This window comes from Paenibacillus sp. FSL R5-0923 (assembly GCF_038009145.1).
GTDB lineage: Bacteria > Bacillota > Bacilli > Paenibacillales > Paenibacillaceae > Paenibacillus_AQ.
The window spans coordinates 1,150,540-1,329,132 of the sequence record NZ_JBBPAT010000002.1; the positions used below are offsets into that span (position 1 = coordinate 1,150,540).

Genomic DNA, 178,593 nt, shown 5'->3' on the forward strand with positions numbered 1-178,593 from the left:
GGTCAAGGTGAAGATCTGCAAATCGTCTGTGGCGCAAAGAATGTAGCTGCGGGACAAACCGTTCCTGTAGCTCTTGTTGGCGCTAAGCTGCCAGGGCTGGATATCAAAAAAGCGAAGCTGCGCGGGGTATTATCACAAGGGATGATCTGCTCGGCTAAAGAATTGGGACTCAATGATAAATTGCTTCCTAAAGAGCAGCAAGAAGGAATTCTTGTACTTCCTGAAGGTACAGAGATCGGTCAAGATATTTCAAAGTTGCTGGGTCTAGATGATGAAATTCTGGAATTCGATCTGACTCCGAACCGTTCAGACTGTCTAAGTATGATTGGTGCTGCTTATGAAGTGAGCGCGATTCTTGGACGTGACATCAAATTACCAGATCCTGCGAGTGAAATGATTGAGATCAGCGGAGCAGCTGCTCAATCTATTTCCGTTAAGATTGAGAATGAAGAACATTGCAGTCATTACGCAGTTCGTTATATCTCAGGTGTTAAACCTGCAGCATCCCCGCTGTGGATTCAGAATCGTCTGATGGCGGCAGGGATTCGTCCAATTAACAACATCGTTGACATCACTAACTATGTGATGCTCGAATACGGACAGCCGCTTCATGCTTTTGATGCAGATAAAATAGAAGGCGGAGAACTCGGCGTTCGTCTTGCTCACGAAGGTGAAGTCCTGACTACACTTGATGGCCAAGAACGGAAGCTTGAGCCACATATGCTCGTTATCGCTGATGGAGCTAAGGCTGTAGCTCTGGCTGGAGTAATGGGAGGTCAGGATACGGAAGTTACTGCTGAGACGGTAAATCTCGTTCTGGAATCTGCTAAGTTTGACGGAGGAACCGTTCGTAAAACCTCGCGTCAACTGGGACTTCGCTCGGAAGCATCGCTTCGTTTCGAGAAAGAAGTGGATCCAAATGCAGTGATCCCTGCATTGAATCGCGCTGCAGTACTTATTGCGCGTTATGCTGGCGGATCTGTGCATGAAGGAATTGTGCAAGCAGGAACAGTCGCAGGAGAAGAGAAGGTACTTACTTTGTCCTTGGAGAAGCTGAACCGTTATCTCGGAACAGATCTGTCCTTGCTAGAAGTGAAGACTTTGTTTGGTCGTCTACATTTCAAATGCGGGGATACTGCACAAGGATTGATCGAAGTTCAGGTGCCAACTAGACGTGGCGATATCAGCTATGATGTTGACCTTATCGAAGAAATTGCTCGTTTGTACGGGTATGACAATATTCCAACGACTCTGATTGAAGGTGTTACAACGCCAGGCGCATTGACGCATAAGCAATCACTCCGCCGTGAACTGCGTCGCCTGTTGTCACATGGCGGTTATCAGGAAGTGATGGGTTACTCCTTCATCCAGCCGAAACAAAGCAAAATGTTCCCTGAGTTATCAGAAGGCTCACAAGCGGTTAAATTGGCTATGCCAATGAGTGAAGAACGCAGTGTACTGCGTACTAGCCTTCTGCCACAACTATTGGATATTGCTAGCTATAATACCAACCGTCGTCAAAGCGATCTAGCGTTGTTTGAAATCGGCAATGTCTTCTTCACAGATGAAGAACAGTTGACTCGTCAGCCGCGTGAACTGCCGGTGCTGGGGTTGTTGCTTAGCGGTAGCCTAACCGTGAAGCAATGGAACGTTTCTGCACAGCCTGTAGATTTCTTTGATTTGAAGGGTGCGCTGGAATCTGTATTTGCTTATTTGGGTCTTACAGACAGAATTATCTACGAGGGAGATAGTCCAGAAGGGTATCATCCTGGACGTTCCGCATCGGTATATTTAGTCGGAGACGAGGGTCGTGTGAAGATTGGAACTATGGGCCAGCTTCATCCGGAACTGCAAAGAGAGCTTGATCTAGTGGATACTTATGTAGCTGAGATTCTATTGCAGCCGCTGTATGATAACACGCAAAGCCGTCTGCAATATAATGAGCTTCCACGTTTCCCAGGTATGGAACGGGATATTGCAGTGGTTGTAGATTCAACTGTACCAGCAGGCGATCTGCTAGCTTCCATCCGTGCAAACGGAGGAACTTTGCTGCAATCCGTACAGGTATTCGACGTGTACACTGGTGGCAAGCTAGAGAGTGGAAAGAAGAGTATTGCGATCTCACTGCTGTATCGTCACGGTGAACATACATTGACAGATGAAGAGGTTGGAGAGGTGCATGATAAGCTATTATCAGTCCTTCAACAAACTTTTGGTGCAGAATTAAGAAAATAGCAGGAATTGTGTAAAGCCGCAGCGAATCCATTTAGAAACTGAGATTCGCTGCGGCTTTTTCTGGGTAGAGTGAAATGCGGAGGATATCAGCGAGAATCTATTGATTACAAGGGATTTTGCCAAATGCTTAAGAAAAAAGCTACAATAGAAACAGTAAGACTAACTTAGAATCCGCACACATACAAAGGAGGGCACAACTGTGGCTATGGACCGGACACGTGTCGCCGTGGAGATATACGGAACTTCCTATAAACTCGTCGGAAGCAGCACTGAATATATGAAACAAGTGGCCCGTTATGTTGACGAACATATGCGCACGATTTCTAAATCACACAACAGACTGGATACGCCGCGCATAGCGGTGCTTGCAGCAGTACATATGGCGGAGCAGGCTATTCAGGTTCAGGATTTTAAAAATGAACTCAACATGATGACAGGTGAACGCAGTGAACTGCGATTGGAAGTATCTCGCCTGCTGGAGGTTCAGCGGGAGCGACAAGAAGAATATGAACGCCTTGAAGCGGCGGCTAAAGAAGAAGCTACACGACTGATTGCTGCGGTTGAAGAAGAGCGCAAGCGTCATCTGGAAATTCAGGAGAATGAGCGTAAAGTACATGCTAACCAGCTGCAAGAGGCAACCCAAGCGGCTGAAGCCGCACGAGAGAAGCTGGAAGAGGAGCTGCTTGCGCGTGAGCTGGAGCTGCAGGAACTGCGGGCAAGTTATGAGGCTGAACAGTCTGCTATGCGTGAGAATCATCGAGAGGAACTAGCGAATGCAGAAGCCATCCGTCTACAGCAGTTGGAAGAGCAGAAGGCAGCGCATTTGCAAGAGCTGGAGAACATCCGTGAGACGCTGACTAAGGAGAATTCAGACTCCTTGTCTGCTCTAGAGCTTGAGTTAACCGAGACCAGATCAACCTTAGAGAAACAGCTTGAGGAAACCAAATCAACATTAGGTAAGGAACTCGAGAAGACGAAGTTGACACTGGGTAAGGAGCTTGAGAGCACGACAACGAAGCTAAGCAAGGAATTGGCTGAAGAACGGGAAGCTTTACAACGGGAGCTTGCTAAGAATAAGGAACTTCGTCAGTCACAAGGTACTCAGGAACATAGACATAAGCAAAACATTCAAGAGCTCGAGAAACAGCTGGCTGAGCTTCGTGGTGGAACAGGACAACTTCAGTCTAGACTCCGTTCGGCTGAAGCCAGTCTTAAGAGTGAACGAGATGCTCGTCAGACGCTGCTCGGACAATATGAAGCGGTGGTTAAACGTGAAGAACAGCTCAGTGAGGAGCTGCGTACTGCTACTGAGCTAGGCACGCTGTTGAATGAAGAGCTGGAAGAATTGCGCCAGCGTTATCAGCAGTCTCAGAATGAAGCATCAGAGCTGCGGAAGTCACTACAGGAAACGAATGACAATCTGCACCGTGTTCAGGAAGAACTCGCTGGATCTATGGCGGAGACAGCAAATTGGCAGGAGCTCTCGGATAAACGGATGGAAGATATTAGTGAGCTTGAAATGAACCTACTGGAGACCGAAGAGAAATCTTTGGCGCTTCAAAAGGAGATTGAGATCCTTCGTGGTCAAGCGGATGGATTAGTACAACAGTTAGATCGGGAAGCTCAGCTTCGTACAGATGCAGAACACGAAACTGCAGCACTCCGTGAACAAGGTGGACAGGTTCAGAAGGAACTATCTGCACTTCGTGAACGCTATGAGGAACTGATCTCTCAATATGATGAAGTGCTGCAAGATGGAGAACGTCTGCAGGAAAGATATCAACTGCTGCAAGAAGAAGGCGAAGAGACAGCTCGACGCTTAGAAGAATTGTCTGAAGCTAGCCTTGAGGCCGCTGCTACTGTTGCAGAGCAGCAGGATGTTCTGAGGGAAGCAGAGGCGTACGGCGCTTCATGGAAGAAAAAGTACGAGGAATTATTCGAGCGACAGCAGCAGTGGAGTGATTTGGAAGCGAAGCTGCGTGAAGAGATAGATATTTGGCAGCAGGAGGCCGGTGAGGCTGAGGCTAAGCAGAAATCTATTGAACGTGAACGCAGTGAGGTGCTTCAGCAGCTTGGTGAAGTCGGCGAGAATTATGAATTGGCCCAAGGACAACTTCGTCTGCTACAGGTCCAGTTTGAGATGCATCAGAATGAGCTACAGAAGATGACGGATGAGCATCGTAATCTTCAAGAGGAATATGCCAAGCTTCAGAATGAATATAATGAATGGATTCAACTGATCGAACAGGACAGTTGAATGTCGGATGCAAGAAAGAGGACTGTACCTGATGTGTAGAGAGATCTATTTCAGGTCAGCCCTCTTTGTTTAATATATTCGAAAGAATAAGTTTCACACCATGTCTTATATTTCTCACTTAAATAAAAAGCCGATCGTCAGGGCAATTCCCTAACGATCGGCTTTTTAATGATTCATCTATTCCACAATGATTTTTGCGTTCATGCCGCTATGTCCGGATCCACACATAATCGAACAGGTCATTTCGAATGTGCCGGCTTCCTCTGGAACAATTACTTTCGAGGACTTTTTGCTATTAAGCTGGAGTTCGAATTCAGGGATAAGGATACCGTGATTGCCGCTATCATTTTTAAAAATAATTTTGACGGGTACACCTTTTTTTAGATGATATTCTTCCTGATCAAAGCTGTAATTCGTAGCTGTAATTGTAAGTTCTGTTTCTGCCTCGATCTCCGGCTCCGATGTGTTAGCATTGCCAGCAGCACTATCATTGCTGTTTCCACAGGCTGTAAGTGCTATAACGAACACAATTGAAAGTAGAATTGCAAATTTTTTAATGATCCAAACCTCCTCCCAAGAAGTCCAAGCATAGTGAAAATGTGACAATTATGTAGACATCATAACTTAAAATTTAAGTAAGCGCTTTGATTAAATGTGAAAAATCCGTGAACAAGGGAGACTGTTCAAACTTTGTCGTAAATTGCAAATAAATGATGAAAATATAACTAAAATTTATTATAATGAAAGCTATTACATTAACGTACAAAAGTAGGGGATACATATTTCAAGCACTAACGATACGCTAAATACGGAGGTTTGGCACCGTAGAATCTTAAAAGGTTATTGGATGGTAGTTATTCTTTTACTGTTCTCACAGTTGCTGTTTTTGTCGAATATTGACCGACTTCAAATAAAAACAACCATGGACACGAATCTATGGCACTTATTTATTGCTTGTAATTTACTAATTGTGGTCCTTATGATTACTGCGGAGCTGTGGCTTCGTTATAGTAAACAATCCCCTAAATATGGGGTGGTTAGTTGTGGGTTTTTAGTGTCCTACCTTATGTATTTTGTATTAGAGCCTTTTGTCGATGGTGCTCAGATGACGCTCATGATGCCGATTATGGTCGCTCTTATTTATTTTGATCGTAAGCTCCTGTATCTAATGGGACTATTTAGTATTATGTTTTATGCGGGAGTATATTTCGGGTTGGAACGGCCATTCCTACATAAACCGCTGCTTGAATTCTTAATAGTAGAGTGTGTGTTTATAATATTTGTAGGGATGGCTCTTGCTGTAATTATTCGTGCGCGGGAAGCGCGTGTAAATCTGGAGAGATTAACGAAGGAAGGCCAAGATCTAATGGTGGAGAGGGCTATTTCGGATAAGCTGCTGAAGATAGATGCACTCACTGGACTATATAATCATAAAACCTTTCATGAATATTTGGATTCATTATTGGAGCAATGTGAAAGCAACAACCTTCAACTACAGCTCGCGCTCTTCGATATAGATAATTTCAAGCAAGTTAATGATACCTACGGACATAGGGTTGGGGACCTTGTTCTTAAGGTAATTGCGGACAAGGTGGGCGGTATGATTGAGTTAAATGATTTTGCGGCTAGGTATGGCGGTGAAGAATTCGCTGTGATTTTTACAGACAAAAGTTTTTCAGAGTCTTATGAGGCTGTAGAGAAACTACGGATCAATATTGCTCAAATCGAGCATTTGCAGGCTGGAAATAAGCCGATCACTGTCAGCATTGGAATTTGTGATTATCAGCTTGGGGATGGGAAAGAGCTTCTTTTTCGTAAAACGGACAAAGCGCTCTATACCGCTAAAAAGCAAGGTAAGAACAGAGTGGTCAATTGTGCTGAGAGTCATGAAGCGGAGATTGTGTCATAAGGATAAAAACAACACAGAACCCTTATTACCGGAAAAGAACCGGAAATAGGGGTTCTGTGTTGTGAATAGCTTTCGTTACTTTGCTGCCTCAAACGGCGTGGATACCGGCAAAAACAAATCGACAATACCGATGACCAACGCCGCCAGGATAGCTCCTAGAATGGAAACGCTGACCCCACTCACTACGAATTGAGCGACCCAGATGACTAATGCACTAACGATGAAACCGACGATACCGCGGCCGAAGGGCGTTGCTTTTTTGCCGAAGATTCCTTCGACAACCCAGCCGAGTAACGCAATCACCAGTGCAAGGATTAGAGCGCTCCAGAAGCCACCAACCGAGAACTGTGGAACAATCCAACTAACGACCATCAGAACAAGCGCTGCTACAATAAAACGACCCACATGACTCAAGAAATTCACTGTACTAACCTCCTTTGGCCCAAGCTAAGGATATGTGCAGTTCTTATTGTGACCTTAATACTTGTTTTTATGCTTTAACCGATACCAAATAGCGAAATTGGCTTGAATTCTGTATAATGGAAACATCTATGAAGGGAGCTGTGACTGTAATTGGACGACAAAATTTTGCATACGCTTGAATATCGCAAGATTTTAAATAAATTAATGCAATATACGCAAACCTCAATGGGGCGAATGACTGCGGAGCAACTAAGACCGTCCGGTGATTTTGAAGGTGTGAAGAAGCTACTTCAAGCCACGGACGAAGCGGCTAATGTAGATCGTCTGAAGGGTATTCCTTCATTCGGCGGGATAAGCGATATTCGAGCAGCACTAAAACGTGCCTCTATAGGTGGAATGTTGGGAACAACTGAACTGTTGGCAGTGGGAACTACCATTGGCGGCGCACGAAGAGTCAAACGATTCCTGGCAGCTATGCATGAGGAGGAAAAGATTGAATTCCTATTTTCACTCAGCGATGTTTTATCGGAGCAAAAACATGTAGAAGATGCCATCCGTTTATGTATAGACGAGAACGCAGATGTACTTGACACAGCTAGCTCTGAATTAGCTACGATTCGCCGTGAATTGCGCGGAGGAGAGACCCGAATTCGTGAGAAGCTGGATTCCATGATTCGTTCTTCTTCCGTTGCTAAAATGCTGCAGGATCAACTGGTAACCATTCGTGGAGATCGGTTTGTTATTCCTGTAAAAGCGGAGTATCGTGCGCATTTCGGTGGCATTGTACATGATCAGTCCGGATCAGGAGCCACTTTATTTATCGAGCCTGAGTCCATTGTGGCCATGAATAATAAGCTGCGTGAAACACGGCTGCGTGAAGAACGGGAGATTGAGATCATATTGCATAGGTTGACAGCGCTTGTAGCTGATATAGCCGAAGAAATGACTTATGATATCGATATTCTTGGCGAGCTTGACTTTATCTTCTCCAAGGCGCGTCTTGCCCGAGATATGAAGGCTACACAGCCTCGTATGAACGATCGCGGGTATTTGAAGCTGCGCAAAGGACGCCATCCACTTATTCCCGCGGAGCATGTGGTTCCTTTGGATGTGGAGCTCGGCAACCAATATAGCTCCATTATTGTAACCGGACCGAATACGGGTGGTAAAACCGTTACACTCAAGACCATTGGACTGTTGAGTCTCATGTCGATGTCTGGGTTGTTCATCCCAGCAGAAGAAGGCAGTCAAATGTGTGTGTTTGATGCCATTTATGCAGATATAGGCGATGAACAGAGCATTGAGCAGAGTCTGAGTACATTCTCCAGTCATATGACGAATATTATTTCCATTCTGCGGAGAATGACTCCCAAGAGTCTTATTCTGCTTGATGAAGTGGGTGCAGGAACGGATCCGGCAGAAGGGTCCGCGCTGGCGATTGCCATTCTGGAACATATTCACCGGACTGAATGCCGTATGGTCGCTACCACGCATTATAGCGAATTGAAAGCTTACGCTTATGAGCGTAAAGGGGTCATCAATGCCAGCATGGAATTCGATGTCCAAAGTCTCAGCCCTACCTACCGTTTGCTGATTGGTGTTCCTGGACGAAGCAACGCCTTTGCAATTGCAGAGCGATTAGGTCTGCCAGGTGCGATTCTGGAGCATGCACGCGGCGAAGTGAAGGAAGAGGATCTACGTGTAGAGCATATGATTGCCTCTCTCGAAGAGAATCGACTTGGAGCGGAACAGGAACATGAGCGAGCAGAGAGTATCCGTCGCGAAGTAGAGGAATTACGCAGCAGACAGCAGCAAGAGCTGGAGAAGCTGGAAAGTCAGCGAGACAAACGACTGGAGAAAGCTGAGAAAGATGCCAGCGCAATCTTGGAGAAAGCGCGTAAAGAAGCTGAGGAAATTATCAGTGATTTACGCCGCTTAGCTATGGAAGAAGGCGCTTCAGTCAAAGAGCATAAGCTGATTGAAGCACGGAGACGTCTAGACGAAGCCGAACCTTCACCGCGTAAGAAAGCCGCTACTCGTAAGCCTGCTAAGACTCTGCGGACGATTGGTCCTGGTGATGAAGTGAAAGTAGATAGCTTAAACCAAAAAGGTTTTGTAGTGGAATTAAGCGGCTCTAAAGAGGCTTTAGTACAGTTTGGGATCATGAAGATGAAGGTAAGCCTGGATGATTTGGAACTGCTCTCTTCGAAAGCGGCCTCTGTACCAACGCCCCTTCGGCAGGCGACAACCGTTAAACGCTCCCGTGATGAGAACATTCGTAGAGAACTGGATTTGCGAGGTACGAATTTGGAAGAAGCGATTATGGAGACGGATCGTTTTATTGATGAAGCCTTCTTAGGAAATCTGGGCCAAATTTCTATTATTCATGGTAAAGGCACAGGTGTGCTCCGCACAGGAATTCAAGAATATTTGCGTAAGCACAGACATGTTAAGAGCTATAGGCTTGGAAATTATAATGAAGGCGGCGCAGGCGTAACCGTGGCTGAGCTGCAATAGCGGGATTGCCCGGCAGAAAGAAGGGAAAAGTGTGCAAGGAGATATTGATCTTTTGCTGGGTCATCCGCTAGGTGCCTTGCTTGGTTACTTTGCAGTAGCAATTCTTGGGCTTGTTGTATTTCTGTCTATTTTTGAAATGGTAACGAAATATAATTGCTGGGAAGAAATTCGCAAGGGGAACTTGGCAGTAGCCATGGCTACTGGTGGCAAAATCTTCGGAATTTGCAACGTACTGCGTTTCAGCATTGAATCAGGTGTTTCGATTTATGAGACGATGAAGTGGTCGGTCGTCGGTTTTTTGCTGCTGCTGCTTGCCTATTTTTTATTTGAATTCCTAACCCCAGTGTTCTCTATTGATGAGGAGATCGCTGCAGATAACCGTGCTGTTGGGCTAATAGCGATGCTGATCTCGGTTTCGTTGTCTTATGTGATCGGTGCAGCTATATTTTAAAAAATAGAAAGTTTTGCACCTCCCTACAAAGGATTCCAGATGAAGCTGGACAAGCTTTGAAATGAGCAGCTCCACTTTGTGGAGTATTAGGAGGATATCATGAAGATTCTTACCCGAGTTCTGTTTGTGTCAGCTATTGCTTTTATAGCAGCCGGTATTATTTATTTAATGATGAACTAAATTTAAACGTGGAGTACGAAGGAGATTATTAAGATGGAAACAACTGTATGCCCTTGGTGTCATACCGAAATCGTATGGGACGAGGAATTCGGACCCGAGGAAAATTGCCCTCACTGCAACAATGAACTTAACGGATATCGTACAGTTACTGTAGGGATAGACGGCATTGAAGAAGAGGAAGAAGAAGTTGTAGAAGAACCTAAACAAGAGGTTATTAATGATGATGATCTTTGGGGAGACGTCGACAAAGACAGTGTAGTTCCTATTTACAACACGCTCAACCAATTCGGTGACGATTATGATTTGAATAAGTATGAAGAGCGTGTATCGGGCATTTTAGCGATTCAGGAAGAAGCTCCGGAATGTACACAATGCCATGAGTTAACTATCCTTGCTGGTAAACAGCTTGTTAGCAACTTCGAGCCGTCTGCACCGGCTACACTAGGTGGACCTGTACTAACATCTCCATTCTCCCTTAATGTGTATGTGTGCCCGTCTTGTTTCCATGTACAGCACAGTCTAGCGCAGGAAGACCGTATTCAGCTCGTACGTAATCTGAGTACCGATAAAGCATAAGCATCCTCATAAAAAGCTTAGTCCTCTTAATGAACATAAGGGGACTAAGCTTTTTTTAAAAAAACCTCAATATTGCTTATTCACGTCCGTTTTCTAAGAAGGAGAAGGTTTGGCTGATCGTGTCAATGAGAATAGATCAAGCTCCGGCCGATGTTTACCCGCAATCGTATCTGTTAATAACTCCGCAGCAATCATGCTGTACACCGTCCCATTGCCCCCATAACCCTCGATGAAGTAGCAATGAGGGAACTTGGGATGAGGGCCGATATAAGGAAGCCCATCACGCGTAGAGCCGAATACAGCACCCCAGGAGTATTCTATCTCAATGCCTTTGATCTCAGGAAATAAAGCTTCCAGCTCTTCCAATAACCTTTGACTTTGTGAAATCACTCTGATATCACGGCGCTCTGGATCCGTCAACGGTTCATCTTTTCCTCCTGCAATAATACGTCCCTCCGGTGTTGTCCGAAAATACAAATACGGACGGGCGGTTTCCCAGAGGAGGCTCCGCTCATGCCACTTGGGGAATTCCTTCAGAGGTTTGGTCATCACTGCATACGTATTGATCAGCTCAGCGCCTCGGTCTTTTTTAAACTCCTGCGTTTCATAACCCATTGCAAAAATAACCTTCTTCGCAATAATACGTCCGTTCTCTGTGTGGCAAATTACTCCATCTTCAGTAAACTCATACTGTTTAGCCTCGGTCTGCTCATAAACGTGTACACCATTCATTGCTGCCTTGGCGATCAGGCTGTGAACTGTCCGGAAAGGGTTCGCTTCTGCATCACTGCGTGAATAAAGTGCAGCAGGTTTAGAAAAAGAATACACCGAAGCAATTTTATCCTCTTCCCAGAAATCAGAATCGAATCCGTGAGCAACGAGGTTCTTATATTCTTCTCGCAGAGCAGGTACATCCTCTGGTGTACTGGCATATAGAAGGCTGCTGCGAGGAATAATCTGGGGATCGATATCGAGCTTGGCTGGCAGATCCAAAATATTTCTAACCCCTGCTTGGGATAACTGATAAAAGAGCAAGCCGTTCTTTTCTCCAAAAGTGTTCATACATGAGGTTAACGATTTGTCGTTAGATATCTGAAGTAAACCAGTATTGGCATGTGAGCTTCCGCTTCCGACGCGTCTTTTTTCGATCAGAACAGCCTCAGCTCCGCTTAAAGACAAGCGATAGGATGCCATTGCTCCACCCATTCCAGCCCCTACAACCAGGCAATCACAGTGAATGGTATCCTCTAGCGCAGGATAAGTTGGTGGGTCTTGTAAAGTACTTCTCCAAGGTGGGGTGCCGCTATTTAGTCTCATGAAAATGATCGCTCCTTCATTTGTTCCATTATTTAGTATGGGCGGCATTTTACCGTCTCATTCGCAGCATGTTCTTATTTTTGTCATAACTCTCTAGTGCTGTTGGGCAAATAAATGGTGTGCTTTGGCGGTATACTAAAGCCTGTTTGGATCAACTACAAGGAGGGACTACAACTCATGCAATCAATGCAAATGCAGGCACTAAGTGGAAAAGAATTGGAATATATCGCAGACTCCATCTCTAATGAGGACTTGCTTCTTAAGCAATGTGCGGCTACCGCCGCGACAACGCAGAACGAGCAGGTCCGACAAGTTTGTTTGCAGCATATCCAAAATCACACGCAGCACATGGATACACTCACTCAGTTACTCCAGCAGCATCAACAGTACGCACCAACAAGCCCACAATAATTGCATTATTAATCTTAAGGAGGTTATAAAATGAACGCACAGAATCCAGCAGCATTTATGCCAGATGAGGATTTAATGAACACCATTTTGTGTGATTTGAAGCGGACGGTTCGTGAGTATGCGACAGCTGCTACGGAATCGGCATGTCCAGCGGTTCGCCGGGTCTTTAATGAGATGACTATGAACACGCTTCGACTTCAGGGCGATCTGTATACGCATATGTCCCAAATGAATATGTATCCTGAGCCTGCAAAAGCATTGCGCCAAGATGTGGACAAGCAGCTTCAAACTGCACAGCAATTGCAACAAAAATCAGGTCAGTTCGTGCAGCAAAAAACAGGACAAACTGGATCTATTGCTCACAATGCGAACAGCCACCTTCATTCGAATGGACAACATCAACCGTCTCATTTAATGTAACCAAGATGGTTAGCGGATGAAGCATCCTGCCACATAATCTTAAGGCTGACGCCCGTTTATACCGAGAGCTCCGGTATAAACGGGCGTTTTTTGTATAAAAATCCATTTAGCTGAGTAAACCTAGTCTTCTATGCGGATATCATATGGGGTTATTTTGTTTGCAGAGATGCTCAATTCATGTCATATTAGTATTAAACTCTTTTCGCGGGGCGACGCATGAATAGCGCAACGTCATTTGCGAACTATCCGGAGGGAAGGCATGAAGGAAATGAACGAACTAAAGAGGAAAGTGCTGGAACTGCTTAAAGAGGACGCGAGAAGATCTACTGCACTCTTAGCTACGCTGCTTGGCGAGGAAGAAGAAGACGTAAAGACGGCGATTGGGCAATTAGAGAAGGACCATGTAATTGTTAAGTATGCAGCCGTTGTAAACTGGGATAAAGTCGATGACGAGAAAGTGACAGCGCTGATTGAGGTACAGATTACACCCGAACGGGGTCGCGGATTTGAAGGCATTGCCGAGAGAATCTACCTGTATCCACAAGTGAAATCCGTTTATCTGATGTCAGGTGCTTACGATCTACTGGTAGAAGTGGAAGGCCGAAACTTACGTGAAGTGGCCAATTTTGTTTCCGAGAAGCTGTCTCCAATTGATTCAGTACTCTCAACTAAAACGAATTTTACCCTTAAAAAATACAAACAGGATGGGATCATCTTCGAGGAGCATGAGGAAGACAACCGTCTGATGATCTCTCCATAAAGGAAGTAATCATATGATCACGAATAAAACGCAGCTAACTGGAGAAGACAGCAAATCAATGAATTCTTATTTGGCCCCGCTGGTACAGCAAATTCAGCCTTCGGGTATTCGTAAGTTTTTTGATCTGGCTGCAGGCAGCAAGGATATCATATCACTCGGAGTCGGGGAACCTGATTTCAAGACCCCGTGGCATGTCAGAGAAGCTTGTGTCTATTCGCTGGAAAGAGGATTTACAGGCTATACATCCAACGCAGGAATGCCTGAACTAAGGGAGGGTATTGCGAACTATTTGCACACCCGTTTTGCAGTGGAGTATGATCCTGCCAATCAAATTATAGCAACGGTCGGCGGAAGTGAGGCTATCGATCTGGCTCTGCGCGCTTTGATCACGCCGGGCGATGAGATCCTCATACCAGAACCTTGCTATATTTCTTATTCGCCGATAACGGCTATTGGTGGAGGTATTCCTGTAGGTATCGAAACCATCGGAGAGAATGACTTTAAACTTACTGCAGAGAGTTTGGAAGCAAAGATTACTCCACGCTCCAAAGTTCTAATTCTGTGCTACCCGAGCAACCCAACGGGAAGTGTTATGACCCGAGAGGATTGGGAGCCGATCGCCAAGGTTGTAGAGAAGCATGATCTTATTGTAATTTCGGATGAGATCTATGCGGAATTAACGTATGGAATTAATCATGTCAGCTTTGCCTCATTGCCAGGTATGATGGACCGTACGATTTTGGTCAGCGGTTTCTCCAAGGCTTTTGCCATGACTGGATGGAGAATGGGTTATGCTTGTGGTCACCCTGATTTGATCTCCGCTATGCTTAAGATTCACCAGTACACTGTGATGTGCGCTCCTTCTATGGGCCAAGTGGCTGCACTTGAGGCACTGACCAATGGGATGGAAGAGAAGGATCGAATGGTCGATTCTTATAACCAACGGCGGAGGCTGATTGTTAAGGGTTTGCGTGATGCGGGACTGGAGTGCCATGAACCACAAGGTGCATTCTATGCTTTTCCAAGCGTGCGCAAGACAGGACTGACATCTGATCAGTTTGCACAACGATTATTACTTGAATATAAGGTGGCAGCTGTACCTGGAAGTGTCTTTGGTTTAGGTGGTGAAGGTTACTTACGCTGCTCCTATGCTACATCAGTAGCTCAACTGAATGAAGCTATAGAACGCATTGGTGCTTTTGTCACACAACTGGAACGAGAGAGAATGGAATAGAGAAAATTGGACTATAGCCTATCCTATAATCCTATGGTATTATTTTACTTTGAGAGTAATTAACCCCTATAATAGAACTAACAAGGACGTATTTACTCTGGAATTAAGCGTTGCTTTGAAGTTGCTTTTATTACTTTAATGACATTTTGTGGCACGCGCTCAATAATACTTTTAGGAGGGATGATTGTGCTTAGTGCCGATTATTACTTACCTTCCTATGGAGGGCAGTGTTTTTCTGGAAGTGGGAAACTGTCCCCCAAGGGTGATGCTTCTGCTCGCATACTCTCTCTGGAAGATGAAATTAGAATACTCCGTAGCAAAATGGAGCAGCTTTTTTTGCAGGAAAAATCATTCACTTCAGATAATGTGATTGAAATTAGCAGTTTACTGGATCTCAAGATAAATGAATACATGAAGGGGCGTCCAGTTGGAAAATAACGTCGCTACATGCTGTTGAAGAGGACCCTAGGGTCCTCTTTTTGTTGTTCCTTTAAGCTCACACATCGCAACATTGCAGTCACACTTGGAGAGAATATGCCTATACTCTTCATTTGCCATTTTTATATAAGAAAGCTTAAACTAGCATTATGTGATTTGAAGAATGGATAGGAGGAGTAAGCCATGGTGATCTATACACGCACGGGTGATGCGGGTCAAACTTCAGTGATTGGCGGCCGGGTTGGTAAGGACGATGTCCGAGTTGAAGCTTACGGAACGATCGATGAACTGAATTGCTTTGTAGGTCAGGCAAGGAGCCTGATGGAGGACGATCAGTTTGATGATGTACGCGAGCAGCTGCTGGAAATTCAGCATGAGCTATTCGATTGCGGAACCGATCTGGCTTTTATTAAGCTAGGTGATGGTGGTCAATATATGGTAACAAGTGAGATGGCTAAACGGTTGGAGGGCTGGATTGATGAACTTCAAGCAGAGAATCCACCACTAGAAAAATTCATCCTCCCTGGGGGCAGTCCATTGGCTTCGGTTCTACATGTGTGCCGTACGGTTTGCCGCCGGGCGGAACGCCGGGCAGTTACACTTGGACGAAATGCAGACATTAATCCGGAAGCGGTTATTTATTTGAACCGGTTATCCGATTATTTCTTTGCGCTGGCTAGGACGGCTAATACACGGGCAGGGATTACTGATGTAGAATACATTCGCAGTAAAAAGGTGTTCCGAGACTAATATGACTAGCTATTATTCACCAATTACTTACATTATACCGCCAGAAGAGGATGGCTGGTTGCTGAAGACGATCCTGCATAAACGGATGGATGTCTCACGTAAATTGTTGTCACGCCTTAAGCAAACAGAACAAGGGATTACATTAAATGGAGAACGTGTTTATATCAGCGTACATGTTAAGGCAGGCGATATTGTACAGATTCGCATGGAAACAGAGACTTCGGATGATATTTTACCGCAGCCGATTCCCTTTGAAATTCTATTTGAAGATGAGCATCTGCTCGTAGTAAACAAGGCAGCGGGGATCATCGTGCATCCCACACACGGACATTACACTGATACGCTGGCTAACGGAGTAGTTCATTATTGGGCGCAAAAAAATGAACGTTTCCGCTTTCGACCCGTCCATCGTCTGGACCAGGAAACCTCCGGTGTGTTAGTCATCGCCAAGAATCCATATAGCCATCAGCATATTTCTGAGCAGATGATTGCGGGTACAGTGGACAAACGTTATGCTGCATTTGTTCATGGGGCTCCTGTGGAGCCTTTCGGCGATATCGACGGACCTATTGACCGTGATCCTGAGGAGCCGCATCGGCGTATCGTGACACCGGATGGTTATCCTTCTCTGACTCGGTATGAGGTTAAAACCGTATACGCACAAGGTTCAAAAGTTGAACTGAAGCTGGAGAGTGGTCGTACTCATCAGATTCGGGTCCATATGACCTCTATCGGCTGTCCTTTGATTGGTGACAGCATGTATCGTCATGAGCTGTATAATCTACCGGAATTGACTTTAACTCAAAGTGAACAGTTAGAGTCCGTTACAGCACTAGATGCCTCCATACCGCGTCAAGCACTGCACGCGGTGCGTCTGACGTTCAAGCATCCGGTGCTGCTGCAGGAAATGATCTTTGAAGCTCCTTTGCCGCCTGATATGGCGGCCTTGGAGAATGTATTGGAGCAAGGCCCGAAAGCGAATTTGAGGTAAAAATTATCTTAGTGATGTTAAGCGGAGAGGGTGAATTGGTTCTGGAGAAACGGAGTTTCGCCTTTATCCTCGGATTTCATCCGCAACAAGCGGACTAAATCAAGAAATCTGAGGATAACAGCGATCGGAAGAATAATTTGCCAGCGTAGCGCACTCATCACTACCATTAAAGGAGAACAACATGAGCAAACTAAAAGTATATCAATATCCAAAATGCAGCACCTGCCGCAGTGCAGTAAAATGGCTACAAGCTCAAGGTCATGAGCTTGAGCTTCAAAACATCGCAGAACAGCCGCCTACCGTTGAGGAGCTGCGAGAATTGCTGGCCAATAGCGGACTTGAACTGAAAAAGTTTTTTAATACAAGTGGTGAAGTCTATAAAGCATTGGGTCTCAAGGACAAAATGGCACAGCTTAGTGAGCAGGAGAAGCTTGAGCTGCTCGCGAGCCATGGTATGCTAAATAAACGTCCGATTGTCACTGATGGTGTTAAAGTCACGGTAGGCTTTAAAGAAGAGCAATATGCTGAAGCTTGGACCAATACTTCCAAAGTATAAATCCGTAAAGGGGATGTCCCAACAGTCATTTCATGGCTGTTGGGACATCCCTTTTTGGATATCTAGGAAAATCACAAAAGACCATGATTCTATAATATACTTATATTTCTCGCTTAAGCTCACCGCCCTTGCAAGGGCACCGATGGTGTTTTTACTTGTTAATTTCAAAGGATAAGAATAAGCTCCCATATGTGTAACTATATGATCCCTTATCAGATCATGTATTTTCTGATAGAATACTCTTTGTGCAATAACATGGACAAGCGCTTAATAACAATACAATGAACGATTAAGGGAGAGGTTTATACATGAGAGCAGAAACAACGGGCCGTGTAATGCTTGTAGATGGAATGGCTCTGCTGTTCCGGGCCTTTTATGCGACCTCTTATGGAGGATATATTCGCAAGACAAAAGCTGGATTGCCGACGAATGCGGTGTATGGTTTTTTGCAGTATTTTTTCGATGCGGTAAGCACATTTGAGCCTTCTCACGTCGTATGCTGCTGGGATATGGGCAAAGGAACGTTCCGCACCGAGAAATACGATGGATACAAATCGAATCGGATTGAAGCCCCGTTAGAGCTAATTCCTCAGTTCGATCTAGTAAAAGATGTAGTAGCTGAGCTTGGGGTGCCGAATATTGGACTTGCAGGCTATGAAGCGGATGATTGCATTGGTACGCTGGCTTCTTGTTACAGTGAAAACTCTGAGGTATATATTTTGACGGGTGACCATGATATGCTTCAGCTCATTGATGAGAATGTTAAGGTCGTCATTATGAAAAAGGGACGCTCTAACTATAAAGTGTATGACCTTGCAGAATTGCTGGAGGAAAAGGGTCTAACGCCTAGACAGGTGATTGACCTGAAAGGCTTTATGGGCGATACCAGTGATAATTATCCCGGCGTAAAAGGGATTGGTGAGAAGACTGCGCTGAAACTGCTGACCGAATACGGAACAGTTGAAGGTGTAATTGAGAATTTGCATCTGCTCCCTAAAGGTGTGCGTACCAAAATCGAAGCAGATCTGGATATGCTGCATTTATCGCGAGAGCTAGCGGAAATCCGTTGCGATGTGCCGGTGGTCTGCGAGCTGACGGAAGCCTTGTGGCAACTACAACGGGAAACAGCTGCGCGCAAATTTCAGGAGCTAGAGTTCGGCAGCTTGATGCATTTGATTGCTGAGGTGCAGGACGAACGAGGAATTGTACAGATTGAGTTAGGCGATTTGGGTTAAGATCAGACACCCTTCAATGCAAAGATGCATGGAGGGTGTTTTGTTAAACTATAAGAACGTATAAGTTTCACATTATACATTATCCTTATCTTTCTCTCTTAAACGCCTATTGCGTCCTTATAAGGACGCAATAGGCGTTTATACTTGTTGTGATAGCGCTTCATTCGACGTATAATTAGGGCTGGTGATTGCTTTTTTTAATGATATTATTCATTTGTGTATGGGTAGCGTTTGAACTTCTAACTAGAGAAAGGGAGAGAATTGCTGTGAAGCTATTGGGAGCGATTGAAGCAGGCGGAACAAAGTTTGTATGTGGGATTGGTTATGAGGATGGTACCATTGTTGACCGAGTTAGCTTTCCGACAACAACACCGGAAGAAACGATGGGACTAGTAATAGACTATTTTAAAGAGAAGAATGTAGAAGCATTCGGAATCGGATCTTTTGGACCGATTGATCCCGTACTGGACAGCCCTACTTATGGTTACATAACAACGACACCAAAACCTCACTGGGGACAATATAATCTGGTAGGCACAATGGCTGAGCAATTTAACGTTCCGATCGGCTTTGACACGGATGTGAATGGTGCAGCGCTTGCGGAAAGTAAATGGGGAGCGGCTAAAGGTCTGGACAGCTGTCTTTATATTACGGTTGGGACAGGCATTGGAGCAGGAGCGGTTGTTGGTGGCCAGATGGTCCATGGATTGTCACATCCTGAGATGGGACATATTCTAGTTCGTAGACATCCAGAGGATACGTTTGAGGGTTACTGTCCTTATCATGGCGATTGTCTTGAAGGATTAGCCGCAGGTCCGGGGATCGGCAAACGCTGGGGACAACCGGCAGGAGAGCTACCAGTGGACCATCCGGCTTGGGAAATGGAAGCTCACTATCTTGCACATGCACTCATGAACTATGTGCTGATTCTGTCTCCTCAAAAAATCGTAATGGGCGGTGGTGTTATGAAGCAAAGCCACCTGTTCCCGTTAATTCGCACTAAGCTGCAAGAGTTATTGAGCGGATATGTTCAGCATCCATCGCTTAATATTGACATCGATAATTATGTTGTCTCACCAGGTCTCGGAGACAATGCAGGGCTTGCTGGAGCGATTGGATTGGCTACATTAGCTCTAGCTAGAAACTAGTATAAAAAGACATTGACTGTTCGGTAATATATGGTATTCTAGGATCTAACAGTATAGCATTTAATGAGGGAGCACCTCTTTCGCGTTTATCGTGAGAGAGGTGCTTTTTTGCGTTCGGGGTCTGATTGAGAAAGGATTTGTTCGCTCCGAAGGAGGCTCTTCCCAGAAGGTTATTGTGCTTGCTGTAATGTTGAGAAAGGTAGGGATGAATATGCAAATTGTGTTTATGAACCGTTTATCCAGAATATCTGGAGTGGATCAAGAGGTGTACGCCCAGCTGTGGATTGGAGAGGAAGAGGGGATCTGGAGTTTGGGCTGGCGTGATTTTTCAGGTGGGGAGAATTACATTGAGAATTTGTGGTATGAAGGTGGTTCATGGAATGAGATGCTCTGTGTATACAGGCATGAGCTAGCAGTGAAGATGGGAGATGGCTATCGACCCTTAATCGATGGGATATTCCACGAGGAGGATAGTCTTACTGGGCGTAATCAGGAGCAGCTGAAGCTTCAATATTACAGCGAACATTATGGGAATGAAGCCATTTATGAAGAGTTATGTGCTTGGCGCCGTGGTAAGGCTTCGAGTGAACGGAAGGCGCCCTATATTCTCGCTAGTAATCGTCTGTTGCGCTTGTTAAGTACATTTCTACCGCATACGCCAGAGGAACTGATGCAAATTCCGGGTGTGGGAGAAGGCAAGATAGCGCAGTTTGGGGCTGATTGGCTGGCTATAACTACTGCGGTGGCAAGGGAACATTCCTTCCCTCTAAATTGGGTGCATGAAGTAATTGAAGAGGAGTCTTTCGTATCTTGGCTTTATAAACAGAAAGAAGTCAAATATAAGAAGCAGCTAGAACGACTGCGCTTGCGGAGGATTTTGCTGCAGGGGATCGAGAATGGGTTGGGCTTGGAACAGCTTAAGGTGAATAGTGGAGTGAACCGGCGTGAACTGATTGAAGCGGTAGAGGAGCTAGAAAGAGAAGGTTATTCTGTCGAGAAGCTGATCCATGTAGAGCTTGGCAATATGCCGCAGAGTGAGCAGGATGCGATATGGAATGCCTATGTGGAGCTCGGGGATCTTTTCCTAAAACCGGTGTTACATAAGGTGTATGGCGACGACTTTTCCGCTGCTGAAGGATTGGATATTTATTATGAGCGTCTGCGATTGATACGCATCCGTTTCCGTCGAGAGCATACGCATAAAGTGGGCATGGCGACCAGCTTTTAAATTTGCGCATACCAAAAAGACGAAGGCTTCCTTATACCTTACGGTTACAGGGCCTTCGTCTTGCTTATTCGTCCGGTTCGTTTCATAGCCATTCCTTCTTGCGGAAAACATAGAGCATCCCACAGCCTAAAGTCAACATGATGCCTATAACGCCATAATAGCCATATTTCGTATGAAGCTCGGGCATATGATCAAAGTTCATACCGTAGATTCCGGTAATTACGGTCAGGGGCATGAATATTGTTGTGATCGCAGTAAAGACTCTCATAATTTCATTCGCGCGGTTGGCGATACTGGATTGGTATGCCTCTCGTAAGTTGCCCATGAGATCGCGATACGTCTCAAAGGTTTCAGATATTTTAACCGCATTTTCATAAATGTCGCTAAAATATTTCTGCAGCTGATCATCAATCAGACGGAGGTCTTTTTTATTTAGGGTATTGATCACTTCTTTTTGTGGCCCCAGCATTTTCTTCAACCATAGAATTTCACTTCGCAGACCGATAATTTCACTAAGATGTGACTTTTTGGTATGCATGAGGATATCTTCTTCCAGCTTCTCAATCCGAGCTTCAATTCGGTCGCCGACGGAGAAATAGTTATCAACGACAAGGTCAATTAGCAAGTAAAGGAACATATCCGGTTCACTTACTTCTTGCTCCCAGAGCATAGGCTTCAGGATTCGTAGTTCATTGATCTTTTGTTTCGTGACAGTGATGATGTAATGTCTTCCAAGGAATACATTGAGTGCCCGTAGGAAAATTTCTTCATCGTCAAAGCGAATGCTATTTACAACAATAAAGTAGTGACTTTCGTATATTTCGATCTTTGGACGCTGATCCTCTTCGCTAAGGCAATCCTCAACAGCAAGATCATGTAGGTTGAACAAGGGCTGAAGCAGCTCCAAATCCTCAACATCGGCGTCAATCCAATAGAACCCTTCCGTTGGGGGTGTTAGTGTTTCATCAATTTCATCAATAGGTGTAAAAACCCCTGCATTTACCAGCCGGATTTTCATCTGATTTCACTCCTCCTATCCCCAGGTCTTCACTAGGGACTGCTAAATTAAGCACAGAGAAAAAAATCAGCTTGGCCGGCGGTACAATCAATACATAGGGCCAAATGACGTTTCGAGGGCATGAAGAAGAACTGCTCCCGCCGCCGGCAAGCTGATGATTATCCTGTGTGGTTGCTCATTCTGTACACATATTTGCGAGCTCGGGTCGCCTTCCATCCTTCTTCTCACCTCTTCTTTTCGTTCAGGTATGAAATACTTGTCTAGTATAACAACGGAGTATGCCTCTTTCAAGCAAATTTATTGTGATTTTGAGGCTTCTTCAGCATTGTATGGACTTGACGAAAAGGAGGTTCATGATTTAAAGTGAATTTTAAAGTAATTTAATTGAATACAGCTAAATCTTATCAAGAGCAGGTGGAGGGACTAGCCCTATGAAACCCGGCAACCGGCGTGTAAACGCACGGTGCTAATTCTTGCGGAATTTCTGCAGACGTCTAATCGTCTTCAGGAACATTCTGGCAGATGAGAGAGGCGCATATGACTGTAGATATGACCTTTCTCGATTTCCGAGGAAGGTCTTTTTATGTTCAGCAAGCCGCAGTGCGGCAAAATAACTAAATTCAGCTAAGGAGTGGAAAGACAATGCCAATTAAAATTCCCGACAGTTTACCGGCGAAAGAAGTACTATCCGGAGAAAATATTTTTGTGATGGACGAAAGTCAGGCTTTCCATCAGGATATCCGTCCACTACGGATTGCTATTCTGAACCTCATGCCGACTAAAGAGACGACAGAGACTCAATTGCTGCGTTTAATTGGAAATTCGCCACTACAAGTTGATGTTACTTTATTGCATCCGCGTTCCCATATTTCCAAGAATACTTCTGCTGAACATTTGAAGAGCTTTTACAAAACCTTTGACGAGATCAGCCACCGCCGTTTGGATGGTTTAATCGTTACAGGTGCTCCTGTAGAACAAATGGAGTTCGAGGAAGTATCGTATTGGGAAGAACTGAAAGAGATTTTTGAATGGAGCAAGGACAATGTGACTTCAACCATGCATATTTGTTGGGCGGCACAGGCAGGCTTATATCATCATTTTGGTGTTCGTAAAGTGGCATTGCCTGAGAAATGCTTTGGCGTCTTCGCTCATACGATTAATCAAAATAACATTAAACTGTTGCGCGGCTTTGACGAGGTATTCCATGTACCACACTCTCGTCATACCGATGTCTCCCGTGAAGATATTGAGAATAACCCAGATCTGCAGATTCTGGCGGAATCCGAAGAAGCTGGTATGTATCTAGTGGCTACAAACGACGGTAAACAAATATTTGTGACCGGACATTCCGAATACGATCCCCTATCCTTGAAATGGGAATATGACCGTGATGTGTCTAGAGGGATGGAGATGGCTTTGCCGAAACATTACTTCCCTAAAGATGATCCAGAACGTACACCTCCAGCAGTGTGGCGTGCGCATGCCAATTTATTATTCTCTAACTGGCTCAATTACTATGTATATCAAGAAACGCCTTATGATATCGACCCGATTGTTTATTAATAATAGCGCTACAATATAAATTAGGAGGCATTAATCATGGATGACAAACTTAGGATTGAAAGTAGACTGGCTCAAATAGGTTCTCAAGAAGATCCTGCCACAGGAGCAATTAATTTTCCGATTTATAATGCAACGGCATTTCGTCATCCAAAACTCGGTCAAAGCACAGGGTTTGATTATAGCCGCACCAAGAGTCCGACCCGTTCAGTGCTTGAGAATGCAGCTGCGGAACTGGAATCTGGAGATGCAGGATTTGCTTGTAGCTCAGGGATGGCAGCGATACAAACAGTGCTTACCTTGTTCGCTCAAGGCGACCATCTGATCGTTTCGCTGGATCTTTACGGCGGTACCTATCGTTTGTTGGAACGGATTATGTCCAAGTTTGGAATCACTGCTTCTTATGTAGACACGAATGATTTGGATGCACTGGAAGCTTCGCGTCGTCCAAATACGAAAGCTGTATTTATTGAAACGCCAACGAATCCACTTATGATGATCACGGATATTGAAGCCGTGTGCACTTGGGCACGTCACCATGGGTTACTTAGCATTGTAGATAATACGCTGCTGACTCCATTCTTCCAACGGCCTATAGAATTAGGTGCGGATATTGTAGTTCATAGCGCTACTAAGTATTTGGGTGGTCATAATGATGTACTTGCAGGCCTGATTGTATCCAAGGGTGTAGAATTATCAGCTGAATTAGCTATTCTACATAACTCTATTGGCGCCGTGCTCGGACCAACAGACAGTTATCAGTTGATGAGAGGCTTGAAGACATTGGCGCTGCGTATGGAGCGTCACGAAAGCAATGCACTAGCGATCGCTCACTACTTATTAGAGCATCCAGCGATTGCGGAAGTGTTCCATCCAGGATTGCCTGATCATCCAGGACATGAAATCCAGAATCGTCAATCTTCAGGCAATACCGGTATTTTTTCTTTCAAATTAAAAGATGCCAGATACGTAGAGCCGCTTCTTCGTCATATTCGTCTTATTGCATTCGCAGAAAGCTTGGGCGGCGTAGAGTCACTTATGACTTATCCGGCTGTACAAACACATGCTGATATTCCTGTGGAGATTCGAAATGCTGTGGGTGTAGATGATCGTTTGCTGCGCTTCTCCGTCGGTATTGAACATGCAGAGGATTTGATTGCTGATCTTGGCCAAGCACTAGAGGCCGCTAGGGCAGAAATTGAGTCCAAGTAACAGGAAGAAATGTTCAATCGAGTGTTAGTGGAGAAATAGAGTATAACTAGCAGTATCGCTTAGTGCGATGCTGCTTTTCTTCTGGATAGGAATTTGCGAAGAATGTAAAAGCATTTTTCAAGCTGTTCAGATTGTGATACGATGAGGAAATGAACTGTTCAATTGTATGAGAAAGGGTTGTCACCTTGAAAAAGAGACAACGTTTTTTCTTCCTGTAATTTTGTGATTCTACCATACCCCTAAGGGTTTAGAAGGAGGATGCGAACGATGAGTGCGATAGATCTTATTTTGGACAAAGCCCTACGGGGTGAACGTCTCCAATTGGAAGATACCATCCGACTGTTCGAGAGCAACGAAATTGAGAAAATGGGTGCAGCTGCAAACACCATAATGGAACGCTGGCATCCAGACCCGATGGCCACGTTTGTAATTGGTCGTAATATTAACTATACGAATGTATGTGATGTCTACTGCCGTTTCTGCGCATTTTATCGCAGACCGGGCTCTGATGAGGGTTATGTATTGCCGGATGAGACGATTTACCAAAAAATCGCTGAGACTATCGCTGTAAATGGTACAGAAATACTGATGCAAGGCGGTACGAACCCAAATCTTCCTTTCAGCTATTATACCGATATACTTCGCGGAATTAAGCAACGTTTTCCTGAGATTACAATGCATTCCTTCTCTCCTGCTGAGATTATGAAGATGAAAGAAGTATCTGGATTATCGCTCGAGGAAGTTGTGCGTGAAATCCATGCTGCTGGCCTGGATTCACTACCAGGTGGGGGAGCGGAAATTCTCGATGATCGCACACGCCGCAAGATCAGCCGACTTAAAGGCTCATGGCGCGAGTGGATGGACGTAATGCAGACAGCGCATAAGATCGGTATGAATACGACAGCTACGATGGTCATTGGACTTGGTGAGAGTATGGAAGAACGGGCATTACACTTACTTCGTGTGCGTGAGGCTCAGGACGAGTGTATTGCCAACAAATACGATTCAGAGGGTTTCTTGGCCTTTATCTCTTGGACCTTCCAACCGGACAATACTAACCTGAAGCTGGATAGACAAACGCCTCAAGAATATCTGAAGACGGTAGCCATTAGTCGCCTTGTTCTAGACAACATTAAGAACTTCCAGTCCTCTTGGGTAACAATGGGACCAGAGGTCGGCAAGCTTTCCCTTCAATATGGCTGTAACGATTTCGGCAGTACAATGATTGAAGAAAATGTAGTATCTTCTGCGGGCGCGACCTACAAGGTCAATATCGAATCAATTACTCAGCTGATCCGCGAAGCAGGCAAAATCCCGGCACAGCGGAATACACGCTACGATATTCTGCGCGTGTTCGATGATGCTAATGCGAAGATTGATAATGATTTCATCATGCAGAACTAGAACTAATATATAAATTAATTCAGCGCTTGTTGCTCGTTAATCCGTTTTGTGGATGATTGAGCAGCAAGCGTTTTTTTGTATGGTTAAGATTTCGAAGGTTTATTTTACCTGTGAACATAAATTCATTATTTTATTACATTTTTGTATACACATTATTATCCAAAAGTGATATCATAATCATATCAAAAGAATATCTTATGGGGGTGCTTTTTATGAAGGAGAAGACGCTTCGTCCTGTCAGCGGATTTTGGGTTATCGCATTAATTGCAGTTTGTTTGGCTGGTGGAATCTATGGTGCTGTTCAGGAGTATATTGCAGTACCGGTCATTCTGTTCGTTGTATCAGCAATACTATGTACGAGTATTACGGTTGTACAACCTAATAAGTCGGTTGTAGTCACCTTTTTCGGAAAATATGTAGGGACTATTGCAACGAGTGGACTGTTCGCAGTTATTCCGTTCAGCGTACGTAAGACGGTTTCCCTACGCGTTCGTAACTTTAACAGTGTGAAGCTCAAGGTCAATGATGTTGAAGGTAATCCGATTGAAATTGCTGCAGTTATCGTCTTTAAGGTGATTAACTCCGCTAAAGCCCTCTTTGATGTAGATAAATACATGGCTTTCGTAGAGATTCAGAGTGAAACGGCGCTGCGTCATGTAGCCAGCAAATACCCTTATGATAACTTCAATGAATCTGGGATGTCCTTGCGTGCCAATGCAGATGAAATTGCTAAAGAGTTAGCGACTGAGCTTCAAGAGCGTTTGTCCTTATCTGGTGTAGAAGTCATTGAAGCCCGGCTTACACATTTGGCTTATTCAACAGAAATCGCCAGCACCATGTTGCAGCGGCAGCAAGCTTCTGCCATTCTGTCTGCTCGTCAAATCATTGTTGAAGGTGCAGTTGGCATGGTCGATATGGCGATTAAACAGCTTAAAGAGAGCGGTGTAGTGGAGCTTGATGAAGAACGTAAAGCGGCCATGATTAATAATCTGATGGTGGCGATCGTGTCGGAGCGCGGAGCGAGTCCGGTCATTAACGCCGGCTCGTTGTATTAAGGCGGTGCATCATGGCGGCCAAGAAAAGCTTTCCATTGCGGATCGATCCGGATCTGCATGAGGCGTTGGAACGTTGGGCGGGAGAGGAATTTCGCAGTGTAAACGGACATATCGAATACTTGCTGCGTGAGTCTTTGAAACGTGCAGGCCGCTTACCTGGGAAACGCCGAGAAGAGTAACCTGTTAAGGACAGTTCTAGCGCTATTTCCTGGCTGCAGAACTGTCCGTGTAGGTGACTGTTTCCGCGGTTTACAAAATTTTGCCCCCTCTACAGACTTGACTGTCAGAGAGGACAGATTTATAATTACTCCATAATTCACGTTAACAGCTTTGACAAAGATATGAATGGATTGTTCTGGACCGTATCAGAGAGAGGGAACATAGGCTGTAATTTCCTCCGGTATCCTACTATCGATTTACCCCTTTGTAGCTGCGGTTATGAATTCCCTGAAATGGGATAGTAAGAACCGCCGGTTCATGGTCGTTATTCCATGCTTACGAAGGATTCTGACTCGACTCTGCTTTAAGAGCAGATTGAGAGAATCGAATTTGGGTGGAACCACGGGTGCAATCGCTCGTCCCTTTGCGGGACGGGCGTTTTTTGTATGCGTGGATATTTCCGTTTCGAAAAATTTAAAATTGTTGTTTGGCTTAAGGAAATGAAGGAGGAAATTAAAATGGTAAGTATTAAACTTCCGGACGGTTCCGTTCGGGAATACGCAGAAGGTAGTAATATTGATGATGTAGCGGCTTCAATTAGTAGTGGACTTCGCAAGAATGCGGTGGCAGGGAAATTGAATGGTATTGTCGTGGATCTGTCCACTCCGCTAGAGGAAGGCGCATTGATAGAAATCGTAACTTTGGATTCACCAGAAGGCTTGGAAGTTATGCGTCACAGTACTGCCCACTTGATGGCGCAAGCTGTAAGACGTTTATATGGAACAAAGGAAGTTAAGCTTGGTGTAGGTCCTGTTATCGAAGATGGCTTCTACTACGATATGGATTTGGAACATCCGCTTAATCCTGAGGATCTGCTAAAGATTGAAAAGGAAATGGATCGCATTATCTCTGAGAACCTTCCAATCGTACGTAAGGAAGTTAGCCGTAAGGAAGCGCTCCAAATATTCGGTGAGCTAGGCGATCCTTACAAACTTGAACTAATTGAAGCATTGCCTGAAGATAGTGTGATTTCGATCTATGAACAAGGCGAATTCTTCGACTTGTGCCGGGGACCACACTTACCGTCGACTTCTAAGATCAAAGTCTTTAAATTGATGAATGTAGCTGGTGCTTACTGGCGCGGCGATAGCAAGAATAAAATGCTTCAACGCGTATACGGTACAGCTTGGATTAAAAAAGCGCAGCTCGATGAGCATCTTCGTCTGCTTGAAGAAGCGAAGAAACGCGACCACCGTAAGCTGGGTAAAGAGCTTGAAATCTTCACATTTAATCAATTGGTAGGCCAAGGCTTGCCGATCTGGCTGCCTAAGGGTGCTAAACTGCGCAGTATTCTGGAACGTTACATTGTGGATCTGGAAGCAAGTCTAGGATACCAGCATGTATATACTCCGGTTCTTGGTAATGTTGAACTATATAAAACTTCTGGACACTGGGAGCACTATCAAGAGGACATGTTCCCTAAAATGACTATTGATAATGAAGAATTTGTTCTCCGCCCAATGAACTGCCCGCATCACATGATGATTTATAAGAGCTCCATGCACAGCTATCGTGATCTGCCGATCCGTATTGCTGAACTGGGTATCCAGCACCGTTATGAAATGTCAGGAGCATTGACTGGCTTGCACCGTGTGCGTTCGATGACTCTTAATGACTCCCATATTTTCTGCCGTCTGGATCAAATTAAAGGCGAGTTCATTCGTGTAATCGAGTTGATTAAACAGGTATACAGTGACTTTGGTATTAATGACTACCGTTTCCGGTTGTCTTATCGTGATCCTAAGGATACTGAGAAATATTACGCTAATGACGAAATGTGGGAAACTGCACAGCGTATGTTGCGTGAAGTTGTAGAAGAAGCTGGTCTGCCATTCTACGAAGCAGAAGGCGAAGCTGCTTTCTACGGTCCTAAGCTGGATGTGCAGATCAAGACTGTACTAGGCAAAGAAGAAACTCTCTCCACTGTACAGATCGACTTCTTGCTGCCTGAACGCTTTGAATTGGAATATATCGGTGACGATGGTCAGAAACACCGTCCAGTTGTTCTACACCGCGGTATTTTAGGTACTATGGAGCGCTTTGTTGCTTTCTTGTTAGAGAACTTTGCAGGATCACTGCCGCTTTGGCTGTCTCCACAGCAGGTTAAAGTTATTCCTGTTTCGACTGCCTTCGACGATTATGCTAAGGAAGTTACAGACAAGCTGCGTCGCCGTGGTATCTCTGCTGAGGCAGATTTACGTAATGAGAAGCTTGGCTATAAGATCCGTGAAGCTCAGCTGGAGAAGCTACCATACATGTTCGTAGTTGGCGAGAATGAGATGAATGCCGAGACAGTTTCCATCCGTAAGCGTGGAGAAGGCGATATGGGAGCTAAGCCGCTTCAAGAAGTTATTGAGCTGCTGGCTCAGGAAATTGCTGACCGTGTAATCTCCTAATTACTTGTAATAATCAACACCAAAAGTACGTCTAATAAGAACCTCTGTCATATGCCCGTAAGGATCGAAAATTGATCTTTATGTATAAAATTTTGTGAATCGGGAAACCTTCGCTAATAAGGGGGAGGTTTATCACATGAACAAAATGGGCATATTTCAGAGGTTTTGGTGTCTTTTCGTCACAATAGTCCTACTGTTGACTGCTGCAGGTATCATTCCTGAATCCAAGCATCAAGCAGTTGTGGCCAATGGGACAGAAGACACATTACAGCACACAGATATTAGCAAAACGCTTTCGAACGAATTGCAACATACTCAGGCTAACTCAGGTTCAATGAGAACCAAAGATCAACAAGCTATTCTCACCACTGGCCGTGCTACCTTGTTATCAAACGAGCCATATTCCAGCGTACCGATCGTTCCTGCGACAACAAAAAATAAACCAGTAGCTACAAAGTCACCACAGAGCACTAAAGCTCCAACTACCAAAGGGAGTGGGGGTACAGGCTCTTCAAAATCGCCGAATTCTATTCCCGTAGCTGCGCCAGCTCCTGACCAAATTATTACTTCAATGAAAGTGATGGCGACGGGTTATACTGCGGGTTATGAATCTACAGGTAAAACATCTAAACATCCCGAATACGGAATTACCTATTCAGGTGTTAAAGTACGTAGAGATAAGAACACAGTCTCGACTATTGCTGCTGACCCTAAGGTAATCCCGTTAGGGAGTATACTTTATATACCTGGTTATGGATACGGCATCGTCGCTGATACAGGATCTGCCATTAAAGGGCGGAAGATTGATTTGTATTTTGCTACTACGAAACAGGTGTATAAGGAATGGGGCAAAAAATCAGTTGTAGTTCAGCTCATTAAGCGAGGAAACGGTACATGTACAGAAGTGATGCTGAAGAAGCTTACTCAGGCGATTGAGACTTACAATGCTGTACCGCAATCCCTGCTGGAAGAATCCATTTAAGATATAGCGGTTATATTTCAATGAATTTGGTGGATTGAACTTAATTTCACTTGGTCATGCATAATAGTGACATCACCTTGCCATAATACGGACTGGGGCAGAGCAATAGCCTCATCCGAGATGTTCTCTTAGTAAGCATTATCTATGCTGCATAAGGGATAAGGGAGGTGAATTCCGTGGCTAATAATAAAAAGTCTAAAGTTCAAGAAAACTACAAAACACCGAATGAAAAATACAATGCTGAGTTTGCTGTTGAGAATGACGGCACAACTAAGCAAAGTGGAAATACTTCTAAACCAGCTCAGAAACCGCAACAATAATGCGCTACTGAAGCAGAAGACTGCTGAATAAAGAGACTGTCCCAAATCAGTTTATAACTGAGGGACAGTCTTTTTTTTATATTTCATATATAATGAAGTAAATGGAATATTAACCCATTCGTCTCGGTCTAGAGACTGAGTGGAAGTTCCTTCTCTCGCCGCTGTTTATGAGCGCTTCCTTCCTGTAGACTAAGGCTATAAGATTGAAGAAGAGAGCGTTCCACTAATTTAAAGGGGAAATGGAATATGAAAAGAAGGTTCACAAGTCAGATTTTTGGCGGCTTGATCCTGATAGGGATTGGAGCCATGTTTCTACTTAGACAGTTGGGTTACACCGATTTCAGCTTAGGTTATTTAATCTCAAATTATTGGCCTGTTATCTTGATCCTCATGGGGATGAAGCGACTCCTGGGTACGGGAGACGAACATCAAAAAGGTGGATCTTCACCTATCGGCGGTTTTTTCTTTCTGGCGATCGGAGTGTTCTTCCTTGGACGAAATTTGGACTGGTTCGATATTTCAGCCGGGGATTTTTTCAAAATGTTCATTCCAATCATGCTTATTGGTGGCGGTCTTTATGTGATTTTTAAACCACGAGGTTCAGTACCGCCAGTGCCACCTGCGCCACCATCACCACCTGATTACTTTCCTCCAGGAAAAAGCTCGCTAGATGTGGAGCCGCCAAAACCGCTGGATTCCACGCTAGATGAACAATTCGAGCAGAAATTCGGTAAATCTTCTGGAGGGCGAGACTGGAATATTAATCTGCAAAAAGATGAAGAAGAGGATGAGGACGGAACTGGAGCTTTTAAATCCACCGCTGAATCACGTTTTCAGGAGAAACAGGAGCGTCATGAGCGCAGACGTCAGGAACGTCATGAGCGGCACGCTAGAAGACATGGGGAATGGCATGAGGAGTTCCATAAGACAGAGAGTAACAATAAGGAGTCAACCAATCGCTCTGCTTTTATTGGGGATGTCCACATGGGTCGCGAGCATTTCCAACTGAAGAACACAAATGTCTCGCAGTTTATAGGTGATACTGTACTGGATCTGACGAACGCGCAAATTGCTTATGGAGAAACGAAAATTAATATCTCCGCTTTTATAGGCGACATCAAGGTGTACATTCCGAATGATATGGATCTTGGGATCTCAGTGAACAGTAGTTCATTTATCGGCGATATGGAAGTTCTGGATCAGTCTCGGAGTGGATTTATGAGCAGTGTTCAATGCAAGACGCCTTATTATAAAGAAGCGGGCAAAAAAGTCCGCATTAACGTAAGTGCTTTTATAGGTGACATTAAAGTTAAAACGGTGGGTTAGATGGGAACAATCTTTAGTAATACCAAATGGTTGTTGTTGTTTTACTTTTTGCTCACTGGAGCCGTAAGCGCCGGGTTGATGTATGCAGGCACTTGCCTTGGGTATATCGAAGTAATGGATTATCGCATGTGGCTGTACTTATGTCTGGGGATCGTGTTGTTCACTGTTGTAATCGGCTATATGGCAGGTCAGCGCATTCAGCGCCGGATTGATCATCTGGATCTAAATATGCTGCAGGTGGCAAAAGGGAATCTGTCCGTACGTATGCCAGAGAGTGATGACCAGTCTTTTGCGAGAGTGTACCATGAATTTAATGTCATGATGGATACGGTCGAGAACAAGATGCAGCTTCTGCAGCGTTTAGGTGAACAAGAGGTTATTGAGAAGGAACAGGCAGCGGAGAGTGCGGTGTTGGAGGAAAGAAGGCGTATGGCCCGGGATTTGCATGATACGGTGAGCCAACAGCTTTTTGCCATCCATATGTCGGCTTCTTCGCTGCCTAAAGTGCTGAAGGTTAATGAAGCTCAAGGTCAATTGGTAATGGATCAGTTAATTGCAATGTCACAGATGGCACAAAAGCAGATGAGAGCACTTATTGCACAGTTGCGACCGGTGGAGCTGGAAGGCAGGAATCTTTTCGAAGCACTGGAAAAATGGTTCCCTGATTATTGCCGCCAGAACGGCTTAAAAGGAATGAAGGAGCTTGAGCTGCAAGGAGAATTATCTGAGGCTATTGAACATCAGCTATTCTTGATTATCCAGGAGGCTATGGCGAATATTGTGAAGCATGCTGAAGCTAGACTGGTCAGTTTATCACTGCGTGAAGGGTCAAGACAGGTTGTGCTGAGTATTAGCGACGATGGTCAAGGTTTTGAACATATACAGCAAAAACAGGGTTCGTATGGTCTTACCACCATGCGCGAACGTGCGGAGAAACTGGGTGGACAAGTGGAGATTATTAGCCGTAAGGGTGCGGGAACGACCATACGCGTACATATCCCTAAGTTTGTGCAAGGGAACTCTGAGTTAGAGGAAAAAAGAGCATTAGGAACAGATACAGAGGACGAGGAGGAATAGAGCATGAGCGTCATAAGAGTGTTGCTCGTGGATGATCATGATATGGTGCGGATGGGTCTTAAAACATATCTGATGCTGGAGCCGACGTTTGAGGTTATAGGAGAAGCAGCAAATGGACAGGAAGCGCTGGAGATGCTGCGTGCTGGCGGACATGAAGGCTTACCCGATCTCGTGCTAATGGATCTGATGATGCCTGTGATGAATGGTGTGGAGACTACTCGTGCAGTGCTATCGGAATTTCCTGGTCTCAAAATCGTTATCTTGACCAGCTTCTTAGAGGATGACCTCGTCGTGGACGCTATAGAAGCTGGAGCAGTCAGCTATGTGCTCAAAACCGTATCGGCAGAGGAACTGATCTACGCACTGCAAGGCGCATTTCGCGGTATGCCAGTTATGACTGGTGATGTATCGCAAGCGTTGACACGCGGCATTCGCCAGCGTACCGTGCAAGGTGATTCCTCCGGCTTGACGGAGCGTGAGAAGGAGGTCTTACTGCTCATTGCTGAGGGCAAGACCAATAAGGATATCGGCGAGGAACTACATATCAGCATCAAGACAGTGAAGACGCATGTCAGTAACCTACTGATGAAATGCGAGCTGGATGATCGAACCCAGTTGGCTATTTATGCTCATCGGAAGGGTTGGGCTCAGGGTTAGGTTTGTTGTTCAAGATGATTTGGGGTAGTTTATGGGTGCTTAAAAGTAAGTTATAGGGAAAACTTCCCTTTAATCTTGAGTTTTACACTTGTATACAGGATTATAGGGAAATCCTCCGTATAAATTCCTTGTTTTTCTCATAAATAGCTATATTGCTGAGAATTATAGGGATGTATTCCCTTTAAATCTTGATTTCTTGTGATTTTTGGTAAATTATAGGGAGTTTATCCCTATAATTATTGATCGTTGTTTGTTCCTTGTTCTTGGACTTCGTTCACGGACGTCGTTCTCTAGGGTTTTGTTCTAGGTTGTATGTTGGAAGTTCGGGCCACGTTGTTATCCGCGCCCGAGCTTCTTTTTTACTTCCCTGCCTAGGGATTGGGTATCAGAGCGAAAAGTTTACGTCCGCCCTTGAAATCATGTTCCACCCGCAGGGTCAATTCATAGGAACATGATTTCAACAGCGGTGTAGCCTGAAACCCATTCCCGACCAACAGCGTGCGCCTTTTGAACCAAATCCCGTCTATTTGCCTATATCTTTTATCTCCGCTTAAATTGTTTTTAATGTGACCTTAAGGTTTAAAGTACAAAATAAGAAACAAGAAAACAAATTAATCCTTGTCAGGCGACAGGATGCAGGAGGTAAATAAACATGGACGATAACAAAAACAACTTTAATCGAGACAATGGACCAGCACCAGATCGGGATTGGGACAATAATAACCATAATAGCAATAATAATCAGGCATCCGATTCCGGATCATCATACTACTATTCTTATGGACCATTTAAATCATTGAACAAAGATGAAAGTAACGTAGACGGAAGTGCTCAGCATTACAACCGGATGGAGCCGGAGCGTGTCGAGATTACACCTCCACAACCTGTAAAACAACTTCCATATAACAGTTCATATCGCAGTACAGGCTTTGATGGTAATGGCGGTGGACGTGGAGGAAACGGCGGAGGCGGTTCTGAAGGTGGCGGTGGCTGGCAATTTAATAAAAAGCCAAAAAGCTCAGTGAAAACAATATTTGTTTCCTTCTTAGCGGGTATGGTCGTTCTCTCAGGTTCTATGTTCATGGCAGATCGAGGCAACTGGTTCACAGGGGACGCAACAACCATTGCAAGCTCAGGATCAAATGGAACGGCGAAGACGACGAATGAGAGTGCTAGTACTACACCTAATACTACCACTACATCATTGGTGAAAGGATCTCGTGATGTGACTGGCGTAGTTGATGCGGTTGGACCAGCAGTAGTCAAGATTGAGACGCTAGTGAAATCCGGTTCACGTAATGGAAGTTCATCCAGTCCGAATTTGAGTGATCCGTTCTCTCAATTTTTCTTCGGGGATCAATACGGTGGAAGTGGTTCTTCACAAAATGAGCAGGACTCGAAGTCAGGTTCAAATTCTTCATCGCAGCTCATCCCTTATGGAATTGGAACAGGCTTCATTTATGAGAAATCCGGATATATTTTGACCAATCAGCACGTCATTGAAAATGCCGATGTTATCCAAGTTACAGTGGATGGCGTGACCAAACCATACGAAGCGAAATTGCTAGGTTCTAGCAAAGATCTGGATTTGGCAGTACTGAAGATTGAAGGAGATACTGATTTCCCTACAGTTGCTCTGGGAGATTCGGATAGCTTGAAAGTAGGCTCAGAAGTGGTTGCTATCGGTAACCCGCAAGGCTTCGACCATACAGTAACCTCTGGTGTTCTTAGTGCAAAAGGACGCAGCATTGATATTAACGAAGAAGATGGTAGTGGAACACGCAACTACAAAAACCTGCTGCAAACAGATGCTTCTATCAACCCTGGTAACTCCGGTGGTCCGTTGCTCAATATGAATGGACAGGTAATTGGTATGAACGTAGCTGTTAGCACAGATTCCCAAGGTATAGGTTTCGCTATCGCTGTGAATACGATTAAAGAAGTCGTAGATAAACTCGAAGCGAACCAAGCGATTCCAAAAGAACCCGTACCATTCATTGGTGCAACGCTTATGACGATTACAGATGAAGTAGCTAAGCAAATGGGCACGGATATTAAAGAAGGTTCTGTAGTTGCAGACATTATCTTTAAATCGCCAGCGTATGCCGCTGACTTGCGCCCTTACGATATCATTACAGGTGCAAATGGTACAAAATATGCAACAAATCAAGATCTGATCGCTTTCATTCAAACGTTAAAAGTCGGTGACAAAGTAACGCTGAATGTGGTGCGCGATGGTAAAAACATGGATCTTTCCGTAACAATCGGCAACAAAAATGATTTTGATACGACTACTGGGCAAAGTCAGAAGTAATAACACCGGACGGTGAATAACGCGGAAGGGGCAACCCTTCCGTTTTTGTCTAATCATGGTGTGACTGCTACAATATAAATAAATAGAAATGAACAATGGGGGCTGCTTGATGCGACCGAATATTCTTATTATTGATGATGATGAAAAAATTATTTCCATGCTGCGCCGGGGACTAGCTTTTGAAGGCTACGATGTAAAGACAGCGGTGAATGGAGCGGATGGTTTACGAGCAATCCTAAGCAGCGATCCGGATGTGGTGATTTTGGATGTTATGATGCCTCAGGTAGACGGATTTGAAGTCTGTCGTCGTTTGCGAGAAGGGGGCAGTAATGTACCTGTTCTAATGCTTACGGCCAAGGATGAAATTGAGCATCGTGTGAAAGGGCTTGATCTGGGTGCGGACGATTATCTAGTTAAACCATTTGCGCTGGAAGAGTTACTTGCGCGTGTGCGAGCATTGCTTCGGCGCAAGAGTGAGCAAAGTGGCGGCAGTGAGCAAGCGGTTACTTACGAGGATATTACCTTGGATGTGGATTCACGTGAAGTGACACGCGCCGGCAAGAGACTGGAGCTGACAGCGAAGGAATTTGAGCTGCTACATCTCTTTATGCAGAATCCGAAACGGGTGCTTTCGCGGGATCTGATCATGGATAAAATATGGGGTTATGATTATAGCGGTGAATCAAATGTACTTGAGGTATACATAGCTATGCTACGTCAAAAGACGGAGGAGCATGGCGGTAAACGCCTCATTCAAACGATCCGGGGTGCCGGTTACATTCTAAGAGGTGACAACTAACATGTCTATAAGATTGCGGCTGACTGCTTGGTATTCAGGGATTTTGGCCGTTATGCTGCTGGCCTTATCAGCCGCAATTTACGGTTTTGTCTATTTTAATACGTATGGGGACTTGAAGGATCGTCTGAAGGTACAATCTGAGCAAACGAAACTTTTATTTAGCGTTGATCGCTACAATGGTGAGCTGAAACTTGGCGGAGTCGGTCCTGAAAACTCCAATTTATATACGCAGATTTATACTTATGGCAGCAAAAGCTTGTCACAATCGACCAATATGATTAACTTTGGCCTACGGTTTGATTATCCTGCTAAAGATAAAATTGCAAAAGGATTTCGTAATGTTGTTGTGGACGGCAATCAGTTTTTGATCTACGAGATGCCTATCGAACTAGAGCATTATAATAATAATCCAGTGGCTGTATTACAAGTCGCTGCCTATGTGAATGAGCAGAATAAGCTCTTGGAGCGTTTGAAAAATATATTGCTTGTCGGTTCTTTTGCTACCTTGATCGCGGCATTTACTTTTGGTTTATTCCTGGCCCGTAAAGCGATGAGTCCTATTGGAAAGGTGATTGAAGCTGCAAACGGTATCCAGACTGGGACAGATCTAAGCTCCCGAATTGAATATGATGGACCTCCGGACGAAATAGGTCGTCTAATTGAGACTGTCAATAACATGCTTGGGCGTATGGAAGGATTCTACACAGAGTTAGAGGATTCGTATGCGGCTCAGCGCCGATTCGTTTCCGATGCATCACATGAGTTGCGGACTCCGCTAACAACTATTCGTGGGAATATCGATCTACTGCAAAAAGTATGGGAGATGGAGCCGGGCGAAGGGAAGATGAGCGAGGCTGAAATTCGCCAGCTCTCGATGGAATCGGTAAAGGATATCGCGGACGAGTCTAAGCGAATGAGCCGACTTGTAGCAGATATGCTCTCGCTCGCTCGTGCTGATACAGGGCGAACCTTCGAGATAGAGCCGGTGGCACTGGAACCAATGATGACTGAGATCGCGCGTAGGGCATCCTTCCTGCCTCGTCAAGCGGAGTGGGTTACAGGGGATATGTCCGTCTTAAATGGAAAATATGTTGTGGGTAATAAAGATTATTTACAACAAATGTTATTTATTTTTATTGATAATGCTTTTAAATACACGCCTTCTGGTGAGGTAAGTTTAGATACGATTTTCTATCAGAATCAGGTTGGTATTCGGATCACCGATACGGGGATAGGTATGGATAAAGATGAGGTTCCATATATTTTCGACCGTTTCTATCGTGCAGATGAATCACGTGGTATTACAGAAGGGATTGGGCTTGGTTTATCCATTGCTAAATGGATTATTGACGAGCATGGTGGGTCTGTGGAAGTTGTTACACGCCAAGGCGAAGGAACTACTTTTGTGATCTGGTTGCCGCTTCTCTTTGCTCCGCCGCTGGAATAGGGTATAATTTAAAGTGTGTCCTATTACAGAAGTCAACGAAAGCAGAAAGTTGGTGAAGTCATGGAAGTCATTAAAATTTCTCCACGGGGATATTGTTACGGAGTAGTCGATGCTATGGTAATGGCACGGCAGGCTGCGCAAAATCTCGATCTTCCCCGGCCGATTTATATACTGGGCATGATTGTTCATAATAGTCATGTCACGAATTCGTTTGAGGACGATGGCATCATTACCTTGGACGGTCATAACCGTCTGGATATTCTCGATAAAGTAGACAGTGGAACCGTTATATTCACTGCTCACGGAGTTTCACCTGAGGTACGCAAGATGGCTAGGGATAAAGGATTGACTACGGTCGATGCTACCTGTCCTGATGTGACAAAGACGCATGATCTCATTCAGGAGAAAGTCGATGACGGTTATGAGGTTATTTATATCGGCAAGAAAGGCCATCCGGAACCGGAAGGTGCTGTCGGCATTGCGCCAGAGCATGTGCATTTAATTGAAAAAGAAGATGAGATTGCAACTCTATCCATTCCTTCTTCACGGATTGTAATTACGAATCAGACCACTATGAGCCAGTGGGACATTAAGAATATTATGAAAAAGCTACTAGAGACCTTCCCAGGTGCTGAAGTGCATAATGAGATATGTATGGCTACTCAGGTGCGTCAAGAGGCTGTAGCGGAACAGGCGGGTCAATGCGATCTAGTGATTGTCGTTGGCGATCCACGAAGCAACAACTCTAATCGTCTGGCACAGGTGTCGGAAGAGATCGCAGGTGTGCCTGCTCATCGGATTTCTGATATCTCTGAACTAAACACCGACTGGCTGAAGGGTGTAAATATTGTAGGGGTTACCTCTGGCGCGTCTACACCTACTCCAATTACCAAAGAAGTTATTAATTATTTGGAGCAGTACGATTCTGAGAATCCCGAGACATGGGAGATCAAACGTACTGTGAATATGGCGAAATTACTTCCTCCGGTTAAGAATAAGAGCACAAGCACTACTTAATGCGCTGTAAGCGAACTTATATATTTGTGTTAGGACAAAAGCGCGTAACCTCGTCTATCGAGGTTACGCGCTTTTCTATTTAGAAAAAGCGGTTTCATATTATAAATCAGGAAATAGGATTGACGGTAAAGGATTTTTAGAGTAAAATCGCTTTATCGGTTAAAAGCATAAAAGCTTAAAAGCTTAAAAGCGAACACGCGTCGTAGTGTGAGTGTATTGAGCGAAATTATTATAAATTTTAAGTGTAGAGAGGAAGTTATTAAAATGATCGTCATTACATCCAATCAAACGCCAGAAGAGCAGGTTAAAGATATTATTTCAGTTATCGAAAAAGAGGGTCTGCAGGTACATCTCTCTAAAGGTGCAGATCACACTGTTATCGGTTTAGTAGGAAGTGTCACTCCTAAGCTTGCAGAGCATTTGCGGCAAATGAAGGGAGTAGAGAACGTCGTAAAGATCTCCAAGTCTTATAAGCTAGCTAGCCGTGATTTCCATCCAGAGGATACCATTATCGATATCAAGGGTGTGAAGATTGGTGGAGAGAATTTGGTGATTATGGGCGGACCATGCGCCGTTGAGTCTCCAGAGCAGATTGATGAGATTGCCCGTCTGGTTAAAGCTTCAGGTGCTCAGGTACTGCGTGGAGGCGCGTTTAAGCCCCGTACAGGTCCATACAGCTTCCAAGGCGTAGGTGTAGAAGGTTTGACTATGATGGCTGAAGCAGGAAAGCGTCATGGCCTATTAACCATTACAGAGGTTATGACACCAGAGTATGTGGATATTTGTGCAGAGCATGCTGACATCCTCCAAGTGGGTACACGGAACATGCAGAACTTTGATTTGTTGCGCAAGCTGGGTACTTGTGGAAGACCTGTCCTTCTGAAACGCGGCTTCAGTGCAACCTATGATGAATTGCTCAATGCAGCGGAGTACATTTTGGCAGGCGGAAATAAGGATGTAATGCTCTGTGAGCGTGGTATTCGTACATTTGAGACTTACACACGCAATACGCTGGATCTATCGGCTATTCCAGTTCTACAAAGCTTAAGTCACCTTCCGGTAATCTCTGACCCAAGTCACGGCACTGGACGTCGTGAGTTAGTTGAACCTATGGCTAAAGCTTCGGTTGCAGCTGGTGCAAATGGTCTAATCATCGAAATGCACACAGATCCGGACAATTCTATGACAGGTGACGGTGTTCAATCGTTATTCCCTGAGCAGTTCGATAATCTGCTTAAGGATCTCGAAAAGCTTGCTCCGATTGTTGGACGTAAGTTTTCAACTTCGCCAGAAACCGTTTCGGCGCTATAATTTTTAAGAATATAACAACCTTGGAAGTCCTCTAAACCCGCGGTACAGCGGGATAGTAGGGCTTCTTTGCTATTGGATAAGTTAGAAATGTTATGAATATTAGCGAAAATAATGGATTTCACGAAAGCGTTAGAATATCTTACATTGCTGAAAGAAATACCTGACATAAGCATTGACGATGTTAGGTATGAGATTTATAATGACGACAGCAAATAAAAATGAAACAAGAACATTTGCATACTGTGAGGGGCTTAATGTTCGGAACTTGGGGGAGGAAAAATTCATGTCGGTTGAAAAAGTGTTGCAAACAATTAAAGAAAACAATATCGAGTGGGTAGATTTTCGATTCGTAGATTTAGGTGGTCGTGCTCACCACATTTCTCTGCCTGCTTCTGAAGTGGAAGATGAAACTTTTGTAAATGGGGTAGCATTCGACGGTTCTTCCATCAAAGGATTCCGTGGTATTGAAGAATCAGACATGGTTATGATGCCTGATCCGAACAGTGTGTTCATTGATCCGTTTACAGCTCATCCAACGCTGAACGTTATGTGCGACATTTTCACTCCTGATGGTGAACGCTATGAGCGCGATCCTCGCGGTATTGCTGTGAAAGCAGAAGAATTCCTTCAGAAGAGCGGAGTTGGAACATCAGCATTCTTCGCACCTGAGTCTGAATTCTTTATCTTTGATGATGTTCGTTACGAGAGCGGTATGAACAGCTCCTCATTCTTCGTAGACTCTGAAGAAGCGGCTTGGAATACGGGTCGTAAAGAAGAGGGCGGCAATCTTGCATTTAAAGTTGGCGTTAAAGGTGGATATGTACCTGTAGCACCTGTGGATTCCCAACAGGATATCCGTAGTGAAATGTGTCGTCTGCTTGCTGAAGTGGGACTGCGCATTGAGCGTCATCACCACGAAGTAGCAACTGCAGGCCAAGCGGAAATTAACTTCCGTTTTGATACCTTGAAGAAAACTGCTGATAATCTCATGACTTATAAATATATTGTACAAAACACTGCACGTCAGTACGGCAAAGTAGCAACCTTCATGCCAAAACCACTGTTTGGCGATAATGGTAGCGGAATGCACGTACACCAATCGATCTTTGACGGAGACACTCCTTTGTTTTACGAAAAAGGCGCTTATGCTAACTTGAGCGAAATGGCTCTTCACTACATCGGCGGTATTTTGTATCATGCACCAGCTTTGATCGCTTTGACTAACCCAAGCACCAACTCCTTTAAACGTTTGGTTCCTGGTTACGAAGCGCCGGTTAACTTGGTATACTCCAAAGGAAATCGTTCTGCAGCAGTTCGTATTCCAGTAGCGGCTGTGACACCGAAGGGCTGTCGTATCGAGTTCCGTACACCGGACTCCACCGCTAACCCTTACCTGGCATTCTCCGCAATGCTGATGGCAGGTCTGGACGGAATCAAAAACAAGATCAACCCACAAGAACTGGGTTACGGTCCTCTGGATAAGAACATCTACGAATTGTCCGATGCAGACAAAGAAAAGATCCGCAGCGTTCCAGGTAGCCTGAGCGAAGCGCTTGATTCTTTGGAAGCTGATTACGAATTCCTTACAGAAGGCGACGTATTTACTAAGGACTTCATTGATAACTATATTGCTCTGAAACGTTCCGAGGCTCAAGAGGTTGCGATTCGTGTTCATCCACATGAATATTCTCTGTACTTCGATCTGTAAGATTGCTCAAATCATATAAAGCTTTAACAAATAAAGGTGTTCCTAAGTCATGGAAATGACTTAGGAACACCTTTTGTATTGATCCTAACAAAAATGAGGATATCTTTGGCCATTGATATGGCTAAGGATATCCTCATTTTGCTTCTATAGTTTAATATTCTGCCCAGTAGTTCTGCTTTAATTAAGTAGAGGTATCACTTAGGAATCTATACTAAACCCCGCTCAGGAGCTCCGCAGGATTCTCTTATGATGAGCTCTGGCTCGACGCTGAAAGAGCTCGTGCCTGATTGATTGTTTATTAGATCATACAGCATTAACGCAGCTAGACGACCGATCTTATCTTTATTTTGCTTAATCGTAGTCAAGAGTGGTGTTGTGTAATTGCAGGCTTCGATATCATCACAGCCAATAATCGCGACGGTTCCAGGAACAGCAATAGCAGATTCCTTTAGGGCACGCATAGCCCCAATAGCTAGCTGATCAGAAGCCGCGAATATCGCTCTGGGTAAGTTTCCATTCGAAATCATTCTACGCATGGTCTCATAACCGCTGGCTTCAAAGAAGTTGCTGCCGTTTAAGAACCAGTTTTCGTTGATCGGTAGTCCTAAATCTTCAAGTGCTTTGCGGAAACCACTTTCACGTATATTGGAGATTTCTGACTCAGAGGAGCTGCCGATATAACCAAGTTCTCGATAGCCTAATAAGTAAAAGTGTTCGACTACCTTGGTAGACAACTTAAAATTATCAGACATGATATAACCCGAATTGTCGCCTGACAGCTTTAAATCTACGCCGATGCATGGGATAGAACTATTATCCAATTCGCTGATGGAGGTTTCTAGCTCTTGTCCGGTAATAAGTAGGCAGCCATCCACATTAAAATGCAGACAACGGGCAAGATAATCATTAGTATCGCCACTTTGAAATTTTTCGTTAGAGAAAAAGATCAGGTCATAACCTAACAGTCCCATTTGTTTTTTGAAGGAATTTAGAACTTCGATGAAAAAAGGGTGGGTAAAGTCAACGTTCAGCATTCCTGCAAAAATAACACCAATTAGATTCGATGATTTTGTAGCTAGTGTTTTTGCTGAATTGGAGGGAGTATATCCAGTTTCCTTTATGATTTGTTGTACCCTAGTCTTGGTGTCTTCCGAAATATCGCTGTAGTTATTTATGATTTTAGATACTGTCGAAACAGAAACTCCAGCTATTTTCGCTATGTCTTTAATGTTATAGGCCAACTTTAGTCCTCCTTATAATGCGAAATACTCCGTAATCTATGATAAAAGTATAGTTGAGTTAAACTTTTTATGGATTTCAAATATGAATTACGAAACGTTTTCGTAAATGATTTTATAATTATATAGGTAGATAGTCAATGGGATCTTTGGCGATCAAACAGATAAATCCTTGATTTTAAAGGGTTTTGGAGGATTCTAGTTCAAGAATAGTTCAAAGATAGAGAATAAAAAAAGACTTTACAAAGATAAATAACGATGTAATAATAAAAACAACGAAACCGCTTTCTGTATTATAATCGCTAAAGTTTCGTAATTTCAGGAATTAAGATGGTGTTTCGTTAAGAGGTCATACAAATCATCTGGGGGGTAACAAAAATGGTAAAGAAGCTTTCTGCGGTATTGTTGAGCTCAGCGCTAGTGCTCTCATTAGCAGCATGTGGAAGCGGCAACAACACAAATGGTGAGGCTACTTCGGGCAACGGAACAAGCAAGCCCGCAAATGGTGAGAAAAAGGTTATTAAAATCTTGCACTGGAAACAAGAAAACATTAACAAGGTCATTACAGACATTAATAAGAAGTTTGAAGAGAAATATCCAGAATACAAGATTGAGTACACGACGACAGGTCCGGACGATGAATTTAAACAAGCACAAAGAGCAAGAATTACAGCTGGTGACGTAGACGTCCTTGCCGATTTGTCCGGTATGAGATTGTCTCCTAAAGATTGGACACCAGGAGCGAAAGTGCCAGACTGGCAACAATGGATTGATTCCGGTTTGATTGCTGATCTGAGCAACGAAGCTTTCGTTAAAAACTACAATGCGAATGATATTGCCAAAGCGGGTACTTACAACGATAAAGTGTATGCGATCCCAACCGGTAAAGTAGCAATGTCAGGTTTCTTCTATAATAAAGAAATTTTTGAACAAAACGGTTTGACTGTTCCAACAACATGGACAGAGTTCATCAGTGTTCTAGATACTTTGAAATCCAAGAGCATTGTACCAATCGTAGTGGCTGGTAAAGACGTATGGCCTTTGAAACTGCCAGTGTTCGGTTTGCAAGCTAAGATTCTAGGTGGCGGCGACCAACAAAAATGGATTGAAGGCGTTTGGAAAGGCAATTCGGCGTTCAACGATGCTGAGGCTGTAGAAGTATTGGATAAAATGAAGACCCTTCAAGATAACTACATCATCGATGGTTTCTTGGGTATTGACTATGCAACAGCACCTTCGTACTTCGCAACAGGTAAAGCAGCTATGATTGCTGACGGAACTTGGGATGCACCTACAATCGCTGCGGCAAATCCTGATGTGAAATTCGGATATTTCCCAATCCCAGCTACTGAAGATGCTGCTAAGAACGCTTCTCTTGTCGGCAAATACGATGTAACTTGGTATGCAGCAGAAAAAGGTCCGAACAAAGAAGGCGCATTGAAATGGTTGGAATTCTTCTCTGAACCAGAAAATTACACGGAATATGTTAAGGCTGCCGGATTCGTACCAACACAAGATAACATCGCAACTGGCAGTGACTTCATTGACAACGAACTTGCCCAATACATGGCAGAAGACTTTGAACTTGCTTATGAAATCATAATGATTAACCGCGACAATGTAGGCGAGCACATTGCTGCTGAAGGCGTTCACACTGAATACCTGGCACCAGGCGGCGAATTCAAAACCGCTAAAGAACTTGCAGATGTACAACAAAAAGAATGGGAAGCGGCAGCTCCTAAATAAGCTGTTATCCTAATAAACAGACATCTACAACATACTGTGCACCATCATGTACTACAACATCGGGGTCTGTTCGTACAGACCCCGATCATTTTATTGAATTAGGATTGGGTAGGTGAGAGAAATGTATCCGTTCGGAAAAGGTATAAAAAGATATTTACCGCTTCTGCTGCTTATGATTCCATTATCGTTGTATGTTATTTTTTATTTTGGACCCTCTATGATGACGGTCATTTATTCATTTACAGATATTACTAACGTTCCAGGAAGCAAATTGAATTTCGTAGGCCTTGACAATTATTACAGTGTTTTTAACTCCGGAAATTCAGGCGAACGATGGGATTCCATTATACGAACAGTTTATTTCATGGTCATTGTTACAATCGTACAAAACGGTGTCGGTCTCCTTATGGCCGTAGTGATTAATCAGAAGCTGAAAGGCGATTATTTTTATCGCGCAGTTTTCTTTTTGCCGGTTGTGCTCGGTGTATCGGTAGTTGCACTGGTATGGGGCTTGATGTTCGATCCGCTAAGTGGTCCCGTAAATCAACTGTATGATTCATTGTTCGGTTATAAAGATATGTTCTTTGGAAGCTTCACCCATGCGTTTGGTTATATTATATTCACGCAAATTTGGATGTACATGGGTTACTCCATGCTGATTTTCCTTGCAGGCCTACAATCCGTACCGAAAGATCTGTATGAAGCTGGATATATTGATGGAACTACGAAGTGGCAATCTTTTAAGAACATTACATTCCCGCTTATTGCTCCATCGTTCACCATTAATATTATTTTGTCCATTATCGGTGCGATGTCGACCTTTGATATTATTCTCGCAACTACGGACGGTCGCTTTAACACAAGAACGATGGCTTATGACGTGTATAAAGAGACGTTCCGTGGTTCTCTACAGATGGGACTTCCATCCGCGCTTTCTGTGGTGCAGTTCCTTATGATTCTGGTCTTCGTTGTATTTGCAGTTAAACAAATGCGTAAGAGAGAGGTGGAGTATTAATGAAAGATTCCAAAACCGCCAAAACTCTCTCCTATATTCTGATTGCAGTATTGCTTGTTTTGTATATCATGCCACTATTGTTTGTAATAAACATTTCATTCAAGTCTTTTTCGGACTATTTGCTAGACCCGATCGGACTTGTGAAAAGTATTCAATGGGATAATTACAAGGAAGCTTGGTTAAAAGGTAATTTCTCTAATTATTTCATTAACAGTTTGCTGTACACAGTTGTAGCAACAGTGCTAACACTAATCGTGTCGTTATTCGGAGCTTTCCCGGTGGCGAGAAATTATGTGAAGTGGAGCGGGTTTATTTATTTGTTCTTCTTGATGTCACAGTTCTTGCCTAACCCTATGGTTGCACAGTTCAAATTGATGCTTACCTTGAAACAAGAGCTTGGATTCGTGGGCTATGATACGAAGCTGGGTTATATTCTCCTGAAAACAGGAGGAACAGGGATCGTCTTCATGATGTTCGTAGGTTATATTAAAGGGATCAGCCGTGAGATGGATGAAGCTGCAGGTATGGATGGTGCTGGGTATATGCGGTATTTATTCCAGATCATTATGCCACTGATGAAACCTGTTATCGCAACAGGTGTTATCCTGACGGCGATTACCATTTGGAATGACTTTGTAGGTCCAATCATGTATTTGCCAAGTCCGGAACATTATCCAATTACCTTCGGGCTTAAAGAATTCCGCGGTCAATACGGAAACAACTGGCCTATGTTGGCGTGCGGTATCATGATCGTATCCGCACCACTTATCGTCCTGTACACCTTCATTCAAAAGTATATCGTTGACGGTGCATTGGCAGGTGCGGTTAAAGCTTAAGTAGATGTGTAAATGAGAGGATGGGGACAATGGACCGCAAAAAAATTCAAGGCTTTGAATTCACCGGAAAGGACGGGGAGTTCAAGCTTCAGCAACCGGATCATAGTAGTTTCTTATACTTCCCTCTAGTAAATGAGGGGGGAATGATGTCGACTGTAACCCCGAAGCTTCATGGTCAGGCGACAACAGGTCATAATACATTTTTAACACCGCCATTATCTGTTGAAGATTTGCATAATTCACGCGCCTCGCGTAATTTCTGGGTTTACGTCGAAGGCAAAGGTGCTTGGTCTGCAGCTGGAAACTCTGCTAAGCAAAATGCAGCGTTCTACACCCCATCTGCTGATGATGCAGTGCTTGAGGCTGGATTTCTATGGCATCGTGTGACTCGCAGCAACTCTGAGATGGGTGTCAAAGCTGAGATTACCAGCTTCGTACCTAGCGGTAACGACAAGGTAGAACTTATGAAAGTTACGTTGACGAATACGGGAACAGAGGAGCTTACTCTTACGCCAACGGCGGTAGTTCCCTTGTATGCCCGTTCCGCAGATGATCTGCGCGATCACAGACATGTAACTTCCCTGCTGAACCGGATTTACACCTCAGCTTATGGTGTTGAGGTTCAACCTGCGCTATCTTTCGATGAGCGTGGTCATCGCATTAATCACACTTCTTACGGTGTATTTGGTGCAGAAGGTGATGGCAGTCAACCTGATGGTTTCTTCCCGATTCAAGAAGAATTTATCGGTGAAGGTGGAAGTCTTGACTGGCCAGAAGCTGTTATTCTGAATGCTACGCCAGAGATTGGTAAAGGTGGCGGCGTGGATAGAGAGGGTTATGAAGCCGTTGGTGGTCTTCGTTTTGCTTCAATTACCTTGTCTTCTGGTGCAAGCCATTCTTATGTCGTAGTTATGGCAATTGATAGTGATAGAATTAACGTTGAAGCGTTGATGAGTAAATATGGTACATCTGAAGCTTTTGATCATCTGCTAAAGGAAACTAAAGCGTTCTGGGCAGACAAAGTGAATATGGTTGAATTTCATACCGGCGACTCGGATGCAGATCAATGGATGAAATGGGTAACCATCCAACCGGTCCTTAGAAGACTGTATGGTAACTCCTTCTTACCGTATCATGATTATGGAAGAGGCGGACGTGGCTGGCGAGATCTTTGGCAAGACTGTCTGGCACTGCTCATTATGGAGCCTGCCGAAGTTCGTAGCCTACTCTTCAACAATTACGCTGGTGTGAGAATTGATGGCAGTAACGCAACCATTATCGGTCAACAGCCAGGTGAATTTATCGCTGACCGTAACAATATCCCTCGTGTATGGATGGATCATGGGGCATGGCCATTTTTAACAACGATGCTCTATCTGGATCAGAGTGGTGATCTTGATTTCTTGTTGCAAGAACAGACTTATTTCCGGGATACGTTTATGAGTCGTTGTAAGGAACGTGATTCTTCATGGAATACCTCTGTAGGCAGTGATCTTAGAACAGTTTCTGGGGAAATCTACAAAGGTACAATTCTGGAACATATTTTGCTGCAAAATCTAGTTCCGTTCTTTAATGTAGGAGAGCATAATAATATCCTGCTCGAAGGCGCGGACTGGAATGATGGCCTCGATATGGGGGCGGATCGCGGAGAGAGTGTAGCATTTACATCTTTCTATGCTAGCAATCTATTGGATATTTCCCGGGTGCTGCGTAACCTTAAGACTTCTAAAGGTCAGGAAACTGTTGAATTAGCCGAAGAAATGCAGCTACTGCTGGATACTCTTATCGAGTCTGTGGATTATGGTTCTGTATCAGGTAAGCATGAGAGATTGGATCGATATTATGCTGCCGCACCAAATAAGGTGAGTGGAGTTCGTGTATCTCTCGATATTGATAAAGTAGCTGACGATCTGGAGCAAAAAGCGGAATGGTTATTTAACCATTTGCGTAGCAACGAGTGGGTACAGAGCGAGAATGGCGATGGCTGGTTTAATGGTTATTATAATAACGATGGTGAACAGGTAGAGGGTGAATTTTCTGAAGGCGTTCGTATGACGCTTACGGGCCAAGTGTTCCCGCTTATGGGTCATGCAGCGGCTCCGGAGCAAATTCCACACATTATAGCTGCTGTAGATCGTAATCTATTTGACGACAAGATTGGATACAGGCTTAATTCCCGTTTCGGTGGAATTCAGCAAAATCTCGGTCGTGCTTTTGGTTTTGCTTTTGGCCATAAAGAAAATGGGGCCATGTTCAGTCACATGACCATCATGTATGGAAATGCATTGTACAAACGTGGTTATGTAAAAGAAGGTCATAAGGTCCTTGAATCTCTTTACAGCTTGAGTACGGATTTCGAAAAAGCCCGCATCTACCCAGGTATTCCTGAATATATTAACGAGCAAGGTAGAGGGATGTACACGTATCTAACAGGCTCCGCAAGCTGGCTCTTGCTAACCATGGTCACTGAAGTATTTGGTGTGAAGGGCAAGCTGGGCGATCTATTGCTAGAACCTAAATTAGTAAAAGAACAATTTGATTCCGAGGGTAAAGCATCAATTAAGACGATCTTTGCAGATCGTGAGTTTGAAGTGGTCTATAAAGCCACTGGAAGCTTTAACTACGGAGAGTACCAAATACACTCCGTTACGTTGAACGGCAGCGAGGTGACGCTGCAGCGCGGCTCAGGAAGTGCGATTATTCCACGTGAGGAGCTACTTGCTCTGCAGACAGAGAAGCTTCACGTGATTGAAGTGACTCTGGCGTAATCTTAACTAGATTTTTTATAAACGTCTGCACCGTTATGAATAGCGGCTGCAGACGTTTTTTTGAAAATTATAAAAACTAAGGTTCTTCATAAATGATATAATGGGGCTAATTTACTTATTTGTTGAATGATTGAAAGGGGTTTGTGAAGGATGGGTTACAGGCTGTCAAATGGCGTATTATCTGTGGATATCGCTGATATTGGAGAAGATTATAAAGGGACTCGTTTTGACTGGACGGGGTTTATCACACAGGTTACGTTAGAAAAGGGTAACCATACGTTTTGTGTGCCAGAGAGCTTGAAGGAAGGCGAAGGTACTGGCGGAAGTGGACTATGCAACGAGTTTGGCATTTCCCGGGCAATTGGGTATGATGAAGCGCCGATCGGAGGCTGGTTTCCAAAGCCCGGAATCGGATTGTTACAAAAGCTGGATTCGCAGAGCTATAGCTTTCATAATAAATATCCACTAACCCCCTTTGCTGTTGATATGGAGGTTAGGGATGATTCTATTACATATACTGTCCAGCCGATGGAAAGTAATGGATACGCGATGCTTTTGACCAAAACGATCTCTATAAAGGACGACCAATTGAAAATTGCATATGAATTGCATAACAAAGGGGATAAGCCAATCCAAACCGAGGAGTACATCCACAATTTCGTAGGAATTGATGGTTTGAATATAGGTTCGGATTTTGAGTTGCGCCTCTCGAATGGGCTCAAAGTAGAAGAGCCAGAATCTCAATACACGAATAATTTGCTAGAGGTATCTGGTAATACCCTTACTTGGTCAGAAGAGCCAGACCGGTCATTTTACTGCAAGCTGAGTGGCTGGGGAGGTCCAGAGGCTGAGTTCAATTGGGAGTTGGTTCATAAGCCTAGTGGAACAGGAGTACGCGAGAGCGGAGATTTCCCAGTAGCACGAATGGCGCTATGGGGAGAACGCCATGTGGTCTCACCTGAAGTTTTTGTGAACATTAGTCTTTTACCGCATGAAAGCAAGTCCTGGAGCCGAACTTATCATTTTTTCACATCATGATAAGCAGTAATCAAAGCTTTTATGTGAATAATTATACTTGCTGGTGTGTGAGATTATTGCTATCATAAGCGATATCCATATTGATAGGAGAGAAAGGGTGGGGAGTAGTTTTGAATAAGAGAGCATACAATTTTAATGCCGGACCGGCAGCATTGCCGCTTACGGTACTGGAACGCGCACAAGCGGAGTTTGTTGATTTCCGAGAAAGTGGAATGTCTATCATGGAGATGTCGCACCGTGGAGCAATCTACGAATCCGTGCATAATGAAGCGCAGGAACGTCTGCTTTCGCTCCTCGGCAATCCGAAGGGCTATAAGGTATTGTTCGTACAAGGTGGAGCAAGCACACAGTTTGCTATGATCCCTATGAACCTGATTTCCGAAGGCCAAGTAGGTAGCTATGTTATGACAGGTAGCTGGGCAGATAAGGCTTATAAAGAAGCTAAATTGGTAGGGGGCGCTCATGTTGCTGCTTCTTCCGAAGACAAGAAATTCTTAGCTATACCTGAATTGAGTTCGATTAAAGCTGCGGAAAATGCTGCCTACCTTCACGTTACTTCCAATGAGACCATTGAAGGAACGCAATATGCAGAATATCCGGATGCTGGCTCGATTCCGCTTATCGCAGATATGTCCAGTGATATCCTTTGCCGGCCAATCGATGTCAACCAATTCGGAATGATCTATGCTGGAGCACAAAAGAACCTTGGTCCTTCCGGTGTGACTGTAGTTATTGCTAAAGAGGAATTGCTCGCAGAATCACCTTCTAACATTCCAACTATCATGCGTTACAGCACTCATTACAAAAATAACTCTCTTTACAATACACCTCCATCTTTCTCTGTATATATGGTTAACGAAGTATTAAAATGGATTGAGGAGCAAGGTGGTCTTGCTGGTATCCATTCCAAGAACCTTGAAAAAGCGGGTCTATTATATGATCACATCGATGGAAGTGACGGCTTCTACAGTGGCGTTGCTGAGAAGAGCAGTCGCTCCATTATGAACGTTACCTTCCGGATGCAATCGGAAGAACTCGAAAAACGGTTTGTTAAAGCTGCTGAACTGGAAGGTTTTGTCGGCTTAAAGGGACATCGTAGTGTGGGTGGCTTGCGCGCTTCCATTTACAATGCAGTTCCTTACGAAAGTGTTAAAGCACTTTCTGATTTCATGAACCATTTCCGGCAAACTCAAGGTTAATGAACTCTATCGTAAACCTTCCGCCTATGGGTGGAAGGTTTTCAGTTTGTTTGGAGAAGCTATGGTTATGCACTAGAGTAAAACATCTGGCTATTAAGCCTTTAGAGAGGAAGGAACCATATAATGGCACTCCATATCGTATTAGTTGAGCCGGAAATACCGGCCAATACTGGAAACATTGCGCGTACCTGCGCAGCAACAGGCACTCATCTTCACCTGGTTCGCCCGCTCGGATTCCGTACAGACGATGCTACATTGAAAAGAGCAGGATTGGATTACTGGCACGCTGTTAACATTGAATACCACGACTCTTTTGCTGAGGTACTTGAGAAGTACAGTGAGGGACGTTTCTTTTACGCAACGACGAAAGCGGAGAAGAGATATAGCGATTTTGATTTTCAAGATGGAGACTTCTTTGTCTTTGGTAAAGAAACGAAGGGGCTTTCTGCTGAAATTCTGGAAGCGGGTAAAGAAACAAAAATGCGCATGCCAATGAGTGATGCCGTGAGATCGCTGAACTTATCGAATTCTGCAGCTATTATTGTATATGAAGCCCTTCGACAGCTGGATTTTCCTAATCTTGTTTAGAAAAAAGACATTTTTTTTGTTTTTTTCAGCAGGATTCGACATTTTAATAACGAAATATAATGAATGAGCCGAAATATATAGTAGCTACAAATTATTAGTTGAACAGGAGAGGTGTACGTTAGATATGAAACCTGCTGGTGTAGTTCGCAAAGTGGATCAGCTGGGTAGAATTGTTCTGCCTAAGTCCCTGCGTAAAAGGTATCAGATGAATGAAGGCGACCCGGTTGAAATTTTGGTACAGGGTGACCATATCATCTTGGAGCGTTACCGTCCAAAATGTGTTTTCTGCGGATCAATGGAAGGTGTGAGTGAATATAAAGATCGTTATATTTGCGCTGCATGCCTCTCAGAAATGACGCAATTACCAAGACACGCCTAGGAAGTACATATTTACACATTTAGAATTCTGACAGCCAAAAGTTTTCTAAATAAAGAAACTGTCCCATTCGTAGATTTCTCTACTTATGTGGCAGTTTTTTTGTTTCAGGCTTATAAAAAAAATGCCTCAGAGCCAAGTGGCTGCTGAGACATTTCTTGCTTATAGACCTTTTGTTTTGTCGTCGTTGTAAGATGAGGTAAGGATGCCGACCATAAATAACACAAATACGATAGTTACGATCCAAAAGGTTAATGAGAACGACATACTGGCACCTCCATTAGCAAATGTATTCGTTATCAAGATTATACCCTGCAAATCAATAAAAATAAACGCAAATGTGATATGTTGCATAGACATTTTACTATAATCATTTAAAAAACAGGAAATTGGTTGGTACAGCTCTAAGATTTCCGTCTGATGGCTTGTTGACTACTCTTCCATTGAAGATGAGTGATGACGATCCTCCACCATCCAGATTATAAGCATCCATGACACCCATGTTATATAGCTTGTTCTGAATTTCCTCTAGCCGAGCACCAGAGCTGCCAAGCTCATTATAGCCATCCGCTACAAAGATGAGAAGCTGATCATCCTTATAATTACCGATTACTGTACGTGGCGCCCGATTGGGGGATGTTTTCCACTTTTCCGGGATGGGTACTTTGACGTTATTCTTAAGTAGAACAGGCACAAAGGTTGCACCAAATACGGGTTCGAGTTGATCTAACTGTGCGCGACTGTAAAATTTCCCGCCGATTAACTGTCCGGACTTGTTCAGACCTACGAAGCTGAGATCCTTGAATGTCGGCTCGAAACCATTGAGATACTTTCCATCAACCACAGTAGTGCTTAAGGGATAGCGTTTTCCGGCTTTATCCGCAAAACCTCCAGCATTAATACCTGCAATAGCGCCATGACTTTGTACAGCGTGCATAGTGGTTTCTGCGCCACCAGTAGCTTCCTTCGCAAGACTCATTTGCATCGCAGTTGGATCCTTCAATTTGATCTTCAAAGCATAGGCCTTATAGTTACCTGGATTCAGCTTATATAGCTCGATTCTAATCCGGTCGCTAGTAAGGACCTCAGAAGGTATTCCAAGCTTGGCAGATATCCGGCGGTTATAGATAAGCTCAGGACGGCTCGCTTGAGTCTTCGCTGTCTCGACTAACTTATTCATAGCAGTAGTGGTTCCTTTATATAGCTTAGCGCTAGCGCTGACTGCATCTATGGTGTAGGATGCAGTACCTTCGGCTAGGGTTAAATCCTTTTTTAGGACAGCTGTTTCATTCAGAGGCCCTGAGATAGGTGCGAATTGTCCTACATCAAGATCCAGCTCGAGCGGAGGTCGATACCACCACATACATATCAGTAAACCTAAAAAAGGTGCGGTCAGAAGCATAAAGAAACGGTTCACTCTCTTGACTGGCGTCATCATTTGATCAGATCCATTTCTTTCTTCAAAGCTTCTAACTGTTTGCTAACTTCGCTCAATTGCGTATATAGCTTATTACTATTGTCTGTCTTGGCACTTGCATTATCTTTAGTGAAGGTTAATAGTTCGTTAAAACTTTGCACTGTATTCTGCAATTCCTTCACTTCTTCAGTGAGAACGGCAATTTTCGACTCATAGTCGGTCTTCAGAACGGTAAGCTGCTGCTGGCTCTGATTGCTAAGTTCGCTCAGCACTTGCTGCTTCAAATGGTTTGTGTAGCTGTATACAGCATATACACCGATTCCAATCATCACGATCCAGAACAGTAAAAACCATTTTACGGAAGGGCCGCTTCTCACAGCAGCACGGCGCGAGTGTACCGGGGACGTTTCCGCTAGCGGTTGCATTTGATCACCTCGGGTTGGTCTTTTTTTCAAGTCCCCATTCTATCAGACTTTGACTAGTTTCGCAAAAATGTAAGAGAGTGTGAAAACTAGAAAAAGTAATTGCATCCTATTAAACTACTGCGATACAATTTCTATAGATTGGAATTTCTGATAGACGTACTCAAGGTAACCAGCGAGAGAATAAACGAACAAGTCATCATACTTCCTTGCTTGCGTTTAAACCGGAAACGCTGCGGCGCTTTCCTTTCTGGATGATTATATAAAGCAGGGGGTCTGGGCATTAATGATGAAGGTTTGGCAGGTGGTTATTGTGGGGTGTCATCCTACAAGTATGCTGGGGACAAAATTGATTTTGGAAGAGGGAGGAGAGCTAAAAGTTCTAGGAATGTATTCAACTTGGGACGAAGGCGCTTCCATCGTAAGGGAAAAGAATCCCGAGCTAGTGCTGGCAGATTATCATATGCCTGAAGGTAATATTGAGAGTGTGCTGTTAAATATGAAAAAAAGCTCACCAAACTCACATTTTGTCGTAATGACGGATGAAGACGGCAGGGATCTGCTTCAGCCCCTCATAGAGCTGGGAGCCAGCGGGATCTTCTCCAAAGGATCTTCTCCTCATCAGCTTTTACAGCTGATCCTGGGTTTGCGGGTGGGTTTTCTTTCAATGCCGCTAGAATGGATAGAAAAAGGATCCTGGCCGATTTCGACTTCTAAAGGACTGGATGATGTTCTTCAATTGACGCAGACAGAGATGTTTATTATGGAGCGAATCGTTCAGGGGATTACTTATGATAAAATAGCGCTTGAAATTGCAGTAAGTCGTCGTTCGATTGACAATTACTTGCGCAAAATTTATGTGAAGCTTGATGTTTCGACGCGAGCGCAGGCCATTGAGAAATTTGCTCTCTTTTCAAGACAAAACAGGCAAATCTACGCATAACCCAAGCTATACGACATAATGACGGGAAAGGCGGAATATTCTTGAAATAGAAGAAAGAAAGCATATCACGTTTAATGGATAATCGTCCTCGAAAGAGGATAACTTAGCCATTTCTACTTGGTACTAGGGAAGGGGGATTTCGCATGCTTTACCAATTTTCTGCTCGCGCGCACACACTGCTATCGTCACCGCTTCTAAGTATTCGCACCCAAACACGGAGAAGCTCCATGATATCGCTTGCTGAAGAATTACCAGCGGAAGAACTGTTCCCATTATCGCTGCTTGCCGAAGCAGCCTCTACGGTGATATCTGCAGATGCAGGGGCACTTCAATATGGTGATCCTGCAGGGTATGGTCCACTTCGGGAGTGGCTTGCCGGGGATTGGCTCAGAGAAAAAGGGGTAACTGTTACTGAGGGTGGAGTTCTGCTAACAACGGGGAGCCAGCAAGCGATTGATTTGTTGTCGCGGGTGTATATTGATCCGGGAGATCGTGTATTAGTAGAAAATCCGACATCTCCAGGATTCTTGCAAACTCTTCGGATGCAGGGTGCCATCATTATTCCTGTAGAGGGTGACTTGGACGGGCTTCATCCAGATCATTTGCGGAGGCAAATTGAACTGCATAAGCCTAAGATGTTGTTCGCAACACCAAGCTTTACGAATCCAAGTGGCATCCTATGGAGCTTAGAGAGACGGCGTGAGGTGTTGGATCTTTGCATCGCGTATAACATCCTGATTGTAGAAGATGATTCTTATGGTGATCTACATTTCCAGAAGTATGGTGAGCATTGGGCCACAAGATATCCATCCTTGTATGCGCTGGAAAATATAAGTGATGGCGGACACGTATTATATATCGGTTCGTTCAGCAAGACCGTTGCGCCTGCGCTGCGGACGGGCTGGGCTGCAGGTAGCCGGGAAGTGATCGGGATGATGGCTGCTGCCAAGCAGATGGCAGACTGGCAATCGAGCGCATTAAATCAGCGGCTCTTGCATCATTTATTGGATGTGACCGCTTTTGATCTTCGTGAGCATATTGCGCAGCTGAACCGAGAATATAACACCCGACTGAAGTTAATGGTTGAACTGCTAAAACGTCCAGCTTGGAAAGGAAGCTCCTACGACCTGCCGTCAGGAGGTATGTTTCTATGGGTATCTCCACCGGAGGGAATGGATGTTATGGCACTGCTAAAATGTGCGCTAGGTAAGGGAGTGGCATTTTTGCCAGGACCGTTATGTAGCGTAGATGGAAGCGGAAATCACATTCGTCTTAACTTCAGCCATCCCGGCCGGGATGAGCTGCTACTTGGTATGAATCTGATGAGCGAGGCGGTTAAGGAGTTCACGGCTCGGAGTTAGGTGGGTGGGGCTGGTGGGGGTGTGGATGATTAAAGGATCTGATTGTCTGTACCTTGCTTATTCCCTATCTGTCCATTCATCACCACATTCATTCCTTTATCGTGATGAATGAACGGGAGGGAATGACAGACGGTGAGACATACGGACGGACAGAAGGACAGAAGGACAGAAGGACAGAAGGACAGAAGGACAGACATACGGATTGACGGTGGCGGAACGTAGGACCGCTTGAAATGACCATGAATGTACATCTGGTCAGCTGTGAGGTATCGTGTGAGACTATTTTAGGGAATTTATCCCTAAAACTGGAGAGTATAAGCTCTGAAATGGAGCTTTTAGGGAATTTGTCCTAAAAATTAAGGAAAAACCCTTTTCATGGGCAAATCTGACGAAAATCAGGGAGAAATTCCCTAAAATTCGCTTTAGAGCGCGTAAAGAGAAGATTTTTAGGGAGGATTTCCCTAATTTTCGAAGATTTAATATTAGTGGTTGTTGAAGGTAACATCGGGGTTCTAAGGTGAAAGGTTCAGCAATAGTAGCATGTTAAAGCAATAATAGAGGAAATAGTAAATAAGGATTGTGTTCGAAAGTGTAATAAGCTAATTAAAGTATAGTCCCGAAGAGCTGGATGAGGTACTTGCTTGTGATACTAATAAGTGATGAAGTTGGTACGAAATAATTACAAATGTGATATGGATGCTATGTGAACAAGTTACGTAATGAGATACGAATACGAATGTGATACAAATTTGATAAAAACGTAATACGAACATGGCATGTATGACAACAAATGTGATATGAGTGCAATACGAACGTGGTACGAAATCAGATACTAATGTGGCAAGATTGGAATACCAAAAAGCATCCCGTAGATGGGATGCTTTTTGGTATTGTTTAGACATTGTTGCGTGTGTAAGAGAATAATAAGTATAGATACCGAGTAAAAGATTAGGTCGGAGAAAAGCTTGTAGTCGAGTAAAAGATTGAAATTCGAATAAAAGAATTTGAGTAAAAGAGTAAATCCGAGTAAAGGATTAAAGTTGATACATTTTTTTTGTTTAGAGTAGTCAAGCTAATTACTGTGATGATTGCTGTCATGGGGTACGCCGCCAGTTATAGCGGCGTATTCTACTAGCGCGGCCTGACCGGCTGGGGTCAGGGTATAGCGCCCACGGCTGACACGGTGGAACCAGCCGTAGTAGTTGTGCTGCAGCATAGCGGCGGCGTTCGGTACGCCGCTACGCTTCCGCAGCTCGGCCGGTGAGATCCCGGCCGAGCGGGCGCTTGAGGCAGCGCTAGGGGCACCGCTTCGCGTGCCAGCCGCCGCTGCCTCCCGTGCTGCCGTGTCCCCGGCAGCACGCCCCTCCGGCGCTGAGCTCAGCGCCGGAGCCTGTGCAGCGGTGCGCGCCGCTGCACGTTTGCCCGCTGCGAGCGAAGCCTTCGCAGCGGCCTTCTCGGCAGCGACGGCGGCCTCCGCCTCCGCTGCCTGCAGAGAAAGCGCGACACGCAGCGCTTTCTCACGGTAGGCCGTCACGAGCTTGACGCGCGTGCTGCCGCCGGTGTTGTAGTCTCCGCTGCGCTCGCGGAACTCATAGAGCAGGCGCTCGCGCCGCCGCTTGTTGCTGCGCTGCGCAGGTGGCGTCTCGTCCGGCTCGACGAGCACCTCGACCAGCGGGGCCTTGGTCTTATAAAAAACAACGGTGATCAGCCCGAGACCAAGGCGGCGGCACAGTCCGCTAATCTCGCCCCAGCGCTGGTTTACCGCTCCTTTTTTATCACGGACACGTTCTACTGCGAGATAGACCGTAGGACTGAGCTTTAGCCGTTCCACGCCTTGCAGGAGCAAGGCGAGGTTGAACGATTTTTTCATCTCTACGATTAGAGGCTGCTCTAAATCCTCACGAATACCCACCAAATCACAAGTCCGAACCTCACCCTTGATGCTGTATCCTTGCTTTTCAAAAAAAACCTTCAAAGGAGCATACAGCTCCGTTTCATGTCGTACCGCCATAGTGTCACTCCCGTAGCTCTTTTTTTCGGGTTCTCATTAAGGTTTTACTGCGATTTTATGATTCTCTATTATAGCACAGCAAAAAAGAGGTCAACTATTCCGCGCTTGCCGCATAGGTATGTAATACACTTTTTAACGCTATAGGAGAGCAAGTAGGAGCGCAAGAGGAGGCAGCGAGTAATGGATATTTTTGAGCGAATAGCTTCGTATCGGGCTGAGAACGACCGTTTGGCGTGGAGCGGGACCTTCAAGCAATATATAGAACTTTTGAAAAAAGACCCCTCTCCCGCAAAAACCGCTCACTCCCGCGTTTATGACATGATCAAGTCGCATGGCGTAGAGGACATAAACGGACGCAAACGTTATAAGTTTTTTGAACAAGAGATTTTTGGACTTGATCGTGCAGTCGAAAAGTTAGTGGAGGAGTATTTTCACTCTGCAGCACGCCGGCTAGATGTTCGTAAACGGATTCTGTTATTGATGGGACCTGTCAGTGGGGGGAAATCGACCCTAGTCACGCTGTTAAAAAGAGGTTTGGAACAATACTCGCGGACGGATGCGGGTGCGGTATATGCGGTTGAGGGTTGCCCGATGCATGAGGATCCACTACATTTGATCCCCCTGGAGCTTCGTCCAGAGATTGAAAAAGAACTCGGTGTGCGTATTGAGGGCAACTTGTGCCCATCCTGCCAGATGCGGCTGAGAAATGATTATGCGGGAGATATTGAGCAGGTTAAAGTGGCTCGTGTCATTTTGTCAGAAGAAGAGCGGGTAGGGATTGGTACTTTTAGTCCATCCGATCCGAAGTCGCAAGATATCGCCGATTTGACAGGAAGTATCGACTTTTCGACCATTACTGAATTTGGTTCGGAATCCGATCCACGCGCTTACCGTTTTGACGGAGAGCTGAACAAAGCTAACCGTGGGCTGATGGAATTTCAAGAAATGCTCAAATGCGACGAAAAGTTTCTATGGAATCTGCTGTCACTGACGCAAGAAGGAAATTTCAAGGCTGGCCGGTTCGCGCTAATCAGTGCGGATGAAATGATCATAGCTCACACCAATGAAACCGAGTATAAGTCGTTTATTTCTAATAAAAAGAATGAAGCGCTCCAGTCCCGTATGATTGTGATGCCTGTTCCGTATAACCTCAGAGTATCGGAAGAGGAAAAAATCTACGCGAAGTTGATCGCCCAGAGTGATATGAACCATGTGCATATTGCGCCGCATGCGCTGCGTGCCGCTGCTATTTTCTCGATCCTGACCCGTCTGAAAGAAAGTAAAAAACAAGGCATGGATCTGATCAAAAAGCTTCGCATGTATGATGGTGAAGAGGTCGAAGGCTACAAAGAAGCAGATCTCAAGGAGATGCAAACGGAGTATTTGGATGAAGGCATGTCCGGAATAGATCCGCGGTATGTTATCAACCGGATTTCCAGTGCTTTGATCAAAGGTGATCTGCAGTGCATGAACGCACTGGATGTGTTGCGTGCAATTAAAGACGGCCTGGATCAGCATCCATCGATTACAAAAGAGGAGCGGGAGCGTTATTTGAACTTCATCTCCATTGCCCGCAAAGAATATGACATTTTAGCTAAAAGCGAAGTGCAAAAGGCCTTCGTCTACTCCTTTGAGGAGTCCGCCAAGACATTATTTGAGAATTATCTCGATAATATCGAAGCCTTCTGCAATTGGTCCAAAATCCGCGATCCGCTGACGGATGAGGAGATGGAGCCGGATGAGCGGTTAATGCGTTCGATTGAAGAGCAAATCGGTATCTCTGAGAATGCGAAAAAAGCGTTCCGGGAAGAGATCCTGATCCGGATTTCCGCGTATTCACGCAAAGGGAAGAAATTCGAGTACAACAACCACGACCGCCTACGGGAAGCGATTGAGAAGAAGCTATTCACAGATCTCAAAGATATCGTCAAAATCACCACCTCGTCCAAAACGCCGGATGAAAGTCAGCTTAAACGGATCAATGAGGTGTGCGCTAGACTTATTGATGGGCATCACTATTGCCCAATTTGCGCCAATGAGCTGCTGAAGTATGTGGGAAGCTTGCTGAATCGGTAAGCATCAGGATGAACATAGGGTAGTAAGAATAACAGATATACAATGAAAATGAGCTGTGCTCGAAGTCGATTATGACGGAGCAAGCTCATTTTTTTTGTTATATAGATACAATTATTAACCTATATATCCTTCGTACGAAGATTTTTATATTCCTTTGGAGTAACGCCGCTGTATTTTTTAAATACGGTTGAGAAGTATTGTGCACTAGAAAATTGGAGTTTTGAAGATATTTCTGTGATGGAGAGTTCTGTATTACATATGTAATTCATGGCTTTATCAATTTTTGTGATACAAAGATAATCGTTCACCGATATATTCACGTATTGTTTGAAAATTTTCGATAGGTATCGGGTAGTTATATTACAGTTGCTAGCGATATCGTCTAGTGTGATATTGTTTTCTACATTTTGTCTAATGAAATGGATAGCTCGAATTGCTATGGGATTATTTATTCTGAATACTTTACGAACACTTTTTTCAATCTCGCGAGATAATAGAAACAGTAATTCGTAGATATAAATATTTGCTAGAGACTTGTGGTACATATTTACTTCAGTATTTACTTCTTCGCAAATACGATCCACACATGAAAGAATCTGTTTCGTATATGGATGGAAGGTATAGGCTATATGTCTATCTGACATATAATGTAAAAATCTGATATATTCATTTACTTTGGGGTCTGCTGCAATAAAGTTTTCTGGAGAAAAGTGAACTTGTAGGAAGACGGCTTCTTGATCTGATTTTACATGAAAAGAGTGAATCATATGAGGGAAGATGACCATTATTTCACCTTTATGAACGGTAATCCTCTCACCATTAATAATGATGTCACATTCTCCTTCTTTCATTAAACAGATTTCCAGATTCTCATGGCAATGAGGTCCAAAAAAATAACCTGGTTTCAAGGTGCGCTCTAATGCATTATAGATTAATTCCTGATCAGACTCATGATATAAGAGATCAACAACTCGGTTCATAATAATCGCCCCTGATAGTATTCAGACATTTGTGTCAAAATTCACCACTTATTATCACTCAGTGTATCATTGAAACTATTAACATTCCAGAACTAATGTGGGGCGTATGGGTAGAATAATAATTGATTTTAGTTCTGTATTTCAAACGGATTTTTCAATATTGGTTATATTTTGAAAGTATAAATCGAATAAAATTGTTAAAATCAAAAATGTATTTGAAAGCGTTTTAATTTATATCCAATAGACTATTATAAGGGGGAAAGGTACGATGCGAAAAAAGGTTGGGAAAAAGATTTATCGATTCATGATTTGGATGATGATTTTTTTAATGGCTACAAGTCAATCAATCATATATCCAAGAAGTACGTCTTATGCTGCTGAAGGAGAAATTGGTGATTCGTTAAGTGCAGTTCACGAACAAGTAATTAAACGTATTTCTCCAACAAATGTTCAAACTTCCGTTGGTGAACCACCAGAACTCCCTTCGGTAGTACAAGCAGTTTACAACGATGATTCCATCGGCGAAGTAATGGTTAGCTGGGATGAAATCGATCCTTTAAGTTATGCGAAGGTGGGCACTTTTAACGTAGAGGGTAATGTTAAAGCCTCGGATGTCAAAGCAGAAGCGACTATTACGGTAACGGATACACAAGAGGGTACAATTGAAGAGGCGAACATAGAGGACTTCTTAAATGACATCAAATTAAATGTTCCAGAGGGTCAAGGGGCAGTATCATATACGAATAATTATCAGTCAATGGAACCGGAACCAATGACGTTCGTTAAAGGAGCAGGAACAACTTCTGTAAATAATGGACTAACCATTGCGATAACTAAAGTGGATGGCGGTGGAGCCATTGCAACATGGGATAAAGCTCCATGGCTATCTGCCGGAATTATTGATACAACGATGCGCTATACAAGTTCAGTTTCAAGTAATGTTGGTTTTGTTATAGGATCAAATGATACGAATCAAGGGGTGTCTATCCGTTACGATGCCAATACAGATTGGGTAATTCAAAGTCCGGATGGTTCAGGTAATTGGGAAGTATTCGAGGGTCCTGAACTGAAAACAGATATAGATTATCGAATACAAATCGGCTTTCATGGTACGAAGCTCGTGGTTATAGTAGACGGAGTGACATACTACAATAAGGATACGGATTTATTGAATCAGTCGACAGAGATTGGTCAGGTAGGTCTATATAAACGTTTTGCAACAGGAAATGTCTCTATTAAAGAGTTACGTATTGCAGGTGTAGGTACAAAAGATAAACCTTCAAATGTCATTGATTATGTACAAGACTATGAAGATCCTAATTATATACCTCATTGGTCAGGTTTAAATGCTCAAGTAGTGACCGATCTTACGGGTAATAAAGTTCTTTCTCTGAAAAAAGGCACAAAAGAACGGGGTGTAGATCTAGATTCCCCACAAATTCAAGAGGGTACACTCTCGTTAGATTTCAAGCTGATTAATCCAGCAAAACTAGGTAGCGGTCAAGGCTTTGCGTTTGGTTTTAGAATGAATGAAACGGCGAGCATATTCAACGAGATTGGGGTTGACCCTAGCATCTGGATACCAGAGTCTAACTCGGGTTGGGGAAGTAAATTAAATATTCCTTACCCGATCCAAGGCAGATGGAATAATCTCATGTTCAATTTTAAAGGGAAAACAATCACGGTATTTCTGAATAAAAAGGAGATCGGTGATATTACTTTTGCGCAATTCTCAGAAGTAGCTGGGTACTTCGGTCTTCGAATTCGAAGTACGGTAGAATTGCAGATTGATAATATACACTATACAAATCAGATCATAAAACCCAAACAAATTATTCAGTATAGTAATGATTTTCAAGACAGTATAACAGGCGACTGGAGTAACGGTGCAACGTCTACCATTATTACAGAAGGCGGCAACCGAATTCTAAAGTTATCTGGTCTGAACGGTGAAACATGGAATACTGATGCTCCGCTCCTACAGAGCGCGACTTATATGGCTAGTGTGAAACCTACGAATACCAATATAGGATTTGCTATTGGTAACAATGCTCAAATTACATTTGATGGTGCGAAATGGATTTTGAAAAAGGGTAACACCATCATTGATTTTGTTGCATCTGGTACTAGTACTAGTAGTTCAAATCCTAAACCTTTCGTCTGGAATAAAGTGGGTTTACAATATTCCGACTCCTCTGTAACCCTAAGCATTAACGGGTCTGAATTGTATGCAAGCTTACCGGCAGGACAGCAATTCGGAGAAGGACGTTTTGGGGTTGTTGCTCAGGATACCATATATATCGATAATATTCTTTTTACCGAAGAGTTTATGGATATGAATACGTCTACACAAACGGACAAAATGATTTACGAGGAATATTATGAAGGTAATTCTCAGCTTAATTGGGATGGGTATCATGCGACATCGCAAGTTATAGATGGATATTTGACAGGGACTATTGATGCTGGAGCAACTGCTTTTAATAGAGATATAACAGCAGTATCTAATGGAATCTATCAAGTGAAAATGAAGAGTGATGGTCAAGTTGGTGTTAAACTGGGCAATATCACCATATATCAAGAGAGCGCGGGAAAATGGAAATATCAGTTGGAAGGTAGCGAAGCTGCCATTGGCAATACTGATGCCATTGCAATAAGCAAAGATTATATTTTACGTGTGCAGGTCATTGAGAAGGAATTAAGCCTATATATAAATGGAGTATTGGTCGGTAATGTACCAGTATCTGCATATTCCCCAGGGGCATTTGGCTTATATAACACAACTGATGCTGCAATTAAGGTGAATGTAGATGCAATAACCGCAGAAGAAATCAGAGTATACCAACCAAATTATTCGGCACAGAATTGGGGCTCTCTGGATAGTAGTAATCCGGTGGTAGAGAGTAACGGAGATGGTCAAATTCAATTAAACATGCCAGGTGTAGCACTAGCCGTGGATAAGGATAGCCCTAAATTGATGGATCAGAAGGTTACTTTTGATTACAAAACAAATGTAGACGCTGGAGCAACTGGTGGGCGATATGGATTTATATTAAGAGGATCCACGGATAATGCATATGTATCGGTTAATCATGACATTAACGGCGTTTGGAAATTGTTTGCAAATGGAAACGAGGCTACTTTCTCAAACTCATATGAGATGCTAGCCGATACACTTTATCATATCGAACTTCGTTTAGTAGGAACAACCATAAGCTTCAAGATTACGGACCCCGATGGCGTGACAACGGATATGGGATCGGTATCTGAAGAAGAAATGACTATGCAGCCAGGTTGGCTTGGACTTCGATCTTGGTATGGAAGTAAAAAGATGACAGTGAGCAATGTAAAGATGGTAGAGCTAGAGTCACTACCTAAGCTTCAGGTTGCCTCAGAGACAGATACGATCACTAAAGATGGTTTAAACGTTACAGTATATAAAGATTTCCCGGGTATTGTTGAATATCAAGTTGATGAACGTAAACTACAGGCTAGCGAGGAGCAAACGAATAGTCTGAAGATCAACAATATGGATTATGTGCCTCGCACCATATCTAATAAAGAGAGCGATAGTAAGTATCAGTATACAATGATGATTGACGAGATTGGTGTTGTCATCGAAGCACATATTGAGGCGAAAGCGAATCATGTCGTACGTTTTGAAATTGATAAAATAACTGAAAAACCGGATGGGTTTGTTGTCCGTTCGATTCAAATTAACAATTCTCTAATCCATGTGAATAGCGCTATGGAAAATGCAACGTATGCATGGAGTAAATCGGATGGAGCATGGCACGGATTAACAGAAGAACTGGTCGATAACATGAATCTCATGAAACAGAGTAGCGCTTCAGGCGTTACGATGGCTATGGTGAGCGGAAATGGCTTGGGAGCATCGATTGAAGACAATGTAATCAGCGGTGGCAATAAAATGATTGTGACCACGGAAAAGAAACCACTTGTCAATAAAGTGACAGTGAAGCCGGGTACTTGGACGTATCGCCATCTTCAAAGTAATGAAACGGAAGAACTGCCTTGGTATGAGGTAGTTGTGACAAATGATCGGAATAATGACGGTAAAACAGATTGGCAGGATGCAGCTGTTGCTTATCGGACGAATATTTTTAAGGAGCCATTTGGTGCTCGGGATATGCAGAACAATATGATGTACATCGCATTCAACTTTGCTAGCCAGGCAAATGATCCTTTCTTGAATTCGTTGGATACGGGTAAAATTCTGTACAATTATACTGATGGCTTTGGACAGATGATTCTTCATAAGGGATATCAGGCAGAGGGCCATGATGATGATATTCCATCCTATTCCAACATTGGTGTGAGGCAGGGTGGATTGGATGAATTAAACTATCTCATCAATGAGGGCGATAAGTATAATCTTAACGTGGGTGTTCATCTCAATGCAACAGAGTATCAACTTGATGCTAACGAACTGAATTATTCCAACTTAAATGGAGCATCATCAAAAGGGCCGACAGTAGATAGGCTTTCCGGAGGTTGGGATTGGATTGATACGTCTTATTATGTTGATCAGACGAAGGATGTCTTGAGTGGGAATCTAGAGTCACGGTTCAAAAACTTATTTAATCTGACGAAGGATTCTTTGAGCCCGAATGATCCTACATTAGACTTCTTCTATATTGATGTGTATACAGGCAATGATTACAATGCCTATAAATTGCTGCAATACGCTAATAATCTTGGACTAAAAGTAGGAACGGAATTTGCCGGCCCATTAGAGCCCGGTGTGGATTTTGTTCACTGGGGTCCAGATTTAGGATATCCGAATAAGGGGAATTCTAGCATTCTATCAAGAATAGTGAAGAATAATCTAGATATTTTCGTTGGAAATGCCTTATTCAAAGGACAAAAAATACCAGGTGTGACAACGTGGGGAGATTCCAAACCGGATGTACAGCAAGGTGTAACTGTATTCTTTAACGAAGTATTACCTACGAAGTTCATGCAACATTTTGGTGTTATGAAATATGAAGAGGATCAAATTACGTTTGATAACGAAGTGATCTCTAAGAGAAATAAATTAACGAATATGATTGAGTTATCTAAAAATGGCAAGCTTATATCTTCTTGGAAAGATACGGGGACGACAACAGACGAATCAGAGCGTCATACTGGTGAAGCGAATTCGTTAATTCCTTGGGTTTGGGATATGAAGACCAATAAGATCTTGGGTGTAAACGAAGGTGCAAGACTATATCACTGGAATACAACAGGCAACGCGACAACTTGGCAGTTGACGGATGAATTTAAAGATGTGAGCCAATTCAATATGTATGAGCTGACACAACAAGGCAAAGTGTTAGTCGATACAGTTGTTGCTCATGATGGATCTCTCACGATAAATAAGGCTAAGAAAAATACACCTTATGTGCTTTATCCTACATCAGCGGATGCTCTAGTATTGGTCCCTGCTGCAACAAATTGGGGTGAAGGCAGTCTTATTAAGGATTTCGCCTTTAATTCTGAGCAATTGAATGTTCCAGGTTCCTGGACAGCTGATGATCTAAGTAATATTACAATCAAGACAGTGCAAGGTGATCGCGAATACGATACCAGCAAAGAAATGAACAAATCGAATTGGAATAAATACGCTGAGGTTGGAAACAAAGCGGGTATCTTGTCTCAGGAAATTAATGGACTACAGCCTGGTGAGGATTATACTGTCGGGGTGTGGACTCAGACGGAGAAAGGAAGAAAATCTTCTCTGCAGGTTACAATTAACGGTAAAACCTATTCTAATCATGTGACAGGGCAGGACGGTATCCATAACTCATCCTTCAAGTATGTCGATACAACATGGCAGAGAATGAATGTTGAATTTAAGGTTCCTGAAGGTGTTACTACTGCAACAGTGAAGTTGCTAGCTGATTCAGGAGTTGGTACTGTACAATTTGATGATGTTCGTATTTGGAAGCATACGTCAGTGGAGAAGGATCCTACGAATAAAAATTATGTTGTGTATGAGGATTTCGAGAATGTGTATGAAGGTTGGGGTCCATTTGAGTATGGTGGTGGGTCTAGACAAATTCATATTGCAACTGACCAAAGTAATCCACACGATAACAATCCTATCGTTCAGGCAGCTGAGAACAAAGTTGGTCCTGTGATGACTTGGGTTCTGAATGGTGAAAACTCGCTAAAAATGAATGAAACAGATGTGGGTAAACTCATTAAAACAAACGAATCTAGCGTGAAATTGAAGCCAAATAAAGAATATGAGTTAGGATTTATCTATACTTCAGAAACGAATGTTGGTTATGAAGTGTCGGTACAATCACGTTCTTCAAAAGAGATTGTATTAAAGGAAACGCTAGGTAATTTAACCAATCCAGGCAATAAAGCTGGAGAAAATGGCGGTTATATCACATTCAAGCAAAGCTTTACAACCGGTAATCAGGATGATTATCAAGTAATTTTCAAAATGATTACCAAAGGTTCGGGAAAAGCTACATCTGATTTTGCTTTTATTCTAGATGATTTTTATATTAAGGGAAGTAATCTAGACATCTCTAAAGATCTCCTTCAACAAACGATTACCGATGCATCAGCATTAAAGAGTTCAGATTATTCATCTGAAACCTGGGCAATCGTTGCGGCTGCTCTGGATAAAGCGGAGAAGATTCTGAAGGACCCTAGCGCTACGATTACTTTACTAGATGAAACGCGAGTAGAGCTTGAAAATGCAATAAAAAGTCTTGTATTCGCTCTTACCATTGTAGCTATAGAGGATGTAAAGATTGAAACAGAAGTTGGCTTGGCGCCGAAACTGCCTGCGGAAGTAACTGTGACCCTGAGCAATCATACGATACAGAAAACGTTGGTTGTATGGGATGAGATTCATTCTTCGAGTTATGCACAAGCGGGGAGCTTCCAAGTAAAAGGCACGGTTGCTGGGACTGATATGAAAGCGATAGCGATTGTAACGGTCAAAGCAAAGGAAAGTCATCAATCAGATAAAGATTCTGGCAATGTTTCTAACCCAAGTTCTAACCCAAGTTCAGGTGCGAAACCGGAGACTACTCCAAATTCAGGAACCGGATCAGATCAAGGATCTGAAACCAAACTTAAATTCTTTGTCGATACCGTGGGTCACTGGGCAAATAAGGATATTGAGGCTTTGGTGAGTAAAGGTATCCTGAAGGGGATAACAGATCAGAATTTTGCTCCGGACAAGATGATTAACCGTTCTGAAATCGCAGCGATCCTGGCACGAGCTCTAGGTCTTGAAGTAAAAGGATTAACGTCATTTAAGGATGTGCCGCAAGATAAATGGTACAGCGATAGTGTTATTGCTACAGCAGATGCTGGGTTGCTTAAAGGGTATGTAGGTAATTTGTTTGATCCGATGAAGCCTCTAAGCCGTCAGGAAATGGCAGTTATTATGGCAAGAGTGCTTGAATTGAAGGGGAAATCACCTAAAGTATCAGATGCTACGCAAGCTGTACTAGCTACGTATATAGATGCGGATCAGGCAGGTATATGGTCAAAGCAGGCATTGGCTACTTGCATCGAATTGGGTCTAATCCAAGGGACCCCTGATCATAAACTCAATCCGAAGAGTAATTTGACTCGTGCGGAAGCTGCAGTCATGATCAGCAGATTATTAACGTATTTAGGTTAGGAATATTCAATCGAATTGGTAAAAGTGAAAAAGGGATGTAGTGGCTTAATCAGGCTGCTTCATCCTTTTTTTGCGCTTATTAAAGAGAAAGAAAAGGGGTTGAACATAGCTCAGCAAAACAGGAACAATCCTACTCGCTTGCAGTTGATATAATGAAATCACCGTACGGGGGAAGGCTGGTGCTGCACTTGAATTACAGTAAAGATATAGAGAAATGTGTTGAATATATTGAAGCTCATATCAAAGAAAATATAACAGTGGAAGAAATAGCCGCTGAGGTTGGATATTCGGTGTATCATTTTTGCCGAGTGTTCAGCTTATGCAAGGAAATGTCCGTGATGGAATATGTGCGGAGCCGGAAATTATCTTTAGCGTCCATTGAATTGTTTGCCGGTAGAAGAATCATTGATATCGCGCTGGACTATGGTTTTGAGACACAAAGTGGATTCACTAAGGCCTTTCGCAAGGCTTTTGGCTATAGCCCGACACAGTATGCCGCACGGATGGACGGATTTACTAAAGGAAAAACACTAATTGAAATCGGAGGTTTTATAATGAACCCTGTTATTGTTCGCAAGCCTGCATTTAAGGTCGCTGGGTATGGGATCCAAACTAATGTTGCTGGAAGTATGTACACCAAGGATATTGCATCTTTTTGGAGTCATTATGAGGGTGAGAATCTGGAGTCCAAAATGTATAAAATACTAAACCCGCCTAAACACGGAGAAGTCGGCTTATGTATTCCTTCCTCAGATAATGGTAATGCGACTTATCTTCTAGGTGTTATTGTAGAGGACTACTCCAAGGTGGAAGATGATATGTTGACGATGGATGTGCCAGAAGCCGAATATGCTGTGTTCACAACGCCGCCAGTGGATACATCAACGGATACAGAGCAAATACAGTTTGCACAGGTTATAAAAAGCACATGGAAGTATATCTTCGAAGAATGGTTTAAGGATAGTGGCTACGATTATGATGATAGTAAACTGGATTTCGAATTCTATGATGAACGCTGCCACTCGCGTCCGGATACGGTGATGGAGATCTATGTTCCAGTGAAAAAATCGACAGTATAATTTGAACGAAATAATAAAGCAAAGGGAAAGCTCCTCGGTGATGACAGTAACTACGGGAATGTTTGGACTTTCGGTCGCTGTTGTCTCCAGATGTTCTTGATTTTTACCGCTTATGCGGATAACATCCGAAGACAAAGGCGAGCGCTACGCTCCTACAGTTCCAAACTTCCCTACGTTACTTTCACCTCTGCAGCATTTGCCATGTTCTAATTATTCAGTCGATACGGGGTGTCGACGTAAGAAGGTCCGCAGCGGGTTATACGCTGCGGGCTTTCTCATTTATTGTAGGAGGATTGACGCTTATCCCCTCCCGTAGTCTAATAGAGTTAATTAGACATGTAACTTGAAAATCTAGGGGAGTGGAACAGATGATTAGAGAAGCGAAAGCAGAGGACTGGCAAGACATAGCGGAATTATTAGAGCAGTTGGGTTATTCAGAGACAGAAGCGTTCATGCAAGAAAAAATAGAAAAGCTAGTCCTGCATCCGGATGAGGAATTATTAGTTTTCGAGGAAGATCATAAAGTAGTCGCCTGCATTTCCATGCATTACATACCTCAATTAGGGCTCACAGGGGATACTGCAATTATAAGCTATCTTGTGGTAAGTAATGCGATTAGGAGCAAAGGCATTGGACGGATGCTTGAGGAATATTGCACTGATTTAGCTAGAAAAAGAAACTGTGACCGAATTCAAGTTCATTGCCACTCTAGAAGAACTGATGCGCATAGATTTTATGCCCGACAAGGATTTACTGAGGCTCCAAAATATTTTTCAAAGATGTTAAATGAATCCGAGTAATCAACAGACCAAATAAAGAGCGGCAGACCAGGGACGTACTACGCGTCCAGTTCTGCCGCTTTATTATTCAAGCAATAGAGCACTACTCACTTATTCCTCTTTTAAATAAACTTACGCTGCACCTTTTTGCCATCATACGAGAACCGCGCCTTTTTGTCCTCCACGACGGTCTGCAGATGAACGGTGCGCCCCCATAATGAGTAGATATGCGGGAGTGTACGCTCCAGGTACTTCAGATCCAGCTCGATACTTTCATAGCGGTGGGTGATAAATAACTCGCCATTCTTCTCGAAGTCGGCATCTTCTATGACCAAGTAAGGTGACCCGCCATTGACTCGAGCGAGTACCAGTTGATCACGTACGTTTTCCCATGCTTTGTCGGTGATTTTCCATTCCGGACCTTTTTTCTCAAAAACATAAAGATCGAGGTCGTTCACCAGTTCTTTGGAGAGATAGCTGCGGATAAAAGAGGTATCGGATTCCAACTCGCGTACCTCAAATATTTTCTCGCGGTCCCAGCGGCGTTCGATGTCTTCGAAGATTTTTAGACCAAGATAGTATGGATTCAGGCTTTGCCGTGAGGGCTGCACGACGGAGGAATTCAGTTTAGCGTATTCTACGGTTTCTTCAACGGTCAGATCCAGTTCACGGACGATACGCTGATGCCAGTACGAAGCCCAGCCTTCGTTCATGATCTTCGTCTCCATTTGTGGCCAGAAGTAGAGCATTTCATCATGAAGCATCGTCATAATATCGCGCTGCCAATCCTCCAAGACGGTGGAATATTGCTGGATGAACCAGACAATATCTTTTTCCGGCTCAGGTGGGAACGCACGATTTCCGGATGATGCTTCCTGTGGTCCAGAATTGCTCTTGTCTAGATTCCATAACTCGTCGTACGGATTAGCTGATTTGGAGCCACCCGGAGGGGCATCCTTGAGTTCTTTCATTTTGGCTTCCAGCAGATGGGTCTTACCTAGCTTACGCGGCTGAATCAGGCTGGGATCTATATGCTCTTGAATGGCCAGCACGGAATCGATGAAGCGCTCCACTGCATCGGTACCGTAGGTTACTGAATAACCGGCGATCCGATCCGCTGTAGCCGACATGCTCTCGACCATATCCCGGTTGGACATGGAGAAACGCATGTTATTTTTGAAAAAATCGCAGTGCGCCAGCACGTGAGCTACGATCAGCTTGTTCTGAATCAGCGAGTTTCCGTCGAGCAGGAAAGCATAACAAGGGTTGGAGTTAATGACGAGCTCGTATATTTTACTCAGCCCGAAATCGTATTGGGATTTCATTTTGTGAAATGTTTTTCCGAAGCTCCAATGACCAAATCTTGTCGGCATTCCATAAGCGCCGAATGTATAAATAATATCGGCAGGGCATATTTCATATCGCATGGGATAAAAATCCAAGCCGAAGCCAGTAGCTATTTCCGTAATTTCAGCAATCGCCCGCTCCAACGCATTAATTTCTTCGCTTGGCATGATTCTGTGCTCCCTCCTATAATTCTGTAGATCCAACCTGAATAAACCCTCACGAAATGGGGTTTGGCTTCATATAGATGGGTCGATCAATGTAGTTCATATTATGTATATGGGTAGGGGAGGGGCAATATGACGGGAGGGAGAATCCGTTATATATCTTTATGATTTTCTCAAGGTGATTCGTAAGTAGCTTGCAGTTATCAAAATACCATCATATTAATTATCGTGGAGAATTATTAATTCAATAGAAGAATAGAATGGTTATGGCGCACGAGTAGTGAAAGCTGGCGTATCCAAGGTCTGGGATGTGAGTCTCCTTTGAAGCCTAAAGTCGTGATCGCTTTAGACGTGGGAGGAACCTTTATTAAGTCTGGTTTGGTAGTGGATGGAGATTTGCTACAGGCTAGCTGCAAGCAACATCCTTCCTTCGCTGACCAAGATGCCGATGTGATTATTGAACAATTTATTTCTATATTTGAAGATCAATATCAGTTCTATTCCGTTACACTAGGGAAATCCTCAGACTGTACTTGGCGCATCGGTCTCGCCTTTCCCGGGCCCTTTGATTATCAGCAAGGCATCTGTTATATTCAGGGGCTTAGTAAATATGAGGCGTTGTATGGTGAGAATATACGAGAAGTATTATATACCCGGTTCAATACCTTACAACATAAGGAATGGGCGAAGCATCTGCTGCAGGCAGATATTCGATTTGAGAATGATGCGAAGCTGTTTGCCTTAGGCGTAAGCAGATTATTTCCAAATGAACGATATATTTCATTAACTTTAGGGACAGGGTTAGGCTCCGCATTTATTGATCGTGCATTGATCCTGAACGAAGGACCAGGGGTTCCCGAGGACGGTTGGCTTTTTGATAAACCTTTCCTGGAGAGCACCATAGATAACGCCTTCTCACGTCGCGGAATTCTTCGCCTAGCTGAGCAGATGGGAGCTCTAGAAAAAGGAATGGACGTGAAGGAACTCGCAGAACAAGCAAGAAACGGGAATAGCTTGTGCTGCAAGGTGTTTGAAGAATTCGGAACACGATTGGCTAGGATGCTAAAGTCCTATGTTATAGACTATCAGCCAAACCGCATCGTTATCGGCGGACAGATTGCTAAAAGCATCGATTTATTTAGCCCCGCCCTCCAGAAGGGATTGGCTGATTCATCTATTGGTATATTTTCTTCAGAAAATGTGTTCGAACACACGCTTATCGGAATATCGAGATTATTTGACGATTCCTTAGGATTCAATTGATAATTCAAAGATAACCAGTTACCGATCGATGTCGGTGACTGGTTATTTTTATGCTCCATCTTCGGCCAGGAATTGAGCATTTCATCAGGGATTATAAATGAACTTGTCGGTTCATTTATAGTTCATATTCCAGTGATAGGATTCACAGTATAATAATAAGCGTTGGAAGGTCGTGCAACATGACAAAAGTAAAACAAACCGTAGATTATCCTTTGTATAATGGACAGCCGTATTTCATGCCTATTGGCAAATGGGTAGTGATCCTTGCAAGTATCGTTGTAGGCTATTTAACAATGACAGTAGAGATTCCTTTTATGCCTAATGAAGTGCAGAGCAAGATTGCTCCGTTTCTATTCACGCTGTTTCCGTTAATCGCATTAGTGTGGGCAACCAAAGGGAAGTTAGGAATTCTCTTCAAAAAGCCTGAAGTAAGTCATGTATTATACGGGATTTTATTCTTTATTATTAATTTCATCGTAACGTTGGGGGTAGCCGCGCTGCTTTCATCGATGGGAGCTGTAACAGTAAATGCGGTGCTAGGTCATGGGGATACCCTTTCAACAGTTGAGAAGCTCTGGACATTGTTCTTCTCAGGATTTCAATTAATTGGCGAGGAATTGTTAACGATCTTGCCATTCCTGGCGATTATGCAGCTTTGCTTTATTGGCTTTAAAATGTCACGCAAGGCGTCCGTGTTTATTGCATTAATCGTAACAGCGCTCATTTTTGGTGCACTACACTTAAAAACGTACAATTTTAATTTTGCTCAGGCCATTCTGGGAATCGGAATCGCTCGAATTATTCTAACGCTTGCTTACATGAAAACAAAGAATATCTGGACGTCGATCATTGCACATATTTTAAATGACTGGGCAATATTTGGGACTAGTATGTTAGGTGGCGCAGTAGCAGCACCGTTCCTGATGCATTTCTTGCATTAAGAGCCGGAGGAATTTCCGTAGACTCACAAAGAGGTTAAGCATATAGTACGATAGATATTGAGAAGATTTCTGAGGTACAGAAGCACAGCTGATTGGATATCCAATCGGCTTTTTTTGCTATCTAGTTTAAATTTCTATCAATCTCTCTATCATCAGATATCCCTCTGAAGGGATACCCAGCCCCCGTTATTATTGGTATACTTTAACAAAAGATTCTACTTATGGAGTGTTTAAGGAGGTTATGATCGATGAGATCGAGCGGTATTCTTCTGATTTTTATAGCGCTTATAGTAACCGGTTGCTTTAACCAGCCATCCAATGGAGAAGACAAATTCACAACTACCATTAATGAACAAGAAGATGTGATAAACAGCCATGGAATGATTGTTAAGAATCTTAAGAAGTTGGATGCTTTTATCCAAAATAAAGCGGGTAAGCAGCGTGTGGTTCATTACACAATTGAGGGTGATCCGATCTTTAATGACTTGAAATATACTGACCAAGGGATTGAAATGCGGCATGATAATTCCGAAGATACGTTTGGTAGTCCCCAAGTAACCACATACACTTGTCAGAACCTTGTTAGAAACGAAACGGATAAACTTCTGTCGTATACCTTAACGGGCTGCGAGGGCGAACAAGCAAAGATCGAGCTGCTACAGATTCCTTTTGACGTAACGAAACAAGATAAGTTTGAGTTTGTTTTAAAGTATGGTGTGAACCAAAAGAACGAAATGAATACGATAGAGAAGAAGTTGGTCAAAGATCTCCAGAATGGGGAAGTAGTCGAGGTTAGTGATTTCGGGCTTTCTGAACAGGAACGTGGACAAATCTATAAAGAAATGGTTCTAGCGAATTACTTAGATGAAAAAGAATTATCTACTGAGTGTAATCGAAAACCTGCTGTAAGTTACGATTTATCGGTTGAGATTAATAGTGGAGAGCGTCATTATCAGTGGACGGAATGCCAGAATACTGAGGATGACGGTCAGATGACTGAACTAGCCCAAGCGATCATTAAGATCGTGCAGGCCGGAAGCATTTATAAGCAACTGCCTGAGGTTAAGGGGCATTACGAATAATTTAAATAAGTTGAACTAAAACATTCTAAAAAGGAAGAGTGGCGGAGGGGAAGTTTGGAACTGTAGGAGCGATAGCGTTCGCCTGAAAGCTTTCCGTAGGAAAGCTCGCTCCGGAAGCATAGGCTCACCGGATTTCAACCGTGAAACACGGTATATAATCAAGAAATCTGGGGACAACAGCGACCGGAAGTCCAAACATTCACCGCAGTCATGTTTACCTTAAAGAAATACCTTAAGTTTTTAACTAATTTTTATTCTCAGATCATTGGAGGCAGCATTCATGCACCGAATATTGTTAATTGAAGATGACGAAGCAATTAGTGAAATGGTTAGGTCCTATTTAGTAAAAGAGGGCTATGAAGTGGAAACGGCGTTTGATGGTGAAGTAGCGGAAAGGACATTCCGTACTAGTAATCCTTTTGATCTTGTATTATTAGATCTCATGCTGCCCAAGCGCAGCGGTACTGATATTCTCCAGACGATCCGTGCGACAAGTCTAGTTCCGGTGTTGATCATGTCAGCCAAGGACAGCGATGTGGATAAAGCGCTTGGACTTGGCTTTGGGGCGGATGATTATATTACCAAGCCATTTTCAATGATCGAATTAGCTGCAAGAGTGAAGGCTGCGATTCGAAGAGCGGGTTATGCTACCCCCACCATCCAACCGGAAGCTCCAATTCCTGCGAAGCAAAAAATTTCCATTGGTGGCCTGACTGTAGATTTGGATAATTTCTCTGCGCTAAAGAACGGGGAAGAGGTGAAGTTAACGTCTAAGGAATTTCATATTCTTAAGCTGTTCGTTACGCATCCGGGCAGGGTCTTCACCAAAGCGCAGATTTATGCTAGCGTATGGGCAGATGATTATTTCGGAGATGAGAACGTTATTAATGTACATATGAGAAGATTACGCGAAAAAATAGAAGATGACCCCTCGCATCCAGAGTACATCAAGACGTTGTGGGGGATCGGATATAAGCTGGGAGAGCAGCTATAATGAGCATGGCGCTTAGTGTGGTCATTGTACTCCTGCTCGTCGTCATTGGATGGCAATATCAGCATTCGCGTAAAGCTTCCAGAGACCTGAAATATATTCATGACAAGCTAAGTAGCATCATGGCTGAAGGTTCACACGAAAGACTGCTGTTATTCAGTAGTAATGTGGAGCTGCAAAGTGTGCTGATTGATCTAAATCGGCTGCTCGACATTAATCATAAAGGAAGCATTGAGCGCGTGAAGCTGGAGAAGTCCATGCGTAATATGCTGTCGAACATTTCCCACGATCTTAAGACTCCGCTAACGGTAGTACTCGGTTATATTGAGACGATTCAGCAGGATGAACATATGCCAGCCGAAGAACGGGAACGTATGATGAACACAATTCACCAAAAAGCGAATGAAGTGATCCATCTGATGAACAAGTTCTTTGACTTGGCTAAGCTGGAATCAGGGGATCGGGAAATCAATCTTTCACGTGTTGAGGCAGGCGAGGTATGCAGACGTAATATTCTCTCTTTCTATGATATCCTTAGCGCCAAGGGCAGTGAGGTAGAGATAGAGATTCCTGATGACTCGCTTTATTTCATGGGAAACGAAGAGGCGCTTGACCGGATATTGACCAATTTGTTATCGAATGCGATTGCTTACGGGGATGCCGGAGGCGTATTAGGTTTGAAACTCTATAGTGATAAGAACAAAGTATACATAGATGTTTGGGACAGGGGAAAAGGCATTAGTGAAGTTCACCAGGATAAAGTATTCGAACGGCTCTATACACTGGAGGATTCGAGAAATCGATCATATCAAGGGAGTGGTCTGGGTCTGACGATCACCAAAAGATTAACGGAGCAGATGAATGGTACCATTACACTGGTTAGTCAACCGTTTGTGAGAACAGTATTTACCCTTTCTTTTCGTAGATTAAGCTTCTAAAGAATGAAATTGTGTACAGCTTAAGATTTTTGTAAGAATCGAGTAATAAAAAAGAAAATTCTGCTGTGTACAATATGAACTAAGGAAGACGAGACGAAAACAAAGGGGAGCACGGAAATGACTACGATACTTCGAACAAGAAATTTAACGAAAACCTACCAAGGCAAAGAAGCCGTTAGCAATGTGAATATGAATATTAAACAAGGTGAAATTTATGGCTTTCTTGGACCGAACGGTGCCGGCAAAACAACGGTCATGAAAATGATCACGAACCTCGTTAAACCTACAAGTGGTGAGATTGAGTTTTTTAATGAAAAAATGACAAATCATTCGTATGAAATGCTCAAACGGATGGGCTGCATCATTGAATATCCAGTGTTTTATGATAAACTCACAGCCAAGGAAAACCTGATCCTGCATGGAGAATATATGGGCTATTATGATCCGCAAGCGATTGGCGAAGCGCTGGAGCTGGTAAAGCTTACGGGTATCGATAAAAAGCCGGTGAAGCAATTTTCGCTTGGGATGAAGCAGCGTCTTGGTATTGCCAGAGCCTTTATGACGAAACCGGAGCTACTCATTCTGGATGAGCCGATTAATGGACTAGACCCTGTGGGAATCAAAGAGATGCGTGAAGTGTTCCGGATGCTTAGCCGTGAATATGGAATGACGTTACTTGTATCTAGTCATATTCTGGGGGAAATCGAGCAGATTGCTGATACTATCGGTGTGATCCGGCAGGGTGCTCTGGTAGAAGAGGTGGCGATGGATTCCATTCGCGGTCAAAATACAGAATATATCGAAGTGGTTACGAATGAGATTAACAAAGCAGTGTACGTGTTGGAGCACAAGCTTGGCCTCAATAACTTCAAAGTACTTGATCATATTACAGTAAGAATCTATGACGGTGGAATCTCACAACGTGATCTGAATAAGGCGTTAGTGCTAGCAGACGTGGAGATTGAGAGCATCAGCAAGAAACAACATACGCTGGAAGATTATTTTTTACAATTGATTGGGGGTGAAGGCGTTGCTTAAATTAATATCTTTGGAGATTCGGAAGAATAAGCTAAAAACTCTTCTTACAGGGGCAGCAATCGTCAATCTCGCTATTCTTGGGTTTATGATTATGGTTTTATTCGTTGATCGAAATGAGAATGAACCGTCGTTCGCTTCTTACGCAGATATGTTTGAGGGTGTGTTCGTTTTTGTTAAGGCTGCTTATATTATTTTCGCTTCCGTTATTATTAGCAAGCTGGTGATTGATGAGTATAAGAACAACACTATTACTCTTCTCTTTATGTATCCTATCTCACGTAAAAAGCTAATGACTGCGAAAATATTGATAGTGTTCGCCTTCACATTTGTTGCCATCATCGTGTCAGACATTGTGGTTGGCGCTATCCTAATAGGATTCAATTCTTTTGTAGGGCTTATTCCGGGTGAGTTAAACCTTCCTATGATCACTTCAGAGCTGATCAAGTTAGGCGCAAACGCATTTTACGCAGCGGGTATTGCTCTGATTCCTTTGTACTTTGGAATGAAGAAAAAATCAGTTCCTGCCACCATCGTCTCGGCTGTGTTAGTTACGTCCCTAATTTCTGGTGGATTTGATCAAGCGCGCTTAGGTAATTTAGCGGCGGTGTCGATCTCGCTTGGCTTGATAGGAGCAGGTATTGCCTATATGGCCATTCGCAATATTGATCATAAAGATATAGCCTAAGATACTTTCAGAAATCCCTCTTAAGAATCTCAGTACGATGTGTAAATCATCGTGGCTGGGTTCTAAAGGGGGATTTGGTGTTTATCTGCGACTGATTAAAGTATATTTGCTATAATGATCAAAATAGAAGAATTTAAAATTTAAGATGATTTCCGTTCATTTTAGGGTAATGATAATGGATGAGAGAGCCTGAGGTGAAATGAATTGTGGATAAAGACTGGACGTCCATTTTAATACGATTGCTTTCGGAAGAGAGCGCTTATAAATCGTTATATGACCATCATCCTAATTTAATATTTGTGTTGGATAGGCAAGGTCGCTGCGTAGGAACGAATCGTACGTTCTATCTAGAATCCAGTGCAGAAGCATCGTTCCAAGATATAGGTCTGACAGCACTTAAAAGAATATACCTTGTTGATGTAGCAAGTTTTGAGGCTACCCTGCAAGGGAATCCCTCTAGCTTTGAATTGCAAGATCTGAACAATCCCAAAGCTGACGTTGTGAAGGGAAACTTTATTCCTATAACAATAGACGAGGGAATTGTCGGGGTATTCGCGATCATACAAGTGGATAACAGCAACTATCATCATTATTCGGAAGGGTTACATGACTGGCTAAACGCATTAGCAGATTCTTTTCATGCTAAATTATCGGATAAGGTAGAACTAGAGTCAAACTTCAAATCTACTTTTGCTGCTGAAGTCGAAGATAAACGAGCGAACCTTATTCTGAACTCCGTCTCAGCTGGAATATTCGTACTAGATATTATAGGGCGAACGCTCTTTATTAACCGTGAGGGAGCAGATATGTTAGGTTACCAGCCTACAGAATTGGTTGGCCTGAAGCTGATGGAATATATTCATCAAATCCAAGGCGATGGCTCACGTTATTCAACCCCTGATTGTCAGATCAGTCTTACAATTGCAGATGGAATTATCCGCAGGAAAGACGATGAGATCTTCTGGCGTAAGGATGGAACCAGCTTTTTTGTCAATTATCGGGTGTCGCCTCTTATGGATGGGGGGATGATCTCAGGAGCAGTTATTGCTTTTAGTGATATCACGAATGCGAAAGAAATCATTCGCGCTAAAGAATCTGCGGAACAAGCGGCGCAAGCCAAATCTGATTTTTTAGCGATGATGAGTCATGAAATTCGGACACCGATGAATGGAATGATAGGGATGTCAGATCTTTTACTTGAAACTGATCTTGGAGAAGAACAGCGGGGGTATGTCGAGATTTTACGAAGCTGTAGTTACACGCTTTTACAGATCTTGAATGACATTCTTGATTTCAGCAAGATGGAAGCGGGTAAAATGCCACTGCAAACCGAATCGTTTGAACTTCGAGAGATGATATCGGACATCATTGATTTATTTACGCCTAAAGCCGAAGAGAAGAAGCTGGCCTTGCGGTGGTGGGCGGATACGAGTGTTCCAACAACGTTACTGGCTGATCCGATCCGTTTGCGACAGATTATTGTCAATCTGGTAGGCAATGCTCTGAAATTCACAGAACATGGGAGCGTTACACTATCGGTTAAGAACATTCCACTTTCGGATTCAAAAGAATATTTATTGGAATTCTCTGTCCGTGATACAGGTGTTGGGATTGCCGATAATAAACTCAATTTATTATTTCAATCCTTCTCACAGCTGCACCCGATCATCAACCGTAAATATGGCGGTACAGGGTTGGGACTCGCTATTTGTAAGCAGCTGGTTGAGCTGATGGGTGGGACAATCTTTGTAGAAAGTGAAGAGAATAAAGGTTCAACGTTCCGGTTTATGTTACCCTTCATAAAAAAAGAAGTCGAGTTAAATTCAACTTCAAATCAGGAGGGGTAAACGCACAAATCCCCGGTCCATTGACTTACGAAGCAATGGCCGGAGGTTTGCGTTAGATTATTAATCTTGAAGCATATACATGAGACCTACAGTATGTGGGCCACAATGGCTACCAATAACACAACCTGCGTTGAGGATAGCGATCTCATTCACTTGAGTCTTCTCTCGTATCGCTGTCTCTAGATAGCGAGCATCTTCTTCCGCTAAGGTATGAACAACGATGAGCAGCTCTTTATCCATCCGATCGACGTTAACCAAGGCGTTCTGGAGCATTTGTTCCACGGCTTTTTCTTTTTTGCCACGAATTTTACTAGTAGGTACGATGCTGCCGTCTACAAGTCTAAGAACAGGACGAATTTTTAGCAGACTACCGATGAAATTCTGCATACCTGAACAACGTCCACCCATATATAAGTAATCTAGCGTATCTACCACGAATTCTGTTTCTACAAGATTACGACTCTGCTTCAGCATAGCTGCAATCTCAATGGCACTGTAACCTTTTTCAGCGGCTCTGACAGCTTTCATAACGAGGAGAGCGATGCCTCCACATAAGGTCTGTGAATCAATAACCTGTACACGCCCCTCTGGGAATTCCCCAGCAGCCAAAAGTGCATTCTGATATGTAGAGGATAGTGATGAGGAGAGACTGATATAAACAATATCATCTCCACGGCTAATTACCGGATGAAAAGCGGCGATAAAGTCAGCTGGCGAAGGCGCGGCCGTCTTTGGCAATACTCCGCTTGCTGCGACACGGCGATACACTTCTTCTGGTGTGATATCTTCACCATCTTTGTAGGTTCCTTCTTCAAACACTACGTAAAGGGGAACGATGCCGATATTAAAAGTATCCTTCCAGCCTTGAGGCAAATCGGAAGTGCTGTCTGAAAATATTTTTACAGTAGACATGAATTTCTCCTTCACCGATAATCGGACGACAATAGTCATTATTGAATCACATAATCTATTTATTATACCAAGATTAAGCCGATTCTCAAAATGAAATCGTAGAAATTCTGAAAGAAAGAAAGACTATCCGGAATTCCGAATAGTCTAAGTAAGCATTAATTTTTTTTCATAACCGGTATCCAGATCTCGCAGCGATAATCCTCTGCATCAGGACTTCCCGGAAGGTATAGCTCAAACTCGGGTCCTCCTGTATGCTCATAGCCTGTTGCAGGGAACCACTCCTGAAAGATCCGTGACCATGCTTGCTGAATAGCATTCGGCATTGGCCCTACTGAGGTGAACACAGCCCAACTCGCAGCTGGTATCGTCGTAGAAGCAAAGCCCTGAGCGTCCGTCTCTGGAGAGGCTTCGACAGCAATCCAATAGGAGAAGGTTTCTTTTTCGTGATTGAAATCTTTACAAATACCAAGGATGTCCTTATCAACACCGATCTCAATCAGCTTATCCGACGTACCATTTTCGTTAGCTTCAATCCACAGCTGGGGGATACGGCGTAAATTCTCCCCATCTTTCGTTGTCATTTCCTCTACTAGTCCGATAACATTAAAAGCGTCTCTTGTCTCAATTCTGTAGTCCATTTCTTTATCTCCCTTCAGTGATAGATGGAAGGAGAGTCTAGGGAAGGCTTTGAGCTGAACCCCTGACTCCCGCGCAGCAGAAGGAGTAATTCCATGTGCTTTGCGGAATGCTTTGGCAAACGACTCGGGAGAGTCATATCCGTATTTTAATGAGACATCTAGCACCTTAACTTTAGAAATAGCGAGTTCCTGTGCCGCCAGAGTTAGTTTCCGTTTACGGATATAGTCTTTGACTGATACTCCGGTGAGCATGTAGAACATACGCTGGAAGTGAAAAGGGGAGGAATAAGCAACCTTTGCTATATCTTCTATATTAAAGGTTTCCTCCATTTTGCTCTCCATATAATCTAAAGCTTCTTTCATGCGGATAAGCCATTCCAAGCCTGCCATCTCCCTTTGAGTTCATACTATCATGCCACCATTTGCAAATCCTGTTATTCCTTGCTCTCTAATGACAGGTTGCTGATGGAAGAATGATCTTAACAAAATCATCCTATATAGTATAACTCAGGAAGGTGGAGAGAGTCAGCTTTGTAATCTGTACACTCTTGCTTCGTAAGGACGCAGAATTTCTCGTGTGGGTGATTCATCCGGGTAATTTCCAATGATTAAATCAGTAGCGGTGCTCAGCTCAGCGGAGAGATCAACGGTTTGAGGAGCCTCGTTGAAGTTGAGCAGGATCAGCCATTGTTCATCATCTAAAGTTCTTGTATAAGCATAAAGGTTCTCATGATCAGGCAGTAGCAGCTTATATTCTCCATATACCATAATCGGATTTTTTTTGCGTAAAGCAATTAATTCCTGGTAGTAGTAGAAGATTGAATCAGAGTCTGCCAATGCTTGCTCCACATTAATTTCCTTGTAAATCGGATTTACTTTGAGCCATGGTTCTCCTTCTGAAAATCCAGCATTAGCAGATGCATCCCATTGCATCGGGGTACGGGCGTTGTCTCGGCCTTTGACATGGATAGCGTTTAGAATCGTTTCATGATCTGCGCCACCCTCAGTTACTTTTTCACGGTACATATTCAGAATTTCGATGTCTTTATAATCTTCCAGCGTTGTGAATTTTACATTCGTCATCCCAATTTCTTCACCTTGGTAAATATAAGGGGTGCCTTTAAGTGTATGTAGTAAGGTAGCGAGCATTTTGGCAGATATTACGCGATACCTCCCATCATCACCAAATCGTGAAACCATACGCGGCTGGTCATGATTGTTTAAGTACAGACTATTCCAACCCTTGTCAGCCAGACCGACCTGCCATTTATGAAGTATGTCGCGCAGTTTAGTTAATGTCCATGGGGCTACATCCCATTTGCCTCCTGGGCCGGAATCTACGTCCATATGCTCGAATTGGAATACCATTTGAAGTTCTTCACGATCTTCGTCTGTGTAAAGAACGGCATCCTCTACTGAAGCCCCTGGCGTTTCCCCGACGGTCATAATGTCATAGCTTGAAAGAACCTTTTGGTTCATTTCATGTAAAAACTCATGGACTCGGGGGCCATTCATAAAGTAATCGCCACCCCAAGCAAGTTCCTCTGGCGCCTCGCCTTCGATTTGGAAGGAAGGTAGCCCTTCTGCTTTAGAAATCAAATTAATGACGTCCATCCGCAATCCATCCACACCCTTGTCGAGCCAGAAGGTAATCATCTTGTATAATTCATCGCGCAGCTTTGGATTGTCCCAGTTGAGATCCGGTTGCTTGCGTGAGAACAGATGTAGATAGTATTCACCGGTAGTCTCATCTAGTTCCCAAGCCGGACCGCTGAATATGGAACTCCAATTGTTTGGACGTTCGCCATTCGGTCCACCTGGACGCCATATGTAGTAATCACGGTATGGATTATCTTTTGACGAACGTGACTCTACGAACCATTGATGTTCATCAGAAGAGTGGTTGATTACAAGATCCATCATTAGCTTAATGCCACGATCATGCAGTCCAGTCAGTAGTTCCTCCCAGTCTTTTAGCGTGCCGAACTCATCCATAATATCTTCGTAATCGCTGATGTCATAACCATTATCATCATTTGGCGATTTATATACTGGTGACAACCAAACTACATCGACACCGAGCTTCTGCAAATAATCCAGACGTGAAATGATGCCTTGCAGATCTCCAATACCGTCACCATTACTATCTTGAAAGCTGCGTGGATAAATTTGATAAACGACAGCTTCCTTCCAAAAGGTTCTTTTCATTAATAATCACTCCTTATATAAGTTATCCATTTAGGAAAAAAATAAAGAGACCCTAAAAAGCTATTGGCTTCAAAGGGTCTCTTGTGGTGTCGGTTTATACTGTGACGGAATTGCTGTCAGCAGTGATGCTGCTTAGTCCGTTCACGGTATATTCTTTGTCATAGATAGTAATAGAAGCTGGAATATCAGTTTCATTCGTAACCGTAACCTGTGCGTCCGAAACGCTTACTTTTAGACGGGAGCCGCGGAACATGATTTTGAAAGAGTACGCTGTCCAGTGACCTGGGTTCGATGGGCTCAGAGTCAGTCTGCCATCATGAACACGTAATCCGCCAAAGCCATGTACGATTGACATCCAAGTTCCGGCCATACTAGTGCTGTGTAAGCCGTCTTCGGTATCATTGTTATAGTTATCAAGATCCAGTCTTGAAGTACGCAGGTACATTTCATAAGCCTTATCCTTATATCCTAGTTCGCTGGCTAGAATAGAGTGGATACAAGGGGATAGGGAGGACTCATGAACAGTGATCGGCTCGTAAAAGTCGAAATTCCGTTTTTTGGTATCCAGATCGTAGCGGTCCCCTAGGAAATATAATCCCTGCAGAACGTCTGCTTGTTTAATGAAGCAAGAACGAAGGATACGATCCCAAGACCATTTTTGGTTTAGTGGCAGGTTCTCAGCTGCCAGATCCTTGACTTGAATAATCTCTTTATCTAGGAAGCCATCTTGTTGCAAGAAGATACCCAGTTCTTCATCTGCAGGATAATACATTTTGGCAATGATATCATTCCATTTTGCAGTTTCGCTCTCTTGGAGTCCTAGTTTGTCAACTAGTTCTGCATAGCGTGTGGATTCGTTCTTTTTCAGATAATCCAGAGCTTCTAAGGTATATTCCATAGTCCAGGAAGCCATCCGGTTGGTGTACCAGTTATTATTTACGTTATTTTCATATTCATTAGGTCCCGTTACGCCAAGCATCACGTATTTGTCTTTACGATTTGCATAGTGAACACGTTCTTCCCAGAAGCGGGAGATTTCCACCAGAACTTCAAGGCCATATTGACCAAGATAAGCTTTGTCTCCTGTGTAGTTCACATAGTTGTAAATCGCATAAGCAATGGCACCGTTACGGTGAATTTCTTCAAATGTAATTTCCCACTCATTGTGGCACTCTTCGCCATTCATTGTAACCATTGGGTACAATGCGCCTTTTACGAAACCAAGCTTACGAGCATTTTCCTTAGCCTTCTCCAAATGCTTGTAACGGTAGATCAACAGGTTGCGAGCAATAGAGGAGTCTGCTGTGCTGAGATAGAAGGGAACGCAATACGCCTCTGTATCCCAGTAAGTGCTGCCGCCGTATTTTTCACCTGTAAAGCCTTTAGGTCCAATGTTCAGACGGTCATCTTCACCATTGTAGGTTTGGTTTAGCTGGAAAATATTGAAACGAATCGCTTGCTGTGCCGAAACGTCACCTTCAATAATGATGTCGCTTTCTTTCCATTTCTCTCTCCAAGCTTCTATTTGTTCTGTCAGAAGGGTTACAAAACCAGCTTCCTTAGCAGCTTGCAAAGCAGTTTGAGCGGCATCGACCAATTGTCCAAGACCGTGATTACGCGAGGTTACGTTAGCAACATATTTATAAATGACGACTTGATCACCAGATTGTACGGATACATTCATTTTGCTGGCTACATATTTCTCTTGTTCAATGGCTTCAGCATCAGCGTTGACTTTCTCACCGTTGATAAGGATATCAAAAGCCATAGCAGAGGTTACATGGAAATCGAGCTTTTTAGTCTTAAGGGTGAGGTGTCCACCTTCAGTGCCTGCTTGCTTCTCAACTTCATTCCAGAATTTCTCGTCGTAGTTGGAATCCTTGTTCTTCACGTCACCGTCGAGATAAGGAGTGATCGTAATCTCGCCTGAGAAATTCACAGGAATGATGGAGTAACGAATAGCACCGATTTCTTGACGAGTCATGCTGACGAATCGGATACTCTCAACTTTAACTTCCTTACCATCTTCGAGTGTGGCAGTGAAACAACGGGAAAGCGTACCTTCCTTCATGTTAAGAACACGACGGAAATCGGAAACCGTACATTTTGCCAGGTCTAAAGGAGTTCCTTCAATGTCGATGTTAATACCGATCCAGTTCGTGCTGTTCAGTACTTTAGCAAAATATTCAGGATAGCCGTTCTTCCACCAGCCGACCCGTGTTTTGTCAGGATAGTAAACGCCAGCCATGTAGCTGCCTTGTAGGCTACTTCCACTATATTGCTCTTCAAAATTAGCTCGACCGCCCATAAATCCGTTGCCAAGGCTAAATACACTTTCAGAGATTTCTTGTGTCTGTGGATCAAAGGATTCTTCAATAATGGACCATTCATCAATTGTTAAATATTGTTTCACGATAACCGGCTCCTTTAAATATGTTGTGGGGATATATAATGAACTATATCTCTACTTTGGTGCTTGTGAGTCGCTCCGCTGGCGAAAGGTTGTTCCGATCGCTGTTGTCCCCAGATGCTTAAATTTGAAGAATTAAAGGTGAGCATCTGGGGACAAAGGCGAACGCTAGCGCTTCTACACAATCCTTTCGCCATCTCCACTTCAAGCGTACCTCTAGATATACATATTTCATTTATAAGTGGAATGCAGCAGGGCGAATCACATTAACACTTTCAGTTGATTAATGTTCGTTAGACTTTAAGCAAAAGATTTTTTGAGTTGTGACACACTCATATGAGCGAGCGATGGAACGACGATGTTCGCCGCATTGAGCGTTTCCGGTGAACCAATACCAACGCTGAACATTCCAGCACGCGACGCAGCTTCAATTCCTGCTTCTGCATCTTCGAAGACAACACAGTGTTTAGGATCAGCGCCAAGTGCTTTAGCTCCTAAAAGAAAAACTTCCGGATCAGGTTTAGCAGCACTTGTGTGTGTGCCATCGATGATTGCATCAAAGTAAGGGGTCAATCCGGTATTATTTAATATCGTCATTGCGTTCTTACTAGCAGAACCGAGGGCAACTTTGATGCCATTCTCACGGCACTCTTTCAGAAAATCAAGCGCACCTGGCAAAATCTCTGAGCTGTCCATTTTCGCAATATATTCGACATATCGATTATTCTTCTGTTCTGCAAGCTTAGCTTTCTCTTCTTCATCGATAGTTAGTCCGCCGATTTCCAGCAAAATATTTAGCGAGGCAGTTCTGCTGACTCCTTTAAGGCGTTCGTTATCTTGTTCTGTGAAGAGAAACCCTAATCCATCTGCAAGCTCTTTCCATGCGATATAATGGTATTTGGCAGTATCAACGATAACACCATCCAAATCGAACAAGCAGGCTTTAATTTCCGTCATTGTAGTACCTCCTAAAATTTGTGACAGTATCATGATCCATTGGGTAATCGTATCTGAATTTGCTTTCAATTCGTATAAGCTTTGCTAAAGATGTTAAGTTTATCTTAACCTCAGATTCGAAAATTCACCCTGAAAAGAACTGGATCAAGAAGTTTTAGTAATTTAGCGCAAACGTTTGTACAGATTTTCAAAAAATAAATGAAGCGTTGATCGCTTCACTTATTCATTCGGTTTTGTTCTTAGCATGAGAGTACATGGATGACTCTCTCACGATCAAGCGATGTGGAATAACAAATCGGTTTGTATAACCAGCATCGTGGTTCGGACTCTTGATATTCTGGATAAGTACCTGAGATGCAGTGTAGCCAAGATGATAAATTCCAATATCAATACTACTGATCGGAGGGCTGGATAATTCAGATAATGGAATATTGTTAAAGCTCACAATAGCGAGATCGTCAGGCACTTTGTATTTCAGCTCATTCAATCCGCGTAAAATTCCGAACGATACCATATCATCCACTGCAACTAGAGCAGTAGGCCGATTAGGCAAATTCATGAAAAAAGACATCGCTCTATATCCGCTATCCTGTAGAAATTCACCTTCTACAATCCATTCATCACGCATTTCAAGACCGCTATTCAGCAATGCTTTACGGTATCCTGCGAGACGATCGCGAGAAACAATTAGATTAGGCGGTCCACTTACGAAGCCAATACGTTCATGACCCATTGAAATGAGGTGGTTAGTAGCATCATATGCTGCCATCACATTATCGTTATCGACAGATAAAATATTCTCATATCGATCACTTCGGCCTACCAGTACGAATGGATAATCGTTACTCTCTAGAAAATCAATAACAGCATCATCTGTACGAGAGTAAAGCAGAATAACACCATCTACTCGACGACCCTTTAGAAGTCTTGAAACGGCTTCCAATTCTTCCTTCTCGTTTGCTCCGGAGCTAATTAACACGTCGTAGCCGGAACGGCTAGCTTGTGTAACGATCCCTCGGATTAATTCCATAAAAAATAGATTTGAGAACAGCTCTTCAGCTGGTTTAGGAAGACTGAAGCATATGCTATTTGTAGTTTTCGACACTAGACTCTTAGCCATCATGTTAGGTGTATAGCCCATATCTTCCATAATAGCTTTGACCTTGCGGGAAGTTTCCAGGCTGATTCTGGGGTGATTGGACAATACCCGGGATACCGTGGAGGGAGATACTCCCGCTTTCTTGGCCACATCCTTAATGGTAACTGTCATAGAAACCTCCTTATGGAACCGTTTGCTTTACACAGTAATATTAATCTAAGAGTTCTAAATTGTAAATAGATAAAGTCATTTGGAAGGGCAATATTGCTACTTTTGGAAAGAGTATTAGAAATTTATGTGTAAAATTGTTTGTTTTCACCAAAAAAGTATGAATGATTTAGCAAGATTGAACTTAATATGTATAAAAGATATCCGATTTCTTTGAAAGGAGCATTTCGTAAATGCAAACGTGTGGCTTAAATTTTTTGGAACAATTCGATTCGAGGAATGGAATTAGAGAGACATTCAAAAAAAGGGATAAATCCTAAATGGGATTATCAGGTTTACTTTTCTTTATTTTTACTTTTATGATAATTTGAGTTCGTTAAACACATAAAAATACTGGTTGACAATACCATAAATACAGCATTAGTATGTAAATCAAAATATAGCAAGCGTTTACATTGGGCGATTTTGGATCGATATCAGTTGTGTTAAGGAATGAATTTTATGTACTTAGGTTTGTGCACGACTTATTGCAAACGTTTGCACTGATTTCATGATTTTTGTGATGTTCTTTTACTTTGATAAGGATGGTGATGCTGTTAATCTGGTTTGACGAGCCGCACACATAGACCTTCTCCAACCACAGAAGGAAGACGCATGATTTCATAACCTCAGAATAATTGGCGGGGTTCGAGAAATTATGTATCCGCTTGCACAAAGGGAATTCATAATTATGGGAGGTTTTACAAAAATGAAAATAAATTTATGGGGTAAGAGGACGTTCGCGATCTTCATGATCGTTGCTCTTGTGTTCTCCAGTCTCGGCTTACACCCAGTTAAGGTTTCAGCAGAAACGACAAAGGTAGTTTTGGTCGGTGATTTGCAATCACAGTTTATTTCTACTGGGGCGGAAAATCCCGGCAAGGATTGGGATGAGACATCAGTAGTCACCCAAATGACTTACTCAGACAATGGGTTGTATTCTTTTACTGGGACTCTGCCAGCAGGAGAATATAATTATAAGGTTGCTCTGAACGATAGTTTTGATGAGAGTTATGGCTACGGAAATTACACCAATCCTAATGGAGTTAATAATAAAGGCGATATCCACATCAAGCTAGAAACAGAAACGACTGTAACCTTTTATTATAATGACATCACTCATAAAATAGCTGATTCTACGTACTACACGCCAATTGCTGCGGATAAACTGCCAAGATTGACAGGAAACCTGCCAGCAGAGGCGTTGTCCACGTTATCAGATCCTGATTTTGATGGTGTGTACAGTACAGTTGTTACTGTGCCGCAGGGAGATTACACATATAAGGTTTCTGTTCCAGGAGTCACAGAAGCAGAGGATATGTCTTATCCAGAAAGCGATCTAGCGTTGAGCCTACCGTTAGATCTTAAGGTAACCTTCAAGTACAACACTGGAGATCATAGTGTAACTGCGGAATATAAAATTCCTTCGGGACCTGTAGAGGTTACACCTGTTCCAGCAGGGCACATCCGTGTTCACTACAAAGCTAGTGATTACTCTGATAAGGGATTGTGGCTATGGGGTGATGTTGTAAGCCCTTCTGTTGATTGGGCTATGGGTGCGACCCCTTTTCCTGATGGACAAATGGATTCCTATGGAGCATATGTTGATGTGCCGATTAAGGATGGAGCTCAGAAGATCTCATTCATCGCGCTTAAGCGTGCAAGTGGGGAGAAAGACGGAGGAGACAAGAACTTCTCGATTAGTACTCCACAAACTAATGAAGTATGGATCACAGAAGGTTCTGATGTAGTTACGCCTTATGAACCGGTTAAGCTTCCGGCAAATACTGTTCGGATCCATTATATGAGATCAGATTCCAATCAAAGTCAGTATGGATTATGGTTGTGGGAAGATGTTGCAGTTTCACTTAAGGATTGGCCTAAAGATGCAGTTCCATTCCAAGCAGATCAAGTAGGTCGCTTTGGTGCTTATATTGATATTCCATTGAAAGAAGCTGCGAAAAAAATTGGGTTTCTAGTAGTGAACCCGTTGAATGGCGATAATAAAGACGGCGGTGACAAAGGATTTACTCTACTGGATCGTTACAACCAGCTGTGGATAAAAGAAGGAGACAACAATGTATATGTATCTCCATTTGGTGAAACACCTATCGGTTTAGTGTCCGCTGAGGTGTTATCGACAAGCAAAATCCTTCTTGGCTTCACGTTAACTGACGGCTTGGATGCAGCAGCATTGAAGAATGAGATTACCGTTAAAGATAAAGACGGTGTTGCTATTCCTGTATCGGCTGTAACCATTACTAGCAAAACTTCAATTGAAGTTGATACAAAAGCCTTTGATCTGGATAAAGTTCCGCTTAGCGTTACTTATTCAGGTAAAACGGTCTCTGCGGCTAGTGGTTGGAGAATGCTTGATGAAATGTACAATTATACAGGAGATGATCTAGGGGCTACGTACAACGCTGACAAAACAGCCACGTTAAAATTGTGGGCTCCTAAAGCTAGCTCGGTTGTCGTAAATGTGTACGATAAGAATGACTCCAACGTGCTTGTGGGCAGTGTTGACTTAACGAGCGGTGAGCAAGGAGTCTGGTCAGTGGACTTAAAGCCGACTGATTTGACAGGCACGACTACAAACGATGTAAGAGGATTCTTTTATCAATATGAAGTGACGAATGACGGTGTAACCAATAAGGTCCTTGATCCTTATGCTAAATCAATGGCGGTATTTACTATGGATACCACAGGTGCAGCTGGTGCTGGCGGGGATACAGTCGGTAAAGCGGCTATCGTTGATTTAAGACAGACGAACCCGGATACCTTTGGTTATGCTGATATTAAAGGCTACGAAAAACGCGAGGACGCAATCATTTATGAAGTCCACGTCAGAGACTTTACATCCGATGTATCGATCGAAGATAGTCTGAGTGGCGAAAGATGGGGCTCTTATAGCGCTTTTGAAAAGAAGCTCGATTATATTAAATCTCTCGGTGTAACTCATATTCAATTACTTCCTGTAATGGCTTGGTATTACGGGGATGAGACGAAGATGGGGACTAGAGAAACAGAATATTCCGCTAAAAACAATGAATACAACTGGGGATATGATCCTCACAACTACTTCTCTCCAGATGGTGCTTATTCGCAGAAACCTGCTGATCCTGAGGCACGGATTAAAGAATTAAAAGGTTTGATTGACGCCGTACATGAAGCTGGAATGGGTGTCATTCTGGATGTAGTGTACACACATATGGCTAAAAAAGAATTCTTAAACGACATCGTACCTAATTACTACGCGTTCCAAGATGCAAATGGCAACTTTATCGGAGGTTTCGGAAACAATCTGGCCACTAACCATAAAATGGCTGAGAAGTTGATGGTTGATTCCGTGAAATACTGGTTTGAAGAGTACAAGATAGATGGAATGCGCTGGGATATGATGGGCGATGCGACAGCGGAGGCTGTTCAGAATGCTTATGATGCCGCGGCAGAAATTAATCCGAAGGCACTTTTTATCGGTGAAGGCTGGAGAACATTCGGCGGTGCCGCAGCTGATCCTTCCCTTGCTGGAAAAGGGGCAGATCAGGACTGGATGGATAAAACGGATAGCGTCGGTGTTTTCTCTGACGAATTCCGCAATGAATTGAAATCTGGTTATGGTTCCGAAGGTCAACCTAGATTTATTACAGGCGGAGCGCGTCCAATAGCGACAATCTTTAACAATATTAAGGCGGAGCCCTCAAATACGCCTGCTGATGATCCAGGTGATATCGTTCCGTACATCGAAGCGCATGATAACCTGACGCTGCACGATGTTATTGCACAAACGATCAAGAAAGATCCTGCCATTGAGAAGAATGAGCTTGAAATCCAGAAACGGATTAGACTTGGAAACATGCTTGTTCTAACCTCCCAAGGCACTGCCTTCATTCATGCAGGCCAGGAATATGGGCGTACCAAGCAATGGAATAGCACTTCGGTTCCTCAGGATAAATACACTGAAATGTTTGATAGTGAAGGCAAATCCTTTGGTTATTTTATTCATGATTCGTATGATTCTTCGGATGCTGTCAACATGTTTGATTGGACCAAAGCAACGGATGAGTCACAATTCCCAGTACAGAACACGACAAGAAAATATACGTCAGGGCTGATGGAATTAAGAAAGTCTACCGATGCATTCCGATTGGGCGATAAGGATCTGGTTGATTCCAATGTTAACCTAATTCCTGCACCAGAAATGAAGACTGATGATCTTGTCATTGGCTATTCAAACAAAGCTACTGATGGCACAGGTATCTATTATGTCTTCATGAATGGCGATAGCACAGAAAGAACTCTGACTTTATCGGAGGATTTGACGAGTGGTCAAGTGCTTGTTGACAATGATGAAGCTGGTGTTAATGCGGTTAGTCAACAGAGTGGTTTCATTTTAAATGCGAGTTCAATCAAGCTAGATCCTTTGACTGCAGTGATTATCAAAATGGAAGCTGAAGCCGCTACGCTTACTTCTATAGAGACCGATAGTGCAAGCTACACGCTGGCAGCAGGCAATACGCATCAAACAGCTGTTTTTGCGAAGTACGACGACAACAGCAGAAGAAATGTTACGCAATTGGCTACTTATACTTCCAATAAGCCTGAAGTGGCTACAGTAACCAATAAAGGTCAAGTGAAGGCAATTGGTAATGGAACAGCTGTAATTACCATCACTTATGGCGGTATTTCTACAACCGTTACAGTTAAGGTTACGGATAAGAGATATGTTCTGTTCAATTATACCCGTAGTGATAAGGATTATAAGGATTGGAACATCTGGGTCTGGAATACAGGAGTGAAAAATGATCAGATTGATTTTACAACCTTTAAGAATGGCACAGCGAGTGTTTTGATTGAGGTTGCTGAGAATGCGACAAGTGTAGGGTTCGTCCTTCGTAAAGGTACCGATTGGTCGATTAAGGACCCCTACGGGGATGACCGTATCATTCCGCTGACGCCTGGTGAATTATTCACTAAAGTGAATGTAACTAGCGGGGTGAAGGAGTTTGATATCAAACCAAGTATTAGCGGTCCTATCCTTAAGGATGGAACGATTACTTTTAGATATCGCGATGATGCCTTGTTCCGTAATGGAAATATGGATGCGATCACAGCTGCAAAAGTAAAAGTGAATGGAAAAACATATCCAATGGTTTATGATTCCGCTAACGAGTGGTTCACTTTCACGTTGACTGATTTAGTAGAAGGTACGTATAAGTATACGTTCTTGATCACGAAAAACGGAATCACTACTGAATTTACAGATCCTAAGAATACAGTGAATGATGAATCTATTGTTGTGTATCATATTCCTGACGTTAAGATTACGACATCCGTGAATCCGGAAGCAGTTACATCTAATCAGAATGCGGTTGTAACCATCAATGTAGTGACTTCAGAGGAGGTAACATATTCAGAGGGATACATGGATTTAACCAATCTTGGTGGACCAAGCAAAGTTAAGCTGGATACGGGGCTGATGAAACAGACAGTTGCTGTGAAGGACACGGTGTCAGCGGGGATCAAAAATATTCCGATTACGCTCGTGGACCAGTACGGAAATTCACATAAAGAAAATGCTAAACTCGAGGTAAAATCGAGAACCTACACAGGTGATAAGCTGGATTTTGATTGGGATGAGGCTCGTATATACTTCGCGCTTACAGACCGCTTCAAAGACGGAGATCCAACAAATAATGAGAATGTAGATAAAGATCAACTGGAAGCATACCACGGTGGTGATTTCCGAGGAATGATCGACAATCTCGATTATTTGCAAGAACTTGGTATTAACACGCTTTGGATTACGCCAATTGTAGATAATATTGATTTTAATAAAGGGGATGGCTTCAAACAATACGGATATCATGGCTATTGGGCCAAGGACTTTACAAAGCTCGACGAGCATCTTGGTGATATGGAGACCTTCAAGGAATTGATCGAAAAGGCACATGACAAGGGCATCAAGATCATGGTCGACGTTGTACTCAATCATACGGGCTACGGTTTAAAGGTTGAGGATAAAGAGCCGACGATTACAGCTGAGGATAAAGCACGTTTTGAAGGAATGCTTCGTACGGATGGTGTATCCGCGGATACAGATCCAATCAAAGGCGAGCTTGCAGGATTGCCGGATTTCAAAACGGAAGATCCAGCCGTTCGTGAAAAAATTATCGCTTGGCAAACAGGGTGGTTAGATAACGCTCGGACGGAACGTGGAGATACGATTGACTATTTCCGTGTGGATACAGTCAAACATGTAGAAGATACAACTTGGAAAGCATTTAAAAATGCACTGACTTCAATTGATCCAAACTTCAAAATGACCGGTGAATACTTTGGCGGAACCATTGATAGCAATGGTGGAATGCTCGAAACTGGCCAGATGGACGGACTGCTTGATTTTGGATTTAATGATGCTGCGAAAGACTTTACTGATGGTAAAGTTAACAGTGTTGATTCCTATTTGCAGGAACGAGAGTTAAAGATTGATAACACGAAGATGATGGCACAATTCCTGAGTAGTCATGATGAGGATGGCTTCTTGTCTAATTATGTGGATGGAGATAAAGGCAAGCTGAAAATCGCAGCCGCTCTGCAAATCACAGCCAAGGGACAGCCAGTCATTTACTACGGAGAAGAACTGGGGAAATCGGGCAAAAATGCAGGAGACATGTCTAAAGGTGAGTTCAGTGAGAACCGTAAAGATATGCCTTGGGATCAGTTGACTGCAGAAAAGCCACTTCATGATCATTATCAGAAGCTGTTGAATATCCGCGCAAAATACTCCAAAGTGTATTCCAAAGGGACGCGCACGAAGCTGGCAGGTTCAGATGATTTAGGTTATTTAGCCTTCAATAAGTCTTACGATAATGAGAACGTCGTGACGGTTATTAACACTAAGACAAGTGAGGAATCCGCAACGATTCCAGTACCGTTTGCTGCCAATTCATCTGTAAAGGATGAGTACAGCGGTAAAACATACACGGTATCCGAAGATCAAAAAGTAAACATTGATCTACCAGGTAGAGATGATGGGGGTACGGTTATTCTAGCTGCTGTATCTAAAGTGACACCAACACCAACCTCAGGTGGTGCTGTAGTTAGCCCAACAACTCCTGCTGATATGCAAGTTGTCAGTGAGGACAGTTTGAAGAATGGTAAAGATGGAAAGGTACAAATCGATATTGCTGCAGGTAAGACAGCGGTATTGTTACCGTTGCAAGCAGCAAAAACATTGGGATCTAATGATCTAGTATTTAAAGTGGGGGATCTATTAGTTACTATCCCTAACAAACTGTTAAGCACAATACCAAGTTTAGCTTCAGGTGTGGATGCGGAAGGTGCTCAAATCCTGTTGGAGCTGAAACCATTGGTCCAGTCTGCTACAAAAGCATTAGTCGATGGTTTAAACAAAGAGGTGGGAACCGTAACTTCGCTTTCCGATGTGTTTGAACTGAGACTTAGCATTCTGAAGAAAGATGGTACCCGGATTGTAGTTAAGAAGTTCGATGAGCCAATCACGATATCGTTTAAGATTAAAGGTCAATCGAATAAAGATCTATTGGGGATCTACTATTTAGGCGATAATGGCGAGCTTGAGTACGTAGGTGGACAGCTGAATGGAGATGTGATATCTACACAAGTCACGCACTTTAGTAAATATGCCGTATTAGAGATTGTGAAGTCGTTTGAGGATGTTCCAACTACTTATTGGGCATTCCATGCGATTCAGTCTCTTGCTGCAAAACAAATTGTTTCAGGAGTTACGACAACCGAATTTAATCCGAAGAGCAATGTTAGTCGTGCGGAATTTACCGCATTACTAGTTCGTGCACTTGGTTTAAATGCGGAAGGGCCGGTTCAATCTACTGATATCAAGTCAGATGCATGGTATTCATCATACGTAGCAACAGCTTCTAAGCTGGGCATTGTTAGTGGTCGAAGCAAGGATACTTTTGCGCCGAATGCTTCCATTACCCGTGAGGAAATGGCTATTATGGTGATCCGTGCGCTTGAAGTGAAGTCTGGTAAGAAGATCGAACCAGCAGTGGGTGTCACGACATTTGCAGATGCATCTAGCATTAGCAAGTGGGCAGATAGCTACGTGAAGACAGCAGCTGGTCTAGGGCTTCTCCAAGGCAGAGAGAACAATCAATTTGCTCCAAAAGGGTGGATGACCCGCGCCGAAAGCGCACAGATTATTTATACACTACTGAGCAAGTAAACTGGACTTCGGTGTGCTGATTGTTAGTGCACCGAAGTATTAGTAATTGGCTAGTAATGTGACAGTCATTCTTAGTCATCTCTAATAGAAAACAGGGTATCCCACAGCTATCATAGCTAGTGAGATACCCTGTTTTGTTATGTTTTATACGGCCAAAGGCATTTAAATCTAGTTGATTGCTTTAAGTATAGCGAAACCATAAGCAGGCATCTTCACGTTCAGCTTGCCACGCTCAGCACGCACTGTATCGGCCGTGAACAAGTTCTCCCAATTTCGCTCGTCTACGTCAATACGGAACGTTTGAGCGGTCTCTTCGCTATTGATCAGTACAACTATAGTCTCAAGATCCAATCGGCGCTCATAGGCTATCTTACTGCCTTGTCGACCTGCCTCTAAGAAAGTAAATGTCCCCGTACGAAGTGCAGGTTGCTCATTGCGGATTTGAATGAGCTGACGGTAGAATTCGAACAGATCACGATCCTGCTTCTCAGGGTTCCACTCCATGCATTTACGACAACCTGGATCACCTTCACCGTCCATTCCGAACTCGTCGCCATAATAGATACAAGGAGTACCCATAAAGGTGAACTGGAATAGTGCAGCTAATCGCATTTTATTTTTGTCCCCAGCAGCCAGCGTGAGTAAGCGTGGAGTGTCATGACTATCTAACAGATTGAAGGCAACTTCACTTGCTTGCAGTGGGTAGCGCGATAACTGTCTACCAATAGAGTTGGCAAACCCCTCTGCATCAAGGTTACCATGAACAAAAAAGTCTAAGACAGCATCAGTGAAGGGATAGTTCATGACGGCATCGAATTTATCACCCTCCAGCCACGGAGCAGACTCATGCCAGATTTCTCCAAGGATGTAGGCCTCCGGATTAGCGCGCTTTACCACCTTGCGGAATTCACGCCAGAAATCATGATCTACTTCATTGGCTACGTCGAGGCGCCAACCATCGATTCCAACTTCTGTAATCCAGAATTCAGCGACCTTCAGTAAGTACTCTTTAACTTCAGGATGTTCGGTATTAAGCTTTGGCATATGTGGTTCAAAGGCAAAAGTATCATAAGTAGGAATCCCGTTTACAACTTGAAGCGGAAACTCACGAATATGGAACCAGTCTTTGTAAATGGAGTCTTCTCCCTTTTCCTGAACATCTAAAAATGGAGCGAAGGTTCCACCGGAGTGATTGAATACTGCGTCTAACAGCACACGAATACCACGTTTATGGCAGAGTTCGACGAGTTTTTTTAACGTTGCAATATCCCCGAAATGCGGATCAACTTTCATGTAATCTTCTGTATCGTATTTATGATTAGTAGTTGCAGTGAAGAGTGGTGTGAAATAAATAGCATTGATGCCAAGCTCGTTAAGATGATCCAGATGATCAATAACCCCTTGCAGATCGCCGCCAAAAAAGTTGGTTGGTGTTGGCTCTGCTCCCCATGGCTGAACATCTTTTGGATCAAGGCTAGGGTCGCCATTTGCAAAGCGTTCAGGGAAGATCTGATAGAAAACAGCATCCTTTACCCAGGCAGGTGGAGTGAACACATCAACAGGGTTAATAAATGGGAACTCGAAAAGCTTGTTTGGATTTTCTGGCCGGTTCGTTTGAAAATCATTTTCGGTCATCCAAACCTTCTCGTTATCCTTTTGCAGTAAGAATCCGTATTTCAATCGGCGATAGATGGGAACTGAAGCACATTCCCAATAATCGAACATCGCATCAGAGGTGAAGAGGGTCATGGGGATTAGCTCTTTCGTGGTATCCCAAGTGTACTTATCCCCTGCAAAAGCAAATACTTCTGTTAAATCCCCTTTTTTAGCGCGGAGACGCAAGTGAATCGTACTCTCATTATAGGCATAAGACCAATTTAACCGCGGGCGATGGTACACAGCTTCCAGTAACATGAATAAGTCCTCCTAAAGTTTTGTAAGCGATACTTCCCTGACCAGCTTCGGCAAAACTACTTCGAAAGCATACGCTAAAGTTTTGTAAGCGATACTTCCCTGACCAGCTTCGGCAAAACTACCTCGAAAGCATACGCTTAAGTTTTGTGAGCGATACTTTCCCGAACAATTGATTACTGCGTGTGGGTTTTAGAATGTCGCTATTGTTATTGGTTGCACAGTTTTTTATGCAACATGCGCAAATGATGAGACAAACTTGCACATAACAAAGAGGCACAACCGCCGCGAAGTAGCTTGTCCGAGGTTGTACCTTTCATAAGTAACATTGCCTTTTAGTTATATAGAACAGGAGGCAGACAATAGATGCAATGATTCATGTTGGGTTGCCTCTTAACGATTTGGATTATAGCATGGAATAAAAGGGCTTTCAATACTCTTGTTCAAACCATTGCACAAATTTTCACTTGAGTATATGAGCGTTTCTACTGCCCGATAATTGTAAATCTACTGGAAAAGTGAATTTGTGGTATATCAGGGGCAAATAAAATAGCAATTCCATTTTTAAACACATGAATAATCGACTAATTAAAAGATATCATGTGAAAAATGGAGATAAATGCCTATAGTGTTTATCAATTAATGGAAAATGGTCAAATATGGTATGTGCAAACGTTTTTAAAAACAAACGATACTGTTGTATGATGTATTCATGAATGAAGCGCTTTCTTGCACTGCGAAATGCAGCTCAAGAAGGAGCGAGCTAAAAGAATAACTTTTTTTTTAGCTTTTCTGAAATCGTTTGCGCAAATTTCTTGCTCTACTATTTTATCATCTTATGCTTTTTTAAAATTGGGAGGGGTTAAAGTAATGAAGTTAAAAAAAGTGATGGTTATCACCGCTGCTGTCTCTATGGCACTGTCCGTTACAGCGTGTGGTTCGAGCAACAATGGGAATGCCGGGGGAAACAATGCAGCAAAAGCTACTAATGCTGCTAACAACACTACAGAGACTGCAGCGCCAGAGAGCACAGATGCAGCAGCGACAGAAGAGATTGTACCTGAAGATGGAGCGACTCTAGTTGTATGGGAAAGTAAGGAAGAAAGACCATTCGCAGACGAAATTGCTAAGCAGTTCACAGCAAAATATAACGTTCCAGTCAAGATTGAAGAGTTGGCACCACCAGATCAAGTAACTAAACTTACGCAAGATGGTCCTTCAGGATTAGCAGCAGACGTTATCCTTATTCCTCACGACAACTTAGGTAAAGCAGCAAGTGCGAGCTTGGTTCTTCCTAACGATGTCTTCGGTGAAGAAACAAAAGCTAGCAATACTGAAGCTTCGATTATTGGATCTTCGTATGAAGGCGAATTGTATGGCTACCCAAGAGCAGCAGAAACTTATGCATTGTTCTACAATAAATCACTTGTTAAAGAAGCACCTAAGTCTTTCGACGATGTTCTTGCTTTCAGCAAAACATTCACAGATAAATCCAAGAACAGATACGGAATTATGTGGGAAGTAGGAAACTTGTACTTCAACTACATGTTTATCGCTTCCGATGGCGGATATCTGTTCGGTAAAGACGGTACAGATAAAGACGATATCGGACTTGCTAATGATGGAGCTGTTGCAGGACTTAAAGAATTTGTGAAAATGAAAGAAGCATTGCCAATTAAGAGCGGAGATATCAACGCTGATATCAAACGCAGCTTGTTCAACTCAGGTGATGTAGCGATGGATATCACTGGTCCTTGGGAGCTTGGAGGATACAAAGCAGCTCTTGGAGATAACCTTGGTATCGCACCGATCCCTACAGTAAATGGCAAAACAGCTATTACATTCTCTGGTATCAAAATTTTCGCAGTTAACTCGTTTACTCAATATCCGAACGCTGCTAAATTGTACGCTCATTTTGCATCAAGCAAAGACGCTCAATTGTTACTGAACAAAACGATCGGTTCTGTTCCTACAAACAACGAAGCGCTTCTTGATCCACAAATCGTTAATGATCCATTTGTATCCGCTTTTGCAGCACAAGCTAAGAGCTCCCAACCAATGCCTTCTATCCCTGAAATGGGTAACGTTTGGAGCCCAGTAAATGCAGCGCTTCCAGAAATTTGGGATAAAAATGTGGATCCAAAAGCAGCTATGGACAAAGCCGTTCAACAAATCAAAGATTTGAACAACAGTTCATCGCAATAAGGATCATAAATCACAGTCTTAACAGCATACAGTGAATCAAGCTGCCCGTCGCATGTTTAGCGGAGGGCAGCTTCTTATTTTCACTCGGAGAGGAGAACGGAAGCGAAATGCAGCGACATCGCACGAGGGCCGCAGTACTGTCGACGATTTTCATGGGATTGGGACAAATATATAACCGCCAATTCATCAAAGGAATCATGTTTTTAGTTGTAGAAGCCGCCGCTGTTTATTATTTTATTCAGAATCTTGCTACTGCTTTATGGGGTTTTGTCACACTAGGAGAGAACCCTAGCCGTTTGGTAAAAGTAAAAGGCATCGCTAAGATGGTAGCTGGGGATCACTCGATTTATATTTTGATTCAAAGCTTGATCACCATTCTAATGCTTATCATCATAATCCTCGCTTGGTATTTGAACATTAAAGATGCTTATAAGACTGGAGAGAAACGCGATAACGGTCTTCAGGCAAACACCTTTAAACAAAGTGTTCGCTATATACTGGATTATAAGTTCGCTCAGACGTTCTTGGTCTTGCCGGGTATTGGTGTTCTATTCTTTACGATCATGCCAATCATCTTCATGATCCTGCTGGCGTTTACGAACTATTCCGCACCAGATCATCTTCCACCCGCTAAATTGGTTGACTGGGTTGGATTTCAGACCTTCCGAAATTTATTAGTTCTCAAAACATGGAGCCACACCTTTTATGGTGTATTAACATGGACGATTATATGGGCAGTTCTTTCAACGATTACTACATATTTCGGAGGACTATTGGTAGCCTTATTGGTGAGCCAAAAAGGTATTCGTTTCAAAGGAATGTGGAGAGTTATACTGATTGTACCTTACGCAGTACCACAGTTAATCTCTTTGCTGCTCATGCGCAATTTATTTAACGGTCAATTCGGTCCGATCAACCAATACCTCGGGTATTTTGGAATGGGCGGATTGCCATGGCTGACAGATCCATTCTGGGCTAAGGTTACCGTAATTATTGTTAATATGTGGGTTGGTATTCCAGTCTCGATGTTACTTATTATGGGCGTACTGACTACAATCCCTCGGGATATGTATGAAGCCGCTGAGGTGGATGGAGCATCAGGTTATCAGAAGTTCCGTATCGTTACGTTACCGATGGTATTGTTCTCCACAGCGCCTACTTTAATTACGCAATTCGCAGGTAACATTAACAACTTTAATGCGATCTTCCTATTAACAGGCGGTAGTCCTGTAAATGGTGATTATCAATATGCCGGTTCCACGGACTTGCTAGTAACCTGGCTATACAAATTAACACTTGATCAGAATAAAAACAACATGGCTTCGGCAATAGGGATTATTATCTTTATCATTGTTGCATCATTCTCCCTGTACAATTACCGCCGGACGAAATCATTCAAAGAGGAGGATATGATCCAATGAGCAGAAAGATCGCGAACTTTATTCGCTTAAGTGGTAGTTACATCATCTTGATTGCTTTGTCGATAGCGGCACTCTATCCGGCCCTCTGGATTCTATTTGCTTCCTTCCGACCTGGTAAATCACTGTACAGTAAAACGTTTATCCCTGAGCAATTCACCTTCGATCACTACAGAGAATTGTTCACATCACCGAGCTATATGTTTGGAACTTGGTATGCGAATACATTGAAGATAGCCGTATTCTCCATGCTTATCGGTGTAGTTCTTACCTTGTTAACCAGTTACGCTGTATCCAGATTCCGTTTTAAAGCGCGTAAAACAGCGTTATCTACGGTTCTGATCCTTGGTATGTTCCCTGGTTTTATGAGTATGATTGCCATTTATATGCTCCTTAAGGAGTTTAATTTGCTGGATACGCATATTGCCTTGATTATCGTCTATGCTGCCGGGGCGCCGCTGGGGGGAACCTTTATCGCCAAAGGCTTCCTCGACACGATTCCTCGTTCTTTGGATGAGGCGGCTCGAATAGACGGGGCGAGTAATTTCGGGATCTTTATGCGAGTTATTCTTCCCTTGTCACGCCCTATGATCACTTACATGGCATTGACTCAGTTTGTCGGCCCATGGGTGGATTTCATTTTCGCCAGACTTATTTTGCGGACAAAGGAGAACTGGACCGTAGCAGTCGGAATGTGGGATATGGTTAACTCGAACCAAAACACTAACTTTACATTGTTCTCTGCCGGTGCTGTTCTGATCTCTATTCCAATTATGATTTTGTTTGTATTCTTGCAACGTCTGCTTGTTGATGGATTGACTGCAGGAGCTAGTAAGGGGTAACAATTTCGCTTCATACTAAAGAATGAACTGGGTACAGCCTTTGTACAGAAATGGAAGGCTGTACCCTTTTTCCATCATAGGGAGTGAACTTAATGAAAAAGCTATGGACCCTACAGTTTAGATCAGTTGGGATAAAATTGTTCGTTATTCTTTTCAGCTCCATAGTGCTCTTATCTTCTGTTCTAGGATTGACTTCCTATTTTGCTGCTAAAGATATCATTACAGATGAGGTTGCCGCGGCCTCCTCACAGTCTATAGTTCAAGCAGCGGACAAGCTGGATTTTCTTCTAACTGAATATGAAGCGCTCTCAAGGCAATTTGCTCTCGATTCCGCATTAAAAGGTGACTTGGAAAAAATAAATAGTGGAGAACTTACAACGGTAGCCAAAGTCGCTGCAGAAGATCGGATTCGTAGAAAGCTAGACTTGGTTAAAGGATCAGATGAGCGGATGTATGGCGTCAGACTGGTATCTAAGAGCTTGGAAGAAACAGAATCGTATAAATCTGCAGGTGTTAGTGGCCTTCGAAGTGATGAAGGTATTGCTGAAAGACTGAAACAAATTGAAGATGCTAAAGGAGAGCCAGTATGGTTTCCAGTTCGTGAGAAGGGCTTCTTTGATGCTTATACAGAGCCATCTTTAACTATGGGGAGATTGCTTCGGAATCTATTACATCCTGAAGCGGAGTACTACATGCTGATCGAAGTTAAAGGGAAGGCCTTGACCGAAATGCTGTCTAATCTTCAGATTGGAATGACCGGTGAGATTCGAATTTTGAACACAGATGGTAACATTGTTTATGGTGCGGATAATGCTAAACTGGGTCAACCCTCTTACATAAAAGTATCAGAAGAGCAAGATGTGGAAAAGAAACATTCATTTACAGCAGCCGATGAGAAAGGAAGTCCTCAGCTTGTCGTTTATCAACCTTTAACGACTGCAAAGTGGACGCTCATGGGATATGCACCAGTCAGTGATTTTACGAAGTCAGCGGACAAGCTCCTTTATATTACGTTCTCAGTTGTGCTTGCAGCTGCCGTGATAGCCCTATTAATTGGTTATGTTCTTGTTCGTTTGGTTGGGCGTCCACTAGGTAAACTGGCGACCTTAATGGAAGAAGGTGAGCGAGGAAACCTTCGTGTACGAACGAATTTTAAGGGTAAGGATGAGATTGGTCGGCTCGGGCATAGCTTTAACAAAATGATGGAGCAAATTTCTCTGCTTGCAAGCCAGAGTGAAATGTCAGCGGGTGAAGTGCTTGGTACTTCAGAACAATTAGTCAAAGCGTCAGGTACAACCTCACTTCATGCCAGAGAGGTTGCATCTGCTACGGGTGAAATTGCACTTGGAGCAGCAAGCCTTGCTGTCGAAGCAGAAAAAAGCCATGCTAATGTCGAAATCATTGGCAGTAAGATGAGTGAAGTAACTGAACTAAATACAGTAATGGACGCTTCGGCGGAACGAGTGATTGAGGTTAGTGATCAGGGGACAGAGCTGATGAAGCTGCTGGTAGAGCAGAGTGAATCTACGGTGGAGATGTTCAATCGAATACAAGAGAACTCCAATAAGCTAAGAGAGAGTACTCATTTAATTCGTAGTATTCTTAGTCCTATGATTGCCGTAAATAAGCAGACCAATATTTTGGCGCTAAATGCCACTATAGAGGCGGTAAGAGCCGGTGCAGCAGGCAGAGGCTTTATAGTGATTGCTGATGAAATCAGACAGCTCGCTAACCAATCGAATGAGTCGATCCAATCGGTCTCCAAGATTACGGAAGAGATTGGTCTACACATTGAGAACACGGTTAAAGATATCAATGAGACCGCTCCAAAGTTCCGTGAGCAGATTTCTTCCGTGCGTGAGTCGTCAACGATTTTTGCGAGTGTCAAAGAGGAAATGGAACACTTCATGGGACATCTTAGTGAATCCTCTGCTTCTATTCATGAACTGATAGAGTTTCAGCGTCAATTAGGTGAATCCATGGCGAGTGTCAGTTCCATTGTACAGCAGACGACGGCTTCGACGCAGGAGGTAGCTTCTATGTCTTCACAGCAATTTACTGTAAGTGAGGAGCTAGTTTCCTTATCCCAAAAGCTGGAGAGCTTAGCAGCAGATCTTAAGCAATCTATGGTTTCTTTTCAAGTATGAGAATTAAATCTTATTAGTAAAAACAATAAAACGAGCAACTCTCCTGTGTAATGGAGTTTTGCTCGTTTTTTTCTAACTTAATGACTTCAAGTAGCTCTTCTTGTCTTAGAAGTAGTTTGAGAGATACACTTGGGTTAACATTTTAATAGAAGAAAGGAGTGATCGATTGACGGATTTTCCTCTAAATCTTAGTGGGAGTCTTTTTCAGCAGGCATTAATTGAAAGAGATTATAGTCCTCATTTTTTTGCTTATTATTATAAACAGTGGAACAACTACAGTATGTCTTACCATCAGCATAATTCAACCGAAATCATGTATTTGATCTCAGGAAGCTGTGTTGTGGATGTCCGTTCAAAAACAGGTGAAGAAGAGAGATTTAGGTTAAAGCGGGGAGAACTGATCATACTTGATGCAAATGTACCGCACAGACTGATTGTCGAGGATGGGACGCCCTGCCGAATGCTGAATGTGGAGTTTGGATTTATGGAATATACAGGGGTTGCTCCATCTATCGGCAAGCTCGCTCGGAAAGAAACGGCACTTGCTGAATGGTTACAGATGCCCTTTTCCAGTCTAGTCATGCCTGATCCGGAGGGAATTTATCATGTTCTAAAAGGACTTGTACTAGAGCTTGATCAAAGTGGCGGAAAAGGCGGAAGTATGGTCGACTTATTGTTCTGTGAGCTTCTGCTTCGAGTATCAAGCTTGCGACAGGATCAGCTTCATGCCAGTCAACAGCCGTCACAGCTCTATGTGCGGCGAAGTATCGAATTCCTGCATCAGAATTACGACCAGAGTATTCAGGTTAAGGATATCGCTGCCGCGGTCAATCTGCATCCCGGATATCTGCATCGTATTTTTAAATCACATACAGGTAGGACACTCAGTGATTATTTGAATATGCTGCGAATGGAGAAAGCGAAGATGCTGCTGGGGCAGAGTGATATTCCGATTGCTGAAATTGCCGATTATGTAGGGATTAGTAGCAGACAATATTTTCATCTCCTCTTCAAAAAATATACTGACAACACGCCCATAGAATATCGTAATTCCATTGAGCGTCATGCTTGGAGTTATGAAGAGATGGATGTTCAATAGATAAGTTAGGATTTTTGACACCTTCCTTCAAAAGAGGTCATGATATTGGTTACGCTTTCTCTAGCGCCCTTGCTACAATGGACAGGAACAATCAATTCATTACCGGAGGCTGATAAGGATGTCATTTAAAGTGTCTTTTATAGGGGCAGGCAGCATTGGATTTACCCGTGGATTGTTGCGGGACTTACTAACCGTGCCGGAATTTAATAATATTGAAGTCTCATTTATGGATATTAATAGCCACAACTTGGAGATGGTTACCGAGCTGTGCCAACGTGATATTAAAGAGAATGGATTAAATATTCAAATCCAGGCAACGACGGATCGAAGAGAAGCCCTGAAGGATGCGAAGTATGTATTTTGTACTATTCGTATGGGTGGACTGGAAGCATTTGCTACAGATGTGGATATTCCATTGAAATACGGAGTCGATCAGTGCGTAGGGGATACCCTTTGTGCAGGAGGCATCATGTATGGTCAGCGCGGGATTGCGGAAATGCTGAATATTTGCCGTGATATTAGGGAAATGGCTGCGCCGGATGTACTCCTACTTAACTATTCGAATCCTATGGCTATGCTGACTTGGGCTTGCAACAAATACGGTGGTGTACGGACGATTGGTCTGTGTCATGGGGTGCAGCATGGGCATGGGCAAATTGCAGATGTGTATGGGCTGAAAAAGTCGGAAGTCGATATTATTTGTGCGGGTATCAATCACCAGACTTGGTATATTTCGGCGAGTCATAAGGGTAAAGATTTGACCGAAGGTCTTTTAGAAGCTTTTGAGAGTCATCCAGAATTCAGCCGCACAGAAAAAGTTCGGATCGACATGCTGCGCCGCTTTGGATATTACAGTACAGAATCCAATGGTCACCTAAGTGAATATGTGCCATGGTATCGTAAACGCAGCGATGAAATTATGGATTGGATCGACCTGGGAAGCTGGATTAACGGTGAGACGGGTGGATATCTACGTGTCTGCACCGAAGGGCGGAATTGGTTCGAAACGGATTTTCCGAATTGGATGAAGGACTCGGCACTGGAGTATACAGTGGAGAATCGCGGAGAAGAACATGGTTCATTTATTATTGAAGGCTTGGAAACGGGCAGAGTGTATAGAGGTCACTTTAATACTGTGAACAATGGCGTGATCTCTAATTTGCCAGATGATGCGATTATCGAAGCACCAGGGTATGTGGATCGGAATGGTATATCGATGCCGCTTGTAGGTGAATTGCCTTTAGGAGCAGCCGCAGTGTGCAACGTTAGTATCTCAGTGCAACGTTTAGCCGTCGAAGCTGCTGTGCACGGCGATGACAAGCTGTTACGTCAAGCATTTATGATGGATCCGTTGGTAGGTGCCGTATGTAACCCGAAAGAAATCTGGCAGATGGTCGATGAGATGCTCGTAGCTGGGGAGCAGTGGCTGCCACAATACAGCGAGGCCATTGCAAAAGCGAAGGAACGCTTAGCTTCAGGAGATCTTATTCCAACGAATGCCAGCAATGAAGGCGCAGCCCGCCTGAAGGTAAAGACGGTGGACGAGATGATGGAGGACCGGGAAGCAGCGAATAGAAATGCCGGTGAATCTGATAAAGGCAAGGATAGAGAGAAGGTTCAATAGGTTGTAGAGTTTACAACTCATTTGGAATATGACTCTTGCCATCTATTTTCTGAGTGGTAATAAAAGTATTATTGTGGAACGGTTTAGGACAGTTGAATAGATTTCCGTTATGAAAAAAAACCTCCCCTCCCAAGCTGAAGTGCACCCCTTAGAATAGACATTGGATAAAACCCCTGGTTTGTCCGATGAAATTCTAGGGGGTGTATTTTTATGGCGATTAAAGGACAGAAGTTCAAAACTTACTCGGATGAGATTAAAAAAGAGGCCATTCGTTTACATGTGGAGGAAAGATGGACTTACCGGAAAATTACGGAGCATTTTGAGATTCAAGACCAAGGGCGGGTAAAGAAATGGATGAAGAAATACCGAGAGCTAGGGGAATTTGGGTTACTAGATCAACGGGGGCGTCGTAAAGAATATATCGATCAAGATAGGTATGTTCAAAAGCTCAGACGGGAAAATGAAATGCTAAAAAAGTGTTTGGAAATCTGGATGCAGGAGGTGAAACGCACAAATATAGAGCCATTGAGAGCGCTGCAAAAGAGTATGCCGTTAGCGACCTGTGTAAACTCTTTAGGGTCTCCAGAAGTGGATACTACGCTTTCTTGAAGCGCAAAGGAACAGATCGGGATCAGGAAGCAAAGGCGCTCATTCAAAAGGTATATGAACGGTATAACGGAGTCTACGGTTATCGCCAAATTCAATTATTCTTGCTACAAGACCACGGGGTTTGGATGAATCATAAGAAGGTACTCAGAATTATGCAGGATTTAGGCATTCGTTCGAGGATCCGCCGAAAACATCGTTTTAATTATGCTACTTCCGAAGGAGATCGTGTGGCGAAAAATATATTGAAACGGGATTTCAAAGCGGATGCTCCCAACCAAAAATGGGTGACAGACATTACGCAATATCGCATAGGCGAAAAGTGGCTCTATCTTTCAGCTATTAAAGATTTGTTCAATAACGAAATTATTGCTTATCAAATGAGCGCTAGGAACGACAATGAACTGGTTCTCCGGACCTTTCAGCAGGCGTGGAGTCAACAAAAAGACGTGACCGGACTGATCGTTCACAGCGATCAGGGGTTCCAGTACACGTCTCATGCATACCACGACATGCTGCCAAAGGTTGGCGCCCGAATCAGCATGTCTCGCCGAGGCAATTGTTATGACAACGCCTCTATGGAGAGCTTCTTCTCGCATCTCAAAACGGAAGGACTCTATCCTTATGATATCCGAAATATCGATGAGGCACAAAGGAAAATTGAAGATTACATTCGATTTTATAACCAACATCGGCCACAACGAAAGCTAAATAAGCTGCCTCCGGTAGAGTACCGGAAACAGCTTATTGCCTAGGGTCTTTTTTCAGTGTCTATAAAATGGGGGCTTGACCAAGCTCTGGAATGGAGGTTTTTTTATATGGGTAGGACAATAAAACAGGCAGTCTAGCTGTGGGCTATAATCAAACGTAGGAATTATGAATTAACAGTGCCCTTTTGACTGAAGAAGGTCTTTAGCGCCTGGTACACTTCTTTTTTGTCTTTAATGACATAATGCATGAATTGCTCGTGCTTCAGATGACGATAAGCGGACATTAGTGTGCTGCTGCGGTTGTACTGATTCACTTCCCCGTAACCAAACATATTGCTTCGTTTTAGCAGTTCTCCAATTAGCTTTACACAGCGTTCGTTGTCGGAGGTGAGGTTATCGCCATCAGAGAAGTGAAACGGATAAATGTTGTACTGCGCTGGCGGGTATCGGCTGTCGATAATCTCAATCGCTTTTTGATAAGCTGAGGAACAGATGGTTCCTCCACTCTCTCCGCGGGTGAAGAAATCATGCTCGCTGACCTCTTTAGCCTCCGTATGGTGGGCGAGAAAGACAATCTCCACCTTCTCATACTGGCGGCGTAGAAAGCGGGTCATCCAGAAGAAGAAGCTGCGAGCGCAGTATTTTTCAAAAGAACCCATCGAACCTGACGTATCCATCATCGCAATAATGACCGCATTGGAGTGAGGCGTTCGAATGTCATCCCATGTTTTGTAGCGCAGATCATCAGGACTTATGCTGTGAATGCCGGGATTACCTCTGCTTGCATTACGCCGAAGGTTCTCCAGCAGGGTACGTTTCTTATCGATGTTGGACATCATGCCTTTTTTACGAATATCGTTGAAGATGATGGATTTAACCTCGATCTCTTCCTTATTCTTGGGCTTCAGATGTGGCAACTCCATATCCTGAAACAAGATGTCCTCCAGATCCTCCAGATTGACCTCTGCTTCCACGGTGTCCTGACCGGGTTGATCGCCTGCTTTTTCCCCTTTGCCGGGCTGTGCCGACTGTGAATCCCGCCCAAGTACATCACCGACCTGACTTTCCCCGTCGCCCTGTCCTACATGCTTTTGCTTACGAAAGTTATAGATAATTCGATATTCATCCAGACTGCGAATCGGAACCTTTACAATCTGCTTACCGCCTGACAAAATAATATTTTCTTCGGTCACGAGATCCGGCAAATTATCCTTGATAGCTTCTCTGACCTTTTGCTGATGACGTTCCTGATCCTGATGGCCTTTGCGATGAAGGGACCAGTCTTCTTTTGAGACTACAAAGGAAAAGGGACCAGATGATTGCGACAGGATGACCACCTCCCATGGAATATAAATATTTATGTTTTGGGGTTGTAACTAAAGTATATTCATGGGGATGGGGGATATGTGATTTCTTATTCACTGATCTCTTCCACAGTCAATATATAACTGTTCGACTGGCTCTCGCCAGTGTATTCACGTCCATCCAGATTGAAGAAGTGTGGAGCGGTTACTAAGCCTTTAAGGAAACGACCCAGTACATGTTCACTAACCCTGACAAAATAATGGATGTTTACAGTGGTAGCAGCTTTGACTGTCCCTAGCGACAAGATACCGTTAAATGAAGATTGTGGATTTGGAATCCCATCAATCACAATGCTGCTAGGATCAATAAGACATTCCTCCGGTGTGAGCCGATCAAGGGATACTTCTGCTGGCCAATTCCCACTATTCGTTAGGGAGATCCAGCATTGGACATGTTCTCCTTCTTCGACAAGGGTAGGCTTTGCATAAGTTTCGAGAGAAATGATAGGCAAGACTATTAAGGTAGTAACGATATTGGAACGAGAGGTTTGTCTTACTGTCCGTCCGTCCGGGAGCACAAAAGTATACTGAACACTGCCATGATTTTGGACAGCTGCGTGGGCATGAATGTTTATAGCTGCAGGAATGCTCACTTGAAAGACCACGACCGCTGAAGTTCCGCCTCTTAATGTGCCTAGCTGAATGCCATCAGCAGGACGGGCGCCTTTTTGCATCACTCCGTTTAAGAGAACACTATCCCATACGAAAAGAGTGCCCGAAGGGATAGCATCGGTCAGAACCGCATTTACGGCCAAGTTCCCGCTGTTGGTTACCGTTAGTTCATATCTTAGGTTGTCACCTGGAGCTGCTGTAACATGATCTACTCTCTTGCTGATGGTGACGCCTGCCAAAACAAGTGAGACAACGAGGGTGTTACTCTCGGTGGTATTGGGATCGTCGTCGACGGTATAAGTGACAGCTGCATGGTTAGTCAGGTCCAAGGATGAGGGGACCTCAGTAACTCGAACGCGAAAGGTAATATCAATGCTTAGGTCTTTATCAAGTTGACCAATTAATATTCCTTGCGTAGGCTCTGATTCTGGATAATAGACGCCACCTGCAATGACACTCCCTGGAATGAACACAGATCCGTTAGGAATAGAAATCGTTGCGATGATTTGGTTTAATAGGCTGTTACCTTCGTTCGTAAGCCGTAATGTATAGGTAATTACATCACCTATAAAAGAGGTCGGAGTGCTTGCAGACAACAAGGTAGAGAGCTGGTAGGAGCGCAAAGAAACTAGTACGGAATTAGAATATAAATCTCCATTAACGATTCTTCCCTCGGGTGTGGCAAAAGAAAAACGGCCCAGTGCTTTATTTTGCAGCACTAGTGAAGAGGGAAGTGAAATGATAACCACTTGAAAGGCGATGCTCACTTGACTCTGCGGAGCAATAGATCCTAGCGGTATGCCCGAAGACGGTGTAGCCCCTGGGAGAGGCACACCGTCTCTAAGCACGCTGTTGGAAATAAAGGATACACCCTCTGGAAGAATGTCATACACGGTTAGCGAAGCATCTGTGTTTCCATTATTAGAAGCTTTAATGGTATACACCAGAGTGTCACCTAAAGAGGCATGGAGTTTGTCTGTACTCTTCAGCAATGAAAGCACGGGGCCCACGACCGGGGTGTTAACGGTATTGGAATAGACAATGCCGTCAACACCCGCTGCCGAGTTGAAGAGTACCATAGATTGATTGGTTACGACAGGTTGGGTACGTGAGCCGGGAATCATAACGCTACTACCTGAACCTGGAAGGTGATGGTTGAGGAAGCGCCAGCAGCAATCGTTCCGATGGCAATACCGGAAGCCGGGCTGCCATTAGGTCGTGGGGTTCCGTCTACAGTGATGCTGCCTGTTACAAACTGGCTGCCTGCTGGGATAGGGTCAACCATGATGACGTTATTGACTGGTGAAATCCCTAAGTTGGTAACAACAATCGTATAGGTGATGATATCACCGACAACGGCATCAATAGAAGTAGTGCTCTTAACGACACTTACATCCGGAGAAGAGACAGGGATAATTAGGACATTTGAAAGTGAAGTTCCGGTGAGCAGACGACCATCTGGTGGTGTGAATGAGAAAGTTGCTGAAGCCTGATTTACTAACTGCTGCGGTGACGGGAGGGAGGCTACTGTAACCTGCAGGGTTATGGTCACTGTTACCGTGCTTCCCGGAGCAACTGCTCCAATATTTAATCCAGTAGCCGGGTCGGAGCCTGGTTGTGGCACCCCATTAATGAGCACGCTGTTTGGAACGAAGATAGCTCCGCTAGGAATCGTGTCAGTTATGACTACATTTGCTATGAGGTTACCAGTATTAGTCACATTCAAGGAGTAAGTAATCGTATCTCCGACAGTTGCGGCGGTTCTGTCTGCCCCTTTGACTACAACGATGATAGGCTGATACACCGGAATAACAAGTGTATTAGAGAATGAGGATCCCGAGAATGCTCCAGATGTGAAGCTGACGGAAGCTTGATCGGTGAGCGTGGCAGGATTAGGCAGTACATTGACGATAGTGTTGAACGAGATATTGACCGAAACGCCCGGTGCAATTGTGCCGAGCGAGATGCCATTCGCTGGATTGGCATTAGGATGCGGAGTGCCATCAACGATCACACTGCCAGCAACAAACGAAGAACCTGCTGGTATTGGATCACTGATGTTTACATTGCTGATATTGGCGATTCCGCTATTGGTAACTGTAAGGTTGTAAGTAATTGTATCGCCAATAACGGCATCTGTTGCTGGTGATGACTTAGTTACGATCACATTCGGTGAGGATACCGAAATCGTTGTCGAATTGGAATTGATCGAACTGTTAAACGTCCGCCCATCAGGCAAGGTGTAAGCAAATGCTACCGATGCTTGGTTAATCAGTTGCTGGCTTGCTGGCAGTGTTGAAATGAGTACTGAGAACATAACAGATAGTGTTGCACCTGCGGATATGACACCGAGTGGAATGCCAGCCGCTGGATCTGCTCCCGGAGCTGGGGCACCTTGAATAAGCACACTGTTTGGCACAAATGTTGTTCCAGATGGGATAGTATCACTCAGAGTAGCCAAAGCCCCGTAATTCCCTGAATTGGTTACATTAATCGTGTAGGTAATCGTATCTCCAACGGTCGCTTGAATTGAATTCGAGCTTTTTGCTGCGGCTAGAATCGGTAAGTAAATAGGCGTTGATACAATATTAGAGAAGGCAACATTCGAGAGAACTCCAGAGGTGAAGCTCACCGTTGACTGGTTATTTAGGAGGCCTGAAGGTGGCAATGAGACTGTATTCACTGTGAATGCCACAGTTACAGTTACACCTGGTGCAATACTGCCCAAGGTTACCCCGGTGGAAGGGCTACCCCCTGGACGAGGTACGCCATCTACTAATACACTGCCAGATACGAATGTAGTACCCGCAGGAAGTGCATCCGTGAATACGGCATTATTAACAGTATCGATTCCATTATTGGTAATAGCGATGGAATATGTGATGGTGTCCCCAACCGTGGTTGATGTTGTTGTAGTGGATTTAACTACAGCTACATTAGGAGAAGAGACGGGGATAGTAATCGTGTTAGATAGGACTGAGCCACCAAGTGTACGCCCATCCGGAAGCGTGAAGCTATAAGTAACTGTGCCCTGATTGACCAGTTGTTGTGGGTTTGGCAATGAGGTGATATTTACTGTGAACACTACTGCTGTTGTACCACCTGAAGGAATCACTCCGGCTGGAATACCCGTAGACGGATCTACTTGCGCTAAAGGGAGTCCATTAATAAGTACGCTGTTCGTAACGAAGGTAGTGCCGGCTGGAATGTTGTCTGTAACTACCAAACTTGCGGGGTAGTTCCCCGTGTTACTAATGGTCAGGGTGTAGCTGACAGCGTCACCTGTTGTAGCGTTATTCGTACTTGCTGTTTTGACAACCGAGATGTTCGGCTGGTACACAGGGATGGTAACGGTATTGGAGAAAGTCGAACCGGAAAAAACACCTGATGTAAAGGTTACGGATGCCTTATTGATAAGTGTAGCAGTAGGAGGAACAGAGATCACGGTAACACTGTAAGCAACCAGAGCTGAAGCTCCAGGCGCCAGGGTACCAATTGATATCCCCGAAGAAGGATTCAGGTTTGGAAAAGGTACTCCATTTACGGATACGCTACCCGTTACAAAAGCAGCGCCTGCTGGTGTTGGATCGTTAAGTATCACGCTATTAACAGCTTCTAAACCGTTATTAGTAATATTTACGTTATAAGTGACCGTATCTCCGATCGCTACGGAAGTTGAGGTGGAGCTTTTGACTACCACGATATTAGGAGCTGAGACCTGTAGTGTGACGGTATTAGATACAGCAGTTCCGCTTAAGGGCCTACCGTCGGGTGGAGTAAAGGTGAAGCTTGCAGAAGCTTGATTGACGATTTGTTGCGGTGTTGGCAGGGAAACGATATTAACAGAGAAGCTAACAGGGATACTGGTACCTGGTGCGACATTCCCTACAGCGATGCCGGTATTGGGTGCTGCACCTGGTTGCGGCATGCCTCCTACAATAACACTGTTAGGATTGAAGACAGTTCCAGTAGGAATGTTGTCGGTTAAGGTTACATTTGCAGCAAGATTACCTGCATTACTTACAACCACTGTGTAGATGATGGTATCACCTACAACGAGAGCATCGGCATCACCATCTCCATCGACGGCACTCTTTAATAAGGAGATCTGTGGCTGAATGACTGGTGTGCTAGTAATGTTGGATGAAGAAGAACCGGAGAATACACCGGATGTAAAACTGACGGACGACTGATTATTAATTTGTGATGGTATCGGCATCGTTATCCTCACCTCGAATGTTACGGTAGCTGTGGCGCCTGGACCCAGACTACCGATTGGAATGCCGGCGGACGGAACTGCTAGCGGCTGAGTAATGCCGCCTACAATTACGGTTCCGGGAATAAAAGCTACATTCTCAGGCAGAGGATCGCTGAGAATGATGTTGCTTACAGTAGCTATGCTGTTGTTCGTCAATACTGAGGTGAATGTAAGGATATCGCCCGTAACGGCAGTAGCTGCATTCACACTTTTTACGACACTGACGTTAGGTGCGGATACAGGGACAGAGAGCGTATTTGATACTACGTTTCCTCCGAGTTGACGCCCGTCCGGGAGGGTGAAGCTATATGTTGCCGAAGCGGAGTTCAGTAACATCTGTGAAGGAGGTAACGCTGTTATCGTAACCAGAAAGCTCACAGATACGCTGTCACCTGGTGCCAATGGGCCTACAGGGATTCCGGTTACTGGATTATATCCGGGTAAAGGTGTTCCCCCGATGATTACACTGTTCGCGTTAAATAAAGCTTGAGGTGGAAGATTATCAGTTAATAGTAGAGTGGTTGCAATATTCCCGGTATTGCTGATGAGAATCGAGAAAGACAAAGATCCTCCTACGGATGCCTGAGCGGTATTCGCGCTTTTGACCATACTAATAATAGGTTGATACACAGGGGTTACTACCGTGTTCGAAAGTGAAGAACCAGTGAAGGCACCGGATGAGAAAGACGCACTAGCTCTGTTTGCAAATTGTGATGGATTTGGTAAAGAAGAAACATTCACTCTAAAAGAGACTGTAATAGAGCTGCCAGCCGCAATACTACCGATAGATATTCCTGTACCTGGATTTGCGGCTGGTACCGATGAACCGCCAACAATAACGCTCCCTGCTACAAAAGTGCCTCCCGTAGGAATGGGGTCAGAGACGACAACGTTATTCACAGCTACGCTGCTTGTGTTGGACACTTGGACTGTGTAAGTCAGATTCTCGCCGACTGTGACATCAGCAAGGCTTGCGGATTTGGTTAGCGTAATATTTGGAGCGGAGACTGGGATGCTAACGGTGTTTGATTGGCTAGTTCCGGATAAGGATCTACCGCTTGGTAGTTGGTAGGTGTAGCTGCTGCTGCCTTGATTGTTCAGAACAGCTGGTGAAGGCAAAGATTGTACAGAGACAAGAAAGGTTACAGGAACACTAGCCCCTGAAGCTACAGTTCCTAAGTTAATTCCTGTAAGTGGAGAATCAGTTGGTCTAGCAACTCCATTAACTGTGACACTCCCCGAGACAAAGGAACTTCCTGAAGGAATATTGTCACTGAGGACTACAGATGCCCCGATATTTCCAGAATTCTGAACATTCAACGTGTAGAGAATATTGCCCCCTACAGTGGCACTGGAAACGTTCGAACTTTTGACAATCTGGATTACAGGTTGATATACCGGAGTCGTAGTCGTGTTGGAAAGCGAAATGCCAGTAAAGGCTCCTGAGCTGAAGGATGTAGAGGATCTGTTTAATAGTTGAGCGGGAGTTGGCAATGAGATCACGTTGACCTGAAAGGTGACCGCAACGGAACCGCCAGGCGTGATGGTTCCAATAGAAATTCCTGTACCGGGATTAGCAGATGGCTGTGCCGTTCCACCTACCGTAACACTACCTGAGACTAGTGAAGTCCCAGCAGGGATAATGTCTGAAAGCGATACGTTGGTAACTGCTGCAATTCCATTATTGCTGATAACGGAGGTGTAGAGCAGTGTATCTCCTACAGCGACGTCAGTAAATCCAGCGCTTTTGAGCACTGTTACGTTGGGAGTTGTAACTGGAATAGACAATGAATTGGATGAGGCTGATCCAGCTACGGTTCGCCCATCTGGAACTTGAAAGGTGTAAGTGGTGCTCGCTTGGTCGACCAGTTGTGGCGGTGAAGGGAGACTGTTCACCACTACGCGGAATTGAACGGTAGAGCTGCCTCCAGCAGCTATCGTTCCAATAGCAATACCTGTAGCAGGATTTCCAGCGACAGGTGTTCCATTGACGGTAAAGCTACCCGCAATATATGAGCTACCTGAAGGAATATTGTCGGTAAGGGTTGTTATAGCACCAATATTTCCAGTGTTGGTGATTTGAAGGGAATAGGTGATCTGATCTCCGACCGTCGCATTTGCAGTATTGGCAGTTTTTACAATGTTAAGAATAGGGGAATATACGGGTAAAGTTACCGTATTGGATGGAATAACCCCGGTCATGATAGGGCCTCCTGCTACACTTTGAAACGTAAAAGCAGCATTGGCGGTATTGGCTATATTTTGTGGACTTGGTGGTAATGAAGTGACTTTAGCTTGATATGTAACCGTTATTGAAGAGTTCAAAGCTAATGACCCCAAGGAGATGCCTGCTGTAATATCAAAGGTGGGTCTTACGACACCGGCTACTACTACACTTCCAGTGACAAAGGTTGAGCCTGCTGGCAGAGCATCTGATAAAACGACGCTAGCTGCACTCGCTGTACCAGTGTTACTGACAGTTACAGTATAAGTTACCGTATCCCCGACTATAGGGCCGGACACATTGGCACTTTTAGTGAGGTTTATTTTGGGTGCATTTATATCTACTTGTATGGCATTTCCATTAAGCACATAAGCGTCACCAGAGGTAGTTAATTGTAAAATCGCTGAAGACTGATTATTTGCAAGTCTGGCTGACACGTCAACATTAGTAATGTCCCAGCCTTGTCGGCCACCGATGATGTTGGTTCCTGGATTCCCGTTCGTCTGATTGCGTGTTCCAAATGTTCCAGTTGTATTGAGATTACCTGTATCATTGTTTATTTGTGATGCGAAAAAGTTGTTAGCAAAGTTATTGGGGCCAGATAACGCTACGAGTGTAGCAGCAGTTGGACCAAACAAGGCCTGGTCGCCTGAACGGTTTGCATCTCCCTCCTGTGCGCTGAATAATGCTCTGCCTCCAAGCGCACCTGTTATTGGTGTTGCGAATCCAGTTATCGTAGTTGAAACCGGGGCTGATGTTGCCTGTACTAGTATTGCACCTGCCCGAAGGGACATATTGCGGAACGGGAGGGCTGTATTCTGGTAGATAACACCTAAAGTCCAGCCGGCATGGTTGGCTGTCGAGTCTCCTGGAATTACAATTGTGCCTACAACGCCGCCTGTAGTATAGGTACCGGCACCACCTTGTTGTATAATGCTGGTTACATTGGCGGAACGGACATATGCAGAAGCACCACCTCCCAAATCGACTACGTTACTCGTTGCAGAATCAGGTGTAACGCTAAATGAAGTCCCGGCAGGGGTAATGAAGGTGACTGGGTTGTTTATCGCCGAACTGAGGTTTACGGTTCCATTTATATAGGTGCCACCCCATATCAGCTCTGCATACAGCACTGTGCTACCTGAAGGAAGGACCAGTATGGCTGCTGAACTATTGCTTGTATAAAGACTAGTCGTTCCGTTAGGGTAGGTTCCAAAAATAGACGATGTATTGACAGTGGTAAAGCCACCGATGCTGTCCTGTGTCCCAGGTACTCCGACTGTATCAGAGCGACTAAGTCCAAGTGTGTTGCCTGTAAATGTGATAGCACCGGTCGCATTGATCGTTGCCCGTACGACTAGTGGAATGATTCTCACCTCCTTCGAGGTTAATTTTCTTTTAAAAAAGTGAACCGTCCCATAGTCAGGACGGCACAGTTAATACCTGTATGTTAGCCTATGATGTAATTCGGGTATAATTGTATGTCCCATCAATAAATTATAGGAAATTTTGTCTATCGTGTGATTATAGCCTGCGTTTCATAAGAACACGCGGTTCAGCGTAAAGCCCTCTACTCATCAATTCCAGCTCATGAATAGAAATATTTTCTTTGATTACGGTGAAATGGTACATGATTTCATGCACAACATTGGCTTGAAGCGTCTTTAGTATTTCTAGTTCTTCTGTTTCATAAAGAGGATCTTCATAAGGGTATTGATAGAAAAGCTCCATCCGCAGCAATCGATAATCGAACGGCGGCACCGGGATGGGATAGTCAGGAATCGATGGGCATACTGGACCGGACGGGGGCTGGAAAAAGGATCCTGTGAAATACCTCGGAGTATATTCATCAAACTTCTGCTTAAAGGAAGGATTGGACATATGAACAAAACTGTGGGCATACGGGGCCAGTATACAAACAATGGCTTTGTGGGTGCTAATTCTGTGAATTTCCGACATAACCGCGGATAAATCGTCGATATAAGGTAATACACGACTAGCCATTACAAACTCGGCGGTATTGTCCGGCAAAGGGATGCCTTGGCTAATGTCACAGACAATATCTACGTTGGGACCCGCGATGCGATCGATCCCGAGATAACCTGCTTCTTTACTGGATCCGCAGCCGATATCGATTCTCAAGGGGACCACTCCTTAGGGATAAATCAGGCTCAACACTATTGTATTAATCTCGCTTAAGCCTGCATCCGGCGGATGCCTATTAAAGATTGGAAGTTACTAAAAATAACGTATTATGAAACCTTAGCAGAGTTGATACGTTTATAGGAGTAGGCTTATAGAAAATGACTTTGCAAACAACCGCTAAACATAGAGGAGGCAGTCAACATGAAAAAACAACGTTCCTTACCCGCTATAGCTGCAATCGCAGCATTAACACTAGCCCTAACCGCTTGCGGTGCTACTAATAATTCAGCACAGCCATCTGCAGAACCAAGTGCAACAGCTTCTCCAGTGCCAACAGAGGAGACCACAAGCACACCCGTACCTACAGAAGGTACAAGTACCACTGCACCAACAGAGAATCCAAGTACTCCCGCACCCAAACCTACTGCAAATCCAGAAGCTAAAATTCTTAAAGGAACAGGCGTTTACGTCGGCCAAATAGATAGTCATTCTGTTGAGATTGAGACCAAAGAAGGTCCTACGGCTTTTGAGATCACAGCAGGTATGGAGAGCGTTATTGAGAAGTTAAATACGGATGATCCTGTAGCTTTTGAATATGTTGAAAAAGCAGTGGAAGGCGATGCTACAGTTAAACAGCGTGTACTTTCGAAGCTGTCACTTGCAAAATAAAGAAACGCTATCATTTATGAATAACAAAAGGGCTGCTCCTGATTGATTTCAGGAACAGTCCTTTTGTCTTGGAATTAGAAGTGAACGTTATAGCGTCCCGGCATTGACTAAGAAAATAGTAATAAGCAGCATAAAGAGTAGGATAATCACACCGTTGATGATAGTGCCTATAACGCCGAAAACCTTACGTCTCTTCCGGATGGAAAGCCCAATAATGCCGATGACAACACCAATTACATTAAGAGCTGAAAGAATAATAACAGTCATTCCAAGAAGCATGATGGACTGCGATGATTCGGCTAATAGATTCGAGTTCTCGTTAACCATGGAAGAAGCCTTCATAATAATGAAAACGAAGAGAGCTGCATAACCCATTATGGTCACGAGGCTGATGATGAAAGAAGCAATACCAGGTCCAGAGTGTTGCAGGTCATGATCTACTTTCTGGTACGAATACGACGAACGAGCACTTGGCTGACTCAGATCAGGTTGGGTATTTCCTACCTCTACTGTAGGCGCGTCAGATTTTGAGAGAGAATTAAGGTCCATAGGTTGCACTCCTTGAGAGATAAGAATGAAATGTTGTTAATATCCACTTTTTCATATTGATGCTAAAAAAGCAACCCCTGATTGTGGCTAATTCGTAAATGGCTGCTGGAAAAAGCAATCGGTAATCGTTTATGATAGAAGAAGTCTAATATTAAGGAGTTGTAATCGCATGCAACGGAAACTTATGGCCTGGGGGGCTGTGCTAGCAATGCTGGCAGTAGGAGTAGGCGCTTTTGGCGCTCATTTATTAAAACCTGTTATTAGCGAAGAATATATGAAGGTATATGAGACGGGTGTACAGTATCATTTGGTACATGCGCTGGGTGTAATTCTGATAGCACTGGCTGTAGGTCAATGGGGAGAAAGTACCCGGTTACGCTGGGCAGGAAGGCTATTAATAGCAGGGACGATTTTGTTCTCTGGTAGCTTATATGTACTGAGCATTTCCGGGATTAAGGTGCTTGGAGCGATAACACCTATTGGTGGTGTATGCTTCATAGCAGGCTGGTTATGTCTGGCTGTGGAAGCATTCTCACGCAGCAAAGAGGCATCCTAAGCAATCAAGTTACAGAAGTTGATAAATAAGCATCCGTTCCATAAAGGGGCGGATGCTTATTTATCTGTAACGTATACGTTTACAGAAATTCGTCGATCTCATTTAAATTAAAGCTGTATACCTGTTTCTCATCCACGTGATAGACACTAATAGAGTTGGCTGCTTCATCAAAATTTAAAATACGACAGGGCATGGACACTTGTTTTCCGTACCGATTCGCTCGTAAACGTACTAATTGGTTGTTCTGAATATACTGTCGAATTTTCCCGTATGCATCAGCTGGCGTCTCAATAGCTGACTGTTGTGCAGGCAATATTTCCTGTTTATCAATCGGTTTATCGAGCTGCTTTTTAGTGGTCTTTGGTGGCAGCTTAAATGAAGTTGGAGGAGCAGAGCTTTGATTCAAGGCTAGTTTGGCAGAACGAAGCAAGCTGTCAATGGTTCTCCCCAATTCAAGACCGGAGTTAATGTTGAAATCTGTGATTTTGTCATTATTGTTCAACATTTCAAGCAGATATTGCAATGCAAGCGGGTTGGTACGGGCATTAATCAGGATGTCGACATTAAATAAATAGTTGCCGTCTGTGTGTTGTAGTTTCTCGTCCATAGATCCCCCAGCTTTTCGTTTGAACATTTCTTTACAATTATAAGAATGTAAATAAACTATAACATTAAACAAGTAATAATCATATACCTGACACTAGAGAAAATGGGACCAAGGTACTGTGTTTTTTACGAAAAGCCTAGGACTACCAACTGCACATCAGCAGGGGGTGAAGCATACATATACATCGTGGTTGGTGAATAAAGGAGGTGCTGCTATTGGTTACTATGGAGCCCATTACCGTAGGTGAACATACGCTGATCGGGGTAGAAGTTAAGCTTCCGAAAACAACGCTGCTCTCAATCAGCACAAGCCGAGGGTATATTATGTGTGGTGCGCTGGATGTTGGTTTGCTCAATGAGAAGCTCAGTGATCGGCATATTATCGCAGCCCGGGCGGTTGGTGTACGTACGCTGTCACAGCTGTTAGCTGCCCCATTGGAGTCTGTAACCATAGAAGCGGAGCGTCTAGGTATCGTACCCGGCATGACGGGGGCGGATGCATTACTTCTTATGGTCTGACTGAACAATCTTACAAAATCCAAAACACAAGAGGCCATTGGCCTCTTGTGTTTTTTTGCAAGAATCAGTAATTGAACATAATAGAGAGCATCTTTAGTTTAAATAATTTAAACAGAGATTTTATGGAAGGGTTCTCCTTGTTTCGTCTTACATGCTAAGGGGTAAATTAAGAATAGACAAGTTGCTGCCGGATGAAGGATTAAGTAGCCCGGTAAATATAAAGGATAAGGATGGGATCATCTCATGGCTAAAGCATCTAATAAAGTAAATACAACTTCACTGGAACAAATTTTGAATCGTCAGGTTGCTAACTTGAACGTATTGTACGTTAAAATCCATAATTTTCATTGGTACGTAAAAGGAGAACAATTTTTCTCTCTTCACGTGAAATTTGAGGATCTATATAATGAAGTGACGCTGCAAATGGATGAAGTTGCAGAGCGTCTGCTAAGCATCAAAGGAAGTCCCGCTGCAACGATGAAAGAATATCTGGAATTGGCAACGATTCAAGAAGCTACTGGTAAAGAGGATACACGTGGTATGGTCCAGTCTCTGATTGAAGACTTCGCTACTATTTCTGAAGAGTTGACAGAAGGCATTGAGCTTGCTGAGGAAATTAAGGACCAGCCTACCTCTGACATGTTTATTAAAATTCGTGGTGATCTTGAGAAACATCAATGGATGCTGCGTTCCTACCTTAGCTAAACGATAAAGCGTATGAAATAAGGCTTCCTGCGGGAGGTCTTATTTTTTGCGTTAGGTGGTTACGGAAAATAGCGAAACATGCGGTGCATTATAAGGATAAATAAAAAGAGATATTTGTAAAAAGACAGGGTTTGTTATAAAATTGTTGAGAATCATTGATAATCATTGTGATTCAATTTATAATAATTATAATGTGATATAAAATCTAATTGTGCTGGGAATCAGGATCATCCTGTTTCAATACAACTTTTGATTTCGCAAATCGATCAATGGAGGGAATAATATTATGGCAGCAGATTTTGTCATTGAGGGACTTAAAGCGACGATTGAGGGAAAAGAGATTTTGAAGGGGATTAACCTTCAAATGAAAGGTGGCGAAATTCACGCCATCATGGGACCAAACGGTACAGGTAAAAGTACCTTGGCGTCAGCTCTTATGGGTCACCCTAAATATGAAGTAACTGAAGGAACAGCAACACTTGAAGGTGAAGATCTTCTGGAGATGGCGGTTGATGAACGCGCACGTGCAGGTCTTTTCCTTGCTATGCAGTACCCAAGTGAAATTTCCGGAGTAACAAACTCCGATTTCTTGCGCTCTGCCATTAATGCCCGTCGTGAAGAGGGAAGCGAAATTTCTTTGATTCGTTTTATCCGTCTTATGGAAGCGAAGATGAAAGAACTGGACATGAATCCTGAGTTCCTACACCGTTACCTGAACGAAGGCTTCTCCGGTGGTGAGAAGAAACGTAACGAAATTCTACAAATGATGATGCTAGATCCAAAAATCGTGATTCTTGACGAAATTGACTCTGGTCTTGATATTGATGCTTTGAAAATTGTTGCCGAAGGCGTAAACTCCATGCGGAGTGAAGATCGCGGTTTCCTGGTTATTACCCACTATCAACGTCTCTTGAACTACATCAAGCCTGATTTTGTACATGTTATGATGCAGGGCAGAATTGTAAAATCCGGTGGTCCTGAGCTTGCACAACGTCTTGAAGCAGAAGGCTACGAATGGATTAAAGAAGAACTTGGAATTGAAGACGAAACAGTAGGGCAAGACGCGTAAGAAACGCCAGGAAGGAGGAGAACACTTATGACGACACAGACCATTCTTCCGGTGGATGCCGAGCGCTTGAGCGAATTATCGCATAGTAGCGGCGAACCGGGTTGGCTGAAAGAAAGCCGCTTGAAAGCACTTGAACTGGCAGCTACTCTGACACTGCCTAAATTAGAGAAGACACGGATTGATCGTTGGAATGTGAATAATTATGGTAGCTACAAAGCAAGCGAAACCATTGCTTCACTGAAGGATGCACCTGCTTCCATTTCCTCCTTGATCAAGGATCAGGAAGAAGGCAGTCTGATTATTCAACGTAACTCTGGTGCAGTATATACACGACTAGCTCCTGAACTTGCAGCACAAGGTGTTATTTTTACCGATCTGCAAACGGCTGTTAAAGAGCACGGAGATTTGGTACAACGTTACCTTCATAAGGCGATTCAGCCTGACGAGCATTCTATCGCAGCGCTTCATGCAGCACTATGGAACGGGGGAGTATTCCTCTATGTTCCTAAGAATGTAGTGGTTGAAACTCCACTTCAGGCGGTGCTGTTAACAGATGATGCGGAAGCTTCATTTGTTCCTCACATTCTGATTGTAGCGGATACTAACAGCTCCCTGACATACGTAGACAACTACGTGTCGGATAAAGAGGAAGCTGGCTTGCACAATGGTGCTGTAGAAGTATTCGTGGGTGCAGGTGCTAAAGTACGTTATGCTACAGTGCATCAGCTGGGCGTGGATACAACAGATGTGACTTACCGCCGCGCTGTTGTTGAGAATGACGGAACGATCGAATGGATTGTTGGAGAGATGAACTATGGTGATACAGCAAGTGATACCAAATCTGTGCTCAAAGGTAATGGCTCTAGCTCCGATGCTAAAGTAATTGCTGTAGGTACGGGATCACAGAAACTGAATTACACTACTCAAGCTCAGCATTTCGGCAAAAATACCCCAAGTGACATGATCACTCGTGCGGTTATGCGTGATAATGCTACTTCTATCATCAACGGAATTACCAAGATCGAGAAAGGTGCTACAAGAGCCGACGGACAGCAAACGGAGAAAGTATTGATGCTGAGTCCAAAAGCCCGTGGTGACGCCAATCCGATCCTGCTGATTGATGAAGATGATGTTACAGCAGGCCATGCCGCTTCCGTAGGACAGGTCAATCACGAGCAAGTCTTTTACCTGATGTCCCGCGGAATTACACGGCATGATGCAGAAACTCTGATTATCTATGGCTTCTTGGCTCCTGTTGTGTCGCAAATTCCACTAGAGGGACTGCGCAATCAGCTCCAATCTCTTGTGGAAAGGAAGTTAGGTCAATGATTAGCAACGCCATCCGGGAGCAATTTCCCATACTGAACCAGAATGTGAACGGCCATCCACTGGTCTATCTTGACAGTGCTGCTACTTCACAGAAGCCTCGTCAAGTGATTGAGGCGGTCAAGTCGTATTATGAGTGGGATAACGCCAACGTACACCGTGGCGTCCATACTCTAGGCAGCCGTGCAACAGATGCCTACGAGGGAGCCCGGGAGAAGCTAGCTAAGTTTATTAACGCCCGCAGCACTAAAGAAATCATCTTTACGCGCGGCACAACCACTGCCCTAAATCTTGTTGCCTCTTCTTACGGGCCATCTGCAGTGGGTGAAGGCGATGAAATTGTCATCACCCTGATGGAGCATCATAGTAATTTGATCCCCTGGCAGCAGCTAGCTAAGAAGACAGGTGCTACTTTAAAATATATACCGTTGCAACCTGACGGAACGATTACGCTTGAAGATGCTGAGAAGACGATTACGGATAAGACCAAGATCGTTGCTATCGCTTATGTGTCTAATGTTATGGGAGTAACTCATCCGATTAAAGAGCTTGCGGCGATTGCTCATCGAAACGGTGCGGTAATTGTCGTAGACGGCGCACAGAGCACACCTCATGTGAAGGTCGATATGCAGGATCTGGATTGTGATTTCTATGCACTTTCCGGACATAAAATGCTAGCACCGACTGGAATTGGGGCTTTGTACGGCAAAAGAGCACTCCTTGAAGCCATGGAACCTATTGAGTTCGGTGGCGAAATGATCGATGATGTGGGTCTCTATGAATCGACATGGAAAGAACTTCCTTGGAAGTTTGAGGGCGGTACGCCGATCATTGCAGGAGCTGTTGGATTAGGTGCAGCCGTAGATTTCTTACAAGAAATCGGCATGGATGAGATTCACAGCCATGAGAAGCAGCTTGCCGCATACGCAGAACAGCGTTTATCTGAAATTGATGGCTTGACCATTTATGGTCCGCGCAATCGTGAAGTTGGCGTTGTGACTTTTAATCTGGGTGACGTTCACCCGCATGATGTCGCTACAGTACTAGATGCGGAGGGAATTGCTATCCGTGCTGGTCATCACTGCTGTCAGCCGCTGATGCGCTGGCTGGAAGCCAGCTCAACAGCACGTGCGAGCTTTTACCTGTATAACACCGAGCAGGATGTAGATCGACTGGTGGACGCTTTAATCAAGACAAAGGAGTACTTCGGCTATGAACTTGGATGACTTGTACAGACGCGTAATTATGGATCATTATAAAAGTCCTAGGAATCGTGGTTCATTTGAAGATGATGCTCTGAAAATTGAACTGAATAACCCAACTTGTGGTGATCGTATTACACTTCAGCTTAAGGTAGAGGATGGAATCGTCAAGGATGCCCGTTATAACGGTGAAGGTTGCTCGATCAGTATGTCATCGGCTTCGATGATGACTGAGGCGATCAAAGGACAAACGGTTGAACGAGCACTCGAACTAGCCGATAACTTCTCCTTACTGATGAAGGGTGAAGACGTGGATTTTGGAGATTATGAAGACATTGAAGCCCTATCGGGTGTGAATAAATTCCCTGCGCGGATCAAATGTGCAACACTGGCTTGGAACGCGCTTCGTAAAGGAATTGACGAAGAAGAGCAACATAAATAACAGTAGAACAAGGAGGCTGACACCATGGCTAAGAAAGCGCCTGATATGGAAGAGTACCAATACGGGTTCCGTGATGAGCATAAGTCGATATTCCAGTCTGGTAAAGGTTTGACGGCCGAAATTGTTAAAGAAATTTCAGCAATCAAAAATGAACCACAGTGGATGCTTGATTTCCGCTTAAAATCCCTTGAACAGTTCCGTAAAATGCCGATGCCTACATGGGGCGGCAATATGGATGATTTAGATTTTGAGGATATTCAATATTATGTAAGACCTTCCGAGAAACAAGGGAAGACTTGGGAAGAAGTTCCTTCCGAAATCAAGGAAACCTTTGATAAGCTGGGTATTCCTGAAGCGGAACAGAAGTTCCTCGCCGGCGTATCGGCACAATATGAATCTGAGGTTGTATACCACAGCATGCAGAAGAGCCTTGAAGATCAAGGGGTTATTTTTACAGATACCGATACTGCACTGCGTGAACATCCAGAACTTCTTAAGAAGTTCTTCGGGACGATCATCCCTCCAACCGATAATAAATTTGCAGCACTTAACAGTGCAGTTTGGTCAGGCGGAAGCTTCATCTACGTTCCTAAAGGTGTGAAATGTGAAGTTCCTTTGCAGGCTTACTTCCGTATTAACTCCGAGAACATGGGACAATTTGAGCGTACCTTGATCCTCGCTGACGAAGATAGCTTCGTGCATTATGTAGAAGGCTGTACAGCGCCAATCTACAGCACGAATTCTCTGCACAGTGCAGTTGTTGAAATCTTGTGTATGAAGAACTCACGCGTTCGTTATACTACGATTCAGAACTGGGCTCCAAACATCTACAACCTCGTTACTAAACGTGCGGTTGCAGAAGAGAATGCAACGATGGAATGGGTCGATGGCAACATCGGTTCCAAGCTGACTATGAAATACCCTGCGGTTGTTCTTAAAGGCCGTGGAGCTAAAGGTTCAGTACTGTCCATCGCGGTAGCGGGTAAAGGCCAGCATCAGGATGCGGGTGCCAAGATGATCCATTTGGCTCCAGACACAACATCCACCATTGTATCGAAATCGATCAGTAAGCACGGTGGTAAAGTAACTTATCGTGGTCTTGCTTCCTTTGGCCGTCAGGCAGAAGGTGCGAAATCGAACATCAAATGTGATACGCTCATTTTGGATAACGAATCCACTTCGGATACGATTCCTTACAATGAAATCATGAACGATAACATCGTGCTTGAGCACGAAGCAACGGTATCCAAAGTTTCTGAGGAGCAGCTGTTCTATCTAATGAGCCGCGGCCTAACAGAAGCTGAGGCAACTCAAATGATCGTTATGGGCTTCATCGAACCGTTCACCAAAGAACTGCCGATGGAATATGCGGTCGAAATGAACCGTTTGATAAAATTCGAAATGGAAGGAAGTATCGGTTAACCTTGATCTTCAAGGTTCCGGCTTCATTCTAATAAGTAATACAAAATACGTATTCGCAGTGATCTTGATGCTTTTATGCTCAAGTCACTCGAATACGTATTTTTTATTGGAAATTGAAGTGGGGTTTTCATTCTAGAGGGTTAAATCCAAATTTTATGCAAAAAAGCTTGATAAAAGTTTATTTTGGAGGGGGCGATCAGATCAAGGATCATGATGTTTCTTAATTCAACAGCATTAAGGAGGAAACTCGAGTATTTTAAGACAATGATGGTCGTTTATCACCTATATATGGGTCTTTTTTCCGAAATAACAGGATAAACGCTCAATTCTACCCTTTGCCGCTTTAAATTAGGGATGATACACTGCTTAAAGTCACTAAAATTGAAAGCGCTAAAAAATAGCTTTATTTTGTAAAGCTAAGTCTATGCTTACGAAGCAGCTTTACTTCGTAAAGCTTTAAGGAGGAGAGATATGGATGTTCTCAGGCAACTGCGAGGCTATTACCGAGAGAAGCTACATTATTTGATTCTTTCGATTGTATGCTTGGCCGCCGCAACTGCAGTGGGGCTAATTACCCCCAATTTGTTAAGGAAGCTCATCGATGAAGTAATTGTTCCACTCAAGTTTAAAGAGGTGCCCGTGTTGGCTCTCAGTGTGTTAGCTGTAGTAATCGTAAAAGCATGCCTGCAATTTGCACATGGTTTTTTTGGAGGGCGGTTAGGTAATTTTCTAGCATATCGGCTACGTAACGCTTGTTATGAGAAATTACAATTTCTATCTTTCCGTTATTATGATACCGCGAAAACAGGAGATCTGATGTCCCGGCTGACCGGGGATTTGGAAGCGATTCGGAACTTTATCGGTTTTGGTTTTGCTCAGTTGCTAAATGTGTTTTTTATGGTGCTCTTTGGTTCTATCATGATGTTCACCATTAATTGGCAGCTAACATTGGTTACTTTGATTACTATGCCATTTCTGGCAGCAGTAGCTTTAAGATTTGAGTCCAAGATTCATCCGGCCTTCCAAGAGATGCGCCTTGCGCTGAGTTCTCTGACAACGGCTGTACAGGAGAATATCACGGGTGTGCGAACTGTCAAATCGTTTGCTAGAGAGGCTCACGAAGTTGAAAAGTTCTCACACCGTAATGAACGTTATAAGAATAATCAGATTTTTGCCGCTGAGCTCTGGAGTAAGTTTTTTCCTGTCATGGAGCTTTTAGCATCGGTAAGTATAGCTATCCTGTTAGGCGTAGGTGGTACACTCGTCATTAACGGGAAAATGTCACTAGGTGAATTGGTTGCCTTCTTCAGTTTGATTTGGTACATCATTGGACCGGTATGGGGTCTAGGCTTTCATATTAATAACTATACACAGTCCAAAGCTTCGGGAGAACGTGTACTTGAAGTACTTAATCAAAAAATTGATGTCAAGGATAAAGAGGATGCCCGTGAACTGGTGCCTTCCGAGGTTAAGGGGGACGTTGCCTTTAATCATGTCACCTTTGCATACGGTAACAAAATGCCTGCTGTTACTGACATCCATTTTGAAGCTAAATCAGGTGAAATTATCGGATTTCTTGGAGGCACAGGTTCAGGTAAATCCACTATTACTCAACTGATGATGCGTGCTTATGATGTCAATGAAGGGAGTATTACGCTGGATGGCATTGATATTAGAGAGTACAGTGTGCGCAGCCTGCGGTCACAGATTGCCACCGTATTCCAGGAAACATTCCTGTTCTCCTCATCCATCCGCAACAATATTTCATATGGCTTGAAAAATGTAAGCATGGAGGAGATTATCCGTGCTGCACAGCTGGCAAAGGCGCATGATTTCATTATGGAGATGGCAGACGGCTATGACACTGTAGTGGGTGAACGCGGGATGGGTCTCTCTGGCGGACAAAAGCAGCGGATTGCGATCGCAAGAGCCCTGCTTAAGAATCCGCGTATCCTCATCCTCGACGATGCGACCAGTGCGGTCGATATGGAAACGGAACATGAGATTCAAGCGGGATTCCAGGAGGTTATGAATGGGCGTACAACACTTATAATTGCCCATCGGATATCCTCCTTGCGACATGCGGATCAGATCATTGTTATGAACGAAGGTCATGTTCAGCAGCGTGGTACTCATCAGGAGCTAATTGAAGTTCCGGGTCCATACCAAGATGTATACCGGATACAATATGCTGACTATCTGGCCAGAGCTACCGGAAGAGGGGAGGAGTGAGGCATATGAAACTTGAAGCCAAACAGAACACCGCTTCGGGAGCAAAGCGTAAAGCAGCCGAGCAGAAGACACTTGATGAACGTTTCGTGTACAAAGATGATGATGTGATCGACAAAGCGTTTGACTGGAAGCAGTTCACCAGATTATTCAGCTATATGAAGCCTTACGCCAAACAGATGCTTCCACTGGTTTCTATCATGATGATTCTGGGAACCATTACGAAGCTGACCGTTCCTTTCTTGACAAGTTTAGCTATCGACCGTGCTATAGCGCCTAAGGTTGGGAATCCAAGCTTAACACTTCTTTATTCGCTTACCGCAGGTGTCATTGTCTTATATCTCATTCAATGGATTGCAGGTGTGTACCGGATTAAGTACACGAACATCATTGGACAAAGAGTCATTTATGACTTGCGTTCTGACTTGTTCAAGCATATTCAGAAGCTCTCTTTTAACTTCTTCGATAAACGCCCAGCAGGTTCGGTATTAGTACGTGTGACGAATGATATCAACTCACTGCAGGATTTGTTCACGAACGGGGTAGTCAATCTGATGATTGACTGTGTACAGCTTTTGGGGATTACCATTATTCTGTTATTGATCAACTGGAAACTTGGTCTTGCAGTAATGGTTACGGTTCCGATCATGTTCTTTATTTCTACTAAGCTGCGGCAGAAGATTCGGATCGCTTGGCAGGATGTGCGGATGAAGAACTCTAGAATTAATTCTCACTTGAACGAATCGATTCAGGGGATCAGAGTCACACAAGCGTATACACAAGAACGTGAAAACATGAATTATTTCGATTTTATGAATACAGATAGTAAAAAGTCCTGGAATAAAGCATCTGCGATGAACCAAGCTTTCGGGCCGATGATCGAGATCACTGGTGGTTTTGGAACGATGATCCTCTTTTGGCTAGGGGCGTATCTCATCCAATCTGGCGAGCTTACTGTCGGTTTGCTGGTAGCGTTCAGTTCTTATGTCAGCAACTTCTGGGACCCGATCAACCGTCTGGGGCAGATGTATAACCAGCTGCTGGTAGCGATGGCCTCCTCAGAACGGATCTTTGAATATTTGGATGAGCAGCCTTCGGTTCAAGATAATCCAGGGGCTAAACCACTAGGAACGATTCGTGGAGATATTAACTTTAATAAGGTTGTTTTTGAATATGAAAAAGGTCGGGCGGCTTTAAAGGGCATCGATCTGGATGTAAAAGCTGGGCAATCGATCGCGCTGGTGGGTCATACTGGCTCGGGGAAAAGTACGATTATTAACCTGATTGGCCGGTTCTATGATATTAAGAGCGGAAGAATTACGATTGACGGTGAAGATATCCGTGAAGTTACTCTAGATAGTCTGAGAAGGCAGATCGGAATCGTGCTGCAGGACACCTTCATTTTCTCAGGAACGATTCGCGATAATATCCGATTTGGTCGACTGGATGCTACCGATGAAGAAGTGGAAAATGCCGCGAAAGCAGTAGATGCCCATGACTTTATTATGAAGCTTCCTGGAGGGTATGAGACAGAGGTAGAAGAGCGTGGTAGTGCCTTGTCCATGGGACAGCGTCAGCTGCTCTCCTTTGCCCGTGCACTATTGGCGAATCCACGGATTCTGATCCTTGATGAAGCTACGGCAAGTATTGATACAGAGACGGAGCTGAAGATTCAAGAGGCACTCAAAATCTTACTTCAGGGCAGGACCTCCTTTATCGTCGCTCATAGACTATCTACCATTCGCCATGCGGATAAAATAGTCGTTCTGGACCATGGTGAGATTAAAGAAGAAGGAACCCACCGAGAACTGACATCACGTGATGGTGTGTATAACGGATTAATAGAAGCGCAGTTCCGCTTTCTATAGCAAAGAACAACAGCCCATTCCCCTTGCGAAAGCAAATGAGGAGTGGGCTGTTTTATATCGTACGTCCAATTATTTCGGGCGTTTAGGTAATCTACCCGTTATACGTAGCTCAAACATTTGGGAACAAATATCCTGATGCCACTGTGTATCCGTTGTTTGTTCCGCTAACAGTATTTCATTCTGTAGTCGTGCCATCTCCCAACAGTAAGTGGCATTCACCTGTAGGCATTGCTGTTGTTCCGTTTCTTCGGAGGCTGTAAGCTGGCGTAGACGACTTAGAGTGAATAGCTCGGCAAGACGTTCATGGACTGGAAGCATACTTTTTACCTCCTGGAAATATTTAAACCACATATTAGTCTCGCCAAGAGGTTTGTATTTCAATCATCTATTGCAGTATTTACAATAGAAAGCTCCTTATCCACTCATAAAATAGCATCTACTGCACTTTGTGCAACAGTATTAGGAAAATGTGCTTATAAAAGACGTTTTCTTTATTTTTGATTGCACAAAATACAACAGAACTACAATCCAGCTCTACGTACATAAATTCTGTTGTGAAAAATACAACAGAAAAAATCCCCCGAAAGAAAACGGGGGATCATGGATTTCGAAAGATAGCTTTGAGGCCCCGATCTTTGCGCCAGCAAAGCAGGAGCCTCAAGGTGAGGTTACACAAGGCGTTCCTTCTATCCACCATCGCCACAAGTATACATCAAACTTCCGGGTGTCCAGATGGCGGAGCCCTTGGGGCCCTCCCTTGGAAGAAAGGGTTTGGGAGGGAGCGAAGCGCCTTAGTCCATGTAAATTTCTACAATGGCAACGTTCCGTTCGCGGGAAAGGTCCACGAACATTCCGTCAACCTTTACCAGTGGTCGGAAAATATCGACCAGATTGTTCATAATAATTACGCCAATATCACCTGTGTTCAGTAACACACGCTTGCCGATGAAGTTGGGCATTAAATGCTGGATAAAGGCTTGAACGGTTTTAGCGTTCAGTTTACCGAAACTTAGATTGTTTATTTCACGCAGGACGGAAATAAGCTCTTGCTTCGACTGATAGACTCGTTTAGAAGTCATCGCACTATAAATGTCAGCTACAGCTGCAATTTGTGCATAAGGATGAATATCAGATTTGGTTAGACCGCTCGGATAGCCAGAGCCGTCCTCACGCTCATGATGTTGGAGCGCAGCCAAAGCTGTGTAAGAATCGTCCATAGAATTACGTATAATTTCGTAGCCGTACTTAGTATGTAGTTTGATTTCCTCGAACTCATCTGGCGTTAGCTTCCCTGGTTTATTCAAGAGAGAGGGTGAAATTCGGCATTTTCCAATATCAATCAAATAGCCTGCACGACCAATTTCATAGCATTCTTGTTTGGAATAACCAAGCCATATCGCAATATAATAAGAGAGCATGCCTACCTGAAGGGAGTGATTATAGGTATAGTTATCTTCCCGATCTAGCAAAAGCAGGAGGGACACTACATCTTTATGCTTGTCCAAAGTTTGAAGCGAAGGCTGAAGAATGTCGTTTACCACGGATTGGTTGAAGCTTCCTTTTAATAACGCTTCCATATAAAGAGACTCGAAGCCGTCAATCATGGTATCAAAACTAGTGGTCACCGTCTGAATAATTGAAGGTCTGCTGAGGGGTGATACCTCTTCTTCTAACGTCTCGATATCAACATAATCAACTCCAAGCTGCATCAGCTTGGCGATATCATTTATTTGGAGCAGTGATCCTTTTGGTAGTACATGTAAACCCCTAGAACTATATGCGTCCGCGTTAAGGTGATTACCAGGTTTTAGATCCGAGACGTGTACTCTCAATGCCTATGCCACCTTTTATCCGATTTTATCCAGAATATCAACAAAGTTCAGATTTTTCAATCAAAAAGGAGAAAAGATTATTTGTGGATTGTATCGCTAGCTTTTTGATCAGAGTTCACCCAATGTTGGCCCGATTCATTAATGTCTTTTTTCCAAACGGGAACCGTCTGTTTCAATCGTTCAATGGCAAAGCGATTGGCTTCGTAGCAGGTATCGCGATGGGGTGTGGAGACGGCAATGATAACACTTGCTTCCTTTAAACCTACAAGCCCAATGCGGTGAGATATGGCGCAGTTTGCGTTCCAGCGGTTCTTCACCTCTTTACCAATCTCCTCTAGTTTACTTAAGGCCATAGGAATATAGGCATCATAATGAAGTGCGGTTGTACGTTGTTCTCCGGTCATTTCACGTGTAGTGCCGATAAATAATAAGGATGCTCCGTGATTGACGTCAAGCACGGCATCTAGAAGCTTCTCTGCATTTAAAGGCTGGTCCGTTATGCTATAGAGACCATCAGTAGTAGTTTCATATATAGTGCCATTCTCTCCCCCAGAAACTGGTGGAATAAGTGCGACTTCGGAAGACGCTGTGATGATAGAATCATCAGGAGCATATTCCCGGTCAATGGCAATTAAAGAAGCCCCAATTTGGGATGCTGCATTCGGATAAGAGGCAGATAGAAGCTCCTTCAGCTTGCCAGCTGTTAAGGGAATCTCAGTCGCTTGGAAGGACAGAGAAGAAGAGCCGATTGTCTCAGCCAGACCCGCGAATAGTCGGATAGTAATATGCATTTTTATTCTCCTCTGATGTATGATCTGATGTCTTCAATATACCATAATGTGTCTGAAAATGTTATGCTAGGCTCTATAAGATCACGCACCGACTGCTTCATTAAAGAGCAGCTCAAGGGTAGGAGGAATGTTGCTTATGGGGCATGTGCCACAAAGACTGACCATACTTCATACCAATGATATACATAGCCATTTTGAAATGGTAAGTCCGGTGGCAGCGGAAATCGCCGTACAAAGGGCTGCAGCGGGAGAAGAGCCTGTACTGCTGCTGGATATTGGTGATCATATGGATCGTGCAGCTGTTGAGACAGAAGGCACTATGGGTCAGGCTAACATCGATGTATTAAACTTAACAGGATATGATGCTGTAACCATTGGCAATAATGAGGGGCTCACGTTCTCTCAGGAGATGTTGTCATCTATTTTTTCCGGTTTACAGTGTCCGGTAGTATGCTGTAATTTTGTAGAGTCTTCGACAGGAGAGCCGCCAAGCTGGATGAAGCGTCATGCGATCTTGGAGAAGGATGGAATTAGAATTGGAGTGACCGGAGCAACAGCGGCATTTACTTCATTCTATTCCCTTTTGGGCTGGGATGCTTTAGATCCTGAGACTGCACTCCGGGAACAATGCCTACTTTTAGCGCCACAGGTGGATATTTTAATCGTTCTATCTCATCTCGGACTTCCTACGGATAAAATTCTGGCAGAACGGTTAGAGGGCGTACATGCTATTCTTGGTGGACATACGCACCATCTGTTAGAAGAGCCTATTATGATTAATGGTACTGCCGTATGCGGTGCTGGGAAATTCGGTCGGTATCTCGGGCGCCTACAATTTGAGCGACTAGATCCTCAGTCTGATTTCAGCTTAGTGACGGGGGAATGTATTCCTATTGACCCCCTTCTGAAGGAGGAGGTTATAGGTCCTGCAGTCGCTATTCATTTGAAGCATGGCCAAGAATCTCTTCAGACGATCGCTGCGATTACTGACCGTGAGCTTCCTTTGAACTTGCGGGGAGAGTCCCCCTTTGGCAATCTTTTGGCACAAGCAGTACGTAGATTTACAGGAACTAGTATGTCATTAGTTAACACGGGTCAGCTGCTAGGACCATTGCCGGAAGGCGAGGTTACGACAGGGATGCTGCACGCACTTTGTCCTTCTCCCATCAATACTTGCATCATTAAGCTGAAGGGTATAGATATTCGCACAGCTTTGGAACAGAGCCTTACAGAGGAGTTTTATAGTAAGGTCATTTACGGGTACGGTTTCCGTGGGAATCATCTGGGCAGCTTGGCAGTAGATGGATTAAAAATCTTGTACGACCCACTAATGATACCGTATGATAAGAGTGTTGCAGTTTTTGTCGAAGGAAACCCACTGGAGGATGAAAGAGAGTATAATGTTGGTACGCTGGACATGTTTACTTTCAGGGCCGGCTATGAGACGATCGCGAATGGGAAGGATGCTTTGTTTCTATTGCCACATTTTTTACGCGATCTCTTGCGGATGGAGTTACAGCGTCCAAACAGCCTCGATGAATGCATGCTCACTCGCTGGGAGGCTAAGTCTGAATAAGGCCGACAGCTCATAATCTACACTTATAGACTCCATTTAACAGTGCTAGATTCCCAAAAATAGGAGGACATTATGGACACGATTACAGCTATTATTTTAGCAATTGTCGAAGGAATCACTGAATTTATTCCTGTATCTTCGACCGGACACATGATCTTGACCACGAAGCTATTAGGCTTCGCTGAGCAAGATTCGATTATGAAGACTTATGAAATTGTAATTCAACTAGGGGCGATTTTGGCGATTGCACTTGTTTACCGCAAGCGAGTACTCAATTTGCTAGGAATTGGACGTAGTAGTTCAGGTAGAGGAGGCGTTATGCCGGCATCCCGTCTGAACTTAATTCATGTGATTCTCGGGATTGCCCCAGCACTTGCTGTGGCATTTTTTGCCCGCGATTTTATCAAAAGTCTTTTTGGAGCTTCGACTGTACTCTGGGCACTTGTGGCCGGAGGGATTCTAATGATTGTTGCAGAATGGGTGAACAGACGCAAAATACGAATTACTGCTCACGAACTGGATGATTTGTCTTACGGACAGGCGCTCGCGATTGGATTGTATCAGATTATTTCGGTACTTTGGCCGGGCTTCTCCCGTTCCGGGTCTACTATTTCCGGGGGGATGTTAAGTGGGGTCAGCTACAAGGCTTCTGCGGATTTTTCCTTCCTCATAGCCATTCCTATTATGTGTGCGGCTTCCGGGTATGAACTGCTGGATTCGTATAAAAACTTCACAAGTGAGACGATTGGTTATTTTGTAATTGGTTTTTTGATTTCTTTTGTAGTGGCATATTTAGTGGTCATTTTGTTTATGAAATGGATTCAAAAGATTCGATTAACGCATTTCGCGATCTATCGATTTATTCTTGCTGCTGTATTCTGGTTGTTTATTATGCGTTAATGCCCGTTGGCATAGACCTAGACACATCTGATTTTCTTTAAGGTACACCTGTCTGAATTTCCATAGAAACGGTATAGACAAAGCGTGTGACCCAAGGATTTCAATACAGAATAGCATTTTACCGTTAAAGGCAGGAGTGAGTTTAGTGCGTTTAGTATCCGTGAATCAGCTTCAAGCAGGCATGAAATTAGGTAAAAAAATATATAATGATGAAGGTCTAACTCTACTCGCGGACGGGGTGGAGCTTACGGATGCATTGATCAAGCGTCTTGCAAGAATTGATATCGGCTATATCTACATAGAGGATTCTGTCACGGACGATATTGTGATTACTGGTATTCTACAGGATGAGACGCGCAATCAGGCGCTAAAGGTGATTCGTAATCAATTTCAGCAAATGTCTGGGGCTTCAGGAATTACCAAGGGTCTGTATCATCTGGACAAAAAATTTTCTAAGATGATGGATAACATTTTAGACGATATGTCTTTACAAGAAGATCCGATGATCATGCTGATGGATATGCACACTGCTGATAACTATTTATATGTCCATTCCCTGAATGTCTGCTTGTACACTTTAGTGCTTGGTATTGCTCACGGGTATAGTAAGGAGGAACTTCGAGTGATTGGGCTAGGCGCGCTGCTACATGATATTGGGAAGACACAAATCCCGATAAAAATCGTACAGAAACCCGGCAGGCTCAGTGATGAAGAATTCCGCCACATGCAGGCTCATACCGAGATTGGGTTTCAGATTCTAAAGGAGGAGCCGAATATCCCGCTGCTCGCAGCACATTGTGCCTTGCAGCATCATGAACGCATTGACGGTTCCGGATATCCTCGCGGATTAACAGGACCCCAAATCCATGAATATGCCAAGTGGCTGGGTGTGGCGGACTCCTACGATGCCATGACCTCCAATAGAGTCTACAAAAAGGCTATGCTGCCACATCAAGCCGTTGAGGCCCTCTATGTTGGTTCCGGTACTTTATATGAGCAGAAGCATTTAGAATTGTTTAGAGATCGCGTAGCTATCTATCCGCTGGGGCTTACGGTGAAGCTCAGTACGGGGGAGAGCGGGGTTGTGGTCAAAATAGATCCAAGTACGCCTCACAGACCCACCGTTCGTGTGCTTACGGGTCCTGAAGGAGAGAAAGTCGTACCGTTTGAACGAGATCTTAGTAAAGCCCTCTCCGTTGTTATTATTGACGTCGCAGAACAAGGCGGTTCTCTGGAAACGCCAAATTGATTATTTATAGCAGCGTGGAGAGAAGATTAGGCTTGTCCGAAGATATGTCGGAAGCCTATTTTTCGTCTCGCTGCTTTTATTTTTTTTGAAATGTAGCGCAAGTATAGAAGGTCAGAAAGACATCATAAGTGCAGTTTTTTTGACTAACGTGGTATGATATAGGGTAAGTCATCGTTCTTTCTTCATGATTTTGGGTTAATAATAGGAATAAGATTTAAAGGAGCTAGTGCAAATGAATGTTTTAAGACCATTAACATCTTCACCGAGGGAGCTGTCGCCAAGTTACGATCCATGGGATCCAATCACTTCTCTACGTAAGCATGGCCGCCATGTGCTAACGAGTGTGGAATTCACTGTAACCAATTTATGCAATATGCGGTGTGAGCACTGTGCTGTTGGTGATAGTCTAACTTCCAAAGAAGGAGATATGCTACCGCTTAAGAATATGCTAGACCGTTTAGAGGAAGTTGAGCATCTAGAAACTATTAGTATTACGGGTGGAGAGCCCATGTTCCGCGCCGGAACGGTGGATAATATCATTGTACCATTGTTGAAATACGCCAAAGAGCGAGGAATCAGATCACAAATTAATTCTAATCTGACGATGCCGTATTCCCGTTATGAGAAGCTGCTTCCATATCTGGACGTTATGCATATTTCATTTAATTATGTGAACGGTGACGATTTTCATGAAGTCGGTTTTGCGAACAGTGGTCATGCGGTTGCCAAGGAAGCCGCTTACCGGCTATATAATACAATGATTGAGAACTCTCGCCAACTGAGTGAGGATGGTATGTTAATTTCTGCGGAAACTATGATTAATTACCGTACCCACACTAAGCTGCCTGAAATTCATAAGCTGATTCTCGACATGGGAGCAAAACGCCATGAAGTTCATCCGATGTACAATTCGAGCTTTGCTTCCGCTTTGCCAGTGTTATCTTTAAATGAAATGCGGACAGCGATCCATTCGTTACTGGACCAGCGTGATCCAGAGGTATGGATGTTGTTCGGCACGCTTCCGTTTTTTGCTTGTAGCTTCCTTGAAGAAGATCAGAAATTGCTAAGTAGAATGCGTGCAGAGAAGAATGTTACGCTTCGTAACGATCCGGATGGTCGGAATCGTGTGAACGTAAATATGTTTACTGGAGATGTTTTCGTTACAGATTTCGCTGATATCGCAGCCTTTGGTAACATAGACAACCAAAAACTGGATGATATATTTATCGATTGGCAGACGAAGCATCCGCTGAACCAGAAGGTGAATTGTTACTGCGATGCAGCAGGTTGTTGCGGACCTAACCTGTTAGTAGCGGATATGTATTATCCGGAAATTGATTTCAAAACTAGAAAAGCGATCAATCTGTAGAAATGAGGCGTTGTTAAAGTGGCGCATACGGAATTTGAAGTAGGGAGATTAATGCTTAATCTTTTGCTTGTTCTGGTGCTCGTATTATTGAACGGTATTTTTGTAGCAGCGGAGTTCTCATTAGTTAAGGTCAGGCAGTCTCGTCTGACCCAACTTGTCAGTGAAGGTAATAAAATGGCTGGATATGCACTCAAGGTAAATAAGAGACTGGATTCTTACTTATCTGCCACCCAGTTTGGGATTACACTCGCGTCACTGGGATTAGGCTGGGTCGGTGAGCCGGCCATTTCAGAGCTGCTCGTTGAACCGTTAATGTATAAAATGGGGATTACCGACGGTACTCTGATTTCTACTGTTTCTGTTGTTATCGGATTTTCGATTATTACATTTTTACATATTGTACTTGGTGAGCTTGCACCGAAATCACTTGCGATTCAAAGAACAGAAGGATCTGCGCTACTGCTCTCGGCACCGCTGATGTTCTTCTATAATCTCTTCATGCCTTTTATCTGGATACTGAATGCATCGGCGAACGCATTGCTTCGTTTAGTGGGTGTTGAGCCCGCGAATGAGAGTGAGGCAGCCCACTCGGAAGAGGAAATTCGTATTCTTATGAATCAGAGCGCTAAGAGTGGTGTCATTGATAAAGATGAGATGAAGCTGATGGATAACATCTTTGAATTCTCTGATCTTCTCGCTCGTGAAGTCATGTTGCCTCGTACGGATATGGATGTGCTGTACAGCAATCTTTCGCTCGAAGAAAATATGAAGATTATTACAGAAACAAGACATTCACGTTATCCGGTTGCTTTTGAAGACAAGGACCGTATTATTGGTTTTATTCATATTACCGACCTGCTGTTTGCTCCACCTGAGCAGCAGAATGATCTTACGACGCTGGTTCGACCGATTCTTAACGTGCCGGAATCGATGGAGATTAGCCATACGCTTCGTTTTATGCAGAAGAATAAAGCTCAGCTAACGCTAGTTGTCGATGAATACGGCGGTACAGCCGGGTTACTGACAGCAGAAGAAATTCTGGAAGAAATCGTAGGCGATCTGCATGACGAATTCGAAGATGAGCGTCCGAGTGTGGAGCGTAATGGTGATTATATTTCCGTTGAAGGCCGGATGTTGATTGAAGATGTCAACGATCTTACGGGTGTAGTGATCGAGGATGATGAAGTGGATTCCATTGGTGGCTGGTTGTTTAAGGAGCTGGAGGGGAATCCAACCAAAGGAAAACGGGTTAAAGTAGAAGATGTGATATTTGAAGTCGAGGAATCGACAAGATTGCGGATCACTCGAATTAATATCCATCGGGAACCCCCCATTGAGAACGAAGAAAATCCATCAGAGCCGGACGGAAATAAAGAATAACCTATTGAAAATTGTGCGTATTGTTCCGAGTGATCAGGGATAAAATGAACTCCTCCTGCTAGAGCTGCATGGCTCATGACAGGGGGAGTTTTTTTGTGGACACATAAAGGACATAACACTCGACTATGCTAATATTTATAAATGGTTTGAAAGCGGGGTCTAGATTGAAAAAGAAGCTTCTTCTCGTTGAGGATGAAATTCGTATTCGTGAACTGGTGTCTGATTACTTCATACAGAATGATTGGGAAGTACTCGAAGCCGATAATGGAATAGATGCATTGGTTTGGTTTGACTCACTGCTGCCGGATCTGCTGATTTTGGATATCATGATGCCTGCTATGAATGGCTTTGAAGTATGCCGTGAAGTTCGTGAAAAATCAGCGGTACCTATCATTTTGTTAACCGCCAAGTCTACAGATGACGACAAAATCTACGGCTTTGAATTAGGAGCGGATGATTATGTTACAAAGCCATTTAGTCCAAAGGTGCTGGTAGCCCGGGCAAATGCACTTATGAAGCGTGTTGAAGGCTCCCATCAGCCTGAATCCAGCATAATAAAATTTGGTTCCGCGATGTTTAACACCTTAGCTCATCGCTTAGAGGTAGAAGATGCGGAAGTGGAGCTTACCCCTAAGGAATATGATCTTTTATGGCTTTTAATACGAAACAAAGGGATTGTCATTTCAAGGGATACGATCCTTAGTCGGATCTGGGGAATTGAATTTGAAGGAGATTCTAGAGTTGTGGACAGTCATATTAAGAAGCTGCGAAGTAAATTGGGTTATGAATCTCGGTTTATTCGTACGGTAATTGGTACAGGGTACATGTTCGAGGAAGAGGCATGAGAAGACGCGGAATTACTTTTAAACTGTTTGTGATGACCGTTATCTTTTTCCTCTGCTTTTATGGGATGGTCATTCTAAGCCAATTGCTGTTGTTTGATAATTTCTATCAGAAGCAAAAAGAGAACCGCGTGGAGAAACATCTTAAGAGCTTTGCTGCAAGATATATAAGCGAGCCGTGGGGAAGCACTCGAACCTCCCAGGAGCTCGTTCGGTTTATGCTGCGGAATAAAACACAAATGGTTATTTTGAAGCTGGATGGAAAGATGAATTCGGAAGATCCATTTCATATAAAGTTAATCGATGATGGTGGAAAGAGTATGGTTGTCTCTTTATCCCTGTTCATGAATCAGTACGGAGATGCGCTTAGAGCAGCGAACATTAAAGTAGATGATCAGCTCAGCATTGAAGGCGAACTTCTGGATGAAGACAGTTCTTCACCCTTTATACTCTACCCCATAAGTATTACGAAAAAAGGGGGTGGAACAGTAGGGGATGCTGAAGAGAGTGGGATGATTCATGCATCTGGTACAGTTACAGAAATTGTACTGCCTGATATGAAAATATGGAATCCACGCCAGGGAATACTGTTTGAGGCTCTAGAGGAATGGTTTCCTTTGACGCAGGCGCAGATAGACGATTTCAAAAAAATGAAAATACAGAAGCAAGACTGGATTGCTCCCTGGAGCGGGAGTCGCAATTCTGTGATTATTTTGCCCCTTAAGCAAAGTAACGGAGAAATTGAACTATTATTCACAGTGACCTCGTTACAGGAAGTTAAGGATTCGAATGAAGCGTTACATTGGTTCTTTTTATATTTGGGAATTGGCGGCATTGTCCTGATTCTGATTCTTTCCCTCTTTTTTTCGAAAATGGTAACACGTCCGCTAATTAAGTTAAACAACATAGCCAAACGGATGGTTTCTCTGGACTTTACAGGGGACACATCAATTCGGCAGAAGGATGAGTTAGGTAGCCTTTCTAATAGCATGTTCACCTTATCGCTAAGTTTGGATTCTGCTTTACGAGAATTAAGAGAGGCCAATCAGCAGCTAGTTGAGGATATGGAGCAGAAACAAAGAATGGAGATCATGCAGCAGGACTTCTTTGCCAATGCCTCCCATGAATTGAAGACACCGCTCAGTATTATCAAAGGTTTTGCCGAGGGATTGGAAGACGGCGTTAGCGCGGGCAAGCAAGATCACTACATTAAGGTGATTATTGAGGAAGCAGATAAAATGGAGTTTCTTGTTAAAAATATGCTAGATCTAGCGCGGTTGGAGTCGGGCACGATTAAACTTCGGAAAACTTCCTTTATGTTAAGTGAACTGACGGAAAAAGTGACGGACAAGCTGGTTCACTTGCTGAGTGAAAAACATTTGGAGGTCATCATTATTCCTGCAAACGAATTACCGATATATGCTGATGTGAACTGGATCGAACAAGTTCTGCTGAATTTTATGACCAATGCTATCAGACATGCGGAAGAAAGAAGTTCTATCACCGTCAATATTGAGAGTCATGCCCAGACTATTGTATTCACTGTTCAAAATATAGGAGAATCCATCCCCGAAGATCAGCTAGAGCAAATCTGGGAACGGTTCTATCGGTCTGAGCCATCTCGCAGTCGAATGACGGGCGGTACAGGTCTGGGGCTTTCCATTGCGAAGCGAATATTAGATATGCACGCTTGTCTTTATACTGTGAAAAATACGGAGAACGGCGTCAGCTTTACTGTGACCTTTGAAGGTTAAACGGATCAACAAAAATACTACAATGAAAGGGGTGAAATCGTATGAAATTGAATTGGTTGCCTTCAATGTGCACACTTGCAAACTTGGGGCTCGGATCACTATCTTTGTATTTCACGATTCAAGAACGATACAGCCTGGCTTTATTAATGATATTGCTTGCGGCAATATGCGATGTACTCGATGGATTACTGGCAAGAATACTGCAATGTACCAGTGAATTCGGTAAACAATTGGACTCATTGGCGGATATTATATCATTTGGTTTAGCGCCAACCTTCCTTATCTTATTGTATAGGTTAGAAGATGCTCACTGGATTGGACCTGCAGTTTCGGTTCTCTTTTTGATCTGTGGCGCACTTCGTTTGGCCAGATTTAATCTGTCGGCGCCTTCCAAAGGGTTCGTGGGGATGCCCATTACTGCTGCTGGAGTCATTCTGTCGATGATTTCTTTACTAGATGAACGTATGAAACCAGGACTGGTCATCGTATTAATGGCAATACTGTCTGTAATGATGGTCAGTCGTATCCCATTTCCTTCCCTTAAAAAATCCTTCAACAGGAAGTGATACAGCCATGCCTTGGATTATTGAGATCATTTCGCAGTACGGATATTTAGCCATATTTGCCCTTATGGCGCTTGGGATTATCGGACTTCCTGTACCGGATGAGGTGTTAATGCTGTTTGTAGGCTATTTATCCTCCGTTATGGTTTTGGACTTTTCACTTTCGGTATTGGTTTGTTTCATGGGATCTATCACAGGAATGCTTATCAGCTATACCATTGGTTTAAGACTAGGGCAACCTGTGGTAGAAAAATTCGGCAAGTGGGTGGGCCTTACACCCAAGCGTTTTGCCAGTATGAAAAGATGGTTTTTGCGGTTCGGCAACTGGGCGATTTTCATTGCCTATTTCATTCCCGGTCTGAGGCATGTATCAAGCTATATCTCTGGAATCAGTGCTATGTCTTTCAAAAAATATATACTCATAACGACTGCAGGAGCGCTAACCTGGTCACTCCTTTTTGTTTCCATCGGCTTTTTTGTGGGGGCTAAGTTTTCTTTTTTATAGCCAGTGGATGATCAGCAATATTAATCGCAATCGAATGGAGCAAGATCTATGAATGTATTGAAGCGATTCTACGCGAATATAACCACCAGGCGTTTTTTTATTCTCGCACTTATCGGGTTGCTGCTGTTCAGTATTCGAGGGATGCTTAATCTGGTGTTGCTGACGTTTTTGATTGCTTTTGTCATGAACAGCTTTCAGACATTGCTTAGTAAACGAATTGGTAAATTTATGAAGGTTAACAGTAAGGTGATTATTGTCATTTTATACCTCGCTTTAATCGCAGTGATTGCACTGGCCCTTGCTAAATATCTCCCTAAAGTATTGGAACAGATTAAGCAATTAACCATCTTCCTTACCAATCTCAAACCAGAAGATCTCCCGCAGAACAAGATTACATTGTATTTGTATGATATGCTCAGGGACCTTAACTATCAGTCCTACATCAAAAGAGGTATCGATTATGTGCTGAAGGTTAGCAACTGGGGTGCGACTTTCGTTATATCGACCATTCTAAGTTTTGTATTTATTCTGGAGAAGAACCGGGTTGTCAGTTTCACTTCTAGAATGAGAGAGAGCCGAATTGCCTGGTTTTATATAGATCTGGAGTATTTTAGCCGAAAATTCATCGTTTCCTTTGGGAAAGTAATTGAAGCGCAAATTCTCATTGCCTTATTCAACACCTGTCTTACTATTATTGGCTTGTGGCTGCTTAACTTCCCATATTTATTTGCCTTATCGATCTTGATTTTTCTGCTCAGTCTCATTCCGGTGGTTGGTTTTTTGATTTCGCTCATTCCGCTCTTAATCATCGGCTACAACATCGGCGGTCTGACAACAGTCACTTATGTGCTGGCGATTATTGCGATATTACATTTTATCGAAGGGTATTTCTTGAATCCCAAGTTGATGTCCACAAAAATGAATTTGCCGATGTTCTACACCTTTATCGTGTTGTTATTTTCTGAGCATTATATAGGTGTCTGGGGACTTCTTCTTGGCATTCCCATCTTTGTTTTTATGTTGGATATCCTTGAGATTACCCACGAAGATTCGTCAAAAAAGTGAAGTCTAAATCTTAATATTCAATAAGATCCAAGTTATAAGCTGTTTTCGGTACTTTTCCGAAGGCGGCTTATTTGTTGTGCAATTGCATGACAAATCTTGCTCCAGTGCTTTTTTTATAAATAACGTTTTATAATGTGTCCTGCTGTCATAAGTTAGCTAAGGGAGTAATAAACAAGGAACAGGAACAAAGGAGGTACGAAAAATGGAATCACAGCTACGGAGGTATACCCCGTTTAGGGGCCCGTTTGATCCTTGCCCACCGGTGCCATTCAAGACATATGTAGTTCCACCGAATCAGTTCATTAACTTTCAGCCACCCGATCTTCCGCAGTTTAGTTTACAGGAAGCTTTGAAGTATGGCACGCTCTGGCCAGCACTGTTCAGCCCGTATGAATCTAAGTGCAAAGGAGGAGGAAAGTAGACTATGGAGGCAAACCCTTGCGATCAACGATATTATGAAATGCTTGAACAGCTGCAGACTCTTGATTTTGCCTTGGTGGAGTTAAACTTATATCTGAATACTCATCCAGATGATTTAAGAAGTATTGAACAATTTAATCAGCTGACTCAGGAACGTACCAAGCTAGCGAATCAATTTCAGGAATTATATGGTCCGCTGCAGAATTTTGGTCGCGCTTATTCGAAATGTCCGTGGGAATGGAATCAGGCTCCTTGGCCTTGGCAGGTGTAAGAAGTATGTACTGTAAGGAACTAAGTTTCTAGAGGAGGGGAAGTTCCCGAATGTGGATATATGAGAAGAAGCTGCAATATCCGGTACGGGTCGGTAAATGTGATATCCGGATGGCGCGTTATTTAAGTGAGCAATACGGAGGAGCCGACGGTGAGCTCGCCGCAGCCCTGCGCTATATGAATCAAAGATACACGATTCCGGATAAAGTTATTGGCGTTTTGAACGATATTTCTACAGAAGAATTCGCCCACCTCGAAATGATTGCCACGATGATCTACAAGCTGACAAAGGATGCGTCGGTTTGCGAACTAGAGGAAGCTGGATTAGGACCGCATTTTGCAGCACATGATCATGCCTTGTTCTACAATAATGCCTCAGGCGTACCTTTTACAACGGCTTATATTCAAGCTAAGGGTGACCCACTGGCTGATCTTTATGAGGACATTGCGGCTGAAGAAAAGGCTCGAGCTACATATCAGTGGCTGATTGACATGACGGATGACGTGGACCTGCAGGATAGCCTTAAGTTCCTGCGGGAGCGGGAAATCATCCATGCGATTCGGTTTAAAGAAGCGGTGCAGATTATTATTGATGATCGGGATCAGAAGCGGATATTTTGAGGGATACTAAAAAAGAGTAAAGTGACCTATTGGTCACTTTACTCTTTTTAAATTTATACGTCTGCATGTAGTTAAGAGTATAAGGACAGCCTATTGGAGTGTGAGTAAAATCCAGAAGGTGAGCTTATATCTTCTTTACGAAAAGGACTGAATTCTTTGAACCAAGCTTCTCGTAATTCAAAAAATGAAAAGAAATTGAAATGGTGGCAGTTAAGCTTATTAGGCGTTGCAGGTACAATTGGAACCGGGTATTTCTTAGGTTCAGGCTTAGCGATTTCTATAGGCGGGCCAGCAGTACTGATCGCTTACATCTTGGCTGCTATTGGGACGTATATAGTATTTGATGCTCTTTCACGTATGACAGCAGAACAACCAGAGCAAGGATCTTTTCGTTCCTATGCAAAAAAAGCATTCGGCAGCTGGGCGGGTTTCTGCAGTGGTTGGGTTTACTGGTTTTCGGAATTGTTAATCATGGGTAGTCAACTAACTGCTTTATCTATTTTTTCGCGCTTTTGGTTCCCAGCGGTGCCTATGTGGATATTTGCTGCAGGGTTTGCTTTATTGGGACTTGTCATCGTCTTTTTTGGGAATAAAGGGTTTGACCGGGTTGAGAATGTGTTGGCTGTAATAAAAATAGCTGCTATTCTCATGTTCTTAATCATTGCGGCTTCTCTATTGGCTGGTTGGATAGGCGGAGGGAAGTATACACCGAAGGTTCCATTAAACTACACCGCGCTATTTCCTAAAGGAGGGGTGGGGTTGTGGTCTGCCTTTCTGTTCGCTTTTTATGCTTACGGAGGGATTGAGGTACTAGGAATTATGTCCAATAGACTTCAAAAGCCGGAGGATGCACCAAAGGCAGGAAAGGTTATGCTGATCGCCTTGGTTATTGTATACATCTTGTCTATTGGTCTAGCTGTAATCATGGTGCCGTTTAGTGCGTTTAACTCGAAAGAAAGTCCGTTTGTTCTAGCGCTAAGTAGTGATCATTTGGCTTTCGTGCCTCATTTATTTAACGGAGTGTTGATTGTCGCTGGCTTCTCTACAATGACTGCGTCACTCTACGCTGTAACTTCAATGATGATTACCCTGTCTCAAGAAGGAGATGCGCCGAAGTTATTTTCTCGGAAGTGGAAGGATAAATATCCTTTTTATGCCCTTACTTTGATCACCGTTGGGATTACGGCGGCAGTGGTGATGTCACTATTGTTACCAGGAAAAGTGTATGAGTATATCACTACTGCGGCTGGGTTAATGCTACTGTATAATTGGTCGTTTATCCTGCTGTCTTCTGGAAAACTGTTAAAAGGAAGTCGGTTTAGCACGATTAAACGTTGGCTAGGATTGCTGCTCATTGGGCTCGCGGTCACAGGTACTCTTTTTCATTCACTCAGCCGCCCAGGGTTATATATTAGTCTGTTGCTTGTCACACTGATCGCCGTTTGTGATTGGATCGTGACACGTGTTCGTAAGAAACATACCGTTGATACGGATAAGGAAGCGAGTAAAGGGAATTTATTGTTAGAAATTCAGGGAATAATAGATTACTCAAAGGGTCCGACAAAAATCATTAGACCCCAAAAAAACAAAACTTAATGAAAAAACAATAGCTGAGCAGCTTGTATACCAAAATAAAGCCCAAAACCAACAAGCGAAAGACCTGACAGCACGGAGATCGATTTTAAAACACGGGTTGTCAGGACTTTACGAAACATGCTTGTGGCGACCGCCATAGATACATCCCAGATCAAAATTCCGAGTACAATAGCTCCGCTATAAATCAACAGCTGTTGCATCGGATACTCCATGGCCGCTTTGGCCAAAATGGACCCGTATATCCCTAGCCAAAATAATATGGAAAGCGGATTGAATAAAGACATCAGTAATCCGGACCAATAAGACTTAGTTAAAGATGAATCACTGCTTCTCATACCGGGTTCAGAAATCACACCAGCATTTTTAATGCTCTCTATGCCCGTATACACCAGCACAAAGAAACCAAATAACCACAAGAATGCTTTAATAAAAGGGGATTCGAGCAGATGGATCACCCCAAAGTAAACTAATAACATGAAAATGATATCTGCACTTATGGCTCCAAGCCCCACTACCCAAGCATGCCAGAAGCCCTTACGAATTCCATTGTCCAGTTGAGCGGCATTAATAGGGCCAATAGGTGCGGATAGCGAAAGACCAAGAACAATATATCCTATGAAAGTATTGATAGCATTCCCTCCTCTCTAATGTTTGTGTGTAGTACTAGCCTATTCAAAAGAAACATTTTGTAGGACAACCAAAAAAGGCCTCCGATTTATCGAAGGCCTTTTCAGGGTACAATCAAATAATGAGAAATGGTATTATTCACTGTGGTGTTGTAGCTGTTTCAATGATTCCAATCGCATAGCTGTAAAATAGAAGCTCCGCCCCAACAACGGAGCGGAGCTAAACACATTTTAAGAATTATTCAGACTCTGGTCTTTTTACCTGAAGTGGTGGAGGAATTAACCAGCCTTTTTTCTTGCTCAAATTGAGGATTTTAACGCCTATCGCTGCTTTAGTTAGGTGATATTTTGCAAATAATGCACCGATATCTTCTCTGATAGAAAGACCCATAACCTGACTACAAGCTACCAATCCTGTAGCAGTGTCAGCAGCAATTTTAGCAGCAATCTCGGGATCCGTGAATCGTGCACCTACAGGAATATCTTCAAGCTTGGCTTCGGGTCTATTCGGCATCGCTGGTACGGAAGCAATCCCGTTATCTGCCAGCAGCGTATCACACTCACTAACCTCAAGCTCGGCTTGATCAATTAATGCGCCTAATACTTTTTTGAGATCATTATCACCGGCATGATACAAGTAAGCTCGGTAACACGAAAGGGCCCCCTTTGCTACCATCGAAGCTTGCCATACACTAAAGATCTCTCCATAATGCATCGGTTCATCCTTGGGGTTGCCACCTAAAATTCCTGTCATAAGAAAGCTCCTTTATATTTAAATTTAAACGTATGTATTATGCCCATAAAGGTTCAAATGTTGCAGTTTTTGTCTGCTTCATAGAAACCTGCTCAGCTGAACAAAATGATATAATTAAGAAACGTGGTTAATGGCAGAAATGATCAGATTGTTGATCAGCAAAGGAGAGAGAGAGTTGAAGAATAACATCATCGAATATTGTTTGAAAAAGAAAGGGGCGACTCAGGAGCATCCGTTTGGGCCTACTCCATTGGTCATCAAAGTGGCTGATAAAATGTTCGCACTTATTTTTGAGGAAACAGGGAAGGTTGTTCGCTTAAATCTAAAATGTGACCCGATCATTGCGGAGAACTTAAGAGAGCAACATGATTGCGTTCGACCAGGCTTTCATATGAATAAAAAACACTGGAATTCAATCATGATCGATGGTTCCTTGTCAGCGTCGGATGTCTTTGACATGATAGACCATTCCTACGATATGGTTGTCAAAAAGCTTCCTAAAAGCCTCCGTGAAGCTATATTGGAAATGAATAAATGAATAATCAAATGAAGGATCGTTTTGCCAACCAAAGTATACCCAAGCTTATTTTCTTATTGGCTATTCCTGCCGTTATAGCTCAGCTAATCAATGCCATGTACAGTGTAGTTGACCGGATGTTCCTCGGAAGAATGGAGGAGGGGGGAACGCTAGCCTTATCCGCTATAGGGATATCTTTTCCGATTATTATGTTGATTTCAGCATTTGCAGCTCTAATCGGAGCTGGTGGGGCACCCCTAGCTTCCATAAAGATGGGCGAAGGAGAACATAAAAAAGCAGAAGAATTACTGGGAAGTTGTTTTACTATGCTGCTGATGGCATCCATAATCCTAACCGCTTTGTTTCTTATCTTTAAGTCGCCATTCTTAACGTTATTCGGGGCGAGCCACGATACATTGCCGCTAGCCAACGATTTTTTAAGCATTTACCTTCTAGGAACTGTGGCGGTGCTCATTTCTTTAGGATTGAATCCGTTCATTGCAGCACAAGGATACGCCAAAACAGCTATGCTCACGGTATGTATTGGAGCGGTTGTGAATATCGTCCTTGACGCCATTTTTATTTTTGAGATGAATATGGGCATTAAGGGTGCAGCGTTGGCAACTGTAATTGCCCAATTTATTTCGGCTATTTGGGTATTGGGGTTCTTAATCTCTAAACGAGCTCATCTGCGCTTGCGTCTATCGAATATGCGCATTAAACCTAAAGAAGCTGCAAGTGTACTTGCATTGGGGCTTTCTCCGTTTATTATGATGTCGACCGAAAGTTTAATTCAAATTGTATTTAACACGTCCTTAGCTAAATTTGGAGGCGATATGTACGTTGCTGCCATGGGGATTATGGGCACGCTGATGCAAATATTTGGGACGTTGTTATCTGGTTTTGCACAAGGGGCACAGCCTATTATTAGCTATAATTATGGAGCTCGCGATTTCGCACGTGTAAAATCCACCATTTTATATTGCAGCGTTTTTTGCGCAGCTTTCGGATTGTCGATGTGGGGCGTGGCCATTTTTGTTCCGAAGCTGCCCATTATCATTTTTACCAATAATCCTGAGCTGGTGGCTCTGACTGCTACATTAATGAAGATATTTTTCCTTGGCACTTGTATTTTTGGTATTCAATTAGCGTTTCAACAAGTATTTATTGCTTTGGGACAAGCACGAGTTTCTATTTTTATCGCGATCTTGCGTAAGATTATCTTGCTTATTCCATTAGTACTTTTGCTCCCGATATTTATTAGCCCGAAAACAGATGCAGTGATTATTGCTGAGCCTATTGCTGATTTTTGTGCGGCACTGACTTGCTGTGTTTTATTTGGACTCACTATAAAGAAGCTTTTTAAAGATAGGTCTGATAAAGCTGGAATACTGTGAGGATGCCCGCAATGGCGAATAGAAGTCGGTGTTCTGAAAAGTATATTTCAAACAAAAGCCGGCAAGCTTCCCTTAGGAGCTTGCCGGCTTAGTTCGTAACTTACATATATTTAGACTGGGATTCCCGATTATTTAGTTACTCTATTCTTATTACCGAATTGCTGGTTTAGCTCGGAGTAGTTAAGTTCAGCAGTGTGGTTCAAGTTCATATCAGCGATGGACAAGCTCTCCTGTATGGAGATATATACAGCGAACATACCTGCCGTTCTGATCGCTTCTACCCCGGCGACTGCGTCTTCGACCCCGACGCAAAATTGCGGATCTACACCAAGCGCATCGGCGGCGGTCAGGAACACTTCCGGGTCTGGTTTGTTGCGAGCAAGCTTGGCTGCATCTACAATAACTCCGAAGTCTTTCTCCATACCTAGAAGGCGGATAACTGTAAAGGCATTTTTACTAGCGGAGGCAATGCCAGTCTTCACTCCGTGGTCCTTCAGCTCGGCGAGCAATTCAGAAATACCAGGCAGCACATCGGCTGGGGTTACCTGCTGAATGAGTTGCTGATAAAACTCATTTTTGCGGGTCGCCATCTCCTCCATCTCTTCGGGAGAATAGGTGTGCGGAGTTGCCGCTTGTCCAAGTAGCAACTCCAGTGAGGCTATGCGCGATACACCTTTGAGGTTCTCATTGAACTCTCGGGTGAACGGGAGGCTCAGCTCTTTCGCAATCATGCCCCAAGCCTGATAATGATATTCTGCGGTATCGGTAATAACGCCGTCTAGATCAAAGATTACGGCTTGAATTTGAGATGTTGCATTCATTGTGTTTCGCTCCTTATGATTAGGCTTGCAGCGCCTGAGTTACCGGCTTCTCGTTGCCCAGAGTTACCGATTGGCCGTAGAGCGTAAGTTCAAGGGCTTCACCCTCTAGCAGTTCAAGCTCCACACCTTCCTCGCGAATGGTTACAGCAATGAGGCGGCCGCGGAAGGTGAGGCGGAAGTTATATTTCTGCCAGCCCGCAGGTAGGGACGGAGCGAGCGACAGGCCATTTTCCTTGAGACGTGTTCCGGCAAAACCGTAAACAATAGCCATCCACGTTCCACCCATATTGGCGAGATGTAATCCGTCTTTAGTGTTTCCGTGCGTATTGTCGAGATCGAGCCGCGCTGTCTCTATAAAATAGTTATACGCTTTGTCCTTATACCCGATCTTCGAAGCCATAATGCTGAATATGCAAGAGGACAAGGAGGAATCATGGGTAGTGATTTGCTCATAATAATCATACGACTTACGAATGGTCTCATGCGACTGCTCGTCTTCCAGCAAGTAATGAGCCAGTACAGTATCGGCTTGCTTGCAGACCTGATAACGGTATAGCGTGAGTGGATGGTAATGCAGCAACAACGGATGTTTCTCCGGTGGTGTATTCTCGAAATCCCAGACCGCTTTGCGTAAAAAAGTATCATCCTGCGGATTAATGCCCAGCTTCTCGTCGTAAGGAAGCAGCATGGCATTCGCCGCCTTCAGCCAGCTGTCTGCTTCTGGTCCAGTTACATGCAGGCGCACACACAAAGCTTGGAATGCAGCCTCGTCATATTCTTGAAGTCGCGCAAAACTGCGTGCGGCCCATTTTAAATTATGTTTGGCCATTACATTGGTGTAATAGTTGTTGTTCACAAGACATGTGTATTCGTCCGGTCCAGTCACTTCATCGATGTGAAACTTGCCTTCGTAGTAATGACCGATCTCCATCCAAAGCCGCGCTGTCTCAAATAGCACCTCGGCGCCGTATTGGAGCAAGAAGGCGTCATCTTCTTCCGCTAGATGGTATTGGATATAGCTGTAGGCTACATCGGCGCTGATATGATATTGAGCTGTACCGGATGGGAAGAAGGAAGAACATTCCGTACCTGAAATCGTCCGCCATGGGAACAATGCACCTTGGGCGTGACCCATCTCTTTAGCACGTTCCCTTGCCTCCTCCAGCTTGGAATACCGGTATAATAGGAGCTGCCGGGCCAAGTCAGGCGAAGTCATTAGGAACACAGGGAACATATAAATCTCCGTGTCCCAGAAATAATGGCCTTCGTACCCTTCACCGGATAAGCCTTTAGCGGAGATGTTGCTATGCGCGTCGCGTCCGGCTGATTGCAGCAGCTGATAAAGGTTGAAACGTATGCCCTCCTGAAGCGACAAGTCGTTCTCAATGACTACATCGGAACGCTTCCAGAAATCAGCCAAATAATGCTCCTGCTGTTCCAGCATGTCTTCAAAGGAGAGGTGCTTCAATGATTCTTGTACCTGAATACCGGTATCTACAAGCATTTGTTCATGTCGTAGTGTATCGGTATAGACATTCCATTTGGTCAGTGATAGTGGCCCAGACAAGGAGGCGGTTGCCGTCACTGTAGCATCGGTTTCTCCAGCCTGAGTTTCAACCTGCCAGTCCCCTTCCCATTCATGTCGGGTAACACAGGAGGTCCGCAGGGCCGAAGCCATCGTCACGTTCTCCAGGCATACATATTCACCCCGAGCTTCGCACGCTACTACGCTCAGGCGTTTGGAATGTCCTGCAGCTACACGCGGGTCATTCGGGTTAGTATAGTTACTAACATCGCCATTTACACGAGAGACAACCCGGATTGGACCGGTGAAATTGATAGGCTCAACAGTCAGATGAATGGCAAAAAGTTCACGGGTAGTGAAAGAAACGAGTCTACGGAAATGCAGCTTGAGTTCTTTACCGGAGGGGGATTTCCAGTGGATTTTACGCTCCGAATATCCCTTGTCCAGATGGAGGTTACGCTCATAGGCGAGGACATTCTCTGCTGTAAGTGCAAATGGCTCCATATCTTCGCCTATATAAATATTTATCCCTTGGGAATCTATAATATTAACCAATTTTTGCTGTGTACCAGGGAAGGCGAATAGCTTCTCCCCATAGGGAATGTCAATTACATCGTGAAAGGCGTTTAAATACGTTCCGCGGATACTGCGGATTTCTTTATCGGAATACCCTTCTTCAAAATTGCCACGCACGCCCAAATATCCATTCCCCAGCGCAAAAATACTTTCCAAATTCAGTAGGGTATCTGCCGACAATCCCTGATTGGCAATGCTCCAGCTCATGCTTATGTTTCCTCCCTTGATGGTTATGAATTGAATTTTAAGTCCGAAAGGGCTAGAATTATACTAAATTATTTAGGATATTATCAAAATTTTTAGGTGAGGTAACAAGTATGGATCAACTTAAAGGACAACATAAACTACCGGAATATTGGTCCACACGTTCTGTGGATCTGTCAGAGGGATTTGTCCATCCTCCGCTGGATTATGAACAAGAGCTTTTGGAAGCTATCCGACTTGGTGACGAGAACCGGGCACTGGAAGCACTGCATAGAATTAACGCAATGGAAGCTGCTACGCTAGCCCGATATCCGCTGCGCTCCAAGAAAAACGCTATGATTGCATCCTGCACCTTGTTTACACGTGCGATTATCCGGGGTGGTGTTGACCCTGAGACCGCTTTTCAGCTGAGTGATACGTTCATCCGTGCGGTGGAAGCTACGACGGAGATTGAGGCACTTCATCGATACGAATATGAAATGGTCCTGCAATTCATTACAGTGATGCGCCAGCAGAAGGAGAACCTTCACTATTCACATATTGTCAATTTATCCGTATATTTTATACGCGAGCATCTGTTTCAAGATTTGAGCCTTAGCCTGATCTCCCGGCATGTTGGTGTGCATCCCAGTTATTTGTCCGACCGCTTCAAGCGTGAAACGGGTATGCCGCTCACGGAATTTGTCAACCGGCGTAGAATTGAGGAATCGCAGTCGATCCTCATTCACACGAATCAGTCTATTTCCGAAATCGCTTTGATGTTTAAATTTTGTAGCCAAAGTTACTATACACAGTTATTTAAAAAATACACTGGCTTGACCCCCAAGCAGTTTCGTCGGGATGGTGGAGCAATTACGAAATGAGAGAAATTGAATCATTAACGATCCCTAAAATTTGCTGTCCATGCTCCCTGGTTGGGTAATGGATAGCTCTTTTTACGTTTCAGCTTCAATAGCCAAACTCGCCTTTGTCCGCTATAAATGAGATTATAAATCCACTAAATAAGTAAGAGAGACGATCAGATGGCCATTTATTTGGAATTCCCACGACTGGATAAAGCCTTTCCGTACCGCTGTATTGAGAACGATGGCAGTATATTAACTACACCACATTGGCATAAGGAAATGGAAATTATCTGGATTGTTAAAGGGAAAGCTTGAAAATAAACGTTTTAAGGCTCTTCCAAATGGTTTGACGCTTAGAATGAAAAGGGGACCAAACGGTTGGAGTGTCCCATATTACGATGTAAGGGATATTTTTGCAGACATTCAAAATTCATTTAGGAATAATCCTGAAATAATGCGGATTAATAGAGAACAAGGGTATGCTAAAGTAAACGATATGTTGATAGAAGAAATAGCTAATAAAATTGGAGGAATCTATAGTATTTTCAAATAATGATGAAATCTGCCTAAAAAGAGATTTATACGAACAATCAAAACCTGGGATGATCGATACTTCATCGCTAAGCCCTAATTGGTTTACTTTTTATTGATCATGAATGGGATGCACTACAAAAAGATTTCTTTGAAAAGCCTCTCGATGGTTTGTTAGTTGATCTAGTCTTGATATTTAGAAAAGGGAATCCCAATTACATCAATTTAGGCAGTCTATTCGGCATTGAAAAAAAGAGAGTTGAAGACAAGAAAAAGATTATCTACAGTGTTAATCAGGTGAATCGGAAGGGAAATGACATTACTAATGTTACAATGTTTCTTGATCCTGATAGCCATAAAATCACAGAGATTTATATATATGTACAAGTATTACCTCAAATGAATGAACTCAAATGTAGATTAGAGGAGAGTTATTCTGATTTACTTGTTAATGTTAGCAATGAGTTTGTGATTATTGATAATGATTTTAAATTAATAATTAAAAGTGATTAAGTAAAAATAAATCACAATGCGAGCTAACCACTGTGTTGTGATTATTTTTTTATTAACAGATACATAGGAGGTTATAAAATAACCCGTTATCAAAGATATGGGCATTTGTTATTCAAGATCCCACCCAGTGCCGAAGGAACCCATTATTCAACCGGTAACACACTTAACCTATGTAATACCCGTATAGAGATTTAGTCATTTCCTTTGTACGCACATCAACTCTTGAATTTTATAACTTAAATAATGCAATAGCGTTACGTCTAACAGGTTGATTATGGTCAGATACCACCATAGTCAACCTGTTTTTTATTATGTTCGCTTTCTTGCGGTTACTTCAAATTTATCGCAATTGTAGATTAACCTGCAGCGATTGTTTAAAAAGAATAAAACGGAGGATCAACCAAAACCCGAGGATTCTAAAGATGTCTTTTTTAAATCGACAGACAGTTCTAAAGAGATTGGAACGGGTTTTGTAGGTACATTAAGAACTCGTGCGAATAAGGCCACCGATCCCCCTTATGACTATTCCAACTGGTTAACGTTAGGGATAGCAGGAGATATCGCAGTCGGGATATATGAAGCAGCCAAAGATCGATCAGAGCATATGTTTGATTCAAAAGAGAAGTTTGCGGATTGGTTGACACTGGGAACAGAGGAGATGGCGAAGGGAGCATTTAATCCAGACGAAGCTTGGTCAGCGGATTATTGGCTCAACAGTCTGGGAATGGTAACGTTGTTGTATGGTCCGGTAGAAAAATCTTTGCTTCCACAGGAGGCGGAGGTCTAAAGCCTCCCAAAGGATTGGATTCTGTAAAAAGTTTTGAGATACAAAAACCGTTGCCGTCATTCAGCATAAATGAAGATTTTCAATTCAAGATAAATAATCTAGATATAGATACCCCGGCACTTCCACAGACTCCGATGCAAATCAATTTTAAGAATGAAATGGACCGGATATTAAGAGAGAAGATGGAAGGGAAAAGTGACAGTAATCATTCAATAAAGGATGTAGAAGTAAAGGCGGTTGAGGGGACGGGTAAAGTTCAGACAGGTGGGAAATCTGATATTTTTGACCCGGATGAATATTTAAGAAATCTTGATAAAGCCGATGAAATGTACGATACTTTTAGGAGTTCAACCACGGATGTAGCATCAATAACAAGAAATACTGGTATGAAGGATAGTAGGGTTCAGAGAATAAAGGAGCATTTGTTTATCAAAGAACATATAAAAGACCATGGTGTTGGGCGCTTTGATGCTGATTATGATATTGCTCAAGCTTGGGAACGACTACAAAAAGGGACGTACAATCAAAGTGATATAGATTTACTAAATCATGAATTGTTTGAGTCGAGATTCGAAGGAATCTTCAAAACAAATTATAGGACAGCACATGATAAAACTTTAGAATCAGGTCGTCCGTGGAATCCATAATAAGGAGGAGACATATATTGGCTTCATTCGTTTTGTTACTTAAGGAAATGGAAGATGAGGAAAAGGTTATTTATAAATTTGGTCCGAATGAGATTGTTATGGGGAGAATTGAATTAAATAAAATAACAAGGAAGTTTGCCGAATTAGACCCGATTCCTGACCCGAACATTTCAACAAAATTTTATTTCGATAGAGCAGCACAAAAGTTATCAGTTTGTTTCATTAGGGAAAATGGACATTTCCCCGATAGAACTACATTTGAATCTTAATGTTAATGAAAACCTTGATTGGCTTCGTGCGTTTCAAGGTTTTTTTCATTGGTGGGACTACCCAGTGCCGAATGAACTTATCATCCACCCAATAACACAAATAACCCATGTAATACCTGTTTGAAGATTTCTCCCTTTCGGTTGTACGCACATAAGATGCTTTAATTTTATAACTTAATAACGCTATTCCGTTGCAATGAACAGGTTGATTATGGTCAGATATCACCATGATTGACCTGTTTTTTGTTATGTTCGCTTTCTTACGGTTTATTCAAATTTACTCGCAACTGTAGATTACCCTGTGGCGATAGTGAGGGAGAGGAAGACGCTATCGTACCTTTAAAGAAGGATAGCGCGATAACTATAGTAAAGGTGAAATGCAAAGAATAGGACTTTGACCGCAACTTAACAGACACTTGCAACGACGATTACGATGCAGAAAAGAAATCTGGTGACGACCAGTCAACATATACAGGTAAGGTAACTAATTTGTTCTTCGATCACGTTTTGTGCGATGGATTTTTAACGGCAAGAGGCTCAAACTACCATAGACAGTCTCGAGGGATAACGATTTCCTGCTCTCCATACTCACTGACTACCGTTTTCCGACTCTTTCCGTGGAGACTGTTTGATGTGAGCTTCACCCTGACTTCATGCTTGCCATAGCCCAAATGAGTATCCATTTCGGCTTCTAACATCTCCTGAATCGTTTTGGTAAATAGATCCTTTAAGGCATTCTGCTCATTATTTGCAGAAACCAAATTACTGTCCTTGATAAACTCCCGCAATTGTTGTTTTGTCCAAAGTCACATGTGTTTCCCCAACCCTTCTATTATTTTCATTTTAAGTACTTCGAAGAATTTCTAACAATGTTAATTGAATAATATAAAGTATCAGATACAAGAATCAATCCTATGGGGGCTATAACAGAACGCTATAGCGTTCAGTTAAACAGGTTGATTATAGGGAGCTACCAATATAATCAACCTGTTTTTTTGCTATCTACTTATTCTTACATCAGTGATTAGAATCAAAAAAATAAAAGAAAGGATTTAGAGTAAAATAATGGGAGGTTAAGCCGATATATAGGTTAAGTGTGCGCTTCAAATACTTAAGTTTTTAAAGATCAAGTAGTACATAAAGACCTGAGGGGTCGTATGAAGTAGTGCATTGGATGGTCTAAGCGTAAGAACTGGAGGTCATAAATGGCATTGGACAAAATAATATTTAAAGAAGATGAAGTCGAACGCCTGCAGACAAAAATCAGACAGGTAAGCCAAGATACCAACCGGCTGTACTTGCAGCTGAGAGGTCAGACCAATAACTGGGGTGGTATTCCGCTGGGTTCAGATTTGATACGAGCTCAGACACTTATCAATGAACTGACGGTAGAAGCTGAAAAGCTTGAAGATATTATTCGTCTTGCAGTAAAAGGTGTTCAAGGTGCACAGGATGAGAATAAGAGGCAGGCTAATCAACTTTTTCAGCAGCTTGGTACTCTTGGAGGGATGTTCGGAAAACTTGGGGGAGGCAGTGCAAATGGACAGTTTCCGATCCCGACGTATGCCCAGAAGATGGTCACGAAACTGATCACCTCGATTGCTGCTTTAATGGGACGGGATGAGTTGAATAGCGATCCTTTGGTGCAGAAACTCCAAACAACGGTTAAGAATTCCGGACTGGGAACGATCGACTCTATTGCAGCCCAAAGTAAGCTGAAGGATATCTACCAGGCACGGGATCAAATCGCAAAAGCGCAGACCGCATATAAAGTATATCAAACGTTTGGAAACAAGACTCAAATGGACGCAATGCATAAGCTGGCGGAAGACGCACGCCAAAAGCTGAAATACCTAGGCATAGACGAAGTCCATTACCAAGCAGGTAAGGATCTAAGTGGGTATTTCAAGAAACCAGCGGTTAAGGCGTGTGATTATGATCCGTCGATTACTACCAGCAGCGTACCATTAGTTCAGAATGAATCGTATCTGCTGATGCTCCGAATGGCGATGGAACCAGGAGATCAGGGAGCCTGGGCTAAGCGCCAACTCGTAGGGGAACGACTGAATATTCCGCCGATGGAGCTTCCAGATGGGACACCGATTACCGCATATAACAATGAAAATGAGATAACACTCAACTATTTTAATGCGCATGTATTAAAACCTAACGAAACCAATTCGTTATCGGCATATTATTTGTGGTTGGAATCAACCTACGGAATGACCGAATGGCGGAAAAAAGTGTTACAAGCGGATGCGGTTACGCGGGCATTTGTAGGATCTCTTATCGAGGAAACCGTTATGGGTGTTGTGGATACAGTGACGTTTACATTCCATTTTGTCATAGACCCGGAGAAGACGACACAGGAAATGGCAGATACAGCATCTTATCTCATGCAACATCCAGAAGTATTGGCAGAAGCAGCGAAGAAGATGTATCATAACTTTAATGAGGGAACGCCTGAGGAAAAGGCTTCCATGCTGGGTGCAGCGGCTTCTGTATTGGTACCGGGGCTATCTGTGACTAAGGGTACAAAGGTAGGAAAAGTGGTCGATGGGGTACAAGATTTTGCCGCCAAAGCGATGGAAGGCGTGAAAGACCTTAATAAAGTCATTCAGAATTCCGGTCACTTGGCTGAACTCCCGAAATTCAAGCCATTTTTAAGCACGCCAGAAGGTGTGCCTTTCAGTGTAGGAAAAATCCCCATGGATTCGAATCCACTGCCCAAAACATTTGTACAGGAGCATTATTTAAAAGAGATGAATGGGTTTGGGGATGTGAAAGGTGGTAAGATTGAGGGGACGGGTAAAGGTAAGGCATCTGCTGTCATATTAGGAAATGGGAAATCACTTGATGATATGGCTAATATGTATGCTGATAATGTAAAATCAAATAAGAAATGGTCTTGGCTAAAAAGTGTTCCAGATGGAGATAAATTATCAATTAAGGAAAAGAAAGCTATCAAGGACGCTGCTATATCTCAAGGATTAATACCAAAAGTTAATGTGACAAAAGTTGAGGGAATGAAATTTGGCTTTGCAGATTTTAAAGGTGCAGGTGTAGTTCATGAATCTGTAGAACTACCAGACAAACTGTGGAAGGCTTCAGATGCAGAGCAATTTAAGTGGCTTGATGAAATGATAGGTGGAAATAGACCAGGAATGACATGGCATCACACTGAAATTCCAGGTAAAATGGAATTAGTTGAAACTGGTATACATGATATTGTGCCTCATAATGGAGGAAGAACTACAGGTATGTGGGCAGATGCTCCACGATAATGTGAGAGGAGAGCGAGTATGAATATAAAAGAAGATACAATTGTTTATCCTTTACCAATAGATTCATTATTGGATAAAGAAGAGAGCATGTGGAGAGTTAAATTACCGATAGAATATAAGGTGCTTTTAAAAAAATACAATGGAGGAGTTCCAGAATATCGCTCGTTTTTAATAAACCAACGTTCATATGCAATAGATAGGTTTCTTTGTGTTCTTGAAGAAACAGATAGTAATGATTTCGGTATATATGATATTGATGTAACATTAACTCGTATTGAAGATAGATTAACTGAAAATGAAGATTTAGTAGGAGTAGAATTACTCCCAATTGCTATATTATTTTCAGGAGATTATCTATGCTTAGACTTTAAGGTTTCTAATGAGATTCCGGCTGTTTGTGTATGGGATCATGAAGAATCAGGTGAATTAGAACCGGTTACGTATTTAGTAAGTGAAAGTTTTGAAGAGTTCCTAGAAATGTTGACGGAGTAAGGCATAATGGTTAGGATATTTCTAAGTTCTTTTCAGGGGCTACCCAGTGCCGAATGAATTCTTTTTTTAACCAGTAACATACTTAACCCTTGTAATACCACAATAAAGATTTCTTCAATTCGCTTGTACGCACAGCACAGTAATGCTAGAAAAGTATAACCTAGTTATCGCTAAAGCGTTAGACAAAACAGGTCGATTATGGTCAGATACCACCATGATTGACCTGTTTTTTGTTATGTTCGCTTTCTTGCGGTTTATTCAAATTTACTCGCAACTGTAGATTACCCTGTGGTGATAGTGAGAGAGAGGAAGACGGAATCGCACCTTTCAAGATGGATAGCACGACAACTATAGTAAAGGTGAAATGCAAAGAATAGGACTTTGTCCGTAACTTAACGAACACATGTAACGATGATTACGATGCAGGAAAGAAGTATGGTGACGACCAGTCAACATATACAGGTAAGGTAACTAATTTGTTCTTCGATCACGTTTTGTGCGATGGATGCTTTTTAACGACAAAAGGCTCAAACTACCATAGACAGTCTCGAGGGATAACGATTTCCTGCTCTACTCACTGACTAACGTTTTCCGACTCCTTCCGTTGAGACTATTTGGTGTGAGCTTCGCCCTGAATTCATGCTTGCCATAGCCTAAATGACTTCTAACATCTCCTGAATCGTTTCTTTAAATAGATCCTTTAAGGCATTCTGCTCATTATTTGCAGAAACCAAATTACTCTCCTTGATAAACTCCCGCACTTGTTGTTTTGTCAAAGTCACATGTGTTTCCCCAACCCTTCTATTATTTTCATTTTAAGTTCTTCGAAGAATTTCTAACAATATTAATTGAATAATATAAAGCATCAGATACAAGAATTAATCCTATGCGTTCTGTAAAACAGGTTGATTATAGGGAGCTACCACTATAATCAACCTGTTTTTTTGCTGTCTACTTATTCTTATAGCAGTGATTAGAATCAAAAAAATAAAAGAAAGGATTTAGAGTAAAATAATGGGAGGTTAAGCCGATATATAGGTTAGGTGTGCGCTCCAATACTTAAGTTTTTAAAGATGAAGTAGTACATAAAGACCTGAGGGGTCGAAGGAAGTAGTGCATTGGATGGTCTAAGTGTAAGAACTGGAGGTCATAAATGGCATTGGACAAAATGGTATTTAAAGAAGATGAAGTCGAACGCCTGCAGACAAAAATCAAACTGGTAAGCCAGGATACCAACCGGTTGTACTTGCAACTGAGAGGTCAGACCAATAACTGGGGTGGTATTCCGCTGGGTTCAGATTTGATACGAGCTCAGACGCTTATCAATGAACTGACGGTAGAAGCTGAAAAGCTTGAAGATATTATTCGTCTTGCAGTAAAAGGTGTTCAAGGCGCACAGGATGAGAACAAGAGGCAGGCTAATCAACTTTTTCAGCAATTTGGTACTCTTGGAGGGATGTTCGGAAAACTTGGGGGAGGCAGTGCAAGTGGACAGTTTCCGATCCCAACGTATGCCCAGAAGATGGTCACGAAACTGATCACCTCGGTTGCTGCTCTAATGGGACGGGATGAGTTGAATAGCGATCCTTTGGTGCAGAAACTCCAAACAACGGTTAAGAATTCCGGATTGGGAACGATCGACTCCATTACAGCCCAAAGTAAGCTGAAGGATATCTACCAGGCACGGGATCAAATCGCAAAAGCGCAGACCGCATATAAAGTATATCAAGCGTTTGGAAACAAGATCCAAATGGACGCAATGCATAAGCTGGCGGAAGACGCACGCCAAAAGCTGAAATATCTAGGCATAGACGAAGTCCATTACCAAGCAGGTAAGGATCTAAGCGGTTATTTCAAGAAACCAGTGGTTAAGGCGTGTGATTATGATCCGTCGATTACCACCAGCAGCGTACCATTAATTCAGAATGAATCGTATCTGCTGATGCTCCGAATGGCGATGAAACCAGGAGATCAGGGAGCCTGGGCTAAGCGCCAACTAGTAGGGGAACGACTGAATATTCCGCCGATGGAGCTTCCAGATGGGACACCGATTACCGCATATAACAATAATAATGAGATAACACTCAACTATTTTAAGGCGCATGTATTAAAACCTAACGAAACCAATTCAATACTGGCGTATTATTCATGGTTGGAATCAACCTACGGAATGACCGAATGGCGGAAAAAAGTGGTACAAGCGGATACGGTTACGCGCGCATTTATGGGATCTCTTATCGAGGAAACCGTTATGGGTGTAGTGGATACGGTGACATTTACATTCCATTTTGTCGTAGACCCGGAGAAGACGACACAGGAAATGGCAGATACAGCATCTTATATCATGCAACATCCAGAAGTATTGGCAGAAGCAGCGAAGAAGATGTATCATAACTTTAATGAGGGAACGCCTGAGGAAAAGGCTTCCATGCTGGGTGCAGCGGCTTCTGTATTGGTACCGGGGCTATCTGTGACTAAGGGTACAAAGGTAGGAAAAGTGGTCGATGGGGTACAAGATTTTGCCGCCAAAGCGATGGAAGGCGTGAAAGACCTTAATAAAGTCATTCAGAATTCCGGTCACTTGGCTGAACTCCCGAAATTCAAGCCATTTTTAAGCACGCCAGAAGGTGTGCCTTTCAGTGTAGGAAAAATCCCCATGGATTCGAATCCACTGCCCAAAACATTTGTACAGGAGCATTATTTAAAAGAGATGAATGGGTTTGGGGATGTGAAAGGTGGTAAGATTGAGGGGACGGGACATCCTAATGGAACTCCAAACCCTACACATAATGCTAATGGAGATAGAATTGATAATGTTGATGTTCCAAAAGTAAAAGAACCTTCTTCTGTCTCTGAGTTTATGAGGCAGGAGGATTTGGCGTTTGATATGTATGGGACATTTAAAAAACTGAAAAATGATACGAGCGACATTACTAGGAATACAGGTTGGAAGGAATCTGATATTCAACAAATTAAGGATCATTTGTTATTTGAAAAGCACAAATTTGATAGTGGAGAAATTAAATCATTTGATCCGAACTATCAACAGGCTTTGGCCTGGGAACGATTAATGAAAGGTAATTATAACAAAAACGATATTTTATTTCTCAATCATGAATTATTTGAATCCAAATATATGAAAAAATATGGGGTAACTTATGAAAAAGCACATGCAGAAGCGCAAAAGAAGTATAATTGGTCAGATAGCGTATATGAATGATTAGGGAGGTGGAATTTTGGCTACTTATGTTCTGTTAGTTAAGGAAGAAGAGACTAAAGATTTTGTAGTGTATAAATTTGGTCCGGATGAAGATTCATTAGGGAAGATAAAGCTAAGTAAATCAGATGGGGAATGTGAGGAAATCGAAAATGTTCCGGGTTCAACTACAAATTTCTATTATTTACGTGCAGCTTCAAAATTAATTAGAATCTTAAAAGAGAGTAACGGTGTTTTTCCAGATAGAACGTCCTATGCTTCTTAAGAATCTGTAGATAACTTGCATAAGCTACTTTACAACCCTAACAACAAGATCGTACAATACAACCAACAAACCAAACACTAAACAATTCAAACACTTGATAAACTTTCAAAAGCTCTTTCCAACTTGAATCAAGACTAGGAATGAGCTTTTTTTGCATGTCCAAAATCAAAGGATGAAGAAACGAATGGAAAAACATGAACAGTTTGATAGGTATAACTTAATTTAACTAAAGCATTACATAAACAGGTCGATTATGGTCAGATACCACCATGATTGACCTGTTTTTTGTTATTTTCGCTCTCTTGCGGTTTTTTCACATTTACTCGTAAATGTAGATTACTCTGTAGCGGTAGTGAGGGAGAGAAAGACAGAATCACACCTTTCAAGATGGATAGCACGACAACTATAGTAATGTTGTTATGCAAAGAGTAGCACTTTGTCCGTAACATAACGGACACTTGCAACGATGATGACGGTGCAGGAAAGAAATCTGGTGGCAACGAGTCAACATATACAGGTAAGGTAACTAATTACAATTCCGAGGACTTGACTGAATTCCCGAAATTCAAGCCGTTTTTAAGCACGCCAGAAGGTGTGCCTTTCAGTGTAGGGAAGATCCCCATGGATTCGAACCCACTGCCCAAAACATTTGTGCAGGAGCATTATTTAAATGAGATGAATGGGTTTGGGGATGCCAAAGGTGGTAAGATTGAGGGGACGGGTAAAGGTCAGTTAGGGTACACAGGAGGAAGAACTCAAAAGGAACTGGACGATTTAGCAGGCGACCCTTCATATGGTGGTGAGATTAGGGATCAAGGTTTGAAAGAAAGAGAGATAGGAATAGATTTGGAACAACAAGGTAAACTAGGGAAAATAGTACGTGACCCACAAGGAAATGGTGGAGCGGAATTTATTGATACAACAAATAACGTTAAATGGGACGTTAAAAGTTTCGTATCTTATCCAAATGGTCATACTTCACCCAAAAAAGGCGCATTCACAGTAAATAACGGGATGAAGGCAATTAATAAAGAACTAGATAAAAGTTACAATGTAATTCTGGATAAAAGAGACATGATTACTGAACATGTTGAACAGTTAAAAGAGGCAATAGAGAAAGCTGGAATATCAGATAGGATTATTTGGTATCCATAGGAGGGTTAGGTATGACAACTGATATAAAAGAAATTATGATTCGATTAGAATCACACCGTCTTTGGATCGAAACTATTGGAGAACAAGGCGAGAAACTAGGTATAGATGAAATTGATTTGCAAAATGTAGATATGTCACAATATCCATTAGACCAAGCATATATTACAGCTTGTATCTTTGATGGAATGAACTTAAATCACAAAGATTTCTCTTCATCTTTACTAAGTTCATCAACTTTTATATCTACAAATTTAGAAGGGGCAGACTTTTGTAAATCTAATGTCTCGTATGTGAACTTCACAAATGCCAATGTAAAAGCTGCTAGACTTGCTGATAGTGAATGTATTGAGACGGTGTTTGTTCAAGCTGATTTATCAGATGCTAATTTAGTAGCTGGTCTTTTTGATGAGACGGATTTTCGCAATGCAATATTATTTAATGCTGATGTGCGGTTAGCTACGTTTGAAAGAGTATTGCTAAAAGGAGCTAAATTAACTGGGGTTCGTGGGCTAGAAGAGGCTTTTATAAAAAGCATCAATATTGGGACGCCAGAACAACCCAATATTCTAGCAGGTGAAGAAGCTAGAAAATGGTTAGAAGATAATAAGTAGACCCTTTACATCAGTAGAAAGTAGGTCGTATAATACAACCAACAAACCAAACACTTGATAAACACTTTCAAAGCTCTTTCCAACTTGTTTTATGAGTAGGAATGAGCTTTTTTTGCATGCCCAAATTCAAAGGAGAAAAAGGGAAATGGCGAAACAGGCACAAAAATTAGAGGAAACATTGGGTTTGATTGCCCAGGCACAAGCAGAGTATCAGGCAATCGTAGAGTAAGTGAGAGGTTACTGAATTGAGGATGTGTACAAGCCAGTAAAGAGGATACGGTTAGCCGAGTTGCTGCATCATCCACCACAGCAGAACAAGCAATACTTTGCAGCGGTAGTGACGGATTGGGGCAGCCTTTCAAAGAAGCGAGCAGAACAAGCGCGAAGGTTAAGAGACGGGGAGCAAACCTAAAGGGAATTATGGAGAAGGAGATTCCCGTGGAATAAAGAAACAAAATGAAACATCCGATGTATTGGCTGATAATGGCTATGACAATAAGATGTTAGATGAAATTGATGGTGGAAATGGTCACGGCATTGCAGACGGGTCGAATCCAGATTTTGTAATCGAAGGAAATGTATTTGATTGTTATGGAGCAAGACTAGATGGAAAGGTACAAAGTATAAAAAGAAATAGCAGGAAAGACGAAGAAACATTCTGTAAGAATTGTTTTGAACATAGACAACTTTCCTAATGAAAAAGTTACCGAAATTATCGAAGCAATTTTAAGAAAAGCAACTCCGAATGGAGATTTAAAAAGACTAGAAGAATTAATTGTAGTGAAGGATGGAAAGATTACAAGAGTATTTGGAGGTTAGAAGTGAGATGGACTTTACGTTATTCTTAGTCTCAAATCTGGATAAGGAAGCACTTATAAGAACAATTTATGACATAGTATGCAATACAGTTGAAGATAAAGTAACTAACTACGGAGATTTTTCTTGTCTTAGCTGTAAATACTTCACACTTGATATTGAAACAGAAGATATTATTAGTATTGATTTTTTAAGAGAAGAATATATAATGGAAATTAATGTATAAATTGGAATTAAATTATTTGGGGAATTATTCGAGGAAGGATTAGAAGTGTTGTTTAAAATTTTCGGTAATATTTTATTGGATTTTAATCCTGACATGGTGTTTGTGGAAAATGGTACAGATCAAATATTCAGAAAAGAAAATGCTACTGTAATCATAAATACTAAGTTAGCTCAATACCAGAAAAAGTATCTATCAAACAAAATAATCACTTTACTACGATTTCCTTATATTTTTCAAGAGTTACCAAACTAAAAGCATGCTACTTAAATATAGAATAAGCCGCCCCGATAGAGATCTTGGAAAGTTAAGGAAAGAGATTGCACCTTCTAGGATGCATAGCCCGACCATTAATATTGTCATGACTTATCTGCAAATTGTCCGCAACAAGACTAAGAAGCAAGCCCTCATATGCGTTGTGAGAAGGCGTGTAAACATCATCTACAGCATGATGAAGCACAAGACAGAATATCGGGCGGCGAGTCCTCTAACAGAACTTCTACCAAGCTGATTTAATGGTGGTAATTAGTGAAATGTTATCAACATTCCTTTAGTGGATTTTAAGATTACTACTTAGGGGACGGGTAAGATTGATGACATTCCACCTGCCTTCAAGCAAAATGAATTTTCCAGTGCATATGAATCTAGATATAATTAAACACCTGCACTTGAGAATCCAAAGGTTGGTTTTGAAGGACAAAGAGGAGAATGTATCTTAAAACCACCTCCTGATCCAGAGTTGAAGAAAATATTAGACGGAGCTGGCATTGACGGTATAAATTATAAGAATGCTGTACCTGATTTTTCGCCTGTAGCAAAAGCAGAATTGGAAATCGATCATATGTTAGGTGGAACTGGAAATAGAGGCGCAGATGCTAGAAGGGCTAATTTTAAGCAAGCAGATAATAAAATTGGCTGAACAACTTAATAACTCGCCTGAGCTGGCTAATCAATTTGGGCTGAGCTCAGGAAAAATTAAAGCAGGAGACATCGCAGATATTCGTGAAGAACTGAAGTTGACATGGCACGAATTGAACGATGGGAAAACGATGCAACTTGTGCCATCAGAAATTAATAGCAAATTTGGACATCTAGGTGGTGTAGGAGAGATAGACGCAGGTGCATTTGCACCGGGAGAATTTGCAAACAATTAGAAAGGAGCTTTTTCAAAATGAAAATTAATGATGCAGTTTTCGGTGAACTTGAATATAATTATGGGTGGGTTAGGTACACTACCATTGAGTTTTGTGAAACAGAAGCCAATATTGCTTTGATGGTAGACGGAGACGACGATGGTGAATTTAGTGAAAAACAGTATGCTTCATATCATTCTTTAATAGAAGACTGGGGGCATCTTCAACAAAGTATTTTACAACCAATTTTAGATTATTACCAACAAAAACGGTTTGAGCTTGGATATGATGTTTCATACAATGAGAATTACCCCATAATTGATACCGTCGACGAACTTCTAAAAAATATCAGGCTAGTAGGTATATATGTACCTTCTGCGAGACGCTTTGAAGGCAGATATATCGGACTAACGTTTGAATGTATATGGGACGCGGAAAATGGGGTTGGTATGCGTCTAATAGATGAAGAAGTCGCTAAGGTAGGATACCAAGATGTTGCCATTTAAAGTTTTATAAGGTTTGCTATCTACTGTAACCATATAAAATTTTTCTGAGTATTTATAAAGAATTACCTGCTAAATTAGAGGTTGTTGACCTTGAGGGGCTTTACGCCTTTCAAGGTTTCTTTTTGGTTGAGCTACCCAGTGCGAATTCTTATTAAACCAGTAACACGCTTTACCCATGTAATACCCATATAAAGATTTAGTCATTTCGTTTGTACGCACAATAATATTTGAAAGCTGTATGACAGGCTTTATATAAATACCGACGTACTACCTTTTAAATCTAGTGGAATCGGAACGTTAAGTGCGAATAATCGTGTCTCAGGTAAGGCGATCATAGCCCATGAAATTGTTGGATACTATGAGGCGTACGTAAATGGAAAAGCGTTTAATCTTTATGATGTTGATCCTGCAACATATGCAAGACATTCTGCTTTAAATGAAGCGCAGGCTAGCATCAAGGCGGCTAGATTTGCTCCGAGTTTAACATTAACTGAAAGAATGACGTTACTTAGGGATGCAATCACACGATTGAAAAACGGTGGTTTTCATATTCGAGACGTGAAGGATGAATTATACATTCAAAGTAGATGAAAAGGAAGGTATCAAATGCAAAAGTTAATGGATGTTGGAGATGTGTTTGAATCCAAAGAATATGGGACTATTATAGTTGGAATTAACCCTGTTCACTCATCATTTAACGAGATCGGGGACAAGATTTTTGTTAGGACACCTGAAGACCAAGAGTTAGAATTGGAAGTTGTTTCATTTCAAGTTTCTAACTCATCTATTAATAAAAAAATGGTAGGCATATGTCTTGGTAAATCAATTAGACCCACAGATATACCATTAGGATCGGTGGTATATTCTTTTTCTTAGATTCATAATATCTTGATTATTAAATTAGAATTTAAATAATCATGGTATTAGTTTTAAGGTTGTTAGTAAAGCTACCCAGTGCCGATCGAACCCAACATTTAACCAGTAGCACACTTAACTGATGTAATACCGCTACAAGATTTCTTGATTTCTTTTTGTACGCAATTTAATGCTTGAACGGTATAACATAATTATCGCTAAAGCGTTACATAAAACAGGTCGATTATGGTCAAATACCACCATATGAATGACCTGTTTTTTGATACCTTCGTTTCTTGAGTTTTTTCAATTTTCTCGCAACTGTAGAATATCCTACAGTGATTATGATGATCGTGAACAGTGGAAATGGCGAAAGGAGCATTTAATCCAGACGAAGCATGGTCAGCGGATCATTGGCTCAACAGTCAGGGAATGGTAATGTTGTTGTATGGTCCAGTAGAAAAATCTTTGCTTCCTACAGGAGGCGCAGTTCTAAAGCCTCCAAAAGGGTTAGATTCTGTAAAAGGTTTTGAGGTACAAAAACCGTTGCCGGCATTTAGCACAAATGAAGGTTTTCAATTCAAGATAAATAATCTAGATATAGATACCCCGGCACTTCCACAGACCCCGATGCAAATCAATTTTAAGAATGAAATGGACCGGATATTAAGAGTGAAGATGGAGGGGAAAAGTGACAGTAATCATTCAATAAAGGACATGGAATTGAAGGCGGTTGAGGGGACGAGTGAAGGTAAACGGGCCTCAGGTAAGGATGAGTATGGCCCATATTATGATGAAGCAAAAAAATTGCATGAATCCAACCCTGATTGGTATCCTAACACTGATGAATCTATAGTAGTTAAAGGTGAAGAATTGAAGCAAGCACGAGCAGACTATGAAGCATTAGTCAGAAGGGGAGAGCTTGAAAAAGGCCATCATGTTCAAGGCTTATCGTTTGGAGGAGAAAATGTAGATTCAAATATAAAAATTACAGGAGAATCAACTATCCGACGAGAAAAGCTTGAAGACTTGGATTTGGATTTTTATCATGAAATGGGTTATGGTAAAGAAAATGCTAAGGTATTGAAAATATTTCAAAATAAAAATGGTATTATTTTATTCGGAAATAATCCTACTCATACAGAGGTCACAGTGTTCCAAAATAAAATTTTAAAATGGCTTCGGGATAATGGCAAGAGATAACGAATTGAGGGTAGGTGAAAAGACATGGGCAATATTATGAATAGTATTTGGTTTGGAGAGAAATCAACTAAAAATATTTCAGATATTAAAGATTGTATTTTACAATCTGATACAGAAACGAAAGTTATATTAAATTTAATTGAACTCTTTAAGATAGGAGATTTTACACAAAAACCACTATTAATTCAATTAATGAATCAAACAAAAGATGATGCTGTATTAAATTTATGTATTAGAATTTTTTTCTCAATCTCTACACACGATGATTTAAGAAATTCTAATAACTTTCATTTATTGAATGAAGCGACAGAAGAAACGGTGAATACATTTGCGTCAGCGGCTACTACTTCACTCTCCCTTGATATAATTCCTTACTTGTTGGCCTTACTTGAAGATTGGGATGAGATTAGTGATACTTCACTAATCCTCAGAGATTCAATTGATTCTTTTATAAACTATGAAGAGCATTTAGGTGAATATGTATCTGTAGATGAGATTGGCAAATATTATGTGAATATCAGTCAAGAGTACGATGTAGATAGTTATTATTTTAATAAAAAGTTAGCATTCCCTGGGGACTTGGCGAAAAGATTGATGGAAAGGGTTTTGATAGCGGCGAATAATGAAGAACCGCTAAGAATGGAGTTAATACCGTCTGTTTTATCTATTTGGACTGGTGTGAAAGTACCTGCTGAGTACAACACAGTAATAAATGCAAATAATTATAAAGATTTTATCAATTATATTAATGTACTTTCAAGTAAGAACTGGGAAAAGGGTCAAAAGTATTTTTACGGACACAAGTTATAATTTTTATTAATGGTGGTAACCGGAATATCAGGTTACCACTTTTTTTATTTCTCAATATCAAGAAACTACTTAGGGGACGGGTGAATCTAGTGACATTTATAAACATCAACAGTATAAGCAATCACTTCTTAAAGAAGATGTTTTATCTAACTCCGATGTCATCATTAAAGGCGAGGATTTATGAGATGATAAGGCTCGAAGGATATTAACTAGTGACGGTAGTAAAATAGAAGATTGGGCTAAAATGACATCAAAGCAACAGTATGAAACTCCGTATGGAAAGGGAGAAGTTCATTTTTATCAAAATCAGAAAACAGGAGGAATTAGCCCGTTTGATATAAAATTGAAGGATCCAAACCTAAGAATCTCAGAGCAAATGAAAACGACCTATTCTGGATAATTGAATTGGATGTCGATTTTAATATTAAAGGAGTAAGATAAATGAGAGTACGTCTTAAAGAGGATTTAGAGAAAAAAGAGAATCTATCAATAAATAAAAAATATATGGTTTATTCTGTGGAAACAAGCAAAAACGGCGAGGAACTATATAGATTGGAAAATGATATAAAACAAGTTGTGCCTTATTCAATCTCTTTATTTGACATTGTATCCGAGAAAGTAAATTCTGATTGGATATTGTGGAACAAGCCCAATAATAGTTCAGCTTTATTACCGAAGCAATTTGCTTATCTAAGTTTTTGGGAAGATTATTATACTGATGAACTAGAGGCTTTAAAAATATTTAATTTGGTTAAGGAACAGCTATTTCAAGAAGAATTAGATGAGAATGAGATGCGTGAGATTTTTGAACTAGAGAACGAGGATGAGATTACATTCGTTCTTAATGTTCTTTTTAAGACAAAAGACAATAGATTTATTAATCAAGTAATTCAATATGTAAAAACAAAATTGGAAGATAATTATGCAATAGACAATACTACACTACTTGCATTTCAATATCTGAGTCTATTCAAACAAAGTGAAGTAGAAGATTATTTCATTTATTATTTGACTAACATTGAGTTAGGAAACGACCAATTAACTGCGGTAGTAAATGAATATTTTAGTTAAAGAAGTAAATGACATGAATGGTGGTTAGGTCTTGCTTTTTGTCTTCGTGCAATTATTATTGTGGGGGCTACCCAGTGCCGAATGAACCCATCATTCAACCAATAACACAAATAACCCATGTAATACCCGTATGAAGATTTCGTCATTTTGTGTGTACTCACATCAATTGCTTTAATTTTTTAATCTGAATATCGCTATTCCGTTACATATAACAGGTCGATTATGGTCAGATACCACCATGATTGACCTGTTTTTTGTTATGTTCGCTTTCTTGCGGTTTATTCAAATTTACTCGCAACTGTAGATTACCTTGTAGCGATAGTGAGGGAGAGGAAGACAGAATCGCACCTTTCAAGATGGATAGCACGACAACCATAGTAAAGGTGAAATGCAAAGAATAGGACTTTGTCCGCAACTTAACGAACACTTGCAACGATGTTTAGGGTGTACGAAAGCAATCTGGTGACGACCAGTCAACATGTACAGGTAAGGTAACTAATTTGTTCTTCGATCCCGTTTTGTGCGATGGATACTTC

General features: G+C 43.0%; 146 protein-coding genes, 2 pseudogenes and 1 riboswitch (1 of these 149 only partly in view). Of the genes and pseudogenes, 116 read left to right on the forward strand and 32 right to left on the reverse strand.

Translation table 11 applies throughout. The features are described 5' to 3' along the window. Both pheT and MKX35_RS30200 read left to right on the forward strand, forming a co-directional pair. A protein-coding gene (gene pheT / locus MKX35_RS30195) for a phenylalanine--tRNA ligase subunit beta (RefSeq protein ID WP_076284230.1) crosses the window boundary here: on the forward strand, positions 1–2,235 show its 3' portion. 210 nt of this gene lie to the left of the window's left edge; 2,235 of the gene's 2,445 nt are visible here — the last part of the coding sequence; its start codon lies beyond the left edge, outside the window; it ends in the stop codon at positions 2,233–2,235. A gap of 205 nt (positions 2,236–2,440) precedes the next feature. After that, positions 2,441–4,492 (forward strand): hypothetical protein, encoded by a 2,052-nt coding sequence (locus MKX35_RS30200; RefSeq protein WP_445671592.1) that lies wholly within the window; start codon positions 2,441–2,443, stop codon positions 4,490–4,492. Positions 4,493–4,669: 177 nt separating this feature from the next. Here the strand turns inward: MKX35_RS30200 and MKX35_RS30205 are convergent, their stop codons facing one another. Beyond that, positions 4,670–5,020 carry a cupredoxin domain-containing protein gene (locus MKX35_RS30205; protein ID WP_339269787.1) on the reverse strand — a complete coding sequence of 117 codons (351 nt, stop codon included), beginning with the start codon at positions 5,018–5,020 and terminating at the stop codon, positions 4,670–4,672. A gap of 319 nt (positions 5,021–5,339) precedes the next feature. Here MKX35_RS30205 and MKX35_RS30210 point away from each other — a divergent pair, with 319 nt between their 5' ends. Then, positions 5,340–6,401: a GGDEF domain-containing protein gene (locus MKX35_RS30210; protein ID WP_076300016.1), complete on the forward strand. Its 1,062-nt coding sequence runs from the start codon at positions 5,340–5,342 to the stop codon at positions 6,399–6,401. Positions 6,402–6,476: 75 nt separating this feature from the next. Here the strand turns inward: MKX35_RS30210 and MKX35_RS30215 are convergent, their stop codons facing one another. Then, positions 6,477–6,824 (reverse strand): phage holin family protein, encoded by a 348-nt coding sequence (locus tag MKX35_RS30215; RefSeq protein ID WP_042186173.1) that lies wholly within the window; start codon positions 6,822–6,824, stop codon positions 6,477–6,479. A gap of 150 nt (positions 6,825–6,974) precedes the next feature. Here MKX35_RS30215 and MKX35_RS30220 point away from each other — a divergent pair, with 150 nt between their 5' ends. The 3 genes from MKX35_RS30220 (at position 6,975) to MKX35_RS30230 (ending at position 10,548) form a co-directional block, all read left to right on the forward strand. After that, the gene (locus MKX35_RS30220) at positions 6,975–9,341 is read left to right on the forward strand and encodes an endonuclease MutS2 (RefSeq protein ID WP_076284227.1); all 2,367 of its coding nucleotides are present in this window, start codon (positions 6,975–6,977) and stop codon (positions 9,339–9,341) included. Positions 9,342–9,372: 31 nt separating this feature from the next. Then, positions 9,373–9,792 (forward strand): DUF350 domain-containing protein, encoded by a 420-nt coding sequence (locus MKX35_RS30225; protein WP_042125581.1) that lies wholly within the window; start codon positions 9,373–9,375, stop codon positions 9,790–9,792. 213 nt (positions 9,793–10,005) lie between these two features. After that, on the forward strand, positions 10,006–10,548 hold the full coding sequence (locus MKX35_RS30230; protein WP_076284226.1) for a hypothetical protein: 543 nt from the start codon (positions 10,006–10,008) through the stop codon (positions 10,546–10,548). A 93-nt stretch (positions 10,549–10,641) separates the two neighbouring features. Here the strand turns inward: MKX35_RS30230 and MKX35_RS30235 are convergent, their stop codons facing one another. Then, a complete protein-coding gene (locus MKX35_RS30235; RefSeq protein WP_076284225.1) occupies positions 10,642–11,865 on the reverse strand; it encodes an NAD(P)/FAD-dependent oxidoreductase in 1,224 nt (407 codons plus the stop codon). A 177-nt stretch (positions 11,866–12,042) separates the two neighbouring features. On the opposite strand from MKX35_RS30235, the gene MKX35_RS30240 reads away from it, so the two are divergent. The 11 genes from MKX35_RS30240 (at position 12,043) to MKX35_RS30290 (ending at position 21,036) form a co-directional block, all read left to right on the forward strand. Further along, a complete protein-coding gene (locus tag MKX35_RS30240) occupies positions 12,043–12,276 on the forward strand; it encodes a spore coat protein (RefSeq protein ID WP_042186181.1) in 234 nt (77 codons plus the stop codon). 30 nt (positions 12,277–12,306) lie between these two features. Then, positions 12,307–12,696 (forward strand): spore coat protein, encoded by a 390-nt coding sequence (locus MKX35_RS30245; RefSeq protein WP_076284224.1) that lies wholly within the window; start codon positions 12,307–12,309, stop codon positions 12,694–12,696. Between the two features lie 259 nt (positions 12,697–12,955). After that, entirely contained in the window at positions 12,956–13,456 is a 501-nt protein-coding gene (locus tag MKX35_RS30250) for an Lrp/AsnC family transcriptional regulator (protein ID WP_042125589.1), read from the forward strand. A 13-nt stretch (positions 13,457–13,469) separates the two neighbouring features. Then, complete coding sequence (locus MKX35_RS30255) at positions 13,470–14,690, forward strand: aminotransferase class I/II-fold pyridoxal phosphate-dependent enzyme (protein ID WP_042186187.1); 1,221 nt, start codon at positions 13,470–13,472, stop codon at positions 14,688–14,690. Positions 14,691–14,939: 249 nt separating this feature from the next. After that, the gene (locus tag MKX35_RS30260; RefSeq protein WP_052404481.1) at positions 14,940–15,128 is read left to right on the forward strand and encodes an aspartyl-phosphate phosphatase Spo0E family protein; all 189 of its coding nucleotides are present in this window, start codon (positions 14,940–14,942) and stop codon (positions 15,126–15,128) included. 183 nt (positions 15,129–15,311) lie between these two features. Beyond that, entirely contained in the window at positions 15,312–15,878 is a 567-nt protein-coding gene (locus MKX35_RS30265) for a cob(I)yrinic acid a,c-diamide adenosyltransferase (protein ID WP_042186191.1), read from the forward strand. Between the two features lies 1 nt (position 15,879). Next, entirely contained in the window at positions 15,880–16,869 is a 990-nt protein-coding gene (locus MKX35_RS30270; protein WP_076284223.1) for an RluA family pseudouridine synthase, read from the forward strand. 181 nt (positions 16,870–17,050) lie between these two features. Continuing rightward, positions 17,051–17,425, forward strand: coding sequence for an arsenate reductase family protein (locus MKX35_RS30275; protein ID WP_076284222.1), 375 nt, complete (start codon positions 17,051–17,053; stop codon positions 17,423–17,425). A gap of 308 nt (positions 17,426–17,733) precedes the next feature. Continuing rightward, on the forward strand, positions 17,734–18,660 hold the full coding sequence (locus MKX35_RS30280; protein ID WP_042186207.1) for a 5'-3' exonuclease: 927 nt from the start codon (positions 17,734–17,736) through the stop codon (positions 18,658–18,660). Positions 18,661–18,926: 266 nt separating this feature from the next. After that, positions 18,927–19,808 carry an ROK family protein gene (locus MKX35_RS30285; RefSeq protein WP_076284221.1) on the forward strand — a complete coding sequence of 294 codons (882 nt, stop codon included), beginning with the start codon at positions 18,927–18,929 and terminating at the stop codon, positions 19,806–19,808. A 211-nt stretch (positions 19,809–20,019) separates the two neighbouring features. Then, positions 20,020–21,036 (forward strand): HRDC domain-containing protein, encoded by a 1,017-nt coding sequence (locus MKX35_RS30290; RefSeq protein WP_076284420.1) that lies wholly within the window; start codon positions 20,020–20,022, stop codon positions 21,034–21,036. Positions 21,037–21,118: 82 nt separating this feature from the next. Here MKX35_RS30290 and corA read toward each other — a convergent pair whose 3' ends face one another. Next, the gene (gene corA, locus MKX35_RS30295; RefSeq protein ID WP_076284220.1) at positions 21,119–22,054 is read right to left on the reverse strand and encodes a magnesium/cobalt transporter CorA; all 936 of its coding nucleotides are present in this window, start codon (positions 22,052–22,054) and stop codon (positions 21,119–21,121) included. Between the two features lie 398 nt (positions 22,055–22,452). Beyond that, positions 22,453–22,583, forward strand: a riboswitch (SAM riboswitch). Between the two features lie 113 nt (positions 22,584–22,696). Between corA and metA the strand changes: the two genes are divergently transcribed. From metA to glnA, 17 genes are all read left to right on the forward strand, one after another. Continuing rightward, positions 22,697–23,617 carry a homoserine O-acetyltransferase MetA gene (gene metA, locus MKX35_RS30300; protein WP_076284219.1) on the forward strand — a complete coding sequence of 307 codons (921 nt, stop codon included), beginning with the start codon at positions 22,697–22,699 and terminating at the stop codon, positions 23,615–23,617. Between the two features lie 36 nt (positions 23,618–23,653). Further along, the gene (locus MKX35_RS30305; RefSeq protein WP_076284218.1) at positions 23,654–24,826 is read left to right on the forward strand and encodes an aminotransferase class I/II-fold pyridoxal phosphate-dependent enzyme; all 1,173 of its coding nucleotides are present in this window, start codon (positions 23,654–23,656) and stop codon (positions 24,824–24,826) included. 267 nt (positions 24,827–25,093) lie between these two features. Then, positions 25,094–26,230, forward strand: a complete 1,137-nt coding sequence (mqnC, locus tag MKX35_RS30310) for a cyclic dehypoxanthinyl futalosine synthase (protein WP_076284217.1) — start codon at positions 25,094–25,096, stop codon at positions 26,228–26,230. A gap of 212 nt (positions 26,231–26,442) precedes the next feature. Beyond that, a complete protein-coding gene (locus MKX35_RS30315; protein WP_042186213.1) occupies positions 26,443–27,285 on the forward strand; it encodes an SPFH domain-containing protein in 843 nt (280 codons plus the stop codon). An 11-nt stretch (positions 27,286–27,296) separates the two neighbouring features. Further along, positions 27,297–27,464 carry a toxin-antitoxin system HicB family antitoxin gene (locus MKX35_RS30320; protein WP_042186214.1) on the forward strand — a complete coding sequence of 56 codons (168 nt, stop codon included), beginning with the start codon at positions 27,297–27,299 and terminating at the stop codon, positions 27,462–27,464. A 498-nt stretch (positions 27,465–27,962) separates the two neighbouring features. Continuing rightward, positions 27,963–29,900, forward strand: a complete 1,938-nt coding sequence (gene thrS, locus MKX35_RS30325) for a threonine--tRNA ligase (protein ID WP_076300071.1) — start codon at positions 27,963–27,965, stop codon at positions 29,898–29,900. A gap of 415 nt (positions 29,901–30,315) precedes the next feature. Further along, a complete protein-coding gene (locus MKX35_RS30330; RefSeq protein ID WP_371915726.1) occupies positions 30,316–30,882 on the forward strand; it encodes a 3D domain-containing protein in 567 nt (188 codons plus the stop codon). 176 nt (positions 30,883–31,058) lie between these two features. Further along, the gene (locus MKX35_RS30335) at positions 31,059–31,202 is read left to right on the forward strand and encodes a hypothetical protein (protein ID WP_156114753.1); all 144 of its coding nucleotides are present in this window, start codon (positions 31,059–31,061) and stop codon (positions 31,200–31,202) included. A gap of 246 nt (positions 31,203–31,448) precedes the next feature. Further along, a complete protein-coding gene (gene liaF / locus MKX35_RS30340) occupies positions 31,449–32,528 on the forward strand; it encodes a cell wall-active antibiotics response protein LiaF (protein WP_076300015.1) in 1,080 nt (359 codons plus the stop codon). Beyond that, entirely contained in the window at positions 32,529–33,605 is a 1,077-nt protein-coding gene (locus tag MKX35_RS30345; protein WP_042186220.1) for a HAMP domain-containing sensor histidine kinase, read from the forward strand. A 3-nt stretch (positions 33,606–33,608) separates the two neighbouring features. After that, complete coding sequence (locus tag MKX35_RS30350) at positions 33,609–34,262, forward strand: response regulator (RefSeq protein ID WP_042186223.1); 654 nt, start codon at positions 33,609–33,611, stop codon at positions 34,260–34,262. A gap of 652 nt (positions 34,263–34,914) precedes the next feature. Next, the gene (locus tag MKX35_RS30355; RefSeq protein WP_076300014.1) at positions 34,915–36,576 is read left to right on the forward strand and encodes a S1C family serine protease; all 1,662 of its coding nucleotides are present in this window, start codon (positions 34,915–34,917) and stop codon (positions 36,574–36,576) included. Between the two features lie 109 nt (positions 36,577–36,685). Next, positions 36,686–37,375 (forward strand): response regulator transcription factor, encoded by a 690-nt coding sequence (locus tag MKX35_RS30360; protein WP_042125657.1) that lies wholly within the window; start codon positions 36,686–36,688, stop codon positions 37,373–37,375. Between the two features lies 1 nt (position 37,376). Continuing rightward, positions 37,377–38,822 (forward strand): sensor histidine kinase, encoded by a 1,446-nt coding sequence (locus MKX35_RS30365; RefSeq protein ID WP_042186227.1) that lies wholly within the window; start codon positions 37,377–37,379, stop codon positions 38,820–38,822. Positions 38,823–38,882: 60 nt separating this feature from the next. Then, complete coding sequence (locus MKX35_RS30370; protein ID WP_042186228.1) at positions 38,883–39,839, forward strand: 4-hydroxy-3-methylbut-2-enyl diphosphate reductase; 957 nt, start codon at positions 38,883–38,885, stop codon at positions 39,837–39,839. A gap of 264 nt (positions 39,840–40,103) precedes the next feature. Then, the gene (aroF, locus tag MKX35_RS30375) at positions 40,104–41,150 is read left to right on the forward strand and encodes a 3-deoxy-7-phosphoheptulonate synthase (protein WP_076284213.1); all 1,047 of its coding nucleotides are present in this window, start codon (positions 40,104–40,106) and stop codon (positions 41,148–41,150) included. 283 nt (positions 41,151–41,433) lie between these two features. Beyond that, complete coding sequence (gene glnA, locus MKX35_RS30380) at positions 41,434–42,858, forward strand: type I glutamate--ammonia ligase (protein WP_042186233.1); 1,425 nt, start codon at positions 41,434–41,436, stop codon at positions 42,856–42,858. A 206-nt stretch (positions 42,859–43,064) separates the two neighbouring features. On the opposite strand, the gene MKX35_RS30385 is transcribed toward glnA, so the two are convergent. Beyond that, positions 43,065–44,099, reverse strand: a complete 1,035-nt coding sequence (locus tag MKX35_RS30385) for a LacI family DNA-binding transcriptional regulator (protein ID WP_042186234.1) — start codon at positions 44,097–44,099, stop codon at positions 43,065–43,067. Positions 44,100–44,474: 375 nt separating this feature from the next. Between MKX35_RS30385 and MKX35_RS30390 the strand changes: the two genes are divergently transcribed. From MKX35_RS30390 to MKX35_RS30425, 8 genes are all read left to right on the forward strand, one after another. Continuing rightward, on the forward strand, positions 44,475–45,842 hold the full coding sequence (locus MKX35_RS30390) for an ABC transporter substrate-binding protein (protein WP_076300013.1): 1,368 nt from the start codon (positions 44,475–44,477) through the stop codon (positions 45,840–45,842). Positions 45,843–45,963: 121 nt separating this feature from the next. Beyond that, a complete protein-coding gene (locus MKX35_RS30395) occupies positions 45,964–46,857 on the forward strand; it encodes a carbohydrate ABC transporter permease (protein WP_042186236.1) in 894 nt (297 codons plus the stop codon). Beyond that, positions 46,857–47,693: a carbohydrate ABC transporter permease gene (locus tag MKX35_RS30400; protein ID WP_042186238.1), complete on the forward strand. Its 837-nt coding sequence runs from the start codon at positions 46,857–46,859 to the stop codon at positions 47,691–47,693. The genes MKX35_RS30395 and MKX35_RS30400 overlap by 1 nt, the downstream gene beginning before the upstream one ends. 29 nt (positions 47,694–47,722) lie before the next feature. Beyond that, on the forward strand, positions 47,723–50,461 hold the full coding sequence (locus tag MKX35_RS30405; RefSeq protein WP_076300012.1) for a GH36-type glycosyl hydrolase domain-containing protein: 2,739 nt from the start codon (positions 47,723–47,725) through the stop codon (positions 50,459–50,461). A gap of 150 nt (positions 50,462–50,611) precedes the next feature. Continuing rightward, on the forward strand, positions 50,612–51,499 hold the full coding sequence (locus MKX35_RS30410) for a hypothetical protein (protein ID WP_076284211.1): 888 nt from the start codon (positions 50,612–50,614) through the stop codon (positions 51,497–51,499). A 110-nt stretch (positions 51,500–51,609) separates the two neighbouring features. Further along, positions 51,610–52,698, forward strand: coding sequence for a 3-phosphoserine/phosphohydroxythreonine transaminase (gene serC / locus MKX35_RS30415; protein ID WP_042186243.1), 1,089 nt, complete (start codon positions 51,610–51,612; stop codon positions 52,696–52,698). A gap of 123 nt (positions 52,699–52,821) precedes the next feature. After that, complete coding sequence (gene trmL, locus MKX35_RS30420; RefSeq protein ID WP_042125678.1) at positions 52,822–53,286, forward strand: tRNA (uridine(34)/cytosine(34)/5-carboxymethylaminomethyluridine(34)-2'-O)-methyltransferase TrmL; 465 nt, start codon at positions 52,822–52,824, stop codon at positions 53,284–53,286. A 124-nt stretch (positions 53,287–53,410) separates the two neighbouring features. Continuing rightward, positions 53,411–53,665: an AbrB/MazE/SpoVT family DNA-binding domain-containing protein gene (locus tag MKX35_RS30425; RefSeq protein WP_039871533.1), complete on the forward strand. Its 255-nt coding sequence runs from the start codon at positions 53,411–53,413 to the stop codon at positions 53,663–53,665. A gap of 367 nt (positions 53,666–54,032) precedes the next feature. Here the strand turns inward: MKX35_RS30425 and MKX35_RS30430 are convergent, their stop codons facing one another. Both MKX35_RS30430 and MKX35_RS30435 read right to left on the reverse strand, forming a co-directional pair. Next, complete coding sequence (locus MKX35_RS30430; protein WP_143759516.1) at positions 54,033–55,100, reverse strand: phosphodiester glycosidase family protein; 1,068 nt, start codon at positions 55,098–55,100, stop codon at positions 54,033–54,035. Next, positions 55,097–55,504, reverse strand: a complete 408-nt coding sequence (locus MKX35_RS30435; protein ID WP_042186244.1) for a hypothetical protein — start codon at positions 55,502–55,504, stop codon at positions 55,097–55,099. The genes MKX35_RS30430 and MKX35_RS30435 overlap by 4 nt, the downstream gene beginning before the upstream one ends. Before the next feature lie 283 nt (positions 55,505–55,787). On the opposite strand from MKX35_RS30435, the gene MKX35_RS30440 reads away from it, so the two are divergent. The 3 genes from MKX35_RS30440 to MKX35_RS30450 all read left to right on the forward strand — a co-directional run bounded on the left by MKX35_RS30440 (position 55,788) and on the right by MKX35_RS30450 (position 58,011). Next, complete coding sequence (locus tag MKX35_RS30440) at positions 55,788–56,444, forward strand: DNA-binding response regulator (RefSeq protein WP_076284210.1); 657 nt, start codon at positions 55,788–55,790, stop codon at positions 56,442–56,444. 143 nt (positions 56,445–56,587) lie between these two features. Continuing rightward, complete coding sequence (locus MKX35_RS30445; protein ID WP_042186247.1) at positions 56,588–57,805, forward strand: aminotransferase-like domain-containing protein; 1,218 nt, start codon at positions 56,588–56,590, stop codon at positions 57,803–57,805. A gap of 53 nt (positions 57,806–57,858) precedes the next feature. Further along, positions 57,859–58,011, forward strand: a complete 153-nt coding sequence (locus MKX35_RS30450; RefSeq protein WP_341044527.1) for a hypothetical protein — start codon at positions 57,859–57,861, stop codon at positions 58,009–58,011. Positions 58,012–58,877: 866 nt separating this feature from the next. On the opposite strand, the gene MKX35_RS30455 is transcribed toward MKX35_RS30450, so the two are convergent. Beyond that, positions 58,878–59,816, reverse strand: a complete 939-nt coding sequence (locus tag MKX35_RS30455) for a DUF2161 family putative PD-(D/E)XK-type phosphodiesterase (protein WP_081382956.1) — start codon at positions 59,814–59,816, stop codon at positions 58,878–58,880. A 180-nt stretch (positions 59,817–59,996) separates the two neighbouring features. Here MKX35_RS30455 and MKX35_RS30460 point away from each other — a divergent pair, with 180 nt between their 5' ends. Continuing rightward, positions 59,997–61,892 carry a PrkA family serine protein kinase gene (locus MKX35_RS30460; protein ID WP_042186251.1) on the forward strand — a complete coding sequence of 632 codons (1,896 nt, stop codon included), beginning with the start codon at positions 59,997–59,999 and terminating at the stop codon, positions 61,890–61,892. A 119-nt stretch (positions 61,893–62,011) separates the two neighbouring features. On the opposite strand, the gene MKX35_RS30465 is transcribed toward MKX35_RS30460, so the two are convergent. Then, on the reverse strand, positions 62,012–62,872 hold the full coding sequence (locus MKX35_RS30465) for a helix-turn-helix transcriptional regulator (RefSeq protein WP_042125692.1): 861 nt from the start codon (positions 62,870–62,872) through the stop codon (positions 62,012–62,014). A gap of 268 nt (positions 62,873–63,140) precedes the next feature. On the opposite strand from MKX35_RS30465, the gene MKX35_RS30470 reads away from it, so the two are divergent. The 3 genes from MKX35_RS30470 to MKX35_RS30480 all read left to right on the forward strand — a co-directional run bounded on the left by MKX35_RS30470 (position 63,141) and on the right by MKX35_RS30480 (position 72,411). Further along, a complete protein-coding gene (locus tag MKX35_RS30470; protein ID WP_076300011.1) occupies positions 63,141–70,532 on the forward strand; it encodes an endo-alpha-N-acetylgalactosaminidase family protein in 7,392 nt (2,463 codons plus the stop codon). 152 nt (positions 70,533–70,684) lie between these two features. Continuing rightward, positions 70,685–71,611: an AraC family transcriptional regulator gene (locus tag MKX35_RS30475; RefSeq protein WP_256716341.1), complete on the forward strand. Its 927-nt coding sequence runs from the start codon at positions 70,685–70,687 to the stop codon at positions 71,609–71,611. 368 nt (positions 71,612–71,979) lie between these two features. Next, positions 71,980–72,411: a GNAT family N-acetyltransferase gene (locus MKX35_RS30480; protein WP_076300010.1), complete on the forward strand. Its 432-nt coding sequence runs from the start codon at positions 71,980–71,982 to the stop codon at positions 72,409–72,411. Positions 72,412–72,512: 101 nt separating this feature from the next. Here MKX35_RS30480 and MKX35_RS30485 read toward each other — a convergent pair whose 3' ends face one another. Then, positions 72,513–73,904, reverse strand: a complete 1,392-nt coding sequence (locus MKX35_RS30485) for a SpoVR family protein (protein WP_076300009.1) — start codon at positions 73,902–73,904, stop codon at positions 72,513–72,515. Positions 73,905–74,222: 318 nt separating this feature from the next. Between MKX35_RS30485 and MKX35_RS30490 the strand changes: the two genes are divergently transcribed. The 8 genes from MKX35_RS30490 (at position 74,223) to MKX35_RS30525 (ending at position 82,686) form a co-directional block, all read left to right on the forward strand. After that, positions 74,223–75,164: an ROK family protein gene (locus tag MKX35_RS30490; RefSeq protein ID WP_081382955.1), complete on the forward strand. Its 942-nt coding sequence runs from the start codon at positions 74,223–74,225 to the stop codon at positions 75,162–75,164. A gap of 179 nt (positions 75,165–75,343) precedes the next feature. After that, positions 75,344–76,105 carry a CPBP family intramembrane glutamic endopeptidase gene (locus MKX35_RS30495; protein ID WP_076300007.1) on the forward strand — a complete coding sequence of 254 codons (762 nt, stop codon included), beginning with the start codon at positions 75,344–75,346 and terminating at the stop codon, positions 76,103–76,105. A gap of 248 nt (positions 76,106–76,353) precedes the next feature. Next, entirely contained in the window at positions 76,354–77,187 is an 834-nt protein-coding gene (locus MKX35_RS30500; RefSeq protein ID WP_076300006.1) for a DUF4362 domain-containing protein, read from the forward strand. A 280-nt stretch (positions 77,188–77,467) separates the two neighbouring features. Next, positions 77,468–78,181: a response regulator transcription factor gene (locus MKX35_RS30505; RefSeq protein ID WP_076284202.1), complete on the forward strand. Its 714-nt coding sequence runs from the start codon at positions 77,468–77,470 to the stop codon at positions 78,179–78,181. Beyond that, on the forward strand, positions 78,181–79,116 hold the full coding sequence (locus MKX35_RS30510) for a sensor histidine kinase (RefSeq protein WP_076300005.1): 936 nt from the start codon (positions 78,181–78,183) through the stop codon (positions 79,114–79,116). Before MKX35_RS30505 ends, MKX35_RS30510 begins: the two co-directional genes overlap by 1 nt. Before the next feature lie 117 nt (positions 79,117–79,233). Beyond that, a complete protein-coding gene (locus MKX35_RS30515; protein WP_042186309.1) occupies positions 79,234–80,154 on the forward strand; it encodes an ABC transporter ATP-binding protein in 921 nt (306 codons plus the stop codon). Then, positions 80,138–80,839 carry an ABC transporter permease gene (locus MKX35_RS30520; protein WP_231573408.1) on the forward strand — a complete coding sequence of 234 codons (702 nt, stop codon included), beginning with the start codon at positions 80,138–80,140 and terminating at the stop codon, positions 80,837–80,839. Before MKX35_RS30515 ends, MKX35_RS30520 begins: the two co-directional genes overlap by 17 nt. A gap of 206 nt (positions 80,840–81,045) precedes the next feature. Next, a complete protein-coding gene (locus MKX35_RS30525; protein WP_076284199.1) occupies positions 81,046–82,686 on the forward strand; it encodes a PAS domain-containing sensor histidine kinase in 1,641 nt (546 codons plus the stop codon). A 60-nt stretch (positions 82,687–82,746) separates the two neighbouring features. On the opposite strand, the gene MKX35_RS30530 is transcribed toward MKX35_RS30525, so the two are convergent. The 6 genes from MKX35_RS30530 to MKX35_RS30555 all read right to left on the reverse strand — a co-directional run bounded on the left by MKX35_RS30530 (position 82,747) and on the right by MKX35_RS30555 (position 91,081). Beyond that, positions 82,747–83,598 carry a DegV family protein gene (locus tag MKX35_RS30530; protein WP_076300004.1) on the reverse strand — a complete coding sequence of 284 codons (852 nt, stop codon included), beginning with the start codon at positions 83,596–83,598 and terminating at the stop codon, positions 82,747–82,749. A gap of 155 nt (positions 83,599–83,753) precedes the next feature. Further along, positions 83,754–84,617: an AraC family transcriptional regulator gene (locus MKX35_RS30535; protein ID WP_179085751.1), complete on the reverse strand. Its 864-nt coding sequence runs from the start codon at positions 84,615–84,617 to the stop codon at positions 83,754–83,756. A gap of 144 nt (positions 84,618–84,761) precedes the next feature. Further along, positions 84,762–86,444 carry a glycoside hydrolase family 13 protein gene (locus MKX35_RS30540; protein WP_076300003.1) on the reverse strand — a complete coding sequence of 561 codons (1,683 nt, stop codon included), beginning with the start codon at positions 86,442–86,444 and terminating at the stop codon, positions 84,762–84,764. A gap of 94 nt (positions 86,445–86,538) precedes the next feature. Then, positions 86,539–88,857, reverse strand: coding sequence for a glycoside hydrolase family 65 protein (locus tag MKX35_RS30545; RefSeq protein ID WP_076300002.1), 2,319 nt, complete (start codon positions 88,855–88,857; stop codon positions 86,539–86,541). A gap of 297 nt (positions 88,858–89,154) precedes the next feature. Continuing rightward, complete coding sequence (gene pgmB / locus MKX35_RS30550) at positions 89,155–89,811, reverse strand: beta-phosphoglucomutase (protein WP_042186321.1); 657 nt, start codon at positions 89,809–89,811, stop codon at positions 89,155–89,157. Positions 89,812–90,034: 223 nt separating this feature from the next. Continuing rightward, positions 90,035–91,081 (reverse strand): LacI family DNA-binding transcriptional regulator, encoded by a 1,047-nt coding sequence (locus MKX35_RS30555; RefSeq protein WP_042186323.1) that lies wholly within the window; start codon positions 91,079–91,081, stop codon positions 90,035–90,037. 745 nt (positions 91,082–91,826) lie between these two features. Here MKX35_RS30555 and MKX35_RS30560 point away from each other — a divergent pair. Then, the gene (locus MKX35_RS30560) at positions 91,827–99,344 is read left to right on the forward strand and encodes a pullulanase (RefSeq protein WP_076300001.1); all 7,518 of its coding nucleotides are present in this window, start codon (positions 91,827–91,829) and stop codon (positions 99,342–99,344) included. A 168-nt stretch (positions 99,345–99,512) separates the two neighbouring features. Here the strand turns inward: MKX35_RS30560 and MKX35_RS30565 are convergent, their stop codons facing one another. Beyond that, positions 99,513–101,258, reverse strand: coding sequence for an alpha-glycosidase (locus tag MKX35_RS30565; protein ID WP_076300000.1), 1,746 nt, complete (start codon positions 101,256–101,258; stop codon positions 99,513–99,515). An 867-nt stretch (positions 101,259–102,125) separates the two neighbouring features. Between MKX35_RS30565 and MKX35_RS30570 the strand changes: the two genes are divergently transcribed. The 8 genes from MKX35_RS30570 (at position 102,126) to MKX35_RS30605 (ending at position 111,951) form a co-directional block, all read left to right on the forward strand. Then, the gene (locus MKX35_RS30570) at positions 102,126–103,460 is read left to right on the forward strand and encodes a sugar ABC transporter substrate-binding protein (RefSeq protein ID WP_076284192.1); all 1,335 of its coding nucleotides are present in this window, start codon (positions 102,126–102,128) and stop codon (positions 103,458–103,460) included. A 107-nt stretch (positions 103,461–103,567) separates the two neighbouring features. Then, positions 103,568–104,881 carry a sugar ABC transporter permease gene (locus tag MKX35_RS30575; protein ID WP_042125830.1) on the forward strand — a complete coding sequence of 438 codons (1,314 nt, stop codon included), beginning with the start codon at positions 103,568–103,570 and terminating at the stop codon, positions 104,879–104,881. Continuing rightward, on the forward strand, positions 104,878–105,720 hold the full coding sequence (locus tag MKX35_RS30580; RefSeq protein ID WP_042186333.1) for a sugar ABC transporter permease: 843 nt from the start codon (positions 104,878–104,880) through the stop codon (positions 105,718–105,720). Before MKX35_RS30575 ends, MKX35_RS30580 begins: the two co-directional genes overlap by 4 nt. 92 nt (positions 105,721–105,812) lie before the next feature. After that, positions 105,813–107,867, forward strand: coding sequence for a methyl-accepting chemotaxis protein (locus MKX35_RS30585; RefSeq protein WP_081382954.1), 2,055 nt, complete (start codon positions 105,813–105,815; stop codon positions 107,865–107,867). Between the two features lie 166 nt (positions 107,868–108,033). Further along, on the forward strand, positions 108,034–108,966 hold the full coding sequence (locus tag MKX35_RS30590; protein WP_076299998.1) for an AraC family transcriptional regulator: 933 nt from the start codon (positions 108,034–108,036) through the stop codon (positions 108,964–108,966). Between the two features lie 118 nt (positions 108,967–109,084). Beyond that, positions 109,085–110,590, forward strand: a complete 1,506-nt coding sequence (locus tag MKX35_RS30595; protein ID WP_076299997.1) for an alpha-glucosidase/alpha-galactosidase — start codon at positions 109,085–109,087, stop codon at positions 110,588–110,590. A gap of 210 nt (positions 110,591–110,800) precedes the next feature. Beyond that, positions 110,801–111,199: a helix-turn-helix domain-containing protein gene (locus MKX35_RS30600; RefSeq protein WP_076301175.1), complete on the forward strand. Its 399-nt coding sequence runs from the start codon at positions 110,801–110,803 to the stop codon at positions 111,197–111,199. Further along, positions 111,151–111,951 carry an IS3 family transposase gene (locus tag MKX35_RS30605; protein ID WP_256721794.1) on the forward strand — a complete coding sequence of 267 codons (801 nt, stop codon included), beginning with the start codon at positions 111,151–111,153 and terminating at the stop codon, positions 111,949–111,951. Before MKX35_RS30600 ends, MKX35_RS30605 begins: the two co-directional genes overlap by 49 nt. Positions 111,952–112,070: 119 nt before the next feature. Here MKX35_RS30605 and yhbH read toward each other — a convergent pair whose 3' ends face one another. The 4 genes from yhbH to MKX35_RS30625 form a co-directional block, all read right to left on the reverse strand. Continuing rightward, a complete protein-coding gene (gene yhbH / locus MKX35_RS30610; RefSeq protein WP_042193520.1) occupies positions 112,071–113,234 on the reverse strand; it encodes a sporulation protein YhbH in 1,164 nt (387 codons plus the stop codon). Positions 113,235–113,320: 86 nt separating this feature from the next. After that, positions 113,321–115,006 (reverse strand): DUF11 domain-containing protein, encoded by a 1,686-nt coding sequence (locus MKX35_RS30615; protein WP_076301026.1) that lies wholly within the window; start codon positions 115,004–115,006, stop codon positions 113,321–113,323. After that, entirely contained in the window at positions 115,003–121,740 is a 6,738-nt protein-coding gene (locus MKX35_RS30620; protein ID WP_143759596.1) for a DUF7507 domain-containing protein, read from the reverse strand. Before MKX35_RS30620 ends, MKX35_RS30615 begins: the two co-directional genes overlap by 4 nt. A 148-nt stretch (positions 121,741–121,888) precedes the next feature. Beyond that, positions 121,889–122,506, reverse strand: a complete 618-nt coding sequence (locus MKX35_RS30625) for a methyltransferase domain-containing protein (protein WP_076301027.1) — start codon at positions 122,504–122,506, stop codon at positions 121,889–121,891. Positions 122,507–122,710: 204 nt separating this feature from the next. On the opposite strand from MKX35_RS30625, the gene MKX35_RS30630 reads away from it, so the two are divergent. After that, on the forward strand, positions 122,711–123,178 hold the full coding sequence (locus MKX35_RS30630) for a hypothetical protein (RefSeq protein ID WP_076284187.1): 468 nt from the start codon (positions 122,711–122,713) through the stop codon (positions 123,176–123,178). Between the two features lie 87 nt (positions 123,179–123,265). On the opposite strand, the gene MKX35_RS30635 is transcribed toward MKX35_RS30630, so the two are convergent. Further along, entirely contained in the window at positions 123,266–123,727 is a 462-nt protein-coding gene (locus MKX35_RS30635; protein ID WP_076301028.1) for a hypothetical protein, read from the reverse strand. 169 nt (positions 123,728–123,896) lie between these two features. Between MKX35_RS30635 and MKX35_RS30640 the strand changes: the two genes are divergently transcribed. Further along, on the forward strand, positions 123,897–124,283 hold the full coding sequence (locus tag MKX35_RS30640) for a DUF423 domain-containing protein (protein WP_076284185.1): 387 nt from the start codon (positions 123,897–123,899) through the stop codon (positions 124,281–124,283). Between the two features lie 79 nt (positions 124,284–124,362). Here MKX35_RS30640 and MKX35_RS30645 read toward each other — a convergent pair whose 3' ends face one another. Beyond that, entirely contained in the window at positions 124,363–124,917 is a 555-nt protein-coding gene (locus tag MKX35_RS30645; RefSeq protein WP_341044530.1) for a hypothetical protein, read from the reverse strand. 188 nt (positions 124,918–125,105) lie between these two features. Between MKX35_RS30645 and MKX35_RS30650 the strand changes: the two genes are divergently transcribed. The 9 genes from MKX35_RS30650 (at position 125,106) to MKX35_RS30690 (ending at position 135,671) form a co-directional block, all read left to right on the forward strand. Next, complete coding sequence (locus MKX35_RS30650) at positions 125,106–125,408, forward strand: YunC family protein (protein WP_042186349.1); 303 nt, start codon at positions 125,106–125,108, stop codon at positions 125,406–125,408. Positions 125,409–125,651: 243 nt separating this feature from the next. Then, positions 125,652–126,113: a Dps family protein gene (locus tag MKX35_RS30655; RefSeq protein WP_042125852.1), complete on the forward strand. Its 462-nt coding sequence runs from the start codon at positions 125,652–125,654 to the stop codon at positions 126,111–126,113. A gap of 286 nt (positions 126,114–126,399) precedes the next feature. Then, positions 126,400–127,182, forward strand: coding sequence for a Fe-S cluster assembly ATPase SufC (sufC, locus tag MKX35_RS30660; protein WP_042186351.1), 783 nt, complete (start codon positions 126,400–126,402; stop codon positions 127,180–127,182). Positions 127,183–127,209: 27 nt separating this feature from the next. Next, positions 127,210–128,511, forward strand: a complete 1,302-nt coding sequence (gene sufD / locus MKX35_RS30665) for a Fe-S cluster assembly protein SufD (RefSeq protein WP_042186353.1) — start codon at positions 127,210–127,212, stop codon at positions 128,509–128,511. Further along, on the forward strand, positions 128,508–129,734 hold the full coding sequence (locus MKX35_RS30670; RefSeq protein ID WP_076284184.1) for a cysteine desulfurase: 1,227 nt from the start codon (positions 128,508–128,510) through the stop codon (positions 129,732–129,734). The genes sufD and MKX35_RS30670 overlap by 4 nt, the downstream gene beginning before the upstream one ends. After that, the gene (gene sufU, locus MKX35_RS30675) at positions 129,721–130,152 is read left to right on the forward strand and encodes a Fe-S cluster assembly sulfur transfer protein SufU (RefSeq protein ID WP_036684339.1); all 432 of its coding nucleotides are present in this window, start codon (positions 129,721–129,723) and stop codon (positions 130,150–130,152) included. The genes MKX35_RS30670 and sufU overlap by 14 nt, the downstream gene beginning before the upstream one ends. Positions 130,153–130,176: 24 nt before the next feature. Continuing rightward, positions 130,177–131,574 carry a Fe-S cluster assembly protein SufB gene (gene sufB / locus MKX35_RS30680; protein WP_042186357.1) on the forward strand — a complete coding sequence of 466 codons (1,398 nt, stop codon included), beginning with the start codon at positions 130,177–130,179 and terminating at the stop codon, positions 131,572–131,574. A gap of 471 nt (positions 131,575–132,045) precedes the next feature. Continuing rightward, the gene (locus MKX35_RS30685; RefSeq protein ID WP_042186359.1) at positions 132,046–133,806 is read left to right on the forward strand and encodes an ABC transporter ATP-binding protein; all 1,761 of its coding nucleotides are present in this window, start codon (positions 132,046–132,048) and stop codon (positions 133,804–133,806) included. Positions 133,807–133,811: 5 nt separating this feature from the next. Next, positions 133,812–135,671: an ABC transporter ATP-binding protein gene (locus MKX35_RS30690; protein WP_042186361.1), complete on the forward strand. Its 1,860-nt coding sequence runs from the start codon at positions 133,812–133,814 to the stop codon at positions 135,669–135,671. Positions 135,672–135,740: 69 nt separating this feature from the next. Here MKX35_RS30690 and MKX35_RS30695 read toward each other — a convergent pair whose 3' ends face one another. The 3 genes from MKX35_RS30695 to MKX35_RS30705 form a co-directional block, all read right to left on the reverse strand. Next, a complete protein-coding gene (locus MKX35_RS30695) occupies positions 135,741–135,989 on the reverse strand; it encodes a DUF7667 family protein (RefSeq protein WP_076301030.1) in 249 nt (82 codons plus the stop codon). 473 nt (positions 135,990–136,462) lie between these two features. Further along, on the reverse strand, positions 136,463–137,503 hold the full coding sequence (locus MKX35_RS30700) for an HD-GYP domain-containing protein (protein WP_076284183.1): 1,041 nt from the start codon (positions 137,501–137,503) through the stop codon (positions 136,463–136,465). A gap of 77 nt (positions 137,504–137,580) precedes the next feature. Then, positions 137,581–138,294 carry a molybdenum cofactor biosynthesis protein gene (locus MKX35_RS30705; RefSeq protein ID WP_076284182.1) on the reverse strand — a complete coding sequence of 238 codons (714 nt, stop codon included), beginning with the start codon at positions 138,292–138,294 and terminating at the stop codon, positions 137,581–137,583. Between the two features lie 136 nt (positions 138,295–138,430). Between MKX35_RS30705 and MKX35_RS30710 the strand changes: the two genes are divergently transcribed. From MKX35_RS30710 to MKX35_RS30775, 14 genes are all read left to right on the forward strand, one after another. Continuing rightward, on the forward strand, positions 138,431–139,870 hold the full coding sequence (locus tag MKX35_RS30710) for a bifunctional metallophosphatase/5'-nucleotidase (RefSeq protein WP_076301031.1): 1,440 nt from the start codon (positions 138,431–138,433) through the stop codon (positions 139,868–139,870). Between the two features lie 72 nt (positions 139,871–139,942). Next, a complete protein-coding gene (locus MKX35_RS30715; protein WP_042186371.1) occupies positions 139,943–140,770 on the forward strand; it encodes an undecaprenyl-diphosphate phosphatase in 828 nt (275 codons plus the stop codon). 145 nt (positions 140,771–140,915) lie between these two features. Beyond that, on the forward strand, positions 140,916–142,019 hold the full coding sequence (locus MKX35_RS30720) for an HD-GYP domain-containing protein (RefSeq protein WP_076284180.1): 1,104 nt from the start codon (positions 140,916–140,918) through the stop codon (positions 142,017–142,019). A 232-nt stretch (positions 142,020–142,251) separates the two neighbouring features. Then, a complete protein-coding gene (yfkAB, locus tag MKX35_RS30725) occupies positions 142,252–143,388 on the forward strand; it encodes a radical SAM/CxCxxxxC motif protein YfkAB (protein WP_076284179.1) in 1,137 nt (378 codons plus the stop codon). 51 nt (positions 143,389–143,439) lie between these two features. Beyond that, entirely contained in the window at positions 143,440–144,768 is a 1,329-nt protein-coding gene (locus tag MKX35_RS30730) for a hemolysin family protein (RefSeq protein WP_042193528.1), read from the forward strand. A 164-nt stretch (positions 144,769–144,932) separates the two neighbouring features. Further along, entirely contained in the window at positions 144,933–145,613 is a 681-nt protein-coding gene (locus MKX35_RS30735) for a response regulator transcription factor (RefSeq protein WP_060624606.1), read from the forward strand. Next, a complete protein-coding gene (locus MKX35_RS30740; protein ID WP_076301032.1) occupies positions 145,610–147,364 on the forward strand; it encodes a sensor histidine kinase in 1,755 nt (584 codons plus the stop codon). The genes MKX35_RS30735 and MKX35_RS30740 overlap by 4 nt, the downstream gene beginning before the upstream one ends. Before the next feature lie 41 nt (positions 147,365–147,405). Next, a complete protein-coding gene (gene pssA, locus MKX35_RS30745; protein ID WP_076284177.1) occupies positions 147,406–147,930 on the forward strand; it encodes a CDP-diacylglycerol--serine O-phosphatidyltransferase in 525 nt (174 codons plus the stop codon). A gap of 7 nt (positions 147,931–147,937) precedes the next feature. Continuing rightward, complete coding sequence (locus MKX35_RS30750) at positions 147,938–148,432, forward strand: DedA family protein (RefSeq protein ID WP_042186384.1); 495 nt, start codon at positions 147,938–147,940, stop codon at positions 148,430–148,432. Between the two features lie 48 nt (positions 148,433–148,480). Beyond that, on the forward strand, positions 148,481–149,497 hold the full coding sequence (locus MKX35_RS30755) for an AI-2E family transporter (protein WP_076301033.1): 1,017 nt from the start codon (positions 148,481–148,483) through the stop codon (positions 149,495–149,497). A gap of 202 nt (positions 149,498–149,699) precedes the next feature. Then, the gene (locus tag MKX35_RS30760; RefSeq protein ID WP_042186387.1) at positions 149,700–149,918 is read left to right on the forward strand and encodes a spore coat associated protein CotJA; all 219 of its coding nucleotides are present in this window, start codon (positions 149,700–149,702) and stop codon (positions 149,916–149,918) included. Positions 149,919–149,921: 3 nt separating this feature from the next. After that, complete coding sequence (locus MKX35_RS30765) at positions 149,922–150,188, forward strand: spore coat protein CotJB (protein ID WP_042186389.1); 267 nt, start codon at positions 149,922–149,924, stop codon at positions 150,186–150,188. Between the two features lie 50 nt (positions 150,189–150,238). Then, entirely contained in the window at positions 150,239–150,808 is a 570-nt protein-coding gene (locus MKX35_RS30770) for a manganese catalase family protein (RefSeq protein WP_076284176.1), read from the forward strand. 156 nt (positions 150,809–150,964) lie between these two features. Then, positions 150,965–152,404, forward strand: a complete 1,440-nt coding sequence (locus MKX35_RS30775) for an amino acid permease (protein WP_076301034.1) — start codon at positions 150,965–150,967, stop codon at positions 152,402–152,404. On the opposite strand, the gene MKX35_RS30780 is transcribed toward MKX35_RS30775, so the two are convergent. Further along, a complete protein-coding gene (locus MKX35_RS30780; protein WP_076301035.1) occupies positions 152,401–153,033 on the reverse strand; it encodes a LysE family transporter in 633 nt (210 codons plus the stop codon). The genes MKX35_RS30775 and MKX35_RS30780 overlap by 4 nt on opposite strands. A 235-nt stretch (positions 153,034–153,268) precedes the next feature. Further along, a complete protein-coding gene (locus MKX35_RS30785) occupies positions 153,269–153,784 on the reverse strand; it encodes a DUF3231 family protein (protein WP_076284173.1) in 516 nt (171 codons plus the stop codon). A 130-nt stretch (positions 153,785–153,914) separates the two neighbouring features. Here MKX35_RS30785 and MKX35_RS30790 point away from each other — a divergent pair, with 130 nt between their 5' ends. Continuing rightward, positions 153,915–154,322 carry an MmcQ/YjbR family DNA-binding protein gene (locus MKX35_RS30790; RefSeq protein WP_445671591.1) on the forward strand — a complete coding sequence of 136 codons (408 nt, stop codon included), beginning with the start codon at positions 153,915–153,917 and terminating at the stop codon, positions 154,320–154,322. Next, positions 154,319–155,698 carry an MATE family efflux transporter gene (locus MKX35_RS30795; RefSeq protein WP_076301036.1) on the forward strand — a complete coding sequence of 460 codons (1,380 nt, stop codon included), beginning with the start codon at positions 154,319–154,321 and terminating at the stop codon, positions 155,696–155,698. The genes MKX35_RS30790 and MKX35_RS30795 overlap by 4 nt, the downstream gene beginning before the upstream one ends. Positions 155,699–155,826: 128 nt before the next feature. Here MKX35_RS30795 and pgmB (MKX35_RS30800) read toward each other — a convergent pair whose 3' ends face one another. Further along, on the reverse strand, positions 155,827–156,519 hold the full coding sequence (pgmB, locus tag MKX35_RS30800; RefSeq protein WP_076284171.1) for a beta-phosphoglucomutase: 693 nt from the start codon (positions 156,517–156,519) through the stop codon (positions 155,827–155,829). A gap of 19 nt (positions 156,520–156,538) precedes the next feature. Continuing rightward, entirely contained in the window at positions 156,539–158,827 is a 2,289-nt protein-coding gene (locus tag MKX35_RS30805) for a glycoside hydrolase family 65 protein (RefSeq protein WP_076301037.1), read from the reverse strand. 110 nt (positions 158,828–158,937) lie between these two features. Between MKX35_RS30805 and MKX35_RS30810 the strand changes: the two genes are divergently transcribed. The 7 genes from MKX35_RS30810 to MKX35_RS30840 all read left to right on the forward strand — a co-directional run bounded on the left by MKX35_RS30810 (position 158,938) and on the right by MKX35_RS30840 (position 162,416). Next, the gene (locus MKX35_RS30810; protein ID WP_076301038.1) at positions 158,938–159,687 is read left to right on the forward strand and encodes an AraC family transcriptional regulator; all 750 of its coding nucleotides are present in this window, start codon (positions 158,938–158,940) and stop codon (positions 159,685–159,687) included. A gap of 159 nt (positions 159,688–159,846) precedes the next feature. Then, on the forward strand, positions 159,847–159,984 hold the full coding sequence (locus tag MKX35_RS30815) for an AraC family transcriptional regulator (protein WP_076301039.1): 138 nt from the start codon (positions 159,847–159,849) through the stop codon (positions 159,982–159,984). Next, positions 159,965–160,222 carry a hypothetical protein gene (locus tag MKX35_RS30820; RefSeq protein WP_076301040.1) on the forward strand — a complete coding sequence of 86 codons (258 nt, stop codon included), beginning with the start codon at positions 159,965–159,967 and terminating at the stop codon, positions 160,220–160,222. Before MKX35_RS30815 ends, MKX35_RS30820 begins: the two co-directional genes overlap by 20 nt. Before the next feature lie 149 nt (positions 160,223–160,371). Then, positions 160,372–160,713: a hypothetical protein gene (locus tag MKX35_RS30825; protein WP_076301041.1), complete on the forward strand. Its 342-nt coding sequence runs from the start codon at positions 160,372–160,374 to the stop codon at positions 160,711–160,713. A 370-nt stretch (positions 160,714–161,083) separates the two neighbouring features. Further along, positions 161,084–161,500 carry a hypothetical protein gene (locus tag MKX35_RS30830; protein ID WP_076301042.1) on the forward strand — a complete coding sequence of 139 codons (417 nt, stop codon included), beginning with the start codon at positions 161,084–161,086 and terminating at the stop codon, positions 161,498–161,500. A 14-nt stretch (positions 161,501–161,514) separates the two neighbouring features. Beyond that, positions 161,515–162,147 carry a hypothetical protein gene (locus tag MKX35_RS30835; RefSeq protein WP_341044531.1) on the forward strand — a complete coding sequence of 211 codons (633 nt, stop codon included), beginning with the start codon at positions 161,515–161,517 and terminating at the stop codon, positions 162,145–162,147. 17 nt (positions 162,148–162,164) lie between these two features. Continuing rightward, a complete protein-coding gene (locus MKX35_RS30840; RefSeq protein WP_076284165.1) occupies positions 162,165–162,416 on the forward strand; it encodes a hypothetical protein in 252 nt (83 codons plus the stop codon). Positions 162,417–162,970: 554 nt separating this feature from the next. Here the strand turns inward: MKX35_RS30840 and MKX35_RS30845 are convergent. Beyond that, a pseudogene (locus tag MKX35_RS30845) lies at positions 162,971–163,204 on the reverse strand (transposase); the annotation flags it as partial. A gap of 417 nt (positions 163,205–163,621) precedes the next feature. Here MKX35_RS30845 and MKX35_RS30850 point away from each other — a divergent pair. Together MKX35_RS30850 and MKX35_RS30855 are read left to right on the forward strand one after the other, a co-directional pair. After that, complete coding sequence (locus MKX35_RS30850) at positions 163,622–165,700, forward strand: HNH endonuclease signature motif containing protein (protein ID WP_341044532.1); 2,079 nt, start codon at positions 163,622–163,624, stop codon at positions 165,698–165,700. A gap of 18 nt (positions 165,701–165,718) precedes the next feature. Further along, positions 165,719–166,192 (forward strand): SMI1/KNR4 family protein, encoded by a 474-nt coding sequence (locus MKX35_RS30855; protein WP_076287114.1) that lies wholly within the window; start codon positions 165,719–165,721, stop codon positions 166,190–166,192. Positions 166,193–166,845: 653 nt separating this feature from the next. On the opposite strand, the gene MKX35_RS30860 is transcribed toward MKX35_RS30855, so the two are convergent. After that, positions 166,846–166,968 (reverse strand): hypothetical protein, encoded by a 123-nt coding sequence (locus MKX35_RS30860; protein ID WP_341044533.1) that lies wholly within the window; start codon positions 166,966–166,968, stop codon positions 166,846–166,848. 377 nt (positions 166,969–167,345) lie between these two features. Here MKX35_RS30860 and MKX35_RS30865 point away from each other — a divergent pair, with 377 nt between their 5' ends. The 14 genes and pseudogenes from MKX35_RS30865 to MKX35_RS30930 all read left to right on the forward strand — a co-directional run bounded on the left by MKX35_RS30865 (position 167,346) and on the right by MKX35_RS30930 (position 178,057). Next, positions 167,346–169,412, forward strand: coding sequence for a hypothetical protein (locus MKX35_RS30865; protein ID WP_341044534.1), 2,067 nt, complete (start codon positions 167,346–167,348; stop codon positions 169,410–169,412). 16 nt (positions 169,413–169,428) lie between these two features. Further along, positions 169,429–169,674, forward strand: coding sequence for a hypothetical protein (locus MKX35_RS30870; protein WP_076287045.1), 246 nt, complete (start codon positions 169,429–169,431; stop codon positions 169,672–169,674). A gap of 546 nt (positions 169,675–170,220) precedes the next feature. Beyond that, the gene (locus MKX35_RS30875) at positions 170,221–170,829 is read left to right on the forward strand and encodes a hypothetical protein (protein WP_341044535.1); all 609 of its coding nucleotides are present in this window, start codon (positions 170,221–170,223) and stop codon (positions 170,827–170,829) included. Between the two features lie 11 nt (positions 170,830–170,840). Next, positions 170,841–171,440, forward strand: coding sequence for a pentapeptide repeat-containing protein (locus MKX35_RS30880; RefSeq protein ID WP_076287043.1), 600 nt, complete (start codon positions 170,841–170,843; stop codon positions 171,438–171,440). A gap of 253 nt (positions 171,441–171,693) precedes the next feature. Next, entirely contained in the window at positions 171,694–171,852 is a 159-nt protein-coding gene (locus MKX35_RS30885; protein ID WP_341044536.1) for a hypothetical protein, read from the forward strand. Between the two features lie 61 nt (positions 171,853–171,913). Then, positions 171,914–172,135 carry a hypothetical protein gene (locus MKX35_RS30890; protein WP_076287042.1) on the forward strand — a complete coding sequence of 74 codons (222 nt, stop codon included), beginning with the start codon at positions 171,914–171,916 and terminating at the stop codon, positions 172,133–172,135. After that, complete coding sequence (locus tag MKX35_RS30895) at positions 172,113–172,259, forward strand: hypothetical protein (RefSeq protein ID WP_256716444.1); 147 nt, start codon at positions 172,113–172,115, stop codon at positions 172,257–172,259. Before MKX35_RS30890 ends, MKX35_RS30895 begins: the two co-directional genes overlap by 23 nt. After that, entirely contained in the window at positions 172,228–172,482 is a 255-nt protein-coding gene (locus MKX35_RS30900; RefSeq protein WP_143759606.1) for a hypothetical protein, read from the forward strand. The genes MKX35_RS30895 and MKX35_RS30900 overlap by 32 nt, the downstream gene beginning before the upstream one ends. A 586-nt stretch (positions 172,483–173,068) precedes the next feature. Next, a pseudogene (locus MKX35_RS30905) lies at positions 173,069–173,633 on the forward strand (HNH endonuclease). Between the two features lie 17 nt (positions 173,634–173,650). Continuing rightward, positions 173,651–174,118, forward strand: a complete 468-nt coding sequence (locus MKX35_RS30910; protein WP_076287039.1) for a DUF6985 domain-containing protein — start codon at positions 173,651–173,653, stop codon at positions 174,116–174,118. A 606-nt stretch (positions 174,119–174,724) separates the two neighbouring features. Next, on the forward strand, positions 174,725–174,994 hold the full coding sequence (locus MKX35_RS30915; RefSeq protein ID WP_076287038.1) for a hypothetical protein: 270 nt from the start codon (positions 174,725–174,727) through the stop codon (positions 174,992–174,994). Between the two features lie 345 nt (positions 174,995–175,339). Next, a complete protein-coding gene (locus tag MKX35_RS30920) occupies positions 175,340–176,176 on the forward strand; it encodes a hypothetical protein (RefSeq protein WP_256716445.1) in 837 nt (278 codons plus the stop codon). 24 nt (positions 176,177–176,200) lie between these two features. Next, positions 176,201–176,986 carry an Imm47 family immunity protein gene (imm47, locus tag MKX35_RS30925; protein ID WP_076301141.1) on the forward strand — a complete coding sequence of 262 codons (786 nt, stop codon included), beginning with the start codon at positions 176,201–176,203 and terminating at the stop codon, positions 176,984–176,986. Positions 176,987–177,427: 441 nt separating this feature from the next. Next, positions 177,428–178,057 (forward strand): hypothetical protein, encoded by a 630-nt coding sequence (locus MKX35_RS30930; protein ID WP_076287036.1) that lies wholly within the window; start codon positions 177,428–177,430, stop codon positions 178,055–178,057. Positions 178,058–178,593 lie beyond the last annotated feature (536 nt).

Bases quoted from the DNA above. Each gene is read 5' to 3' on its own strand.
- MKX35_RS30475 (WP_256716341.1), top strand. From the start codon at position 70,685: ATGAAATCACCGTACGGGGGAAGGCTGGTGCTGCACTTGAATTACAGT.
- pgmB (WP_076284171.1), bottom strand. From the start codon at position 156,519: ATGAATGCAACATCTCAAATTCAAGCCGTAATCTTTGATCTAGACGGC.
- MKX35_RS30695 (WP_076301030.1), bottom strand. From the start codon at position 135,989: ATGCTTCCAGTCCATGAACGTCTTGCCGAGCTATTCACTCTAAGTCGT.
- MKX35_RS30510 (WP_076300005.1), top strand. From the start codon at position 78,181: ATGAGCATGGCGCTTAGTGTGGTCATTGTACTCCTGCTCGTCGTCATT.
- MKX35_RS30255 (WP_042186187.1), top strand. From the start codon at position 13,470: ATGATCACGAATAAAACGCAGCTAACTGGAGAAGACAGCAAATCAATG.
- MKX35_RS30900 (WP_143759606.1), top strand. From the start codon at position 172,228: ATGGAAAGATTACAAGAGTATTTGGAGGTTAGAAGTGAGATGGACTTT.
- MKX35_RS30635 (WP_076301028.1), bottom strand. From the start codon at position 123,727: ATGGACCTTAATTCTCTCTCAAAATCTGACGCGCCTACAGTAGAGGTA.
- MKX35_RS30595 (WP_076299997.1), top strand. From the start codon at position 109,085: ATGTCATTTAAAGTGTCTTTTATAGGGGCAGGCAGCATTGGATTTACC.
- MKX35_RS30405 (WP_076300012.1), top strand. From the start codon at position 47,723: ATGGACCGCAAAAAAATTCAAGGCTTTGAATTCACCGGAAAGGACGGG.
- MKX35_RS30345 (WP_042186220.1), top strand. From the start codon at position 32,529: ATGGGAACAATCTTTAGTAATACCAAATGGTTGTTGTTGTTTTACTTT.
- MKX35_RS30670 (WP_076284184.1), top strand. From the start codon at position 128,508: ATGATTAGCAACGCCATCCGGGAGCAATTTCCCATACTGAACCAGAAT.
- MKX35_RS30355 (WP_076300014.1), top strand. From the start codon at position 34,915: ATGGACGATAACAAAAACAACTTTAATCGAGACAATGGACCAGCACCA.
- MKX35_RS30235 (WP_076284225.1), bottom strand. From the start codon at position 11,865: ATGAGACTAAATAGCGGCACCCCACCTTGGAGAAGTACTTTACAAGAC.
- MKX35_RS30435 (WP_042186244.1), bottom strand. From the start codon at position 55,504: ATGCAACCGCTAGCGGAAACGTCCCCGGTACACTCGCGCCGTGCTGCT.
- MKX35_RS30810 (WP_076301038.1), top strand. From the start codon at position 158,938: ATGGATCAACTTAAAGGACAACATAAACTACCGGAATATTGGTCCACA.
- MKX35_RS30470 (WP_076300011.1), top strand. From the start codon at position 63,141: ATGCGAAAAAAGGTTGGGAAAAAGATTTATCGATTCATGATTTGGATG.
- MKX35_RS30480 (WP_076300010.1), top strand. From the start codon at position 71,980: ATGATTAGAGAAGCGAAAGCAGAGGACTGGCAAGACATAGCGGAATTA.
- MKX35_RS30350 (WP_042186223.1), top strand. From the start codon at position 33,609: ATGAGCGTCATAAGAGTGTTGCTCGTGGATGATCATGATATGGTGCGG.
- MKX35_RS30270 (WP_076284223.1), top strand. From the start codon at position 15,880: ATGACTAGCTATTATTCACCAATTACTTACATTATACCGCCAGAAGAG.
- MKX35_RS30410 (WP_076284211.1), top strand. From the start codon at position 50,612: ATGGGTTACAGGCTGTCAAATGGCGTATTATCTGTGGATATCGCTGAT.
- MKX35_RS30790 (WP_445671591.1), top strand. From the start codon at position 153,915: ATGGCAGAAATGATCAGATTGTTGATCAGCAAAGGAGAGAGAGAGTTG.
- MKX35_RS30395 (WP_042186236.1), top strand. From the start codon at position 45,964: ATGTATCCGTTCGGAAAAGGTATAAAAAGATATTTACCGCTTCTGCTG.
- MKX35_RS30430 (WP_143759516.1), bottom strand. From the start codon at position 55,100: ATGATGACGCCAGTCAAGAGAGTGAACCGTTTCTTTATGCTTCTGACC.
- MKX35_RS30565 (WP_076300000.1), bottom strand. From the start codon at position 101,258: ATGTTACTGGAAGCTGTGTACCATCGCCCGCGGTTAAATTGGTCTTAT.
- MKX35_RS30275 (WP_076284222.1), top strand. From the start codon at position 17,051: ATGAGCAAACTAAAAGTATATCAATATCCAAAATGCAGCACCTGCCGC.
- MKX35_RS30305 (WP_076284218.1), top strand. From the start codon at position 23,654: ATGGATGACAAACTTAGGATTGAAAGTAGACTGGCTCAAATAGGTTCT.
- MKX35_RS30290 (WP_076284420.1), top strand. From the start codon at position 20,020: ATGCAAATTGTGTTTATGAACCGTTTATCCAGAATATCTGGAGTGGAT.
- MKX35_RS30770 (WP_076284176.1), top strand. From the start codon at position 150,239: ATGTGGATATATGAGAAGAAGCTGCAATATCCGGTACGGGTCGGTAAA.
- MKX35_RS30440 (WP_076284210.1), top strand. From the start codon at position 55,788: ATGATGAAGGTTTGGCAGGTGGTTATTGTGGGGTGTCATCCTACAAGT.
- aroF (WP_076284213.1), top strand. From the start codon at position 40,104: ATGATCGTCATTACATCCAATCAAACGCCAGAAGAGCAGGTTAAAGAT.
- imm47 (WP_076301141.1), top strand. From the start codon at position 176,201: ATGGGCAATATTATGAATAGTATTTGGTTTGGAGAGAAATCAACTAAA.
- MKX35_RS30540 (WP_076300003.1), bottom strand. From the start codon at position 86,444: ATGAAAAGAACCTTTTGGAAGGAAGCTGTCGTTTATCAAATTTATCCA.
- MKX35_RS30360 (WP_042125657.1), top strand. From the start codon at position 36,686: ATGCGACCGAATATTCTTATTATTGATGATGATGAAAAAATTATTTCC.
- MKX35_RS30785 (WP_076284173.1), bottom strand. From the start codon at position 153,784: ATGACAGGAATTTTAGGTGGCAACCCCAAGGATGAACCGATGCATTAT.
- MKX35_RS30805 (WP_076301037.1), bottom strand. From the start codon at position 158,827: ATGAGCTGGAGCATTGCCAATCAGGGATTGTCGGCAGATACCCTACTG.
- MKX35_RS30765 (WP_042186389.1), top strand. From the start codon at position 149,922: ATGGAGGCAAACCCTTGCGATCAACGATATTATGAAATGCTTGAACAG.
- yfkAB (WP_076284179.1), top strand. From the start codon at position 142,252: ATGAATGTTTTAAGACCATTAACATCTTCACCGAGGGAGCTGTCGCCA.
- sufC (WP_042186351.1), top strand. From the start codon at position 126,400: ATGGCAGCAGATTTTGTCATTGAGGGACTTAAAGCGACGATTGAGGGA.
- MKX35_RS30530 (WP_076300004.1), bottom strand. From the start codon at position 83,598: ATGTCTACTGTAAAAATATTTTCAGACAGCACTTCCGATTTGCCTCAA.
- MKX35_RS30615 (WP_076301026.1), bottom strand. From the start codon at position 115,006: ATGATTCCCGGCTCACGTACCCAACCTGTCGTAACCAATCAATCTATG.
- MKX35_RS30575 (WP_042125830.1), top strand. From the start codon at position 103,568: ATGCAGCGACATCGCACGAGGGCCGCAGTACTGTCGACGATTTTCATG.
- MKX35_RS30760 (WP_042186387.1), top strand. From the start codon at position 149,700: ATGGAATCACAGCTACGGAGGTATACCCCGTTTAGGGGCCCGTTTGAT.
- MKX35_RS30200 (WP_445671592.1), top strand. From the start codon at position 2,441: ATGGACCGGACACGTGTCGCCGTGGAGATATACGGAACTTCCTATAAA.
- MKX35_RS30495 (WP_076300007.1), top strand. From the start codon at position 75,344: ATGACAAAAGTAAAACAAACCGTAGATTATCCTTTGTATAATGGACAG.
- MKX35_RS30365 (WP_042186227.1), top strand. From the start codon at position 37,377: ATGTCTATAAGATTGCGGCTGACTGCTTGGTATTCAGGGATTTTGGCC.
- MKX35_RS30265 (WP_042186191.1), top strand. From the start codon at position 15,312: ATGGTGATCTATACACGCACGGGTGATGCGGGTCAAACTTCAGTGATT.
- MKX35_RS30930 (WP_076287036.1), top strand. From the start codon at position 177,428: ATGAGAGTACGTCTTAAAGAGGATTTAGAGAAAAAAGAGAATCTATCA.
- MKX35_RS30315 (WP_042186213.1), top strand. From the start codon at position 26,443: ATGAAGGAGAAGACGCTTCGTCCTGTCAGCGGATTTTGGGTTATCGCA.
- MKX35_RS30465 (WP_042125692.1), bottom strand. From the start codon at position 62,872: ATGAACCGAGTTGTTGATCTCTTATATCATGAGTCTGATCAGGAATTA.
- MKX35_RS30280 (WP_042186207.1), top strand. From the start codon at position 17,734: ATGAGAGCAGAAACAACGGGCCGTGTAATGCTTGTAGATGGAATGGCT.
- pssA (WP_076284177.1), top strand. From the start codon at position 147,406: ATGAAATTGAATTGGTTGCCTTCAATGTGCACACTTGCAAACTTGGGG.
- MKX35_RS30455 (WP_081382956.1), bottom strand. From the start codon at position 59,816: ATGGCGGTACGACATGAAACGGAGCTGTATGCTCCTTTGAAGGTTTTT.
- MKX35_RS30755 (WP_076301033.1), top strand. From the start codon at position 148,481: ATGAATGTATTGAAGCGATTCTACGCGAATATAACCACCAGGCGTTTT.
- MKX35_RS30740 (WP_076301032.1), top strand. From the start codon at position 145,610: ATGAGAAGACGCGGAATTACTTTTAAACTGTTTGTGATGACCGTTATC.
- MKX35_RS30320 (WP_042186214.1), top strand. From the start codon at position 27,297: ATGGCGGCCAAGAAAAGCTTTCCATTGCGGATCGATCCGGATCTGCAT.
- MKX35_RS30655 (WP_042125852.1), top strand. From the start codon at position 125,652: ATGGCTAAAGCATCTAATAAAGTAAATACAACTTCACTGGAACAAATT.
- MKX35_RS30685 (WP_042186359.1), top strand. From the start codon at position 132,046: ATGGATGTTCTCAGGCAACTGCGAGGCTATTACCGAGAGAAGCTACAT.
- MKX35_RS30710 (WP_076301031.1), top strand. From the start codon at position 138,431: ATGGGGCATGTGCCACAAAGACTGACCATACTTCATACCAATGATATA.
- MKX35_RS30425 (WP_039871533.1), top strand. From the start codon at position 53,411: ATGAAACCTGCTGGTGTAGTTCGCAAAGTGGATCAGCTGGGTAGAATT.
- MKX35_RS30400 (WP_042186238.1), top strand. From the start codon at position 46,857: ATGAAAGATTCCAAAACCGCCAAAACTCTCTCCTATATTCTGATTGCA.
- MKX35_RS30445 (WP_042186247.1), top strand. From the start codon at position 56,588: ATGCTTTACCAATTTTCTGCTCGCGCGCACACACTGCTATCGTCACCG.
- MKX35_RS30855 (WP_076287114.1), top strand. From the start codon at position 165,719: ATGAATATAAAAGAAGATACAATTGTTTATCCTTTACCAATAGATTCA.
- MKX35_RS30485 (WP_076300009.1), bottom strand. From the start codon at position 73,904: ATGCCAAGCGAAGAAATTAATGCGTTGGAGCGGGCGATTGCTGAAATT.
- MKX35_RS30560 (WP_076300001.1), top strand. From the start codon at position 91,827: ATGAAAATAAATTTATGGGGTAAGAGGACGTTCGCGATCTTCATGATC.
- MKX35_RS30915 (WP_076287038.1), top strand. From the start codon at position 174,725: ATGCAAAAGTTAATGGATGTTGGAGATGTGTTTGAATCCAAAGAATAT.
- MKX35_RS30505 (WP_076284202.1), top strand. From the start codon at position 77,468: ATGCACCGAATATTGTTAATTGAAGATGACGAAGCAATTAGTGAAATG.
- MKX35_RS30920 (WP_256716445.1), top strand. From the start codon at position 175,340: ATGGCGAAAGGAGCATTTAATCCAGACGAAGCATGGTCAGCGGATCAT.
- corA (WP_076284220.1), bottom strand. From the start codon at position 22,054: ATGAAAATCCGGCTGGTAAATGCAGGGGTTTTTACACCTATTGATGAA.
- MKX35_RS30250 (WP_042125589.1), top strand. From the start codon at position 12,956: ATGAAGGAAATGAACGAACTAAAGAGGAAAGTGCTGGAACTGCTTAAA.
- sufU (WP_036684339.1), top strand. From the start codon at position 129,721: ATGAACTTGGATGACTTGTACAGACGCGTAATTATGGATCATTATAAA.
- MKX35_RS30500 (WP_076300006.1), top strand. From the start codon at position 76,354: ATGAGATCGAGCGGTATTCTTCTGATTTTTATAGCGCTTATAGTAACC.
- MKX35_RS30815 (WP_076301039.1), top strand. From the start codon at position 159,847: ATGGCCATTTATTTGGAATTCCCACGACTGGATAAAGCCTTTCCGTAC.
- MKX35_RS30880 (WP_076287043.1), top strand. From the start codon at position 170,841: ATGACAACTGATATAAAAGAAATTATGATTCGATTAGAATCACACCGT.
- MKX35_RS30640 (WP_076284185.1), top strand. From the start codon at position 123,897: ATGCAACGGAAACTTATGGCCTGGGGGGCTGTGCTAGCAATGCTGGCA.
- metA (WP_076284219.1), top strand. From the start codon at position 22,697: ATGCCAATTAAAATTCCCGACAGTTTACCGGCGAAAGAAGTACTATCC.
- MKX35_RS30630 (WP_076284187.1), top strand. From the start codon at position 122,711: ATGAAAAAACAACGTTCCTTACCCGCTATAGCTGCAATCGCAGCATTA.
- MKX35_RS30750 (WP_042186384.1), top strand. From the start codon at position 147,938: ATGCCTTGGATTATTGAGATCATTTCGCAGTACGGATATTTAGCCATA.
- MKX35_RS30230 (WP_076284226.1), top strand. From the start codon at position 10,006: ATGGAAACAACTGTATGCCCTTGGTGTCATACCGAAATCGTATGGGAC.
- MKX35_RS30210 (WP_076300016.1), top strand. From the start codon at position 5,340: ATGGTAGTTATTCTTTTACTGTTCTCACAGTTGCTGTTTTTGTCGAAT.
- MKX35_RS30730 (WP_042193528.1), top strand. From the start codon at position 143,440: ATGCTTAATCTTTTGCTTGTTCTGGTGCTCGTATTATTGAACGGTATT.
- MKX35_RS30570 (WP_076284192.1), top strand. From the start codon at position 102,126: ATGAAGTTAAAAAAAGTGATGGTTATCACCGCTGCTGTCTCTATGGCA.
- sufB (WP_042186357.1), top strand. From the start codon at position 130,177: ATGGCTAAGAAAGCGCCTGATATGGAAGAGTACCAATACGGGTTCCGT.
- MKX35_RS30645 (WP_341044530.1), bottom strand. From the start codon at position 124,917: ATGTTCAAACGAAAAGCTGGGGGATCTATGGACGAGAAACTACAACAC.
- trmL (WP_042125678.1), top strand. From the start codon at position 52,822: ATGGCACTCCATATCGTATTAGTTGAGCCGGAAATACCGGCCAATACT.
- MKX35_RS30460 (WP_042186251.1), top strand. From the start codon at position 59,997: ATGGATATTTTTGAGCGAATAGCTTCGTATCGGGCTGAGAACGACCGT.
- MKX35_RS30715 (WP_042186371.1), top strand. From the start codon at position 139,943: ATGGACACGATTACAGCTATTATTTTAGCAATTGTCGAAGGAATCACT.
- liaF (WP_076300015.1), top strand. From the start codon at position 31,449: ATGAAAAGAAGGTTCACAAGTCAGATTTTTGGCGGCTTGATCCTGATA.
- MKX35_RS30370 (WP_042186228.1), top strand. From the start codon at position 38,883: ATGGAAGTCATTAAAATTTCTCCACGGGGATATTGTTACGGAGTAGTC.
- mqnC (WP_076284217.1), top strand. From the start codon at position 25,094: ATGAGTGCGATAGATCTTATTTTGGACAAAGCCCTACGGGGTGAACGT.
- MKX35_RS30705 (WP_076284182.1), bottom strand. From the start codon at position 138,294: ATGCATATTACTATCCGACTATTCGCGGGTCTGGCTGAGACAATCGGC.
- glnA (WP_042186233.1), top strand. From the start codon at position 41,434: ATGTCGGTTGAAAAAGTGTTGCAAACAATTAAAGAAAACAATATCGAG.
- MKX35_RS30515 (WP_042186309.1), top strand. From the start codon at position 79,234: ATGACTACGATACTTCGAACAAGAAATTTAACGAAAACCTACCAAGGC.
- sufD (WP_042186353.1), top strand. From the start codon at position 127,210: ATGACGACACAGACCATTCTTCCGGTGGATGCCGAGCGCTTGAGCGAA.
- MKX35_RS30600 (WP_076301175.1), top strand. From the start codon at position 110,801: ATGGCGATTAAAGGACAGAAGTTCAAAACTTACTCGGATGAGATTAAA.
- MKX35_RS30390 (WP_076300013.1), top strand. From the start codon at position 44,475: ATGGTAAAGAAGCTTTCTGCGGTATTGTTGAGCTCAGCGCTAGTGCTC.
- MKX35_RS30690 (WP_042186361.1), top strand. From the start codon at position 133,812: ATGAAACTTGAAGCCAAACAGAACACCGCTTCGGGAGCAAAGCGTAAA.
- MKX35_RS30850 (WP_341044532.1), top strand. From the start codon at position 163,622: ATGGCATTGGACAAAATAATATTTAAAGAAGATGAAGTCGAACGCCTG.
- MKX35_RS30555 (WP_042186323.1), bottom strand. From the start codon at position 91,081: ATGACAGTTACCATTAAGGATGTGGCCAAGAAAGCGGGAGTATCTCCC.
- thrS (WP_076300071.1), top strand. From the start codon at position 27,963: ATGGTAAGTATTAAACTTCCGGACGGTTCCGTTCGGGAATACGCAGAA.
- MKX35_RS30245 (WP_076284224.1), top strand. From the start codon at position 12,307: ATGAACGCACAGAATCCAGCAGCATTTATGCCAGATGAGGATTTAATG.
- MKX35_RS30795 (WP_076301036.1), top strand. From the start codon at position 154,319: ATGAATAATCAAATGAAGGATCGTTTTGCCAACCAAAGTATACCCAAG.
- MKX35_RS30865 (WP_341044534.1), top strand. From the start codon at position 167,346: ATGGCATTGGACAAAATGGTATTTAAAGAAGATGAAGTCGAACGCCTG.
- MKX35_RS30910 (WP_076287039.1), top strand. From the start codon at position 173,651: ATGAAAATTAATGATGCAGTTTTCGGTGAACTTGAATATAATTATGGG.
- pgmB (WP_042186321.1), bottom strand. From the start codon at position 89,811: ATGACGGAAATTAAAGCCTGCTTGTTCGATTTGGATGGTGTTATCGTT.
- MKX35_RS30240 (WP_042186181.1), top strand. From the start codon at position 12,043: ATGCAATCAATGCAAATGCAGGCACTAAGTGGAAAAGAATTGGAATAT.
- MKX35_RS30580 (WP_042186333.1), top strand. From the start codon at position 104,878: ATGAGCAGAAAGATCGCGAACTTTATTCGCTTAAGTGGTAGTTACATC.
- MKX35_RS30585 (WP_081382954.1), top strand. From the start codon at position 105,813: ATGAAAAAGCTATGGACCCTACAGTTTAGATCAGTTGGGATAAAATTG.